We start from the raw sequence: 228,619 nt of genomic DNA on the forward strand, positions 1-228,619 counted from the left end.
TCGGGCGTGAGACGAAGCACGAACAGCTCTTTACGGTCGACCCGATTTTCTTCGTACCAACAAATCACAGCCAAGCAGAAGTCGAAGGCAAGAACCACTTCGCGAGCCGCGATCAGATCGGCGCGGGCTGCCTCTAATTGCGCCGCATTGCCCGTGAAGCGATATTGCAACTCTTCATTGAAGTCGTGAAGCCGAACTGTCGAAATGTAGGGGTTCAGCGCAAGGTTATAGAGAAGGAGCGCTCCAACCTTCGCATGAGAGAGCGCTTCGGTGTCCTGAGGGAAATGCTGTGTCCGCCAGATTTCGCAGTCCGCTGACCATTTTTCATGGACGAGCTTCAGCGTGTTGCTGTCGAAATCAATGGCGAGGCTCAACGCCTGTGTGATCTGAAAGCAGTAGCGCTTAAAGGCATAGGCGAAGCTGTCATAGTCCGACAGCCAATCATAAAGCGTATCCGGTTCAAAGCTAATCATAGCGACTCGCGGTCCGCGAAAGGCGGGCCGGTCGTGCTACCAGAAGTTCTGAAAGAACAAAAGCGTTAGCGATACAATTCTGTGCAAGCCCGTAGGCTCAATTGCCCGCAGCCTCTTGGGCGCGCTCGAAGCTAGTCTTCACAGTCAGAAAGCGCTCGTAATCAATCCGAATGACGGCTTTGCCGTTCGGGGAAAAAAATCTAAAGCGGGATTCGTCGCGATCGAGCGAGCGGTCACCGCTCGATGATGCGCTATTCATGGAGGCCGACATGTCCGATTCCCTAGAATTCGACTTGACAGGTTTTTCAGTGACAGAGCGCTGGCCGCTTGTCAAACGCAACTTGAGGAGGTAACGCCAGATCAGCCGCATGGTTCAAATCGAAAATCTTCGCGTTTTCAGCGACTTACAGTCGCTGCGTCGGCGAAGCTGCAACTTTTGAATGTCCGGCAATCGTAAGTAGGACGCCTGCAGCTTTCCCGCAACAGCCCAGATCGTATTCGACGATGGTAAATCGGGAATGAATTTGTGATTGCTGAGCCAGGAAAGGTTCAATTCACTGGTGCTCATGAGCGATCCGCGCGCTCGCCGGGGGCGTTGGCCTGCTCGGTTCCAATGGCGGCTGGAATCAAGGAAGTCGACGAGTGGGCGGATCAGTTTCGCCTGGACAGACGGATGCCCCTAGGGCGCGCGCTCGCCCTTCTTTGTGTGCCCGCCGAGACGTGGAGAGCGCTTCCGAAGCAAGGCTATGTGTCGACGATCTTGGACTTCTTCGCCAAGCGGATTTCAGGCGGCTTTGCGCGGGCCGCTGACGCGCATGCTGATCGGCAAATCGGCCAGGATCGATCTCACCGAGCTCGATTCGTCCAGAGTGCCGGCAGCTGAGATTCTCGACCAACTGCTTGGTCGTACGAACCGGACCGTGAACGTCGATCCGGCGGCTTTCGCCGATGACGACGGGCTTGAACGAAGGTTGCGCTCCTTGCATTCCCATGCGTTGCTTTACAGGCGCGATACCGGCATCGATGGCCTGTTCATGGGATTTCCGTTCCTGATCATGCGCGATCATCGGCCGAACACGAAACCGCGGATTGCGCCGGTCCTGCTGTGGCCGGTGCGCGTCAATCCGGAGGTCGGAAACCGCGGTCATATCACTCTAGGTTAGGGGCGCGAGAGAAATCCCGATACCGAGATCGAGCATGTTCTCGTCAATCCCGCTCTCGAAGGACTCGGAATTGCCGAGGCGAGACGTCGGCAGGAAGCGGCCAACGAGCTCCTGACGCATGCAAGCTTGTCCGTCCAGGCGGTGATGGACGCCTTCAGCCGATTGGCCAAGCCTATCGGCACCGAATTGACTGCGCTTCCCGGAAAGGACCTCGAAGTCGGCGCGCAAGAACGGCAGCTGGTGCCAGCAGCCGTGCTGTTCCATCTGGCCTTCATGGTCCAGGCGGTGATGAAGGATCTCGAGACCCTCCGGGGTTTTCCATAAGCTTTGAACTGCTTGACGGCAGTCTGCCATTTCGCTCGACGAAACGCTTATCCGCGTTAAGTCCCATCCTGTAACGCAGGACAAAACCGCTGGATCGACGTGAAGAACCGCGGCTGAGCCTCTCATGCGTTCGGACACTGAGGGCTGCCTTTCATCGCGGCCTCACCTTAGAGAGTTCTAGCGCGTTATCCGAATGTAGCCTGCGTCTTCCGGCAGGGGCCGCTCGCCATCAAAGTCATTGTACGAGAGCAGCGCTCCCAAACCGAATCGCACCATGCCGCCAATCCAGATGAGGATGGCGGTGACATAAACCGAAGTGCAGATCCCAACAGAGCCAGCCCGCCCGAAGAGAGTGCCCGCACTGAAGAGGATGCCGATCACGCCCCAGAGCAGAACAGCGCAGTTAGAAAGCCCCTTCCGCGACCCTGATGGCTTCGTAGCGGAAACGTCGGTTCCCATTGTTGCCCATGCGTAAAAAGTCCATCGAATGGCCGCGCCTCAAGTTCTGCCTCTTCGCTCGTTACCGATGAGTGCCGTAACGGTTGCCAGTTCTCGAATTGACATAAGTCCCGCCACGGTGTGATGAGCCGGATCCGCCCAAATAGCTGCCGCCATGACTGGTACTGTGATGTCCGCCGCCGTAGCTGACGCGCCCTCCATGTCCTCCGCGTGCGTTTGCTTGTCCGATCACGCCGAGCAGCAACAGACCGGCAACTATTGCAATCAACTTCATATTGCGCCCGCCCCTTTCGAATGTGGAAGCGTATCCAAGCGCAGCCGATGCGGGATAACAACCTTTGATACGCGCAAAACATGCAGCTTTACGCCGGGAACAGCTGGAGCGGAGCCGTTTTCCGGTGCGAGCAATGCGCGCCCTCGTTCCCGAAACTTCTCGACTTCAAAGGAACCGGTGACCTCGTCTGAATGCCCAATCGGATCGAGCAGAAATACCGCAGATGAAAGGCCCTCTGCGCTGATTATCCTCATGGCTGCGATGCTAACGTAGGCCTGCTACTTGCTCGGGGCCAACATTGTCATTGCAGGAAACTTCCACCCAGTCGACTGCTGCAACCGATCGGGATTTAATCTTCGTAGTGATCGAGCGTCATCGCGAGCTATCGGCGCATTACGATGCGGCCTTGTCCGTATCGGCGAAGCTCAATGAGGGGCCCGAGTTTGATGCAGCCGACAAAATCAGCAGTCAAAGGGACCATGCTCTCGCGAAGCACGCGAATGTGCTCATCCGTTCAACGCCAACCACGATCGCGGGCGTTATTGCTCTCACCCGTTACGTTGGCAGCCTACGAGAGTGGGAGCTTCCCGATGATGATTCGTGGTATCGGGTTTTCTTAGAAGGGCTGGCAGACGCGATCGATGGAATTGCCATGGCGCGGCGGTTTGGGCAAGACGGCGATTAACATGGCGCTCGCTTTCATCTTCCGCGGCATACTTTTCTGGGGGGCCATAGCTGCGCTTCTCTACTTCCTGTGGAAGTTGCCCTTCTGAAGCCCGACGATTAGGGGCTCGCCCGAGCGAGTGTCGAGGCAATGAGGAGCGGAGGCTTTTCAACCACGGTAAGACGCCTCGTAGCATCGAAAGGTACGCGCTTCGAAGCAGCCGTGGCGGCCCGAGCTAATGCCACCTGCTCGGTTTGTTTGACCATTTGGCACTTGATAGCTGCCTGAGCAAGCAGCTCGGCTCCGCACGGCTGTCGGCCTAGCCCGTTTCAGGAAGGTTTGTTCGCTCTATTCTCGAGATCCAGGCACCTCGTCATCAACTTATACAATGTTTCGGGCTCATCGAGCATAAGCCCGTCGTCGATCATGCGCTTGTAGTCTTGCTCCAAGACCGTTCGCGATTGTCCTTCGGGGACAAGCTTCAAAGATCCTTTGACGGCTGCATGATAGTCGATGACCGCCCCCTTAGGATCCTTTTCAAAAAAGAACCACGTCTTGTGTTCTGCGACGATCTCGGCAAGCTTTTTGTCCTTCAACGCCGCCTCGGCAATCTTCGCAAAGCCTTGCAATGTCGTACCAATGGCGGGCGAAGCGTTCGCCTTTCAGTTTGCCTTGGACGCAAAAGACGTGGATCGCCGTGGCCTTTTCCCATAAAGTCCGCTCTGCCTTCATGATTTTTGGCTTGGCGGTGGGAAACTCGAGGGTCTCGAGGTATTCCGCTGCGTCGCATACCACATCATGGAGTTCGCTCGGCTCGCACCGTAAGCTTTTGATAGCGAAGTTCCGCCTTTGAAGACGAGATGTTCGCCTAAAGGCGAGGAAAAGAGCGCGTTCAGGCACAAGACGACCCAGACATCCTTTTCGAGAAGATGTGCCGGACGACCTGAGTTGGACGCAGCAACGCCGAGCGCCTCTTGGAGCTCGGCGTCACACAGCTTTAGAAATCTATCCGACACGGACTTCGCTTACCAGCTTGGCAAGCCAAGTCGGAAAGGAAGAAGCAGCAGACTTCAGCTCCTTCACTTCGGTCGGGGTCAATTTCTGACTGACGGACCTCAATGCTCGTTCTGCCGTCTCTGGGCCCACCCAGGCAAGCGCACGCACTACCTCACCGGTGCGTCGGTTCGCCAAGGCAAGCTGCCAACGCGGTGCATGCTTGAGCTCCACGACTTGCTTACCAAGGCGGAGCCTGCGCGAAGGGCCAGAGGTCAGATAAACCTGGCGAACAGGTACTTGCGTCGTCAAACCAAGATGATTGGCCGCCGCCGCGCCGCTGGAAACGATGGTTTCGCCGCTGCGAACCTTGGTTTCCTCGACGACTTTCTCGACTGATGGAGCTCTAACTCCGAAACGGCTTTCAACTGGACGCAAATAGATCCCTCGTCTCGCGCGCAGAAGTCTTCCTCGCTCGGCAAGACGCGAAAGAGCCTGATCGACGGCAGCACGCTTTCCAAGATGCAAAAGCGCCTTGGCAGCGATCGGTGCGCCTTCGGGCAATTCTTTGATTGCTTCCAGAATCCGGGTGCTCAGGTGGGTCATGGCTCACGCTCCAGTGTCAGAAACATAGGAGAACTTCTGACAGCCTCCAAGTGGATGGATCTATAAAAAGTCCCAAAGCAAATGCAGCCACTTAGCAAAAAAGGGCCAACTTGTTACGCTTTTTTTACGGACAAGCCCCCTCAAAGAGCTCGGCCATCCCCCCGCCCCCGGAACTCACTACTTTCGCGTTTGTCGCGAGCCGGAGAAAACCGAGAATCCCCATCCACGCAGAATGAAGCTCTGCCGACGTTTCGTTTGCCCGCCAGAGAAGATCTCCAGCTCTCGGGAAAACAGACATCGACACCGGCGCTCAGCGACAAGCCGCTCTCTATTTGCTCCTGCCGCATCCGCCGCCCCGTCGCGACAATACGGTAATCCTACCGATATTGCACGAGCGCTGAATTGGTATCTGTCCGCCAAGAGCGGCAAAGAACCACCGATGACCGATGAGATGATGAACCTCCGCACGCTCGTGGAGAAGACCCCCGATGCCGATCTGTTGCGCGAGATGATCGGCTTTGCCGCCCAGCGGCTGATGGAGTTGGAAGTCGAAAGCCAGACCGGAGCGGCCTACGGCGAGAAGAGCGCCGAGCGTCTGGCCCAGCGCAACGGCTACCGCGACCGGAGTTGGGAGACCCGCGCCGGCACGGTCGAGCTACGCATCCCCAAGCTGCGCAAAGGCTCCTACTTCCCGGGTTTCCTGGAGCCGCGCCGGATGGCCGAGAAGGCGCTCACCGCCGTGGTGCAGGAAGCCTATGTGCAGGGCGTCTCGACCCGCTCGGTCGACGATCTGGTGCAGGCGATGGGCATGAGCGGCATCTCCAAGAGCCAGGTGAGCCGGCTGTGTGCCGAGATCGACGACAAGGTGAAGGCATTCCTCGCCCGTCCGATCGAGGGCGATTGGCCCTACCTGTGGATCGACGCTACCTACGTGAAGGTGCGCCAGCAGGGGCGCATCGTCTCGGTTGCGGTGATTGTCGCGGTCGGCGTCAACAGCGACGGTCGGCGCGAAGTGCTCGGCATGGATATTGGTCCCTCCGAAGCCGAGACGTTCTGGACGGCGTTCCTGCGCAAGCTTGCGCGCCGCGGCCTGCGGGGCGTCAAGCTGGTCGTCTCCGACGCCCACGAGGGCATCAAGGCGACCGTCAGCAAGGTGCTCAACGCCAGCTGGCAACGCTGCCGCGTCCACTTCATGCGCAATGCGCTGGCCCATGCCGGCAAAAGCGGACGGCGTGTCGTCTCGGCCTTCATCGCCACCGCGTTTGCACAGGACGATGCCGAGACCGCACGAGCGCAGTGGCGAAAGGTCGCCGACCAACTCCGCCCTAAGCTGCCAAAGCTTGCCGGCTTCCTCGACGAAGCGGAGCCTGATGTGCTCGCCTACATGACATTCCCGCCCCAGCATCGGACCAAGCTGCACTCGACCAACCCAATCGAGCGCCTCAACGGCGAGATCAAACGGCGGACCGAGGTCATCGGCATCTTCCCCAACGAGGACGCCATCGTCCGCCTCGTCGGCGCGATCCTGCTCGAGCAAAACGATGAGTGGGCCGTCCAGCGCGCACGCTATATGACGCTGGAAACCATCGCGCCTTTGAGTGATGATCCAACCGTCAGCTTTCCGGCTATCGCCAGCTGACGTAACCTGTCCGGCCACGCCGGCGAACGCGGTGTCCCACCGCGAGTTACACCACGCCACGGGACACGATCTCTCGGAACTCTCATGGCATTGATTTATATGGCGTAATAGATCGGATTGGTGCACCTCACCCGCTCCCCTCGGGGCTCTTCACCCGCTCCAATCATTTCAATGGCTTAGACTAGCGTGAATTCGTGTGCCGCGGGCCGTTACAAATGCGGTCGGCGAAAAGCCTAGTGTTTACAAGCGTTACCGTCCGTTCCGTCATCGGTTGCGAGACGTTGCCAACGAGTCCGTGTGACATGATTGGCACATGACTGTTCGGTTCATTCTCCTGCTCGCCGGCAAGCTTGCAACCCGTCGTGGCGAAACTTATCTACTTCCGACACTGCTCAAAGGGAGGGCGTTCAGATGTCGCAGGAACGGGATTGGTCGAAACAGCATAGCAATCAAAACTATAAGCCCGACGCTACTAAGAATTATCGGCCTGCAACGGCGCCCACTCCGCAGCCGGGCCACGGCGTTGATGGAAATTACGTTCCGACTACCGATTCCTCCGCCCCAAGTTCGCCGCCTCCGAAGCCCAAAAAATAATACGCCTCAAAGCCGATACCGCAGAGTGACCTTCGCGATTTGATCTGCGGGGATATAGGTAATTTCGTGTCCCCACATTGGATCAGCATCAATCGGATGAGGCTCTGAAACGAAGCCCACGCCCCGCTTGCTTTGCTTGTCGGTCATCTTGTCAGTCACATACATCAAGATGTCGCCCTTGGCGCCTAACACACAGGGGCCGTTGGGACTGCTTCGAAATTCGCTTAGGTCGGCGCACATTAACCAAGTGCCGTCCTTCAATTGGACGCTTAGCTGAGTTGCTACGCGCCGCTCGCCAAATAGCGCCGTCCAAGCACTTGGTAAATCGTCCGAGTGACTAATGCTGCGCAAGGCGTACTCGAAGTGAGGCCGGACAAATCTCCGCCAGATCGCACCGGCCAACATTCCGAAAATGAATGTGATCCCGGACGTTGCGACCAACGACAGTCCGAGTGTCCACTTACAAAAGTAAAAAGCGAACGCCGAGACAAACGCAAAGACCAAAGTCGCGAATGTGATATCGGCAGGTTTATGGTGGTCTCGAATTCCGACGTTCGCTACGTAGTACGCTGCATATCCGCTCGCGACCAGAAGCAACGTTGTCCAAGACTGATTCAGAGCTAGTTCGACTGCTTCTTTCGTCATCCGAAAAAGATAGTCCGCTCTATTTGAACAAGCAATTCGGCGTTTGCCCACAAGATGCGGTTGTCTAGCTTTGCACGTTTAGCGGCCGCAATGCCGACCGCGATGGCTTCGGTTATCGATAGATCATGAGCACCGGATCGAAGCGAGTGCCCGGCTTGATCCGCTGGGGCATAGCATCATCTTGCAACAGTCGCCTGAGATAGAATTCACCTTTTGGATCGACCCTGGAGAATTCCAGGCGATTAGAGGTGTCATCGCTTAGTGCGACGATGAGCGCTTCCCAGGCTCCTCCCCGACCGACCGGCCGCGATCGTTCATCCGTCATGGTCCGAGCATCAAGCCAGATAGGCCAGCCCGTGTATTTTGGATTGCTTGCCGCAAAGGTCGCAAGAAAGTCCTTGTCGGGCAGCGCTCCTGTACGCGGCGGATCTATTGCGAGGGCGATCTCCCAGCTCAGCCGATTGAGAAGGGCTTGCTCCACAATGCTGAGCCCGCGGTCTTTTTGTGTTCCCATGAAGCGCTCTTGTCCTTGCTCAAGAAGAGCGGCGCAGCGTTTTCGCTGAGCATCGCCCGGGTGAGCGTCACCTTGAAATGCGGCAACCAGCCGATGCATCCTGGCCCGCCAACTGCCGGCGGAGAAACCTGCCGATGTCCGCCTCACGATTGTCAAAACAGATGTCGAGAATGTCCCGCCAATCATGGGGGCGAGCAGGCGCGGTGCTCGGCGTTCCGTTGGCATGCAGCGTACGAAAATAGACCTCGCTAGCGACCAACAGCTTGTTGCCTAAGCCGTTTGCTAAGGGGTTCTTGACGACGACGGGGACGCGCACCCCGGAGGAATGGCGATGACCGGATAGGTACCGCTTTCATGCTCAACAAAGGTGACTTGAACCTCGAACGGCTCATTCGCTAACGCGAGACTAAGCCCTGAATAATGTCTGGGTGGAAGTCAGATATCGGTGGGTGCGTTAGCGGCGTCAGGTAGCAGGGTCTTGTCGTCAAAGCCAACGACCAGGAACCCGCCGTTTCGATTGCGTAGCGCAAATGCCGCCTTCACGATCTTGGCGATACCAGCCGGCTGGACGGATCGATCCACTGCTTGATCTCGACGCTGAGGGCTTCTCCCGGGCGGGCGACAAGCGTCCGAATCTGGTCATCATCTAGAATCACGCATCGAAGTCCGAGTCTTGCTCCAATGGCTCCATCATGCCTCGCTGTCGAAGGGCCAGACTCTCGATATCTTCAGGATTTATGTGGGCGGCCAGTTTCACGTTGATCGCTCTCTTTATGATCCCCAACTTGAGCAGCAACTCGGGCGGTTGACCTGCCTGCAAGATAGCGGGCATGAGAACGTAAGTACCGCAGCGATGATACCCTGTAAGAAAACGGTCGATATTGACGCTGTCGTTTGGCTCCATAGTCATGGATCTTGACGCGATCGCCAGCCCCTGGCCGGACTGATAAGCACTCAGATCAGGCTGTTTGGATGCAATGAAGACTAGATAGTGGTTCGGGCTTTGCTCCGGCAATTGCCGTATAATCGTCAAGTAAATTTCTTCCTCAACGTCTCTTTCACCAAAGCGGGCGCGCCAGCGTTCGAAGATCTTAGTTGCGGCCTCTCTATTTTCGAACATGAAGGCCATAGCCGGAGCCCTTACGGGCCCTAAATCTGCAAAGGCTACACCCTTCCATCGAGCGCTGTTCCAGGCATGCAGATCGATAACGGACCGAATGGTGCGATTCCGGTGGCTCTTCGGCTCCTTCGAACTGTCCTCTTCTTCGCCAGCCGCGGACGGCTTCGTCTCGAATTCGAGGCGCTGCAAGACCGGCCGCTTCGGCCGCAGCTCATAGTTCTTGTGAACAAATTCGTTCCAATCGGACAGCCTCGCTACGTCCTGTGACATAAGCCTGCGGTAGCTGTTGGTGCTGGCGGCAATAAGCGCCATACGCTGCTGCACAGCCTCATCTTCAAAGATCTCGTCGAGCAACTTCTTGGGATTGTCGAACATGCATGTCGTGACGAGAACTTGGCCAGATACGAGAGCGAGGAACTGCTGAATATCAGCGTGACGGTCGAAATTCGCGGGGGGAAGCCCGATCGGCCAGACGATCTCACCGGACATGTCGATGTTATCGATCTCAAATTGGGGCTCCGACAATCCAGCGCCTGCCTTCAGTTTAATCTGAAAGCGCTCGGCATGAGGCATGATGCGCTGTTCGAGCGATGTCGAGAAGAACGCTTCCAGCGATCCGAGCACAATTGCGGCGACATTGATCAGTTGATCGGTCCCGTCGAACTCGATGTCGATCGTCATCCCAAGAATTCGGGTCTCAAACGTCTGTCGCTCTCCTTCGATACTCAAAATCAACGGACCGCGGGTTTGCTCGGCTATCGGCTGGCTTGCAAGTATTGACAAAAACCGGCTCACATCCTCGTCACTTTCGGACTGGGGAAGGCTACCATCGGCACGCAGCAAATCCTCATACCCGAGGGCATAGAGGAGCGCGGTTCTCGCTGTGAAGAGCCCCAATCCTTCCAGGACATCTGGCAAGCTACTCAGCTTTCGCACGTCATTCTCCCCTAAATTCAGGAGAATACTGCCCAATGCCACATCAAGTTCACATAGGTCTTCCTTGACCTTCGCCTTCGACTCCTCCTCGAGGGGCAGGACTTCCCGGGCACCGTTTAGAACTTGAATGGCGTGGAGCAGGTCGGGCATATGCCGCATGGCAAGCGCAATCCACGCCCAGATCTTCAAGGTGGGAATGATACCAACGGGCGGCTGGCTATTTTCCTCCCCCTCGATGGCAAGCGTCGCGGCAGCGAAAATTCCACTGGACCGAGCGGCCCACAAGAGACCGGCACTCCTGTATGCAAGCATCAAGCGTTGCACAGCATCTGTTAGGCTCTCTGCATATTCCTTTTTGGTGAGACCGATCGCGGCTTTTCCCAGCAGCCTGATCATTTCGAGGTTGTCGGACAAGTCGAGCTTTTGAGCTCGCTTGAGAAGAATAAGAGCCCCTTCGGCTTCGCCGGTGCGTTCCGATACGAACGCCGCGAGCTTCTCGATCAGGCTGGTATAAGCTGGATCATTACCTGCGATATTGCCGCCGAGCTCGATCATCCTTTCGAGGCGACCGGCATCGAACTCGCCCAGCCCCCTCGCCTCGTCCAGAACAGAAGCGTAGTCTCGCCACACGCCCGAAAAGCGCTCGGGCTGCTGCTCGAGCAGCGCGTCGTTGAGGCGAAGGATCAGCAGGGAGGTGACAGCTTCCAAACGATTGTTGGGTTGATTTCGATCGGCCGCGATTGGTTCAAGCGCCTGCCTCAAGCGGGCGGTACGCTCATCGTATTTGCATTCTTGGCGCGAGAGGTGATTGTAACCGATAGAATTAACCAGGAGCTGGTTGAGGTTGCAGAGAAACTCAAGGTTCTTGGAATGTGTTGCACACAACGCAAGCTTCTCGAATTCCGTATAGGCGCCGTTGACCAACCCAACGTCGTCGAACCACCAGAAGGCTGTCCAGATCTGCTCATATTTGGCTTCAAGCTTCTGGCGATAGGAGCCGTCGGCCTCCGCCAGTCGAATAGCACGCAAGAAGCGGCCGTCCGTCTCGGTTCGTGGACGCTCGAGGTTACGTGAGAGTTTGGCGGCGATCAGGGCTTCGGTGACGCGCTGCCGTTCCATGCCTTCGAAAGCTTCGGGATCATCGAGCAACTTCTCGGTCTCGGCCAATTGCCGTGCCCGCGAATAGTCCGTAGGACCGAGGCGCAGGGGATCATCCTTTTGCTGGCCGATCCCGAGATAGTTGAATGCGAGATCCTTGCGATCCTTTTCGATGATCTCCGTGACAATCCAGGATCGATCATGGATGGTGACCGGAATGCTGTATTGCTTGGTTAGTTCATCTTCAAGTCGGGCCCGGTCTTTGGCTTTCGCGAATCTGCTGGTGATGCAGATGATCCGGTCATAACCGCGGCCTGTCTTAACGAGGCCCTCGACATCGCTGCGGACCTTTTGAGCCCATCTCTCCTTGGCGCTAAATGCGAAGGCCCATCTTTCACTCCCCTCCCGCGGCTGCCCCACATAAGTAAGTGCCGCGACACCCTTCGTGACAGGATAGGTTTCGGTGTCTGCTTTGCTATCGCCCCCGCCTTCGGGCCCGGTCTGAGGGCGCAAGTGCGGGCAGATCGTGCGCTCGCAAAGCTTGCGGCAGAAAATTTCGAAGTCGTGCGTCTGATTGCGCTTGGTGATCGTATCGAGATGATATTCAAGCGCCGGCTTGTCGAGGACGTAGGACGCCCGATCCTCGGTATCGGAGTAATACTCAGGCCGAAGCTTTCTCATGAAGCCCGACGGCGTGAGTTTGCCAGAGGGGTTTGAATTTGCTGGTGGGGACGATTCGTCGCTCATTCCAGAACATTAACAGAACCCGCATGCCGGGGGCGGAAAATGCGCGAGTCTTCATTGTTTTGCACGGATTGATTATTGACGGCTCAAACGAGTCCGCCGCTCCGAACATGACACTATCCGCCGTTAGATCGTGGGTCCTGAACTGTGCCGCAATTTGGCATACCGGAGTCCGATCCTACTGCGGCGGAGCTCCAATTCCGCGTGACGCCGGGTTGCTTGCCGCTCCTTCAGAGCCTTCATCGCCACTCTAAGCCATTCGCAAAGTTCGCGCCGCGCCCGGCTCTCAGCGTAAGCCTGCCAGCCTGCGCTGGAATTCGGATTTCAGCGCAAGTTCCTCGGCTTCGCTCTCTTCCATAAGCCGTTCGGTGCCGGCATCGTCCGTCATTTGGCTTGCCGTACCGTTCGCCTGCGCTCACCCGCAAAGCTTTGCAAGTCTTCTGGCTGCGGTCACCGCTTCGGAATCCCTCGTAACAATCGGGGCGTTGCCGAACATTCCACCCGCGACGCCGCTCACGTACCCTATCGCAAGCCTTCCAGGCAAAGGAGGCAACGGATGATGGATTGGTTCAAGAGCGAACGTCAGAAGTACCGGACCAGGCTTAGTGAGGCGCAGCTTGGCAGATACCCGTCGCTGTCGGGCTTTGATGCGCGAAGTGCCGAGCTGTATGGAAAGGCTTTACCGCGCGGGGTGCTGCTCTCTCGGCTCGACCGGGACTGCGAGCGCATGACGTTCTGGATGCCGCCGGCACAGTTGCTCAGCTATCAATTTCAATTTGGGCAGATCATTCTCGGCAAGCTGGCCGGCACCTATCTCGGGTATCTCGACGATAGGCGGATGGTGACCATCGCAGGTGCGCGTGCGGGCAAGACCTCGACGGTGCTGGAGCCCAACCTTTATCTCTCCCCCGGCTCGATGCTGGTGCTCGACCCCAAGGGCGAGCTTGCGCGAACGGCCCGATTTCGGCGGGCGATGGGGCACAACGTATATGTGCTCAATCCATTCGGCCAATCGGGCGAACCAAGTGCCTGCTTCAATGGCTGAACTCGATCCGGACGACCTCAACCTTGTGGATGACGTCATATCGATCGTCAATGCGTTGGTGCCGGACGACGGCGGGGCGCGGTCGAAGCACTGGAACGACAGTGCGCGCATCCTGCTTGCTGGGCTGATCCTCTGCACACTGACGCTGCCGGAAAGCGAACGCAATTCGGTGACGGCGCGCGAGCTTCTATGCTTGACCTATGCGCCGCTGTTGCACGCGGTTAAGGCCGCTGCCGACCGCGCTTTAGTCGAGGCATCGCCGGAGGAGAAGCGGCAGCACTTCGACCGGAACGGGCTTGCCATAAAGGCGCTGCTAAACCGGATGATAACGATGGGAAGTCGCTTCGGTGGCATTGCTGCGGCGATCGGTACCAGTTTCCAGCAGACGCCGCAGCAGGAGAGAGGTTCGATATTCAGCACGGCGGCGGCACATACGGATTTCCTCCTTCTGCCGTTGCGGGCCACGCAGCGGCGCTCGGATTTCCGGCTCTCGACATTGCGCAGCGATCGGCCGGCGACGATCTACATGTGCCTGCCGGTCGGACGCATGGAGCGCCATGCGCGCCGGATGCGGATTATCGTGCAACTGACCTGCACGGTGCTTGAAAGCTTCGGGTCTTATCCTCGTGACCAGCTGCCGATCCTGTTCCTGATGGAAGAGTTCGCAGTATTGGGCCACATGGACTTCATGGAACGAGCCGCGGCGTACTTCCCCGGCTTCGGCGTCAAGCTATGGGGGTGGTGCTGCAAGACATCACGCAATTGCAGCGTCACTATTCCACGGGCTGGGAGACGTTCTTAGGCAATTCGGGCCTAGTGCAGCTATTTGCGGAATGGCGATCAGGAGACGCTGCGCTATGCGGCCGACCGGCTGGAAAAGCTGATCGAGCCGTCCGAGCTGCGCTCCGCCTTCATGCGCGAGCGTTTCAGCCAATTGCTGCTGATGCAGGGCATGCCGGCGGCGGCTGCCCTGCGCCTGGAGCACGAAGATGTCGATATGATCCGCGCGCGCGCCGAAGCAGCGATCAGCACCCAATAACTGGCATTCGATCGATCAATAGGCCGCCGGGAACATCGCCTTCCCGGCGGCCCCACAGTTGGTCCGTCGCGAGCTTCAGATCCGCGATCAGCACCTCGGGCGTGCGGTCGTTCTCGTCAAGCCGGTTGGCGGTCACATACTCGACGAACCGGGTGCCGCAGATGCCGCAAATGACCATCTGAGCGGAATCATTGTCCTTCATATGCAATTCGGGCCAGTTCTCGCCGATTTCGTCGGCGTAGGCTGTCTGCAGAGCTGACAGCCGGGCGCTGTCGGTCATTGTCCACTCGGACGCGAACCGAAACAGCGTATCATACAATAGCCTGTCAAGCAGCCATTTCTGGTACTGCTCCGCGCTCGCAAGCCTCGCCAGCAGCCCGCGCGCCACGTTGACGTGACGCGTGGGAGTTTCCCGTTGCTCGATACGATTCGACGCCCTCGCAGGCATGGAGCAGATGATGCTCGAAAGAGAGCAAGCGATTCACGCATTAGCTGACACGCTGGAGCGCCTCGTCGTCCTTACTCGTTGCCAGAGGATTGGATCATTCTCTGCGACAACGATGATCTGCGTCATATGTCACGGACAGCGGCAAAGACGTTGTTGGCGAAGGCAAAGAAGGAGACGGCCCGTCGATGGCTTTATGAGCATTTCGACCCGAGTGAAATGGACCGCGAGCTTTCGGAAGATATCGAATACGGTGCCGACACCGAGGAGTTTGACCATAAACAATTGAAGCGACACGCCCTCAATTCGATCGATGATGTCGTGTCGACAGTCAAATCTCTGCGCGAGGCGTACGCAACGCTTGCGAGCAGTCCCCATTCGTCAGTGGCTCATGAGGCAATGGTGGCGGCGCGCGTGCAGTATGGATATTCAAAGGAACGACTAGACCGGATCGATTGTTTCGGTGAAGATGTGCGTCGGCAATGCCGGCGTATCATCAATGAGATCTACGGCGGCACGGAGAAGTCCTCCGGATCGGTGGTCTATCTGGTTAGCACGGACAATCTGGAATTCGTGAAGATTGGGTTCACCTCTTGCCTTGAACGGAGACTAAGGCACTGCGGACGGCTTCGCCTGGCGAGCCCACAATTCACCCGACGATCCCAGGCACGCGATCACTTGAACGCGATTTTCACACGCGCTTCGAAGCCGCTCGCTACATCGCGAATGGTTTCGGCTGACGGCAGAGATCAAGACGTTCGTTGCCTCGGGAGGAGAAGGCTGAAGCTTTCGCTAGGTATTCGCCCTCCTGCGCCGCTGGTCGGCGACCTCAACGAACTCCCCGTGACATTAGTCCGACAGGGGGCTTCGTTCCTAATCATGGCCTGCCGGACGCCTTGGTGCCAAGATCAACAAACTAGCCGTCTGTGACGGGAGGAACGCCATGTTCTTGGGGTGTAAGATTTGGATTGTTGTCTAGCGCTGCTGCAAAGCTGTTCCAGGCACCAGGATCAATGGGCCAGCGCTTGGTATCGACAAACAGGTCATCGCCGGCAAAGACGTAGCCAATCGCAGCGTTGGGGCAAAGTGCTTGCAGCTCGTCTTTCGCGGTTGAGAGATACCCACTGTGAACCCAGGCTCGCGCATAGCCAAGCTCGACGATGCCCTTGGCAACCTTTCTGAGGACAGTTTCACTTCCAAACACAGTCATCGCCGTGACCTCCAGCGGTAAGATTGGGGAGATTGCATAGTTTGGCTCTGTCGTTAAGGTCAGACGTCTCGCGGGGCATGCGAAAACCCCACCAATTGCTTGGCGGGGGTGATCTGCACGGTTCGAGGATGGTTGTGATGTTAGCTGCGAAACGCTTCCATCCTGCGCGATCCGTTGGGGCCTCTCGCCGGACGCCGTGCAGATTGCTTCGCCGCCTTGGCCAGTTCTTCCTTGGCGCCAAGGAGCTCTGCGATGACGGTCTCGGGTGTGGTGAGGATAAGCTTGCTCTGCTCCCCACCCGTGAGATCCCGCCATTTGAGCCGTGTCTTGTAGGGCTTCGACGGAGTGAAGCTTTCCGTCGGCTCGAAGGTCTTGACCCTGAAGACGATCGCCCGGTTAACGGCCACGCCATCCTCGGTGAAGAGATGCAGCTCGTGCTCGGCAGCGAACGCCTGTGGCGTCTGCTCGGTGAGAACGATATCGCGGTTGAGCATAACGATGCGCGCCTTGAAATCCTTCTCCGGATTGGCTGCGGGATCGAAGGGTTCGACCAACGCAACCTGTTCGACGGCGACCAGTCTTTTTCCTACCGTGATGACTTTCATGGATATCTCCTTTTTGGTGATTGATCGGAGATAGAGGCTAGCCAGATCGGACGTCGATGAGGATCGAAAGGATTGGGAATCGATGCGGAAGGATTGCGAATGTTTCGCGATCGATCACTCGATAAGCTTCGCGAGCAAGGCCGAACGCCGGCTCAGCTGCATTCAGAGAAGTCAATCGCTAATGGCGTTTGGGCAGCCTCAGGACAGCCTTGCCAAGCTCTTGCAAGAGATCTTCACCGTGCAACATGCGGCTCATAACCTCCTCAAGATATTTGTCAAAGTCACCGTTGTTAATTGACGAGTGACTGGCCGCAATGATGAAGTTGTAGGCCGTTACATACCGCACGCGGAGCTGCGTTCGACCGCGGACATCTTCAATTTTACCACCAATCTCAGCTACACCATCGTCATATTGAGATCGGTTGATAACGTGTTTTCCGTCAACCAAGCCATATTCTTCCCAATAGTATCCGAAATGTCCCTCACCACTCATTTCCTCAACAATGCGCTCAGCCGTCTGCGAATAGATCCCGATCGGCTCCATCGGATCAAGCTCGACATACATAAAGTCGCAATAATAGGGGCCTGGCTTCACGGCAGCGATCCGGCGAATCAAAAGCTCGTTCTCGTCCATCTGGTAGAGACGATCGCGAAGGTGTTCAAACGCCCGGATCGGCAGATTGCTTGGTCCTCGGAACCACCAAACAGGCTGAGCATCGGCGTACTCGATAGGCGGCTCGAGCAGCTTGAGAAGACGTGTTTTAACCTGTTCTGGGTCCTTGAACCATTGAACGCCACGCACGCCGGGGAAGGCTTGTGCAAACCTTCCGGAGAACCACACGGTACTGTGCTCTCGCAACGAGGGAAGCCGTTCATCCGATTTGTTCAGGCGAGCACACGCGGCATCGGCGATTATTTCAGCGAAGAGCAGGTGGTCATTCGCTTTGAGGGGCCCGACATCGCCGCGCGCTCCACGCCGCACCGAAAGCCAATGATGCAGATCGCGGTAAGCGGGGGCATCTCCTCGACGGCGATACAGCTCGTGGGTCAAGAAGTCCAAGCCTTCTTGAGTGTCGTATTCTGCGCCGGGGTCGGCATGGCGATCATCAGAGTGTGCCGCCATGGCGGCATGGCGCATGATATCTTTCGGCGCGGGGTCGTCACCGGCGTAAGGCTTAATCCCGCCCTCTCCCTTGGCGTTGACGGCCAGAAAGGTGTTACGCTTCTTTTGGGTGAACCGTAGTCCTTCGATTGCAAGGCGATCCTTGATTTCGCGCGTGCCAGCGCCCGGTAGGCCTTTAAACTCCTTGCCATCCAAAAGACTCAGATAGGCATTCTCCTTGAAAAAGCCTCGCGCGCCGTCCTTGTGAATGTCTCCCATGACCTCATGAGACGTCGACACGACGATGCTGCAAAGTGGTTTTTCCGGATCTGCCTCGGTCAAGACGGTAGCTAGCTCGGCTTCGAGACGGATCTTGTGCTCAAGTAACTTTTCGAGCCAACCGCGCCGCGCGAGCGCGTCCATAGGCTTGTTGGGAAATAGCACGACAAGATCAACGTCGCTGCCCGCGCCAAACTGCGCCCCGCCCCGGTAGACGAGGCTCCCGAATAAGAACACTCCGGCGGAGTCAATGTCTTTGACGACGCCCTCGCTCCAGGCGACAAGGCGTTTCTTGAGGTCAGCAATCAGAGCTGTGTTCGTCATGACGTACGGGATTAATTGCGGCCTATAGAATGCGGACGAGCAGCATTAACGCGACGCGGCAGAAGCGTCAAATTCCCACCGTGCAGAGAAACACTTGATTCGACGATCCATCCGAAACGACCGGCTCAACTCGGTCGAGAGATCTCGTTCATATCGTTTTGGACAGGCAAGGAAGAGGGACATACGATCGCACCGCAATTGGCTACAGTGATTTCATTCAGCCGTATGCGATGAGGTACCGAGCACCATTAACGCATGTGCAAGACGTAGACCTTGGGAACGTTTTGCGTTGCAACACGAATGAAATTGACTTCAGGCCTACCAAAAAAATCAATTGGCGGGTCCCTTCGCCCCTCTCTTCGCAGGGGAGAGCGGCATCCTGCACGGTGAACTACCTTTTTTCGGCAAGCACCAAATGGTTCCGAAAATCGTGCTCTTGAGAGAGCTCTCGTCGGTGGCGACTGGAAAGCCCTTCGTGTTCGCGAGGGACCGCTCAACACTAATCGGAGGACAAATGCAGCCACACCCCGTACCGCAGAACAACAGGTTCACCTTGCCGACGATATCCGCCGATGCGATCGCCGATTTTCTCTTTCACGGTACAAGCGAGGATCAGCGCGCCCGCAATCGCCGCAATCTCGCGGGGAGCGCTGCGAGCTGTTCTCGGAGCGGGCCAGCGCGACGACTCTGCTGTCATAGGCAGCGCTCCGGGCATGACAAGAAGTCGAGCTCCCCACACTTGAGCAAATACCGACTCTCGATCGTCCATCGCCCGTCCGATATGCAGTCGTCGGTCATCGAAACCGATATCTACGCCTTCTTTGTCCTTTAGCCGTTTTTGACTTTCAGGATCGCTCTTGCCCCACCGTATCTTCCACTAGACCTGCACAAGTGCCATGTTTCTGAGCGTCAGGTAGTCCTGCAAGTAATCCTTGGAAATCGAAACATAGGTGTGTGTGCCCAGCGGATATTTTCCAACGGAAGGTGCAGCGACGGTCACAATGTTGTGGCGCGGCTCCTGCGGGTCGTCCCAATAAACAATCCCTTCATTCGCAGAGCGGGGGACGAGTCCATAAGTCATCAGAAATCCAGGGTCGGTTTGGAGCACCGTTTTTTCATGTAATGACCAGGCGAGTACGAGCGGCTCATATTTATCGCTGGGCAGACCTTTCGCTCCAATCCAAAATTCGGGTTTGAACGGACGATCTTCCAAATAGACCGGATGGGCCGCTGGTACTGACATCGTGATTCAGTTTAACCAGGCCCGTCCGAACGGCTTCGATTTGATTCAGTGGCACAAGCGCAGAAATAGTCTGCGCTGCCTTGCGTGGGGCCGTTCGTCAAAGCTCTTTACTTCCGCAACGACAACGTCTTCGTGGGCCCAAGGATCTTCTCCGGCCAGATGAGCCAATGGGGCTGGCGACCAGCTGTCCGTCATGTCCCCTCGCCCCCAACCGTTAAATTTGGCTCTTTATGACTTTAATCGGAAGATCGTCGATGTGCAGCATGCAAATATGAAGGCTTATCGGAGGGCTCAAGTCCAAGCCTCCAATAATTGTTCTTGTTTCAACTGGCGACCGCAATACCAGCTATTCGCTGGTCGGTAGAGCTGCTTGCTGCATGTGGATCGACCGACCTAGCTCCGGGTCACGCAGCTATTTGAGCCCATGGACCAACGGCGCAAAGAGATTTGCCAGATCGGTATCGCTAAACTTGTCGGACTCTTGCGTGGGAGCTGACGAAAACAATCTTCGCGTTGTCGCTTGTTAAGACAATGCTCTATCGCGCTGCGGAAGGCCACCCGATCGTCATATGGACCACCCTCAGCATTCAGCTGTGACCGGGCCCGATACGGTTTCTGAACAAAGGACAAGTCCACCCAGTCGACTCCAAGGTCAATGCCGAACGCTAGGTCGGCGCGATCTTTCTTGGTGAGCGGAGATAAGGCGAGCATGGCCCCCGGTACGTTGACCCCCTTGTGGTCCGACACCAAGCCTCCGACCTCCACTTGCGCAACGATTTCTCTGTCTCGCGGCTCGGTGACCCTCAAGCGCACCCGGCCATCGTCAATGAGAAGTTCTTGTCCGGGATGGACGGCTGCAAAAATCTCCGGATGAGGCAAGAGTATTGCTTTGCTCCGTTGGCTCCATCATCACAAAGCGGACCGTTTCTCCAGCACGCAAAACCAGCCTGCCTTCTTCAAGGATCCGATGCTGAGCTTTGGACCTTGGAGATCCTGCAGGATGCCTATCGGCCAGCCGAATTCCCGCTCGAGTTCACGGATACACACATAACTCTTGGCGTGTCTTCGTGGGTTCCGTGACTGAAGTTTAGCCGAAAAAGATATCTACCCCGGAAAGGTAGAGAGCACGTATCTTCTCAGGCTCGGCACTTGCCGGACCGGCTGTTGCCACGATCTTGGCGTGACGCGAGCGACGCAACGTATCCCCCATCTGAAGATTGTGATCGATCTAGTTATAAAGACCAAAGCCGACGCTTACGGACTGCAAGCCAATGTCCTCTTCGTCAGTCGCTTAACACCATGCGATGGAGGCTATTGGCAAAGTAAATCCTGCTTTGAACCGATCCATGACCACCATCGTTTCAATGCGCTTTATGTCTGAACTTTCCTCTGTAAGGCGCCGAGCAAACCGCTCGTAATCTTCCATGTCGTTTACGGTAACTAGCAAGACGAGGTCAGCCAGACCTGTAACGTAGAATGCGCTCATCACTTCAGGCATCTTGCTAATTTGCCTCTTTAGACGATCAACGGTATCGGCACGCGCGCGCTCCAAGGAAATGAGAACCACTGCGGTCACATTACGCCCAATTGCTTTTGGAGAAATGATGGAAACGTCGGCCTCTATGACACCCGTCGATCGAAGGCGCTTCAGCCGACGTTGAACTCCGGATGCGGATAGGCCGACCTTCCCTCCAAGTTGTTCACTACAGAGGCGATTGTCTCGTTGGACGAGATCAAGAAGACGAAAATCGATCTTATCGAGTTGCATCACTGCCTCGCGGCCAGCGGATTGCGATCGCGTCGGGGAAGCAGACGCCTGCGCCGCTTGTCCTGACATTTTCGACTCCTCACTACGCCGCCTAGCTGTTGAACGATCGATTTCGCCCGCTGTCATATGTCTTGGAACACCTACTAGGAGCCGAGCTCTTTGCGATACATCGAAGACAGTTCGTGCGCCGATCTCCCCCTCCGCCGGGGCTCACCAAACTCGAACCCGGCCGCCCTCTCAGGATGTCGCGGGTCGGGCCGACGTTTCTATCGATGCGCGCCCCGGACCCGAGCACATATTCCCCGCCACAGACGAGTGTGGTACACGCTCAAGCTCCGGAGGCGACGGCTTTTTGCTCCTGATCAGCGGAAAGCACTATTGCGTTGACGGTGCGATATGCGAATAGGATGGCGGGACCGATTGTTATGCCTGCGCCAGGATAAATTCCGCGCATCGGCGACGTCATGTCGTTGCCGCAAGCATAAAGACCCTGGATTGCGTTGCCTTGTGCATCCAGGACGTTTCCGTAACTGTCCGTCGCCAATCCGGTCGCCGTGCCGAGCGTTGCCGGAACGATCGGCAGCGCGACAATGGTCCGTCTTTGATTGGTCCAAGATTTGGATTTTTCCCGACGGTCGGATCGCCGAGCGTGCGATTGAAAGCCGATTCCCCACGCTTAAAGAGGGATCCCGTCCTTGGGCAGCGTGCCCGTTGTGTTCCTCGATCGTCTTTTGAAGCACAGCGGGATCTAGTCCCAGCTGCTTTGCGAGCTCAGAAATCGTTTCACCTGCCTTGAGGTAGCCAAGGCGCACATATTTACCGATGCTCAACGTCCAGGGCCATGGCAGTAGGTGTCCCATACCCCTCAATCGAACGAACTGGTGATCGCAGATGAAGTAGAATCGCTTATCTGCTGGATAGCCGTTTTCAAACATTGCCAGGCAAATATCGTGGTACGAATTCGATTCGTTGACGAAGCGTCTGGCATTTGGACCGACAGCAATGACCCCAGGACGGCCGCGGTCGAGCGAGCCGTATGGCACAACCTGCGAGCCGCTGCCGCGTTTCAGGATTGAAGCCGGGGTCCAGAAGCCGGCCGATGCGACATCTTTGTCGATGGCGGCCCCGAGCGTAGTTGCAAGCCCAATGCCGTCACCGTTAACATCGGCGTGGGCCAACGTAACATCATGCTGGTGTGCACCACTGAGGTCCGTTCTCAACTGCGCGTTCCGGGCAAAGCCGCCAGTTGCGAGAACAACACCACGTGAGGCGCGCACGCGGATGCCAACGTTGATCCGCTTGATAATGGCACCCGTGACGCGCCAGTCTTCCTTCGTGAGTTCGACCGCTGGAGAATATGGCCAAATTTCTACGCCGTACTCGCGCAGGCTCACCAGCAGCCGCGCGATCAAGGCATTTCCCCCGCTGAGCTCAGTACCACGGCTGAAGCTGAGCCGATCCCGCCCATAGCGGCTCAGGCAAGTTAAGACGTGTTTGAGCGACGCAACAGATTGGAGTGGGTTGAGAAAGCTTTTCACCTCACTCGATGAGATCATCGTGCCCCCGGGCACAACCCGAATGGGATGACCAATCAAATCGAAGTCCTTGCCTAGAAGCCGCCCATCATAGGGGGCGGGGCTCAATGCCTGTCCCTTATCAGCGCCGCCAAGTTGGCTCGACTGATAATCGGGCGTAATGGCTAGGGTAAACTTGACACTCGTGCCGTTCTCGAGCGCGGTTAGCGCCGGCGGGCTGTCTTCAAGATAAGCATCAATGAATTGCGCACGATAATAAACGCCGAGTTCGTGCTGCAGGTATGTCCTCGCATCGGCGATGGTATCATCGATGTTAGCCGCGCGCGCCTGAGCAGAACAGGGAACCCAGACCATGCCATTCGAAAAGGCCGTCGTTCCGCCAAGACGGGGAGATTTCTCGCACGCAAAATGGAGCAGCTGATCGGCCGTGATCGCGACGATCTTCTTGTCTCGCCCAAGCTTGACGGGAGCATAGTGCGTGGCCGCAATGGCCCGCCCCGCGTTCTCGAGCAACCTTGTGGTAAAGACATTGAGGCCGAACAGATCGACCAGCGCCGGATAGAGGATGATGTCGCTGTGAGTGGCCAATTTAGCGAGTAGCGCAGGCCTTGCGCTGCTCACCAGAAGTTTTGGAAAGCCATAAGGCAGCTCAGACACAACTTCGCCGAAAACTGCGCTTCCCCTGCCACCCTCAACCCCGACAATCGCGCTGATCGTTCCTGCCCCCAGGAGGTCACCAACCTTACTGCGCGTCCTTTCAGCAATCTGCTGCAAGAGTTCCGTGGGGGTCTTCGCATCGGCTGGTTTGTCGCGGTCATCCCTCTTAGTGCCGATGTCGATCAGGATGGTCTTGCGGCCGCACGCCTCGATAATGTCCGCAAGGTAAGACGCCTCGCGGCCCTTGGTATCCAGCGTGGCCACGATCGCGACCGCATCCGTAGTCGCGGATCCAGTCGCCAGTTCGGACAGGTTACCATCCCAGGCCGACCTCAGGTCGTCCGTGCAATGGTGAGACACGATCTTCCTCCCAGAACCATTCCTAACAACAGGTGGTCTAGACCCGGCTCTACCCGGGTGTAAGATCCGCGAGGCGTCCAAATGGGTAACATTGGGTAGAAACGTTGAGAGCAGTTCCGGCAAACTTGCCGCACAACGGACAATAGCTAAAGGCGCAGAATTGCAAGTCTACGCGTCCTCTTTGCGCAGCCTTCCAGAAGGCTCCCTGCTGGTCATGGCGGCCCTTGCCAATCCGCGATTGAAACGACTGTCTTTTGCGAGACTTGCTAACCCTCGACAAGACAACGTCAGCTCCTCATGTCTATGCGGCGATAATCATGATCGACCCTTTCGCTTGCTGGGAGGATATGGCCGAATCGTTGAAGGATGCCCGCATCACCGGCGTCGCCAATTTCCGCCCGCATCTATGATCGAGCGGTCGGCGGCGGGCGCACCTGTTGATGCCGGACAGGAGCTCGAACTTCGGCGGATGGAATGGTTCATAAGTCTTGGAAGGCGTTGTTTGCCGTCGCGAGCGATTCTGAAATTGCTGCAGCGGAGAAGCGATTTGGCTCCCATCTGGACGAACTCATCCATCTACCAGCAGAGGCTCTTACACCGAGGACGAGCGAGGAGACGGAGCTGGTAAGCCTTGGCCAGCACGGATCGTGATTACCAATGGTCGCGCTTTTGGATGGGACGACTTCGAAGCGGCCAACTTGAGCAAAGTGACGAGCGGGACTGCTCTGTAAGATCCGCAGCTTCCTGAGCAGGGGTTTGTCTTGACGACCCCAGAAGGCTGCCGGTCGGTTTTGCCATCCTCAAGGGCGGCGTCGATCCGACGCGGGCGCCCCATATGAAGATCAGATCGGGCTAACCTGCGCCGCCTGTCATACGGGGCATCTCGAATACAAGAATGTCAGCATACGGCTCGACGGTGGGCCGGCGATGGTCAATGTCGGCGACGTTGAAAGAGTGATCGGGCTATCGATCGGCTACGCGCTGATGTTGCCATGGCGATTTGAGCGTTTCGCCAGCAAGCTGGAGCGGATCAAAGGGCAAAGCGTCGATCGAAAGCAGATTCGAGGCGATCTGGAGCTCGCACTTCAAAAGATCAAGAACCAAAAGGCAGCGGCCGACAGACTTTTGACGGGACAGGGAGTGGCGGATCTCGACGAAGGGTTCGGTCGACTTGATGCGCTGAACCGGATCGGGAACCAGGTTTTCTATACGAGCCTACTCGATCCCGCGACTGGCGAACTCCGGGACCCACTCCTCAAGGGCAATTTCGCGCGGCACGATGCGCCCGTGAGCTTTCCGCCAATCTGGGACACGCCGTACTTCCTTTGGGCACAGTATGACGCTTCTGTTCTCAACGAACTCGTTCGCAATTCCGGCGAGGCGCTCGGTGTCAGCGCGACAATCAATATGACAGCGGCCGCGCCCGGACGGCCGCTTTTTGCGTCGTCGATACATCTATCCGAAATCGCGCGGTTCGAAGAGCTTCTTCGCGGCGCCGATCCCTTTTCGGCGGGCGATGCAAGCCGCGGAAAATTTACCGGGCTCGTGGCCCCCCAATGGAAGGACGCGCAGGAGAAATTCCGCGGTGACCCGGCTTGGGCGACTGATGAAAAGCTCGTCGAACAAGGTCGCGATCTTTATCGCGCTCACTGCTTTGAATGCCACCGGGGCCCGGTCAACGATACTGCCTTCGACAAAAAGTGGCCGGAAGATTCGTTCTGGAGCCCAGAGAACCCCGATCGCTCAGCCAAGAACGAGAAGAATTGGGTGGAGATCGGCGGACGGCATTATTTCAACGTGGTCCAGATGCCGGTCACAGCGATCGGCACCGACCCCCAACAATCCAGCGTCCTCACGACGCGGCGCGTTCACCGACCCGCGTCACTAGGATTAAATCCTGCAGATGACCTCAACAAAGCCGGAGGTTGTGGCCTTCCGGCAGATAAAGGGGCAGATCGTCTGTTTGTACTCGCGCTCATGGACGTGGTCGGCAAGACGATTGACCAATGGATGATTGCGAACGGCACTTCTGAAGAAACTAAGCGTCAAATGTGGGGACCGAGAAAGAACTGCCAAAACCAACGGGTCTATGTCGGGGCGCGTGCAAGCCGCAACGGGAAGGACGAAGTTGTTCTCGCCCTTGAACCTCAGTACCGGGCGCGCCCGTTGGACGGTGTCTGGGCGACAGCTCCTTATCTGCACAACGGGTCCGTTCCGACGCTGAGAGACATGTTGGTACCGCAGGGCCAGCGGCCGACGTCGTTTTGCGTCGGCAGCCGTGCGTTCGACCCGATCAATGTCGGACTTGTTACCAAAGCACAGTCGGCCGACAGTTGTGCGGCCGGCTTGACGAACTTCGATGTGTCGCTGCTTGGGAACAGCAATCGCGGACATTCCTTCGAGGGCAAGGAAACCGACTTAAGGAAACCGCCGGGCGTGATCGGACCAGAATTGACCGACGCCGAACGGCGAGCGCTTGTCGAGTATCTCAAGACTCTATGAGCAAGGCGTTGCCCGCCGACGTGCACGTCGGCGCGGCTACGTTGGATGATCCGCCGAGCCGATTCATCCCTCTCTCAGCGGCGTGCACCATCGCCGCGAGAGCGAGGACGTCGACGCCCGACTTCGCTTGCATCGACCCCGAGCCTTTCGAGGCTTCGGATCACGCCGCCCCTCGCCTATCCCAGAGCCCGATTGCTGTTCAGTACGTCGACGCGAAATTCGGCTTCCCAACGACCTGCGAGATCCGGTGCCTGGTCGGCTGGCCCATGCGACGGTCAAAGCATAGAAGGCGTCAAGTGCCTGGCCGATTGCGGCGCAGACCACATCAACAATGGATCACACGAATATCGGCACCGCTCTAGAAGATGGATCGCAAAACTGTGTCGCACTGTGTGCACCGTCACGCGTTTGTTCAGATCCGCTGTGATTTGGGCCGAGCAGCACGCAGCATAAAGAACGGTCGCATCAAGCGGCCGCTAAGTGTCGCGGCCGGCAAATAGCCTGCGTGTCGGTCGGGTTAGCCGCCAATAGGCCCTTAGACTGTTAAGAAGTCGTGGCGAGAGCATGACGTCCCTGCCGCCCTTGCCCGCTCGACCCGGATTGCCTTCCGCTGTCTGTCGATATCCGGGATCGCGAGGAAAGCCACTTCCGACACGCCTAATCCCGCGGCATGGACGTCGTCAGCGCTATGCGGCTCCTTAGGCTCAGGATTGCCTTCAGCAAGCTCACCACCTCCTCGGCAATCAGCACGATCGGCAGCTTGCGAGGCTCTCGCGCGTAGGCGATGCGCTCGGGACTCTCGCTGTGGCCGAGCGTCACGCCGTCGAAAAAGTGCAACGCACAGACCATCTGGTTGAGATGCCGCCAAGAGATCCCTGTCACCCAAAAGGTGAACCTGGAACGTATGAACATCCTCCAAGCGGGCGATCGGCGAAAACAATCGGCTAGGCTTCGATACCGCGTCGAGATATGATCGGCTGCGTTGCCGGAGACAAGTGCCCACCGTCATGTCCTTGATCATGCGGCGGCTCACCTGAGCCATCAGAAACGTCCTGTCTGAAGGGGTCGGCCCTGAGAACACCCGGATCCTCTCAGACGGCAGTCGGCGCGAGCGGCTTCGTTCAATCACCAATCAACAAATGTCGCGCCAAAGACCCACTTTCAGGCAAATCCAAAGAGTAGCTTGTGGAGTCCAAATCGACGGCTGGGAGTTTCTTCCTGGAGGCCAGTTCCTGCCGATGCTCGACTGTTGATCGTTGACCACTCCTTGTCGCGGCGGCGTTGCACCGAGGAGGGTATGCGCATGGCTTCGCGGTACTTCGCGACCGTGCGGCGGGCAATATCAATGCCCAAGGCGCGCAACCGTTCCACGATGGTGTCGTCCGACAGGATCGCGGAGGGCTCCTCCGAATCGATCAGCTGCTTGATGTGGTGACGCACCGCTTCCGCCGAATGCGCTTCGCCGCCGTCGGCCGAGGCGATCGAGGCCGTGAAGAAATATTTCAGCTCGAACGTGCCGCGGTTGGTCGCCATGTATTTGTTGGCGGTGACACGTGACACCGTGGACTCGTGCATCTGGATGGCGTCGGCGACGGCCTTCAGATTGAGCGGGCGCAAATGCGCGACGCCGTAGGTGAAGAACCCGTCCTGCTGGCGCACGATCTCGGTCGCCACTTTCAGGATGGTGCGGGCGCGCTGGTCGAGCGCGCGCACGAGCCAGGTCGCGTTCTGCAACGCATCGGTGAAATAGGACTTGTCGCCGTCCTTGCCGATCTTCTTCGACAGCTCGGAATAATAGGTCTGGTTGACCAGCACGCGCGGCAAGGTGTCGCTGTTGAGCTCGACATGCCAGCCGCCGTCGGGACCCGGGCGGACATAGACGTCGGGCACCATGGTCTGCAGGCGCGCCGAGCCGAACTTCATGCCGGGCTTGGGATTGAGGCGGCGGATCTCGCGGATCATGTCGGCGATGTCCTCATCGTCGACGCCGCAGATCTTGCGCAGAGCCGCGATGTCGCGCTTGGCGAGCAGATCGAGGTGCTCGACCAGCGCCTGCATCGCGGGGTCGTAACGGTCGAGCTCGCGCAGTTGGATCGCCAGGCACTCGCTTAAGGAGCGCGCGCAGACCCCGGGCGGATCGAATTTTTGCAGCACGGCGAGGACGCTTTCGACCTCGGCCTGCGACGCGCCGAGACGCTCGGCGGCCTGGCCGAGATCGGGCGGCAGATAGCCGGCCTCGTCGACGAGGTCGATCAGGTACTGGCCGATCATGCGATGCCCGGGCGCGGTGAAGGCAACCGAGAGCTGCTCGGCGAGATGGTCCGACAACGTTGTCTCGGCCGCGACAAAAGCTTCGAGATTGTAGTCTTCGTCACCGGAGGCGCCGCCGCCCCATTCGGTATAGGTGGTCGGCGCGGCATCCTGGGCGTTCCGCGCAGCTGCCTCCGCCAGCTGTTCGCCGCTGACCTGATCGACTTCAGTCGGGGCTTCGGCGCCAGCTACATGGTCATTGGCTCGCTCCAGCAGCGGGTTTCGCTCGAGCTCCTCCTCCACGAAGGTCGTGAGATCGAGATTGGACAATTGCAGCAGCTTGATCGCCTGCATCAGCTGCGGCGTCATGACCAGCGACTGCGACTGCCGGAACTCTAATCTCTGCGTGAGCGCCATGAAGCAAGAACCTTTACTGAAGTTGGCCCGCGTTTTGCTCATCTAGTCAGGAGCTGATCCACGCGTATTTGATGTCGCGCAAAAGCAGATGCGAGGTGAGATATTTAATGAAGGCAGCCAACAGCGGGACACCGAAACACTTGCGAAACTCCTTCGTTAAGTCCGTGAGACTAGAGAACTAGAGATTAGGAGGTGGCACTTTGACCCGAGGACATGAACCACAGGACAGTTTCACTGTGGCGACACTCCGATGAAGGACTTGGCAGTCCGCGGCAGTTTCGGTGACTTCTGAGAGTAGCGGCGATCCTACACCATCCCGTAGGACCATAGGTGCGTTGGGATTAGGATCGGTGCCTGCCCGCCACTCTGATAGGCCATTAACAAAGAGCCTTGCTGCACGCTCGGAATTGGCGACGAACTTTGAAGCCAATCATGGAAGAACGTTGCCCAAACGGACTGGCACTAAGGCTCGCAGTCAAAACAGTTGAGGTGGCGGGTTGAACCGGCCGCGAGATCGGCCCTGCGCCAAAAGAGATTGCGAGGTTATCGTCGCGTTCGGCTGCCTAAAGCCTGCTGCCTGTTAGCGCAGCGCCTGCCCCATGTTCGTCGAAAACAAGTCAGCTGCCCAAGTTGCTGAGGCAAAATCGGCGGAAGATCGAACAGCGGGCACTATTGTGCCTGCGCTTCCGCTTGTCCTGGCGAAGGTCCCAACGTATTCGCGATGTCGGTTCTGGGCCTCTCACGCGTCCGAATCTGGGAAGGATACCTTCCTCCTCCAAATTGGCCGGCGTGACCGGGACGATCATGTCGCTTTGTCGAGAGCCTGCGCGAGTTGCTTCGCTTGCAGCGGACTGCCGACAATCACATGGGCCGAAAGGCGTCCGCACGCGCGTAGACCGCCATGCCGTTGCCTATGACCTCGAGCACCACCTCATCGCTGGCCAGCAGAGTCTTGCCAGCGCTTTAGCGCACTCCGCGTCATATCAGCGTTGCCGGCGGAGCCTGCCGCCACCCCAAACATCCCTCCGAAGCTTCGCTGGATGCCGAGTCCAATCACTCGTCTCATCGGCATCTGAGCTGCGGCGAGACGACAAGTGCGAGTTAGAGGCTCTTGCTACAACGTGTTGAGTCGCAGAGGTGGCCAGCTCCAACTCGAACTCCCGGCTCATTGCCTGTATCGCCGGACCCGCAATTCGTGCTCCCGCTGCCTCTGTGCCGATACCAGTACCATACAAAACGCTGTAGAACACCGCAGCGGAACGTTGGCACCGGCAGATCTCATACCGGTTACTAACGCCATTGGGCGGCCAACGAAAAGTTCAAGCGACGGATCAAGATCAAGACCGTTTGCCATCAGCGGCCGCCACGGCAATATTGTCCTGGCCTGCTCACCTCCTGCCAGATCAACATGCGGCAAGGTCGATGGCTGGAGAACCCTTACCACAATGCCCAGATAGGCGATTGACCTCGCTGCACGAGCAGGTCGCTTCACGTTGATGGAAATCGCGCCACAATTGTAAGGCGGCGCTGCCACCGCGGTGAAGCGCACGGCTTCAGCGACCATGGCTTCGTCCACCGGCAAGCCGCTGCCATAGCGCGAACCACCTTGCCTCGGCGAATCGCATCAGGCAGCGGCACCTCGATTGCCTGATCGATAAGGCGGGGACGGCTGGCGCGGCCTCGGTCGCCTCGGGACGGTTGCTGGAGAGAATGAAGATGATGTCGGCGTCTTCCGCCGTCTCGTTGAGCCGCCTGTTTAGCAACACTAGATCGCTTGAGAGGCGGATTGAGAGTCTGGCGCAACGGGACTTGCATGCAACGACGACGCTCCAAGTCCACACCGGGCGCTGTTGCGGGACACCGCATAGGCGCGCCTGATGCGCTTGCCTGCCCAGCTATCTGGTTTGAGCGGCTTCCGTTGAAGTACATCGCCGAAGCCACTAGAGATCGGTTGTCCCGATCCGCGGCAAGAAGGGAAGAGCCCGCCCGAAGACGGGGCCTTTGAGCGTGCCTTCAAACGGGCGCGGAGTTAAATGATGCGGCGTCGGGTTGCTTTGTGTACAGCATTTGTCCGGTTCGCCGCCCCTAGCTTTCTGACGACGTTCTTCATGTGAAAGTTGACGGTATTCTCGCTGACATCCACAAGTCGCCCGATTACCCAGGCTGACTTTCCTTCTGCGACCCAGTATAGGCACTCTGTTTCTCGCTCGGTGAGCGGAATGTCTGTCTCGCAATCTTCATCAAGGGGCGGTGTAATCTGCGCGACAGCGTTGTGAAACGCCGACGCCAATGTCGTGAGATGAGCCATGCGATTGTGTGGATCGGCATCATCGAAGGGAGATGCAAACGATACGAAAGCCAATCGGCCTTGCGATCCAAACAATGGCACGCTTATGCCATGCTTAAGACCTGCTTCTCTGGCCTCGTGCAAGACGCGCAGCTCACGGGGCTGCAGTTTATATTTATTGGTTAGGTCATCCCAAAGAAAGGGCCTTGGCAGCATTGCTGTCCGCCGAACTACCGGGTCGATCGCTCGATACTCTTGCTCAGCATAGCGTTGGCACCAATCAGACGGGAAGTTTATCGTTGGCGGGGGCGGAAGATAGTCCAACAGACGACGCTCATTCGAGCAGGTGAGTGCTCCGTACGCGACTTTATTAAAGCCTTCATTGCTCGCGAAACTCACAAGAAGCTCGAACAGCGCTTTGATTGATCTTGTCTGTGTAGCGCATTCGACGAAGCTGAATAGGTCTGGCCCGCGGCTTTCCCGTCCGCTTGAAGAGAGTGGCATTTTGCCGTGCGATTGGTCATCCATTTCTATTTCCCATTTTACTTGTACAGATGTTGGCTCTGCTTGTTGCAGCTGGACGCCCGCGCGAAGGAAAGCGCCGGGCGCGAAATGTTTGCCCGGGTCCCAGAGCGTACCGATTAGATAGGTGGAGCAAACCGGCACGCGCCCCCTGCAGGTTGAGCCAACGCGGAGCTGACTTGGTTCGTTGCCGACCGGGTCGGGTTGCTATCCGAGCTGCCGAATCGTCACGTGCGTAGCCAGACTCTCGAAAGAATGGCTGGCAAATGATGCAACGGTTGCGGCGGACAAGGTCAGCACTTCTCGTAAGAACATACCAACGTCTCAAGCGGCGACGTAAAGAAGTGCGCTCGGCACGGAACTCTTCGCGCAGCTCGACACGCCTGAGGTCACGGACCGGTGCAGCCCCTCTCCGGCGCTTGCGCATGTTGGGCCGCCACTCGCGGACATTGACAACCAGCTGCTTGATAAGGACGACACCGTGCATGCGATCCTCAGGACTTCCAAGAACCAGCATGGTGGGCACAGCAATTCTCGTACCACTTTCCGATTTGGCAAAATGGCCCCTTAAGAAGAGAGGCACTCAGAGAAAGACGGTCTCATCTGAGTTGTTTCGAGCGAATGCGACATACGTCGAACATGCGACAACGTCGTCAGGCGCGACATCGAATTGATATAGATCAAGAGCATGATTGCGGTTGCCTCACCTGCATTGACGCGGAACGAGGTGGGCGCTGCCCGTGCGGTCCTAACGCGCAAGCCAAATCGAGTAAGGGCCTTTCCATCCTTGAAATCGAGCAGCGCAGCAGCAGTTTAGTCTTGCGGGTTCTTTGAGCAGCCGAGGACCGGCGCTTTCAGCGTTTCGCTGTGGCGCGCCTTTGCGAACCGCCCCCTTCGGCGTCGTGAGGACTAGCCCCCTCCTTGCAACGCCGAGGAGCGAGCAAATGAAAGAGGAAAGAATCACGGAAGGCTCGTCGTGGATTGATCCGGGGCGCGCTGTTGATAAAGACTCCTGCTAACGTGGCGGAGATGCTGCTCCTCTCGGCCTAGGCGTGGGGGTCTGAAGCGGATTACACGCCAGCTCGGATGCAGCTTTCACACGATGAAGGACTAGTAGCGGCCGGTGGGGTGAAGCCGTTCAAGTCGTGTCCGCCCTAGCTCTCGCGCACCACGGTCTTCAGGTAATGGTAGGCCTTGATGATCTCGACCAGGCGATCCTCCGTAGATCGGTCGCCGCTATTGGCATCGGGATGGAGCTGCTTGACCATCGCCTTGTACTTCGCCTTGATATCGCCGAGCGTCGCATTGGCATTCAGGCCCATCACCTGCAACGCTTTCCGCTCGGCATTTAAAATCTTGCGCGCCTCAGGCTTGGCCTCCGCGCGGGGGCGGGCACCGGCGCGTCCGTTCAGCTCGAGGTGCGTGCAGAAGGCATGCCAGTCGTCCTCGAAATCGGCCGCGCTGCCGACCATTTTGCGGGCGCTGATGTTCTCGCCCATCTTCCAGGTCGGACGATGGCCGGTCAGCGCGTCGTTCTGGTAGCGCGCGACCGCTTCCGCGTCCATCCCCGAGAAGAAATTGTAGGACTCATTGTATTCGCGAACATGGTCGATGCAGAAGTGCCAATATTCGCGCGCATTGTCGCGGCCCTTGGGCGCGGGATGGGTAGCCTTGTTTTGGCAACCAGGCCATTCACATAGCGCCGCGGTCTGGTGCTCCCGCGCTTCCTTCTTGTTGATGCGAATGGAGTCGAAGATTTTGGAGGTGTCGATCAGCATGACTGGCTCCGTTAGCGGAGCGGCAGTTAACAGCGCCGCTTGTATGCTAGAGAATTCGTTTGGACAGCAAGTTGGATCTGTCTTAGCCTTTGCGTCTAGTTAGTGGCATGATGTATCAGGCACTTCCTAGCAATCGACATGCCAGGACCCGCGAGCTTGGTTCAGGCAAGCATCCTTCTGCGATTCAGATCGACTCAATTGCAATTTGCTGTCGGGTTCTGCACATAGAGGTCTTGAACGGGACCGGGTGAATACGAAGAAAGCGGGAGCTGCGCAGGAATCTGGGTGATAACGCTCAGAGAGCCGGCGTATCCAGGCGGATGGCGAACCTGCGAGAACTTCTTCAAGGAGCCGATGCGGCCCGAAGGAGACGATCAACATCCTACCCTTCGGTCAGCCGTCTGCGGTTGATCATGCACTGCTACAAATTCTCCGCAACATAGCGCGCGATCTGTTCGTCCGGGCCGTCCAGACGGAATTGCCGCGTTCCGCAGACGCCGGCGAGCTGAAGCCGCCGCGGATGGTCGCGCCGGCCGTGCGGAACGGCCATGGCCCGGCGCGCAACATCGCAACGGATATCGGCGAGATCGAGATTGCCAGGCCCAAGGTGAGGACCGGCGCGCGAGCGGCTCGCCAGTTGGATCGGCTTCACCTCGGTGATTTTGCCAGTCCGAGCGCGGCGAACTAGGAGCCTCGATCGCCTGCTGCCCGCCCCTTAGCTGCGCGCTATGTCGACCGGCGATCCAGGAGGCGCTCTCGGCCCTGCTGGAAAGGATACAACGAACCTTTCACCTTCGATGATTTTGAGCCTGAATGACCAATCGCAGCGCGAATACGAGCGCTGGCAGCAAAAAGCCGTCAACGTGCTCAAAGACATCCCGAGCCGGTTCAGAGCGGCAAGAAGGCCATACAGGATCTCAATGGCGCCAAGCCGAGCGGTTGGAGCATGCACTCGATACCTTGGTCGAGAATCGCGCTAAATATGGCATGACGTTATTGCCGGACAAGGATTGCGAATCTTGAGCCTATTGGCTGTCTATGACTTTCCTGCCGAGCACCAGAGCCAGCTGAGAACTACAATCCGATTGAGAGCATCCGCCGCGGTGCGGCAACCGAGCGTGCGAGCCAAGAAAGCGTTATCGCCACAAACCGTAAAATTGATGGTGCAAGCTGATCGAGGTGGCCTCGAAACGTGCGGGTTGACTGAAGAGACCCAATCAGTTGCCGAGATGGTCGCGGCGTCAGAGTGCCGACGCCATTGTGCTCGTCCCGAACGGGCAAAGCCATGCCGCCTGCTCAGTCCCATCACGAGTCGCGGTCCAAAGCGGCGAAATGACTGATTTGAGATCGCAATCCGTAAGTCTCTAAGCGCGTCAGCTTTTCGACAGCTGATCCCAATAGAACGAGAGAGAGCGCCACTATCGTCTCCGCATTGCGAATCGACTCAAACCCCGGGGAGTTGACATGGACCCATTTAACAGCATCAACCCATTCGACCGTGACCACGCCGCGGTGTCACAACCGCAACAGCAGCAAGCGGAGTTTGAGCCGTACTTGGATGAAGTGCCGCAGCTTGATCCCCCTGCCGTTGCAGAGATCCCCGCTTCTTCAGATCCCTACTATTTTCCTCTGACTGAGGAAGAGCGTAGCCTCATCGAGGCCTTGGAACTTGGGCACCAGGGGGCTCACGGTCCTCATCCCGAAGACGCCGTCACCAGACACCTCGGGGACACCGCTGCCCAGCACAGCGCGCCGCGGGAAGCTTGGACTTGGCCGGTAGAGCTGCCTGTGGAAGGTCACGATCAGGACCCGCTGCGAGGGATGATGGGCGAACCCACCCTAACATCGTCTCTCCCAACCGCGCGCGATCACCAGGGACCGGACCGCGGAAAAGCCGTTCAGCTCAACTGGAGCGACGGCTACCAACCGGCTCGGAACGAGCTGACCGGGAGCGCTCCCTCTTCAAGTCACGAGGTCCTCTTGGGTGAGGACTACACCGGGGAGTTGAGGCCTGCGAAGAGGCAAAGAACACTAAGCCATACGGAAGGGGATGCCATCGGACGCGAGGTGAGCGAGCCCGGCAGTTCAGTCGTTCGCGAGCTGATGGAAGACGCCGGCGCACCGTTTCAGGCCAGCGATCAGCTCGTCCTTCCCGAAGGCTACGATCAGGACCTGCTGTGGGCGATGGTGGGAAACGCTGGCGCATCGTCGTCCGTCGAGCCAACCGAGGGTCATCACCAAGGGCTGGATTCAGAACCGGCCGTTATTCCCTTCAATTTCCGGCAGGGCGACCAGCACGCGTCCGCTGCGCTTGACCGTAGCAACGTCGCGCCGAGCCAGGACAGCCGACCCAACAGTTTTATCGTTCACAATGACCGCTACACGGCGCTGTTCGTGCCCGCGGCAACGATGAGGCGAAGCACCCCTCTTCCGCAAGGCGCTGCCATTCCTCTGGGATTTCGACTGGAAAACGCTCCGCAGCCCAGCGCGCAACCAGCGAACCGAGCCTCATCATCGCGGCTTGGACGGTCGATGGAGCAAGCCGCTCCGGCGTCCTCCTCCAGGGCTGAGGGGACGTCCCCCGCGCCCCGCGAGATTTATGCTGCATCATTCGCCGTTCCCAAGAATTTTTCGCACGGCGACCAACCAGCTCCGGACACGATGCTCTCGATGCTTCGCCGCTGGGGCCAGTTGCCGAACGATGCGCAGCCGGCAAGAAACTACGATATTCTCGGCGAGCGTTACACCGCCCTCTTGGGGCCGGGAGGCCCAAATGACGTGCGGCTCATCCATCACCCAAGCAATGGAGATGCCGAGAGACAATCCCCACGCTAAGAATTAGGAACCCGACCACATAGCTCCGGTATTGGACTTATCAATGTAGCATAGCTTGCGCCAGCGAGCTTGGCGCGGTTCCGGGGGGTCCGGGTGAGCGCTACCCCGCCCGATTAACTTGCGCGCATCATCGCTGTGCGGCTCCTCGTTGAGCCGCACAGCGATCTTCTTTGATCTTCCGAACGCCAAAGCTGCGAAGAACACCTACGGTGTTTATCGCCGTTGCGTTTTACAGCATTGCCATTGATTGGGGCCTCGGCCCCGAGACAGGGAAGCATCCTCGGAGTAAAGAGGCTGGTTCCTGCCCGCATCGAACACGCGTCGGCTGAGCTTAGCTGGCTGCAGATGGGTGTGGTCGTCCATCAGTCCCAGATGCACATCCTGGCCGTGGCGTTCCGCAGAAAGCTCGTCTGGCCGACGAGGCGCTGCCCAGCACCTCGTCGATCCGCCTCGAGCCTTTCAGTACATATCTCAGGGGTCAGCAATGGTCCGGAATACCGTGCGCGATCTTCATCGCTTAGCCCAGCCGACGTGTTCCGCAGCTCACACAGTGCTACCCCGAAGCTACTGCCAACGCCCTTGTCGTGGTTATACTCCTGAGATGTGCATTCAACGTCCCCGCGGAAAGCCGGTCAGCAATGCCCTTCCCATTTTTCGGCGTAGACAGTCGCTGAAACCTTAAGAGCAGTGCATAGACCGTGAATTATCTGTCGCTACTCCGGTTTTGGACGCTTTGATGAGAACCGCGTCCTCCGGGATAAGGTTTCGGTTCAGCGCGGACTGCCGTCGGCACTGCTCTGCCCGTCGAAGACGACGACCTGAGATGACCTCTCCTCAAGGAGCTTCAGCGCAGGATGAAGCTGAGCAAGCCGCAGCGACCTCTGTCCGGCTGATCAAATCGGCCAGATGAGTGTGGAGGACCCTCAAAATAGCGAACGAGCCGCAAAGACGATCGCCACGGCAACATGGTTGCCGAGCACCAAAGCTGTATCTGTCCGCGACCAGCTTTCGCTGCTGAATGTCAACACCAGGAACTCCGACCCCGAGGCTGCTGCCCCATCTAAGCCATATCGCGACCATTATGTGTGAACGACCGCACATCTCGCGCGTACTTTGATGCCGGCAAATCATAGGGCAAGGCTCGCCGGCGCGAACGTTGAGGCGTTTCGCACTTCCTGCCGGCTTCAACTGACGATCGCCGCGACAATGTTCTACCTGAGCTGATCGTGCAAGCCTGCCGGGCCGAAAGTAGCACCAGGCGGGCACACCGCGGCTCCCGCAAGCATCGGGCCGACGCGACTCGCGCGAGGCGATCAAGTTCACGAGGCGTCTGCATGCCCCTAGCGGCGGATCGACGAACGCCACATTGAAAGATGCCTGGACCAATTGTGCGCAGGCTGTGCCGTGCGTTTGTCGCGTGTTTCAGTGTCCGGGCTGAGGAATAGAGCGCGGGGGGAGTACTTTCTGGCACGAGTGTCGTCTCTCTTTGGAGACCTGGCGCGATCACGGCTTGGCCGAGAAGCCCTCAGAGGAACGGGCCGAGCGAGTAAGGCAGCTCTGGTTATGGCTCGATTACCTCGTGGCCATGAGCGCTTGAGATGGGCCCTTCCATTTAGGGAAAAGATCTACTCTGGCTTCAGGTCCGCTCTGGGGTCTCGATGCGGAGAACATTGCAATTCGTTCATGCGCCGCCTTCAGCTGGCCTGGCGAGTTTGCCGATGAGCTTGAGACAATCGGCCTACGACGGGCTGCGGCTTCGGACAAAGCGCATAAGCCTCTCCTTGCTCACCTGCAGGATCAGCCGTTTTGCGGAGCCCCCTCTCCGTTACCGCTAAGCACCAAACCGGGATGCTGCACCCTAGACTCCAGCCTCGCCGCGCGTCGCGCCGATCGCGTCAAATCCCTTACGGCCAAACGCTTAGTGCAGATCTGGCGTCCTCACAGGACGGCCTCGCAGCGGAAGCGGCACGGGCGATGACCAGGAGTCTACGAGCGCACCACCAGCTCTAGGTCGCTCACAGGTGACCGATACGGTGCATACGCCCGCGAAATTATCCTGCACCTGACTTGCCATCGAACTTTCATCGAGCGGCAGTCACATGTGGCGACTTTCAGCGAGACCGCGCTTTAGACCACCCCAAGACTAGAGCTTTGTCGCGTGATTACAATGGGGGGCTGGTTACGCCGACGTGGTTGTGCGGCGAAATCAGCGTTCGACTGCCGATCGCCCACGGGGTAGCCCTTCGCTAACGATGTGCCCATGTCTCCACTTCTGTCCTGGGCATCCGCAAGGGACAGGAACCAGTGGCCATTGAGCGGTCAGCGCGAAAGCGGCTCTTGAAGGACCCGATGAAGCCGTTGCCGGCGGCTTGCCGGACCGTGAGAAAGGAAGCGTATCGCCGCGCTGATAGGCTTACGGGTCACGATCGCGCGACATGAACTCGCCGCCTTGATCAACGCGGATCTTTGCTCGCAATCCCACTGACTTGCAGCCCCCTTCCAGCACCGCCAAGATGGCGGTACCGCGAAAGGCGATCCGCCAGCCGCTGTCGCAACGAATGCGAAAAAAACCCAATTTGGGACGGAGGCGCGATTAGACGACCCTACCGGTTTGTGCAGGAGATTTCGGGGCTCAGGTCAGTTAGCTTGCTGGGTGTTAGGGAGACTTCTTCAATGTTGATTGTCGAAACTGTTTTAAAGCCAGACCAGTTTGGCGGTATTGGACTTTTCTCCGCCGCCCTTTTGCTCAAAGATTCGCTGATTTGGATTCACAACCCAATCGTTGACATCGCAGTGACGCCTGAGCAGTACGAAGCTCTAGCTCCAACATTTCGAGCTCTACTTGATAAGCATGCCTATCCAAGAGACTACAAGGCTAATGATGGTGTTATAGAGTACAATGCTGACAATGCCCGCTTCATGAACCACAGCAGTCAGCCAAACACATATCAAGACGATCATTGCCGAATTTTAACCGCGCGTGACGTACAACCTGGTGAAGAACTGACTTGCAATTACTTGTTTTTCGATCCGACGTGTGACTTATCGTGGAATAAAGAACCATCGGTGAATGTTGATGCCCCGACGGGCTAGGCGGCAGTGGACTGAATTCGCGGTCTGACGACTTGATTCGTCGGCTAATTTACGGGAAGAGTTTCGGCAGCTATTTGTGGCCATCGACCGACCCAGCTTTTTGCGGCAGCCTCCTGGAGCTTGAAGATTATTGCGAGCGCAGCCTTGTTCGATATCCCTGGCGCGCTAAGTGCGGTGGGCCAAGGCCCGGAGCGTGCTTTCGATGACGTATAGCCGCAACGTGGAGTTCACAAGATCTATAGAGCCTACCCTAGGCAAGATCTCCGCAGATACCCCTGCTTTCGCACTTAGTTCAGAATCTGACGACGCTCGATCAATTCCCAATCGCTGCTGAGATGGCGCAGGAACTGAGCCTGAAAGTATCTTAGCATGCGCTCATTGGGCTGCTTAACGTCAGAGTGGCAATGTGCTGTTCACAAACGCACTTGATGTCGACCGCTTGCGAGATCGAGCGCACCAGCAACGGCCGGGACGCCGACGAGCGGCGCGCCCTGCGCCAGGGAAAGGAGCAAGCCGCTTCTCGAGGATATGCACGCCTGATTGTTGCGAGAGCGCGAAACCCTCTCGCGCTCCTCCGAGGTCCTGAAGCTTATGAATTACATGCTCAGGCGGTGGGACGACTTCGCCCGCTTCCTCGACGATGGCAAGATCTGCTTGACGGATGCGCTGAGCGCGCATTGAGAGGCATTGCCTTGGGGAAGGCGCAACTAGACCTTCGCTGGTAGCCAGCGTGGCGCCGACCATGCCGCCATCATGCTGACGATGATCACGACCTATCGCCTCAACGACTTTGATCCCAAGGCCTGGCCGCCGAGGTCCTGGTCTGGATCGCCGATCTTCCCGCGTCGCGCCTGCACGAACTGCTGCCCTGGGAATGGAAGCTCCTGCGCCAGGCCGATAAGCCCGCCGGGTCAGCAGGCCGCTGACCTTCACCCGACCGATCGTAGAGCTCGCTGTGCCCGCGCGCATGCGTCAATCAGGCGGTCTTCGCCGTATGCGTACTCAGCTCCTCACGTGAGACACTATGATGCTCTGCGAGCACACCGATTGCGGATCTTCGATCGGCGAGAACAGCATTTCACTCGGTCGTGCGCCCTATTCAGTTGAAGCTGACACCAGCGCCTAGTCGGTCCCGCAGTGCCTGCCGACTGATGACAAGATTGTTGAGGTTCAAGTCCGGCCGTCTTGCTGCCAATCGCTTAACCAGTTCCCTGGTGCCGTCCAGGACAAAGACGCCGCAGTCATAACTGTTCTGCTGCTGTCTTATCGGGGCCTGTTGCAGGTTAGCGTCGAGCCGTCCTGCGAGTTCCGCTGCGGGCCTGTCATTGTATCCCTGGGTAGAGTCATAGTGATAGGCGACCGGCCGGCCACGATCGCGGCGATCAACCAGCAACAGCGACCAGTGACTGCCGCGCTGATGTCTATCCGTATTGCTGGCATCGCTTACCGGCAGGAACAGGAAGTCGGCTGTATCGTGGCGAACCCACCCTAATGCTCGTTCGGCGACCTCCTTGGAGGGAGATCGCAACATTTGGGCTATCAGGGGATCCACGAACCGCGTCCGGGCGGCGAGATCCGGATTGTTCTGCTGGAGCTCCTCCGCCAGGAGCTCATAGTCCCGCTGGATATGTTGGTCACCCAGCCACTGCGTCGGGCCCAGCACGGGTCCGCTACGGTGGCCGGAAGAGGCAACAGTAGCCGAGGGGTCGATCTGAGCACCCGGGATAGAGGTCGGGCGAGGATGATGGATGAATTGCGCACCGCGGCGTCCTCGCGGCCCCAATGTGATCGAGTTGGTCTCACCGTTGATGGAGACCTGGGTTGGGCCGCTGAACGGGGTCGGCAGGACCCCGATGTTATCCAGGACATCGAGTAAGAAATCCGGTACCGGCTGGGAGCCATCCTGGCAATCCTCATCGACTCGGGATCCGATGTCCTCAAGCTCCTCAAGTACGCCCGACCGCCCGACGAAGAAGGCGGGTTTACCGGCAGGGCTGAGCACCGGCGCTGACTGAGCATCGTCTTGCATCTGCTGCGGTGTGTACGGCAGATCAACGAAAGAGTTGAGACCCCGGTAGATGTCTGACGAGTGAGCTGGCGCGTCCGACGGTCCGGCGAAGACCGGCGGTCTAGCGGCAGCCCCACTCACCGGCGTCGACTGAGCATCGTCTCGCATCTGCTGCGGCGTGTACGGCAGATCAACAAAAGACTGAAGACCGCGGAAAATGTCTGGCGACTGAGCTGGCGCGTCCGATGGTCCGTTGAAGAGCGGCGGTCTGGCGGCAGCCGCGCCCACCGGCGCTGACTGAGCATCGTCTCGCATCTGCTGCGGTGTGTACGGCAGATCAACGAAAGAGTTGAGACCGCGGTAGATGTCTGACGACTGAGCTGGCGCGTCCGGCGGTCCGGTGAAGAGCGGCGGTTTGGCGGCAGCCCCACTCACCGGCGCCGACTGAGCATCGTCCCGCATCTGCTGCGGCGTGTACGGCAGATCAACGAAAGAGTTGAGACCGCGGTAGATGTCTGACGACTCAGCTGGCGCGTCCGGCGGTCCGGTGAAGAGCGGCGGTTTGGCGGCAGCCCCACTCACCGGCGCCGACTGAGCATCGTCCCGCACCTCCTGCGGTGTGTACGGCAGATCAACGAAGGAGTCGAGGCCTCGGTAGATCGCGGATGACCCATCTGTTACCGCTTCCGGCGTCGGCCACTCAAAATCGTACGGCAGGTGCGGCGACCACGTTGAGTTCGACTCGCCACGCCGCGGCTCCCCACCCGCCTGTTCAGGGCAGACGCCCAGCGCAGCGTTCGCCTCGACGAGCAATAGGTAGTTCCTAAGCCGATCGAAGCCCATGTCCGCATTTCGACTGGATTTTTTAAAGTCGGTGTGATCGTCGTTCAACGACTTTTGCTGCTCACTGGTGCCGGTGAGTCGGCTCACTATGCTCCCCCGCCCCTCCCTTTGGAGCCAAGCACCCAATCTTCGTTGGTTGCGGGCCAGATTTTGAACAACTTTTTTCCGGCTCTTCTCCTCGGGTTTGAGCATGCTCAGCTCTGCCTTTTCCAGGCCATCAATGATGCGGGCGTCATCGGGATAAAGATGCAATGTGGGCGACGGGACAGCATGACCGCGGGGCTTCCGAGATGCACGCGGGCCGGAAACGTTCTCGGCATCGCGAACCTTGCCTAATGCGAACAATAGAAGCTCGTCGTTCGGGAACAACTTCTGAGCGAATTCAATGCGCGCAGCGTGGTCTAAGCCGGATATCGAGTAGCCCGCAAGATTAAGCGCGTTAGAAAATCTGCGAAGACTACGATCATGACGAGCAGCACTGCCCGACGTCATGCCACTGGCATTAAGCCGCTCTGAGAGGGGCGCGTCTTCCGCTGAAGGGATCGTGCGCGGCCGCCCGCCAGAAGTTACATAGCTCGGATCATGATACGCACGAAGGACACCCAACCCTTTCTTCATGTCTTCGTCGTTCGGGAAGTAAGTCTTGACGTAACGGACCAGGGACTCGTGGTCCCCCAGATCAATCGTTTTGCGATGAGCGCCAAGATCATTTCCAAGTCGGCGAAGCGCCTGAGTATAGCGCTTAACCGTCGTCCGTTGTGGGTTTTTCTGAGCCGCATACTGGGCAATCGCCTTGTCGATAATGTCCCGATGGTCTGCAGAGAGATGGGGATGGTGGTTGCGGCTGCTGCGGGCGCCACTGGAGACAGGACCCGGATCGGGCGGGCGCGCCTCGGCCAAGTGCTGCTCAAAGCCCTCTTGCCCGGCATGCCCCCCCTGGTCCTCTTCCAAGACGGCGTGCTGCACGTGGGACCAAGCTGTTGGATTGGATGGATCGAAATTGTACGGGTCCACGCTAGCCTCACGTCCAAGAAATCAATTGAGCTGACCTTATTATGGATAGGCTTTCCAGAAGCTGACGAGGCCGTCGCTCGTGAAGCAATGCATCGCCACATCTGCAAAACGAAACTGCCCCGCGGCTCTCAATCGTCGCGGGGCTTCATGGGTTTAAGGACCCGCCGTCCTCGCCGCCGATGAACCCTTCCGGCGGCATGTGAGCCGACGACTCGTCATTGCTCTGGTTGCAAAACGGCATACCGCGCCGCAGGTGCACGCATGGGTGCCAAGCCGCAGTTGATCCAGATCGGTCTCGCAACTCCACGACGAGCCTTCCGCGATTCGTTCCTCGTTCATTCGCTCTCTCATCGGCTATCCAAGGAGACGGTAATCCTCGTGTCGCCGAGGGGCGCATTGCCTCGTAAAAATGTTACCGGACAACTTCCCAGTCGTGCCTGGGGCGGAGCTGCCGAATCAGTTCGGTGGCGGCTACGGCAGGGACGATCAGCATGCGCGAAAAGCGCGAGATCACATCAGCCCTGGCCGTGCGTCATCGGGCGGGCGGTCGGCGTGAGAAGGGACGACTCCTGGACGAGCTTTGCGCCGTCACGGGATGACATCGTAAGCACGCGATCCGCCCACTGTCAGTGGACGGGGCATCGGGATCCGCCGTGCCGCGGCGCCCGAGCCGGACCTATGGGGTTTCCATTCGCGCTGCACTGATTGTGGTATGGGACGCCTCTGACCGGCTCTGCAGTAAGCGGCTCGTCGCGAGCCGTTCTTGCTCCCGGCACTTGAACGGCACGGCAGATTGAAGCTTTTTGCCCATGAGCGGTCGGCCGGTTTTGAAGGTAAGCGCGGTGACGAGCGATCGCCTGCTGAGCGACGTAAAGATCGCAGCAGCCGGAGGACGCCGAGGGCGGGATCAACAAATGATTCAGCGTAGATGTCTTAGCGACTCTGGCAGAGTGCGCTGGCGCAAGTCAGCATCGTCGCGCAACTCCGACCGCGTTAGCGCATTCAGGTCAACCAAAGACTCAAGAGCAGCGTAGGTGTCTGAGCGAGCTCTGGCAGGATGCGCCGGCCAAAATGAGCATCGTCGCGCATTTTAGACGGCGCGGGCGTATTCAGATCAACAAAAGGCTCAAGCGCCGCAGGTGCGTGACAGGAGCCCGGCAGTTGATGGCGATGCTGGTTCTTGCATCTGCTGGCCAAGTAGCCCAAGCTCCCGCGCTCGGGGTAGCCAGGCGTCGGGGGAAGCTCCCGCGCCGAGCCGGACTGCCGAGCGGACTGCACGGCCGGCGAACCCGGCTGCTCACGAGCTTGCAGCCCAGCTCTCGGTTGGCGGCGATGAGCTTTGAGTAGCTTGCAAAGATGCGGCAAATCGGGACCGTATACTCTGCCTGCAGTGCGTGGGAACGAAGCCCCCTTATACAGCTCGAAGATTTCTTCGAGCTTCGGACGAGTGATGGGCAGGTCGGTTAGAGCGCACCAAGGCGACCTTGCCGGCGGGCAACAAAGCAGGACAGCGATTTCGTGTGTCCGCGTAAGCTCGCTCTCTTCAGAAGTGTCGGCGCTGGTAGCTGGACCTGCGACCCCGCGTCAGATGGGAAAACTCTGCTGAAACATACCACACGCGTCCCCCCTAGCGAATTACCCAAGCGCACCAGCCCCCGTCGGCAATACTCAACGCGAGATCATGATTCTAGACCGGCAGCTTTGCGTTCGGCTCCCTCCAATTGATGGATGATCCGTATCCTAGATCCCCTTCAGAACGTGTTCGCAATCCTTGGCTCGCGTACTCAAAGCCGTTGCCAATCGCTCGATGACAGCGTTCTCCAATCCCTCCTTTTGCGCTCGCGTGCGAATGTCCGCCACCAGGTCAGGGATCTGCCCGGCCATGGAGTTCAGCGTAGCGATGAGTACGTCCGCATCAACACGCGTCTCGCGTGCAAATTTTTGCCACTGACGCAAGCCAATTTGATCGAGCTTGTATTCACCCCCGACTTTCATGGCGAGTTTGATCTTGCGCTGATCGACGTGGTCGTAAGGAAGAATGCTGGCGATGTCGTAAAGGGGGGCGAGACGCACGAGAGCGCCGCTGGCCAGAAGCAATGAATAGTTCTTGGCGTGAGCATCAGAGCCCCCAATGAGCCAGTTGAAGATCAAAGCGCTGACGAACGTCTCAAGGTCAGCCTCGCGGTCTGTCGAGTAGGTCCGCAAGAGCTCGACCACATCGGCAGGCGTTGGTCCGCCCTCGTTCTGGTATTTCTTGGTCGGCGGGATGCCCATGGCCTGACAGATATCTTCCTGATGAACGCGGATAATGTCGTTCCCGCTGACCTGCCGATCGTAGCGTTCAACCACGATCGCTATTTCCTGTTCGAAGCGCATCACCTTGGTTTCAGCGGCTGGCAGCCCGAGTTCGCGTGCGAGCTGCAGGCAGATATGCTCATTCTCGGCGTGACCATCGAAATGGCCCGTCGGTGGTTTCAAAATGTGGGTGGTTGGTATGCGCCCGGACGGAATGCCCCATTTGTTGTCTTTGAGGACAAGCGCAGTTTTCGGCTGGGCGCCTGCAAGACTGAATTGACCCGTGTCGCGGGGCAGACGCCAGGCAGCGTGATCCTCGCGCAAGACTCGAAGCCGATTTGCTATTTCCGGCTTATCCAGCCATTCGATCTTGTCATCTTCGCCTGTTTTCAGAGTCCCCAATCGATCAGGCGTGACGAACTGGATGGCCCCGGCGCAATCCTCACCGACGTTAGAGATGAGGGCAAACACGTTGCGCGCCGATACCTGAAATTTCTTGGCCCAGCGCTCGAGCACCTGCTCGTTGTCAGGAAGCAGCCCCCACAAGAACGACCGAACAGTGGCTGGACCGTGCTCCTCGGCGGCAAGCGGCATCGAAAGCGACAGGGGATAGGCCCCCTCCGCGTTGCGCCATGCATTGTCATAGACGAAGGTCAGCCGGCCGCGCGCCTCACTGCGGACGCGACCGACTTCGGTACCATCCAAGAGTGCAATGAGCTCGGCCATTATGCCTTGCCTTTCTTGGCTTTGGTGACGATGGCGTTGATATCAACTGCGGAGCTAGACCCGCGGCTGGTGGGCCCTCCAGTGTTGGCCTCGACCGGGATGCCGAGAACGTCGAGAGCACGGAGGACAAGAGCCAGCTCTGCGCGGGGATGACCATGCTCGACCTCAATCACCCATTGACGGCTGACGCCGATGCGCTTGGCCAGTGTCGCCTGGTCTAGCTTGAGGCGTTTGCGTCTGTCGCGAAGGACGGCGCCGAGGTCGGCAGGTGTACGGATAAGCATGGCCATCCCCAATGTCAGCGCTCGCTTACAATAGCATATGTTGTCGTTCGCTGACAATCGCAAATGTCGCCTTTCGCCGACATCCCCGAATGTCAGCGATCGTTGACATCATTGACCTGGAGGTATTAACATTCTCAAAGACATAAAGCAGACAACCTGGCACGCCCCAGCAATCCCCGCTCCGGTGCGCAAGTTCCTCGCCTGTTCGGTGTCTCTTTGACACCGAGTGGCGGCTCCTCGCGGGCCATGAGCCGCGCGCGCTCATGTGCGTGCGGATCAATCGGCATGAGCATTTCCTTCTCGCCGCTCGATACCTTGCGGGGCTTCTTCACCGCTTTTGCGGGTCTGAGAAGACGATGACGTTGCGAGCCATGCTGCCCCCTCGCCGTTCGATGCGTGGCTGCACCCAAGCAAAAGGCGCGCCTCGGATCCCAAATTGCTCGTGGGATGCAAGGCGCGGCTGCCCTTCGGCATACGGCACGCTTCCAAACGCATGGATTTCGACCATTGCGGACGGCCCTTAATCTGACCCCGGCTATTTTGTAGGATCTGGGTCATCGACGAGCAGCGTTACTCGCATCGCAAGTTTTGTCCGCTGATCCTCATGAGTGGACGAACCGTATCTCGCCCTCAATGGCGGCTTACTAATTGCTTTCACAGTCTCGCTTGTGTTGCCGTCCGGCAGTTCGTGATTGCTGCACGTGGTTGCGGTCTATGTCGGTTGGAATGGACTTGAAGTCATCGGGCTCGGCCTCCCTCGAGCCTTTCGCACACAAGCCGGACTCGCAACCCATGGTCGGGGGGGACGAGCGTCGCGCAGCATCTACGGACATCATGGTATGAAAGGCGTGAGCAGGGCCGTTGACCTCGCACGGTCGGTACGGTCGCCGCGATTGAGACCGGGCCTCGCGCTTCAAACCCATGCATCCTCAATCAAGATGCTTGCAGCCGCAGCGAACTATCTATGTGAAACCCGTGCGAAAATTCCGCCCCGCTGTAAGTGGGATGACGCCCAGTCAACGACTTCGTCCAGAGTCCATTGGAGACCCAAGCTATTTGGAGCTAAAATGACTAGGTCCAGATCGATGATTGCCGCCGCGGCTCAGGCCGCGACGGAATTTTTGGCCCGAAAACCATGCAGGAATTCCGCCGTCCGTTGGGCATTGGACGAGGTCGTGAAGATCGCGCGTCCGTTCTTCAGCACCTTGATTCAAGAGGCGATATAGGAGGCGTGATCCTCCCTCACCTCCGGTGTTAGGCCGAGATCGGCGGACAGGAAGGCCGCGCCAAGCTCCGCGACCAACTCTTCCATGGCATAGCCTTCAACGCCGAAGCGCTAGTGGCCGAACTCGCGGTTCAGGCGGCTCTCGTGGCGGCATGTAGTGTCCAACGCCACTCATTGCACGCGCTGCGGCAGAAATGGAAGTACGTGGCCCTCACCTTTTCAGGTGGTGTACCCGACCTTCGCCGGAGTACCTGCGAAGCTTGTCAAGATAGTAGTGGGATTGGTCGGGGCAAGATGTAAAACAGTGCGGGCGCGGCTCGGTGCTAACCGACCCGGGGGCTGAAACCAGGCCAACTAGTCCCTACCACATCCGCACTGCCGTTGAGACTAGCGGAAAAGTGACTCGGCGCCGATCGATCTGGAGCGATAGCGCTGTCCCTGTCACATCCCGTTAACCTCAGGCACTCTGTATCTGTGATAGCTTACCGCAACCTGACAGGGTGCGCAGTCGGTCAATAATGTGTGGGCTATCAACACCCGCTCAATCCGCCACGGAAATTCCTGCAACCACTCAGACATGCTCTCTGTGCTGTCGGTCGTCACGACTTCAGGATTACCCGGACGGTTCAGGCTGCTGATCAGTGAGACATTGTCGGTTGCGGACCACACCATCTTAGATACTCCGCCCCGTTAGAGTGCAGGTCTCCTGTGTCGTCAAATTGCGAATTCGGTGCTTTGCGCCCCGCCCATCCCTCTGCCGTGCATATTGTACTGCCATGTTCGTCGCACTCCGCCTATCGGTCGATTGTCGGAGTGCATTTGTGGAATTCCGAGCCTTCAACCAGGGAATCCTGCGGATGACGAAAAGCGGGCCAGATGATGATTGCACACTTAAATTGTGGGCTCTGGGATGCGAGAGAAATACAGCATCGCACGACTGAGCAATATAGGCCGGTCAGCAATAGATGGAACGCAGCGCGGATGCGACTTGGCGCCATCGAGGCGACTTGATGAGAAAGGCGCTTTCCCTATCCGCATCCGCACTGCCAATGAAGTTAGCCAGGAGATCGAGAGGCTAACGCACCGGCTTTGCCGTGAGGGCTGTTCACACGGAATGCCTCGTGGGTATTAACGAGAAATCGGCCCTGAGTGGCCTACCCGGACTGATAGGCGAGACTGAGGGCGTAGCTGATCGCTCGGATTCATCCGCAGGAAGATACCATCGTCCGCCGAGAATGAGCAAAGACGGGCTTGCGGACGCCGCTGCCGATAACGTCGTCCCAAGCGTCATCATTGCAGTAGATCTTAGTCCTCGACCTCACTCATCGACGAGCCGCCGAGATGCATAAGTATATTCTAAAGCGATCTGGCGTGCCTGTTCAATTAGGTTGGCGGCGGCGCTATGCCCCCCGTCGGTATTCTCATAGTAGAGGTACGGTTGGCCCAACGCAGCGAGCCTCGCCGCTGCCTTGCGGCCATGCGCTGGATGCACGCGGTCGTCCTTGGTGGACGTGAGAATGAAGGGAGCCGGGTAGGTCTTGCCTGGCACCAACCTCTGATAGGGCGAGTAGGCGTCGAGCCACTTGCGCTGTTCGGGAATGCTGGGATCGCCATACTCGCTGATCCAGGAGGCTCCGGCGCCCAGCTTGGTGAACCGAACCATGTCGAACAGCGGAACCTGTAAGATGGCCGCATTGAAGAGGTCGGGTCGTTGAGTGATTGCGGTACCTACCAGGAGGCCTCCTTGGCTACCGCCGACCACGCCCAGCCGAGGGGGAGAAGTGATTTTGCGCCGGATCAAGTCCTCCGCGACGGCGATAAAATCATCCCATGTCCGCTGCTTCGTTGCTCCTTGGGCAGTCTGGTGCCATTGGGGCCCGAACTCACCGCCGCCGCGCAGGTTCGCGACAACATACGCGTTGCCCTGCTCGAGCCAGAGTCGTCCGGTGAGACCCGCGTAAGAGGGGATGAGCGGAATCTGAAACCCACCATAGCCATAGAGAAGCGTTGGAGTTGATCCGTCAAACCTTGCGCTCTTGGGTCGTACCAGAAAGTAAGGAATGCGGGTGCCATCGCGCGAGATTGCCTCGAACTGTTCGACGACAAGTCTCGAGGCGTCGAACCTAGGAGGTGTCGTCTTCAGGGCCTCAAGGCGTTCGGTTGCGGCATCGAAATACCAGAGCATCGTCGGGCTAAGAAAGCTGGAGACGGTGAACATCGCCTCGTCCGTTTCATGCGATGCGGCAGCCAGGCCGACATTCGCATTCTCGGGAAGCGGGATCGGCGTGGCCTGCCAGGCGCCCTGATTGTACTTGTAGACGAACGCCCTACTCTGAACATTGTCCAGAATCGTTAAGATTAACAAGTTTCTTGTAGCGGTGAATCCGCTGAGCGCTTGTCGAGGCCCAGGCTTGAAAACGAGCGTGGGTCTGGCGCGAAGCGGATCCTGCTTCCATTCGGCCAGGTCATACGAGATGATCGAGCCCGCTGAGAAGGGGGTGTCTCCGGACGATGGCATCCAATCTTCGTTTAGCCTCACCAGCAGGCGACCACTCGCGATGCCCCCAATGGTCGCCTTCTTTGGCAGATTGAGCTTAATCGGCTTGGACCCAAAGAGAACGTACTCATGCTCGAACGAACTGATGCTGCGGACGGCGCCGGTAGCATGGATCCTGCCTTCACTGTCGCGCAGCACGAATGGTGTGGCCTCGACATCGGTCGGCTCGCCACGGAAGACCTCGTGCGCTGCCGCGAGCGACTGACCGCGCTTGAGCTCCTTCACAACGAAAGGGTAACCGGCTTGCGTCATGGTCCCTTCGCCCCAATCTCGTGCAATCAGGACCGTGTCGCTATTTACCCAAGTGACCTGCTGTTTTCCCTCGGGAAGTGCGAAGCCGTTCGTGACGAAGGTTTTGGCGACTGCGTCGAACTCCCGGACGAACACAGCGTCCTTGCCGCCCTCGGACAGGTTGAGCAAGCATAGGCGCTCCTCGGGCGGGAGGCAGCTCACCCCTTTAAGAACCCAGTTCTTCTTGTCCGCGTCAGCGAGAGCATCCACGTCGAGGATGGTCTCCCATCGAGGGCTCTGGGTGCGATAGCTTTCAAGCGTCGTACGCCGCAAGACGCCGCGCACCTGGTTCTCGTCCTGCCAGAAATTTTCGGGACCGCGCCGTCCCAATGAGACGTACGGAATCCGGTCCTTGGCCTGAAGAACGTGGAGCGCTTGCCCGTAGAAGCGCTGGTAACGTGGATCAGATTGGAGCGCACTGAGTGTCTTGTCGTTCTCGGTGTGAGCCCAGGCCAATGCGCGCGGCCCTTCGATCTCCTCAAGCCAAAGAAAAGGATCCTCAGCCCCGCTCGCAGGCGCTGGCGCCGGGGAAAGTCCCGCGGCCATCAAACAGCTCATGGATAGCGACGCTGCGAGAAAAAGCGAATTTTTCATGGGAATTGTCCTGAAGTTGGCCAGCCGGACTTGGACGTCTTGCTAGGTGAGTGGAAGCATTCGGAAGATGCATGCTCGGCTCCAAAGCGCAGGCACACGGGAATTTCGTCCGCTGGCTTTTTTGATGGAGCAAGCAGCGTGCCGCTTGAAAAGGGAGGTTCTCCAGGCGTTTCCAACCCATTTAAGTGTGGACCTTTGGACGTCCGTCTCAAAGCCGACAGTCGGTTCTTAGTAAGGGCGACGACATGTTGCGCAGCGGCCACCTTGCTCATCGTCGCAGTACGTAAATCTTCGACGATCGCTTGCGTCTTCCGTTCGGCCATTCCCAGCTCTGCTGGGCATGAATTGCCTTGAGCATGTGGACCTCGCAAACCTTGCGCGAAGGGATAAGCGCCGGTCAACTATCCCTAAGCGTTCGAGGACGCCGCGAAGGCGACGAAAGCCGCAAGACAACGGGCGCGTTAAAGTGGTCCGGACACGAGCTCGCTTTCTCGCGCACTCACGCTCCCAAAAACTAAACACGAACTAAACTTGCAACGACCGGCCGCTGGCCATCACGGCAGCTCGCGCTGGAAAAGAACACTGCACTTTGAATGACGCTGTTCAGTCAGAGCGGAACAGGTCCGCGCACATTGCAATCAAAAAAGATGAAAGTCGCACATGCGCGCGCCTTCCACCCTCGCCGCGGAATGCAGTGCTACCGACGCTCAATTGTCCGCCTTCAAACCAACGTAAGAGAGTTGACGCGGCACACTCTTAGGAAACTCCTGCAAAATATACGAATTAGTCCGGCACGCGGCTTGCTTCGTTCAGCACATCATCACCAATCGTAGTGCGGTGATCTTCGGAGCGGCCCCGGCGCGTCATTACGTGTCTGGTCGCTACGACGATTTGCCGTGCGGCGATACTTAGCGAGCGGGACCGCGTCTCGGCAAAGTGCAGGGCAATCATTATGCGATCAAGGTTTCTCTTTTTGGGTGCTACGACGCTGGCGCTCGTCACAACGGGTAGAGCTATGGCGAACCTCGAGCGACAAGTACTGCCACCGGCGGTGTGGAACTGGTCTGGAGGCTACATTGGCGGTCACGCCGGCGGCGGGTACGGCCGAACCTCCTTTAGCAATCCCTTTGGCCCGTCGATCTATGGCGGCAGCCTCGATATTCCATCGTTCGTCGCAGGTGGCCAGATCGGCTACAATTGGCAGAACAACAGTTGGGTGTTCGGCCTCGAACTGGATGCCAGCGCAGCTGCCGCCAACGGCTCAAACACCTGCCTAGCCGCCTCCCACTTGATTGTAAGCGCAAACTGCAACGCAGGTCCCAACCTCTTTGCGACCGGGACCGGTCGCATCGGTTACGCCTTCGGCGCGCTCGGGCAAACGCTTGCCTACCTCAAGGCAGGCATAGCCTGGCAAAACAATCGGGGCGACGTCGTCAACAACTATGAAGGGGAGGGCCAGCCGCAGGGGAAAACCCATTTCGACTATGGCCGAGTTGGTAGCGTCATTGGGCTCGGTGTCGAGCAAGCCCTTACGCCTGCATGGTCGTTGAATGTCGAGTATGACTATCTGCATTTCGGCGGACCAAGTGTAGCCACCGCTTCGACAGTGCAGTTATCTCCGCCTGCGATTCTGGCGGCGAACACAACCAGCCTGTCCAGCAACTAGAACATCGGAAGAGTTGGTCTGAACTACCACTTTGGCGTGGACCCAGAGGCCGCACCAAGGTCCGATGCGCCGTATGCGAAATCAGCCGATAGCGTACCACCCATTTCCTACGCGCCCGGCTGGTCGTTCGAAGGCGGCTCGCGGCTCTGGCTGAGCCGGGGACGATTCCAGTGGGATTACAGCGCAGTTCCGTACGGCTGGCCTGAAGACCCCAGCATATTGGTATCGAGGCTCACTTATCATGGACTGGACGGACTTTCTGGGGAGTTATTCGGCCGTTTTGACAGTCCCTGGGGAGTGTTCCTGAAGAGCAACCTTGGCATTGGGGGCTTCAACAAAGGCAAGATGAACGATGAAGATTGGCTGCCCCACAAGGGACGCCCCTACCAGAACATCCTTTCAGGCCAGTCAAACGGAAGGTTCGCATATTACACGGCCGACGCCGGCTACGATTTCCTGCGCAGTACGAACTACAAGGTCGGCGGATTTATAGGCTGGGCCTATTACAGCCAGAGCTCAGACTCGATCGGTTGCGTTGAGTTCGCTAATCCGTGGCATCGATGTCTGAAGCCGGGCGACAACAGGATCATTGGCGGTGAGGATACTCAATGGAATGCGCCTCGAATCGGCCTGAGCGCCGAAACCATGCTGACCGAGCGCTGGCGCCTGAATGCTGATATCGCTTACCTGCCCTGGACCGATTTCAAAGGCCGCGACTATCATCTCTTGCGTCCCAAGACCACCTTTGACGAACAACGCGGCAATGGTGGTGGCGGCGTCCAGATTGAGGGCGTGTTGTCCTACTTCCTCACCGAGAACATCAGTGTCGGGGTCGGTGGCCGCTATTGGGCCATGTGGACCAAAAAGGACAGCGACTCTTTGTGCAGCAGCAGCGGCTGCGTCGGTGAGCCGCGCATTCTTGCGAAGTACAGCATGGAACGGTGGGGTACGTTCTTTCAGGCCTCTTACAAGCTCGATTAAGGACCTCACTAACGAGGCTCCAGACTTCAGATTCTTAGATGCCGTTCTGAAGTTTGCTGATGACCAGTCCTCGGCGCGCAATTGCCGCCGAGGATTGGCATGTCGCGATCACGCTGTTCGCCGGGTTGCTACGATTGCATATCACCCGCCTTGGACGAGGCGGGCGCAACTCTGCCCCCGAACCAAAGCTCGTCCACTAATAACAGCTCGATTTCTGGGTCCGGACGAATTCGCTTCAAAGCCGATTGCGCGCGCCATTGCGACCGGGCTGGGATGCGCTCGATGCACCATTTCTAAATTCCGCAGCGGGATCTCTGTTGGGCAACCGAGACCGCAGCGAGCCCCAACATCACGTCGCCGGTGAATCCGAAATGGAGACGATAGAGCCACCAGATTGCGCAGCACCGGTCGAGATCGTACATGGCGAGCGCGCGCCTTGTTGCTGCGACCATCCGCGCCATCGGCTTCATTCCGCGTGTCATCTGGAAACCTCGGCGTCTCCGGGCCAGCGCTCTCCATACAATGACTTTTAGGGCGGTGATGGCCCGCTGTCCGGCGCGTGCACCTGCAAGAGATTTGGAATTGAGATTGATGTTCGCCATGGCGTTCTTTTCCGCGTTTCGAAGCAGATTGCGCACACCTATGTGCATGCGCTCTTTGCCGTGATCCTACGGCGAAGGTGCTGCTTGCAAAACGACCAGATCTGGTAGTGCCCAATTGGCCGGACTCCCGACCGACAAATACGCTTACGCGATCCCACCGCTACGCGAAGCCACCTGCGACAGTGGTTGCGGCTATGCGACCTTTGCTGGCAGCTCCTTGAGAATACCTCGCGCGTCCGCCGAGGCTATCTAGGCTCGCATCGGCAGGGCCTACGCTGTTTCCGAGTAACCCCTCCAGGTCAGCGGTTTCGCTACCCAACTTGCGCGGACCCAGCCGACATCGAGCGCTGGCTTGCGGCCGAGCTCCGTCTGACCGCGCATGCAATTCTCGGTCGCCTCGCGAAGCAACGCCCCGAACAGTTCGGCCTGCACCACACCATCCTGACACCATCCTGCAGAGCTTGTTGGGATTGCCCAGAGGCAAAGCAGCCGAGACGATCATCCCGCACGGCTAAAGCTGCGGCGCTGGCCGCGCGTAATGGGCATTCCGCGCGTCTCCAGAAACTTCCGATCCCGCGCGGCATGGTGCAATCCCGGACTGGCCGATAGCCAGAGCTACATCGATCAAGCGAAACTAACATCCTCAGATGAGGCAATACCCAGGCAATATGGCAGGGGGGACTGAGGCCGGCGCCACGCGGACGAAACGTCCAGGATGACTGTTCATCTCGTGGGCTGCCAGTGGGCCCGAGGATGCGTACCCACTGGCTGCGCGAATAATCCACTATTGGACGAATGTCTCTCCAGCTAAGGACAACCGAAGTGATCGCAGGCCTCCAGCCACGCGCGATCGGTTCACAGCGGGGTTGTCTCCCGTGTAAGCCTAACGAACCCTCCTTCGGCTAATTCGGCTTTGTAGGCCCGTCCGTTAAGTAGGATCGTGGTGGAGTTATCTGCGGTCGGCATAAAACCATCGTGGCGCAGCTTCTCCATTAGGGCAGGTGTGGCCCATTGCTGTGCGAGCGGCATTCCGTAGTGCCATTTCTCCGCGAAGAAGGCTCCGAAGTCCGGTACCCCCGCCCGGCCGACCCCAACCACTTGGTCCTCCGCAGGGTTATGAACAAGACGAACGCGATTGGACTCATCCAAACCGGCCGTGTAGCGGTGACCTTGGATTTCATAGGTCATCGTCGGCTGGTCCGAGTCCGGCAAGAGACCGTGGTGGAACAGCCTCTCAACCATCGCGTCAGGGGCGATTTGCGAACCGTGTAAAAATCTCTGTGGAGCGGCGAATGTGACATCTACCGCTTCCTCAGGTGCGGCAGGTGATGACGGACCAGCTTCATTCATGATCTGACTGAACAAATCATGATCTTCCTGTGTCCAGACGTGCGCTGTTGGCGATTCCGGGGAACGGGCATTGTCGATCGGGTTCGGATCCATAAAGCTCTCCTTTCTGTTGTGAGAACAACGGCCTCTTGAAGATCTCCCCCAGGGAATGAGCTGAGTTCGTCACGAATTCAGAGATGGCTGGCTTCGTCATCGAGGGGCCAAGGTCGAATGTTAAAGAGGCTGGCTTTCGAGAAGCTGACAAGGTCGAAGAAGGAGACAAACCCGCAGCCGCATTTGCCACGTCTGATGCGATCATCTCCGAGCCAAGTCTCATTCCGCCTGGCCTCGCAGTCGGCGCGTGGGTCTGCGTCGTGCATTGCGTTCACCTGGGCGTAAAGCTGGTTAGGAGGTCCAGGTGATGCGGACCGCGGCCAGACCCAGTCTTGCACCGAACATGTGCATTTCGACCTCTGCCCGCGACCCGTCGTTCTGGCGGACGCTTCGAGCCTATGCTCGGGGCCGCTAACCAGAATGACCGCGATAGCCGCGCCAGCGCGAGAACAGACGAAAGCGAGACCTACGTGAGAGTCCGGCAAGCGCGGAGAGAAGTGTTTACCTGAGAGAACGAAATCGCTGAGACGCAAAAGCAGCCGAGACGATCATCCCGCGCACGGCTAAGGGTGCTCGGTGCCGGTGATCCGGGGACTGCCGCTGCGTGTAGCGGGTACTCCGCGAAGTCCCCAGTGCCTCGAACCCTGCGCGCCATGATACAACCTCGGACTGACAGCCGGAGCTACATCGGGCAAGCGGAACGTTACATCCCCAGGTGAGGCAATAGAAACCGCCAACTTTGTCCCGGCTGCTATGGACGCTCTGGGTCATGCAGATGGCACTCGTGTCAGGGCGTTGGAAAGAGAATTCACTGGTGTCCTGAATAAGGAAAATCGTCGTAATTTCGTGCGCGCGGTGGCGAGGTCGCCGCTGAAATGTCCGCTTCCTCCAAGCGTCCGTTGGCGAAGAACCGTAGGGCACATTCGTGCTCGCCCGTTGCGGGCGCACGAACGGTAACTCCTGGGTATGCGTCGCTGGTTTGCCTTAACAGCTCTCTAAGTGGTTGACCAAGATGTACGCCCTTGAACCTTTGGCAGCGCTCACCGAACGACTTGAGATCGGCCTCGTCGCCGTTGGGCCAAATAGCCGGGCCTTCTCCCAGTCCCGGGTGAGGCCCTCGCGCAGGAGATAGCCAACATGCGCGGGCGGGCAGCGCCGAACGCACCTTATGACGGACGACCCGGGTCTTGGCGGTCGCCAGACGCGAGCGACCCGTGAGCAGCCGGTTCGCCCGCTAGACGGGACCCGGCCGCGACACAAAGGTGGAGCACCGATGACTGGTGGATCTTGCCCGGCGCGAGAGACCGCCGCAGGCGCGCTGAGCGGCGGCAATCGGCTTGGCGACGAAAGGCGTGGCCCGCTGACGCCTCACGGAGCGGACGCAACCTGGCCGAGGCTGAAAGGGCGCGAGACATCGCCGATCGTGTTCGGCGCCCGCCAATTTGTCTCAAACTCGCCAAAGCAGCGCAATGTCTGGTGCCCGACAACTATAGCAGGTTCTCATATTTGTCTTGCCGGCAAGGCCAGTCATCAGATCAAGGGTAAAATGGGCCGCGAAAGGCGGGCATTTTTATTGCAGAGGTTACCGTGAGGTTCGTCGTGACACGCTTCAGCCTACATGTGAACAGGCGATGGCCGTGAGGACGAGCTCGCGCAAGTGGAATGCAACTTTGCGCGACCTGTCTGGTCGAAATGTTCGGGCCATGGATCGCGCTCCAGATCAGGTCGAGGATGGCGAGGCAATTTACTCCAGAGAGGCTGGAGCCGGTCCTCGGTCCGGCAGACGAACGCTTGACACGCCGCGCGGTGTTGGGCGCGACCATCGGCAACATTATCGAATTCTACGACTTCGGGACCTATAGCTTTTTCGCAATACAGATCGGTCAGGCGTTCTTCCCGGCAACTGACCAGTTTGTCAGCCTCATGCTGTCACTCGGAACCTTCGGCGCAGGTTTTGTGACCAGGCCGATCGGAGCCATCGTGCTCGGCTCGTATTCGGATCGGGCCGGCCGCCGACCCGCGATGATTGCCAGCTTTGCCATGATGAGCGCCGCGGTCCTGTTATTGGCTATCACGCCATCGTACGAGACAATAGGACTTGCCGCTCCGTTGCTAGCCATTTTCGCACGCTTGCTGCAGGGCTTTGCTCTCGGAGGTGAAGTCGGTCCAACGACAGCCTACTTGATGGAAGCGGCCCCCACCAAAGCCCGCGGTCTTGCGGTCTCCTTTCAGCCCGCGAGCCAACAGGTAGCTGCGACGGCCGGAGCGTTGGTTGGAGAAATACTCTCGCTCACCATGACAAGCGAAGCGCTCAATGCCTACGGATGGCGGGTCGCGCTGTTGCTCGGCGCGGCTACGTTGCCGTTTGGACTTTGGTTGCGGAGCGTCCTGCCCGAAACGCTGCACCGCCCCGAGGCGCCGGTTCCTGTCACCCCGCCTGAGGGGCGACGGCCTACCGATCGCCGCATCATGAGCTTGGGATTTGTCATCTTGGCCAGCTGCACGATCACGACTTATGTTACGGGATACATGACGACCTACGCGTTGAACACCCTCCGCGTTTCCACGCCTCTCGCGTTTGCTAGTACGCTCATCAGCAACACGGTCGGAATTTCTGCAGCACTGCTGGGCGGCCTGCTCGCCGACCGCGTAGGCCGTCGGCGTATCATGATATGGCCGCAGGTCACTGCATTACTGATGACCTATCCGGTATTCTTTTGGATTGCAGAGAGCCGCAGTGCCTTGGCACTTCTCGGAGGTCTCGGCGTCCTCACCCTGATCGGAACGATTCCGTATAGCGCCTTCTACGTGAGCATGGCCGAAGGTTTGCCCAAGTACATTCGTGGTCGCGCGTTCGCGACGATCTACGCTTTTGCGATAGCGATTTTTGGAGGCACAGCTCAACCGATCGTCACCTGGCTCATCCACCTTACCGGGAGTGCACTCGTGCCCGCCTGGTACATGCTTTTCGCGGGCGCGGCCGCGCTTTGTGCCATGCTTATGATGCCGGAGACGGCGCCACTCAATTATGTGCCCGACCATAGACGAACGGCAGTAACGCCACGACCGCTGCTTTAGTCACACCCGAACAGGTGAGGATGACATCTATGATGTCCGAAATGCGAAACATCGAGCCGGAGGACGGCTATGGGGCCAGCACGTAAAAGCAATCTATCCTGAAAAATTGGAGCAGCTTTACATCGAGCAGGAGCTCCTGTCGGTGCGCAGCGTCTCCGTCTGAAATGACTTGTTCCCGTTTACCCAATCTTCGCCGATGCGGCAGTTGCGCGATTGGCGGACGTCACCGACGGGGTGTAAGTGAGCCGTCACTATGATCATCCTTTAGAGAACAAGAACGTGCGGCTTGCGCCATCTGCCAGCGCAACCATACGGCATAAGGATGCGGCCGCTGTCGGAGCAGCGGCCGCACGAGGGTCGACCCTCATTCTCTGCTTGATATGTTTCCCGTTGTCAGTGCCGGACGCACGAGGGATCCGTCAAGCAAAAAAACAGATCGCAGATGCCATTCAACGGGTCATCCACGCACTCAGGATATGATGTATCGGCTACCGGCGCACTCGCCGCAACCGGCTGCGCGGCAACGTTTGCAGCAAAAGGAGGCACCACCGCCGTTGCAAGCGCGAGGGCGCTCGCGGTCACTAACACAGACTTTTTCATTCGAGACATCGCTTCCCTAGGTTAGCCCCAGCCGCTCTCGACGGTCTATCTGACGACGCTGCAAGCGGTAAAATTGATTTTCTTGATCAGATCTATCGACCGAATGGATAAGTACGCAGCAATGGACGATCGGCTCATCGATGCGATGGGCGAGGAGTTTCAAATTCGGCTGAACCAACGGGGCCGAAGCGGGTCTGACGGTCGATGCCGAGGCCCAGCGGTCGCTCGGACCTCAACGTCAACGAGATCGCCTGCGAGATCAAAAGCGAAGTGATGCACCGGGTGCTTAGGGCGGCACGGAATCGAGCTGTAGAAGATCGATCAAACTAGTCATACGGATTGCTGTCGTGAGCTCGCGCCATGACTCAATGAACAGTCCACCAAGCTGATCTTGCGGCGGAGCATGCTCTTCCGGCGATGCCACCGTTGCTCGCTCGTGGCGGCGACTGAAAAAAGCAGGGAAATGACTGACCATACGCCGGTGTATTGAAATCGTCTCCGCGGCGCCCGGCGCCATTGCAGTTGAAACGAAGAAGCTCCGACTTACTCGGATTGAGACGCTCAACGAAGAACGACAAGCCCCAGCATCTTTTGGGGGCCAAGGAGGCGTGATGCTGGGGCCGTCGTAGCCTGATGCTAGACTAGCAAACAGACGGCGTTGTTGTGCAGCGCCCGGTTTGATTCGTCAAAGCGGCCGGGACGCTCAGCTCCCGTACGGACCATCCGCGATCCGTTGAAGCTCGCCCGAAGAGTTTGCGCGCCAGTTCGCCGCGGGCAGGCAGGTGAAAGCACTGTGACCGGGCTTATCGCCGCCAGCATCTGGTATATCTCCCGCCTGCAATAGTCAGCGGCCCAGCTTCTCGCCCGAGCGCCGATGTTCGCCAGGGCAGGGAATGGCAGCTTGCTTGTACGACGACCGACAATCCTCCGGATCGCCAGCCGATACCCCTCCCGTAAGAAGTGTTCTCTCCCCGGCTCCATCCTTGTGTAAGCTGGAGTTCGACGAGGCTCGGCGCAGCTCAGGCAATCCGCCGAGCCGGTCAACGGCTCACCGGCGCAAGACAACCAGCTCACTAGATCCCCAGTCGAGCCATCTGAGCCGAAGCGTGCTCCGGGTCGGGAAGGGGCTGCCATGGCTGGCCAGCGGCGGTGCTCAACAAGGACCTACAGAACGCGGGAGTGAGCTTGCCTCGGTGGATCACGACGTTCTCGTGCCCCTCGGCGGCTCGAGCGTTCTGCCAGTGCTGATTGTAGCCGCGCTGTTCGTCAGACTTCACGTGGCAAGCGGCGAATTCGCGATCGCCCAGCGTTGCCAATTGCCAGGCATGTACCGGCCGCTTGGTATGGATGTGTACCCACATCGGCCTTGGCGTCGCGCCATTGCTCAGCGCCATGGGCTGTAGCTTGATTTCGAACAGCGTCCCTGGCTCTCCCTTCAAGGCGCGAGGTGGATCCACTGACGCCAGTTCCCCCGCTGCCCGTAACTGTGCAAGGTATTTCTGCGATGGAAACGCATAGGTCTTCATGCAATCGCTCGTGATTGCTGCCTTTCGCGCGCTCAATGACTTTGCCTGCCCCTGAACCTCGGACCCCATCCTTTGAAGCCGGACTATCTTTTCGTGCACTTCGGGCACCTGCGCAGCGGTGAGCAGGCCCCGTCGGCGAGGCTCCTCCAGCGCGGCTACACAGGCCTCAATCTCGGAGGACTGCGTCTGCAAGCGCTTGATCACGCGATTCAGGACATGTTCGGCGTCGTCGGGCTTCATCTGGCGCGCTTGCGAGACGGCGCTTTGCTGAGCCCGCAGATCGAACTGCAGCAGCTCGTCCAATCGCTCAAGTAATCCCGGCAGTGCCTTCCTGGAGGGCGGAGCCTGCCACATCTGGAGGTGATCGGTCGCAGAGGATGACGCAGCTGCCTCCTCCGGCGTGGCGAGTTTCTTTGTACCGAGATCCGAGAGCACGATGACCTTGCCCGTCGCGGCCGCGGCGGCATCGGACCTTCCCAGTTGCGGCGCGGGCGGGTTGGCCGTCGAACTCCCCTCGCCCGCGGCTGCTCCGCGCTTTGCTTTGCCCTTTCTGCGCGCTGGAGTGCCTTCACCCACCAGGGCAGTGTTTTCAGGAAGCGCAGCCCAAGCCGGCGGTTCAATCGTCACTTCCGTCTTTGGCTGCAATGCCAGCAGCCGCATGACCTCGTTCGCCGTCACCCACGCTCCGTCCACGATCTCGCCAAGCAACTGCAAAGGAAGGTCAGCTTCCGTTCCAGCCTCCCTCAGGGGCTCAAGCATGCCCCTCAGTTTGGATGCAAATTCCGAAAGCCGTTCCATCACTCCTTCCAGAACGGCGCGGTGCTCGGCGTCGAGCACCGTTCCTCCGCGAACGGCCTCGCCCGTCGAAATAAATGCCGGAAAAACATCTTCAACAAAGGTCCCGAGCAGACGCACCCGCCCGCTCTCGTCCATGAGGGCGGCTCGCACGTCCGGTGCTAACGTGCTCGCTCGCGACTCAATCAAGAGCTGCGCGAGAGCGATGCGCGATTGCAGATACATGCACCTGGTATTGAGCACCCAGCCCGTATTGAGCCTGAGTTGGCCCTCTTCGGTCTTGCGCATCTCGGGCGTGCTGCTTGGCAAGTGGGCAGTAGCCGCACAGACTGACTGCATCCGCTCGAAGCGCAACGCCTTCTTTCCCCACAAGTCCATGCAGGCAGCATACTGGTTCGCGACGCCCGCAACGACGCGGCTCAGCTGGTCGGGCGGAGCGGTGTCTTTGACCTCGTCGAGCAGGGCTTTTGCTTTCTTTCTCCTGTTCTCAAGTGGGTACAGAATCTCGGTGGTTACTTCGTTACATTGTTTGCCCGCATCCAGCGTGTTGTCGCGGAGCCGGCGAGCCTGATCGTCGGGCAGGATACGACGCGCCAAATTGGAAGGCAGATTCGCGTAATACTCCAGAACTGTTGAGCCTGCTTCGACCACTCGATCGATCAGCTCTTGCGCCTTTTCCGAGTTGCAGCGTTGCATGGCCGCTCGACGGCAAGTTTCAAACTTCTCAAGCAGGCTGTCCAAATTTCGCTTTGCGGCCTTGATCTCGTTGCGCGTTGGCGCCGCCATATCTGAAGCCGCAGTTCTGTCTTGAGGCCCGGAGCGCATCCGCTCCAGGACGGCATCGAAGGATTGACCGCGTTCCCCAGGGAAGAGACCAGGCTCCAGGCTCGAACGGCTCAATTCCCCGGCGCTGTCGGCTCCCGCCGCCTCACCCTGTGATGAATCAGCTCGGCCAATACCTTTCATACTTCATCTCCGAATAGTCGAGAGTGCGCAGCCTGTCTGGATAGGCCGCCTAGCTGACGACTAGCTGACCAAGAGCCATTCATCGGGATGCACAAGAAATAAGACCTCGCCTTGAGTTCCACGCAGCTTGGTCGTGTTGCTGAACTAGCCGCATCAGTGCCGGTGTGATCAGCTGAGACGTGACCGGCGTCCGACCTGCCCTACCCACGGAATAGTCCCTACCCGAACGCCTTGGCTCTATGCACGCGAGCTGGGCCAAGTCAAACGCTAGAGAGCAGCCAGGAACGCGCTCGCCTCTTGAACGGCGATTTTTGGCCAAGCAGAACTGGCCAGTGTATGTCGATCGGCAGACCTTCGCTCGCAACGCACGCGTCCCGCTATCCACTAAACAGACTTCGACCGAAGAGTTTACCAAGTCACCAGCCATCGACGGGTGTGCCGAGACGTCGGAGGCCATCAGCAACGACATTTTGCCCGTTGGAACTGAGCAGAATCGAGGTTGCGCAACTCCCTCAAACTATATCTCGCAAAAGCCGGGCCGCCGCCCAGGCCGGTTAAATCACACTCATAGAAATGTGGCAGCAAGCGTACCGAGCACACCGAGCGTCACCCCGACCAGCGAATTGGGTCTCCGCACGTCTCTAAAGAGCAGAAAGGTGAGTATCGGCTCCACTACCAGAATAGCTCCCACTATTTCGCGGCAATGATCCAGATATTCTTCATATGCATGTGGCGAAGCGCTTATCTGAAAATGAGGTAGATGCCACCGAAGGATATCAGGAGAAACATCGGCCACAGGCATTGCCAAATTACTGCCGGTCTTCCCCAGGGAGCTTGAGGTAATCAACTCGGGGAATATCCAAATCGCTTCTCCAAGGAAAATCGCTGCAACCCGCTACAATCTTCAGCATCAATTCATCGGGCTCCACGTTCCGGCTATACAAGGCAACCCGAACAGGCGGCATCGGAGTTGCCGTTGAGGCCCTTTCGGCATCTCAGGCGTTTGCAAGTCGAGACGCGCGCCTGACATGTCGCTTCTCACGGGGACTTCAAACGTCTGCCCGGTCGATCAGTAGTTGCCCACTACAAATGCTTCGCGTCGATCGAGCCATCTGCGCAGATTGAACAAGATAGTTCAGATCAATCCACCCTGACCGCGCACCGGCGGCCGGGGACCGGCGCGACCAGGCCTACGCTTCAATCCGCACGGGGAGAGCCGAATAGCCGTGCACGAAGTTAGATGCAATTCGCTCGGGTTCGCCGACGACCTCGATCTCCAGTCTCGCATCCAAGATCTCTTCCCAAAGGACTCTCAACTGCAGTTCGGCAAGATGTCGACCAAGACAGCGATGGATTCCGAATCCGAACGAGAGGTGCTGCCGCACATTCTTCCGGTCGATCACGAAACTGTTGGCGTTCTCAATGATCTCTTCGTCTCTGTTGCCGGAGATGTACCACATGACGACCTTGTCGCCTTTCCGGATCTGTTTCCCGCCTACGATGCTGTCGACCGCGGCAGTGCGGCGCATATGCGCGATCGGTGTCTGGTATCGGATAATCTCGGACACGGCGCTCGAGACCAGCTTGGGATTGTCGGCTAGTTTTCGCAGTTCGGAGGGGTACTGGCTCATGAACAGGAGGCCGCCGGTAATCGAGTTGCGCGTCGTATCATTTCCCCCCACGATCAGCAGAATCAGATTCCCGAGAAACTCACTCGGCTTCATATGGCGTGTGGCGGGCGAATGCGCCATCAAGGAAATCAGGTCGAGGCGCGGCTCCGCATTAATGCGCTCATTCCAAAGCTTTGTGAAATAGTCCAGACATTCTGACAAGATTGTGCTTCGCTTGTCCCAGCTGTCGATCGCATGGCCTGCTTTCGGAGTTGTAACAGCTACGTCTGACCAATAGGTCAGTAGTCGCCGATCCTCAAATGGAAAGTCGAAGAGCGTGGCGAGCATTTGCGTCGTCAACTCTATCGAGACCATGTCTACCCAATTGAAGGCTTCATTGCGCGGCAAGCCATCGAGAATCGCCCTGACCCGAGAGCGGATCAAGGTTTCGAGCTTCGTCAGGCTTTCCGGTCCGACGATCGGGCTCACGGTATTGCGCTGCTCGGCGTGCTTGGGAGGCCCCATCTTGATGAAACTCTGGGTCCAGTGCTTATCAGGCACGTCAACAATAGTGACACCTTGCTTTGATGAGAATGCTTTGTGGTTTGTGTCTACCGCTACGATGTCCCGATACTTCGTCACAGACCAATATGGACCATGAGGGCTGTCTTTGCAGTAGTGAACGGGATCTTCTCTTCGCAGCCGGTCGAAGAAACCCCATATGCTGTCGTCTTGAAAGCGCCTGCCTTCGCTTACATCCAGCTCGCTCAGCGGAATAATGTCATCTGCTTTATGATCTTCTGATCGCCTGCTCATGATCGTCTCCGCAGATTTTGCTCCCGAGAGGCTACAGATCTAAGGTCACGATTCACCGTTTCGAGCTGCCGTGAACGTTTGACTGCGACGGGCCGCCCGACCAGACTATCTCAAAGCGCGGCTGGCCTAGCCCTACCACGTCGGGCAGTAAGGATCGCATTGACTTTCCGACCCGATCTACTCAATCACTGAGAGCTGTCACCACGAGTTGGACGAGGGCTGTGCGAAAGGACAACATCCAATCGAATACACACTCCCAAGGTAGCCAGCCATTTTGCCTCTCACTGTCGTTTCGGTCCAGGGAGACCAATTGAGGCGGCTCGGCAGTCTGCCGCCCATCTGGTGATCTTGGCCGAGGCACCCCAAAGCGGCGAAGCTGAAGGCGGCAATCTTTCCATCGCTTGGGATAGTAGTTCCCGGATTGGGGTGTCCTGTGGGGTAACCTGAGAAAGAGGGGGAGCGAGGAGGCTCTGAAATGCGGACGCGAGCAGGTGCAGGTAAGGTCCGCAGGTCTGCAAGGTGAGCGCCGGAGAGGCTTCAAACCTGATGCGGTGTCCGGCCTGGAAGGCTCGGACACTGTAAAATGGAGGCTGAAGCCTTGCACCGAAACGCTGCAGGAACCGTTTCGGTCGAGAAACGTGGGAGGCGGGGCAAATCGGAGCGACCGCGCATGACGGAGCGCCGTCCCGACTAGTCGCCGAAGCCGAACGCCTTCGCGTCAGGTCGAGCAGCAAAACCTGGGGCAGCCCGCCCGAGGCAAATGTGCGAACAGCACGTCAGAGTGAGACCGGCGCTCAAATGCGCCGATTCGCTGAGATCTCCCGCCGCATGATCAAGTCGAGAGCTTTTCCCGCCTAGATAGCTGTGTTAAGATATCCTCTCTTTAGTAGTGGAGGAAGTGATGAGCCATGACCGGATCGTTACGGCGGCCATCATCGCCGTTGGCGCTCTCAACACGGTGCTCGCAGCGATAGCGCTCTTGTCGTTCTGAGCAGCGCAATTTTCTCATGCGACAAGAGGCCATCTCGATTGGCGGCCTCTTTCATTCACGCAGCGTCTCCGCGTATGGCCCGATCGCGTATACGGAACGCGGTCTCCGCTTGGTCCGCTTCGTGGCGCCAAGGATCATGCAGCCTATCTTCTTTTCAGCCCGCCGGTTCGACGAGTGGGTCATCCGGTACCGGGTCTAGCGGCTTCGGGGTACCCGTCCACCGCGCCCGTTAAGAGAGTAGTTACCACTCACTGTCAGCATTTCCATATTAGGTCGCCATAGGCGGCAGCCAATCTGAGAACGTCTGATTTTCCGACACGCCCGGTTGGCGGTCTCTTTCAGGAGAGGCCCAATGTTCAAGGGCTTCACGGTGGCAGTTGCGGCGCTGATTTTCACAGCGCAACTGGATCAATACCTCACGCACGGTCGGTACACCGACGCGGCGATCGCTATGCTCCGGCACATCAGGCATGGGTTTGGCTTTTGAGAAACCGGAACGCATCTGGAAAGCAATTCACGGGTTGATCTCGATGCGGAGGAGCAACGCGCCATAGCCATATTGGGAGCTGGGCTTTGTGTCGAGCTGTGTGACCTGCTTGCTCTCCTGAGCTTGAGGCAGCTCGGTCTGATCGGAGTCTGCGATTTGAAAGCTGCCGCGCACGAGTTACGGAGGCGCGTTGTCTTGAGCGAACTCGGGTAACGATCAGGTGATGATCAGATGATAAAAGTGCGGATCTAACATGACGGTGCGCGACAAGACGTTCTCACCGCGCCGATTATTGGGTCCTCAGGGGGCTAAGGGCTGGATGGGATCGACAACGGAAGGGGCCGGCTCTGGTTGGGATTAATTGGGCGGTCAATTTGACCAAAGAGCAAGCCGATCGCCTCGCGGAGATTGAGTTGACGAGCACGAGCGGGACTAGCGTAAGCCCGGTCAGAGCCTAGACAGCGAGACGGATGAGTGGACATCCTCTTCATCTTGCCGATCAACGCCGAAAAGACATACCGACACCGCCCGCCTAGCATGCTTCCTTCTTTGGACAGACTGATCTCGCGAACCGCCATCTCGCCCACAGCAACAGCGTCAGTCACTCCAGGACTATGAACCTCAATCACTCTTTTGCGATCAGTCGCAGTTTGGATCGCCATGATCGACTCGACCAAGCCAAGCTTCCTAAGAGCGCAGTTCAAGCCAGACTCGAAAAGGTGTTGTTGGTCACGAGCGAAATTGATGCCGGAAATCAGGCGCGAGATCGGCATAGCTGCGCTCCCGTGCTTGATCTGGCGGAAGCACAAAGAGTCTCTCAGACGCTGAAATAAGTCACGGACCCGCGATGATGTTTGTAGGCTGCACCTCCAGGAAATAGCAGTCATGGGACTCATAGTGCCGATCTCCATAGTAACACTTCGTCTCTAGGCGCAAGGTATTGACCATCCAGTCAGCACCGCTTCGGAGCCGAGTTTATGCTTAGGCGTTGCCGACAGATGCGCCTTCCTTCCGACGTGTCCGCTTTGGGCTGAAACCGGCAACCTCAACCCGAGCAGATGTCTTCCGCTTGGCCCTCGTCAGCCGACATTGCGTTATTGGCTCAAGCCCTAGATCATTTCCCTTTTGCCAACTCGAAAGCTACGAACGTAATACCCTTGTCGCTGAACGGCCGACTTTATCTCGTCGCTGACTTTGAGAACTCTAGTTCTGCTCTTGCGCCATTTATTGGAAGAGTAAAGTGCGGGCATCTCAGAAGCGTTGCTTATGACGAGGAAGTCCCGCTTGTTATTACGAATAGACATCAAACATGTCACCCTCGCAGAAATGTCGAGTAGAGCAAATATGTTTGGTAACGACCGTGTCAGCTGTAGTGCGCTGGGCCCCGAGCGGGTGGTAGTCTGGGATGCCTGCTGGTTAGACTTCGCACCCAGTGAATGTCGGGGAAATGTTAGCGCGCCAACCGATCAGCTCAGATTTCTTTTTGCATGCTGTTTCCATGCCAGGCCAGTGTACTAGTTCCGTGAAGGCCATGCTGTGAATATTGGTCTAGCTATGAGTTCTTAGGCAGATCGATCCAGAGATCCGGAGCACCATTTAGGAGGGTATCCTGATCTGGAACATAGATACTATCGAAAACCCTCAGGCCGTGAGCCGTTGCCGCGCCAATAATGATGAAAGGGAGCTTGACCTGCTCTAGATCTTCGAAGCTGTCAGCGCCGACAATCCGAAGATAATCGAATTTAAACCGTCGGAACTTTATGTGAGATGCAGCCGACGCTACAAGGTCCTTGACGCTCGACGCTCCTCGGACGATCTCTTCCCTTAAATGGTTGAGTGCCGTGAAGAGGCACGACAGCTCATCAAGCTCAGACCGGCTAAATCGCCTTAAGCGCGACGAAATCGGCACTCCATTCTTGTATCTCACGGTCGGCACAAACCTTATCTCGCAATCCAGAAGGAGGTCTGCAACGGCGCGCTTCACCAGGATCGCCTGACCGATATCTTTCAGGCCGAAGTAGCTGCGAGTTGGCCGCGCATAGCAGATCCAGCGGACCGCACCGGTTACAGCTTCCTTCAAGCACGCCTCAGGCCCATCTAAACGCAAATGATAGTCACCTTGCGATACGAACGTTCGATAGCCAAGCGGAAACATTTCGGTGTCGCTCGAGGAAATCACGGCAGTCGCTCCCGAACGTAGGGCAAGTCCAATATCATCGTCCAAATTGAAATCGTAGCTCCCGCCTGGTCTAAGCTGGATCTTGTTCGGGTACACTGTGACAATCGCGACGTCATTCTCCAAGGCCGCTCTTCTGATCAGTTCTGCATGTCCAAGATGCAGGGCGCCCAGAGTGTGTACCGTGCCAATGGTCTGACCTGTTCTTGCGACCTCCCGGATGAACGCCTTGCCTGCGGAAAGACCTGCCAGATGCATGTTCTTACTCCAGTTTCCTTGAACGCAAAAAGAGTGGAGCGCTTGGATCTCGGAAGATGCGCGGCCTGGGCATCCTGTGTGGGCCGCGCACGCAGACGAGCTCCAAAGAGCTTCAACGCCCGCTTACAGTCGAATGACCGCATCAAACTGATCTAAGCTCATGGGCACTGTAGCTCCCTCTGCTCTTGCGGTTTTCAAAGGAGTCAGGTTGACCCTTCTCGACCACGTCGCATCAACGATGAGAGTTCAGCCAGATAGTTCGATGACTCGCTCAGCTGATCCCCCTCCAGAGCGACCTGCAGTCCCCGACAACGGTCGGCAAAAAACGGCGGCTCGAAAGTGGTTATCTTAGCGCCTGAAAAGTCGACCTTCACGAAGCTGGCCTGGAATGGCGATATCCCACTCAGGTTCGCATCGCGCAGGGACGATTGGTTCATGCGAACGTATGCGGCTCGCGTTGCCTCCAGGTTGCTATCGGTCATACCCGCGGCGAGATATGCCTGAACGAGATTGGAGCCTTCGAGATTTGCGTGGCCCAATGCCATTGATTGCGGCGGATCACCGGTGATCATCGACCTGTAGAGGTAAGCCTGTGATAGGTCCGCATGTTCGAGATCGCAGTCGCGCACAAAGGCGCAGCGGCCGCGAAGACCGGTGAGTTTGGCGGCTCGCATTGTGCTCTCTGTTATCGAAATGCTCTCACCTGATGCCTGAGATAGGTCCGCTCCGTCCAGCTGACAGGAATGAATAGATGCACTGTTGAGCACAGCACCGACGAGGTTCGCGTCGGACAGGCCTACGGACAGAAGCCGCGCCTCGGTGAGGTCTGCCTGTTCCAGCTCAGCGCTCGCGAGATTTGACAGGTGAAGATCAGCGAATGGGGCGCTCAGGGCTCTCGCCCGAATCCGCCCGCTCACCTTTGAGAGTCTCAGATACGGAAGATGAGCACCTTCCAAGACAAGACCATCGATGGAGGTGGGACGCACGATCGATAAACAGTCTCCCTTTGACTGGAAGAACGAGCAATCCGCCAGATGCGTCTTCGTGATCGTGACTTGGCTCAGCTTAGCAAAGCGGAAGGAAGCGGAAGGAAGGAAGCATTCATTGATAGTTGACCCCTGCAGTTCCGCGCCATCGAATACAGCATTACTCGCGTCGCACTGATAAAGGAGGAGCCCGCTGAGCATCGCGTTGTCAAAGCGTGTTCTTTTCATACTGCAACCATGAAACAGGCTGCCGGTTGCATCAATTACATTGCGCAGACTGGCGTCATCGAAGTTGCAGACCTGCGCTGCCATGGCGTGCATATAGGCAAAATCAAGCTTGGCCCCGAGGAAACTTGCCCGCTCTAGCCCCGGACAGATAAGGTTCGCCTCAGAAAGATCTGCACGATCCAACTTTGCTCCGTAAAGCTGCGCACGATTAAGGGTACAGCGTCGCATCGGGAAATCTGAGAGGTCGTGACCGCTAAAGTTCTCGGAGGATAGCTGCAAACCAATCCCGGTCCTTTTGATCGCCTCCTCGGTTCGCCTGCCGACAGCAGCCACTGCGCGCAGCCGATCGGCAGCTCGGCTCCAGTACCGAACGAACTCGCCGTCTGATGAAAGCTCGTTCTTCGGATCTGAGCAATGCCCCGCCCCTTCATTCACGGTGCATTCGCTATCAGCGACGATCCTATGCGACATGTCGGGGGTTCCGTATTGCCCGGATTTCGGAAGGCCTGTTATTGACCTCTTTGTGCTGGGCCTGCGCCCACGCTATGCGCTTTGTGATTAGCTCGTCTGCGAATTGGCGACACGATGCGTCGATGAGGCTCCTGTTGCGTCGGTGTTCTTCGCAGCGGACGCTTAAACACTTCAGCCGAATCCTAGTCATGCGTCCCCACTGCTACTCGGTGCGATTGTTCACCAAGCCCGCCAACCTCGAGAACGATCTGTCCGTTGACAGTGCCGATATATCTGACAAAGCGATTTGTTTCGTCAGCTCTGGGAAACTCCACATCACTCTCCATCAAACCGAATGCGCAAAATTCTAGGTCTTCTTTTTCAGAATGGACCCGCGGCTTGCCGGTGGAAAAGTGATCGTTCATCGAGGGCTGCACTCAGCTCGGCTTAACTCATCGGTAGCAACGAGCGTGCCAGCCGCGTCAGTCGAAATTAGCGAGCTGAATACGGCGTCATGAATTCGAAATTGGCGCCGAATGTTTCGAATCTGACAAACAAGGCTTTGTCGGGAGCCGCACCATGGCTAGGCTATCGTTAAAGCGAAGATTCCGAGCTCGTTTGCAGGAGAGCAAGAGCCGCACTCCTTGCGGGCAGGCAATTGATGGCTTGCAATTCCACACGTGCAGATCGCCGGTCTCGCGGTTAGCCTGTGTTCGAACTCGGCCAGGCCTGCTTCGCGCGCCGGCCGGTCCCCTGTTTTAACCCGTGATCCACAGATTGTCCTTTCCGAGCGATGAGCGAGGGCGCAATCGCGACCAAATCGCGGGCCAGCGCGGCTGCCCCGCCATCGGCGACAGACGATTTTTGAGAATGGAAATCGAATTCGAAGGCATTCACGCGATGCCTTCTTCGAGGATCGTAGCTGAATGACCACTCCGTTGAACACGCACAAGGCGCGGCATGGCCGCGATAAGGCTCCTGGTATAATCAGACTGTGGATTACGAAAAATCTCTTCAGTGGTGCCGCTATCGACGATTCTCCCCCGGCGCATAACTATGACGCGGTCGCTGATATGACGAACAACACTGAGATCATGCGAGATGAAGAGATAACTTACGCCGAGGCGGTCCTTCAGATCGCCGAGCAGGTCCAAGACCTGCGCCTGGATTGAGACATCGAGCGCCGAAACGGGTTCATCGCAGACGATAACGGCAGGATTTGGTGCAATCGCGCGGGCTATCGCAACGCGCTGGCGCTGGCCGCCCGAGAGATCGAGCGGCCGTCGGTCCAGCAAGGCCTCGGATAGTCCGACCATATCGAGCAGCTCAATAACGCGCTCCTGCCGCTGCCGTTTCTCGACGTCGCCCGAAAGACTATCGGATATGATGCGTCCGACCGTCCATCGTGGATCAAACGAGCCAAGAGGATCTTGGTAGATGATCGATATCGCCCGCCGCCGAGCCCGCCGTTCGCGTTCCGCGAGCGTGGTCCAAGGCCGGCCTGCAAACTGAACGACTCCATCGTCAGGCTTGTCGAGCGCCATGACCATGCGCGCCATCGTCGATTTTCCTGATCCGGACTCACCGACGATGCCCAAAGTCTCTCCGGATCGCAGTTCGAAGGAGACGCCGTCCACAGCCGCCCGTGAAGTGCCATCCGGGCCCTCAAAGCGCTTCACCAGACCTGTCGCTTCGAGCAGGATGGAACGAGCTTGCGGCAACGATTGCACGGGCGGCTGTGTTTGCCGGCCGGGCAAACTCAGAATAGTCGATGGTGAGAGACGTGAGCCGCGCGGCCGGCCTGATGGCACAGCGTCCAGCAGCTGACGAGTATAGGGGTGTCGCGGATCTTTGAATATCTGGACGGCGGGGCCGCGTTCGACGACCTCGCCTCCTCGCATGACGAGGATTTCGTCGGCCACGCGGGAGACCACTGCCAGATCGTGACTGATCAGGATCAGCGCCTTGCCCCTGGCTTTGGTTTCCTGGAGGAGTGCCAGCACATGAGCTTGCGCCGTCACGTCGAGAGCGGTAGTCGGCTCGTCAGCGATAAGGATGCGTGGATCGAGTGCAAGTGCCGCCGCGATGAGAGCTCGTTGACGCTGACCGCCGGATAATTGATGGGGCAGCTGCTCGGCCTTCGTCTCCGGCTCAGGGACACCGACGAGTTTAAGGAGAGCAATGACCCGCTGCGCGAGCTCCTCGCGGGATGATACCGCACCGTGGAGGAGTAAGCCTTCACCAACCTCTTTGCCGATCGGGCGAAGCGGATCAAGCGAGACGAGTGCATCCTGTAATACAAAGCCAATCTTGTTGCCGCGGATGCGCCGCCAGGCACGATCGTTAAGGCCGATCAGGTCCGTCCCCTCGAAGCTAAGCTGGCGTGCATGAACATTGGCGTGGCGACCAGCGAGGCCTATGAGAGCCCGCGCACTTACGCTCTTGCCCGAGCCGGATTCACCGACAATTGCAAGACATTGTCCCGGCCGCAGGGAGAAGGATATACTGCGCACAGCCGCTTTCTGGGCGATGCCGCGCCCGAAAGAAACACGCAGCGAATCGGCTGTGAGGAGGTCTGCCTCCTGCAAGAGAGGCTGGGGGCCGCCCTGGGACATTCACGTTCTTCCTTCCAGACGGTCCTGTAGATGGCGCCCGACGATGGTGACGCTGAGAGCAAACGCCGTCACCGCCAAACCGGGTATGATCTCCAGCCACCAGGCGTAGATCACATAGTTGCGCCCGGCATTGAGCAGCGCGCCCCATTCAGGGGCCGGGGGAGCGACGCCCAGGCCTAGAAAAGCAAGACCCGAGGCCCATATAATCGCCTGGCCTACGCCGATCGTCATCATTGCCGTCAGCGGGCTCATGGCGTTCGGAAGAATATGCCTCCAGACAATACCGGGAAATGGATGACCCAGCACCTTGGCGGCCTCCACATACCCTGTCCCTTTGATGGCAAGCATCTGGCCCCTGATCATGCGCGCATAGCCTGGCGCTGTGCCGATTCCGACAGCTATGACCTCAGTCAATACCGACGGGCCAAAAACGGTCACGAACACAAGGGCGAGCAAGAGCGTGGGAATCGCGAAGAGCACGTCGACAATCCGGCTAAGGATGCTGTCGACTACGCCACCAGAAAGCGCTGCGGCGATGCCGAAAACGATCGCAATGGACATGCTCAGCGCCGTTGCACCAAGTCCGATGGCGAGGGATTGGCCCGTTCCCTCGACTATTCGAGAGTAAAGATCTCGCCCCAATTGATCAGTTCCCAACCAATGAATGATCGACGGAGACTGCAATGACGATCTCAAATCAATAGCGAGCGGATCGTGCGTCTGCAGTACCTTTGGGGCCATAGCCGCGAAGGCAAAGAGGCCAATTATGATAAGAGAGACGGTAACCCGGAAGGGAACATGGCGCGTGATTGCCAGGACTTCTTTGAGCGAACGAGATATGGTGACTTCGGCGAACATGCTCATGTCAACTTGATCCTCGGATCAACCAGCCGGTAAGTCAGATCGACGATCAAATTGGCAAGAACGAATACGCCCGCAGAGATCAAAACAGCTCCCGAGACAATCGGAACGTCTCTCGAGGACGTTGCAGCGACGAGGACTCCACCTAGTCCTTGACGGGCGAAAACCACCTCGATCAAGATCGCGCCCGAAAGAAGTTTGCCGAGCGCCCAGCCTGACAAGGTAATCCCGGGCAATGCGGCGTGGCGGAGGACATGGCGAAGCCTGACGCCAAAATCACTCATACCTCGGGCCCGTGCGCACGTGACGAAGGGCTGCTCGAGCACGCGCGTGAACTCGTTCTGAACGACTTGTCCGAAAAAGCCCGACAGTTCAAGAGCCAACGCAAGTGTCGGCAGAATGAGCCCGACCGGAGAATTTCCACCGATAACCGGAAGAATGCCCAGCTTTACCGCAAAAACAACCAGCAAAATTGTGGCCAGCCAGTAAGGCGGCACTGTTGCCAAAAAGACTTGCGTGTCATTGAGCAGCTTCGACCATATGTTGTCTCTGCCGGCGATGAACAAGGTTGTCAGGATGGCGATAATCCATGCGAACAGCAACGCGGCGATCGCCAGAATAATCGTAGGCCCAATCTGCTCCGCGATGATCCCTACGACAGGCCGATGCTGCTGGTAGGATTCACCAAGATCTCCATGCAGGATTCCCAGCATGTATTTTCCGTATTGAACCATGAGCGGTTGATCAAAGCCGTATTTCGCATTGATCGCCGCGAGTTCTGCCGCGGACGCCGGCCCGACGTTGCCACTTGTCACATTAATGATGATCTGGGCGCGATCGCCAGGCAGCACACACTGAATTAAGAACGCAAACGTTGCGGCAGCCCACACCACCACTACGCCGGACAATATCCGGCGCGTGAACCAAACAATGGGATGATGGGTTGCTATCTTCATGGCATCATTTCTTGTCGTTAAAATGGGCATCATAGAAGACAGGTTCGCCAACTGACCCACGGTCCAGCCAGACGTCTTTCAGGGTCGGCTTGGTCGCCAAAGTTACGTCCAGCACAGTAAGGCCAATAACGGGTGCCTCATCCACGATCTTCCGTTCCGCCTGCTGATAAAGGGCGGTACGTTCAGCTCCATTGAAATTCTGTTCCGCCTTTTGAATGATGTCCCAAAGCATCAGATCCTGGTAGCGTGAGGGATTGAAGCGATTGGGCTCGCCATTCTGATCGGGCTTCCACGAGATCCGGAATATCTCAGCGCCGGGGGCAACCCAATAGAGGAGAACGACCTCATAATCATCGGGGCCGAGGTTTTTCCCGGCGAAGAAGTCAGCCGGATTGGTGGGTTGAAGACGTACGTCAAAACCGGCCGCCCTCGCCTGCTGCTGGACAACTTGCAAGGCTTGCTCGCCATCGGGCTTCAGAAAAGCGTACGAATAGGAAATGCGCACGATGAGCGGACGACCGTTCTTGACACGAACGCCCGTAGGATTGCGCTCAGTCCAACCCGCCTGATCAAGCAGCTGATTGGCCTTGCGAATATCGTACCCATAGGACTGCCCGAGTTCAGGCAGGTATTCCGGCGAGCTCTGACTTAGCGCACCGTTGCCTTCGAACGGTAAAGAGCCGAGGAAGGATGTGTCGACCGCGGCCTTTCGGTCAGTAGAATAGGCAAAGGCCTTGCGGACGAGCACGTCGTCAAATGGGGGCCGGGCCGTATACAATGCGAGGCGCAGGGGGGTGCCCCCCGTCAGGTGCCGCAATACTGGAAAGCGGAAGTTGGCGTCCTTCCATGCGACAGCCGGAATATCGTATATGGCATCGGTCTCCCCCGCGATCAGCGAGCCGTATCGGACAGTCTGATCGGGCAGAAACTTCCAACTGATCCCGTCAACGTAAGCCGGCCCCTGATGTCTGGCGGTGGCCGGCGCCGAATTGTAGTCGGGATTGCGGCGGAAGATGACTTCTCGCCCATGGTGCCACTTGTCGACAATGAATGGACCTGAACCGACGGGATTCTCGCAATTGACCGCAAGTCCACGTTTGAGTGCCGATGGCGAGAGAATGCCTTGTGAGGATTGGGCGAAGACGTTCAGCAAGGGCTGGAACGGCACCTTCAATTTTACCTGCAACCTCAGAGGAGCAATTGCTCTTGCCGATTCGAAGCTATCGCCGAGATAAGGAGCGGCAGTCGGATTGCGAAGATCGGGGTCATTGCTGAGCCAACCATTGATATTGTCAGCGATGGCCTGCGCATCGAGGGCAGTCCCGTCGGTAAACTTTACATTCGGTTTTATCTCGAATGTGTACACCTTTTTGTCGTCGGAGATGGTCCAAGACTCGGCCAGCCATGGCAAAATCTTGCCGTCCTCGTTGCGCGCAACCAGATTATCGCTGTACTGGCGTTGCAGATACCATTGTTGGACCCATCCTCCGAACAGGCAGGCAGGCTCTTGAAAATGCCCATAGCGAATAACGCCTCCTCGCTTTACGCTGCCGGCTAAGCCTTCCTGCGCATGAACGCTGGGCGCCAATTGGGACAGGCCCAAGAGCATGACAAGGGTAGCCGCCAGTGTTCTTGCTCGAGGGTTGAACTTGCCAGTGAAGCGCCTCGCTGACCGCGCATTCGATAAATGCATATCCGAGCTCCAGAGATTTGGTGTTGAGGAAGCGTCAGAGCGGTGAGCTAGCTGTGGCTCGTGCCGGCTCGAACGGAGTAGAAATGCCGAAATGCTCTCGCAATGTCTGTCCCAGATATTCTTTGCGAAACAGCCCGCGCTTCCGCAGGATGGGAACCACATTGTCGACAAACGCTGAAGTGCCATCGGTGAGAACATCCGGAATAATGTTGAAACCATCGACCGCGCCGGCGCGGAACCATGCCTCAATCGAATCCGCGATCTGCTCGGGTGTACCCACAAGCAAGCGGTGGCCAAAAGCTTGAACGCTGCTGATGATCTCGCGAACCGTCCGACCTTGACGCGCCAGAGCTTCAATCGTGCGATGGTGACCGACAGAAAACGGAACATGATCTGCATCAGGCAGAATCTCCTCCGGGATTGGCCTTTCGAGGCTGAGCTTCTCGACCGCCACACCCATGCTTCTTGCAAGGGCGCCAATGGCGCGCTCCAGATCGAGCAGCCCATCAAGCTTTTCTTTGCGACGAGCCGCTTCTTCCTCGGTGCCCCCGATACAGGTGACAAGGCCCGGCAGGATGAGCGGAGCCGCAGGGCGGCCGAATTGCCGAGAGAGCGCACGCAGGCGCTCTGCCTCCCGCAGAGCCGTCGTCAAGTCCCCGGCGGCCGCAAACACGACATCTGCACTGCGGGCACCAAGCCGTAGTCCGGGCTCCGAACCGCCCGCCTGAACGATGACTGGGTGACCTTGGGGCGAAGCGGGATGCGTCAGTGGGCCTCGGATGCCGAAACTATTGGTATCGGGATCGAGCAGGCGGAATTGACTCTGATCTGCGTAAACTCCCGCAGCCTGATCGGCGATGACCACCTCGCCGCTCCAGCTCAGCCAGAGAGCACGGACCGTTTCAACGAAGTCCTCGGCCCGTCTGTAGCGATCCGCTCGCCCGACTTCTCGACCGCCAAAGTTCGCTACCGTCGCCGGGCTCGACGTCGTGACTGCGTTCCAGGCAACGCGGCCACGGCTGATGACATCGAGCGATTGGAAACGCCGAGCGAGATTGTATGGTTCATTGTAGGTCGTCGACGCTGTCGCGATCAGGCCAATCCGCTGCGTTTCGCGTGCAATCACCGCAAGAACTAGGGTGGGTTCGAGCCCATTCAGCGGTGGCTGGTGCGTAATGTCGAAACTTATCGCAGGAGTATCGGCGAGGAATACAGCATCCAGCAGACCACGCTCCGCAACCTTCGCAGCCCGGACGTAGTGCTCGATATCGAAAAAGGCGCTTGGATTTGTGCCCGGCCAGCGCCACGCGGCGGAATGGCCACCAGCGCCATGAAGATTTAGGCCAAGATGAAGCATGGAGTTAACCGAAGACATCACAGCCCCGAATGCGGCCTCGGAGCCACTTGGTGGGCCCTTGAGGACAAGTCAATCTCGGCGACCGCCCCGCCCTTTCGCGCAAGCTCACGCTGGATGTGCGCCGGGCAACAGATTTGAGGCATGGATACAAACCGTCGGCTGATGCTAGAGGACTCTCACCGAAGAAGATTCGGCTACGTGCTGTGATGTTCTGCGCGCGGGCGCAGCTCAAAAGAGCTTCGACCACGGTAGTTGCCGATTGACGCCGTCCTGACAGCCAGTTTCCAGCGGCTAGATGATCCCACACGAGTACACTCACATCGGAGCTCCAGAATTCATCAGCAAGCCAGCTGCTCCTCAGTAAGGTGTTCTGATGCCCATTCGCGATCGGACGTTTTGGACTCGCGATCGGGCGAGCAAGGATCGACTAGAGGATCTTTAGAGGTCGAGACCACGCAAACGCAATAGTTGAGTATTTCAATCTACTATCGTCTGTTGGCATCCCCTTCTATTGCGACGTCTATCTGTCCATCGCTTAGCCCAAATGGTCTCTGATCACGCTTCCCGAACATGCGCTACGTGATTGCAGCGACTTTAATTGGCAGCGCCCGGCTCAAAGCGAAGGACACGAATTGATGCGCTCGAGAACACACGACAGATTTGGCGAGACATTGTTGATCGCATGCTGCCCCGTTGCAAAGCGACATCCGATCAATAAGGCCCCGCCAAGCAACCATCTAATATTGCGATGAAACATTCTAGATTATAGATGCCTCGGTAAGGCAATGCTTTGGGTGCTGAGCTTTGTTCTGCACCACCGTGGCGCCCGCTGCATTCGAAGATCCTGCGGATCTTCGCTTGATTGTCTTGCAGGCGCCGCATGTTCTCGCTTTTTCTATCGGTATGATGACCGACCGCGACTTTGCAAGAATGCCCGTCCTCGAGGCCCCCTTCGTGAGCGCGCTCGCTATGTGCACCGGACTCAGTCACTTTTGACGACAGGCTGCCGTGGAGCGTCAAACATCGGGAGCATCAACGTTCACGAAATCACTCAGTTGGGGTATCGCAGTGCGTCTCTTACCGGTAGGTGAGGTGGGGCGCGCCTGTCGTGATGACTCGCGCGCGATCAGCTTCATCAATGCCAGTTCGATCCGTGCTAGCCTCGAGGTCTGCGGCCATCTCCGGCGAGAAAGATCAGGGACGACACGCTCCGCGCCAGCATGGAGGACGACCGCAGCCCCGGCGTTCCGACCTAAGTCATCACCGTCCTGCCGTTAGCAACAGGAGTGCAGCCCGCGAGCGCCAAGAGCTGCTTCCTTCGGCCATCCCGGCTGGTCGTTTTGGATCGACCCAGGAAGACTGATGCTATCAATTTTCATGCGTCGGTGCCTGGGATCTATCGCTACTTTGACCGGAAACGCGCCGGGGCTCGGAGATGGGAAGGAGGGGCCGATACGACGGAGCGCGGAAATTGCCCTGCGCCTACAGGTCACACCAAAGGCTTGTGCGGCGATATGTTCGTAAGGCGCGACCAACGTTGTCGTGCATTGTGTGGCGCATCGGCTGCAAACGTCAACGCCCCGTTTTTCTTTTCCGAACTGAGGCGCCCGTGCGCCATTCTTTGCCGCCGCGGGTTCTATGCGCCCGAATCGTTTGTGGCCCAGCCAAGTCTGGTTGGCAGTTCAACGTTTCGCGGCCGTACAGCCTTCTAATGTTGAGTTTGGCCACTACCCGTGTGTTGCGGATGCCTGGATCGGAGTCGCACGCCCGGCTCTTTTTTTTTGCGACCAGCGCCCGGCGCACCCACGCGACGCCTCGCATCAGCAGTCCTAACAGAGGACAATGAGCTTCACGCCACCCCGGCCCGGACACAAGCCTGACGGCTGCGGCCAGACTCAGCTGTTCGGATCCAGCTAGCATCTTGACGAGCATTTCAAGGAGATCCACTCGGAGCCGATGCAAGCTGGCCCAGGCATACTTCTCCACGCCGCTCAAGCTCACCGATAGCAGCGCTTCCGCCGCGCTGCTTCTCCCCGGACCTTCACACGGCCCTGCCGTGGAGCGGATAGTGACGATGGCCGTATCTCACAAACTCTGCTCCGCAATGAACAACAGCTCGCGGGGGTAGTCGGAAAGGACCCCGCGTTTTCTTCAAGCAATGAGTCTGGTCAGCTGTTCGACAGCTAAGCCTTCTAGCATGGCAGCATCTTTATCCGGACAGCAGGCCGACTTGATGGCCCAAACTCTGGAACAGAAGAATGACTTGGATCGGCAGTCAGTCCGACCCGTACGCCCTCAACACACCGATCGGTTCGAGAACCGGAGCCGGTGCGCTTTTATCGACATTGCGGGCGTCTCGGTTCTGATCCTTATCGGATCAACTTCGTACGAATGATAGTGACAAGGCTACCAAAGGGAGACCGACATGGACCCATTTGAGGACGTCAACCGATCCGAGGCTCGGATGAATTACCTCGAGCCGCAACAAGAAGAGACAGCGCAAGCAGACTTTGAGCAGCGGCTTAGAGAGTCTCAGCCAATCCTCGCAGCATTGGCTTCACCCGGGGCTGGATCGAGCCGGACGGTAACGGACGGTAACAAGAAAGCGCGAGCTATCCCGGAGAATGAAAGGTGCACGGCTGCATCCTTTGTCAGAACACGCGCTCAACTTGCCGCAACGCTGGCGTGCGCTAACATTGCGGAACTCAGAAGAGAAATCGAACTCGCTGCGCAAAGATCAGCAAGATGGTCACGAGCGAGTGGATCAGTCGACCGCGTCGATAGTGGCCGCGTTTACGACGACGTGGTGGGATCGTCATACGTGGAGCTGGAGCGCTTTCAAAACCACGCCAGCCATTGCAAGCCACATGCGTTGGACCGCCAAAGCGCGATGGCCCATTTGCGTTCCATGGCCGCTTTGCGTTACGAGGCCGCCCCCTGGAATATCTGGGGAGGCCAACGACTTGATCTGGGTCGCGCAGCGGCAGAGCACATGAGGGGAGATACCAGTTCTTCGCCTTTTGTGTCGTTGTCCGAGGAGGCCTCACAACTGCTCCTTTCGCCGGACGATGACAACGAGTATGGCGCCAAAGCAATTGCGGAAAACGCGAATGAGTTGCACACCTACACGGTGCCGAGGGTCACAACTTGGACGGCGGAAGACATCGTCAGTATTCTCGAGGACGGGACTGAGAATGATGAACCCGCTCTGGCATGGGTGAGTGATACCCCAACTGAGGAGCGTGAGGTACTATTTCTGGGCGGGAACCTAGATGACTATCGAACCGCTAGCGCATCTAATCCATACAAAAAGTCAGGAACAAACGACTGAGTGGTACAGGCGTCGGAAAGGGTGATTTGCATTTTCCGACGCTCGGAAAACTCAAAGGTAGCGTTTCACGCTACGAATGATACTCCGGTCCAACTGCGCCGCGGACTGGCCGCGTACCGCGCTTGGAAACATGAGAGTTTCAGCCCGAACCTGTATCGTCTCTAAAAGTTCGCCGCACTTATCCTCTGGTTGTAACGGCCCTTGCCGATCATTGCTCATTCTAGCTTTCCGCCTGGCCAGGTCAGGTTTTGCGAAGCTAAGATGAGTAGCAATAGAACGCGGTAGCCATGCCCGCCGACCACAGCATGGATCGATACAACGCGATCAGCCCAACCGATGGCCGCGCTCCCCTCTTCCGTTGGGTGCAATCTGGCTGAAAGAGGTGCTTGTCGGCACCGCGGGCAACTGCTCAAGCTGCCGAAACCACAGATCGTTTGCTCAGAGAGCTTAGATCTGCGCCCGAACGCAGTTTACGAGCGGTGAGCAAACCCATAGCGGCGAGCCCAGATGATCTTAAGCGGATGGCTCAATCACCTTGTGGCTGCATTCGGCAGCACTGAGATTTCAGGTAAAAGGATCCCAAAAGAGGCGGATGAAAGATACGAGCGCATCCTCGGGGTCCAGGCTCGCGTGTCATCATCGCGAGCCCGCGGCTGCATCGACTTGGAAATAATTCTTACGATGATCGTAGACAGCGTGAGGACGTCCTTGGCGAGCTCATCTGAAGCGCTCAACTGAGAGCCTTGGCTCCACCCCACACGACGACTGCCTGAACCGCCGATCTTCCAATCCCTGAGATTTGAATGGAGATCGGCGGCCATCATGAGTTACCTGAGCATCAAGTCCGTGCAACTTGATCCTCGTCCGTCGAAACGACCGTCAGAAACACTCTGATCGTTCCTGACGATCGAAAGGCTCCGCATCCGTGCGAAGGTGCCCGCACGATTAAAGGATCAAGTCTTTGAAGGGCCCTCTGCTCTGTGCTCTTCGTTACCAGATGAACTTTGCGCCATCCGGCAGTTCGCAGATGAATTCGCCCTGGTTCACCAGTTCGGTGGTCCCGACAACAAGTTTCGAGGCTCGCACCGTCAGCTTGCCTTCGCGGCTAAGGCTGTGGCGGATGTACTCGGTCACCGCGTGTCCGGAGCTGTCAACGGTTTGATGAGCATTGGCGAAGCTGATGCCGTTCTGGACGGTCACCCTGAAGGCATTGATGACCAGACCGGCCTGCGTCGCCGACGCAGGCTTGCCACCCTCCGCGGTGGTACAGCGGCTCATGTCCAGTATCAGCTTTACATTCTTCCCCGCCTGGAGGGCACTGAGCACCTCGGTGTATTTCGGCGAGGGCTCATCGGCGCTCGCCGGCGCGCTCACGCTCGCGGCCAAAAGCAAGGACAACAGGATCATTAGTGCTCGGCCAGTAAACTTCATATGCTCTTCTCCCTCGATAAGTACCGCAGATTGCGCATTTAAAGACGTCGTGCTCGCAAGCTGTTTGTCTGATTCCAGACACAACGCGCGCTCGCGTCTGTACAAAAGCAGCCTGTCGCAACGAGGCGCAAGTCGCTGTGATAGCTATTCCGACATCACAACCTCGTAGGTCAGGTTTGCTGAAGTGGCTTAGCTTCGCGCGCGTCGACTACAACGATCTGCACAGGGTCGCCCTCCGCTTGGAAACAACAAAACGGAAGCCGGTTGCGCTTCTCCGTCGCAGTCCGCACGGGCGAGATAATGCAGTTCTCACATCTGCATAAGGAGACGATCTCCGAAAGAAATTCGACCAGCCGCAAGCGCCAGTTCGTCCGTCTTGCTGTGCAAGGGCCGTCTCCCCAGATGAAGCGTCCGCAATGAGGTGGTGGAGCGAACCCGACGCGGGGTCCGAAAAAGCTCACTCAGGGGACCCGATCTCGGCCTGATCGAACAGCAATGCCGGAAGGCACAAGGCAGCACCGTACTATGATCCCTCGCTTCGCGCGGCTTCCGTCCATCTGACCATTCGCCTCGCTGACTGAATCTATTCGACTCATTCCAAAGCTAAATCACCTCCTTCCTGGTCCGTCAGCTTCTCGAAAGCTGCACCTGCAACAATCTACGCCGACCGCCTGCACTTCGAAGGGAGAGAGAGATGAATGTTGATCCAGCAAATGCCGCAGACACTCCCTTTGAGGTTTACAACCCGCTAGAGGAGCCGCGCCGGGTCCACGGGCCACAGGACGAGCTTAACACCCAGATCGGCGCACCGGCGCCCAATTCAGACGATCAAGCAAGCTTCGAGCAGCAGCTGAATGACTTGAATCCAGACGACGTCGATTCGGTCTACCCAACCTCGGCTTCAGTCCCCATAGCGGCAAATTCCGCCGCCGCCAGCTCCTCGTCTGCGCCAGGCGCGGCGGCCTCGGAAAGCAGTCGCTATCCAGCCCCATCATTTGTCAGCGCGCGCGCCCAGCTTGCGGCAACGCTAATGGGCGCCACGCTTCAAGAGCTCAAGAACGAGATCGCCCTCGCCGAAAAGCAATCAGCGCGATGGGCGCCAGCGAGGGACAACGGTGTCGACCGGGATCGCATTTTCGACAATATAGCGGCATCGACATATCTCAAGCTGCATCGTTTCCAGAACCAGGACAGCGATTGCAAACCGCGCACGGAAGACACCACATCTGCAATATCACACGTCCGTAACACGGCGCGAGATCATTCTTCCATTGGAGATCCTCTGGAGCGATATCCCCTGGACCTGGCACGCCAGGCTGGATGGCATATGCGCGGTAAGACCGCTTCTCCATTCGTGTCGTTGGTCGAAGACCCTTCGAAACTCAGCGTCTCCCGAGACCACTGGGCGAGAGCGATTGCAAACAATGCCGACAAGCTGCATACCTACGTCGTGCCGAAGTCTGCGGTCTGGACGCCCGACGACGTACTGAGCAGTATTGGCCTTGCAATGAATGTGGAGGATAGCGACAACATCGATGCGGATGTGGATTTGATGTGTTCGCTTGGCAGAACGCCAACTAGTGAGACAGAGCGCTTGTTCCTGGGCGGCAATTTGGAAAGCTATCGAGTCGCCAGTAAAGACAATCCCTTCAAGCGGAAGACTGGAGAGTAACGATCAGTCAACTGGCGACTGCGCCATGCTCGTAGGTCCCTTAATGCTGACTAGATGACCACCGGAAGGAAGGGTCGTCCCAGCGAGCCCGCTTCAGGAACAACGATAATGGCTTGGCCACAGGCTCTGATACCTATCCCTTGACCCGCGCGAGGGACGGAGGGGCGCCCACATCCCAAAGAGGTACCCGATAGTGTGGCGGAGGACGCACTCGTGCCATTGTTTGTTCTTGCCCGGCCTCGTTCGGGTGCTGCGGCCTCCTCGCATCGACCCAGCCGCCGCCGACACATTTGGAAGAAAGTTCAGATGAGGTGAGCCACTAAAGCCGCGCATCGATCGTTTCCGCAGCTCGACCTGCCATTGATGGTGCGATCAATCGCAAGAGCTCGAACGCGATCGCATCAAAGACCAACTCAATAGAGTCTCGCTCACGCGGCAAGCCGTGCCGTCGCACAATTGTCTATTCGCTACCTGGATGCGTTCCATCAAAAGAATCGATTTTGCCGATCTTGCCTAAAAGCTCCATAGTCGATCGTGATGTATGGAGGCAGCATTCAAGAATGTCGTTTCGCAATTCTTCCAGTCCCTTGCCGATCAAATCAGCTTGCGAGCTCCGGCGCCTGCATCCCATAGGTTAGCTCCTGCGCCTCGCATAGAAGCATCACGGGGCGCCACTGTCTCCCTGCTGAATTCGCACGCACAAGGTCGACCGCTCGACAGCGACGTCACACTTAAAGGGCCAGCAAAGACGACCGCCTTCACACACTGCCATCGCCTTTGGCTCAAGCTACGCTTTGATTGGACCGACGAAATGCTCACGACATTAAGGAGAGGGACGCGCGCTACGCGCAACTCGATAGTTTGGTTAGGACGTGTCGTCGTGGCTAAAGACTCCTTGCGAGTTCGAGAGCACCGCTACGGACCAGCGGTCAAAAGCACTTGAACCTCACCTAGCGTCAGATTGTAGGATTTCTGACAGTCGCGACACCGACCCCGCTCGCGTGAACTCTTCCTGACAGGTAGCAAGAATTGCGAACGTCTCAAAAGAACAATGCTCCGCTGCGCCGCCCAATCATGCTGCTGAATAGCTCCTCTCCAGGGCCAGCGTCCCACACCGCCTATGTGGAGATCGAAGGACGCAGCGCCGATCCTATCCCAAGCGAATCAAGATGCGCCGTCCGAGAAGAACGCTGGCGGCCGCTATCTCGGCCTTGCGGGGCACACTCCAACTCCGAAATCGAGATCCGATCATGGCGCTGTGCACTCCGTGAGGCGAAGTGGTTCTGGTGTAGGCACTGGGATCTATGCGCGATCGCAAAACTGTGGAGCTCGGTCCTGCAATCGCTCGCAGCTTTCGCTGGGCTACGACATGTGCAGGGACCTCGGGCGCGTCAGAACTTCAGCAGGGTTGACACCTTGCGTGCGAACAATTGCGAGCGAGAGGGTGCTCTTCCGGCCGCGATGGGCATTGATCGTTTCGGCGTGCATCTCGGCCTGTGAAGCCAGTGGCCAGATGCCTCGCGTGATGTGTCCTTGAATACCGGAAAGACTTGCACTGTCGTGACTTCACGACACGACAGGCTCGACAGCCCAGCAAGACTGGCCGCAGACCAAGACGAATTGGGGAGTTTCCATGTCGGTTTCGCTCATCTGTTCAGCCACAAATCCGATCGTCTCCCGCGCTTGGGTTTCGCTTGCGCGGCTCGGCGCTATTCGTACTGCGGGGGCCGGGTCAGTGCGTGCAAGAACGGCCGTGATCGGCCCACGGACGCGTCAGCGGGCTGCCGCGGCTGTCACCCTCTTAAACAAAATCAGATCTGGCATGAGGGGCATGTTGAGCGGCGCCCACGCCGTAAGCAGGCCGCAGCGGTCCGTGGTCCATCCGCCAACAATCGACCCGCAGATATTGATCGCCAGTCAACATGCTCCGCCCTTTCGTTTCGGGCTGTCCAAACTCACGCCAGTCCAGCCTCCTCTCAGTTCCATCGAGCCCCATGCTCAATCGTGACGCGCTCAGATCTTCGTGGATGGACGAGAGGCAATGAAATGCGAATTCTCCTGGTTGATCACCATGCGGACTTTGCCCGCCACGTGAAGGAAGTGCTGTTAGGTTGCGGCTTCGCCGTTGACGTAACACGCACGCTGGATGAGGCGGCGGCCGCGCTCGATTGCGCGAACTACCACATGGTCCTGCTCGAATCGACTTTGCCCGATGGAGACGGATTGGACTGGCTGAAGCAGTTGCGGCGCGAGGGACGGTCAATGCCCACCATGATGATGAGCAGTCTCAATGATCTCGGCCGGCGGATTGCGATTTTTAATGCGGGCGCGGATGATTTTCTGCCTAAGCCCGTGGCTACCGACGAACTCATTGCTCGCATGCGAGCGATTCTGCGACGGTCAACGCAAATGACGGCGCCGGTCGTGACATTCGGGAATCTGCATTTCGATCCGATCGCGCGACAAGTCTCGGTTGGTGGTCGACTCCTCAGAATTGCGCGCCGTGAAGTGTGCATTCTTGAACATCTGCTCAATCGCGCGGGGCGTACCGTGCCGCGCGCATCGCTCGAAGATAGCTTGTATACATTTGACGACGAGGTCTCGACCAATGCGCTGGAAGTCGGGATCTATCGCTTGCGCACGCATTTGAGCCAGGCGGGTGCAACGCTCAGGATCAAGACCGCGCGCGGTGTCGGTTACACCCTTGAACTCATTGGCGCAGCCTCGGCTGCCTAGCCGATCGAACTTGAAAGCGACACTCCCTTGAACATCGTTAACAATGCCGCCGGCGCTGACGAGCCGTCCATGGTGGCAGGCCGCTCGCACTGTGCCACTTTTCGCCGCCTCTGGTACACCCTGTGCGCAGTCGCTCTGTTATTTCCGTTTGCTGCCACAGCTCAGACAAAGCGAGATGGCACAGCAGAACAGCCACGCGCGGCGTCTGGCAGCACCACCGGCACGCTCAGCCTTACTTCCTCACAGGGCAAGACAGTTCATCTGACCGGACCGGCTGCGAGCATTTTTGTCGCCGACCCGGCGATTGCGGACTATCAGGCGCCCTCAAACACCACGATCTTCGTCTTTGGCAAAAAGGCGGGACGGACCAGCCTGTTCGCCCTGAACGACAAGGGAGAGGCTCTGGCTGAGCTGCGTATTGTCGTTACCCAACCGATCGAGGATCTGCGGGCCGCGCTAAGGGCTGAGGTCGGCGACTATCCGATACAGGTCAGCTATACTCCCCGGGGCGCGATTCTTAGCGGGACCGCGCCCACTGCCGATGTCGTCGAGAACGCCAGGAAGGTCACTGAGCAGTTTCTTGGGGCGGGCGCGCTGGTTGCCAACAAGATCCAGGTGGCTGGCTCGTTGCAGGTGAATCTCAGCGTACGGGTGGCAGAAGTCTCCCGCAGCGCCGTCAAGGATCTCAATATCAACTTCACCGCCTCCGGCCCAAACGGCGCTTTCCTTATTACGGGAAAAGGGGGCGGGTCCGGCGCGGCCGGCGGCGGCGGCACGATCGGAATCGGGTTTAGTGCCGGCAATACCAATCTCAGCGCTGTTCTCGACGCTCTCGCGAGCGAGCACCTCGCCTCTATCCTGGCTGAGCCGAATCTGACGGCGATGTCCGGCGAAGCCGCAAGCTTTCTCGCCGGCGGGGAATTTCCCATTCCGGTCATGCAGGACAATCGACAGGTTTCCGTCCAATTCCGGCAGTTCGGCGTCAGCCTGGAATTCGTCCCAACTGTGCTTAGCAACAATCAGATCAATATACGTGTGAAGCCCGAAGTCAGTGAACTGTCGAGCCAAGGCGAAGTCAAAATCAATGGCATGGCGGTCCCTGCACTCTCGACGCGGCGCGCGAGCACCGTTGTGGAGCTTGCCAGCGGTCAGAGCTTTGCAATCGGCGGCCTCATCAGGCGCAACTTCAACACTGATATCGGCGAGTTTCCCTGGCTCGGCGATGTGCCGATCCTCGGTGCGCTGTTTCGCTCTTCATCGTTTCAAAAACGTGAAACCGAGCTGGTCATTATTGTCACGCCGTACATCGTGCGGCCGGCATCGAACCCGAACAAGATGAGTGCGCCGAGCGATCGCATCTCACCGCCCTCAGACGCGGGGCGCATTTTGACGAACACGGTGGCCCGGCCTCCGCGAGACCGCGATGCTCCTCGCACCAGCGCACCAGGATTGACCGGCAGTGCCGGCTTTATCATCGAATGAGGATCGTCATATGACCTTGCGACATTTGTGTCACTTGATCGCTATAGGAGCAACATTGGGTGGCTGTGCAAATAGTGCCTCGATCCATCTCGGGCCGGCTGAACAAGCAATACAGGTCGAGCAGAAGAAACGTATCTTGTTCCTGCGGAGCCTGCGTGGCTCCGAAAAGCGTCAACTGCGGAGCTTTATCGCGAACGCCAGTGGCGGCCGGCGGGATGCGCTCCATGTGGATGCCACCGGCTCACCCAGGCTCCTTGCCCAAGTGGCGCACGAGGCCCGCGCCATGGGCGTTTCACCTTATAACATCCGCCTGTCCGCTTCCCCCGTCGATTTACCGCCCCATTTCGGCGTGAGGATCGAGGCGATCACCTTTGATGCCCATCCTCCGATCTGTCCGTCGCTTTTGATCGTCGGACCAGCCGTGAACGACAATTCGTTCGAACCCACGCTTGGTTGCTCGACCAAAAACAATCTGGCAGTTATGGTAAACGATCCGCTCGACTTGCTGGATAATCGGTCTGTCATCACAAGTAATGGCGATCGCGCCGCCATTCCTCTGGCCAACTACGGTACCTTCGCCCCGCGTAACAAGAGCAACAGAGAAGATGGGGCAGGTACGGCAGCCCCGAACGCGGCGGGAACGACAGAACCGAATGTGCAGCCGCTCCGATAGCGATTTTTGGCGAATGTCCGGAAATCACAATCGCTGCTGCCATGTGGCTAGCAAGGAGAGGCGGCTCGATCGTGACACACAAACCCGCGCTATGTTTCGGGAGCGGTGACGATCAAGCGCAACGTGCTGCACAGCTTTCAGCGAGAACGGATGGCGGATCTTGTTCACCCGCACCAATGGATTTCGTCCAGAAATTCCACGTGGCGTGCGCGTGCTCAACAAGGCCGCCATCACCACCCTGAGCGCTTCGACAGTTAAACCGTGACCGGACGTGCCTAAGCGAGATCGAGGGCGGAAGACCGAGCCTACGATCTATGGGGCGTCTCCAAGAGGGTGACTTAGGCGTGGCGACCACGTCGGTCGTTTGGCTCCGCGCCGTTATGGCTATGGAGCACCCATTTGTGGCTCCAGTTCAGTAACGCGCTCGGCAGCAGGTCTGCATCATCGTCGTCCTATCCGATCAATGCAATGCCCTCTTGCGCGAGTACCACAGTTGCCCCGCGCTGGACGCTATGTAGGAGGCACATCGGATTAAGCGAACAATAACATGGTTTGTCCTGGGTGCCTGAATGCACGCGGCTTCAGGCGCGCGTTCCTGGGAATGCTGGTCAGGAACGCGCAAGAGTGCGCTCAATTCTGGTGCCGCCCATACCGATATCTCGTTGGTTCAAGGAGCGAGCGCCCCGTCGCCGCCTCACGCCCGACCTCCGAGTAATCGAAAGCCCCCGGATGGCCCGGTCCTCACGATCATAGCGCCGTGAAGGGACCGAGATCTGAAGATCAAGACGATCGCGAACGCTGTGGCGCATCACACCACCATTTCAGCTCAACACTTCAGTTGAAGACGCTGTTTTTCATCCGGCGCTTTCTTTTGCCTGCTCGAGCGATGCTACAGCGCACGCCGGCCATCATTCACATGTCATTCTACCTTTCCGCCGGGCCCCGTCAGATTTTGGAAAGCTAACGTGAGTAGCGAAATAACGAAAAAGCGATGCCAGCGGACTGACCATGGACCGATTCAACACGATCAACCCAGCCGATAGAGAGTCCACTGCGTCAGATGGCAGCGTGGAACAGCCGCAACAGCCGCATGTTGCGTTTGAGCAGCACCTGGCAGGCGCGCGAGAGGCGGGCCCCGTATATCCTCACGCGGCATTGTATGATGTCACTGACGAAGACGATCGCCTCATCCAGGCGGCATCGGCCGCTGCTCTCGATCGAGGGCCACCGCCGAGTAAAACCACCGTCGAAATTTATGATCGTCGGCTTCGCAAATTGGCCGACGCACTGAAGAAGTCTGGCAAATCAATCTCTGGGCTGGATGACGATACGTTGGCCGGTTACGCTAAGAAGCTGCTGCCAGGCGATAAGGTCATCGCCCCAGCATTGTCAATGGTCAGTCAGTACCGCGATCCTGACGCCGACGCTGGCCCCATCTCAACACATTATCGTCCTTCCAGGGAAGATGAGAGGCTCATCAGGAAGGCCGCCAACGCGGGTTTTGGTCGACGGATCGGCAAGAGAACGGCCGAGAGCTATGCGAGCCATCTGCGGAAGTTGGCGGTAGCGCTCCGACCCTTGTCCATGGCCGAGCTCAGTGATGATAGACTGCTTGGCCACGCAGATAAGTTGTTTCCAAAGGACAAGACGCTCGTCGCCGCCTTGAACGGCCTTCGGGATTATCGCGCGACTACCCTGCAGAACAATTTAGGCGGGGAAGGAGGCAGCTCGCGTCAGGTCATTCAGCCGTCCGCGCCCTCGCCCATGCCCCCGGCCGATGGGCACGCGATGGGGAGCGTCGCGGATGGGGGCGGCTCATTGCCGCCCGGGTTCGATGTTCCGCAGGTCAGGCATGCATTGGGTTTAGCGGCCCATTCTCCTATACAAAGTGTCGCCCAGGACGAGCTTTTCGATGCAGCGGATCGCGAGAACCTCGTGCCAGCGTCGACCTTCGATGCACCGGTGCCTTGGCCAACGATGAGTCCAACCATCCCCTCCCCGGTGCAAGGTATCGCTCAGGAAGAGCTCTTCGATGCCGCGGATCGCGAGAACCTCTTGCCCACCCCGGCCTTCGATGCACCGGCGCCTTGGCCAATGATGAATCTAACAATCCCCTCGCCCGTGCAAAGTGTCTCTCAGGAAGAGCTTTTCGATGCCGCGGATCGCGAGAACCTCTTGTTGGTCCCACCCTTCAAGCCGGTGCCTTGGCCAACGATGAGTCTAACCATCCCCTCGCCGGTTCAAAGTGTCGCTCAGGAAGAGCTTTTCGATGCCGCGGATCGCGAGAACCTCTTGCCGGCCCCGGCCTTCGATGCACCGGGGCCTTGGCCAACGATGACTCCAACCATCCCCTCGCCGGTGCAAGGTATCGCTCAGGAAGCACTTTTCGATGCCGCGACTTGGCAGCCGAGCTCGCGGCAGCCGAATTCCGCCTCTGAAGATCACCCTAGACGGATGATGGACCAAGGCGCTGCGGCCCAGACCACGCTTGAGCAGACGTTCGCGGCAGCCGGCGACGCCTTTGATGCGTCTTTGAGCGTTCCCGAGGATTTCTCGCACGGCACCCAGGCCGCGCCCAATATGATGCACACGCTTCGCCGCTGGGGCCTCCTGCCGGATGCAGCACAGCGGATAAAGACCTACGACATTCGCGGTGAACGCTATATCGCCGTCTTGGGACCGGGAGGGCTCAATGATGTTCGGCTCGTCCATCTGCGGTCGCCCGCTGTCGGCGATACGTTTGATGTTTCCTTCGCCGTTCCCGAGAATTTTTCCCATCGCACCCAGCTGGCCCCCGACATGATGCTGTCCACCTTGGGGGATTGGGACTTCTTGCCTGTTGCGAAACATCCAATCATGAACTACGAAATCGGCGGCGAACGCTACACCGCTATCTTGGGACCGGAAGGCCCCAAGGATGTTCAGCTCATTCATCACCCTCGGCCCGCTTCGCCGGGTGAAGCTACGCCTTCGGCACCGAGGACTTCCTCGGATATTTACGGCGGTCTTCCCGCCGGCTTTGATTCGCCGGCACCTTTCGAATGGCGTGAGGACCCTCCCTCGGCACTGGCACAAAGCCTTTCCCTGCCGTCTGCCGCACCGGCTTCAGGCCATCAACCCTTCCCCCAAGTGCCTGAACTGGGAGAGTTGTTGGGCGACGACTGGACGCACGGCCCCCAAGAGGCTTCGCCTGCCGTGATCGACATATTGCAGATCCTTGGCCTTCTGCCGAGCCGCGACGTCCCAATGACCATGTTTTTGATCCACGGTCAGCGCTACACGGCCGAAAGCCTAGCGGGAGGCGGCGTTCTTCTGTTCCATCGGCCATAATTTGGCTGAACGAGCGGCTCGTCGGCACCACAGGCCCGCTGAGAGCGTGCTCCAGATGGGAGCCGTCCTAGTTGATGATCAGCAGTACCGAGTCATCCGAGTGGCAGCCCCTCTAGCTGCCGTACAAGTCGACGTCCTCGAGGGTGCAGGCGCGGAAAGCAACTCGAAATCGGCGAACAAGTTGTTGCGCTTGGCGCCGCAGCTGATCCAGTGATCCGGTCGGCGAGCCGTGGCCCAGAGGCTATCTGGGCGAGCCTGTCGGCCCGTCGCGCAAGATCCCAGCGTCCGTTGGGCGCACTCTGCAGATCGCAGCGTCAGGACAGGATGATCTAGACTAGCCCCGCCGCATAGAGTGCTTTTGCGACCGACTCGAAATATTGCGAGGGAACCGGGTTGCCGAGCTTTGCTTGGCCGAGCAGCTGACGCGTCAGGACATCGTCATCCACAATGTTGAGGCGCAGCGCGCGCGCCTCACCAAGCAGCTGTGAAGCAGCTTCGCCCTCGCCACGGCAGACCAAGACCGGCACGCCGGTCTCGCCGCGAACATAGCGCAGCCCAATCAACGTTGCCGATCCCCGCAATATCAACGTGGCCCGACTGATGCCGAGCGGAGCCTCGTTGGCCGACTCTTGTCGCAGACGCCGGTGCTCACGCTTCACCTGCGGATTGCCCTGCTGTTCCTTGTTCTCCCGCTTGGCCTCGGTTTCAGTCATGCGCATGTCCTGCATAAATAGCCAGCGCTGGATTAGGAGGTCAGCCAATCCGCCGACCAGAAAAGCTCCAGCGGCAATCCCAGTCAGCAATTTAACCTCGGTGAAAACGAAGCCAAAACAGCTCATCCCGCAGACTGGCAGGTACACCAGCGCTTTCCAGCTGGCGGTCACCGTGAGAAAGAAAGTCGCACTAAGCAAAACCACTTTAGCCAGTGTCTTGCCAAGCTCGATGGCCGAACGTTTCGAGGCGATGCGTTTCAAGCCTTTGATTGGATCCAGTTTCTCGAGCTTCGGCTTGAGCGGCTCCGAAGCAAACATAAAGCCGCCATTGGCCAGGACATTGGCGAGAAGAGCTGCTGTGACGGCAGCAGCGAGCAACGGAGCGACGGTGGCAATCGAAAGTTCTAGCAAGCCGCTGAGCGCTTGTGGCACTGCGTTTGTGAACGGCTGCTCCTGCAATTTATCGACCAGTTGGACCGTCTCTTGCCACTTGTCCTTGATCGCACCCGCTCGCCACCACAGGCAGCCGAAACCGGCACAGGCGCTGACGCCGCTCACCAGATCCGAGCTGCGGGCGCTCTGCCCCTTCTTGCGGGCATCACGCAGCTTCTTGGGCGTCGGAGGAAGCTTTTTTTCCTCACTTGTAGAGCTCATTTCAACAGCTTCTTCAGATACTCAAGCATGTTGTTCGAGGTCAGGATTTCAGCTCCGGCGTATTCAAGCAGATAGACGGCGTAGCTAACCATGATGACCCCGAATGCAAGATTCTTGATCATTGGGGAGAGATCGTTCAGCTTGAGCTGAGATGCAAAACGGCCGAGTATCATGACTGAGACATCGACCAGCAGCAGCAGGGCCAGCACCGGCCCGGCAACTAACAAGGTCGTCATCATGATGCGATCGAGAAGGGCCAGACATTCCATTGCACCCTGCGCTGTCACGGCAGGCAGAAACTGATAGACAGGCCACACTAGGTAGCTGCCATAAAGGCCGCTCACCATGGTCTGCAGCCCGCCGACGAGTACGAAGATCGTAACTGCCGTAACGCCGAGAAAAAGCCCGGTCCCGGACGCTTGGCTGTGCGTCGCGGGATCCTCCCCCGCAACTTGGCTCGAAATTCCTCGTTGGGTATCGATGATGTCGCCGACTGCCTGTATGCTCCATAGTGGAATACTAAGCAGGATGCCGAGCATAAGACCGACGAACACCTCCTTCAGGCCAAGCATGGTAACGCTGACTAGGCGCGTGTTCGGGTCCAGGGTCTGCAGACCTAGCTTAATCTGAGCGAGGCACGGTAGGCCGATCGCAATCGTAAGGCTTCCCCGAACCAGACCGCTGATGCGCGGCCGGGTGAAGACCGGAAGCACCAGCATGATGCCGAGGGCGCGGGCCGCACTCAGGCCGGTTGCGGCGACGAGCTCGATCGTGCCCTGAACGAGAGCTTGCGCCTCCGCGGGTGACAGGCCAGCCATCCAAGCTCTGCTAATATCTTGCGGTGAGTGCTGGAAACTCGCTGAAGATGTGCTCGGCCTGGTCGATCAGTGGAGCACTGAGCACGGGAGAAAACCCGGCGAGCACGGCGACGACAACCAGAAGCTTGACTGTCAGTGGCAAGGTTTGATCCTGGAGCTGAGTTGCCGCCTGGATGAGGCCAATGATCAGTCCAGAGATGAGAGCTGCGAGCAGCGGCGGCAGAACCCAGATCATGAAGAGCACGAGCGATTGACTCAGGTGCGTAAGGATACTGGCTTCGTTCATGGTCAACCTCCTGGGGTCGTGTAGCTTAATACCAGCCCGTGCATGAGACGTGACCAGCCGTCGATCGTGACGAACAAAAAGAGCTTGAAGGGGACAGATATCACCGTGGGGGATACCATCGACATACCCATGGCCATCAAAATCGTCGTTACAATGAGATCGATCGTGATGAAGGGAAGATAGAGAAGAAAACCGATTTCGAATCCACGCTTGAGTTCGGAGATTAAAAACGACGGCACGAGAATCGCAAAATCATCTGCCGTGACGCTGCCGCGCATGTCCTCAGACCAGACGTGTTCCGTTGAGGACAGGAAGAAGCGGCGTTGCTCTTCATTCGTGAATTTCTTCAGATGAGCTCGGAGCGGCTCCTGTCCCTCCTTGGCGGCAGTCACCCAGTCATCGAAACTTTGGTAGCGAAGTTGCGGATCGGTAAGGCGGTTATAGGTCTGCTCGAAGACCGGAGCGCTGATGAAGACGGTCAGGATCAGTGCCGCTCCGTAGAGGACGATGTTCGGCGGTATCGATTGAGTCCCCAGCGCATTGCGCACGAGGAAGAGAACAACCGAGACCTTGATAAAGGCGGTCGTTGTCACGACAGCAAAGGCCAGCAGGCCAAGGCCGACGGTAATCGCAAGAAGCGCAAGGATGCTGGGTTGAACCTCAGTCATTAAGCGCCAACCTGCCGCGCAGCCTGACGGCCAGCTCGTCCCCGATCCGCACGATGTCGCCCCGGCCGATACGTTGGCCGTTGGCAAGGATATCAACCGGCCCATCCAGAGGCCGGCCAAGTTCGAACACGTGGCCTTCGTTGAGGGTTCGCAAGGTCCCCAAGGGCATCGGCCAGCGGCCACATTCGAATATGAGTGTGATCTCGATGCTGTCGATATCCGCCTCTGACGGAGGCTGCTGTTGCACCTGGTTTTGGGGCATCATATCTTCACTTGTTAGGGGGTGGGATCGCAAGCGGAATGGTCCTCGCAGCACCAGCCTGTCGCCGCCAATCTCTGCAGGGGCCCACAATCGGTCTGCAGCGAGAATAATCTGTCCTCGCGCGAGTGGAATTACGTCCGGGAGCAGCGCGTCGCCTTGCTCTGCTCGGCGAAGAACGCCCATCGCGACGCGAAGCGAACCGACTTGGCCTGCAACGATGACCGGGAGTTCGGAAGGCAGCTTGGCCGTCTGTCGCGGTAATCGGCCGAGCAGCTCGCCGAGGGCGGTGAAGGCCGGCGGAACGGGACCGTCAAGCGGTGAGAATAGAAGCAGCCGCGCCTTGCTGGCGAGCTCACCAAAGGCGACGTCAAATTCAAGATAAGGCCTCGTATTCGGCGCTTCCTCGGTGCGAACAAGCTGCAGATTGCGCTGCGTCATTCTTTCCAGCGGAGCAAGCAAGGGTTCCAGCGCAAGTTCCAGGACCAGCGAACGCGTCGGCTCAGAAGGTAAGGTAAGGCCATCCTGCACGGTCCCAATCAGCGCTTCCGCAAGCGCAACTGGCAAGGACAGGATCAGGGTTTCACCATTTACTTCGAAGACGCAATCAAGCATCGACGTCGCAGCCGGCTCCGCCTGCCAGACGGTTCGGCTCACGCGCACAGATAGCGGCTTCTCGCCGAGGAGGGTTTGCAGAGGCGCACGCAACGCTGCGATCTCGTTAAGCCACGAGGTCACGGCGTGCGAGAGGATCAGCGTCGGCGTGAAGGCTGCGCGTTCAGCCGGCCGATATGGCGCGGATGCGGCTTCCGCGTCGCAGGCCCCTAGCTCGCGCGGGAGAGGATCTGCAATCATGTTGGCTCACCTCCCGTCTGCCCTGATCGGCCTCGCCGGTAGCGGAGCAAGACTTCATCATCGGCTTCGATTTCGGCGGCAGCCTCGAAATGTGCATTCGTGATGCGCCGAACGTCGTAATCGATCTCACGCCATTTCTGGCTCGCCGCTGAACGCTTGGTCCAAACGGCTCGGGCCTCAAGAGCCGCAGCCTCAGCTTGCTCTTGGGCAGCACGGGCCTTGTCAAGAACGCACTGCGCCGCTGTGATCTCGTCTGTGAGTCGCCCGATGATGAGATGATAGCGTCGCTGCAGTTCGCATACAGATATCGCATCGGCCGCTAGCATCTCCCGATAGAGCTCCGCCTCGACCTTTGCGCGGCGCTCTTCGGCATGTGCAAGATGCTCGCACGCTTGTTGGACAGCTTGAATCGCGAGGTGGCGCTTGGCTTCCATGTTGGACAATTCACGAAGGGCGCTTCGTTCCCGCATGTCCTTTACCAGCCGCAGCTTTGAGGCGTGAACGGGACTTAGGCCGTCAGACGCGATATCCATGCGACCGTCTCCTCAAAGCTGCACGCCTCACCCTGCCCCTGGCGCAAAAAGGCCCGCAGCTGCTCGATCGAGGCGATTGCTCGATCGGTCAACGGATCAGAACCTTGCTTGTATTCACCGACCTTGATCAAAAACTCGGCCTCAGCGTAGCGTGAGAGCAGATCACGGAAGAAGGATGCCGCCTTGCGATGCGGCACCGACACGATCGCATCCATGACACGGCTGCGGCTAGACAGCACATCGATAGCCGGAAAATGCTCTCGAGAGGCCAGCGCGCGGGACAGAATAATGTGGCCATCAAGGATGCCGCGTGATTCTTCCGCTATTGGATCGCCCGTGCCATCACCCTCGACAAGCACCGTATAGAAGGCCGTAATGGAGCCATGCTCGCCCATGCCGGCGCGCTCCAACAAGCCCGGCAACAGCGCAAAAACGGAGGGCGGAAATCCGCGCCGGGTCGGCGGCTCTCCTGCGGCGAGGCCGATTTCACGCATGGCGCGGCTAAAGCGCGTCAAAGAATCCATCATCAAAACGACGCGAAGGCCCTGATCACGAAAATATTCCGCCAGTGCTGTCGCCATGTGGGCGCATTGGGCCCGCTCCATCGCCGAACGGTCGGAGGTCTCCACCACAACGACGGAACGGTGAAGGGCTTCGCCAAGATGACGTTCGATGAATTCACGCACCTCTCGACCGCGCTCACCGATCAGCGCAACGATGGTGACGTCGGCCGCCGCGCCTCTTACAATTTGCGACATCAGCGTCGACTTGCCGCAACCCGCATCACCATAGATTCCGATCCGCTGACCTTCTCCACATGTCAGAAGGCCATCCAGGACACGAACGCCTAGCGGGAACGGCTGTTCAATTCCGCGCCGTTTCATCGGATTGGGCGCCCTGCCGCGCAGCGGTCTGGCTTCGCCGGCTTTTATCGGGCCCTTGCCGTCGAGCGGTCGGCCAAAACTGTCGATGACGCGGCCGAGCAAACCGGGGCCGACAGCCACTTCCTGCATTCGCCCGGTCGTCACCACCTCCGCACGATTGGACAGCCCCACCATGTCCCCGATGGGCGTGAGTAACACCCCGTCCGGCAACAGGCCGATCACCTCCGCCTCGAGCGACCATCCGCTACGAGGATCCTGCAATAGGCATAGCTCTCCGACCCGGGCCTCCGGCAAGACGGCGTGCAGCAGCGTGCCCACCGCCCGCGTGATCCGGCCGCGGACGGCGCGTGTATCGATGTGCCTGGCGGAAGATCTCAAGGACGAGAGTGCGGCCTCTACACTTCCTTCTGCGGCCTCGGCATCATGGGTCGCTCGTTGCCCGGTCACGATTCAGCTTCCTCTGACAAGCCAAACCCGAGACGCAGCGCGCGCAGCTGCGCGGCAAGTCCAAGATCGACATTGCCAAACTCGCTCCACAAGACACATTGGTCCGCACTCAGGGCCGGATCCGCCTCAATCCTGACCTTCGGCCGGCCCTCAAGTCCGTCATAGTCCTTGAACTCACTGGCTAGCAGGTCGGCCTTCAGTGGGGAGACGTGGAGGCAAACCTCCGTGTTCTTATATCTTTGCTCGATGGCATGACGAACGCCGTGGACCAGCAGCTCACCCGGGTCAAACGCGCCAAGCAGATCGCGAACGATCTCGAAGACCAGTTGCGGCAATTCCCGCTCCAGAGCTGCCTTGCGCTGGGCCAGTTCACAAGTCGCCTGCGCAATCAGCCGCGCCATTTCCTCTGCGCCAGCCTTTGCACCCTCGGCGCGGCCCCGCGCCCTTTCCCGCTCATAAGCCTGGCGTGCCCACCCGCGCACCCGCTGCAGATGCCGCTCGGCAGCGGCTCGCGCCCGTACGGCATCGTGCCAGATCTCAAGCTGCGCAGCTGGGATCAGCGGTCCAAGTGGCCGAATCTGCGGGGCCGCGGGTGATGCGGGATCATCGGCCATCATGCTCCGGCAGCCTCTGCACGCAAATGCGCCACGACGAGGGAAAGCAGCGGGCCTGCTGCGCTACGGTGTTCAGCAGTCGGACTCTCGGCGGCCGTCCCAACAGGCAAGCGTAGAAGCACGCGGATACGACCAACCGATGAAGTCTCTTCGAGCCAGGCGCCGAGACAAGCGTGCCCGTCATATTCGATCTGTCGCGACAATTGCTCTGGATCGACGATCGGGGTCGTTGCGACGGCACTGGATAAATGCCGGACTGCGAAAGCATGCGATTCTGCACCGATCAACTCCACCAATATCGGCAGATCGTGCCTGGAAACCAGCTTGAGGATAGAGCGTGCATGCCAGATGCTGCCCGCGAGCAGCGCAGCCCGCCGCGGCTCATGCCCCAGGAGAGCATCTTCGTTCCAGTCGGCGCAGCTCACCTCGACCTTGCCGCCCAGCAGCAGTTCGGCGAGCCTTGGCTGCAGCCTGGAACTCTGCTGTAGCCGAGCCAACGTGGAAGGCGAAAGCAGCGGGTCAAGAAGCCCAGCAAAACGACCGGGATCGACCGAGGCAGCGAGCTCGCGCAGCCGATCGGCTGGGAGCGTGAACGAACGATTGGGTTTTGTGGATGACATTGATGCCGACATGAGCGTCCAGACTATGTCGCATCAGCAATCAACTTTTTGTCCGACTCCTGCTCAGCAGACACACGCGAGCCCCTACCAAACACGCTCAGGTTGCGCGATGATCGTCCAAACTGACGCATGCGCGGGCCCAGCAATACGCAAGATACGATGCCGAATAGCGCTCCGGCGCCTCCCACAGCAAGCGCAAGTAACGGGGCTGAGCCCGCTCTTGCTGACTGAGCCGCAGGAACTACCGGCGCGGCGGACTGCTCGATTGGAGCGCGCTCGACCGGCACGAAGACGACCGCGACCTTGTCATAGGACAGGCCTTCAATGCTGTTTGCGACGAGCATCTTGATCTGCGGCAACAGTGCCGAGAGCTTCGCGCTGGAGCCATGGCGAATGAAGACCGAGGCGGAGGACGGGGTCGCATCTTGTCGCAACAAGTCGTTCTTCGGCAGAACGACGTGGACGCGTGCTGAAAGGACGCCATCTATATCGCTGATCGTGCGCGACAATTCTTCGCTTAGAGCATAAACGTAACGTGCCCGCTCCTCGATCGGCGAGGCAACGAGGCCCGATCCCTTGAACACCTCGCCGAGATTCTTGAAGGATTGGCGCGGCAACCCCTCGACATTTAGCAGGTCAATCGAATAAGCGAGCTGCTTTTCCTCGACCTGGATTGTACTGGTCCCGTCCTTGGCGACAACACGGACAGCATCAACGCCCTTGCTAAGGAGAAGCGCGAGCATCTCATTAGCCTCGCGCTCCTGAATTTTGGTGTAGAGATCAGCCTTACAGCCGATCAGCGAGAGGAGAAGGGGCATCGCGAGACACATGCGAAGCCGCCGCCACGATTGACGGCCGCCACAGCTAGCCCTCTTCATATCGCCAGTCATCAGCTTACTCAGCCGGCCGATAGCAGCTTGTTTAGCGACGAGCTGACAGCGCTGGTGCCCTTAGAGACGAGGGAAACCTGAATAACGTCCCTGTATACGTCTCGCAGATTCGTCATCATCGACTCAAAATCGGCTCCAACCGGTTTAACATCCACATGTGCACCGACGTTATCCGTCTGCAAAAGCGGCTGCGTAGCCGGTCCAGGCTGCACATTAGTCACGGCAGCCGACGCAACCGCCGGAGGAACGGCGCGGCCCTGGTACATACTGGAAAGGGTTTGGAGGATTCGGTCACCCGGCGGACTTGCCAGCACATTCGTGCGCTGGACCTCCAATATCGGCGAAGCCGCTACGGGCCGATCCGCAGGCGGGAGAGCAGATCCCTGATTTGCAGATACTTGCGCTAGGGACTGCTCAAAGCCCGCCTGCTCGCCAGCAGCTGCGGGCGAGCAGGCACTGGAAAGACAGTCGGCAGAACTGGGAGAGATCGGCCCTGCGCCTAACAACATGGAATGAGTCATTGTGCTCGTGTGGTGAGACCTAGGCGTTAACCGATGAACCGATCAAGTTCATAGGCTGGCGAGCTGACGAAAACCTGACGGAGATCGGTCTGACTACGTCATCTAAAGATCACTTTTCGCTTTCAGAGCTAGGACCAAACTCCAACTTGATGATGAGCGGAAGGCGTCCGGGAATGCTCGCGCGATCCACGATCGTACATAATCTAAAAAGAATTCTTTGTGCCGGCGTTTTTGTCTGTATCGGGATAATGCGCTCGTCTGCTGCATCCCTTTCGCTGCCGTCCGCCCCTTATAGCTACACTGTTCTCGATCAGGATCTTCCTGCGGCGCTGCAGGAGTTCGGCAACAATCTCAATATCAGGGTCAATGTCAGCGCCGAGGTCAAGGGCCGGATTCGCGGACGAATGCCGGACCTGCCGCCACGAGAATTCCTTGATCGTTTGACTGCCCTGTACAATCTTCAGTGGTATTACGACGGGCTCGTCCTTTACATCTCCGCCGCCCACGAGGCGCAAAGCCGGCTCATCGTATTGAACCCGATCAGCTTCGATGCGTTCACCTCCGCCCTCCACGCGCTCAACATCTCGGATGAGCGCTATATCGTGAAACCGGCTCCGGGAGAGGGCCTCATCCTTGCTTCTGGCCCACCCCGATTTGTTGCGCTAGTGGACCAGACCCTTAAAGGCCTTGTGGCGGAAGCGCAGGCCCGGCGCGGCCCCGCCGCAGCCGAGAGGCCACAACGCGAGTCGGTTTTGATGTTGTTTCGCGGTTCCTCGAGCACGGTCTTGCGAGACGGGCGGCCGGAAGGTTCTCCCGAAACGCCGCACCATGAGGGCACTTTGCGCGAAACCGGTCCAGGCCAGAAGTGAGGTCGAAGATGCAAAACCGCGCCGAGCAAAGTCGGTCCGTCCGGCGTACGCCTATATTCATCCGATCGTCAGCTTTTCGAAAGCTACGGTCCCCAGCATGAGCCTGCGAGGTCTGGACGGCTGCCTTGCTTGGGGCAACCCTGATAGAGGGATCAGAGACCAGGCGCTCAAGGGAAATTAGGTAGTGCTGTCTTTGCAGGCGGCGCGAGTATTAAAAATCAATGTGGGCCTCCGCACGTGTGCTTCCGAGCTAGCCGAGGCTTCGCGTAACTCGATGCGCGTCATCAGTTGGAAGGAGGAACAGGGTGGATTTCAATGCAGTCGCCCCGGCGAATACGAGCCCGGAGCCCGACGCAGCACGGACGGCTTCAGATGCAACCGAATTCGACCGGCAGCTCAGCGACGCACAGGCTCCCGCTTTGGCGCAGGGCGTCGTCCATCCACTGCTGCAGGGCGAGGCTTATTCAGCCTATCTGGACGCGGGCCATCCCTACTCTCCATACTTTGATACCGGACACCTGTATCCGCCTTACGAAGATTTAGCGCATCCCCATTCGCCAGACTCGGGTTGGCAGGATAATCTAAATGCCGCGCCTGCGGCTGTCGCCGCGCCTGAGCCGGAAAACGGCGGGCAGCATCTCTCGCCGCAGACCATCGCTCAGGCGATCGAGGAACATCCCGGCTTCGATCAAGATCTGATATGGCAGAATCTGGATGTCGACCCGTCTGATGCCGAGCCACGGCACAGTGAGCCACAAGCGGGCCCATCGCATGCAGGACCATCGCACACCGCCCCTTTTCAGGGTGAGCCGTCGCACGCCGGCCCCTCCCATGCCCGGCCATTGCAGGCGGGACCAGCCCAACCTGGGTCTTCCGCAGCTCCGCCAGAACTTTCCGAGTTCCGTATGTGGGACGGACATCTCGCCAAGGACTATTGGGTGTTTACGCCTCAAACAGCCACCGGCGCTCAGATGGACATGCTGGAGCGCAGCGGAGTGAAGCCAAGCAAAGACAACCCGACAACAGTTTTCGCCATTCTCGGCGTGCCTCATACGGCCGAATGGAGAGAGGAGGACTTCATTCGTCTCACACCTTCGCTAGATCCGACCCTTTGGCCTGAAGAGGGAGGGCAAGACCAACCTCTAGATGCGGAAGGCCCGCCCATCCCCTAACGGCTGCAGCCGTGCAACGGAAGGGCGATCTCCGCGGGGCCGACAAAGACTCAGAGATCGCAGGACACCTGGTGAGAGGCGAGCTTGCCGGCGGGTATTCGCGGCCACCCTTCTCTTTTCCGGCCACTCCTAAGTGCCAGACCAGCTCGCGAGGGGTAGCGGCCAAATCAAAGACCGCGCGAGCCGAATGCGTGAAACAGTTCTCAATGGTCCGCTGAGAACACAATGGCCCGCGGAGAAGAACATCGCAATTTAGCTGCGAAATCAGGTCTGGCGCGCCGGACCCGCGAGTACGGTGCGATTTAAGAGCACCGCGAGACGATCATGCCGTCGAGACGAGGGTAAGGGCGTTCCGGATCAGGAGAGTCAGGGTATGACCGACCCCCTGAGCCCCTTCAACATCGAAGTGCTTGCTCTGCCACTTGTCCGCCGTTCCTTGGCGAACGATTGATCATTCGCAAGCCGAGGACTGTAGCATCCGGCGGTAACGGCCTGCTGATAACAGCTCTCAGTGACGTATGCCCGCGGATCATCCAAAGCATGATCATCAGAGATCGACGGATTGATCCGCGAAAACTCTGTTCGGCACCCCAAGGTCTCTCATCTCCTTTTTGCAGCCGGGCCAAAGCAGCCACTTGCACGCGATGGCCTGTTTCAGAAGCGGGCAAGGCGCACCTCCGTCGATAGCTTTTTAGCTCGTATCGTGAGACAGAGGCCAGCTCTCTACGGCAGCCGAGCGCAGATGCCCATCCGATCCACTGGCCCTCAGTCGCGCCTGGAGCCGGACCGATGCGCGCCGATGTTCCTGGAGACAACAGCGGCCGAATGATTCGAACCGGCACCGTCCTTTGCGCATCAAACTCCAAAGGCGCGGAGCCACCCGAGATCACTGAGCGCAGGAATCACAGCATTAATCCAGCCTCACTCTTCGTCAGCTTCTTGCAAGCTGTCCCTGCTAGAACGGCGGGAATAGGTCATCTCGCGGCGCCGCCGCTATCTGGGTTTTATGACATGGACACAGGCACAGCCGATATCGCAGCAACGGCGCCAGAAGCTGGCACAAACACCGACAACGCCGCGAACGGCGGCGACAACTCGCCCGCAGCATTGTTGCAGCGAGCCTTCGAAAAGGCTCTGGTTGCCGTCGCCACCCAGGTCATAAGCGATTCCCAGTCAGATATGGATGACGCTATGAGCGAGCTAGATGATGGGTGAAGGCCCGGATTATCAGACGCGCACAGGGAAGACTCTTCGGAAGGCAAGCCGAACCGAGAACGACCGGGCGAAGCAGCCGACTTGGCAAATCAGCCGCTAGACGCGTCTTAGGTGATCCTCCAGGTTGGCGGTGCGGCCGGTCGCAATCCGATCGCACTGGGAACTCTCGGAAGACGCCGCAGCGTCTAGCTTAGGCGGGCATACGCCACACTCTTCGATGCGGATTCATCGAGTGCTTTTCAGTCAGCAGGTTTCAAGCGGAACCAACCGCTTCCCCATTGATGATCAATTCCGTCAGTTGGCTGTCCTGGATCGGTTCTGCAGCCGCCCGCGAAACTGGGCGTCAGAGAGACCCTCTCTGAGATCATAAAGTCGGCAGCTTTGGCGCTCGCTGCGCGCATACCAGCACAGCTCCTGGACCGCTGAGACCAGCATCGAAAAATGTTGCGGGTACCTGATCAGTGAGGTCATGGCTGGTCTGTCGGTACGATTGGCGCCCAAGCTTAGACAGCCCCGATCGCGAGATGAGAGCGGCGATCCAGATCGATACGCCGCCGCACCTACTATCTTCATCTGCCTCGCCGAACACGAAAAGCGGGCGCTAACGCCCGCTTCAGTGACTTACCCGACAAGCTGAGAACGCTTCGCCAGGCTTGCGGCCAACTCAAGCGTCCGACGGTGTGCCTGGATTCTCATTGCTGTCGATGATCGCCTGGTTAACCTGGCGTCCAGACCGATCGACCCAGCCCGAGCCTGGTTGTTCATAAATCGTCTGGGCTCCATCCGAAGTCAGCTGATCAAGCGTACGGCCCGCATTTGACTGCGTCACCTTAAGGTTGTTCTTACCGTCGAAGCGGTCTCCAAGCCCTTCGACGACCATGGCATTGTCGCCGTTGGTAATGGTCAGCTTCGAGGCCATCGTTTTGCCGTTGCCGATATCAACGGTGTCGATGGTAATTTTCGTGCCGTCGTCGAGCTGGAAGGTCATGTTCTTTTTGAAGTCAAAATCGATCTTGCCGTCACCGTCGGCATCGACGTGGGGGTCGCCGTGGATCGCTGTGATCTTGCCCGTTTGATTGTTGCGAATGAGCACCGTTCCGTCACGTTCGTCCACCAGCATCGAATACTTATCACCAAGCTTGATCTCGGCCCTGCTGCCCCTGACCTCATGCGACCAGACTGGCGCCGGCTGAGACGACTGCGTCGGTGCCTGGGCGACCGCAACAGGCACCATCGCAAGAGGCGGCGGCGGCGGAGGAACGAAGAAGACGGGGGCGGTAGAGGCAGGCGCTGCGGTTGCATACTGGTAGTTACCAGGCCCGCGCCCTTGTTCGCCTGCATCGATGCTCGCCTGATTCACCGCGCGTCCGGCCCCATCGACCCAGCCTTGGCCACTCTCATGGATCGTTTGGGCACCATCGGACGTCAGCTCGTCAAGCGTCATACCAGCATTGGACTGCGTCACCCTTAGATTGTTTTTGCCATCCTTGTCGTCGCCGAGCCCCTCGACAACCATCGCGTTATGGCCGTTCGTAATGGTAAGCTTTGAAGAGATGGCCTCACCATTACCGTAGTCGACGTTATTGACAGTAATTTTCGTGCCGTCGTCGAGCTGAAACGTCATATCTTTTTTGAAATCGAAGTCATCTTTGCCGTCTCCGTCGGCATCAACGTGGGGATCACCATGAATTACCGTGACATGACCAGTCTGGTTGTTGCGAACTGTCCAGGTGCCATCCTTTTCATCGGCCGTAATCGTGTACTTGTCCCCAAGGTTGATCGTGGCCTTGCCATCCTTGACCTCATGCGTCCACACCGGATCCACAGCAGGCTCAGAATTTTGATTCAGCTGGCTCATCAGCATGGTGGGAGGAGGAGGCGCCATCATGTACGCTTGGGTCGTAACGACGGCTGGCGTCACGACGACGGGAACGGCGACCGAACTGACGAGGGCTGGTGAGGCTACCGGTAGGTACTGGTAGCTCGCCGGAGCATACTGTCCCAACAAGGCGTTGAAGGCGGGAGTGACAACCGCGCCTTCTGGCACCACTCCATTCATCGAGTCGGGCGCGCCCACCACCGGAAGACCGGCCACGGGAAGATACGGCATTTAGTTTACTCCTGTTGCATAGACGAAATCTGTAAAACTGCGAGCGCTACGCATAGTCAACCAAGGTACGCAGCTTCGATTTGCATGAGAACGCACCATTAGCTCATCCGAACGAACGACTGCTTCTCTTGCCAGAACCACCAGCCCTAATGAGATCTTCCTCTCGCCGCACCACGGTAACCGCACGATCACATCACGCGCATTTAACTCACAAAGACTGTAGCCCGAATACCTGTCGAAAAGCTGACGACGATGAGCGAGCGAAGCCGCACGCACTTTGACATCGATCGCATGTGCGAGACGCATCCTTCGCTAAGCTGTATCGCAAGCTTCAACGCTCCTGTCCGCAAGAATCGTCTGGTACCAGATGTGCCCCTATGTCTTCGCGATACGCCACGTCTGCGGTTATCAACGAGTCATCCATCCTCACCGAGCAATCAGCGCTCCCGCCGGTCGTGCACATCATCTGCGAGGAGCGATCCATCGGTTGAGCACGCGCGCGCACCAGGCTCTCCGGCATTAGGATCTTCGCGGAACCTGACTTTTCGCAAGCCGCCCATGTTAGCCAAGCGAGTCAAGCGCGGACTGAGACCCGCACAACTCTATGACCTTATCCCGCTTCCGCGCTCTATCCGGCAGGCCACGCGCCTGTGCAGGGTCCGCAAGGTAAACTCATTCCTGAACGCGCAGCTAAGCACCATCCAACCCGGCCTTGACCCAAGCCGATTATAGGCGGGGCTGGGAACGCCCGGGCGAGCCGGTGATTGCGAGCAGATGCAAGGCTGCCGCAAAAGATCAACCCACTCGCCTCAACATGAGACTCGTCAGCTTTTCGAAAGCTAGCGCCCCTAGCATGAGGCCGCTGAAATCTAGGCGAGCAGTCGTCTATTGAGCGCAACAAGACGAGGATAGGAGAATGCGATGATCGGAGAAATGATCGGAAGCGCTGCCGGCGGATACCTTGGCGGCCCTGCCGGAGCGGCCATTGGTTCGGCACTGGGCGGGACCGTGGACAAGGTCTTTGACAAGGTGGTCCACACCTTGGTGCCCGACGAGGGTAACTACTATAAGGCCGCAGACGACAAAGACGCCGGCGACAAGAGCGAGGTACAACCCAAGTCAGATACTCTCAGCAAGAGCCCGGAGCTGAACCTTGGGCTCAGCACGCTCGGCGGTACGCCCATGTTCCTTTCGATTCCTGCGATCATCTCGCCGGCCCACAACTCGTAACAAGTCAGAACCAAGGTTATCCTAACAGAAAGGTAAGTAGACATGGCAGTTGACAATGTTGGCGGAAATGGCGGCGCTGCTGGTGCCCAGCCGACGGGCGATACGGGCTTCCAGAACCAGATGGCTGAATTCGAGCGTGTTAGCCAGAAAGTTCAGGCCCAGGCCGTGGCAATGCGTCGAATCACGACCGAACTCTCGTCCGAGAAGAAGGTCGCCGACGAGCGCGTTCAGTAGTTCTGCAAGACGGGTGGCTCACCGCGTTGCTACCGTCGCCGCGCTGTGAATGACGAAATCTGGATGAGCCGTACGGCACTGCCGTACGGCTTCTCTCGTTATTCAGGAGGTTATCGTGAACGACTCTGTTTCGCTCGAGTTCGAGGTGCTTTCGGGGCTCTATACCGGGCTCAAGGGAAAGGCAGCGGGCGGCGAAAGCATTGTTGGCAGCGGCCTCGATGCCGACATGATCTTCGTTGAACAAGGGCTTGAACCGCATCACCTTCGGATCATCGCGCAGCGCGATTCGATCGAGGTCGAGGCGCTCGCCGCCAGTATCAGCATAGACGGCCTCGCGAGCATCACTTCAGGTGAGAGCGTCAGAGTGCCCCTACCCGCGGTCATTCATGCTGGCGCGATGTCCATCCGCTGGTCGACAGAGGATGTCCAGCCACTTGCTTCGAGCAAGCGCTCTCGCAGCTCGATCATCGCACTCAGCCTGGTTCTGCTCAGCTCTGTCGTGATCGGCACCGTCTCAATTATCCTCTCCCCCGGCGATAGAGCGGTGGTGCCAAGTACCCAGTCGTCGCGCGCCGTCGAGATTGCCACTAAGCCAACCGTCGATCATTTCGATCCGAGAGCTGCTGATGAAATGGCCCTATCGCTGCGGCAAGAAATCGAACGAGCGGGCCTTCTTGACGTTAAGATCGGGCGCGGCCCCGGCGTTGTGACCGCGGAAGGCACAATTGCGCCGAACCTCGTCGCAAAATGGAAAGAAATCCAGCAATGGTTCGATCGTCAAACCAACGGTACCACGACCCTTGTGAATGCTGTCACGGTGAAAGAGGAGAAGATGCCGTCTTCGATTGCTGTCCAAGCCGTCTGGCGCGGAAGCGAACCTTATCTGCTTATTGCCGGACAGAAGTATTTCGTCGGCGCGCTCTTAAGTAATGGATGGACCGTTGATCGAATTGAGGATGGACGTGTTCTGCTCAGTCGCAACGGCCGATCTGCCGCTTTGCCATACTAAGGTCTCTACCCTGCAAGAAAGAAGGAGAAGGCGATGGCTAGGCTGCCCCAGCACTCTGTAGGGCCCGGCACCTCATCGCAGGGATTAGATGCGGGCCAGCACGCACCGCTCATCGGCTCGCCTCCCTCGCGAGGTGATAAACTCGAAGTCGGAGGCGTCCATGCGGATAGCGGCACGAAGCGCGCGTCGTGGCGGGATGCGGTTTCGCATGATCTGCCAATTGATGGTGCGAGCGAAGCGGCGCTCGAGGTCAACTCCGTCGGCGCCATCCAGCGCGTCACTCTATTCGAAAGCGAAGCAGGAGCAAATGAGCTAGATCCGCGCGCGGTATTGGCTTCGCTCTATGGTCCCAATCTGTCCCGCGGACTACTCTCCTTCGTCGTTCCACGCCTCCGTCATCCGGACGTACTGCGCGCCGACAAGCATGGTGTTCTTCTGGAGCGCTTGACGCGAACGTTGGAGGCGACGCCGAATGACAAAACGGCGCGAGAATGTTTGGCAATCCTGCAGCAGGAACTACAGCGGCTATTAATGCTCCGGCAAAATCAAAACAGCTTAATCAAGGGCTAGCCATGGTCGATCCTGATGGATTGCAGCATGTGCCCGCTCCCCTGGAGCCAGAAGTCTCCAAATCCGGCGATATTCTGTCGATCTCCGGGCCGGAGCGCGACCTGCTTTGTGCGCTCTCGTATGTACATCTCGCGTGCGGGCAGAGCGCACAGAGTCTGGCTCTGTTGCGAATTGCAGCTCGCGAGCATTCCAACGACGTCGGTTTACTCCGCATCCTAGCTTACACGCTAATCTCCGAGGGCCTTGGCGACGAAGCACTCCACGTGTTGGACCGGCTGGACGCACTCGATACGCAACCCTCTTCCCGCATACCGATGACCCTGTTGCGCAGCCACGCCCTGCGTCACGCTGGCCGCATGCCCGAGGCTCGCGAGGTCTTCCAGCGCTATGTGTCACTGCGCGCGGGCAGGGCCCTCATCAAAAAGCAATAGGGATCTATCATGGCCAACGTCTTGCGTGACTTCATCGTGCGCGCTCCGGCCCACCCGGATTTCATGGTTGCCTTGATGCTGCTTCTGGCGATCGGCATGATGATCATGCCAATCCCAATCATCGTGATCGACATGCTGATCGGCTTCAATCTTGGGTTTGCCATATTGCTGCTGATGGTTGCCCTCTATCTCACCACACCGCTTGATTTTTCGTCCTTACCGGGCGTCATCCTGATCTCCACCGTATTCCGACTGGCGCTAACGATAGCAACAACGCGGCTGATCCTTGCCGAGGGCGACGCCGGCAGCATCATTCACACATTCGGCGACTTCGTCATTTCAGGGAATATCGCGGTCGGAATCGTCATATTCTTGATCGTGACCATGGTGCAATTCATGGTTCTTGCCAAGGGTGCCGAACGCGTCGCAGAGGTGTCTGCGCGCTTCACCCTTGACGCGCTACCAGGCAAACAGATGGCGATCGATGCGGAACTGCGCAACAGCCACATCGATCAGCACGAAGCACGTCGCCGACGTGCCGCCTTGGAGCAAGAGAGTCAACTTCATGGCGCGATGGATGGTGCCATGAAGTTCGTTAAGGGAGACGCGATCGCCGGGCTAATCGTGATCTGCATCAATATGCTGGGCGGAATCAGCATCGGTCTGCTCTCAAAAGGTATGTCGCTCGATGAGGCGCTGCATCAATATACGCTTTTGACGATCGGTGATGCGCTCATTTCGCAGATTCCGGCGTTGCTGCTGTCAATTACCGCTGCGACCATTGTCACGCGCGTCAACGGGCCCTCCAAGCTCAAACTCGGCGCCGATATCGTTCACCAACTTACCGCAAGTACGCAGGCGCTTAGGCTAGCCGCCTGCGTCTTGGTATTCATGGGGCTCGTTCCCGGCTTTCCTTTGCCCCCGTTTTTCGTGCTGGCCGTCCTGTTCGCTGCGGCAAGCTTCGTCAAGGTCGGCACCAAAGGCGACAAGCCTGCCGCTAAAATAGGAGCTAGCGTCGCTGCTTCGGCGCCGGCTCCCGCAGCGGCCCAGAAGCAGCCCGTACATACGGAAGCACTTCCGATCGCGTTGTTCCTTGCACCGAACCTGACGGATTCGATCGACAAAGACGAGCTGGAAGAGAGCATTTCGCGTGTTTCAAGGCTCGTCTCGGCGGACCTTGGCATCACCATTCCGCGCATCCCGGCCCAGATCGGCGAGAGCTTGTCCTCGTCGCAATTCAGAGTGGATGTCGATAGTGTGCCAGTTGAGCGCGATGTGATCAATCCCGGGCACCTGGTGCTCAACGACGATGTGGCCAACATCGAGTTGAGCGGCATCCCCTTTCAGCAAGACCCGGAAACGAATCGGGTCTGGATCGAGGAACGGCATGCAGCGGCCCTCAAGGCCGCCGGAATCGGATATCATCGGCTGAGCGAAGTTCTTGCCTTACGTCTCCATTCCACATTGACACGCTATGCACAGCGCCTGGTGGGTATCCAGGAAACCCGCCAATTGCTCGCCCGGATGGAGCAGGAATATCCTGACCTGGTGAAGGAGGTGCTGCGTACGGCCACCGTCCCTCGGATCGCCGAGGTCCTGCGCCGATTGCTCGATGAAGGCATTCCAATCCGCAATACCCGCTTGCTCCTGGAGGCATTGGCAGAATGGAGCGAGCGCGAGCAAAACGCCGTCCTGCTCACCGAATACGTTCGTGCTACCTTAAAGCGGCAAATCTGCTTTCGGTATGCGAACGCCCATCGCGTCGTGGTCGCCTTTATCATCGAGCGTGAGAGCGAGGAAATCATCCGCGGCGCAGTACGGGAAACTGCCGTCGGCCCATACCTCGTCTTGGATGAATGGCAGAGCGAAAAGCTGCTTGCACAATTTCGTCAGATCCATGCGACCATCGCGCAAAGTAAGAGCCAGCCTGTCGTCCTTGGGTCGATGGATATCCGGCGTTTCGTACGCGGTTTTCTCACGCGCAACGGGATCGACCTGCCTGTTCTATCGTATCAAGATCTCGCCTCCGACTTCACGGTTCAACCGATTGGATCCGTCAAGCTTCCAAAGGCGCCTTCCTCGCTTCTCACAGCTGCAAACTAAGAATGGGCAGCGCTTCCTCGTGAGTAACTTATGAGATCAAATAGAATCAGGCGCCGCCGGTATTTGTGCTGCGCCAGTCCAGGGCCGCGGCCGGCTCTGCTTGCGATGCTGGCTAGTGTGCTGCTCGCTGGCTGCGCTGCCGGGGATAAACATAGCCTTTCACCGCAGCAGACGTCCACATCTGACCTCGCACACAGCGAAGAGATCGACCCTGCGGTGCGCGAGCGCATTTCGCACGCGCTGGGCCGAGATCCTGATGAAGGGGCTCTGCGCGATGCATTGAAGCAACAGCCGAACAACATCGATGCGGCGATTCCTCTTGCGCGAGCCCTGCTGGCAGCCAACCGTCCGAATGATGCGCTCGAGGTGCTCGACGGCGTATTACTGGCAGCCCCTGGCGACCTGCGCGCATTGAATGCCAAAGCGGTTGTTCTCGATCACGAGGGCCGCCATCAGGAGGCCCAAGAACTATACCGCCAAGCTCTCGCAGCGGAACCCGCAAACCCGATGCTGCGCAACAATTTCGGACTGTCCCTCGCCCTTGAACGCAAGACGGAGGCCGGCGATGCCAGCCCAGCACCGCAGGCGGGCGGCCGGAACGCATTGGCTCGTTCAAGATAGCGTGGCGATAAAGAGCGGGGCGGAATAGCGAAGTGATGCTCAGCTTGCCGACAGCTCGGCTTACTATGACGCGGAACCTCAACCGGCGCAGCCCCCGTCGATACAAATGGAAAGTGTTATGTTTCAGCACACCGTCAATCTATCTAGTAGCGAACGTGCTTCCGAGCCCGATGAAATGAGAACGAGCGCGACCGATGACTCTTCCTCCTACAGGGATCGCCAAAGGTTCTCGGATGTATTCTCTACTCTGAATTTGGCGCCATCGATCTCCTCTCCTGATGCAAGTTCGCCGGCAGTTCCGCCATACGCGATGGTTGAAGAGCCGCCGGTCGTTGAAATCTCAAGATCTTCATTCGAGAGGAAGCTGGTGGACTTTTATGGAGCAGACATAGAGGATATTGCTGCTAATCCGCAGCGATACTCTCGCTGGGTGTCCCAAAAGGCTCAACGCACAGCGGACACTGCGTTTCGCTTCGGCATCAAGTCTATTTCGGAGAAAGCGCGATTTTTCAGCTATCAGCTCGGGAATAAGAGCGTCGGGCTTCTCAGAACGGAACCCGGAGGTCGCATGAGCGAGCTGTTCAAGGGCAACAATGATTGGCGCAAACAATTTCCTGGGCGAGATCAAATCACCTCAACGACAGCTTTCCGGGTTACCCATCCGCTCGTCGATAACGCGGGCGATATCTTGCTTGAACATCAGCTCCAGATCGACGGTAACGAACCGCTCGTTCTCTCCCACTCTTCCAATCCGGAAGCGAAAGCCCGCGCAGCAGCGTTGGGCTTTCTTGAGGTAAGTGACTCGATGATGGTGCTCGATCCCACCAAGCACGAGGACAAATGGAAGAACAAAGAAGGCAAATGGCAGCGAGCGGGTAAACCGCCTTTGTATCTTGCCGCGACTGAAGACAATAGCAGCAATGCCAAGTGTACCGAAAGTGTGGCAAAGCCCGCGAACGATCCGTATGATGATGATTATGACTTTATGTAGAGCGTACACGCACCACATGAAGAGCGATTGGCCAGATCGACTTTGGTGAGGTCAGGCTCGCACTGGATAACCTAATCCGCTCGACCGATAATCTACGCTATTCTGGCACCTTCGTCCTGGACTACTTCGGCGCAGTGTACTCCAAGGAGCTGCTCGCCGACTCCCAGCTCGCGGCCATGATAAATATTGTCAAGCTACTCATCTTCTAGAGCGAGATGTGTGATGGCGAGCCTGCCGGGTGTTGTGCCGACGTCATATCGCGCTCGATTGACCTGAAGTCTCCATTGGACGCGAAGTTCTCCTGACGCGTTGTGCGCAACGTTGTTCTGTGCCGTTGCGTACGCGAGTCCGGCGATTGGTCCGGTTTTTGCTCCACTGTTTGCCAAGACGAGGCGCGGCTCCCCGCCATGTCGGATTTTCTACCATAATGACCACTATGGAACGAAAGGCGATGCCATGAAGAACCGGCTTTCGGTCACCGGCAAGGCGGCAGGCACCGCCGCTGAAGCCTCGGAGTCGACGACGCGCACCGCCCCGGCGGTCGAGCGCATAACTGAGAATGGCACCGGCTTATACCTTCCTGACGAGGCTAGCGTCTCTGCCGGCACGGTCAAATCAGATCGACCAGCAAGCTTCACGCTCCAGAACGGCCTGCAGGTCGTCGTGATCCCGGATCATCGCACACCCGTCGTGACTCAGATGATTTGGTATAAGGTCGGTTCCGCGGACGAACCGCCTGGCAAATCGGGGCTCGCGCATTTCCTCGAACACCTGATGTTCAAGGGCACATCCAAACATCCGGCGGATGAGTTCCGCAAGGCCGTGCTGCGCGCCGGCGGCTATCAGAACGCCTTTACCGGATTCGACTTCACCAGCTACTTCCAGCACGTGCCTCGCGAGCACCTCGGCAAGATGATGGAATTTGAAGCCGACCGCATGACTGGTCTCATTCTCAACGACGAGGATGTGCTGTCCGAGCGCGACGTCGTGCTGGAGGAATTCAATATGCGCATCGCCAACCAACCAGGTGCCCGACTTGCTGAGCAGATGATGGCGGCGCTTTACCTCAACCACCCCTACGGCCACCCCATTATTGGATGGCGCCAGGAAATCGAAAAGCTTACCCGCGAGGACGCGCTTACCTTCTACAAGCGCTTCTATGCACCCAACAACGCGATCCTGATTGTCGCTGGCGACGTAACCACCAAGGAAATGCCCTCGCTGGTGAAGGAGACTTTTGGCGGCATCCCCGCGCAACCCTCGATTCCCCTGCAACGCCTGCGGCCGCAGGAGCCGACGCCGGCCGCGCAGCGCAGAGTGACGTTGGCCGATTCCCGCGTCGAGCAGCCAGCCCTGCACCGCTATTATCTCGTACCGCCGGCTCGCACCGCGGCCGCGGGGGAGGGTCCGGCGCTTGAGGTGCTCGAGCAGTTGATGGGCGGCGGTGTCAACTCATATCTCCATCTCTCGCTTGTCGTCGAAAAGCAGCTCGCGGTCACTGCCAAAGCGAGCTACCAATCTGCCGCACTCGACCCCTCGCGATTCGAGATTTCCGCCATACCAAAACCTGGCGTCCACCTCAGCCTGATCGAGCACTCCATCGACGAGGTAATCGCCGACATTGCCCGTAATCCCGTGAGCACCGAAGATCTGCAGCGGGCGAAGACGCGGCTGATTGCGCAAGTCACCTACGCCCAGGACAGTCAGGAAATGCTCGCGCACCGGTATGGCCGCGGCCTGACGACGGGACTGTGCATCGAGGATATTGAACGCTGGCCGGACGACATCCGCGCTGTCGGTGCACAGCAGGTGCACGAGGCCGTGCGGAAATGGCTCGACAAGAAACGAGCGGTGACCGGCTATCTCATCAAAGAGTCTACTCCACAACACTGGGAGAAGCCCTAGTGATTTATCCGATCCTTCTCGGCGGAGCGTCGCTCTCCCTCGCTATGCTCGCTTCGCCAAATTCGGTTGCCGCCGCGGGGTCACTTGGCCGACCCAGGATCAAGCGCCTAATTTCGTCTTGCGGTATAGAAGCCTGGTTCGTGCAAGATTCTACCGTCCCATTGATCACGATGGAATATGCCTTCACCGGCGGCGCGACTCAGGACCCCGCTCAAAAACCTGGCGTCGGTCACATGGTGTCTGGCCTGCTCAAGGAAGGTTCCGGCGACTTTGACTTCAAGACCTTTCATCAGCGGCTAGACCGTCGTGCCATTGAGTTGGGTTTTCATGTGACCCCTGATCACTTCCGCGGTGCCTTGCGCACACTCCACGACAACGCGGACGAGGCCTTCGAGCTTTTACGAACGGCGCTAACCTCGCCGCGTTTCGACTCGGCCGACGTCGAACGGACCCGTGCTAGTGTACTTGCGCGCCTTCGGCACGCCTCGACCGATCCTTCGTCTCTGGCTCATCGCAAGTTCCTCGAAGTCGCGTTTGGGGATCATCCTTATGCTCGCCCAGCCGAAGGCTCGCTGGAAAGCGTGCCGAAGATCGAGGTCGCGGATCTCAAGGGTTATGTCCGACGCGTGATCGCAAAAGACACGCTCAAAATCGCTGTTGTCGGCGACGTCGATCCAGCGGTCGTCTGCAAGCTGCTCGACAAGACCTTTGGCAGCCTGCCGAGCAACGCAGAAGCGATGCCGGTTGCCGAAGTCATCGCAGCAAAGCCGCCGCAACGGGTCTTCATTCGGTGCGATGTGCCGCAGACAGTTGTGACTTTTGGGGGTCCAGCCGTCCGTCGGAGCGAGCCGGATTTCATGGCCGCCTATATCGTCAACCACATCCTCGGCGACGCCGGCCTTACGTCCCGCCTGTTCCGCGAAGTCCGCGAGAAGCGCGGACTGGCCTATTTCGTCCGTGAGCACCTTGTCTGGTTGGACCATTCAGCCATGTTTCTCGGCAGCAGCGGGACCTGCGCCAATCGTGCCGGCGAAACGGTCGAAGAAATCGAGAAGCAGGTCCGCCATATCGCCGAGAAAGGACCTACTCAGCAGGAACTCGATGACGCAAAGTCCTACCTGAAGGGCTCGCAACAGGTGGCTCTCAACACATCATCAAAGCTTGCGCGAACGCTACTGCAGAATCAGCTTGACAAGCTGCCCATCGACTATTTCGAAAAGCAGCATGCCGTGGTCGATGCGGTGACGCTGGAAGACGCCAAGAGAGCAGCGCAGCGGCTGTGGGGCGAGGGTCTGCTCACCGTTATCGTCGGCCGCTCCTCGAAGGACGCCGCGCAGCGCACCACCATGCCATCGGGGACCACACCCCCGCCAGGCGCCGATCAGCTAGACGCCGGGCCGACAACGCCGCGCAATTAAACTTTCTAGCAGCGCCGGCCGCTTAGCAAGCGCATCGCTCTTGCGCGCAGAGTGCATCTAGCACCCGCCTTTAGCTCGTCGAGATATTCCGTCGTTAGGCAGCTACCATGCGGCCGCTCGAAGCCGCTTTTTGCGCAAACGAGTTTAAACAAGGCGACAATCCGGGTTGAATCTTCAGGTTAGCCAAAGTGGGCGCTTTAAAACCGGTGCGTACACTGTCTGCCGCTTCAAGTAAACGGCCAACGAGAGTACGCACCCGCCATGGCTATCGTTCATTCCACTAAGTCCTTCTCGATCCATAGGACGTCGCTCGGCGATCTCTGTGTCCAAGACAAAGATCGCCGTGCCGGCCACCAGACGCGCGCTTCTTTCGGACGTCCGATATCGCTTCCCCACCGATGCTGCGCCGTCCGCCGGCGCCCCGCTCCGGCTTCGATCTTGTTCTCCGTTGCCCGATAATCTCGCCGCAGAGCGATGCATGGTTGCTATTGCGTCACCAACGCGCTTCAGCCTTCGCGTATCCCGACATTCATCACCAGAGTGAGAGTGAGAGCTCGGTCGTTCAGGGTCATCTTTCAGGAATTAACCAGCCGCTACGCTCTCGGCCGAAGAGACGACCATCTAATCCAGCAGGGCTTTGTGGTCTGGCAAGCCATAGCCGCACCGCGTCGCATCGCCTTGACTTGCGCTTTCATCAAGCTTCGCAATCTGACGCTACGTTAGTTTCCGTCGCTTCATGAAAAGTAGATAGCGGCAGCGACGGCATCCATAGATTGCCTATGGCATCACAACGATCACCACAGGCGGACAGTTGATTCTTGGCCCGCGGTTCCAGCTGCCCACAAACCTCACGTAGATCACCAATACAAGTGATTACTTCCATTCTCAGGCCTGCATCATCGGACCACGTCACTCGCTTAATGTTGAAAACGTTTATCAGTTGCAGAGCTCCAGCATCGAAGGTTCATTGCCCCTTCTTTCTGCCATGATCGCGCCCAAAGCAGAGACGCGCCGATTGCGCACTTTGCGCGCGGCAATAGCGAGTGTCTCAGGAGATGTTTCTATGGTGAAGCCAGTTGTAATTGTGGTCGGCGCGGACAAGGGAGGAGTCGGCAAGACGACCGTATCACGAACGCTACTGGACTACTTCAGCGTCAACAACGTGCAAACACGCGCATTCGACACAGAGTCGCCCCGCGGAACGCTGAAGCGCTTTTATCCCGAGATCACTGAGATCGTCGACATGACCACGACGGCGGACCAGATGAAGATCTTCGATACCTTGAACTCAGGGCTATCCGTCACTGTCATCGATGCTCGAGCAGGACTACTGTCTTCTGCGTTAGCTTCCTTGCGCGACATCGGCTTTCTGGACTCGGCACGGTCTGGCCAGATCACATTTGCCGTGTTCCACATCCTGGGATCATCCATCGCTTCGCTAGACGAGATCGCGGAAACCGCGACTTTCATGAGCGGCGCAAAGTACTACCTCGTCAAGAACTTCATCAACGACACTCAATTCTTCCAGTGGGATCAAGCGACTTATAATTCCTATTTTCACCGCATCAAACATGCGACTGAGCTGACCATACCGAAGCTCAACGAGATGGCCTATGAGCAGGTGGAAGTCGCATCCGTCCCATTCATAGACTTCGTGGCAAACAAGGGACGGAACGATGAACCCGCGCACAACTCCTTCGTGCTGCGCGGCTATGTCCGGCACTGGCTGGCAAATGTCTGGAGCGAATTCGATCGCATCAACTTGACGGAATTGGCGGGGGCCAAGTCCGCTACCCGGGCCGGCGAAAAGTAGCGTCATATCCGGCGAGCTCCGGTCGGGCCTACGTACGGAACGAAATTGATCTGCTGGCTATGTTAGCGACCCCCATCTACATCATCTGCTCTCCTAGCCCGCAGGTCGGTAAAACCCTCATCGCTCGGGCTATGAGCGAGTTCTTGCTGCTGAAAAACGGCGCAACGCTATCGTTCGATGTGAACTTGAAAGAGCCGTCATTGCTCGACTACCTCCCCAACATCACGGAGACCGCGGATGTGATCGACACTTACGGCAAGATGCAGCTGATGGACCCTCTGATCATCCACGATCGGGTACCCAAGGTAATTGACCTCGGCTTTCACGCCTTCGACGAATTCTTCAAGATGTGCGAGGAGATAGGCTTCATGAAGGAGACGGCGCGCTGCTATGTCGCCCCTATCATCCTCTTCGTCGCGGGCGCAGACCGCATCTCCTTTCGCGGTTATGAAATGCTGCGGCGGCGAATTCCGCCGGCGTCGCTGGTCACCGTCCACAATGAATTCGTGCTGCGCGGCGAATTACCGGAAGCGATGGATCACGAGCGGGTGATTCGGATTCCCGCACTTCCGCTGTTCCTCAAACGATATATAGACCGGCTTAGCTTTTCCTTCACTGGATATCTGCGCAACGAGAAGGACTGGTCCACCGAGCTGCATCAATGGATCCGACGGAATTACAGCCTGTTTCGCGATCTGGATTCGAGTGTGACGCAGCGAAGGTCCGATCGTCGGCGGGGAACGGATGTCGATAGCCTACGTTGCACAAGGGCCACTTGAAAGTTCGCTCTGATCACCATCTATTCGTCCGGCCTATGAGTGGTGGTTGACCGCTGACTTCAATGACGTCCGCAACGCGAACGCATGAATTGCGGTATACGACTGTTCGCTTGGATCTCCATCCTTACGATCCTCCGCACAGACAGCGCGAAGGGCAGTTGACGGCAGCTCATTCGCCAATGGCTGATCCAGACAGCCCGTCCTCGAAAGAAGCGGTCACAGCCTTTTTGTGAGGGGCTAGGCCGATCGACGAGGTCTTCCTTCGGGAGGCCCTCATAGCTTTAGGTCGAATTTGCCGAGCACCTGATGCACGACCGCGCCTTTGATCTCGCGGGCGTTTTGGCGACCACATTGCGCAGTTGCTTATCGCGCGTGACCACCGCTGTTGAGAACTCAACGACGTTGCTGGCGCGATCGCTTTCGCCTAGCGCCCTCGTGAGGCTGGTTCGAAAGGACATAAGACTCCCAAGCTTTCACCGCAGCGCTCGTGCCGCTCGCGCGCTGGCGTTCACCCAGCGTTTTCCTTGGAAAAGGCGCGGCTAGGCTGGGTAGACACATTCTATTGCCCGCATCGTACTTGATGATGGCCGGTCAGGCGGCCCGTGCCGACATCGAAATGGCTTTCCTGGCCATCGCCCCCGCAGGCGGGAAAACTGGAAATCAACAGGTCGTCGTCGTGATGTCCACTTGCGATGGGACGTCAACGCCTGCCAAGCGGGCCTTTATCTTTTACGCATCAACAACGCTACAACCTGGTGCAGCGCGGGATTCGAGCTATTCACTCGCTCTTCTGAGGCGTGCACAGCGGATGTCGATGTCAATGACCGTCTGTGGAATGCTCAATTGGCTCGACACTGCGTCCATCGACATTTCGCGTTGTATTACCACGATCGCAACCGCGTCCGCTTCTTTGATTGGCTGGCGCGTGCCGTGGATCGCAGTCAGGCTGGTTTGCCTTCCTCACAATCGTTCTCATGGCTTTCCCATGTTGTTGGTAAGGTCCACCTCGCCCATAGATTATTTATCGAATAAGTGATTGTGAATGCCTATAGCAGGCCGGATCTACTTAACTGCCCGTCGGCCAACCGATCTTGTGGAGCGCTGAAATTGTGCAGGACAGACGATCGGGACGCCGTTAAACCGCGAAACTCTGCCGCGATTTGTTGTCACACGTGCGGTGTCGGGTGATATTGATTGGTAAGAGTTGCACACATCTTGCTCGCCGCCTCCGGGGACAAACGGGCGGAAAGTCGTAAGTCCTCGGCTGAACTATTCGGCAGAAATGCGGAGCCAAGCAACGGCCGCTCAGACGATCGTCATGCTTGATACTCCAGGAACGAATATCTGTGATGACTTCGATTGATGATACATTAAATGAGATCAGATGGTTGCGAAACGAAATCTGGCGTTGCCGTCGATTACTTGGCACTGAACTGCCTGGCGCGCAGCGGGAGGCCGTTGAGAAGCGTCTGCATGAACAGCTTTCTGCCTTTGAGAGACTTCTGTCGACGGCGTTCCCATTAGCCCTGAGCTCTAAAGTGTATTCGGTCAAGAGCACCACGATCGGGCGAAGCGACTCCCCTGAAGCGCGCATCGAGAACGCCGCAATGGCATCAAGCGGTTGCCTCGGGAAGTCGATCAGTGGCTAACAAAAGAGGTTTTCCTAGCTCACTCTATTACTCGAGCCCGGCAGTACAACCCAAGGTCGTTCCAAGCTGAGACTCTAAGGGAAACGGCAATGAAGCAAACGTCCAACGCTAATATTCCGGCGAATCTTTTGCCTGTCACTACCGCTTAGCCACCTGCCCAAAAACACCTGGTCGCCGACCACAACGGTATATCGGTGAGGAGTACGGATTTTCTGCGCATGTCTGGCCATTCCCTCCTCACCTGACGCACTTGTCCTTCGGGACCGTTACAGCGAACCCATAGCAACGTCATGTAAGCCTCGAAGTCGCCGAATGGCTGCAGCTCTGATTAAAGCGCAACTGCTGCCAGTCGATCCACGGATCAGTCCTCAGATAGTTGAGCTGCGCGCGGCAGGCTGATGCTTCAGTCCGATCAACTTGCAGCCACCAAGCTGGCCAAACCCCGAGGCCCCGCTAGTCTGAACACCTCACTACCGTTCGAGTTCGCAACTGCCGTGCCTCACTCTCGATGAAGGCCTACCGGACGCCTGTTGAGAGATTGTCTCGACCGGTCGTTTCTGTCGGCAGTGGCGGTAGGCATCATGCGTCGGCATTCGCGGCGTAAGTTCTTGAAGTTTTCCGTAAGACAAAACATGGCCACATCGGCATCGTTACGGCCTGTAAAGCGGTCACAGAAGCGGATCACGTCTGGTTTGCACGACACCAAGACTTCCTCGGCCCGACGATCTCGCGCGCGAGCGTATCCTGTGCACCACGTCGCTGCGATCGCGATCGCAGCGAGGACGGCTGCATAGCGATGCGCATTGCAAGTCCAGCCCATTCGTCGCTCTTGATTCACCAAACCTCTCTTAAGCCGCATATACTTCACTGTTTTTCTTTGCCCCGCGAGGCGGATCTGTTTACCGGATTCCAGCGCCTCGGTAGCCACTGCTTGTTGTTCCGGGCGCCGCAATGATACCGGCGCTCGGAATCATCGTACCGCTAGGCGCAACACGCATTGCGAGGACCGGGATCAAACAGAGATCGGCCGTTTAGCTCTTGTGTGCCGATGTTGGCTCCCAATATGGCGTTTTGCTTCGCAATGCCTACATCCTGACGTTACGGGCGGTTCAAGCACTTTGAGCGCGCGGACAGCGCATATCATCTCATATCAGCGCGTTTTTCGAAGAGAGGCTGCCAACCTTCTCCTTCGCGCAGATCGGAAGGTGCGCCAGCCGGAGGCAGCGACTTGTGTATCACTGACGCGTTTTACGGCCGCACATTCGCCGAAGCACCATCTCCAATGCGAGAGGCATGGTTTCACCCTCAGGTGCCATGTCATAGCTCCTGCATGTGCGGTTGGCGACGCGAACGTCCAAGGTCCTACGATGCGGCGATTCAGGACGCAGGGTGGAGACCGATGCAAAGCCTCCATTGCCACTAGCCGGCCAGGTATTCCTTAAAACGGCACGCCGATTGCTGGGTAAGGATCAAGCTGCCGCGAAGGAAGCGGTCGCGGCGGAGCCAGGATTCCAATGAAGTTAATTCGATTCATCATGATCGATCTAGCGCTGATGCTACTCGCACCTGAGAGTGCAAAGGCCACCATTGTGGCGACGGACGCAAACTTCGAATCGGCTCGCGAAGCTGTGGGATCCGTAATGCCGAGTTCTGGCCCCGAGCCAGTGATCGGACAGCTTTACCGCCAAGCCTCTCAAGCGGCGCTATTCGAACATGCGCTCGGCCCGCCAAGCAGACTGACAACCTTGCGCTGCTGGAAGGGCGCTTATCTCTCAATGCCAAGTGCAGCGAGCAACGCCCGATTGCCACAATCCTAGCGGCGCGAAGCTGCTCAACAAGACTCCGGTCTTGATACCAATCTGCAGTCCGCCCCCTGCCCTAGGCCCTCACGCGAGCAGAAAAGCCCGTGCTGCCGCGGGGTCGAGTGGATCGTCGGAAGCATGGGGATCAGCTCCACTGCAGCCATTGGCCTCCTGACTTAGCTGAGAAGATACAGCACATGCTAAGGTTCATCAGAGAAGCCAAAAAGGGCTATATCGAAGTTGCCTTCAACGGTTCTCTCGGAAGCATTTTGCTAGATACGCAATTCAGCGTACCAGCCAAAGGCGTCACAGCGATTCTTGGTCCGCCTGGGTGCGGCAAAACTACACTCGCGCGCTGCATCGCTGGCGTCCAGCGCCTGCCGAATGGATTCTGTGCGATTGATGGGGAGATTTGGCAGGATGAGACTACGTTTCGACCGACTCATCTTCGTCACGTCGCATATGTATTTCGCCTACCGATTCTCTCTTCTCATTTGTCTGTACGACACACCCTTTTATACAACGCGTCCAAATCGGAACAGACACTGATCGATTTTGATGGTGTGGTCGAATTGCTCGCCTTGGCGCCACTGCTCGAGCGTTTGCCATCAGATCTTTCCGGAGCGGAGCGACAGCGACTCGCCCTTGGCCGTGCGCTGTTGGGCCAGCCTCGGCTACTCTTGCTGGACGATCCACTCATTGGGCTCGACCGCTCCGCCAAATGCGAGATCCTGCCCTTTCTCGAGCGCATGCGGCAAACGCTTCGATTGCCGATGATTTACTTCGGCCATGACATCGCTGATATCGAGCGTTTTGCCGATTATCTCGTCATGATGAAGGATGGCGCCGTGACTACGGCCGGTCCGCTCAATGTCATTCAGAGCGATGCGGCGCTTGCCAGGCGGGGCGAAGCGGCAGTCTGTCTTGATACTACGGTCGGCGGGTATGATGGGCGCTATGGGCTGATCATGCTCCGCCTCAAAGCTGTGCGCTTTCTGATACCTGGAGTGCCGCTTACACCGGGCGCGCCGCTGCGGCTGCGCATCGCTGCCGACGACGTCAGCATTGCGCGCGAACCTCGGCGCGCAAGCTCTATCCTCAATGTTTTTCCAGCACGCATAAAAGCCTCTCTGCCGCACGGCGAGGCTGAGGTCACCTTGGTTCTGACCCTTGAAGCCGGCCGATCTGGCGTGCCGCTTTTGGCGCGCGTCACACGCCGCTCCTTTGATGCGCTACGGCTTAGCAATGGAGGGCAAGTATTCGCGGAGGTCGCGCGCGCCGTTCCGCTCGGGCTGCCGAGCGGTTGCTTGCAACGCCTACCACATTCGCAGGAGCACCTTCGACAGCTATGCCCGATGCGAGAAAAACACCAACAAGATCCCAGCCGTGATCGATAATCTACATGAGATCGATGCGAATAGTGTTCCGGGCAGTTCTCTACCTTCCAAAAGACGAATAGGCTACTGGCCGATGTGGCTCAGGATGTCGGGCACCAATGCGTACGCATCGGCGACAGGTGCAGCGACACTCGAGGCCAGCAAATGGGCACGCACATTATACTAGCAATCGATGTTGCGAGGGGAGAAAAGATCTCGATTTCGCAACCACTCGGCAGCAGGTGCCCTTTAGTCTTGGTATAAATGGGCTTGCCGAGGCCGCAGCCGTCGGCCCGGCCAGCTGTTTCTCGTTCTTTTGGCGAATTTGCTGATCGCGAGGAGATCGACCTTATTGCGAAGCGTGCGGGAAATGCCGACGGGCGAGCCTCACCGCGGACTTGGCAGGCTGCTGCCTTGATCGTGGCGCGCAGCCGGGCCCAACCCGAGCTGCGGTGTTTGGTTACAACGATACCGGACGACCTGAACGCGACAGTGGGGCTGCCGAGCACGTCGGCTCCGCAATCGTCCACCAGAATCTTCGCCATCTCCGGAAGCCGCCTTAGCTCTAGCGTCCGCTCCTGCGCCACCTTGATGTCTTACGAACGTGCCGATTGTGGACCTTCAATGGCGAGACGTCGCAGTTCGACCAGCTGCGCCCGCTAAACAGCGCAAGCCGACATCAAGCCCGTAGCCGGCTTTGCGGTGCCGTGCCGGTCGATGACGAGACTGCTACGGTTCAGGTCTGTCGTCTTCCCGCCACCCGCCTGACCAATGCGCGCGTTCCGTCGAGCTCAAAGGCACCGCAATCGTAGCCATTCCTCTGCTGGGGTATGGCGGTGTTTTGCAGGTTGGCCCCAACGCCTTGTAAGAGCATTGGTGCTCCAGATGACCGTCAGCTTAGTGCTGATTGAGGCACCAAGCGCGCGAACATGCCCGGACCCAAGCCGCTGGGCTGGTCTTGTTGCGCCCATTCCAGACCTAAGAACGGGTGGCATATAGTTTGCTCCACCAGTGAGGTCACGATCTACAAAAGCAAGTTTGTGAGGACAGCATGCTCGGAATTGGAAGTCAGTTGCCGCCATTCGACATCACAGGCGTGAAGCCCGGTTTTCATGCGCAGGAAGAAGAAGGGCAGAGTGCATTTGAGACGCTGACCGAAACGAGCTTTCCGGAAAAATGGAAGATTATCTTCTTTTACCCCAAGGACTTTACATTCGTCTGCCCGACAGAGATCGCGGAATTTGCCCGGCTTTCCAAAGAATTCGCTGAACGGGATGCGGTTGTACTGGGTGGTTCGACTGACAACGAGTTCTGCAAGCTTGCATGGCGGCGTTCGCATGTCGACCTGCACAATCTCCCAATCTGGCAGTTTGCCGATACAAAGGGAACGCTCGTCGATGGTCTTGGCGTGCGTTCACCCGAAGGGGTCGCCTATCGTTGCACCTTCATTGTTGACCCCCAAAACACGATCCAGCACGTTTACGCGACCAATCTCAGTGTGGGGCGCAGTCCTAAGGACACGCTCCGCGTTCTGGACGCGCTGCAAACCGGCGAGCTCTGTCCCTGCAACCGCGAAATCGGCGGCGAAACCTTGAAAGTTGCTTGAGGCAGCATGTCGTGGATCGAACAAATAAGGATTCCCGATTTCGCGAAGGATGTCCGGCTTAACTTGATCTCCGTGGTGACCGATGAGACGTTTTCGCTGCAGAGAAAATACGGGCTGCTGCTGGCGAGTGCGGCTGCCACCCGCAATGCAGCCCTGGTGGCCGCGCTGGAATGCGCGGCGTCCGCCGTGATGACCTCTGTAGAGATCGCCGCAGCGAAAGCCGCCGCCACTGTGGAGGCAATGAACAACGTCTACTACCGCTTCGCTCACCTCGTTTCCGACCCGGAATACAAGACGATGCCGCCACGGCTACGTATGGACGTGATCGGCAATCACGGGGTGGACAAGACAGATTTCGAGCTGTGGTCGCTTGCTGTCTCCGTCATCAATGGTTGCGGTGTCTGCATTGATGCCCATGAGAAGACACTGAGGGCCGCGGGCGTTGATTCCAGAGCGATACACACCGCCGTGCGTTTTGCTGCGATCACGCAGTCAGTGGCGGTCGCTATCGAGGCCGCTGGGTCCGCCCCCGCTCAGGCGAGAGGCTGATCTCTACTCTGCCATTCGATCGACGCAGTTGGGGCGCCACGCAGTGGCACCGCAACGAGGCCTTTGCGGCTCCCGCACGAGCTGCACGGCGGGTCACGTCGGCAAGTCATGTTGCGCGGCGTCCTCATGAAGAGCGTCGTGGTCGAATTCCCGCCGTCCCGCAGATGACACGCAATGCGCCACGGATAGGATGAGTTCCCACGCCTCGCCTCGGTCGCCCCGACGGCCTTTCGTTCACCATCACCCAAACTTGAACAGCACACCATACCCGCCGCGCGGATGGCTCCATTGGATGTCGCCGGTCGGCTCAGCGATAACGCGACAGGTACCGCACTCGATGCAGCCGTCAACCGCTACCTCGACCTGGCCGCCGTCGTTGAGCTCATAGCACCGCGCGGGGCAGACTTTCAAAAGTGAAAGTAGCTGCGGCGATGGCGTTGTGTGCGCACGGACCTTGACGTGAGGGTTTCCGACGTCGACAAGATAGCGGTTGTAATACAGCTTGTCTTCGACGCGCACCGCGGGTTCGGAACTCATGCTTTGGCCTTCCATTGTTGGACTTCACACTGTTGCGGTCAGCGCCAGGCCCGCGCAAGACGACAAGCATCGCCGAACAGACCTGACCATGACCGCGCCTTGACAAAGGATTTCAGGCTAGCTTTCTCCTTTTCAGCCTTGGGCGTACCATCGACGCGCACAAAGTTCTGCATCGCCTTGGAGATGAGCTGCGGATAGGTGAGAAAGAAGTTCTGGGAGTGAGTATGCATTAGGGGCGGCAAATCCTTGTACTTCTTCAGATCTTTGATGACGAACGAATCGTCCAGCATCTTCTTGTAAATTGACAGATTTGTTGCACTCATCGGTTCGCCGCGTGATTTAACCAGACCTATCGCTTCCGCGGCGATACGGCCGGAGGTCATCGCGAGATTGGAGCCCTCACGATGAATGGCATTGTTGAGTTGGGCCGCATCGCCCACTACGACCCAGCCCTCCCCAAAAAGCTGCGGGATCGACTTGTAACCGCCTTCGGGAATGAGATGCGCCGAATATTCCTTGACTTCGGACCCTGCTAACAGGGGCGCCACAGAGGGATGCCTCTTGAATTGATCGAGCAGTCCGTACGGCGTTCGGCCCGTGCGCTGGAAGTCGGCGACAAGACAACCGATGCCAAGCGAAATGCACTCTTTATTGGCGTAGATGAAACCCATCCCGGTCATGCCACGAGAAATGGTGCCGGCCGCCTCGATCACGACGCCTTCATCGCCCCTGAGATTGAAGCGCGCCTCGATAGTCTCGCGAGGCAGGAAATGCATTTCCTTAACCGCGAGCGCAACGTTGTCGGCTGTCGGGCGCGCGCGTAGGCCTGCACGTGTGCCGAGCAGGCCATTGACCCCTTCGGCCAGGACGACGACGTCGGCATGTATTTCGCCGTCTCTGCGATCTGTACGAACACCGACGATCCTTTCACGATCGTCCCGTACGAGCTCGGTGACGGTGGTCTCGCACAGCACGATCGCACCAGCTTCACGCACCTTGGAAGAAAACCATTTGTCAAACTGAGCGCGTATGATCGTATAGCGGTTCGGCCGCTCCTCGTTGAAGTCCTCCGAACGGTAGTGCATGCCGACATGGGAGCGGTCGTCCATCATCCAGAACCGCTGTTCGATCAGGTGGCGTTCGAGCGGCGCCTCCTCTCGAAACTCGGGGATCAGCTTTTCCATCATATCGGCATATAGGATGGCGCCCTGCACATTCTTCGATCCGGGATATTCGCCCCGCTCGAGCTGCAGCACCTTCATGCCGCGTTTGGCCATCGTCAATGCCGCCGCGTTTCCGGCCATACCGGCTCCGACCACGATCGCATCGAATTTCTCTTCAATCATCCTCATCTCCTCTAGACCGCGATCCGGGCGCGCGATTCTGGCAAAAGCCGCGCGCGGAATGCAGCCGTCAGCGTCGGTAGCAATTGAGTGGCATCACTGACGATCGCGAGATGGGCGAAGTCGAAGATCGGAGCGTTCTTGTCAGTATTGACGGCGACGATCAGATCCGCGCCCTCGACGCCAACCCGGTGCTGGATCGCTCCGGAAATCCCCGCGGCAATATAGAGCTTCGGCCGGATGGTTTTGCCTGTCTGGCCGATCTGCCGGTCAGACGTAACCCACCCTTTTTGCACGAGAGGACGCGAGCAGCCATATTCAGCCCCAAGCAGGGATGCGAGCTCGCGCACCAACCGAAAGTTCTCAGGCGATCCTAGTCCTAGGCCGCCCGCAACCACGACATCGGCATAGGCCAGATTGGACGTTTGTGCATCGCGGTCGGGCAGAAATGACAATACTTTTGTGACGATATCGTCTTCGAAAAGGCCGAGCGGATGAACGACGATACGAGCGGCATCGCGGTCGACACGCTCAGGCATCGGCATGACCCGCGGGCGGACGGTGGCCATCTGCGGACGATAATTTAGCGTGTAGATCGTGCAGAGCAGCGAGCCGCCAAAGGTCGGACGCGTCGCCGCAAGCGAACCATCGGCGTCCACGTCCAGCGCGGTGCAGTCGGCAGTGAGCCCCGTCGATAGGGTCGTCGCCACAGAACCTGCGAGATCGCGACCGAGCGTCGTCGCACCCAACAGCAGGATCTCGGGCTTGTAGGTGTTGACGAGTTCGGTTAGGGCCTTGGTATAGGATTCGTTACGGTAATCCGACAAAACATTGTCGCTCACGAGATATGCCAGATCGGCGCCATAGCAAAAGGCTTCAAGCGCGGCGTTACGTGTGTGCTGCCCCTCCGGACCGATAACCACAGCGGCAAGATTCACTTTTAGCCTGTCGGCAAGGCCGCGCCCTGCACCCATAAGCTCCCAGGAAACGGGATGCACCTGACCACGCTCAAGCTCGACGAAGACCCAGACGTGCTTGTACGACTTAAAGCGCTCCGGCAGCTCTTTTTTGGCTGCTGCGCGGCCGGCAGCCGCTGGCATGGCCGTTCTGCTGACGTTGCTCATAGTTTCAAATTCCTCCTCAACGATAGGGGCGCCGGCGCCACGGGTTGCTTTTTCGCTTCGTCAACTGAAGATCACTTTCGGTTAGCAAGTGGCTGGCTGCTCTGCCCCGCCTGCGTGTTCGGACCGGCCACACAACAACACAGGTCGTCGCAATAGACGCACCCGTCCGACCGGATTTGCAGAGGTCTTCCAAACTCGACCGTTACCCGTCGGGTTCGACGAGCGCCACCGCGGCTCGCCAGGGCGCTGTGGTGATTCTAACCGATCGCTTCGGTGCCTGAGTGGGCGAGTTCGTACGCTGCGCAGTACCTGCGACCGAGCTCGGCCCAACGACTCCACATTGGCGGTGCAAACGAGGGCGATCCTGGCAACACTTCTACGCAATCCATCCCGACCGTCAAACGAAAGCACTCCGTATGGGCCGAACCTGGCGCTCTTCGTGGCACCGTTCCCATCCGCCATGAGATGGGCACAAATCTGAGCGGGATCGGGGACCGATTTGATGCAGATGATGTTGTGCATACGGGGTGCAGGAGTAACGCGAATCGAAGACTTATCCATTGACCAGCATCTCACGGACGTTACGGAGCTTTGATCGCGTCAAAACCGGTTTCGAGGGGAGCTAACGCGATTATGGGCCTCGAAATGCTAGCGCAGGTCTCAGCAGGTAGTAAAAACAGCATCATAGGTCCTCCTTCAAACTCATCGCGGTCGACTGCTATCTGTCGGCACCGCTGACAGGACAACAGCAAGTGTCGTACCAGTTGCAAAGACCATTTAAAGCCAGTCGGAAGTAATGGCCTGCGACACAATTCAAACAACCGCTGATACCGTCGACACGACCAGTCCAGACATGGGTCGGGAATACGACAGCCGCCGCTCCGGTGATGGCTGCAGATACTTGAGCACAAAGAGAAGGCCCCAATATCGGATTGCCTCGGCGCCGGCCGGTCGTAATTCGCTTACAGTGAAACGCTAGATCACTTCAACTCGCTCAACGGGACAAAGGCCGCGGCCTTCTTACGGTCCGCGACGGCATCCTTCAAAACCTTGAACACTCGCTGATCGATCGGTGACGATGCCACGAAATCTGCATAGGCTTGCTCCAGCATCGCCTTGCACCTCGCTCTGATTTCCGGCTCTTCGGCGCCAGTAAATTGCTCTTCGGCAAAATATTGTCCCATGCGCTTTAAGATGTGAAGGCGCGCGACATTTACGATTTTGGGGTCGTAATCGACGCCAAGCAGCGAGAAAAAATCCTCTGCCGACGAGGCCTTGCTGAGCCGATCCAGGATACCGGCTGGCGTGGATGAGCTGATCATCGAAAATTCTCCTTCGGATTAGCTCTGGACGGTCAATGAGATGGGGGGCGCGTGTTGACTGCTGCCGTCCTGCCTCGCACAGCTGGTGCGCATCGCCACAGCCTGACTCCGGAAAGCGGTGCTCCCAACTTCGCTGCCCAGATCGGCAGGTCCGCCGGTGACGAAGCCAGTTGCGATGAAGATCCGGGATCAATGGCCAAATCACGATCTAGCTTGGCGCTCGTCAGGACGGTCGTCGGGCCGGAAATCAGCCGGGCGAGAAGATGCCGATTGGCAGTCCGGGGACAGCTCGTCATTGGGTAGGAGATCACAGCATGTATGGCGGAACGGGAAGTAAGATCTGGACGTGAGATCGCGCCAGGGGATCTGACGTGCGAGAGCTGGACGCCGCTCGTGCGATCAGCGACATCGCACACTGTCCTTGCGGCGCGTCGGTTTGCCAAGGGTCGACGCAAACGTTGCTGGACACGGCTTTTCACGCGGGGTGGGGTGCCAAGCATCCGCACACGTCGCGCCAGATCGCCGCCACGGTTTCGCGCTCGACCGGCAGCTTGTGCTCGATGGCATATTTGCGGACTTGCGACAGGATCTGCCTGGCTTGATCGTCGCTGGCGACGAGCTGCAGTTCATCGGGTATCGCGGTGATCGCCGCAAGTCCGGAATGCTTGCCGAACACAAAGCGGTTGCAGCGGCCAAGCAAAACGGGATCGAGCGATTGATAGGTGCGTTGATCCTTCAAAAGGCCAGCGACATGAATGCCGGATTCGTGCGTAAATACATGCTGTCCGACGATCGCCTTGTTCATAGGAATCGCACGTGCGGCCGCGGCTGCTACCACCGTGGCGACGTTCTCGAGCTCCGGGAGTATGATGCCAGTCTCGCGCCCGTAGAGCTGCTTGAGTGCGACCGCGATTTCCTCGAGCGGTGCATTTCCGGCCCGCTCGCCCAGCCCGATGACGGTCACTGAGGCGTGGCTCGCGCCAGCCCTGATGGCGGAGAGCGTGTTCGCGGTTGCGAGTCCTAGATCATCGTGACCGTGAAATTCGAGTTCGAGATCGGTAGTCGCACGCAAATTTCCGACCAGCGCGTAGGTTGCGTCGGGATCGAGCACACTGAGCGTATCTGCAATACGAAAGCGACGCGCGCCCGCGGCTTTTGCAGTCGCCATCAGTCTAATGAGAAAATCAATGTCGGCGCGGGAGGAGTCCTCACCACCGACGGCGACCTCAAGTCCGCGCTCACGGGCATAGCCTACCACTCGCTTCACCCGTTCTAGCGCCAGGTCGCGATGACCACCTAGCTTGGCCGCGATCTGGACATCGGAGGTCGGGACGGACATATTGATCATGGACACCTTTGCTTCGATCGCCGCGTCGACATCAGATTCCCGCATCCGGCACCAGCCTATGGTGGTCAGCGGAAGATCTGCTTCGACAATGGCGCGGATGGCGGCGATCTCCTCGTTACCCATCGCCGGCGTTCCCGCCTCGATCTCCGTGACTCCGACCCGCGCTAGCGCCTGCGCGATCGCCAGCTTTTCGTCTGTGGTAAACGCAACGCCAGGTGCCTGCTCGCCGTCGCGCAATGTCGTGTCGTTGAGCACGGTGGGCTTGGCGCGCACCTGGTCATACCGAGACGATTTGGCGGCGGTGCTGGCGGCGATCACGCGAGAGCTCCTCATTGTTTGACCTACCTACGCTTCAGCAACCAGCATGCCAGCCTGCCGTCCCGGGCCAATCCATTGACGACTCTACCGCTTCCGTCCTCGACCTTCTTGAGCAAATGAATTGTCGCAAATGCGACAGGTCATCAAGCGGACGCCTTGCCTGTTGCTACGCCGAGTTCGAACGTTAGCAATTGCGGCTCGCCAGGATGTGAGAATTGTCGCGGAGCACTTGGGGGCCGCCGCGGCCTTGAACACATGGTCACTCGCTCGCATGGAAACGGCGTCAGCCGCGCCCTCAACGTCCCGCGCGGCTTACCAAACCCGGCGAGGCTTTCTCGGATGACTGGGCGATAGCGGACCTTTGTTGCAGTTCAGGCGGCCAGTCGCCGGCAACCACCGGCCGAGCCGCCTGCAACAGAAGATCGCGCCGGCGCTCGGCCATCCGGCTCTCACCGCTTTCTTCACCGAAGCAGATGTTGAAGTCGTGACATTGATTGCACACGGGTGTTGTGCACATCACGAGGCCTTCATTCTCACAAAGCATGCGGTAGAAGAAGCGCTTCCAGCGCATATTGTTGAAATTGCGCGCGGCGAGCGGCGCGAAATGACGGCTCAGCAACCGAGAGAGTTCGCCACGATTGCGCAAGCCGAGAGCTTCCCACAGATGGTCCGGCTCTATCGCGCGGCGCGCGATCATCGCAGCCAGCCAGCGGCCGATATCCCCTTCCGTCGATCGTTGCTTGAGCAAGAGATCGCGCAGCATTGCGATCTCGTCGTCCTCTTCGCACTTGCAAGCCGAAAGCTGCTTCGCGAGCTTGATCTCAAGCGTAGGAAAGTACTGCTCCAGCAAGGCCACCAGTTCAAGGCCGGACAGGCCAGCCTTCTCGGGAAGGGAGCCACCATCCATTGTGGCAGCCGCCAGGATAGACGCCAGGACATGGCGATCGAGATTGCTGTCAATGGTAATGTCGGCATCTGCAGGCGGCACACCGGTGAGCATGCGGTAGGTTGCAATTCCCCTGTGCATCTGGGTGTTGACATCAACGGCACAAGCAGCCAGCAACGGAAGGAAGTGCGCTTCGGACAAATTTTGCGGGTCTCCACAATGGTCAGGTTTGCGTGCCGCATCCTGGTTTTGATCAGGGTCGCTCGTCAGAATGCCGGCCTCCCGGGATGGGCGGTGAGGGAGACCGGCATCCGTCGCGCGCCTTTACGAGGCCGCGAGTTCGGCGGCGGTCTTGCCGATGATGGATTCGTCCACGGGCTTCATAATGCCATGCTCCATCAGCATGTCCTCGAGCTCGTCCATGGAGATCGGGGTGGGGATGATGCCTTTGCCGCCATTATTGTGAACCTTGGTTGCAAGATTGCGATAGTGATCAGCCTGCTTGGAATCGGGTGCATATTCGAGAACCGTCATCCTGCGCAGTTCTGCATGCTGCACCACGTTGTCGCGGGGCACGAAGTAGATCAGCTGAGTACCCAGCTTCTTTGCCAACGCTTCCGCCAGTTCCAGCTCCTTGTCGGTCTGCCGCTCGTTGCAGATCAGACCGCCCAGCCGCACGCCGCCAGAGTTCGCGTATTTCAGGATGCCCTTGGAAATGTTGTTCGCGGCATACATCGCCATCATCTCACCGGACATCACGATATAGATTTCCTGCGCCTTGTTCTCGCGGATTGGCATCGCAAAGCCGCCGCAAACAACGTCGCCAAGCACGTCGTACGAAACATAGTCGATGTTCTCGTAGGCGCCGTTCTCTTCCAGAAAATTGATCGAGGTGATGACACCGCGGCCGGCACAGCCGACACCTGGCTCAGGACCACCGGACTCCACGCAACGAATCTCCCTGTAGCCGACCTTCATTACGTCCTCGAGTTCTAGGTCCTCCACGCTGCCGGCGCTCGCGGCAAGGCTCAAAATCGTGTCTTGCGCCTTGGCGTGCAGAATCAGGCGAGTCGAGTCCGCCTTCGGATCGCACCCTACAATCAGGATTTTCTGACCCATCTCGGCTAGCGCCGCCAGCGTGTTCTGCGAAGTGGTGGATTTGCCGATGCCGCCTTTGCCGTAGAACGCGATTTGTCTTAGTGAAGACATGTTGCTCTCCATCAACCGATTTGCCAAAAACGTTGCGCACTTCTTGTGCGAGCTTGGTTCTCTCACAGAAGCGGGGCACACGGGTTCAAGGGAAGGAGCGCATCGCTCGCCGTGGGCGTCGGCCTGCACTCAGCCCTCACTCAGTGTTGCTGCAGCTCATTAGCAACAGCCGTGCCAGCGCTTGGATCCACACATTAAGCTTCTGATTACGCTTACAAAAGCCAACCAGCCGGCGCGTGATCATTGGTTGTCTTGGATGTGACGCGATCTGCGCGGCTGTCGGAGAACAAACAAACAAGCACAAACATCAACGCCAAAAGCCGGAATCACGGGATCTATTCCGATCTCTCCAGTTGTCGAACGGAACTTGCTGTTCCTCTCACAACCCGAGCGATTTCGGGAGAGTGAATATGCCGGACGGGCTCGGAACATGGCGGACCAGCGGCGAGTGTTGCAAATGCGGTACGGCGCTCGATGCGCAGATATCGGAGTTGACGGGCAAGAACTTCGAATGGGCTCGCGACAGCGGCAGCGGCTTGCCACAGATTCAGCTCAGCATCCCTACATAGGTATGCCGTGGCGACAATCATCGTTTATCAGAAGCCCGGCTGCGCCAGTAACGCGCGTCAGATTAAAGCGCTCAAGTCCGCCGGCCATGACGTGGTCGTGCAAGACATCTTGAAGCAGCCATGGCACGCGGACGAATTGGGCAGCTTCTTCCGCAATATGCCCGTTAACTCCTAGTTCAACCGAGCCGCGCCTCGTATCAAGTCAGGCGAAGTCAATCCCGATTTTATCGACGCGGCAAGCGCACTCGCATTGATGGTAGGGGATCCGCTCCTAATACGACGACCGCTGATCGACGTAGACGGGGCACGAAGTGCCGGACTCGATCGTGCGCCAGTGCTGTCGCTGCTTGGCGGCAAGACGCAAGATGATCTCGAGGTCTGCTTGCACGAAGCACACCGCACGCGTTGCCCGAAGACGTGAAGACGCCGAGTGCCAGCCATCAGGCGAGGCAAAGAATGACGTTTCCACTTCCGGCTTGCTTTACGCCAAGTAACCGCGGAGCGCTTCCCTGAAAGGGCCCGCGCGAGCGGTTGCTCGTAGGTTGGCATCGCCGATATTCCACTGGAATGCCGCGCTTGCCGCTTTGCAACATGTGAGAGACGTAGCCGCATTTGCTACCTTTATCACGCGCGACCTCGGCGGCCCGCGTTAAATCGGAGCGCCACCCCGAGAGGCAGATTCTTCAAAGGATTCGTTTAGACTGACTACTGGATTGAATAACGATCAAAGCAGAACACGTTTCGCAGCCGTGATCCTAATGCAACTTAGCGGGACAATTGTGCTAACGGTCGCTTCGATTTTGATTGGTATCAAATACTACTCCGTTCCTCATGTGTGACAGAGATCTCGCGCGGCTGCTCGCGCGAGTTTTGGAATGGAGACTTCGATGAGAGTACTAACAGTTCTGGCGAGGGCATCGGTCCTCGCGCTTGCGAGCTCGTTGGCCAGCAATTCGGTACGAGGTGCGGATCTGGGCCCGGCGCCGGTCTACTATGTCTACTATAAAGCGCCTCCAATAGAGCCCGACAGCCCCTGGATGATCCGCCTGCGCGTGCTCGGCGTTTTGCCGGATACCGCAGGTAGCTCGGTCAACGTTGCCGGGACGCCATCGCTGTCTTCACCAAGTTCAGGGCTTTCGCTCAGCGATCGAGCCATACCAGAGCTCGATATCACCTACTTCTTCACAAGGAACGTAGCCGCTGAACTCATTCTCGGAGCGACTCGCCATCACATCAGCGGCAATGGCGTCCTCACTGGGCTCGATATCGGCACCGCCTGGCTGTTGCCGCCAACATTAACCCTGCAATATCACTTCACCGATTTCGGCCAGTTCAAGCCCTATATCGGCGCTGGCATCAACTACACTGCATTCTTCAACCAATCGGCAGCCAATGCGTCGCTTGGCGGCCTTGCCGTCACGGATCTACACATCAGAAACCAATTCGGCGCGGCGGTCCAATTCGGCTTCGATTACATGCTTGACCGTCACTGGGGCCTCAATTTTGACGTGAAGAAGCTGTGGCTGCGGCCGGAGTACTCCGCGACCGTAAACAATGCGATTGCTGTCACCGGGCGCGCCAATATCGATCCATGGCTCGTCAGCGGGGGCGTCGCTTACAGGTTCTGAGGCCAGAACAGGGTCATAAAGGAGACTCCGTTTGATCAACTCGGACGCTGCGAGCGCATCAAGCGCATCTCCTGCCCTCGCCGTCTGCAGTGGGGAGCCGGCTGACGCGTCATCGACGCGTCAGCTGGCCAGAGGCAGAAATTCATTCGTAGCATTGCTATCGCTGTGAGCCACGGATCGCGCGGCACGTAAGTGACGATACACGAACAGATCGGCGCGTTATAATCCTATTACTGCTTCGCCGCGCGTTGCAGAGGAGCCACTTTGCCTATTTGGCCTCACAACAGGCGGTGCGCCACGCCCCATGTCAATGACCTACTGTTAGCGACCCGGCGCTCGAGTTGGACGGTCAACCTCAGACGATCCGAGCTCCGAGCGGCCGGGCAGCTCATGGACGAGCACGCCGTCCATGCTTGCTGGTCCGGTCAAGTGGTCGCGACGACGCCTCTAACTTCGCTTGAGCACCATCACAAGGCGGTCGACACGTTTGCCCTGCTTGAGGTGGGATTTGACGATCTCGTCAACGTCCTCAAGCGTGGTCACGCGGTACCAGATTCCACCGGGATAGACGACCAGCAAGGGACCAGAGTTACAAAATCCAAGGCAGCCCGCCATCGTGAAACCAATATCGTTGAGGCCTTGCGCTTCGATCGCCTTGCCCATTCGATCCCACAGGGCTTGCGCGCCTGAGGCGCCGCAACTGCCGTGGGCATGGCCTGGCGGACGCTGCGTGTTGCAGGCAAAGACATGATGCCGATAAACCTGAGGGAACTCCATTTCTTTTTCTGAGTTCATGCGCCTATCCTCTGATAAATGCTGAAGGGATGAGGTGCGAGCACATCATGCCCAACAGTCTCCGACTATTGAACGTCCCATGATTCCCACCCGCGCTTGCGGAACAAGGCGCAATGAGCGGGCGCCATAGTGGTTGTCGTCGCTAAAGATGAGCGATAAATACCTACGCGTCCGAAGCCGCCTCCTGATCAATTCCAACCTCTTCTCCTGTCATCTCGATCTGTTTATCCACTCATCGCGTATTCACGATCCAAATTCTTTAAGGTAAGTTGCACACCAGATGCGCAACGTTCGCTGCTGCAACGATTCTTTGCTTTGGACGGCGCGCCTCGCAACGATTGCCCAAGTAGGGGCAATGTCGTTCGCTTCTCGCTTCTATCAGCGGTCCCCGACAGGCTAAGAGCCATGGCCTCGTTCAGCTCAATGGCATCGGCCGGACCGACCGCAAAACCCTCGGACCTATTCGCTCATCAAATCTCGCCGGTTTCTGTTCGCTCATCTCGGCCTCGCGGTTTCCTGCTTGAAGACATCGACCGCAGTCCGGCTCAGCCGAAAAATCCCGCGGCCTCGAGTGAGCGGCCGATAAGCCGAGCTGGCACGGGTATTGAGGACATCAAACCATTGGTCTGGCGTGAGCTTGGCCGGACGCTCGCTGATTTGTATCACCCTCCCGTTCGGGGCGAAGCGGACGTGGATGACGATTTCTTGCGAGTTCATACGATCCCCATTTTGGTAATAGCGATCACGGCCCAAAGTGACCGACGATCTCGATTATAACGTGCTTGGCTTCGGGCACTCGGCGCCGGCCTCAAGCCGAGCCTTGGACGCCGAGACTTTTTATGATTGAGCAGGCCTTCTCCGCGGTCGCCTGGAACATTTCTCTTCCCCCTTTCCTGGACGAATACATGTCGCCGGTGGCATCCAGCGCGCTCCTGCATTTTTGTGGATCACGATGCACAAAGCACGTATCCTTGGTCCGCTTGCTCATCTCTCGCGATGATAGTTGTGCGCGCCATCCAGCTGAAACTCTGCTAATTCAGTGCTCGCCGCACACCGCTCCTTTTGGCCAACAGGACGCTAGTCGGTCGCATTGGGTCGGCCGTAATCTGCACGCAGCGATGTCGGGTCGATCGAGAAGGTCGAGACGAGAAAATTGTCGGAACGGCTGATCCGATAACTCTGACGCATCACAGCCGCCCCAAGAAAGCTGCGGAAAACGGCGCCGCGGCCCAACAAACGGGCCCATGTCGGCGCGATCTGCAGCAAGCGTTCGTTCGATTTCGATCAATTCTTTCGCTGTGAGCGCCATCGTGGCTTCTCTTCGACTAAAAGGCTGGTCCCTTATGGCCAGAACAGACGCTCAGGATCCGCGTTCAATTCGTCGATTGCAGAAGGCAAGCGGAGGTAAAGGCTGTAAAATTCCCAGATTCCTTGGGCATGATTCTTCCGAAAAAGCTTCCAGATCCCGCTCACGGTATCATAAAGAATTAGGGCGACATCGATGAGAGCGCCATCCGTGTCGATGTTGCGCGAGCAACAAGGGCTCTCGACGAGGTAGCCGCCCCTCACCGGCCCCACTTTCGGCGAGACGTAAAGATAGCGCTTGCGCGCGCTCAAGCCGCGCTCAATTCGTTTGCGGTCGAGCTCGTTTGGGTGAGGCAGCAGCTCCGTCTTTGCTTTCCTCATCAGCGCAGCATTCATGGCGAAAGCCTCCTTCAAAGCACTGTTATTTCTTCTTCAAGACAGCCGATGAGCAGCGCCTCACCAAAATCGACAATATAGACCGGCACGTTCGCTTCGGTGTGGATAGCGACTTTGATGATTTCTCCGGTCGCTCCGGCGGCGAGCAAAACTCCCTCGGGCTCCGCGTTCGGAAATGAGCTGTCGTTGGTGAGGTCGACTGCGGCTTTGACTCGCTGGCCGCGTCGATATTTCGGAACGCCTTGCTGAGTCATGTCTCCTCCGGTAATGGCAGATCATCAATCTCCTGACAGGTCTCCACCGGCTCTAGCTCCTTGCGTTTCATGCCAACGCGGTGGCCGCTGTCCAGAAATTCCACACCGTAGATGTAGAATTGCTGCAAGAAAGTGCCGATCGAGACGACGTAACCCACCTCCCCCTTCTTGACTAAGACGTCACCAATTTCCTTGCCGGGATAGGTGCCATCGTTTCGGATGGTGCGATTGGCACGGAGCTTTTGGCCAAAGCTGAAGACGGGTGGGTCGCTGAGCTCGACGATGTCGCTGTCACGAAGAATGCTGTTCATATACCCCTCCTATGCGCCGCTCCTCTGCAGAGGCAGAGAAGCCGCCTAGCTCACGCGGGCAACACTCTGCATCATTTCGTGCTCACGCGCCGTATCGTCAATCACATCGACGATGGGAGGGTTGCCTCGGAAGCCGCTCTCGTACCACGAAGCGCGCTCGGACAGCCGAGATGCCGCCAGGCCGTGCTGCCGACGCAACAGCACGACCGCAGGACAATACAGAGCAGTCGCCGTCCGCAAGGGCGCGAAGGCCGGCGCCTGCGACGTCGCCAGCCCCAAGGGCGACGCTTGGGACGGATTCAGCACCAGGTCTTGGCATGCCGCTCATGAGACCTCACGCATTAGCCCGGCGCTTGATAGCGAGGCAAGGACCTGTCAACCACGCAGGTATTGTCGACCGGACAGGCGGCTACACATTGCGGCTCGTCATAATGGCCAACGCATTCGGTACATTTCGTCGCTTCAATGACAAAGTGCCCCTCCTTCTCCGATATAGCAACGTTCGGACATAAGGGTTCGCAGGCTGAGCAGCCCGTACACTGCGAGGCGATGATTTTGAACGGCACATATTCCCCCTTACGCCGCAGAGATCCGAGCTCCCAGCGGAATCGCAGCGTCGCCGCGCTCCACATGCTGGATCTCCCCGCGCTTCACCTTGTCAAGATAAGATCTGAACCAAGCGATTGCCGACTTCTCAATGAATTCATGGGCGAATTGATCGACCGGCTCGATGCCCGCCTTGATCAAATTGCTTTTCGGGCAGCCGCCAATCTTGGCCACGAACACCGCATGGCAGTCACGGATTCCGCGCACGATGGTGGAAAGTCTATCTTCCTCGCCATAACCGCCCTGGCAGTAAACCTCCACACGGCGTAGGCCAACGAGTTTGGCGCCGGATGTAGAAAGCTCGTACACTTGGAATTCTTTTGCATGCCCAAAGTGCTCGTCGATCAACCCCGAGCCCTTGGTTGCCACCGCCACCAGAAGAGTGATCGCGCTCATCTCTCCGGAAAGCTTCTCAAGCTCCTCTTGGCAGGCCTCGGCTTTGGAGACGCGCTCATTCTCTGCCCTTTGCTGATATGCCTTGCGCATCTCTAAGTCATATTGGACGTCCATTTTCATCACCTGATCAGTGGTGAACTCTGGGCTGCGGTCGTCCCCGAGTAGACCAACCGCATCGGCGCGGCACTGGCGACAATGCCGCATCATGTTTATCTGTCCTTCGCAAGCATCTTGCAGCGCTTTCAGTTCTTGCGCCGTTGGGCCGCGCTGACCGCTGAGGCCAAATGCTGTGCCATGCTCGGGTGCGGAGATCAGCGGCATGATATTGTGAAGGAAGGCACCGCGCGATGTGACCGCCTTGTTGACCTCGACCAGGTGGTCATCATTGATGTTGGGGATCATCACCGAGTTTATCTTGCACAGGATACCCCGTTCGCTAAGCATCTCGAGGCCTTTCAGCTGGCGATCAGTGAGTATCTTTGCCGCCTCGATTCCCGTGTATCGCTTGTGGTTGAAGAAGATCCACGGATAAATCTTGGCTCCGATTTCGGGATCAACCATGTTGATGGTGATGGTGACGTGGTCAACCTTGGACCTGACGATGGTATCAACATAGTCCGGCAGTGCGAGTCCGTTGGTGGACAGACACAGCTTGATGTCGGGAGCCGCCTTGGTGACCAGCTCGAATGTTTCGAACGTCTTTGCTGGATTGGCCAGAGCATCGCCCGGTCCAGCGATGCCAAGCACTGTCATCTGCGGAATGGCGGTCGCGACCGCGAGCACTTTTCTCACCGCCTGCTCAGGGGTCAGCTTCTCGCTCACCACGCCCGGACGCGATTCATTGGCGCAGTCGTATTTTCGGTTGCAGTAATTGCACTGGATGTTGCAGGCAGGCGCGACCGCGACATGCATGCGAGCGTAATGATGGTGCGCGTCTTCGCTATAGCAGGGATGGTTTTTGACCTTTTCCCAGATTTCGGTCGGCAGATCGCCTTGGCCGGCCTTCGAGCCGCAGTTCGGCTGCCCGGTCTTCGCCGAAGCGCAGCAGCCCTTCTGATCGGTGGTGGGCTGCATCATCTTGCCGTGATTTACTGCAGCTTTGACATATGTTCCGCGTCCGACGACCGCGTTCATTCGCTTTTTCCCCTGGAGACATCGTCGCCCTCCCAGGACCATCCTTGAGCGAGCCTCAAGAAGCCGGGTAGCAACTTGCATGCCATGGCCAGAATGATGCAATCGCAGCCGCAGGCCATCGAGTCAGCGCAACGTTAGCACTGGCGCATGCAACAACAGCAATGATGAGCTTGTTGGCAAAGCGACAGATACGTCGCCATCCTCACCCAGAGCTCCATGCCTTGCGCATTCATTCTCGCGCTAAGCTCACCCGAACCCGGCTCCATCCAATGCGTTTGCCGCGTTGCGGTTCTCGCAAGCCCGATACACGCTGGGGGATCCGGGCTCGACAAGGCCAGTAGTGGCTACCACGGATCCTGCTGGACGCCCAGCGACGGGGCGCAAGATGGAGTGTAACCGCCTCGGCTCAACTGAGCGAGCGATTGTCCGCGTCATCAATTCCGTTGCGACAGCCCTATGTTTGCTAATTTCGATATGCTGGGTCGCCGCTGACCGCATTGCCCGTAACTCGCTGCGGCGGCGCAAACTTACTGGCGAAGAAGCCGGCCAATGCGTCTGGCGTGGTCGGCAGAACGGATCTGCGCCATTCAGCGTGGCCAGGACGATATGGAACGATGCTCGGGGCCCTCAAACCAACGAGAGCGCCCCACGCAGCCGCAGCAACGACAAAGTCGATCTGCGGGAGTGTCTTCACGGATCGTGCCCGGTCTCGTCCCGTTTTTTCGCATTGATTGTGATCGGCAACCGGGTGTCGCTTGCCATCTCGGGCAAATCGAGCACCCAACCATTAGCCACTTTGATCCAGCCGCCCCATAGCGTCTCGTACTCGGATTCCACGATTGGCTCTTCGAGATCCTTTTTTGGCACGTAGATGGACAGGCCCTCCGGAGACCGGCGGATCATGATTTTCACGAGGTCTACTCCTTAACTGTGACGCGGGCGATGGCGCGCATGCGAGCCACAATGTCGGACACAGCGCACACGACCTCATCGACCTCCGCGAAGGAGGTCTCACGCGACAGAGAAAAGCGCACGGCGCCGCGCATCCGCCATCTCGGCACCCGCATGGCGGTCAGAACATGCGATGACTGCATTGAGCCGGCGGCGCATGCTGATCCGAGCGACACGGCTATGCCTGCCCGATCGAGATGGTGGGCGATGGCTTCGCCTTCGAGATGGTCGAAGGCTATATTGGCGGTGTTCATCAACCGGTTGCTGATATCGCCGAGCACAACGCACTCCCCATTGCGCAAGATTCCGTGTTCAAGGCGGTCGCGCAAAGCGCCAATGCGAACTCGATCAGGTTCAAGCCGCTCCGCCGCAAGGTCGGCAGCTTTTCCCAGGCCAACGATCCCGGGAACATTCTCGGTCCCGCCGCGGCGCCCTCGTTCCTGTGATCCGCCGCAGATTAGCGGCCGGAATTTAGTTCCTTTGCGCAAATATAGTGCGCCGACCCCCTTGGGGCCGTGCAGTTTGTGCGCGGATAGCGACAGCATGTCGATCGCGCTGTCCTTTAGGTTCAAGCGCACCTTACCAATGGCCTGGACCGCATCTGTGTGAAACAGCGCGCCCGCCTCACGGGTCAATCCGGCCAGAAACTCCACAGGAAACATCGTTCCGGTCTCGTTATTGGCCCACATAACCGAGGCAATCGCTGTGCGTGGCCCAAGCGCGCAGCGAAACGCCTCGATATCGAGCCGCCCGCAATCATCTACGGGTACTATGTGCGTCTTGATTCCCCATGTCACCAATTGCTGAGTTTGCGCAAGTACAGCGGAGTGCTCAACCGAAGTGGTGACAATCTCGTCTCGCTCTTCCTGCGTCGCCAGCGCAGAGAGGATCGCGGCATTATTGGCTTCGGTCCCTCCTGAGGTGAAGACGATTTCATGATCGTGCGCGTTACCTAACAGGTCCCTCAGGCTTCGCCGGGCCTGCCTCACAGCAACTGCGACGTCGTTGCCGAAGGCATGCGTCGAAGAGGCATTGCCGAAGTTCTCAGTGAAGAACGGCAACATCGCTTGCACGACGGACGGATCAGTCCGCGTCGTTGCATTGTTATCGAGGTAAATCGGCACTCGATCTTTGCTCAATTCACCGCCCCACCTGTACCAGCAACGAGGATTAGCCGACTAAATCCGCGGATTTTATCCACCAGCCGCGCCTGCGCACCTCCCACGCTCGCCCCCGAAAGCTTACACGACGTACAGGGACCGGCCAGCCGAGCCATGAACATGCTGCCATCGATGCCGATCAGCTGCCAGTCGCCACTGTGGAGTTGCAGAATGAGGCATGATATCTTCGAGCGCGCCGCGAATGCGACGCTGTCGTAATGGACGACGATTGCCTCAGTTCTTTTGGCTCGACCGGCGCATTCGATGTTTTCTCCTCATCACCTGGACAATGTTTTTCATCAGCAGAACGATTTCCCGCAGGAGCAGTTCGCGGTGGCGTTCGGGTTGTGAAAAGTAAATCCAGAGCCCTCCAGCGCCACGACGAAATCGATGGTCGTACCGAATAGATGCTCGCAGCTCTTGCTATCGACGAACACCTTCAGCCCATCGCATTCGATCACGGTGTCGTCAGGCTTCGGTTCCTCGGCCAGACCCATCTTGTATTTGAATCCATTGCAGCCGCCTGCTTCAATGATGACGCGCAGACCGCCGGACGGGCGCGTGGACGATGACATCGCACTCTTGATTGCATTCACTGCGCTATCGGTCAGGTTGATCACGTCTTTCCCTCATCAGCTTGAACATAGCCAAGAGCAAGTCACGTGCCAGCGCGCAGACGCTTAATGATGCGCGCCTCGTACGTTGGCTTTGGAACAGGTGTCGGGTTTCTTACAAGCTACTTGAGGCGGTGCCAGCCAATCACGCGCTCTCTTCTTAGGCCGGGCCGCTACGCTGCGGCGGCAGGCAATTTGCATCGCATCTGGCACCGACCAACGGGTCGGTGAAGAGCTTAGATCGAGGACTAATTTAATGACTGCAATCGAGAACACCGCACTCGGCAGATTTGAGAAGGAGGGCCGCCTGCTCAACGCCGTACTCAAAGGTGCGACTACCAAGCCGGGCCGGTTCGGCTTTCGTGGCGACGTCGCACTGAAGTTCCAGGCTCAGGTCGCGGACGAGAAGCGACCGCCGGACTATTCGATCGAGCAGGTTCTGACCATCGCGCAGGACGGAGAACGCACTATTCCGGTGCTGGCCGGATACCTACACTCCTTCGCGTATCTTGCTGACGTCGCGACCGTCCTTGACGGCGCCTTGAGCCCAACCGGAAGCTACTTCATGTTTTGCAACAACATCGATTTGCTGGCGAAGTACAGAGTGAAGTTCGGCGATATTAACTTCCACGTCTTACCCTGCGATGAATCCACCGTTTGGAAGGAGATGATGGACCTGGTCGGGCTGAACAAGGACGACATCAAGAAGCTCGATCCGCGCGGTAAGCTTGATTACCTCCTCGATGCCGCAAAGGATCTCGATCTGTCCTATGAGGAGATCTCTTACGACGACGGGCTAAAGAGGATGGAGCCGGTGAAAAACCGCAACGAGAACCGCCCGGTCTGAGGCGGTCTTCAGTTGTTGGGCGATGCATCGTCTTCGACAAGACGCACGCCGAGGACACAGATATCACCATCCAGAACTGCCAACGCGATCGGCGTGAGCGTTCTACCCTGACATGGACCTTCGACACACCGGCCGGTGCCGAGTTCGAAGGTCGAACCGTGCTTGCCGCACATCAGTCGGATACCGTATGGGTCCAGGAATTGGTTCCGCTCCCAGTCCAAATTGACGCTGTTGTGAGGGCATTTATTGACATAGCCGAGTACCTTTTTGCCCCAGCGCACCACAATGATGGACCACGGTCGGTGATTGCCATCATCATCGACGACCATAAGATGGAATCCCATGGCCTGGCGGCTCGGAATGTCGTTAAAGCCGCAAATCGCATAAATCGCGTCTGGCTGCATTCATCGCTCGTTTATTGCAAAACGTTCTTCATTAGTCGCGTGCAATCGAGCCTGCAAGAACTGTACAAGTGTCGGAACGTGTTTCCGGCAATCCAACCGCAAGCTTCGCCGCCTCATTGGCGTTGACGCACAATTCAGAACAATTCGCAGGAGCATTGAGCCTTGCTGCCCTTTCCATGCCGGGCTGCGCAGCTACAGCTTTCGCGCTCCAACCTTTCTGGACCATTTGCCGGACTGCTAAACTCGATGGCTGGTTGCTGCTCGCTAATCGTCACGCTGCGGAAGGCCCGGTTCCGATGCCCTGCGACCGTATCCATCGCGGCATCGCAAGTGCCTTCCCAGAAAGTGAACGCTCGCTCCCCGCCCGCGAGGGGCGCCCGAGGCGAACGTGCGCCCCCTTTTAGGCTAGCCCTTGCGCCCGCGCGTGGAACGGCGAAATGTCCGTCATTTCCGGCCCGCAGCTGCTGTTGCAGCCACTTTACTCCACGAAGAGCTCCCTACTAAGAGCGTGCTCCAAGTAAAGTGAAGGCTCATCGTCTGAGGAATCCGACTCGAACCTTCCCTCAGTATCGATACCACCGCCTTCAGCTTTCGAAAGATACTTCGTCGCCGGTGAAGAACGGCTGAGCGAACGAGTTAGAATCGCACTTTGTCGTTGTGGACTGGTTTGCAACTGCGGGGTTTTAGTGCACCGGGCATCGGAGCCTTGGAATTTCATTTTCAGTTCCGTCGAATCGCCGCCAGCCATAATTTCGTCGTCGCACGAAGGTGGCGATGCGGCCGAAGAACGTGTTTCCAGTACTTCACCGGCGAAGAGTTCTTTCAGCACGCCTCCCCGCACGAGCGCTGGGGACCTGAGCCACTGGCGCAAGCGGCCGACAAGCTGGAGGTGTTGCAGGCCAACAGCCTGCGGGTGGCGCACGAGGACGGCACGTTATCGAATCAGGACCTCAGGCGGGTCACGGTCGACACTACTGTGCAGCGAAGGCCATCACCTTCCCCACCGACCAAGCTGCTGCCCCCGGGGATCAAGGGGATCAGCCGCCTGGCGAGCAAGCCCGGGGTCAAGCTCCGGCAGTCCTATCTTGGTATTACCAACACCGCGGCAATGATGGCTTCCGGCTACGCCCTTGCAAGCAATTCAAGCGGCATCACCGCCAGTTGCGCATCCTGCGCAGCCGGCTGGGCCGGATCATCCGCGAGATCCGCCGCAAGATCGAAGGTCAGTCTGCGCTCGAGAACGCGTTCACCCTTCTGCTTGGAAGGGCCACGCAAATTCGCGCGCAGCGGCAGCGCCAGCGCGGCTGCAGCTGCATTCTTTCCACGCCTCGGACGCGAAGTGCCTCGGCGATGGAGGGGCGCCAGTGCACCTGATATTTCGGTGCACCCGCGCCGCGCCTTCATCTCCGGCCAAAAGCACGGGGTCTTCGGCATCATCAAGCGCGAGCTGCGCCGCCCCTCCGCCATCGAACCCGTCATAGGACAACTGAAGGCCGATGGTCACCTCGGCCGCTGTTACCTCAAAGGCCGCGCCGTCGGCGCCGACAATCACCCTCTCCGCCGTCGGCCACAACTTCCGCCGCATCCTCACCTGGCTGAGCACTCTTTGGCGCACCACCATCATTGTTGCCCTCAGCGACCATCATCGCTGAAAACGGCTTCCTAACGAAGACCACGTATGCGTTCAAGAACGAGGACGGCGTGTCCCAGGCGCCGGCACCAGCCTATATCATCGCGAAGAAACTACCTCGCCGAACCCGGCTATCGACTCCCGATCGAAGAAGGTGGCTTACTTATTGGCCTGGCCCGAGATGACCGAACCTTCGAGCTTCGCTAGACTATGCGGAAATGTGAGTGATGACGGCCTGAGATAGGCGGCGTATCGAGGCGGGTGTCGAAGGCCGCCAAAACCTCTCCAGGATAGCGATACGCCATGAATGACACTACCAATACTGTTCCATCAGGCGCGAGCTCCTGATTGACATCAAGCAAAGCGCGGGTTGCAGATCGGCCCGGAAATTGCCGTCGGCGACGGCGCGCTCGGCTTCTGGAAGGCTTCCCGGCACCCGACACCCGCGATGCTAGGTGCACAACACCGTCAATATCGTGGACAAGGTACCGCTCTCGGTGCAAGCCGCCAACAGAGGGATTCGCGCCAAGTCTATTTGGCGCCGAATCGGACGTCCGCCCGCAGCGGCAATCGACGTCTTTGCGAACAACACCGCGCCAGATGCGGACGGGCAGACGAATGATCGCCGCAATCGTCGTCTCACCATGAAGAAAAACGCTAGTCTATCTCATCCGTCGTTCGCAGTTGATCGCAATGCTCGGCAGGGAAGTCGTAGAAGGCCAGCAGGGTTTCGCGGTCCTTGACCAGGCTCGTGGCCAAGTTTGACCGTCCCGCAGAGAGACCATATCATTTCCAGGTTGCTTATCCTCGATCGGATTCATGATCACTTCATGGTTCTCTTTGAGCGCCCGCCGCCGCTCTTACGGGCTCTGCTTTGGTGCATTGACGATGTCGCCGACTGTATCAAGATGCCCCACTCAAGCAGGATTGGTCGGTAGACCGCCGCCCTAGCCAACCGCGGTGGGGGAGCACCGGGCTGCGCAGCGCCAGCGGCAGCTGAGGGCTAAGCCGCGTTGGCGGCGAGCGGCCCAGCGCTGATCGGGCAGCACTCTGGGCGCGATCCCGCCGCCTGACGCAAGCGCGTGTTGAAGTGGCGAGCCATTCCTGCAGCAACATACTCAATGAGCTCGAGTAGCCACCGCTTTCAGGCCCGACCTCGTCCACAGCGACTATTCGGCAGCCGACCCCGGGCCTAGATTGAGGCGCTCGAAGTACCAAGACGTGTCATCGCCTGACGACTCTGTCTCATCACTTGCTTCACTCGAAGCTCGCTCGATATTCGCCTGAGCACCACTACTCTCGGCGGCAAGATATCCTTCAGGTTTGCCTACACGTTGCCATTTACCTTCGTCGTTATGCGTCCACTTGTCGGGATGCTGGTGAGGATCAAGTACCCAGTGATTCTTATCACTCACAGGAACAAAGCCCATCTGAGCCAGACGGGACTCGATGCCTGGGAACGCAGGTTTTGACATTATCAATGCTTGTTCGCCGTCTTGCCGAAGCTGATGTTCAAGTAGAATATCGCCAGCGTTCTCGACGAGCGGATGAGTAACCCGAAGATCTACTTGGGATGTGACCGCGTTGCGACCGGGAAACTGGGCGCTGAATCGCCTTCCTCCTACCCGAAGTCCGCCTTCTGTCCTCAGAAGCCCGACAGTTTTGTCACCCAAGCGATAGGCGTAATATCGCGCCTGGTCGGTGTCTTCGTCGGTGTGACCATAGGTTCTAGCAATGTTTGCCGCGCGCTCAGCTTTTGTGGATATGAAATCCGAGTACTCCAGTGGACGCTCGGCAATGTACTTGATGTCGTCGCCATAGAAGGCCTTCACTTCTTCCCCGAACTCATCACTGTCGATCTCTTTGATCGGAGGTTGGGAAGTTACAGAGTACGGCCGTGTCGCTGCCTGAGACGAACTTGGGCCAGCATCGGGCGCCATGCCTGCAAGCCTTTCCGCAAAGCCCTCGTCATCTGAATGCCTTGCTTCATCAGCCTGGGTAGCGCTTGTGGATTGGCTAGATGAGCCAACAATTCGGCCATACATCGGATCGCTCTCCTGTCGGTACGTTTTGGGGGTCCAGAGCTCGCGTTGCTCGAGCTCTACCGAGGATGGTAAGATGTCTAGCTGACCACGAGCTGACGCGCCGAGGTTGAGCATCTGTCGCCGGCTCTTGTGAGAGGAAGCTAACTCCTCGTCAGTGAAGAGCGGCTAAGCAAATGAGCTAGAACCGCATCTCATCGTTGTGGACTGATCTGCGAAGGCACGGTCTTGGTGCACCGGGCATCGGAGTCTTGGAATTTCATTTTCAGGAATCCGTCGAAATCGACAGCCATAATTCCGTCGCATCGGATGTGGCGATACGGCCGAAGAAGCACAGGACGACGGGGATCGGGCAATCTGTTCCGGGCCAGGCTGGACCAGATCGTCAATATGAAGCAGGCGCGGTTCAGCTCGGCGGCAAGGTCGATTGGGACTGGATCGACATCCGCCGCTGTACAGCGAGAATGGCCGGCGCGCCGCAGGTCCACGAGCTTGTTTCGAGCAGGCGGGATCGAGCCACACAACCTGCGAATGCAACGCCGCAAATTACTCGCGACGCTCGGTCAGCGGCAGTTGGGCATCCTGCGCGCCTAGCTAAAGACTCTTTGGCGTCTCTTCCTGACCGCCGATGGCACTGAGTTCCGGCCAGAGATGCGCGCCGGATGAGGCAGTCTTAAACCACACCAGATGCGCCTTTGGCGGAACAAGCGTCCCCGCCGGGACGAAGGTGTTGGCAATCTTGAAGTCGTCCCTGCTCCTTGTGGAGACGACCGCGGAAAGAACTATGAACCCGGCAGTGGATCACGTTTACTATCGGGGTTGACACCGTGCCTGCGATTAAAAGAACGGACGACTACCTCGTAGGCCTGTCGACCCGCTTCCACACGTCGTTCTCAGTTCCTCGTCCACACTTCGGGGTGCTGGTTAGGATCAAGCACTCAGTGGTTGCGGCCCACGTGAACAACACCCAGTTCCGCTAGACGGGCTCCATGCCTCTCCTTGCAGGACGTGACAAGACCAACGGATGATCGCCCTCCTCTCGCATTTGATGTTCCAGGAAGATATCGCCCGCGTTCTCGCGCGGATGAGTAACCTGAAGACCTACCACGGACGTGATATCGTTGCGGCCCAGCTGTTCCTGAAATGCTCTCCTTCAATCCGAGCCGGGCCTGCTGCTCTTAAAGCTGCTGCTCCTAAAGGCCCCGGAGAGCTGCCTTCGCTCATGCAGCTTCGGCTGCAGCCGAAACGTGGGTCTGGCAGTCGGCCGGGCAAACCCTGGCGCACGCACCGCAGCCGATGCAGGCACCCTGATCGTTCAGGACCATGATCTTCTTCTCGATCTCATCGTCCTCGTCATTGTCGAGGTCGATAAGTTCGCCTTCCTCGTTGATTCCTTTCAAGGTAATGACATCTCGACCGCACACCTTGAAACAGCGGCCACAGCCGATGCATTTCTTTGCATCGATCGTGATCAAGTATTGTGGCGTCCAGTCGCGTCCGTCTCGTGTTTGAAACGACATGCATTGCTCCCTCTAGGTATTCTCCAGCGCCTTTAAGGCGAGGCTCTTGCGCTCAAGTTCGGCATAAGCATCGTACGCCTTCTGCGCGACCACCATGATCGAGGTCCAGTTGATGGGCAGTTCTTCCGAAAGGTCGTGCAGATCCATCTTGGCCTGAATCGCCTTGGCGGACACCTTCCTTAGTTCGGCCTTCAGTGTTTCACGATCGCTCATGAGTGTGCATCCTCAATAGTTCGCCACGTCAGGGAATTGCCGAATCAGGCCAACTCCATCCCTGACATATTTATCCCCCTCCTGAGCCAGCTTGACGAAACTGTCGAATCCGAAGCGATGCACGTCGCGCAGCTGCTTGTTTACGGCGACCAACCGCCCTGCGATGAGCACTATGCGCCCGAAGCCTTCATGATGCAGCTTCAGAATCGGCTGAATCATAACGCCGGTCTCCCTCTCTACTGACAGCGCAACTGCATTGAAGAACAGCTCAAGCCGCCACAATGTCTTGGCATCGGGATCACCGATAATCGGCAATGCGCGCCGCTTCTCCATGTTCAGGATATAGGGTTCGAGCAGATCACGATCGCTCTTCCCTTCCCAGGCTCCGTTGGTATCCTGAGCACGCCAAATCTTGACCAAATCGATGAGGAATGGCGCGTCGACCGGGCTGGCCTGCTGCTCTATTTTTGCGGTCATATCACCTCATTCATCAAACTCGAACGTTCTCCCCTGGTCCTTTGCCATGACCTTGCGCAGCCAGGGAGGTGGTGTGCCCCTCAGCACCCGCTCGAGTTTTTCTAGGAGCACTAGAATGTTTTCTGGTTTGCTCACCTTGATAGGATGGATTTTGTTGGCCACCACTCGCGCAGCCGCTGCACCACCAATGGCAGCGACGTAAAGGATTGCGCAATCCTTGATAGCCTCGATCTTTGGCGCCAACTTATCATCGCTGCCGTCTTCCTTAAGATCGCCATCAAACTCGATCGCTTTAACAAACACGTGCCCGCCAGGAGCGACATCGTAGATTGCGATATTCTTTGCCCAACCAAAATGAGCATCGACGCGTCTCAGGTCCTGAGTGGCAAACGCAACTTTCATGCAACCGACCTCTCAGTCGCGATGGTGGAGCTGCGATGGCCCGCGCATCGTGGCAGTACGCGCCCAGTCCGCCACTTATCGGGCGTAGGCTGATCGTTCTCGTCGCGATGCGCGATCACGAGATTCGCGATTTCGAAGATCACATTCCGCGTACCACGGTAGCCTACCGATAGCTGGTGTCCCGCGCCAAGTCGATCGAATATCGGAAAACCTGCGCGATAGAACGGCACCTTCAGCCGCGCCGCCGCTTGCCTTCCATGCGAATGCGTGATCAGCAGATCGCAGTTGTTCTTTTTGGCAAGGCCTTCCAGATCTTCGAGATCGCCAATGATTACCTCCTTGGTCTTGATCCGTTCGATCACCTCCGACTGAGTAGTCGTCACGGCAACGGCCACCTGCGTGCCCATGTCGTTCAGCATGCCGGACAAATCAAACAGAAGGTCTGGCTCAGCACCGATTGCGAGCTTGCGACCGCCAATATGGAAGTGCGCATCCAGCATGGCATCTGTGAGCTGACCGCGCTGGCGTCGATATTTCAAGGGTATCGGGCGGCCGCTGATCTCACTCAAAAACGTCATGAACTCATCATTCGGACAAAGGCCACACAGCCGCTCGAAGACACGAAAAGGCACGCCGGTCTTTGCCTGCATGACCTCTGCAGCTCGCCGCATCTGCGCACCGATAGCAATCGTCCACCCGGCGCGACCCATATCCGCAATTTGGCCGACGCCGATGCCGCCGATGGTCGTTGGCGTAAACTCATCCGGGATATGCCCATCGAGCGATCCCGCCAGGTCAGGGAGGAAGGACGGAGACAACCCGAAATCCTCCAGTATGACACGGAGTTCATCAAGATCGCCGGGCGTGAGGTGACATCCCGGCAGAACATTCACCCTCGATGGATCCCTCAGGCGACTGGCATTTGGCCCATCCACCAGCACCTCCACAATGCGCGCGACAGCCTTCTCCCAGCCGTCCTGGAACGCACCCTTGAAATCAGGTGTCGAGACGTAAACGAGCGGCAACTTTGCGAGTTGCGGATGCTTGCTCCGGATCAGCTTGAGGTAGGCATCCACATCGTCGCCGTTGGTCTCGGTGACACCAGTCGAGCAGATTCCGATGACCTTTGGCTTAGCTCGCTTGTAGATGTTCAGTATCGCCTGCTCGAGATTCTCATAACCACCCAGTACAGTCGTGACCTCACTCATCGCGGTGGTCTGCAGCGGTACAGCCTCTTTGAAATGCCGGACAAAGAGCGTGAGCCCGAAGGATGTGCACCCCTGGGAGCCGTGCAGAAGCGGCATCGCCCCGCCCAGCCCCATGAAGGCAAATGCGCCGCCGATCGGCTGGCTCATCTTCAGCGGGTTGACAGCGCAGGCTTTTGTTGGCGTCGTAACGATGGCCATGACGCCTCCCTACTCTGCGGCCTGCCGCATGGCAGATGGCTCGGACACCAAGATCTCCTCGATACGTCTTTGACAGCAGCCACCGACCGCATTGGTATGCTCCCTGACCGCTTCGACGCTCCTCAGGCGATGCGCGTAGATTGCATCCTCGATCGTGCCCAGATCGACCCTGTTGCACATGCAGATCTTCCTGGCGCGGCGCGACTTTTCCGCGAGCGCCGGGTCGGCGAGCGCGGTCGCGGGCGATTGCATCTGCTCCATCGCCTTGGCAAACGCCTCCCATGGCGCAGGTCGACGTAGCTGCTTCCACATCGGACTGGAGAGCGACTTATCGATCTCCTCCACCAGCTTGACCATTCCGACATAGCCCATATAGGCGTGGCAACGCTCCTGGTTGATATCGAGCCAAGGCACCGCCGCTTTCAGCGCGACGAACTGCGACTTTCCGCCCGATAGCATGATGTCCGCCTTTGCGCCCTTCAGCATCTCGTACATTTCGCGCGGCGTCATATTCTCGATCATGTGGGCATCATGCCCCATGAGCTCCTTAATGCGCTCCTTATCTTCGTTGGTCGATTTTTTTACGCTGGTGCCGACTACCTCAAGCCCGGCTTCCTGGAGTGCCGCAACGACCGACCATGACTTGACGCCGCCGGTCATTAACAAGGCCTTTTTGCCTTCGAACCGTGGCTTATACGGCTCGATCGCACCCCAGGCCCACGCTTCCTCGCGCGCGATCAACGCTTCGGTGCGCCCGAGCAGATCTGTCGGGGCGCCGCGTTCAACCAATAAGCGGGCAATCTGCCGTAGCGATTCGCTCGAATCTTGAATACCGTAGAAAGAACCCTCGAAGAATGGAATCCCGTAGCGTTGCTCCATCTTCCGTGCGACGTTGATCATGGACTTTGAGCACACCAACATCGCCGCCCGTGCGCGATGAGATGAAGCGACTTCACGATATTTGCCATTGCCTGAGATGCAGCAGAGAATTCGCACTCCAAGCTCGTCTAGTAATGGCTTCACTTGCCAGAGCTCTCCCGCAAGGTTGTATTCTCCGATCAGATTGATGTCGTACGGCGTGGTGTAGTCCGGTTCTCGCGTACCGATCACATAGTCGAGCAAGGCCTCGCCGGCCAGCTTGTTGCCGAGGTTCTTCGAACCGACGAAGCCCGGAGAATTGATCGGGATCACCGGCTTTGAGAATCTTCGAGACGCCGCCTTGCAGACTGCGTTGATGTCGTCGCCGATCATCGCCGGGATGCAGGTTTGATAAACGAAGATGGCGGACGGATCGCACTTGTCGATGATCTCCTTGATAGCTTTGCAAAGCCGCTTCTCGCCTCCGAATACGATATCGGTTTCGCTCAAATCGGTTGTGAATGCGGTGCGCCACAGATCCGAGCCGGACGACGCCGCACCGCGATTGTCCCAGGAATTGCCCTCGCACGCGATCGGACCATGTACCAAGTGAGCCACGTCGGTGAACGGCTGCAGCGCAACCTTGGCGCCATCGAAAGCACAGCCGCCAGCAGCACTACCCGGCTGCAGCTGTTTGGTGCAGCCGTTCCTTCGTTCAGCCTCCGACTTACTGCCATTCTTGGCGCAGCCCGGCTCGTCGAAGATATTCTGGACCGTGGCCGCTAGTGAACTCATCCTGTTTCCTCTCAGGGCGAACAAATTGCAAAGTCAACGACCATGTGCTCGTGCCATCGTCCATTGCTTGGGCGATGGCACGCGCAGTCGCTCATCAGCGAATGATGTCGAAGCTGTAGTCCGTTTTGCCAAGAACGTTGGTGTTCTTGTCGATCTCGTCGAAGATCTTGTCCAGGATCTTCACCAGCACATTCAGGCCGCCCTGATAGCCCCATAGAGGGGAGCGATGATGGTGATGCCGATCAAAAATCGGAAAGCCGATGCGGATCAGTGGCGTTCCGGTATCACGCTCCAGGTACTTCCCGTAGGTGTTGCCAATCAGAAAATCGACCGGCTCGGTAAACAGGAGTGAGCGCATGTGCCAGAGGTCTCGGCCGGGATAGGCTTGGCAGCCCTGTCCAAATGGCGAGCTTGCAAGCAGCGCCTGCATTTTTTCCTGCCATGCCTTGTTGCCGTTGGTAGACAGCACATGGGTCGGTTCGGCGCCGAGTTCGAGCAGAAACGCAGCCAACCCATAGCAAAGATCCGGATCGCCATAGATCGCGAACTTCTTGCCATGAACATGCGCGCTGGAGTCGGCGATGGCGTCCACCAGGCGGCCACGTTCTCGCGCAAGTTGCTCGGGAATCTCCTTGCCGCTGAGGCGTGACAGCGCGACGATGAAGTCATCCGTTGCAGATAAGCCCACCGGGTAGTTGAAGGATACGACGTCCTGGCCATGCTCCGCCACGAATGTCAGCGTCTTTTCCGTGCACCACTGTTGCATGGAGATAGTCGCCTTGGCATGAATCGCGTTCGCCGCATCCTCCAGCGTCGTACCACCGTCATACATCCGGAATTCGCCGTCGGTCGGAGTATCAAAGACTTCCGAATTGTCGGCGAGAACCGTATGCTGGATGCCCATCAATTCCAAGATGCGCTTGATCTCGCGAAGGTTCCCAACGGTATAGCCATCGAACCCGCCAATGATGTTGATCGCCCCATTCGGTTTGCGCGCAAGCTTCGGCGCTGTTCCGGCTTTGCCGTCCCAAAAATGCTCCAGAATGCCCTTGAGCGCATTGTCATAGCCGGTGACGTGGCTGCCGACGAACGCCGGCGTGTGGGCGAACGGCACGTCGAAGTCCGCCGGAACCGAGCCTTTTTCTTTCGAAGTCTTGATGAAGGCGTTGAGGTCATCGCCGATCACCTCGGCCATGCAGGTTGTGGAAACCGCAATCATCTTCGGCTTATACATGTTGTAGCTGTTCGCGAGCCCGTCGATCATGTTGTTCAGACCGCCGAATACGGCAGCGTCTTCCGTCATTGACGAAGAGACACAGGAGCTAGGCTCCTTGAAGTGCCGCGACAAATGACTGCGGTAATAGGCCACACAGCCTTGCGAGCCGTGGACGAAGGGCAACGTGCGCTCAAAGCCAACAGATGCGAATACGGCGCCAAGCGGCTGGCACGCCTTGGCCGGATTTACCGCTAGCGCCTCTCGCGCGAAGTTTTTCTCGCGATATTCGGCGGTTTTCGTCCATTCCTTGATACGTTCGACCTCGGCGGGATGGCGAGGGTTCTCGAATATCTTCTTCTTGGCCAGCATCTGCTGGTATTCTGGACCGCGGAACAGTTCGACATGATCGATCACGTGCTCGGCACTCTGCGCCATTGGTGAAATCCTTCACTATCGTCGAGATTGGTATCGCCCGGCTTTCCCAAGCGAGATGAGTTGCTTTATTCCGCAGCCTGGAGCTTGGCCCTCGAAGCTTCCTTCCAGGGGGCCTTCGTTTTCTTCCAAATCGGCGAGTTGACAGCCATATCCATGTCGCGCGCAAAGATCGCGAATCCGTCATAGCCGTGATATGGACCCGAATAGTCCCAAGAGTGCATCTGCCGGAACGGCACACCCATCTTTTGAAAAACGTACTTTTCCTTGATACCCGACCCTACAAGGTCAGGCTGGAGCTTTTCAACGAAGCGCTCGAACTCATAGCCATTGACGTCATCGTAGATAAGCGTGCTGTCCTTCACGTAGTGCTGAGCTGTGCGCTGATAGTCATCGTTGTGACCGAACTCGTATCCGGTGCCAATGACTTCCATCCCCAAGTCCTCATATGCGCCGATAACATGACGCGGACGGAGCCCGCCGACGTACAGCATCACCGTCTTGCCCTCCAAGCGAGGCCGATATTTAGCGATCACCGCATTCACGAGCGGCTGATACTTCTGGATTACCCGCTCGGCGCCTTCCTTGATCTTGTCGTCGAAATAACCCGCAATCTTGCGCAATGACTCTGCGATCTTTGATGGTCCGAAGAAATTGTACTCGCACCACGGGATACCGAACTTCTCTTCCATGTGGCGTGAGATGTAGTTCATCGAACGGTAGCAATGCAGAATGTTAAGCTTTGCCTTCGGCGTTGCTTCGAGCTCAGCCAGTGAGCCGTCGCCGGACCACTGCGCGATTACCCGCAGGCCCATCTCCTCCAGCAGAATTCGTGATGACCAGGCGTCGCCGCCGATATTGTAGTCTCCGATAATCGCAACATCGTACGGCGTCGGCTCGAACTTGGGTTTGCCATCGCCCTCGAGATGGCCGAAAATCCAATCGCGCACCGCATCGTTCGCAATGTGATGGCCCAGTGACTGCGACACGCCCCGGAAGCCCTCACAACGGACCGGCACGATGGTCTTGCCGCCATATTCCTTGGATTTCGCTCGTGACACGGCTTCGATATCGTCACCGATCAATCCAATCGGGCATTCCGATTGGATCGTGATGCCGTTGTTAAGTGGAAACAGCTCTTGGATTTCATCAAGAATTTTGACCAGTTTTTTGTCGCCGCCGAATACGATGTCCTTCTCCTGGAAGTCGGAGGTGAACTGCAGGGTCACAAAGCTATCGATACCCGTGGTGCCAACGTAATAGTTGCGACGCGAGCCCCACGAATATTGACCGCAGCCGACGGGGCCATGGCTGATATGAACCATGTCCTTGATTGGTCCCCAGACCACCCCCTTTGACCCTGCATAGGCGCAGCCTCTGATCGTCATCACGCCAGGTATGGATTTGATGTTGGACTTCACGCCGCAGTCTGACTTTCCGGCCTGGTGAACATTGAGGTGCTTGGCACGCCGTTTCGCGGTTTTCTCCGGATAGACCTTCAGCACCTCCTCGATCAGCTCTTTGTTGCGAGCCCTGATTTCTGCGATGCTCTGGGTCGTGGCGAGACTCATCTGATGTCCTTCAAAGGTTAGCTGTTGCGAGGGCGGCTTCTTGATCCAAGACTTTTGCAACCAGCATGCCAGTGTCTCGCGAGCACCAAAACTGCAACAATCAAAACTACTTAGCGAGCCTCGTGCGGTGACACGGGCGTTGTTGCGAATCCGACATCACGCTTTCGCAGAGAACTCTTGATGTGGCCCCGTTCGAAATGGAACAAGGCGGGCTCTGCCTGAAATTCCCTACCCAGTGTAGGACGCCATATAAGTTTGGACTTGCGCCACCCAAGCTGGACTCAGCGCCACCTATGTCTGGACTGACGGCCCTCCCGCACACGGCTTCAATGGTTAGAATTGACCGCTCATGACGGTCTGGTTGCAGATTCGAGTCCTGCCCGACCGCTGTAAGTGCGGACATTATCACGGCTATAGGCAAAGGAACGGTTGTCGCGAAACGATGGACGTCGACGCGAGAAACCCGCAGAGCTGCTCCCTACCGCCTGCTCCGTGACGCCTTCTTTCGCTTGCCCGCTTCCAGCGGCTTGACGAATATTTCGAAGCGATGACTGACGATCTCAAAGCCGTGAGCGCGCGCAATCTCTTCCTGTAGGCGCTCGATCTCATCGGAACGGAATTCGATGACATCACCGGTCTCGATATTGATCAGGTGATCATGATGCTCCCGGCCTGCCGTTTCGTATCTTGCCCGGCCATCGCCGAAAGCATGGCTTTCCAGAATCCCCGACTCCTGGAGCAGTCGCACGGTGCGATAAACGGTCGCAATGGCGATGCTCGGATCGATCGACATCGCGCGCCTGTGCACTTCGATCGCATCCGGGTGATCGGATGCCGTGGCCAGCACGTCGAGAATGACGCGGCGCGGCCCGGTCAGCCGCAAACCCTTCTCGCGGCACAGCCGCTCAAACTCTTCATTCAGCCTTGATTGCATCAGCGCCCTATCGGGTGGCGCGGGTCACAGCTTACCTGCGATCAGCACGTGACCTCCCTACTCGTTTCCTGCAGTTCCCGCTATAAGCCCGCGTCCAAGGCCCTTCTGCTTTTGCGACTTAGTTGCAAATAGTTTGACTTCCGGAAGCAGGCATGCAATTCTCTTATTGCAAATAACTCGCAATAAGGGGCGGCTGGCATGCGGTTGTATCGATGGGCTGTGGGGGTGAGTGCGCTCGCCTTGTCGACGGGTGCGCATGCCCAGACGGTCCAACTCGAGGAGATCGTGGTCACATCGCCCAGCCCGATCGCACAATCGGGCCAGACGACCGGCGAGAACGTCCCTTGGTGGGCCACCTCTCAGTCGATACCGGTGGCGCCGTCATTCAGTTCGGTGTCGGTGGTCACCCCTCAGCAGGCCTTGAGCCGCGGGGCAGCGTCTCTTGGCGACACCCTGAGTACGACACCCGGCGTTTCATCGACATCGTTCTCCCCGGTCGCAAGTCGTCCGGTGATCCGCGGTCTCGGCGGCTTCCGCGTCCGCACGCAGGAAGATGGCATCGGCTCCGGCGACATGGCGAACCTGGGCGAAGACCATGCGGTGACGATCGATCCGCTCATGAGCGGCCAAGTCGAGGTCATTCGCGGACCCGGTACGCTGCGCTATGGCTCGCAGGCCATCGGTGGTGTCGTGAGCGCCAATAACGGGCGAATTCCGACCTTTGTGCCGGCAAACGGTATCGCTTTTCAGGCGCGTGGCGGCCTGAACAGCGTCAGCAACGGCAAGGACGGAGCCGTCCTGCTCGACGCGGGCGGCGGAAATTTTGCGCTCCACCTCGATGCATTCAAACGAAGCGCCGGCGACTACCGCATTCCGGGCGGAGTCCAGGAGAACTCGAGCTACTCTTCCCAGGGGCAAAGCCTCGGCGGCTCCTACATTTTCAACGATGGCTTTGTCGGACTGTCCTACCAGAGCATGGCGATGACCTATTTCATTCCGGGCATCGAGTCGGCCCGGGTGAAGAACCATATCGACCTCCGCCAATCCAAGTGGAGCAGCCGCGGCGAGTGGCGGCTTCGCGAAGGGGGAATCGACACGATCAAGTACTGGCTCGGCTATACCGCCTACAAGCATCTGGAAATCGACGGCGTTGGCGCAGCAGCCGAGGTTGGTTCGACGTTCAGGAACCGGGAATTCGAATCACGTGCGGAAATCTCGCATCTGCCCGTCAACACCGCACTAGGCGAGCTCAGAGGCGCCGTCGGCTTGCAATGGGGCCGGCGCGATCTGTCGGTCGGAGGCGCGGACGAACAGCTCCTCGCCCCCGCCCGCGCACAGAACGTCGCGGCCTTCGTGTTCGAGGAACTGCAGGTCACATCCGCGCTCCGCGCCCAAGGCGCCGTCCGCGCCGAGCGCACGGACATCAACGGCACCGGCGCGCGCTTCCCGGCCTCGTTTCTTCCGCCGCCCAACGATCCGACGACGTTCCCGGTCAGCCGCGATTTCGTGCCGGTCAGCGCCAGCGCCGGACTGTTGTACGACCTTCCCTACGAGATGGTCGCGCGGGTCACGGCACAGCATGTCGAGCGTGCGCCGGATCCGATCGAATTGTTCTACAAGGGACCGCACGACACGCCGCGGACGTTCGAGATCGGCGACCCCACCATGACGCTCGAGAAAGCCAATTCTCTCGAGCTCGGGCTGAAGCGCGGCCGTGGCGATACAAGGTTCGATGCGTCGATCTTCTACACGAAGTTCGACAACTTCATCTTCAAGAATTTCACCGGCGTCAGGTGCGGTGACGACTTCGCCTCCTGCGGCACTCCCGGCGCGACGTTCGACCAGATCATCTACTCGCAGCGCGACGCCAAGTTCGTGGGCGGCGAGCTTCAGGTCGAGCATGACGTTGCCAAGGTCTGGAACGGCGTATGGGGCGTCGAGGCACAGTACGACTTCGTCCGCGCCACGTTCACGGATGGCAGCTTCGTTCCCAAGATTCCGCCTCACCGGCTGGGCGGCGGAATCTTCTATCGGGATCCGAACTGGATCGCGCGGGTCAATCTGCTGCATGCCTTCGCGCAACACAATCTCGGAGCGTTCGAGACGCCGACTGCTGGATATAATCTTCTCAACGCCGAGCTGAGCTACACGACCACAGTGCCGACGGGATCCCTGCCCATGGAGGTGAGCCTGGGCCTGAAAGGCGAGAACCTGCTGAATGACGATATCCGCTTCCACCAATCCTACAAGAAGGACGAGGTTCTGCAACCGGGACGCAATATCCGGGTGTTCTCCTCCGTGAAATTCTGAGCGGCTCGGATCCGGTCGCCAAGTGATCGAAAGAACGGCGAGCGATGTCCGGCAGCCATTGCAACTGCGGACATCGCTCGCGCGATGAGGAAGGACTTAGGTTATGTTGAGTGACGCTGCGGCCACGCTACCTCACGACTTGTCGCCGTGGGGAATGTTCATGCAGGCCGACATCGTCGTGAAAGCGGTGATGATCGGGCTGGCCTTCGCCTCGCTGGTGACCTGGACGATCTGGCTTGCCAAGGGCCTGGAATTGATGGCCGCCCGGCGGCGGGCACGCAGTTGCGTGCGCAAACTTGTCCGCGCCGGCAACCTGGAAGCGGCGCGCGAGGAGATCGAAGCCGGCTGGACCGGCAAGGGCGACGTCGCCGGCCTGATGGAAGCCGCCGAGCGCGAATGCCGTCGCTCGCCGAATCTGTCGGCCGACGGCATCAAGGAACGGCTTGCGATTGCGCTATCGCGCATCGAGGCCAGGGCCGGCCGCGACATCGCCCGCGGCACCGGATTGCTGGCGACGATCGGAGCGACTGCCCCGTTCGTCGGCCTGTTCGGCACCGTGTGGGGCATCATGAACTCGTTCATCGGCATCTCGCAGTCCAAGACCACCAACCTTGCGGTGGTCGCGCCGGGCATTGCCGAAGCGCTGCTGGCGACCGCACTCGGCCTGGTGGCAGCCATTCCGGCCGTCATTATCTACAACGTGTTCGCTCGCGCGCTCGCAAGCTACCGGGCGCTGTTGTCCGATGCTTCCGGCGAGATCATTCAGCACGTCTCGCGCGATCTGGAGCGGCAGGACCGCGGGTTGCTCTCATCAGTGGTGGCGCTGGAGCGCGGCCGCGCCGCTGCGGAGTGAGCTGCCATGGCCGTATCACTCAAGGACCCGCAGGACGGCGGCATCGATGAACTGAGCGAGATCAACGTTACGCCGTTCATCGACGTGATGCTGGTGCTGCTCATCATCTTCATGGTGGCTGCACCGCTGTCGACGGTCGATGTCGCGGTCGATCTGCCGGTGTCCAATGCGCAGCCCCAACCGCGCCCGGACGAGCCGCTGTTCCTCACCGTCAAGCAGGATCTGAGCCTGGCGCTCGGCAACGAGGATGTGCCGCGCAGCGTCTTGCAGGCAATTCTGGATGAACAGACCGGCCATGACCGCGAGCAGCGCGTGTTCCTGCGTGCCGATGGCGTCGTCGCCTATCGCGAACTGATGAACGTGATGAATCTGCTGCGGCAGGCGGGTTACCTCAAGATCGCGCTGGTCGGCCTCGAAGATACCGGACAGGCGACGATCCCGGTCTCGGGCGCCGCGACGCAGCCATGACGGCGATCGACTGGCGCGACCCTGACGGCAGAATCGGCGGCGAGGCGACGCTGCCCTCGGCGTTGCGCTGGACGGCGGCCGGCCTCGCCGTGGTCGCGCTGCATGCGGGAGGCGTGTGGCTCAGCATTAACCGGCCGGCGCCGCAGGCCATGCCGGGTGGGCCGCCGGACGCCATCATGATCGAGCTCGCACCACTCACCGCCGCGCCGGAGCCGACGGCGGCCGACGTCGCTCCCGGACCGCAGGTGACGGAAACCCCACCCGATCCAACTCCTGCCCCGCAGGAGAAGCCGCCGGAAGAATCGAAAGAGACGTCCCAACCGATCGAACCGCCCGCCGCCCGCAATCCCGAGGTCGACATTCCCAAGCTGCCCGAGACGGAGCGTGCGGATGCTGTGCTGACACCGCCGAAACCACCTGAACCACAGCCCAAGAGGCCAGCGCCGAAACGGGCCGCTCCACAGACGAGTGCGCCCAGCGTCAGGACGCAACAGCGCGCGGACAGCTTCGCCGCACCGGCGCCAAGCGCAGCGCGCGCCCCGGCTGCATCTGCCGCAAGCTGGCAAAGCGCCCTTGCCGCGCATCTCAATCGACACAAGCGCTACCCCCCGGGCGCCGGCCAAGGGGTTGCGTCGGTCATATTCACGATCGACCGGGGCGGCCGTGTCGTGTCGGCGCGTCTGGCGCGCTCCTCAGGTGACAGCGCTCTCGACAGCGAGGCTGTCGCCCTCGCGCGACGCGCAAGTCCGGTGCCGACGCCTCCTGCCGGTCACGGCGGAGACACGCTGACGATTTCCGTCCCGATCAGGTTTGATCGTAGCTAACCGAACGGTATGGACGGAATTGCGGTGACAGTGCTGGACTGCATCGTAGTGACGAACCGCGCACCGTTGCTGGCCGTGCTTGCCGCAGCCGCCTCGCGGCGGACCCTGTAGCTCAATGGTTAGAGCCGGCCGCTCATAACGGTTTGGTTGCAGGTTCGAGTCCTGCCGGGCCCACCACGCTTCGCCCTTCGTATGCGGACACTTTGAAAACGACTCGATTTCCGGTTTAAGAACGACTCGATTTCGTTTTGAAAACGACTCGATCTCAGATCACACTGACGTGACTGACGAATTCCGCTTCGATTTTTTGCCGATTTTTCAGCGCGAGAAAACCGAGGGGGGTCCATTCTGCTTCTGAGCCGCCGCGTCCAGCGCCCATCGGGCTCGCAAATTGCTCCCGAATCAGTTGGACTTGCCGCTGGGAGTACGGAGGAAGTCACAAACCCTGGTCGCCCGCAGTAGCCGGTAGTGGTGAGCGTCGACTCTCGATCATCTTGATTGCTTCACTGGCGCTCAGGATCCTCGGTTGATGAGGATCCTGCTCCCACATTCGTTCCGAGCCGTCCCAGATCCACTCCTCGAACGGAGAGACCACGAAGGGAACGAAGCGACGAATGTGCCCGACGTCGAAGTTGGTGCCGACCGCGTTGGCGCGGAAAAACTCCGCCAAGCTTATTGCTTGAGAGACTTTCTTGTCCAAGCGGCGATTCCGCTCTGAGATCGTAGCGGGCTTGCCGATTTCGTAATCGAGGGGCCGGCCGATCGATACGCACTCGAACAAAAACAGTTCGTTTCCGATCGCGACCCCGGCGTCTAACTGCCGAGATGAGCCGGCAAGCGCTTTCTTGACGCCCGTTTCGACAGTGAACCCGCGCGCCGTCAGCGCAAAACGAAAGACCTCTTCGAACGCGGGACCTCTTGCCTCCGGGTCGTAGGCAAGTCCGACGAACAGATTAGAAAGTAGTGATGGTAGGGCCTGAATGTCGAACACGTCGCCGAGTCCAAACGGGATAAAGAGATAACGGGGGCCTCCGCTCCAGAGAGCGATGTTCGCTTGGCGTTGAGCCGTAAGCATTAGCGCAGAGATAACTGCAGCAATCACTTCTCGCGGGACGGGAACTTCGGCAGAGAAAACGGGTAATCGGCGTTCGATTTCCTCTATTAGACTATCGGACGAGAATTCCAGGTGTCGGTATCCGCGCATCATGGAGTTGAGAAAGTTCGATCCGAACGCCCTCACCATGTCTTCCTCCCGCTCCGTCGCAAAAAAGGGAGGCGGGAGGTTGAAGATATTAGCCAGAGCCCAAATGACGCACATAAACTGAGACAGGCTGTATCCGTACTGCGCTTCGAAGGGGGCATCTAAAAAAGAGTGCGAGTCCAGGAAATGGCGAGCATTGAACAGGCCCGGAAGATAATTAGTCCGGGCCTTGATGGGCAATTCCAGACCCATTCCCTGCCAATATTCAGGACCAGTTTCCCTCTTCGACGTGTTGTAAACTGGCACCATCACTTCATCGATTGTTGGCAGACCAGGTCTGGAAATTGGGGCTGCTTTGGCATCAAACCAAACTCCAAGGCTGGAGGAATCCCAGGCCGTCTCGGCAGTTCTGGCGTCAATGCTGGCGATCAAAAGAGCCTGCTCAGGCGTGTCCTGCTCAATCCAGCTACCGTCCTCATTAAGGGTGAGCTCGCATCCTTTTCCGATCGATCGGAGAAGGGCCAATGCGCGCCAATATTGGTAGGCGAGACCTTCGAGCAGGTGCATATCGATGAAGTCGTCTGCCGAAAATTCTCCGATCACTAGTTGCGGAGGATTCGTCATTATGTTTCGTACGGGAGCTCCTCTCGTCGGCTACCCGACCTTTGCCGGCACGCATGTATCGGGCACCGGGCAAACGACGGCGCATTGTGGCGCGTCAAAATGCCCTTCACATTGGGTACACTGGGACGGATTGATCACATATATGTCGTTCTTCAGGCTGATCGCGGCATTGGGACACTCGAACTCACACGCACCGCAGACGGTGCACTGGGACGCGATTATCTTGTAAGCCATCACTGCGATTCCATAAGCAAAAGGTGCGGGACAGTGTCTTGCTATCAAGTCTTGTGCCAGACAGTTTGAGCTTGATTCGTCTAGAGTATTTTCAATAACGCAAATCGCCGCGTCGACACGCTGTCGCAAATCCTACAAGGGCCGTGGCGGCTTGATCTCGATGCTTTGATTTGCGCATGGTCGATTCACAGCAGTTAGCGATCAGGTGAACGACCGTTGCCAGACTTAAGGGGACGATCTGAGATCCTCCCCAACGCCGCCGTGCCACGGCTAAGATCGATGCGTCGCGCGGCATCACAGAGTTCCCCGCGGGTCTAACCCAGAGCGCATCTTGTTGATTCCACTCACCGGGACAGCCGCGGCTTACGCGACAGCATCACGGGCAGCAACCGGCAGGTCCTCACCGGTCCGCCTCGCCGCAGCCAGTCAGAAGGTCGCGGCGGCCGCTCCAGATACAGTCACACCCGTGATGCGCGTCCCTCTCGGGGCCCGCGGGACGCATTTTCAGTTGCCCCGTATTGCCGGCGAAACCGGCACATGCGCTGTATGGGGCAAAAGTACACTGGCTCCCCCTCGTGCAGGCGACTGAAGCCAGGTGTTCGTCTGGTGATCCTCCGCTACGCTTCGCGGTCAAAGTAGATGCCGGCAGCGGTCAGCCGATTGATGTAGCCGAAAAAAAGCCACCCCAAAGGGTGGCTTAGTCACGGAGGAAACGGCCATGAGGGCCTTTGGGATCACGCCGCCGCCTGTTCGATCGGTGAGAAGGGCAGCCCGAGGCTTTCGGCCACCGCTTTGTAAGTTAGCCGGCCTCGATGGACGTTGAGGCCTGCGCGCAAATGTGGATTTTCCAGTACGGCGGAAAACCCCTTGTTGGCCAGAGCCAAACCAAACGGCAGAGTTGCGTTATTCAGTGCTTGACTCGAGGTCAGCGGAACGGCGCCGGGCATATTGGCCACACAATAATGAATGATGCCATCTTCTTCGTAAGTTGGATCAGCGTGAGTGGTTGGGTGTGATGTCTCAAAGCAGCCGCCCTGATCGATAGCGACGTCCACGAGTACCGCTCTCTTGCGCATCGAGCTCAGCATGCTCCGGCGGACCAGCTTCGGCGCGCTCGCACCTGGAACGAGCACGGCACCAATCACCACATCCGCCGCAAAAACCTCTTCCTCTACGGACTCGATGGTTGAAAATCTGGTGCGAACGCGTCCTTCGAATAGCTCATCCAGCTCGCGGAGCCGGATTATCGAACGATCGATGATGGTCACTTCTGCGCCCAGACCGACCGCCATGCGTGCCGCGTGCGTACCGACGACGCCACCTCCGATCACCACGATTCGGGCAGGCTGAACACCGGGCACCCCACCGATCAGCAGTCCTCGTCCGCCTGTACTCCGCTTTAGGGCGCTACCCGCCGCTTCGATCGCAAGCCTACCCGCGACCTCGCTCATCGGCGCCAGCAGTGGTAGACCACCATGCGCATCAGTTACCGTCTCATAGGCGATCGCGGTGCATCCTGATTCCAGGAGGCCGGTAGCCTGGTCCAGGTCGGGAGCCAGATGCAGATAAGTGAAGAGGATGTGATTCTCACGCAGCTGAGACCATTCGGACGGCTGAGGCTCCTTGACCTTTACGATCATCTCGCTCAAGGCGAATACCTCAACGGCAGAAGGTAAAATCGTTGCGCCAGCATTGCGATAATCGTCATCGGTTGCACCAATGCCAGCGCCCGCATTGGTCTCGATCATCACGCTGTGGCCTGCTGCCACGTATTCGCGGGCAGCTCCAGGAGTAAGGCCCACGCGATATTCGTGCGCCTTGATTTCCTTTGGGACTCCGACCTTCATTTGAAAACTCCCTGCCTGACGCGCCCTTCTTATCGGAAGCGAGCAGTGATATCGCGACGCAGCCGATAAAATGGCGCAGGAATTCAGCGATATTTGACAGGCTTCGCAGGATTTCAAACCCACAGATGCCGAGCGGACCGTGTGACCTTGCTCCCTGAGCTTAACCCGTCGACACTGCGCGATAGCGACAAATCGTTCCGAATTGCGGTCTCGGGTCGCAGAAAAGCTGACCACCCAGCGAAGTTCTCAAGCAGCAAAGATGGCAATTTGCCAGTTACGCAGGATTGCCTATCAAGCGAAGCGGTTCTGGAGTTGATGGCCAATGACCATTGATGGTAAATTTGGCTACCAGGAAATGGACCATCACGGCGACAAGCCGGATCGCGGAGATATTGTCGCGCGCGCGATCCTTCCAGCCCTTTGCCAGGGCGCCGTCGCCGGCGACATGGAAGTTCGCGCCGCGCGTGCGGCGAGCGGATGACACAGAAACCGCGGCCGCCGCAACTGGCGCCGCGGGGGGCGGCGCCGATGGATCGGGACCATCGTCATCCTCCGGCCTGGACGGGGGCTGACGCCGAGGTCGCAGTCAAGCGGCGGGAAAGAAAGGCTCGGGCGATATCAAAGCGTGGAAATCGGCAACTACAAACGCTCTCGATCGTTTGTGCGACCTCAATCATCAAGCTTGCTAAACGAGGCTTGAAAGTCCCGCTCTGGATTCAGACTTTGCTGCAAAGACGGCCGGTCAACGTCGTATCGGTGGCGCTCGCCAATAAGGTTGCGCGCACCATCTGGGCCTTGTTGGTCAGAGGCGGCATCTATCAGGAGCCGGCTGCAATGCTGAAAACCTAATCCTAAGAGTTCCCCGGCGGAAGAAGAAAGCTGCCGAGGAGAAAGGTGCAAATCTGGATGCCCCCCGAATGACGACATTCCCGGTAGCGATCAGACCGCCTGACTCACTGCGCTTCGAGCGGGAGAAATTGACTGGGCGATTGCTTCCGCGGATATCATCGTGGCCAGCGGCCAGCCGCCGCGTTTACGGGCCGAACATATGACCGCACCGTCATCCCTTGTTCAACCAGAGAAAGATCTTGCAGCCCGGGCCGTTCCACATATGAGTCAGAGCCCCTGTTGGACGCCGATGGGGGTCCCATTCCAGTGCCGATTGATAGCCTAGAGGCGATTCTCCCGGGAGAGGGCGGCCACGGCATTCACGCTTTCCATATTTCAACGATATTGAATTTGCCGTCGATGCCCCCCGGCACGATCATGTGGATGCGCGGATGGTGGTTCATCGCCGAACCCGAGGTATGCAGCACCGCGGCGATGCGGATACGTGCGCCAGATGCTCGGGATTTGCGGGGATGATCGTCATCGCCTCGGAAGCCTCGTGGAACAGCAGGCCATAAGTGCCGATCGCACCCGATAATCGGTAACCTAGCGTTGAACCCGCGGTAAGCGCGCCGCAGGCAAGCGGATGACGATCTGGCTGTCCGTGATGTCGACGACTTCCTTGCGCTTTCTCCCGTCATCGTACCGCAATTCGAACGTCACTCCCGATGCAGATGGGGCAAAGGGCTCAGGCGTAAGGCTGATCCACCCCTCCCCCAAATTCAGAATGATCGGTCGATCCGCCCGGAATCGGGCGTCGAGCAGCACCAAGTCCAATCGGAGAGACTGGAGCCGCACGTTGAGCCGTCGACGCACGCCATCACGTGGCCAGATACGCAGGGTGTGAGCGAACGTCTCCATGATGCCACCATGACAAACCTGCCCAAAGATGGGATCGTCGGCAACGATTGTCGCAGCAGCGCGGACCGCCCCACAAAATCCCAGGTCGATCTCGCACGAGTAATACCACGTTCCACGATGATGCGGCTGACCGAGCCATGTGGTCCCGCTCGGCGCGGGCTCGAAGCCGCCACCGGCCGCGCCGTCATTCTCCTCGCCCGGATACCAATAGCCATGACCGGCCGACGCAGGGCCGCTGTTCAGCAAAGCCCACGCGCTGAGTTGTGACGCATAGCCGAGACGAAGGAGCGGATGCGGGTCGTCCGCATCGTTCAGCGCATGATCAAGCAGCGCCCAGCCACCCATCTGCGCCATGTAAGTCAGCGTATAGGCGTCACCCGCAGTGCGGCGATAATCGCTGCCCAGGTAGTAATAAGCAGGTTCCAGCCAGCCACGGCAGAACAGATTTGCAGCGATCTGACGCTCCGCGAAGGCACGCGCTGCCGCCTTCGAAACCCCCATGGCGACAGGGTCGTCAAGGGCCGAGCGCGCCAGTGCCTGCGTTGATTCGAAGGCTGTGGAATCGAACGGATATTCAGACTTGAACAGGTCCGCCTTCGGATCGACAAAGGCGCGCACCTTACGCGCCCAGTGCGCCTCCAACGTCGCCGCCTCGCGCGTCAAGCCCGCCGTCGTGAGCGCCGAAACCAGTTCGGGGATCACACATTCGTTGCAGATGCCGGTGCGGTAGGCAGACCACATCACCACGCGCATCGGCACCGTGAACATGGCCAGCGCCGTACCGTAGGCGCGTACCAAATAATCTCGTGCGCTCTGGCGGGTGGGTATCGCGGGATGGTCACGCGCGATGCGGTGCATGGCCAAATACATCGCGAAGATGTGCGGATAGTCATAAGGCCGCCAGATATGCAGGCGGCCCTTTGGGCCGGGATCGCTGCTTTCCCTGTTCTGCTTCCAATCGGGTATACCGTAGAGGCCGTAGGCGTATGCCTCCTGTGTGGTACGTTGCAGCCCGCCCCAGACGAACGTATCTATATACCGATCCAGCGCCGCCACTTCCGCCACATCAGGATGCTCGGCATTCTTGGTCGCGAGGTAAGCGGGCTTGCTCAGCCCGGGATCGTCGCACGTCACCTCGTAGATGCGCCAGCCCTTGATCCGGTCGTAATTGTCCGGGCCAAGCAGGACCTGCGTCTCCATATTCCACTCGCCAAACAAACCGTCGTACCATTTGGACGGGTCACGATGCTGCCGCTTCACGATGAAGGTTGCGCGCTTCTTCATCATCGTCTCGACGGGCTCGGTAGCGAAGAATTCAAGAAAGGTCTGGCGCGCACCCGGCTGGTGCAGAGTCAGCCGGTTCTCGCCCAATCGCGAAAAGCGAACCCGCCACAGTCGCCTGCCAGCCCGATCCGGCAACCGTTGCACCACCGTGTCGCCGGTAAATTCCGCCTCAATTCGCTCCACCGGAATGGAGGACGCGAGCGCGATGTCGACATGCAGGTCGTTGGGAACCGTCATGCCCGGCATTACTTCCACGTCCACCAGACCGGCGTCCGCGATAGCCCTGCGCGCCGCCTCGTAATCGGCAACCCACTGGAAGCGGAGACGGTAACGCCGTTGCTCGGCCGGCGACAGGGACAGGGAATGGGTCGGCTGTCGCCAGCGAGTCCCGCCCGCCACTGCCTCGCCGGCGGCCGCCCCGCCCAAGATGTAGGCGCACCACGTCCCACTGGCTTCGGCCGAATCCTTGTGGACATCCCAATATTCCAGTGACGTGTCCGCTTCCGGTAAGAGCATGAGGAACGGACCGGTGCTGTTGCCGCGAATCCAGAGGATGTGCGATCCATGCCCCGAGACGAAGCTGTGCTTCAAAACAGCCATCGATACCGGTTGCCCTGCCGGAAATTCGGTGTTCATCGGCATGGGTAAATAGAGGTCGCCAACCTCCACGCTCGCCATGCCGTCGTTCCGCAGCATGATCTCCCACGTCAATCCAGCCTCGTCGACTGCGAGGCGGGTCGTGAGAAGGACACCAGCATCGCGGGCTGCTAGTTCGAGGGCCGCGCTATGCATCGGCTTCGTTGCATCAACGCCGGCTCGAAGCGTATGCCACTCGGATCCGGCACGCCGAACTCTAGCGTGAGCCGTCCCCAGCACGGCTCCAGGCAGAACATAATCCGTGTCATACGCATCGTTACGATAACGCAACGAGGTAATGCCGTCTTGTGTGCACCCAACGACGAAGGGAGAGTCGGCCGCCTTCAACACCATGGCAACCTTGCGCTGCGGCCGATTGGGTGTAGGCACCGTAGCGCCCCCGAACAACGCGCTACCCAAGAAGCTACTGCCCAACAGCATCGTACGACGCGTATACGTCCAGGCATTAGACATCTCTTTGGTCTTCGTCATCAACGGTATCCGGTATCGCTACATACGGATGATCAAGGCGTGCCGTTTCCCGTCGTAAACGTCAACGCGACAAAGCGACATACGTTCTCAAGTACCCAGCGTTCGGTCGGCACCGCTTCGTCACCATCGATCCTCACGATGCCCTTGGACACCAGACCTTGCACGCAAGGAGGCCTCCGTTCTTGTCGGCGAGTCGCGATCGGCGGAGCAGACGAGATGCTGGGGCGCAAGGAGTAGGATCAGTTGGAGCTCGATCTCTCCGTGGCGTTCGATGCTCGGCAGCACTAACTCACGGCAGCAGATCCACATAAGCGCACTGGAATGGGTGGTTGATCCGAGCCGACCAAGCGGGAGAAGCGGACGTTCCTGAAGGAGCTGACGCTCGTTGGCTCTACCGTTTCCGTGCGAACCAACCGTCAGAGTAGTAACTCCAGAATATGGAAAAGACACAGCAGCGAAACGTCTAATAGCAAGCTGCAACAAGTTTAGCTGTCGTATCAACTCTCAGCCCAATCTATGTGAGCAAGTTGTCGCTCTACAATCTCGGCAAATTGTAGGGCTGCTTGCGCCATGTCGTGTTCACGACATGGCGACAGCTGCCCTTTGGACAGGATAAGCGTTGGTTCTGCTTTATATCCAGGTGGCGCGCGCCCTGGCGCATCCCATGGCAAATGGCCCCGCCTTTGCTTCATTGCATTTCGGACGGTGTGCGGCCGCCAAGTCTTGTTCTGCTCCGCCACCGTCGGTGCATATATATGGAACGAAAGGCGTTACCATGAGCGATCGGAGTTCGGTCACCGCCAACACGAAGGAGACCGCCGCAGGTGCCTTCCCGATGACGCGGACTACGCCGGTCGAAGACGGAACGAGGGATAGCACTACTCCTAACCGATACGGTTCACACGAGGGCGGCGTTCTTGCTCAGGCGAGGTGGGATCGACCAGCCAGCTTTGCGCTTCAGAATGGGCTCGAGGTTGTGGTGATTCCGGATCATCGGACGCCCGTCGTAACTCAGATGATCTGGTATAAAGTCGGCTCGGCCGACGAGCCACCTGGAAAATCGGGGCTGGCGCATTTCCTCGAACATCTGATGTTCAAGGGCACATCCAAACATCCGCCCGGTGAATTTGACCAGGCCGTGCTGCGCGTCGGCGGCTACCAAAATGCCTTCACCTGGACCGACTATACCAGCTATTTCCAGCATGTTCCGCGCGGGCAGCTCGGAAAGATGCTGGAATTTGAGGCCGACCGCATGACCGGTCTCATCCTCGAAGATGAACAGGTGTCGTCCGAGCGCGACGTCGTGCTCGAGGAACTAAATGGGGCCGCCAACGATCCGGGTGCGCGGCTCGTCGAGCAGATGATGGCGGCGCTTTACCTTAACCACCCATACGGTCGCCCCATTATCGGCTGGCGGCAGGAGATCGAAAAGCTTGGTCGTGAGGACGCGCTCGGCTTCTATAAGCGGTTCTATGCACCAAACAACGCTATCCTGATCATCGCCGGTGACGTAGAGGCGGGCGAGATCCGCCCGCTGGTGGAGACGAGTTTTGGCCGCATCCCCCCGCAACCATCGATCCCCGCAGAACGCTTGCGACCTCAGGAGCCGACGCCGGCCGCGCCGCGCAACGTGACGCTGGCCGATGCCCGCGTTGAGCAGCCAGCGCTGTACCGCTACTATCTCGTGCCGTCGGCGCGCACCGCGGGTGCGGGCGAAAGCGCAGTGCTTGACGTGCTCGCGGAATTGATAGGCGGTGGCATCAATTCGTATCTCTATCGCGCGCTGGTAATTGACAAGCAGCTCGCAAGTAGCGCCTCGGCGGGCTACGAGGCCGCCCAGCTCGATCATTGGCTACTCGAGATTTCAGCCATACCAAAACCCGCCATCGACTTCGGGCAGCTCGAATTCGCTATTGACGAGGTGATTGCCGGCATTGCGCATAATCCGGCGAGCGCCGAAGATATCGAGCGGGTCAAGACGCGGCTGATCGCGCAAGCAATCTATGCTCACGACGACCAGGAACAGCTTGCGCTCTGGTACGGCAGCCGGCTCACGACGGGACAGAGCATCGACGAGATCCGAGGCTGGCCGGACGGCATCCGCGCTGTTAGTGACGCACAGGTGCTCGAGGCCGCGCGCAAATGGCTCGACAAGAAGCGCTCAGTAACAGGCTATCTCACTAAAGAGCGATCCCAAAAAGACGCGGAGAAGCGATCATGACCTATTGTTACACACGACGGGGGGTTCTCCTCGCCGGAGCATCGCTGTCAATCGCGACGCTCGCCTGGCCAAGCTTGTTTGCCGCCAGCAGCACGCTTTCCGCGGCCAAGATCAAACGGCTGGTCTCGCCTTGCGGTATAAAGGCATGGTTGGTGCAGGATGCAACTGTCCCGCTGATCACGGTGGAATATGCCTTCGGCGGCGGCGCGACGCAGGATCCCGCCGAAAAGCCCGGTGTTGGGCACATGGTGGCTAGCCTGCTCGACGAAGGCTCCGGCGATCTTGACTCCAAGACCTTTCACGAGCGGCTCGATGGCCGCGCCATTAAGTTGAGCTTTGCATCGCATCGCGACTACTTCCGCGGTAGCTTGCACATGCTCAAGGACACCAAGGAGGAAGCCTTTGACCTCTTACGGATGGCGCTAACCTCACCACGTTTCGACCCAGCCGATGTCGAACGGATTCGTGCCGGAGTGCTTGCGAACCTTCGACATCACTCGACCAATCCGGCGTCGCTCGCAAATCGCAAATTCTTCGAAGTCGCCTTCAGGGATCATCCTTATGCTCGGCAGGCCAGAGGTACCCTCGAGAGCGTGCCGAAGATAGAGGTAGCGGATCTCAAGGGCTACCTCCGAGGCGTGATCGCCAAAGACACGCTCAACATAGCGGTGGTTGGCGACGTCGATCCAGATGCCCTTTCCAAACTGCTCGACATCAGTTTTGGCGGCCTGCCGGCCAGCTCGGATTCAACGCCGGTTCCTGACGTGGTCGCAGCAAAGCCGCCGCAGCGGGTCTTCATTCCGCTCGACGTACCGCAGACGGTCATGGCTTTCGGCGGTCCGGGCGTCCGCCGCAGCGAACCCGATTTCATGGCGGCCCGTGTCGTCAACCACATCCTTGGCGGTGCCGGTCCGACCTCGCGGCTGTTCCGCGAAGTCCGGGATAAGCGCGGGTTGGCCTATTACGTCGGTCAGCACCTGGTTTGGATGAATCATTCGGCCGTTTTCGTCGGCGGTAGCGGCACGCGCGCCGACCGTGCCGACGGAACGGTCGAAGAGATCGAGACGCAGGCCCGCCACATTGCCGAGGAAGGGCCAACCCAGCAGGAACTCGACGATGCAAAGTCTTATCTGAAGGGCTCGCAGATACTGGCTCTCAACACATCATCGAAGCTTGCGCGAACGCTGTTGCAGCACCAGCTTGACAAGCTGCCGATCGACTATCTCGAAAAGCACGACGCCATCGTCGACGGGGTGACGTTGGAGGATGCCAAGAGAGCTGCGCAGCGGCTGTGGGGCGACGGTCTGCTCACCGTTCTCGTCGGCCGTTCCGCAGTGCCATGACTACATCCCGGTCAAGTGCCGAGCTGGACGTCAAACCACAATACGCAAGGCCTCAACGCCTGAAGCGAGGACCGGCAGGCTGTCCTGGATAGGAGAGCAATGCGGCTTGGCTCGGCGCCCGGTCAGCTTTCCCAAAGCTAGACCTGCGAACATGGCAGTCGAGAAATTGCGGGACTGATTGCGGCTGCATCCAACGCAAACATCGGTGACGGATTTGTGAGATGCTGCACCTTCATAACACGCGCGCGACGACGAAGTTCGCGTACGGCAGTACATCGCAGCCCGCGCAGCAAGACGAACTTGGAACAGCAAGCCGATGCGGGTCCGTCCCATGATGTTATCTTCGGCTAAGTGGAGAGCCGCCCGGTCGTGTAGACCAGAATCTACATGAAAGATCGTCATCCTTCCGAACCGCGGCTCGCCGGTCGACTGCAATAAACCCAAGGCCGGCGGGCTAGCCGACCTGAATGAGCGGATAGCTTCCGTCAAACATGGGGACGTTAAGTTACCGCGTTAGGCCGCGCCGGTCGCACTTTCCAGTGCCAACAGAATGCCCCAGTCCACCGGGAGAGCTCGCAGCGTTTGGGCGGCTGCACAAACATCAAAAAAATCGACGTCCAGCTTTTTCGGCGATACGGTCGAGAAAATCAATTGTCTGGGTCTTCCCATGGCGGCTCAAGGCCACTCATGTAGGAGCGGTCAATCCCGGCCTCGTGGGTAATTTAGCTTTGTGAAACACCTTGATCTCAGCGGATCCGACGCACATTCGAGGCCACAATCGCACGAGTTTTCATGCGTCAACTCATGCCATGGGCCAGGCCTGTCAAAACACTGGCTATAACTCGACTGTTAGGGTTCAGGCTGAAGTAATCCAATAGGCGGTGATGGCGGCGAGGTGGATGGTAGCCAAGAAATTCCTGGCGAGTTTGTCATCGGGTTGCGACACGCCTGAAATCCTTAGACGGCTGAAACAGCGCTCGAGAACGTTGCGCCTTTTGTAGGCACGCTTACTGAAGGTGTGGAGGGTTACCCGTCGGATTTGTTTGGAGTGACGGGCTTTGCGCCGCGATTGACGATTTCGGCACGAAAGCCGACGCCGTCGTAGCCTTTGTCGCCAAAGAGGGTAGACATCGGCGGCGCGAGTTCCAAGAGGGCCGACCTGCAGTAAGATCTGCGGCTTGCCATGGAGTGAGATCAAATGCGCAAGGCCTGCAATCAGGGTCGCTCAGCGCGTGGATTTTGGTGGTCCGCCCACCGCGCGAGCGGCCGATCGCCTGTTCATGCTCGCCCTTTTCCGCCGCTCGCCGAGCGATGCGCTTTGATCGTGATGGAGTCGATGGACAAAGTCACGCCGTCCTTGCCGCAGCGGGCGAGTGCTTCAAAGATCGCCTGTCAATGTCCGCGGTTGGGCCGGCGATTGAAACGATTGTAGATCGTCGTGTACGGACCATAGTCGCGCGGGCAATCGCGCCAGCGTGCGCCGCACTGAAGCATGTGAATGGTACGCTGATGATGCGCCGATCGTCATCGCGCGCCGGGCCAGTCTGGTTCGTGGGCAGATGCGGCTTTATCTGAGCCCACTGCTTGTGGTTGAGCCAGAACAGCCCTTTGCGCATCGAAGCCGCCCGCCGAATCAACTCGGTGCGAAGGAATGAGTTCGCTAATTAGGTACAGACCCTAGGAGGCGCCGGCCGAACGATGGCTCATTACCCGGCACCGCTTTTCAAGGCGCTGGTCGGCATGCGGGGTCTGAGCCTAATTAGCGACTTCCCTTGCGCGCTGCCTGAATATCGAAAGGGTCTCCAGCCGACTGCCACTTTGCCTCCACTGAGAAGTTCTCAAAGCTGCCGAGGGCTGCACGAGCTGATGTTAGTCAGCGTTGGTGAAAGTAACGTGCTGACGACCTGATCGTGCTCCACTTCACCCACCATCGACAAGCCGCCGATGTGCATAGATGTAGATGAGCGCATCCTGGCGAGCACTTTCGATAGGAGTGGCGGGCCCATGTCCGCCGTTGAAATCCTCATAGTAGAAATACGGCTGGCCAAGCGCACGCAGCCTGGCGGCTGCCTTGCGGCCGTGTGCTGGATGTACGATGTCGTCGTTAGTCGCGCTGAGAATGAACGGAGCCGGATAGGTTCTGCCTGGCACCAGCTTCTGATAAGGCGAGTAACGCTGGATCCATTCGCGTTGGTCGGGAATGGCGGGATCGCCATATTCACCCCTCCAGAGCGCGCCCAATGTCAGCTTGGTGAACCGAAGCATGTCGAACAACGGTACCCGCGCGATCGCTGCATTGAAGAGATCGGGGCGCCGGGTCAGCGCGGTTCCCACCAGCAGGCCTCCTTGGCTGGCGCCGACCACTCCCAGCCGCCGCGGACTTGTGACCTTCCGCCTGATCAGGTCCTCCGCAACTGCGATGAAGTCCTCCCATGTGCGCTGCTTCGACGCTCCCTGGGCAGCCTCGTGCCAGTGCCGCCCTAGCCCGCCGCCGCCGCGCAGGTTCGCGACGACATATGCGTTGCCCTGTTCGAGCCAGAGTCGTCCCATGACCCCATCATAGGACGGCAGGAGGGGATGCCCAAAGCCGCCATAGCCATAGAGAAGAGTAGGAATTGAACCGTCGAGACGGGCGTTACGGGGCCGCACCAAAAAGTAAGGAATACGCGTTCCGTCGCGCGAGGTCGCCTCGAGTTGCTCAACGACATGTCTAGACGCGTTGAAGCTTTCACGCGCGACCTTCAAGGACTCAAGGTGTTCGGTCTCGGCGTCAAAGTACCAGAGTGACGTCGGCTTGAGGTAGTTGGAGACGGTGAACACTACTCGATCGGAAGTATCGGAAGCGGTTAACAGGCTGACATTCGCATTTTCTGGAAGTGGAATGGACGTGACCCGCCAAGTGCCGCGGTCGTACTTGTAGGTGAATGCCTTGCCCTGAAGATTGTCAAGGACTGTGAGTATCAACAAGCTCTTGCTGATGAGGAAGCCGCTGAGTTCCTGTCGAGGCCCGGGCTGAAAGACAAGCGAGGGCCTGGCATGCAGCGGATCCCGCTTCCATTCCGCCAAATCATACGAGATCATCGAGCCGCCCCTGAAGCCGGCGCCACCGAACGGCGCCCAATCTTCATCAAGGCCTTTATCAAGTTTAATGAGCAGGCGGCCACCGGTGATGCCGCCGATCTCCGCGCGCTTGGGCAGACGGAGCTTGATTGGTCCCTTGGGTCCCAGGAGTATATACTCCCGCTCATCGCGGCTCGTGACTCGTATGGCGCCGGTCGCATGGACCGCGCCCTCATTGTCTCGCAGCACGAATGGCTCAACCCTATAATCGGTCCGTTCGCCGCGAAAGACCTCGCGTGCTTGCGCGAGCGGCTGAGAGCGCTTGACCTCCTTCAAGACGAAGGGATGACCGGCACGTGTCATGGTCCCTTTGCCCCAATCTCGCGCAACCAGAATAGTGTCGCGGTCTACCCAGTCGACATCCTGCTTTCCCTCAGGGAGATTGAAGCCGGTTTTGACGAAGGCCTTCATATCTTGGTCAAACTCGCGTACAAATGCAGCTTCCCTTCCGCCATCGAAAAGTTTGACCAAGCACAGCCTCTCTTCGGGCTGTAGGCATCTGGTGTCTCCGTTAAAAACCCAATTCTTCTTCTCCTTCGCAGCTAACGCGTCCACGTCCAAAATAGTTTCCCATTGCGGCTCTTTGGTGCGATAGCTATCAAGCGTGGTACGACGCCAGATGCCGCGCACGTGCTTCTCGTCTCGGGTGAAATTGTCTAGGCCGCGCCATCCCAAGGAAACCTTCGGGATGTCGTCTCGGCCCTTCCTGATGGTGAGCGCGCCCTGGTGGAAGCGCCTATAGCGCCAATCCGATTGTAGGGTCACTAGTGTCTTACGGGTCTCTTTGCGAGCCCACCTCAATGCGCGCGGCGCCTTCCTCCTCTCAAGCCAAAGAAAAGGATCACCTGCCGACACGCTGGCCACTAAGGTATGGGGAAACGCCGAGGATAACATGTCATGGAGAGTGATGCGCGAGGAGGAGCGACTTATTTAGGGGCATGTCCTGGACTGGGTCGGCCGGCCAAGCTCTTGCGAACTGGACGGAAGCTACGAAGCGCTGGATTTGGTCTCAAAGAGTCACATGAGAGATCGCGTCTGCGACTTGCCTGAACTTTGCAAGAGGCAGGCCAATCAAAGCAGATGGAATCTCCAGCCGCCCGAGGCCGAGAAGCACCTGAACTTGGTTTCAAGCACGACAATCCCACCAACTTTGTCGGTATCGTCTCAAAAACGGCAGTCCCGGCGCGAGCTCCGCGCCTTCCTCCAAAGATATACTCTCCTACTTCTCATATCGGCTTTCGGACGCAGAAAGCTACTGTCTATCTCGCAGCAGACCTTCAAAGTACTTGAACGGCATCCCCATAGCAGGATCGAAGACCTCATGCCGCGGCTATTCCGCAAAACGTCACGCCAGCCTCACAAGGATCAAACGAAATGAACGAAGCCCCGCCCGGATACGGAAGGGCGCTGTTGCCGCAGCGGACGAGTGCTTTAAAGATCGCCTGCCAATGTCCGCGCCTGGCCCAGCGATTAAAACGATTGCAGATCGTCGTGTACGGAACATAGTCTGGCGGGCAATCGCGCCAGCGTGCGCCGCACTGAAGCATGTGAATGATGCCGCTGATGATGCGTCAATCGTCATCGCGCGCCGGGCCAGGCTGGTTCGTGGGCAGATGCGGCTTTATCTGAGGCCACTGCTTGTCGTTGAGCCAGAACAGCCCTTTGCGCATCGAAGTCCACTGCGCCGAATCAACTCGGTGCGAACCAATCAGGGTTCACTAATTAGGTACAGATCCTAGTTCTTCCTCGCGTTCTTCGACGTGATCTGGCCTCAAGTTCGGGAGCGCCCGGGATCGATGCATCATCATAATTGGGCAGGCGGCGCAATTTGCCGGGCTGAGCCAGCCGACCCGCTGTCCGTGGCCCAGCAAACGCCGAGACGTGGCGCTAAACTCAAACAGCAAGCGGGTGCGGAGCCGACGATGGTCTGGGGAGTCAACGGCGCCAGAGCGTTTCCGGTGGTCGCTCGCCAAATCGTGCGCGGTAAGCGCGCGCGAACTCGCCTAGGTTTATGTAGCCCAGGCATAGGCCACACTCGACACGCTCTGTCCCGGAGCCGAACCGCACAGATCGCGCCTGACGCCTTGCATGTCGCTACTCCCGAAGAAATGCACTCGGCGCATGATGGCCATATATTGTTCAGCAAGCCTGACCGCGCGAGGGGCAAGCCGCTTGCGGGGGTTCTCTCGGTCCAGATCGGCGCGGCTGGCCCATTCGTTCAACAAGTGGATACAGATCGTCTGCTCGAGGTGTCGCCCGACGCGGTCACGTGCAAAGACAGCTGGGCGCATCGGTGATGCAGCGCACGATGTATTCCATCAAAGCCAACCAGCTCGAATTGTTGCCTCCGATCCGGGTCTTGTATTGGCAGAGCACATTGTCCGGCACGAAGCCGAACCAGTCGCGACAAACCCGCTCGAGCACGCTGTGCGGGATGGTCAGATTGAGCTGGAGATGATCAGGATCGAAGTCGACATTGTAGTCTGTTCGGCTGCAATCGACGGCGGAGCTCTCGCCGATGGCGATTGCCTCAGCTCGGGTCGCATCGACGAAGTGCGATGCGTTGTCACCGATCGTTGTCAGGACAACCGCATGGCCCGCGTCCTGCGACTCCTTGATATTGACGGGAATGCCGTAGGCAAAGCGGGTGACAGTAATCCGCCCGATCTGCGCCGAGTGCATAGTGGAATCCGGGGCGGGCCAGCTTGCCCGTGGGGGATACGCGGTGTGGCATATAGACCTGGTTCGACCAGTCGCGGATCTCGTCCCAGTCGTTGACAAGACTTTGTGGTCTTGCCGGATCGGAGCTCCTTTGGGGTCAAACAGCAGAGCCTGCCTCAACGTCGACGTTCCCCCTCCCTGAAAGTCGCCTGCCACGCAGCCTTAGGTAAACCCACCACCCTAGCCTGAACAGTCCTCAAAGCCGCTGCGATATTGAAAATCACCGATCATAGACATCCTTTGCCGATTGACACACGCAGCGAGGGCGAAATTTCGCAGAGCCCTCTCCGGCGACGCCGACGGTAATGCCAACATGAGGAGGAAAGCAGAACGACGGACTTGAAATCGGCTTGCGATGACGTGCTGAAGAGGACGGTCAATTCAGCGCCTGGCGTTCCCGCCGTGGTGGCAGTGACAACCGATCGGCACGGAAAACATCCATGAAGGAGCCGCGGGGAAGCGGCAGCTCGGCGGCGGCCAGGAGATGACGACCGATAGCGTCTTTGCGATCTTCTCGACCACCAAAGCGATCACCGGGACGGCGTGCCTGCAACTGGTGGAAGGCAAGCTCGACCTCGACGCTCCGGCAAAGACCTATGCGCCGGCCATCGGCAAGCTGCAGGTGATCGAGGGCTTTCGATGACAGTGGCAACCCCAAGCTGCGTCCGCCGAACCGCAACGTCACGACGCGCATGCTGCTGCTCCACACAGCGGGCGTGGCTACAATTTCTTTAACGAGACCTACAACCGGCTCGCTCAGGAGCATGGCCAACCCAGCGTTATCACCGCATCGCTTGTTCGGACCCGGCGAGAAGTGGGAGTACGGCTCCAACATCGACTGAGCCGGTCAGGTGGTCGAAGCGATCACCGGCAAGCGACTCGGAGAGGTCATGAACGAGCGCATCTTCGAGCCCCTCGGTATGGAGGACTCGGCGTTCACCATGACCCATTCCAGCGGGACGATGACGGAAATCTCACGGCGCTTGCCGATTTCATTCTTCCGCAGGACCCCGAGGTCCACATGGGAGGGCACGGCCTCTACTCGACGGCCCTGGATTGTGCCAAGTTCATCCGTATGTGGTTGAACGACGGACAGGGCTCGTGCGGCGCGTCCTCAAGAAGGAGACAGTCGAGATGGCGGCCAGAAACGGCTTGCCTGCCAGCATGAAGATCAAGGCCTGCCAAGCGTCATCCCAAATCTGTCGAATTATGCCGAGTTCTTCCCGGGAATGCCGAAGGGTTGGGCTCTCACGTTTATGGTCAATGAGCAGGATGCCGTTACGGGGCGCCTCGCTGCTGCGCTCACCTAGGCCGGTCGCGCCAACCTTTGCTATTGGATCGACCGCTGAAATGGGATTGGCGGCTACCGGGCAACACAGATCTTGCCCTTTGCCGACCCAACCTTCGGTCGGAAGCTATCTTCAGTTCGAGACTACTGTATACGGCAATACTAGAAGAGCTGTAGCCTGAATCCAACTTGCGAACTTCTCGCCGGACCTCCCGTGAAGTCGTGGTTCATCCCTGTGGCAGCCAGTTGGCAGCCACAGGCTCGCTCTCGAGAGTTACGCTCGTTCTGTGGGCGACGACCTTCCGGTCGGCCTCTTCCGCTGCTGAGGCTGGCTGTATGGGAGTCGGCGGCAGTTAGGCGGATTCGGTTGCTGCTCGTGCGAGTTGCGGCCGTGCACGATCAGCGTTGCGCCGATCGAGCGCCTTCTCGAGGAACAGGGTCGCAACCATGGGAAGCCAGTCGCTACCAGCGGGCGCGGGTTAATTTACCGGGACGATGGCTTTGGGGATTGGGGCCGTTCACACGCCGCGTAGAAGTTTCAGATAACCGCGCTCGACCAGGGCGGTGGAATCATGAATGAGCCGGTTAGCCTTGCGACGGGCATGCGAGTCCTTCCACTCGACCGAAGGACGGTGGGCGTGGTCGGAGGCGAGCACCTTCGCTGCCACGTCTTGCGGGCCACCGCCGAGGTCGTGGACGTCGAAGGCGTGAAGGAGCTGTATCAGTGGACGTTTCTGAAACGCCGTCAGCCGCAGAGTGCGCACCCTGTTCAACAGATCCTAGGCAATTGTTCGCCCCACAGCCAGTCGACGAGGCGTCGGCCGCCGAAACAGGTGGTTATCTGCACAAATTTGTGATCGTCAGCCACCGCCTCGCCAATATCAGCTGCATCGGACCCGAGCGGGTGCGCCTTCATGGCAGCAAGTACGGCATCGGCCGCATCAGGCGCGACGATCGCAACGAGCTTGCCCTCGTTGGCGACATGGATCGGCTCTAGTCCAAGAAGTTCGCAGGCAGCCGCAACCGCAGGCTTCACCGGAATGGTTGATTCCTGCAAATGGAACCCGAGGTCGGATTGATGCGCAATCTCGTTGAGAGTCGCAGCGAGCCCGCCGCGCGTGGGGTCGCGCATCACCCGGATGCCGCCACCGCCGGCGGCAATCATGACCGCTACGAGATGATGCAACGCTGCTGAGTCCGAGACGATTTCGGTTTGAAAAGCGACGTTCTGACGTTTTGACATGATCGCCACCCCATGGTCGCCGAGGCTTCCGGACACCAGCACACGATCCCCGACCCTTACCTTGTCGGCGGACAGATCCAGCCCATCGGCCACAAGCCCGATCCCGGCCACAGAGATGAACAGACCGTCTGCCTTGCCGCGCTCGACGACCTTGGTGTCCCCGGCAATGATGTAAACGCCGGCCCCGCGTGCTGCCGCGCCCATCGAATCCGCGATCGTCTTCAGATCCGAAAACCGGAAACCCTCCTCGATGATAAAGCTGGCTGACAGATAGAGGGGACGCGCACCAGACATCGCGACATCATTAATCGTGCCGTGCACAGCCAATGACCCGATATTGCCGCCGGGAAAGAACAGTGGTGAAACCACATAGCCGTCGGTCGTCATCACCATCCTGCCTGCCGAAACGTCAAACGCCGACTGATCATTGCAGCGGGCGAGCCATTCATTACCGAAGGCTTGGTGAAAAAGGTCGGAGATCAGCTGTGCCATGGCACGGCCCCCGGATCCGTGGGAAAGTTCAACGCGCCCGTTCTTTACGTCGAGCTTGCGTGGATAGGATTTCACGCTCATGACCTCTGCCTCACCTGTTCATCGCGAACTCGGCCATAGGTCCAATACGCCGCACAAGCCCCTTCTGATGACACCATGCAGGCTCCTATCGGCGTTTCCGGCGTGCAGATGTTTCCAAACAACTTGCAATCGACCGGCCGTTTGGCGCCACGCAGGATCGCACAGCACTCGCACGCCGGATTGTCTGCGACAGGCATGTCGCGGGTCGCAAAACGTGTCTCGGCGTCGAATTTTGCATAAGACCGCTTCAGCTTCAGTCCGCTGTTGGGTACGAGTCCAAGCCCCCGCCATTCAAACTGATCACGCAGTTCGAATACCTGCGACACCTCGCCCTTGGCGCGCCGATTGCCTTCGCGTGTCACTGCACGGCTGTATTGGTTTTCTACCTCATAGCGGTGTTGATTCACTTGCCGCACCAGCATCAATATAGCTTGCAGCACGTCGAGGGGCTCAAATCCCGCAACCACGATCGGCTTCTCGAACTGTTCTGCCAGCGGCTCGTAAGGCTGCGTACCGATAATGGTGCTGACATGTGCAGGCCCGATGAAGCCGTCAATTGGGACGCCACCGGTGTTGCGGATCTTCGGGTTCTCGAGAATGCTGTGCATCGCAGAGGGTGTAAGCACGTGATTGCAGAACACGCTCAGGCCCTCCATCCGCTTGCTCTCGGCAATCCGGATCATGTTCGCCGTTGGGGGTGTCGTGGTCTCAAATCCGATGGCAAAGAAGACCACCTCGCGGCCCGGCATCTGTTCGGCGAGCCGGATAGCGTCGAGCGTCGAGTAAACCATCCGAATGTCAGCGCCCAGCGCTTTGGCTCGCAACAGGGACTGTCCTTGCGACCCGGGCGCGCGCATCAAGTCGCCGTAGACGCAGAGAGTGACCTCTGGTCGGTCGACGAGCCGGATCGCCATGTCGATTCGGCTTGCGGGCAGAACGCAGACGGGACAACCGGGCCCGTGGATCATCCGGACGTTCGCGGGCAGCAGATCCTCGAGGCCATAGCGGGAGATCGCATGAGTGTGTCCGCCGCAAAATTCCATGAACCGATAGGCTCTTTGCGAACTCACCTCAGCGTCAATCGCACGCGCAAGTCCCTGCGCGATGATCTTGTCGCGAAATTCATCAGAATATTTCATGACCGGCGTTCCTGCGCGGCGCTGCCTAGCTCCTGCAGGAGCTCCAGCGTGCGTTTGGCTTCTGTCGGATCGATCTTGGCGAGCGCGTAGCCGACATGGACGAGGACGTAATCGCCGACATCGAGCTCGTCGACGAGGGCAATCGATATCTCCAGGCTGATGCCGTCGATCGACACGAGAGCCACGTCGTTGGGTAGAATTTTCGCGATCCTCGCCGGAACCGAAAGACACATGTCAGGCAGATCCTCTCCCGGCGGACGACTGTTGAGCAATCTGTAGAGCGGCAATCCAGGCTTGGCCAAGGCTCAAACCGCCATCACTGGGCGGCAGCCGCCGCGGCACCAACGGTGTAAGACCGGCAGCGCTGCAACCGCGCGGGATCTCGTCCGCGAGCACCGCGTTCAGGAAGCAGCCCCCGCTCAGAACGACGGTGTTGACGCCGGTTGTCCGCGCGGCGCACGTGACCCAGTCGACGCAGGCGGCGACGAAAGTGCCATGAAACAGCCCGGCTCCGCCTGCGGCGTCAATGTCATCAGCAATCAACCGCGAAAATAGCGGATGAAGCGACAGCACGCCGCCATCGATCGTCCAGCCGGCTTCGAGAATCGCTGCCCGCCGCACCAGCGCTTCGAGCTTCATCGCTGCTTCGCCCTCATAGCTCTGCAAATGCCCAATCCCGAGCAGCGCCGCTGCCGCGTCGAACAACCGTCCCGCACTGGTCGTGGTGATCCCGCCCGGCTGATCGAGCAAGTCCGACACATACGCGGCTTGCCGTTGTGCCGCAAAACGCTGCCCGATTTCGTTGCCCCTGCCGAGCCCGTGTAAGACTGAGCTCGCCATACGCCACGGCTCGCGGGCTGCACGATCTCCACCAGGCATCTGCAGAGGCGCTAAGTGCCCGATGCGACGGGACCACGTCCCTTCGCACAACAATAGTTCGCCACCCCAGTTACCGCCGTCGGAGCCGAAGCCATGGCCATCGAGCACCAGGGCAAGCGCTGGTCCCACATGCCCATGCTCGGCGATCACTGCGGCAGCGTGTGCGTGGTGATGCTGGACCGCGATCAGCGCGCGAGCATTTGCTTGCGCAAAGCGGGTAGAAGCCATATGGGGATGCAGATCATGGGCGAAAGCGACAGGTTCCACGTCAAGGCTCGATGTGAGGTGTCGGATCGTCTTCTCGAACGCACGGATGCCTTCGGCCGTATTTAGATCGCCAATATGCTGAGAGACGAACGCTTGGTTGTCCCGGGTGATGGTGACGGTCGATTTCAGTTCGCCGCCGACGGCGAGCACGGGCGGGACGGATCTCGCAAGCCGGATCGGCTCGGGAACATAGCCACGGGCACGACGAACGAATTGCGGCCGGCCAGCCACCACCGAAACCACGGAATCATCAGCACGCGTCAAGATATCGCGATCATGGGTCACGACAAGATCGGCGATTCCCTTGAGCCGCCGCAGCGCCTGCGCGTTGTCAATCAGGAGCGGTTCGCCGCAAAGATTGGCACTGGTGGCCACCATGACCGGGCTAGACCCCGCACGTGCACCTGGCGAGCGAAGCGCATGGAAGATGAGGTGATGCAGCGGCACTACGGGCAGCATGATACCAACTCGCGATAAACCAGGTGCTATGGCGGGCGCCAGATTGTTGCGCGATGGCAGGAGGACGATGGGACGTGCTACGGATTTTAGCAGCGCTAGCTCGGGCGCGTTCGCCTCCGCGATCTCGCTGACGCGCTCGACGGAGTCGACCAAAACCGCGAACGGCTTCTGAAGGCGGTGCTTTCTCCTGCGCAAACGCTGCACGGCATCCTGATTACGCGCATCGCAAAGAAGCTGGTATCCGCCCAGCCCCTTTATCGCCACGATCTGCCCCCGCGCGATTGCCGCGACAATATCGCTGATCCCATGGCTGAGCCGAGGACCGCATGCTGGGCACGCGATCGCCTCCGCGTGAAACCTGCGGCTTGCCGGATCGGCATAGTCAGCCGCGCACGCGGCGCACAAACTAAAAGCCCTCATCACAGTGTTGCGGCGATCGTACGGAAGCCGTTCGGCGATGGTGTAGCGTGGGCCGCAATGGCAGCAACTGATGAAGGGGTAGAGGTAATGCCGATTTTCTGGATCGAATAGCTCTTTGAGGCATTGCTGGCAGACCGCGGCGTCAGCGACGATCTGCGTTGACAATTTGCCGGCTTCGCTCGCACCGATCGAAAAGCCCTTCGCTGCGAGCGCCGTAGTCTCGCGAACGCAGATGTCGACTATGCGTGCCAATGGAGGCGCCTCGAGCGGCAACGTGGCGACAAACTCCGAGGCGCGGTGGCCCTCAACCTCGATGATAACCCCCTCAGGGCCATTGATGACAAACCCCGCCAATCCGTACCGAACGGCAAGTCCATAGACGTAAGGACGAAAGCCGACCCCCTGCACTGCCCCACTCACGACCACGCGCAGCCGTGTTCCGTCGCAGGTGGCTGCGGCGCTCATTGCCCTTTGTCCTCGAACGCGTGCCTCTGACGGCCCGCCTGTCTATCGATCCAGGCGTAGAGCGCGGCAAAGCCTTCGCCAGTCCGAGCCGAAACTACAATCACGTCGATCTTTGGGTTGACCCGTCTGGCGTATTCGATGGCCTTGTCCACATCGAATTCGAGCAGCGACGCTAGATCAATCTTGTTAATCACCATGAGCGACGAAGCGGCAAACACATCAGGATATTTGAGCGGCTTGTCTTCACCTTCAGTAATCGAGAACACTACGATTTTGCAGGTTTCGCCAAGATCGAAGGCAGCGGGACAGATCAGATTACCCACGTTCTCGATGAAGAGAATACCGCCCGAGAGCAGCGGCAGGCAGCGATAAGCCTCGCCGATCATTGCAGCGTCGAGATGACAATTCTTGCCGGTATTGATTTGAACGGCTGGGACGCCGGCGGCCTGAATACGTTTGGCATCGTTCGAGGTCTGCTGGTCCCCTTCGATGACCCCGACCCACCGGCTGCGCTTGAGCTCGGACACCGCGCGGACGAGCAGTGTCGTTTTGCCAGCACCGGGGCTGGACAATAGATTAAATACAAGCAGGTCATCGGCTACGAAGAGCGCGCGATTGTTCGCCGCAATTCCATTATTCTTGTCCAGAATATCGCGCTCAATCTCAACGAGCCGCTTTGTGCTCTTGCCACAGCCCCTCAAATCAGGCGGATCGACGCCGCTCGGACGCGCCTGCGCGTTATGCGGCTGGTGATTGGCTGAGCGAGGAGAGCGATTATAGCTATCACCAGGATGGTTTGACGGCGGCGGCCGTCGCTCGCCCGGTGGAAGGGTAGAATGGCAATCTCGATCGTCCTGAAGGGATCGCTCATGCATCTCCGCATCATTCGGCTCGGCGCGTTTTGTGGACGGCGTCCCTTGGTGGCAGCCGCAAACAGTACACATCAATCGATCTCCAGCTCTTTCACGCGCATCTGTTCGCCCGCGGTCACCTGCAGGTGATAGCTGCCGCAGCAAGGGCAGCACTCACCGCGCCGAGTAATTTCGACGCTCTTCGAACAGCTCATGCACCAGGCAACGCCTGGCAGTTCGACGATGTTAAGAGCCGCGCCCTCGGCAATGGTCCGCCTTGCAGCGGCAGCAAAGCAGAACCTGATCGCTTCAGGCGCCGCATGACTCAGCGCTCCCATCTCCAGACAGATGCTCCGCACCCGCGAAGAGGATCGCTCGTGTACCTTCTCCTCGACGATCTGAATGATGCCAAGACAAATCGCCATTTCATGCATCGCGAACTTCGCTAAGGTTGAGGGTCAACGCGACGCACGGATCGAGCGATGCAATCACCGCATGAACTGCATCTTCGCGTCTTCGAGCCGTCAGCACCGCGCCTTGCAGGTTCCGTACAAGCGGTCCGCGCCGGTGGAAATTCCACTCCGTCGGCGCAAGGAATTCGAAGCGGGATATTCGGCCCTGAGCATCGAGTTCAACCGCGTGGTAGAGACGGCCCCTAGCGCATTCGACCGCGGCCGCTGCACGGCGCGGCCCTAGCTTATATCTTTCGATGATCCCATGCTCCGCGGCACCAATCTGAGCGCCGGCCTTGAGCCAGGCACATAGCCGGAGGATTTCATTAATTCTGGCCATCAGCCGCTCGGCCGCACCGAAGGGTCCCAGCGGGAGCCGATCCCGGCTGACCTGGCGCGCCCATGGACCCGTCTCGGGCACATGTCCGTCAACATCGGGACAATAGCAGAACGTCGAGTCATCTCCGAGCAACCGTTTCGTGATGTTGAGGTCGTCAGCAACAGACAGGAATGAGTGCCCCGCCGGGATTGACTTCACGTCGACGTCATTAAGCGCCGCAACGCGAAGCGCCAGCGGGCTACCAGACCTCAGCGCCTCCCCCTCATGTAGACCGAGCGCGGCCAGCGCAGCGACAATCCGCGCGGTTGCTTCGCGTTGAGCGGAGCTCCAGGCTGGCTGTGCGGAGCGGACAAACGCTGACAGTTCCGACATCAGGGAGCGGATTGCTGCCGCACTGGCGACATCTAACGTAAGATGTCCGACAAAAAGGCTCCGTGCCAAATCCGCGATGCGCTCAGTAACGATAAGTGCAATCCGCTGCTGCCTTGTTGCGCGGGTGATCACTTCGTCGCGCGCCGTCTCGAGGGCGGACAATAATGCAGTTTTCTGCGCAGCGACACACAACGCGAAAAGCCGCGGCAGCACGGTCAGCACTGTCGAGGGCTCCTTTCCGGCGAACACCCGCGCCAGCGGTGGCCGGACTCGCGGCAGGATCTCGACCGAGGCGACTACGTCGGCAGCTAGCAATATGTGGACATCGATTTTGTTGCGGGCAACAAGGCTCATGCGCAACACTCCGCCATCATCCCGCGCAAGCTATAGTCCATGCGCATGCGCCGTCTGCGGGATCCCACCCGATGCCGAATGCCCGACGTCTTCATGTGAAGTACGCCTCGATAATTTCCTGCATGCGCTCGGCTGAGTCCTGGAAATCCTCATCGGCAGCCAACGCAACAATCGGCACGCCGCCGATCTCCAGCGTATCAAGGATGATGTCGTCCGTAGAATTGAAGAACTGCACGGACCAGACATTCCTGATCCCGGTCGCCTGCACTCGGCAGGTGCCGTAGCCGTGCAACATGAGTTGGACCGGTCCATTGCCCAAGCTTTGCTGTAGGAATGCCAAATCCATAATGCTCATTGGCAGTGACGTCAGATTGATGACATGGGCGTGCATGCCTAATCGCCAGACCCTCGCCCGCTCGCGTATTTCGGCCAGCACCGGTTGAACGTTCATCGCGCCATTCGGCGGCATGCCGATCACAAGATCGGCGGACGTCAGGTCAGTTGCGGCACGCCGAACAATCTGCGGAATCGACCCGACCTCAACATATTCATGCGCGGGCTCGGTGCCGATGCGCAAGCGCCAGATTCCCGCAAGCACAGACTCCCGGATTTGCGCCAAAGAGCCATCTGGCAGCGCAACGACGCCGGCCACCTCACCTTCTCCGAGCAATTCGTCGATCAACTTGCGTTCGCCATCGCTAAGATTTGCGAGTCCGTACAGTTGTGTCCGAGCACCGCTTCTCTGACCGCGAACGGCAGCAGCGGCGTTTGCTAACAGCAAGGTGGCGTTCGGATAGTTACTTCCACGCTCGTCCGCATCGCGCCAGGCGCCGCCGGCGAGCGCACTCATGGGGCCGGTATGGAATACATCGAGACTTGCAGAGCCAGTGGCAAGGTCGCTCGTGGCCCGGTCGGCGCCGCCGGATACAACGGAGATCGCTGGTTTCATGATACGAGGTTCCGTTGTCCGCATCGAGGGGCAATGCACTTGCCGACGCAAGTGCTGGCGGCGTGTGCCCTAATGATCGGTACGGAGATGCGGTTGATCGCAAGCAAACGGCCCGATCTCTTGCCGATCAGGCAGAGTTCATCGTGCCTAGAGCATGGGTTCGGCGTCGACGGTCTACGTCGACCGAGCCTGCCGACTCGTGTGCCATTAACGATGCGGAAAACCACTGCGCCTTGCGTGCCTTGCCGAAACCTCTTGACAACTTCAAGAAGGAAGAATGCGAGCTGGATGATCCGGAGCTCGGCCGCCGACAGCGGCATCACAGTCACCCCCACTTGAGCGTGCGCGGCTAGGCGCGCATCGACGCTGACGCCCTCCACGTCGGACGGAGGGGGTCGCGCCGAACCATGCTGCGCCGGCTGCAATTTCATCAGACGCCTTTCTCATGTTGTTCGTTTCTGCTAGCAGGCGGTTAGCAAGGCGCATGCCAATCATGCTCTGGCCGCGCCTCGCACTCGGACCAACGGCGAAGCGCCTGATATTTTCCAGGCAAACGTTACGTGCGATTGGAATTCGAACTGTGAGATCCCTTCAGTCGGCGCAAGCGAGCGGAACGGCTAGCGTAAGTGCTCCGGCAATTGTGGCTCGTGACCGATCAAGTCCGCAAAGAATCGATCGATGTCCTGGCCGTTGAGGCTGGCCTCAAGCCCGACAAGTGCTTCCGAGATCAGTCTTGCTTCATTGTCGTCCAAAACCCGCACCGCGCTGTCGATATGAACGAGCACCTTGGCGCCGACCGGTACATCGGCGAGCAGCATGACCGAGACGCGCCGCTGTTCATTGCCATACTCGCACAGCGCCGTGATACCGTCGGTCTCGGCAATCGTCATTGGCAGGCCAAGGCACATTGTCAGTCGCAGGCCGCTAGACGGGCTGCGCCCTCATCTCATAATTCGCATCGTCGATGCTGTTCGCCAACAGCCGTTCTGATGCAGGCAGCGGCGCTCCCCGCCGTTTTGCCGGCGAGCCCCACTGCGCTAGGAGCTTACAAGCCAGTTCAATCGCAGGCGCAATCTGAAAGCGCACCGGCGCGGTCAGAGGACCGCCAAAAGTCTCCAGGTCCAATGGCTGACAGCCGATGAGAGCGAGCTCTCGCGGGCGGCGGCCAAGAAAATCGGCCGCGCTCAAGACCTCCTGAAAACCGGTCTGATGCAGGCTCACTTTCTTGGCACCAGTAAACTTTGGCACTTCGCCATCTCGTACCAGCTCCAACTGCCCGGGCGGCAATCCATAGTCGATGGCATCGAACACGACCAGGCAATCGGCCTGTTCAAGAAAACTGACGAGGTAGAGTCCCTGGGTACCGCCATCGAGGACGGTGACATTATTATCGACGGCGTAGCGGCTATGAAACTCTTCGACCACTCGCACGCCGAAGCCCTCATCGGCCCACAGGATATTGCCGATGCCGAGCACGAGGATCCGTTTTTTGTCTTTCGGGTTGAGCATTCGCTTCCCGGTCAATCGCCAAACCCGCGCTCAGCCGATCTTTTGGAAAAGAAGCTGCGCCGCGATATGATGTATTCCCGGATCACCGCGTAGATGTGGACCAGCGCGAACATCACGATGACCCACAGGCCGAGATGATGCAAGGTGTGGACGTCCTGACTGTTCGGCCAGATTGAAAACACCCAGCCGAACACCTTGTACTGCCAGCTGTCAGTACCGGCACCTTGCCCATAAAGTGCAAACCCAGTGACGACCATGAACGTGATCGTCTGTGTAAACATGAAGAACATTGCGAGCTGAGCAAGGCGATCGTGCCCGGGGCGCCTGTCAGGATCCCCTGTAAGGAACGCATACCAGAGTATCTCCTGATACACCTCCCGCCAGAAGCACCCGCGCCAGAGCGGCACGCAAAAGATCTGGACGGCATGCGCATTTCCCATCAAGGCCCAGTAGATGCGCAGAAGAAAGCCAACGCTGGCCACATATCCCGCCGAGAAATGGGCAAAGCGGATATAGCCGAACAGGAAATTGCCGCTTGCCTCTCCCTTCATCGCTGGTGTGCCGGTCCCAATAAGGTAGCCGGTTAAACTTAGTACCAGAATGGCCGCCGCGTTAGCCCAATGCCACAGTCGCACCGGCGCATAAACGTAGGCGACGCCACGGCCAATGCTACGATCAGTCGGTGCAGCATCGTCGGCGGCGAGGAGCTTCCGAGCCCTATTCAGCATGGACCTAACGCACTTTGACTGAAGCCATTTCTTGGCCCTCAGGACTCATCACGTGGGTCGAGCAAGCCAAGCACGGGTCAAAGGAATGGATGGTGCGCAAGATCTCCAGGGGCCGCTGCGGATCGGCCATCGGGGTACCGATCAGCGAAGCTTCAAAAGCGCCAATATTGCCTTTGGAATCCCGAGGAGATCCGTTCCACGTCGTCGGAACGACACATTGATAATTGTCGATCTTAGCGTCCTTGATCTTGATCCAGTGGCCGAGTGCACCGCGAGGCGCCTCAGTGAACCCGTAACCCTTGGCCTCCTTACGCCAGCTTTCCGGGTCCCACCTGCTAACGTCGGCAGTTGCCGTATTGCCTGCCCTGAGCTGGACTACGAGCTTATCTTGAAAATAACGCATCTGATGCGCCGCCCACTGGCATTCGAGCGCCCGCGCCGCTGTACGGCCAAGCGTCGAGAACAGCGCAGTCAGAGGGAGATTGAGCCCCTTGAGCAGTCTCTCGGCGGGATCCTTGAACTCGGCTTTGCCTTGCGCATAACCAATGATGTATCGCGCCAACGGCCCGACCTCGACGGCGTGGCCGCGCCAGCGCGGCGCTTTGATCCAGGAATACTTGCTGCCTTCGTCGAGTTCCTTGATATCTGTCTTGCTGCCCTTGAATTCTGGCCCAAGTTCAAAGCTCGGCTCGGTGATGCCGTCCCAGGGATGCAGCCCACCGCAATCGTTGGGGTATTTATACCATGAATGCGCGACGAATTCCTGGATCTGCTCGGGATCGCCATGGTCGATCGGCAGTATCTCCTTGAGATTGCCATTAAGAATGACCCCGCGCGGCAGCTTGAGACTTTTCGCAGAACAGTCATTGGCGTTTTCGGGGATGTCGCCATAGGACATCACGCTTTTGCTCGAAAGACCACCGCCGTGGAGCCAGTCCTTATAGAACGAGCAGATTGCAGCAATGTCGGGTAGATAGACCTGCTCGACAAACTCGATCGAGCGGGCGACGATCGAGGACACGATATTCAGTCGTTCCATATTGATCGCGCCCACCGCACCGATTCCGTCGATGTTGATCGCGCAGGGTACGCCGCCGACCAGCCAGTTCGGATGCGGGTTCTTGCCACCATAGATAGCTTGGATCTTGACGATCTCCTTCTGGAAGTCGAGCGCTTCCATATAATGAGCTACCGCCATCAGGTTTGCTTCCGGTGGTAGCTTGTAGGCTGGATGCCCCCAATAGCCATTCTTGAACGGACCGAGTTGCCCTGACCCGAAGAATTTGTTGAGCCGGATCTGAAAATCTCTGAAATAGCCGGGGGATGACAGCGGCCAGGGCGAGATAGACTGCGCCAGTGCGGAGGTCGACTTGGGATCGGCGTTGAGCGCGGAAACCACGTCGACCCAATCCAACGCATGCAAGTGATAGAAATGTACGAGGTGATCATGCACGAGCAAGCACAACTGCATGATGTTACGGATCGAATTGGCATTCTCCGGAATCGTAATTCCTAGGGCATTTTCAACCGCGCGCACGGAGGCGAGCGCATGGGTGCCGGTGCAGACCCCGCAGATCCGCTCGGTGAACGCCCAGGCGTCGCGCGGATCGCGCCCGCGCAGGATGACTTCGATGCCACGCCACATCGTCCCGCTTGAGACCGCATTGCGGATTACATTGTCGGAATCGAGATTGGCTTCGACGCGCAGGTGGCCTTCGATCCGCGTCAGTGGATCGATGACGATTCGCCTGCCGGAACGATCGAGACTGAACCCATTCGGCGTCTGGACGGCCACCGTCGTGTCTCCTCAACTCGGTTTGCCTTTATCGGCCGCGCGATCCGGGTTGTGAGTCCACCGATTCACGGCGGTGACCGCCGCATGGGCAGCGACGGTTAGCCCGACCACGCCGGCAGCGGCCATGCCGATCTTGTCGGCGTTCTCCTCAATGCCGAACTGCTTGATGGTTGTAAGTCGGTCGTAAAATGACCCTTTGTCCCAGAAGCCGTCCTCGGAACAGCCGAGGCAGCCGTGGCCGGATTGAATGGGAAATGAAACGCCGCCGTTCCACCGAACGGCCGAACAGGCATTGTAGGTGGTTGGCCCCTTGCAGCCCATCTTGTACAGGCAATAGCCCTTGCGGGCGTACGTATCGTCCCACGCTTCGACGAATTGGCCAGCGTCGAAATGGGAACGCCGATAGCACTTGTCGTGAATGCGCTCGGAATAAAACATACTCGGACGTCCTTGGCGATCGAGCTCTGGAAGCTTTCCGAATGTGATGATGAAAGTCACGAGACCACTCATGATCTCTGCGATAGGAGGGCACCCGGGCACCTTGATGATGGGCTTGTTGGTGAGCACCTTATCGATTGGCGCCGCGCCAGTCGGATTGGGCTTGGCCGCTTGCACGCATCCCCAGGACGCACACGTGCCCCAAGCGATAACCGCCATGGCCTCTTCCGCCATCGACCTGAGCTTTTCAACGAACGGTTTGCCGCCGTCAATGCAGAACATGCCACCCTCCTTCAACGGTGGATTGCCTTCGACTGCGAGCACATACCTGCCTTTGTACTTGGCACGAGTTTCTTCCAGGATGGCCTCAGCCTGGTGTCCAGCCGCCGCCATGATCGTATCGTCGTAGTCGAGCGAAATCATCGACAGCAGCGCGTCTTTGATCAAGGGATGGCCCGAGCGGATAAAGCTTTCCGAGCAACAGGTACACTCGAGCCCGTGCAACCAGATGACGGGCACACGCGGCTTGGTTTCCAGGGCCTGGGCAATACTGCTTGCGGTGAGCGAACCAAGTCCCAAGCTCGCGGCCGTCACAGTACAGAATTTGTGGAAACTACGGCGCGTGATACCCTGACGTCTGATCACGCTGTAGAACGTTTCCGTTGCATCAGCCATGAAACCTTCCAAGTGAGTAGTCGTGGCCGTTACGAATTGCTGGCGGTTTAGCAAGAACCAGGCCAGCGAAGCGAAACCCTTAAGACATCAAGCGACCGCCGAGATTTGCGAAATTGTGAACCTGGCCACCTGCCAGTAGCTTTGCCATGGATCTGTCATGCTAATGGTTCAGTTGCGGAGATGTGAGCACTTGAACAAATCAGCATGAAGGTTCACCACTGCACGGAGACTAACCTACAATCGCGACACTCGTCAGCCCGATTGTCGAATAGAATTGGTGCAGTTGACGGTCACCGCAATGCGCGCTCCCAATCAGGCTTGCCGATTTCTGACCAACGAGGCGTTCAAGCTCTCATGATCGCGACTGCAGCCGTCCAAAAGCGGCCGTCGAGCGAGGAAGAGACGCCGCAATGGACCGAGCCGAGATGCGCGCCGCTGACGTTGCTTTGGGGGCTGGGTCGACTCGATCTGACTTTGGTAAAAGCGCCTCCTCGCACGTCATCGCTACGGCGCTGTGGGCAAGAGACGCGACGTTTAAAGTTATTATCTAGGAGCGTTCATCGCACAAGCCAATCGATGGCACGGCGCGACGTCTTGGCGCATCGCGACACCCACCCACTTGCAGGAGCTTCTTCGCGATAGCGGAGGCGATCGTGTCTTGAAGCATTGGTGCGATCCATCCGACGCGGATAGAAGGCAACGGCCCCTACATTCAGTCGACATCGATCCGTATTAGCAACACTGTCTGTCTGCTACCCAAAACGGATCATCGAACCTTTCGGGGGAAAGTGGATCATCGGATTATCGCGGCATAGACGATATATTGGACTTGTTCGCGGTAGTACTCCCCGGGCGCCGCCGTTCCGACCACCGCGATCAGACGCTCTTTTGGGTCGCAGAACAATTGTGTGCCGTAGGCCCCGGTCTAGGTGAACTCTCCTGGATTGCCTGGAACCGCCGCAAGCCCCCCGGCTAGCCGTACAGCCACTCCAAGCCCGAAGCCGAGGCCGGCACGGTGCGCTTCCACATTGGCGACTTTATTTTTGATCCCTGGCCCGAGGTGGTTGGAAATCATGTGGCGCACCGTCCTCGGACCAAGAATCCGCTGCCGATCGAGCTCCCCGCCGTTGAGCAGCATTTGTCCAAAGCGCACGTAGTCACCGACTGTCGCAAATGCGCATGCTCCCCCGCAGTCAAACTTCGTCTGGCTTTCGAGGAGTTCGATGTCTTGTGGCTTTCCCGTCAGGGGGTCCTCCGAAAATGGAACGCGCGAGGCGCTCGCGTTGCCATTCCGACAAATGGAAAGTGGCATCTTGCATTTTGATCGGCTTCCATAGATTGCGGGTGAGATAGCCGCCCAATCGCTGTTCGCTGACCTGTTCAATGACAGCTCCCAGCACATCGGCCGAGAAGCCGTATTCGAATTCCGTCCCCGGTTGGTGCGCTAGCGGCAGCTTGGCAATCGCTTCGATGAAAGTCTGCTTATCGCCCCTTCGGGGCGGGTCGGCGAAACCGGGATAGAGACGCGCCACTTGGTCTGAGCTGTCGGGCGCACCGTAGGTGAGTCCGGATGTGTGGCGATAAAGATCGTGGATGTAGATCGCAGAACTCTGCGTTTGAAATTTCAATGAGCCGTCATGCTGTGGCACTGCCACCTTCATGTTTTCGAATTCCGGGTAGTAATCCGTAAGCTTGGCGTGTAGAGGAAGGCGACCTTCCTCCATAAGGATGAGCCCAGCAACGGCCACCATCGGTTTGGTCATAGAAGCAAGCGCGAAGACGCATCGAGCCGCATGGGCTTCCTTTTACGGGGTCGAGTTGGCCGTACGCTTTGTAGTGAATCAGCTCGCCGTCTCTCGCGATTGCAATCACCGCGCCCGGCACGCGTTTGCTGCAATCTCGCGAGCGAAGAACTCGTCTAGCTTGGCAAGGCGCTGCTGAGAAACGCCGACCTCATCGGCCGCCGCTTCGGGCAGAGGCGCGGAGTGCACCGAATTGAGAGCGAATCCAGCGGCTGCCGTGGCGATAGCAAGCTTGTTCATTGTACCCTCGGAAGGATGGATGGGCCCAGTTTGCAAGACTGCCGCCCGCATTATCGGATGTCGGGCGGCAGTCCTAAGACGATTAGGTGCCCCTCCTGGCACAGTGTCTGTCGATGAGCGCCAAAGTGAAGATTGTCGCAAAGGCGAACATCACCATACCACCAGCAACCACACTTGCCTCACGCCAGCGCGACGCTTGGACGTAGTCTACGACGTAGGCCGACAACACCTTGGTGCGCCCAGGAATATTGCCGCCGATCATCATCACGACGCCGAATGTGCCGATCGTATTAGAAAAACCAACCACGGCGGCTTTAACAAATTCCAATCGCGCCAGTGGCGCGGTGATGGCGATGAAGGCATACAACCGCGAAACGCGCCCGGTCGTCTCCAAGGGGAAATCGCCTATCGCAACAAAGGCGTTACGGATCGGCTGCACGACCAACGGCAGCCCCGAGAGGACCGATCCGACCACGATTCCGGCGAAAGTAAAGGCCAGCGTGCGCTCGCCCCAGAAAGAGGCGAGAACGCCACCCGGTCCGTGGGGGCCGAGCAAAACGAGGACGCAAAAGCCGAGAGCCGTTGGCGGCAGCACCAGCGGCAGGGCGATCAACGTGGCCACCGCCTCGCCCGCAAAGGTCTTTGAGCGCGCTAGCCACCAAGCCAGGGGCACACCAATCAAGAGAAGGATCACGGTCGTCAAGCTGGCGAGCTCAATCGTGAGCGCAAGGGATTGCGAAATCTCTGCCCAAACCACATCCATCTGCGTCAGCCCGCCAGGGAGCGCGGGCCGACGTATCCTGACAGTGATGGCCTGCACGTGCGGCTCACGCAGCGCGGTGGCGCGAATCGCCAGTTGGTCGCGCGGCAGCTCGTGGCGGCCGCCAAATTCACGCGCTTCGTTTGTGCGAGCAAGAGCGGCATCGCAAGCCTCATCGACAACTCCTGTGGCAGGTCCGCTTCGGTTCATGCGACGGCGGCAACTTCTCATTTGTCATCAGCAATTCCTGTGCCGGGTGCGAACAGTGGCAGCTCTATGCTCAGCGAGAGAAATTCGCGTGGACGGCGACGTCACTTTGGAGTGGACCTAACACTCTGTTAGGTTTCCGGCACCTTTGTTTCCGAGCAGACAGCGACGGCCCTGCAACGAAGCGTTAGAAATTGTCAGCCGAAGAGATGCCTGTGTGGTTGGTCGACGGCTCGCCGCGCCGGTAGTGGAGCGGACCGCAGGAAGCCCGCCGTTTGGCGGCAACACGAACGGATAGCCGAGAACTCGTTGTAAGCTGCTTCTGCGACGGCGCAAAAGGCGCGAGGGGCCGCGAGCGAAGCCGGCCTCGTGACCGCCCTGGCCAATGCGGATCGTCAGCACAGGCCTGGAGACAAATGGCTTTTACGAACAATCTTGTTTTCCAAGCCGCGCTTCCATCCGGCAAATGCGTGCAATCCAAACTATCGATTTTACCGATGCCACGTGTTGTTGCATCGATCTCAGCACTGTGTGCATATCGATCACGCTAAGGCTCCCAGTCGAGACGTAACTCCGCCAATGTGCGCTACGCTGCAATTATTTTGTTCGACCTTGCGAATGCGGTCCGCGCTCGACTCAGCCAATGCCGCCCAGGCAGACGACTTGTCCACGACTAATCAATCGGCCGCAGTTTAGGCATCTGGTGCATATCTTGCTTAACGAGAATGGACAACGTAACAACACGCCTGCCTTTGGAAGGACGCGCCGGCTCCCGGAACCGTCTTCAATCGGACACGGCTAAAATGATGAGTCTCGTATGACGCTGCCGCCTCTGAAGCGCGGCGGCTCACATTCGAGTATATTCGGGAAGGAAGCGTCATGACCACCATGGCAACTGCGGCGCCTGTACGCGCGTCGCAAGCTTGGTATAAGATACTCTACGTTCAGGTGCTGATCGCGATCTTTATGGGCGCCGTGGTCGGCTGCCTCTGGCCATCTCTAGCCACCAACGACTGGATTAAGGCTCTCGGTGACGGGTTCATCAAGCTCATCAAGATGGTGATCGCGCCGATTATTTTCTGCACCGTCACATCTGGTATTGCGCATATTCAGGATGCGAAGAAAGTTGGATCCGTCGGCCTCAAGGCGCTGTTCTATTTCGAGATCGTCTCCAGCTTTGCCTTGCTGTTGGGCCTTGTTATGGGCAATCTCGTCCAAATCGGCCATGGCCTTGCGGTCAAGCCGGATGCTGCGGCGGTCGCCAATTACGTCAAGCAGGCGGAAGCTTCGAAGACCGTCGACTTTTTTCTCAACATCATTCCCGATAGCGTGGTCGGCGCCTTCGCTCGCGGGGATGTTCTGCAGGTTCTCCTGTTCGCGATCCTTTTCGGCTTTTCTCTGATGGCTCTGGGAAAGCGTGGGGAGCGGCTGCGCGGCATGATTGACGACGTCGCGCACGCAGTGTTCGGCGTAATCGCTATTGTAATGAAAGCCGCCCCGGTCGGCGCCTTCGGCGCCATGGCGTTCACGGTCGGCAAGTTTGGGCCGGCAGCACTCGGTAATTTGATCGGCCTGATCGCGCTGTTTTACGCAACTGCCGCGCTGTTTGTTGTGGTGGTGCTCGGCCTGATCGCGCGCCTCGTCGGCTTTTCAATTTTCAAGTTCCTCCTCTATATCAAAGGCGAGATTCTGATCGTGCTCGGTACTTCGTCCTCCGAAAGCGCACTGCCGCAATTGATGGAGAAGCTCGAGCGGCTGGGCTGCTCCAAGACGGTCGTCGGACTGGTGGTGCCAACTGGCTATTCCTTCAACCTCGACGGCACCAACATCTATATGACACTTGCAACATTGTTCATTGCCCAGGCACTCGGCGTCGATCTCTCCTTTAACCAGCAGCTGACGATCTTGCTTGTGGCAATGCTAACGTCGAAGGGAGCAAGCGGCGTCACCGGCGCTGGCTTCATCACCCTCGCTGCGACATTGTCGGTGGTAAACCCAGCGCTTGTGCCGGGCATGGCAATCGTGTTTTCGATCGACAAGTTCATGAGCGAGGTGCGTGCCCTGACCAACATCATCGGCAATGGCATCGCGGCCGTGTTCGTATCCTGGTGGGAAGACGAGCTAGAGCACGGAACGCTGCAGGCTCGGCTCAACCAGCCCGCAGTTTCGACCACTATCGACCCTACAAGCACAATGAAGTAGGTCCCCGGATCTTAACCGCCACCAGCCGAACCCGAATTGAATGCAAGATTCACACTTCTTGTACTTCGAATCGGCCAGGCCAAGTTAAGGCAAGCCGGCACTTTCTCGTGCGCTCTCCAGTGCACAGCTCTTGCTCCCGCGTCGCGGCCAGGCAGCTCCCCCTGAAAAGCACGCGATCAAAGAAGTGCGGGCTTCTTCAGGGCGCCTCTTTGCCGGTCAAGGCGACCGTCCACCGGAATGCGGCGAGTCGCCCACGGCACCGTCGGCTCGGTGTCATGTCGGCGCTCGATCCCACCGAAACCAATTGGAGACGACCTCCGCAGCTAGGCTGATGGCCTAATCGCCAGGTAGCACTCGCGCAACTTGGCCTTCCTGTCTCAACACATGACGGTTGCGCTTTCCTCCGCAGGACCGACTGTGCCGGCGAGATGAGTGGTTCGCCCGCTTATTTCTGCTCGTCAGGCTCGAGCGACTGCCGTAAGGCCATCGTCAAGGGGAGCAAAGCAGACGTTTCAGCTTCGACTGCCGCACGGTCAGCGACCCCTCATCGAAAAGTTTAGGACAACTATACGTACGTTTATGATGCGTTTTTTCCCCGCACGTGCTGAGTTCGGCCGCAGGTGATCAATCTCGGACACGCTCGATCCAAGCGTCGAGGATTGCCCCATTTTTGCCTAGAATGCTATAGCTCTCCCGCCGGAGAACAGGCCGGACGGTCTCAAAATGTCTATCCAGATCAGCAGTCTTAAACGTTCAGCCCCTCAGTTGACCTTCGGCGGTATAACGCTAGCCGCTGTTACATTGAGTTGCGTATACCTTAAAGCCCATTTCGCCGCGACGGCGTTCGCCTATTTGTTAGTAGTCTTGCTATTCTCGTTGATGGGCAGCTTCATCGCGTCATCCGCGCTTTGCATCATGGCAATCGCTGCTCTCGCATACTACTTTGCGCCGCCCGCGTTCAGCCTACAAATCGATGACCCCCGCGATCTTCCAGTGGTTGTCGCATTCTTTATTGTCTCGATCGTAGGAACGTACTTGATCGGAAAGCTCCGCCAGGAAAGAGAGGCTGCGCGTGTGGCTGCGGTCAAGCTTCAGCGGAGTGCGGCGGATTTGGAGGATCGTGAAAAACGGTGGCGAGCAATCTTCGAGCACAATCCGGCCATGTACTTCATGGTCGATGAAGCCGGCACTGTCCTTAACGTCAATACATTCGGCGCGACCCAACTCGGCTATGCTCCTGCAGAACTGATCGGCCACTCCGTGCTCTGCATATTTCTTGAGGAGGATCGCGCATTCGTTCACAAATGCATTCGGGCGTGCCTTGAGGATATTGGACAATCGCGCACGTGGGACGTCCAGAAAGTCAGGAAGGACGGCTCCGTATTGTGGGTACGTGAAAACGCCAAGGCCATGCTTTGGGCCGACGACCGGCCCATTGTCCTTATCGCCTGCGAAGATGTCACGGAGCGAAAGCAGACGGAACTTGCCCTGCAGCGGAGCGAAGCGCATTTGGCTCAAGCGCAGGAGTTGAGTCATACAGGCAGCTTCAGCTGGAACGCCACCACCGGCGAGGCGTTCTGGTCAAAGGAGACATTTCGGATTTTCCAATTAGATCCTCAAACGACTCCCTCGCCGCAGCTTGTCGTTGATCGCACTCACCCAGATGATCGGGCTTCGGTTAAACAGGTTATCGATGGAGCGATGCGGGATTTGAGCGATTTCGAGCACGAGTATCGATTGCTGCTACCAGACGGCTCTGTGAAGCACATCCATGCGAAGGCACGACTCACGAGAACCGCTTCTGGTGAAATCGAGTTTGTCGGGGCAGCTACCGATATTACGACAGCGAGGAGAGCAGAACAGCAGTTGCGTCGCAGCGAGGCCTATCTGGCCGAGGCCCAGCATCTCACCCACACAGGCAGCTGGTCCTGGGACGTCCATGGTCTAGATTTCGTGTATCGCTCCGCGGAAGTTGATCGACTGTTTGGCTTTAACCCACAAGAGCCGGTATCGATAGAGACCATTCGCTCGCGCATCCATCCGGAAGACTTGCCGCGGTTACAGGAGGTGCAGCGCCAGGCGAGAGAAAAGGAGCAGGAGCGGTTCGAATATGACTTCCGTGTTCTTCTGCCAGATGGCGGGATAAGGCGCATACACTCCGTTGCGCATGTTGTCGTCGCTAGCGATGGTAAGATCAGCGAGCTGATTGGAACACATATGGATGTCACCGATCAACACGCAGCTAGGGAACGCCTGGAAAACACACTTGTCGCGCTGCGCGAAAGCGAACAGCGCTTTCGCGACTACGCCGAGACAGCTTCCGACTGGCTCTGGGAGACCGGTCCAGATCATCGGGTCACTCGCTTATCCGAGCACACCAGCACTGCAGGAATTTTGGCCACAGGATTGATAGACCTGCTTCGCTGGGAGATCGCGTGCGACGTCGAAGACGAGCCCGAAAAGTGGCGGCAGCATCGGGCGACGTTGCAGGCGCATCAGCCGTTTCGGGATCTCGTCTACCGCACAGTGAATAGGATGGGATCTCCGATCTACGTCCGCACGAGTGGCAAACCTTTCTTCGACGGAAACGGCAATTTTCTGGGCTACCGTGGCGTCAGCACTGACATTACAGCCATTATTCGCGCCGATCAGGCCGAACAAGACCTGCGAAAGGCACAGGCGGAGCTTGCCCATGTGACGCGTGTAACGACGTTAGGAGAACTGACAACCTCCATCGCCCACGAGATAAACCAGCCACTCGCCGCTATTCTCACGAACGCCGATGCGTGCCTCGGATGGATGGCTCGCGAAGCTCCTGATCTTGCCGAAGCGCGCTCTTCAGTGGAATGGATCATCGAAGACGCGATCCGGGCAAGCGAGGTGATCCGTAGTGTTCGCGCACTCGCGAAGAAAGGCGAGATTGAGATGGTGCCGCTAGACATTAATGATGTCGTCAGGGACGTCATTGCGCTGGTAACACGAGAGCTGGTGAGCCACCGGGTGACGTTGCGAACTGAGTTGACGGCCGTGCTGCCTAGGATCCTCGGTGATCGAATTCAGCTACAACAGGTGATCATCAATCTGGTAATGAACGGAATCGAGGCGATGGACGCAATTACAGACCGGCCGCGCGAACTTCTGATTCAATCATCCAAGGACGATCTGGGGCGCGTGCAGCTTGCCGTGGCCGATTGCGGCGTCGGGATCGCTGAGAAGGACGCTGACCACGTCTTGGATCCCTTCTTCACCACCAAGTCGAGTGGCCTTGGAATGGGACTTTCGATCTGCCGTTCTATCGTGGAAGCTCACGGAGGGCGGCTATCGTTTCTTCAGAAAGATGAACCGGGCGCGACCTTCCAGTTTGTACTGCCCGTGCATAAGGAGGCCATCCAGTGACAGGACCATTTGACTCGCCAGGTGAGGGTAGCAGTGCGGAGGCCTCGACGAAGGCGATCGTCTTTGTCGTTGAGGATGACATCTCCGTGCGCCGCTCGCTTACTAACCTTTTTAAACAGGTAGGATTGGAGGTCGTTGCGTTCGGATCGGCCCGGGAAATGCTGCAGAGCACAATTCCGGACGTCACAAGCTGTCTAGTTCTTGATGTCCGGCTGCCAGGCCTGAGCGGCCTCGAATACCAGACCGAGCTGGCCAGGTTGAACATACACATCCCGATCATTTTCATCACCGGTCATGGCGACATTCCCATGACCGTCAGGGCCATGAAGGGAGGTGCGGTCGATTTTCTCAGCAAGCCCTTCCGCGATCAGGAACTGCTTGATGCTGTGGTTGCGGCGACCGAACGCGATCGCAAAAGACGGGAAGCTCAGCGAACCGTCGCGAACCTGCAGTCTTTATTTGAGACCTTAAGCCCGCGAGAGCAGGGGGTGATGAAACTGGTCACGGCCGGCCTGATGAACAAGCAGGTAGCCGCCGAACTTGGGCTCGCCGAGATTACCGTCAAGATCTACCGGGGTCACGTAATGAAAAAGATGCGTGCCCGGTCGCTCGCCGAGCTGATCAGAATGAGCGAGACGCTGGGGCTTCGTGCAAATCGTCCTGAACAAACGCAAGTATGATTTTACAGCTTCATCTCTCCAGCCCATCTTTCGCCGAAGGTGGCTAGTGCTTTGGCAGCCGCTATTCCCGCGCCAGGAGGGCTCATCTTGTCCACGCCTTTGATTTCCGTCGTTGACGACGACGCCTCAGTCCGTGCGGCGACAGGGAACCTCTTAAAATCGCGTGGCTACCTCGTGCAGATATTTGCTTCGGCCGAGGCGCTCCTGCAGTCGCCGCAATTGAACGAGATATCCTGTGTCATTACCGATGTGCAGATGTCGACGATGAGCGGGCTGGAGCTGCTGGAACAGATGCGGACGCGTGGTTACGAAGCACCTTTCATTTTCATTACCGCTTTTCCCAGCGAGCGTGTGCGCACGTCAGCCCTGGACGCGGGAGCAATTGGCTTCCTCGCCAAACCATTTGGCGGACAAGAGTTACTTAAGTGCCTCGACAGCGCACTGAAGGCACGTGGCGCCCGGGGCGATATCTGATTCCAACCTGCAGCTTGAGTTCATGTCCGATCTAAACGCTCGTGGGCGACAATCACGCCACCTTGCAACGTCTTCGCAGTCCGAACCCGGGCTTACTGTAAATATGCTAGCGGCCAGCAATTTCTTGCCCGTCCACGCTTTACGGATATGGGAGGCTGCAGAACAGACTATCCTGCGAGAGACGCTGGCACGCCAACTCGACTGATTCCACGCCAACGCTCATCGTAACGCTGACCCAGAGCCGTCGTTGCGCTAAAGCACTTCTTAGCTCCATCTGGAGCGAGGCTATATATTCCATTGCAGAGTGCCGAGATGGCCCGGCAAGCACGAGATTGGCTGTGCAGCCCCACGGCGGTGACGATGACAATGGAGCTTCGCTCAGCAGCGGCCCATGTATTGGGTATCCCTCTTCTGGTGAGAGCGTTCTGCACTATGCTCGTGCTCACCGCATCGTTACGTCCGTTGACGCTTGCGGGGCCCGGCTTGTCCGTTGGGCGGCCGCTTCGCTGTACATTGTTGCGACTGACTATCGTCAGGCGCCCACGCCATTATTTCTTCGCAAGCTTCATCTGCGGAAGAGTTGTGGTCCCAGCCGTCCAACGTGCTGGCGCCACACGTGCCGGCCCCTCGGCCGGCCCCGGGGTCACAACAGGTCGTCGCCGCAGGCGAGCATTCTCAGCAATAGGCTTGTACAAGAAGCCCTACTTCCCAGGCGCGACAATCAGCAACTGCTAAGCCAAAGGAGAACTGAGGAGAGAGCATTCTGAGTCAAACGAGGAACTCTGAGCTAAACGCCGACGCCGCCGCAGAGAAGTGCGGAGCAGGCTAGATCGATTTCTTCCACGAGGCCAAATGCCGGTAATTCCATGGTCACATGAAATCATCCTCATAATCGTATGTTGAAGCACTCGCTGGCATCTCGACTTTACGGTCTTGGCTGTCGTCAGCTTTGCGAAGATACCGCGAAGCGGTGCCTTCTCGCTGCCACTTGCCGTCGCCATTCCTCACCCACTTGTCTGACTTCACTGGGTCGAGAACCATGTTATCGGCGTCAACCTCAACGAACCCCATCTTTGCAGCACGGGCTCTTGCCTCCGGATTAGCCGGACGCAAATTCAGCAGTGGCCGTTCACCGGCCATTCCAAGTTGATGCTCGAGCAGAATATCGCCGGCGTTCTCGACAAGCGGATGAACGACCTGGAGATCTACAGTTCCGGTCGTCCCAGGTCGCCCGGGAAACAGCTCCTGCCACTTTTCCACGTCGAAATTCGTCATGCTGTCGCCCCCTTCCATTCGAAGAAGACCGACACTCTTGTTTCCTAATTGATAGCTGAAGTATCGCGCATTTACAGAATCTTGAGTTGTTCCATACTCCTCAGCAACCTCTGCAGTTCGCGCCGCTTTCTGAGAGACGAAGTCCGAATATTCTTGTGGGTTATCGGCGATTTTCCTGATTTCGTCGCTGTGATAGCCCTCTGCTGCTTTTCTGAACGACCTCTTATCGATCTCTACGACAGGCGGGCTTGAATCAAGCCAATAGGGCCGTGCTGCCGAAGACGAAGTGCCGCTGGAGTTTGGCGGGGCTAAGCGCAGTTGCCGAAACGCATCCGCGAAAGTGTCTGCGTCGTTTTGCTCATCAGCCTCGTCAAGGGGAGAGGATGTGAAATAGGACGAGCCATTGATCCGATTATACATGGCAATTGGTACTCCGGTCAGACATGCAGTTTCCACGTCTAGTTCAGGCTTGCTAGGCCATGCGGCGCAGATAGGGACTCGGGCTTACCAAAACCTGACGTGATGCTGCTGGCCGCCCTCACGTTAGCGGACACAGGACCTGCTTCTAATGGAACGGCGGCGCGCTCGCCCATTGCCATTCACTAGGTCGGATGAGAAGCGAGCAGTGCGAGGATCCGCCTCCGTTGGGAACGGTCGATTGACCATTCACCTGCGGACGCCAATCAGATCCTTCCCATAGATCGCGATACTATGCAGAACGGCATTGTAGAGCGCGTGCTTCATGACGACTGCATCGCGACCGTTCAATCCCAGCATACGGCTTGGAGCATCATTAGGCCAACAAGCCTGGAACTCTTGGCATCCTGTGGCGGATTGCAATGCCTCCTGAACGGCTTCGCCAGCACATTGCAAGCCCAGAGGCATCCCGCGCCGCCGCTAGGGTGACCAATCCTACTACACCAAGGCGGGCTGACGGTAGTATCGGTTGAGGTTGCACGACCGCACGGCGGCTACCAGCGACTTCGGATTGGGAACTCGTCGAGATCCATCTCGATACCAACACTGCAGCCTCATTCCACAGTGACCGATTTTGCGAGATTACGCGGCTGATCGACGTCCGCGCCGCTTACGACGCCGGTATGGTAAGCCAAGAGCTGGACCGGAATGGCATAGACCATCGGCGTAAAGCTTGCGACCATTGTCGGCAGAACGATGGTCACGAGCGTGTCCACCGTCGCTTCCGAAGCGCCCTTCGCATCGGTGATCAGGATGATCTTGCCGCCCCGAGCCGCCACTTCTTGCATGTTCGAAATGGTCTTCTCGAAAACGCCGTCGTAAGGTGCGATCACCACCACAGGCATAGCCTCATCGACGAGTGCGATCGGCCCGTGCTTGAGCTCGCCGGCGGCATAACCTTCTGAGTGGATATAGGAAATTTCCTTCAGCTTGAGCGCGCCCTCCAACGCCAGAGGCGCCGATGTGCCACGACCGAGGTAGAGTGCGGCCCTAGCGGCGGCGATATAGCGCGCGAGCTTCTCAATCTGCGGCTCGACCAACAAGGCCGCAGCAATCAACCGCGGCATCTCGATGAGCTCTTGCACGAGCTTCGATTCATCGATTTCAGACAGCTTGCCTCGCTCTCTCCCTGCTGCGATGGCAAGCACCGCCAGTACCATCAGCTGGCAGAGGAATGCCTTGGTGGAAGCGACGCCGATTTCTGCCCCCGCCAGCGTCGGCAGAACGGATTCGCTCTCGCGCGCAATCGTCGACGTCGGGACATTAACGACAGATATCGTGTGCAGGCCCTGGCCCTTGGCGTATCGCAACGCAGCTAGTGTGTCGGCCGTCTCGCCCGATTGCGAGATGACGATCGCGAGATCGCCCCGGCGCAGAGGCGCCTCCCGGTAGCGGAACTCAGAGGCTACATCTATCTCGACAGACAAACGCGCCAGCCGCTCGAACCAGTATTTCGCGATGTGGCCAGCGTAGCTTGCCGTGCCGCACGCAGTAATTGAAATGCGCTCAATGGAATTGAAGTCGAACGGCAACGCGACCGGCAGCGCTACCCGTTTGGCCGCCACATCGAGATAATGCGCCAATGTCTTGCCGACAACTGTCGGCTGCTCGTGAATTTCCTTAGCCATGAAGTGGCGATAATTCGCCTTGTCCGCAAGGAGAGACGATACATCAGACTTTGATGTTTCTCGTGGGACGACAGAGCCGTCTGTACCATAGATCACGCACGTCGCGCGTGTAAGCACGGCCCAGTCACCGTCCTCAAGATAAGTAATGGTATCGGTCAAAGGCGCGAGCGCGAGCGCATCAGATCCTAAGTACACTTCACCGTTACCATGTCCGATCGCAAGGGGCGACCCTTTGCACGCACCGATCAAAAGGTCGTCGTGCCCCTTGAAAAGGAATGCCAACGCGAAGGCACCGCGCAAGCGCGGCAACGACGCCTGCACCGCATCCTGCGGTGAGTAGCCATTTTTGAGGTAGAATTCGACGAGATGCACCACAACTTCGGTGTCCGTCTCTGAGTAAAACTCGGCTCCATTTCGTTCCAGCTCCGCTCGCAGCTCGCGGAAATTCTCAATGATCCCGTTATGCACGACCGCGACATTATCCGTCGCATGCGGATGAGCATTGCTCTCGGTCGGCTTTCCATGAGTCGCCCAGCGGGTGTGACCGATGCCGCTTTGACCTGCAGGGGGACTGTAGCTCAACTGCTCCTCAAGGTTTCTCAGCTTACCTTGAGCGCGGCGGCGCTCGATACGGAGACCTTCGAGAGTCGCGAGACCCGCTGAGTCGTAGCCTCGATATTCCAGTCGCCTGAGCGACGCGACCAACTGCCCAACGACCGGACCACGTCCCAAAATGCCAATAATTCCACACATATTATCCATGCAGCCCAAGTTCGAGGAGTCCGGCGTCCGCGCTATAGGAGCCCCGTGATAGAACTCGCTTGCCCGATAACAACGGGCTTCAAGTTCGGAATCTTCCGCGGCCGTCTTTATCGCATCCCCGTTCGCCCGCGTGATTTAGATCTCTTTCAGCCATCATTGTTCGTCGGCTTCATTCCACCCTTTAGCTAGCTAGTCGAATGACGCTGCGACGGGATCGCCAACGCCGTGACCGCCTGGACGAGAGCCAAACGTGCAGTAGCGCCTGCACGGCGACGTCCAGCTTGGCACAAACAGCCTCACCCTTACTGATGAGCCACCTCACGACTCTCACTTCTAAGTCTCCAAAAAGAAATGAGCAGCGATACTGGCCTACCGGATGAAGTTGATGCGGCAACAACTGCGTCGATGCTCAGGATCGACTCCTCGATGGGGGTCACGTTTCGTCTCGGCTTCTCTCCATTTCAGGCAGAAAAAAGAACGCTGCCCACATCCTCTACATGGTCTGCTGGTGATATACCTGCGCAGCAGCTCTAGCTTGAATTGTCCAGTTCTCCCGGGAACAAATTTCCGGCGCGGGCTTTAAGAGACTTGTCATACTCGGACTGAGGCAACTTACGTTCGGTGAAGATTAAAAGATCGGCGTCGAAGCTCCATTGTACTAACGTAAACTTTCGATATCGAAACGTTCGACGGTCTATACCAACGTTTGCCAGTCCCTTTGTCTTGCATCGGCTGTGCATCGCCTACTGCAAACCAGCTATTAGGGAACGGCGTGGATTATAATTTTATGCCGACGATAAGACGGGTTCTTCTATTCGGAAGCCGCAACCCCGCCGCTCCTCTGCGCCCCGATGAGAGCGCGCGGATCCATACATGCTCGTCAGGATCGATGAGGCTCACAGATGGACGGCATCTGTCTCGTTGGCGACATAGGCAGGCGGCAAGCGCGCCCGGGCGGGCGTACCGGCGCTTACAATTCATCTCACCTGCCTCGGATCATCGCCGTTGCGACGTCGCCTGACTTTCATCTCTGAAGATCGATGTGTTGGCATAAAACAGTCCACTTATAAATCAATGTATATGGTGTGTATTCCTACGCGATGTGTATGACAGGGGCTAACGATCGCGCTCCTTGAGTTGACGGTGGAGCGCGCGTGCGCATCTCGAATTTTCGGGAAGCGGCTTCGCAATGGTTCTCAGAGCGAACTCTTTCCGTCGCAACTAAGCGAGATCATGGTGGCTCACAATTCTAAACGGCGCGTTGCGCTGATCACCGGCGTCACCGGGCAGGATGGCGCATATCTCGCCCAGCATTTGCTCGGTCTCGGCTACACCGTGCATGGGATCAAGCGCCGGTCGTCCTCCTTCAACACAGCGCGCGTCGATCATCTCTACAAGGACCGGCACGCCGGTGATGTGCCATTCCTAATGCACTATGGGGACATGACGGATTCGTCCAACCTGATCCGGCTCGTGCAGCAAATTCGGCCGACCGAGATCTATAACCTGGCCGCACAGAGCCACGTCCAGGTCAGTTTCGAGAGCCCGGAATACACCGCCAATGCCGACGCGATCGGTGTGCTGCGCCTGTTGGAAGCTATCCGCATCCTCGGCATGGAAAAGGAGACGCGCTTCTACCAAGCCTCGACCTCCGAGCTTTACGGCCTCGTGCAAGAGGTGCCGCAGAAGGAAACCACGCCATTTTACCCGCGTTCGCCCTATGGCGTCGCCAAGCTCTATGGCTACTGGATCACGGTGAACTACCGTGAGGCGTACGGTATGTTCGCGAGCAACGGCATCCTGTTCAACCACGAGAGTCCGATCCGCGGCGAGACTTTCGTGACCCGCAAGATCACCCGCGCCGTCGCCGGCATCGAGGTCGGCCTCGAGAACAAGCTCTATCTGGGAAATCTCGACGCCAAGCGCGACTGGGGCCATGCCGGCGACTACGTCGAAGGCATGCACAGGGTCCTGCAGGTCGACGAACCCGGAGACTTCGTGCTTGCGACCGGCCAGACGCGGTCCGTCCGCGAGTTCGTCGAGCTAGCGTTTGCCGAGGTCGGGCGCAGAATCGAATGGCGGGGCAAGGGCGCCGAGGAGATCGGCGTCGATAAGGCTTCTGGCAAGACCCTGGTACAGGTCGATCCGACCTATTTCCGTCCGACCGAGGTCGATCTCCTGATCGGGGACGCCAGCAAGGCGCGCGCGAAACTCGGCTGGACGCCGAAAACGTCGTTCTCGCAAATGGTGAAGGAAATGGTCGCCAGCGATCTCGTCCAAGCCAGACAGGACGCAGCAAATGGCAAGCGCGGCTTTTGAGCTGAAAGGCAAGACGGTTTTCGTCGGCGGCCATCGCGGCATGGTCGGCTCGGCGCTGATGCGCCGGCTCGCACGCGAGCAGGTCGATCTCTTGACGGTGTCGCGAAGCGAGGTTGACCTGCGTGACCAGGCCGCGGTGACTGCCTGGTTTGCAGCGAAGAGGCCGCAGGCCGTGTTCCTCGCCGCTGCCAAGGTCGGCGGCATCGTCGCAAACAACACGCTGCGCGCCGAGTTTCTCCACGACAACCTCGCAATATCGAGCAACGTGATCCAGGCGGCCCATGCCAACAGATGCGAGAAGCTGATGTTCTTCGGCTCCTCCTGCATCTATCCACGCCTGGCGCCGCAGCCGCTGCGAGAGGATTCGATGCTGACCGGCCCGCTGGAGCCGACCAACGAGCCCTATGCCATCGCCAAGATCGCGGGCATCAAGTTGGCCGAGGCCTATCGCAGCCAGTACGGCGCCGATTTCATCAGCGTGATGCCGACCAATCTATACGGCCCCGGCGACAATTATCACCCGGAATACAGCCACGTCATGGCCGCGCTGATCCGCCGCTTCCACGAGGCCAAGATTGCGGGCGGCAGCAACGTCGTGGTGTGGGGTACCGGCAAGCCGCGCCGCGAATTTCTCTACGTCGACGATCTCGCTGACGCCTGCATCCATTTGATGAAGACCTATTCCTCGCCAGAACCGGTCAATATCGGCACCGGCGAGGACATCAGCATCGCCGAGTTATCACTCATGGTTGCGGCCGCCGTCGGCTTTCGCGGTGAGATCAGCTTCGACACGTCGCGCCCAGACGGAACGCCGCGCAAGCTGCTCGATGTCAGTCGGCTGTCCGGGCTCGGCTGGCGCGCCACCACCTCGCTCAAGGAGGGCATTCAGCTGGCATACCGCGCGTTTCGCGCTGAGAGCGATCAACGGCACAAGTGTGATCGGCTTGTTCACGAAAAGGAAGCCTGCATCACGGATCAGAGCAACCCCACCAACGATCCGAATGGCAGGCCGAGCCATTCGCGATGATTGGTAGGTCCACCTTTTTATCAAGAGAGCACCAATTGTCTTTTGCCTCCTCCGCGACGTCGAGCTTGGTTCCGAAGCCGTGAATAACCGGCGCCGTTACGCCTGAGCAGCCAGCAGCGGACCACCGAAGTGTTCTTCGCCGAGCAGATGAGGCGCCCTGCTCCCGAAGATCTCGATGTCCCAGGAAACGTAAAACGGTCCTAGGCTCCTTCGCGCGCCACACGGAGCAAACCCAGATTGATTTGATGGGTCATTGCCTGGCCATCTCGGCGTGAGCAGCGCCGGTGAGGTCGAGCTTGGCGAGGTTCGCGCAGTCGGCGCTCGCGTCGTCACGGTGATCGGACGCGATCGCGACATAGAGCGCAGGAAGCACGAATAGCGTGATCAGAGTGCCAACAGACATGCCGGCGGCGAGGACGAGCCCGATCGAGAAGCGGCTCGCCGAGCCAGCTCCCGTTGCAGTCAACAAGGGCATGAAGCCCGTGACCATCGCCGCCGTGGTCATCAATATTGGGCGCAATCGGACCCGCGCCGCCATCTCTATAGCCGAGCGACGGTCAACTCTCTCCTTGAGCTGCAGCTCATTGGCGAACTCAACCATTAGGATGCCGTGCTTAGAAATCAACCCGACAAGTGTCAACAGTCCAACCTGGGTGTAGATGTTCATGGTCACCCAGCCAAAGAATGGCGGAATCAACGCGCCGACCATTGCCATCGGCACGCTGATCATGATGATGAGCGGATCGCGCAGACTTTCGAACTGCGCCGAAAGCACCAAGAATATGATGATGAGTGCAAATGCAAATGTAATGGCCAGTTGATTACCCTCTTGCACATACTGGCGCGCGTCGGCCAGGAAGTCGTGGCTGAAGCCTGCGGGCAGTTTCTTCGCCTCGGCTTCCAGGAAATCCACAGCCTGTTCGATCGTGACGCCGGGCATCGGCACTGCCTGAAAAGTCGCGCAGTTGAGCTGATTGTAGTGGGTGAGCGCGTTCGGATCGGTGGCGGTCTCGATGGAGACTACGGTAGACAACGGAAGCATTGAGCCTGTCGCGGTCTTTACGTAATAACTCCCGATTGCTTGCGGCACCAGGCGTTCCCCTCGGGGAACCTGCGGGATCACCTGGTAAGAGCGGCCCTGCAAATTGAAGCGGTTGACGTAGTTTCCCCCAAGTAAGGTGGCAAGCGCATTGCCGATAGTCTGCATGGTGATGCCAAGCTCGTTAGCCTTGGATCGATCAACCTTGATTCGTACCACCGGCTGGTTGAACTCGAGGTCGGAGTCGCTCACCATGAACAGCCCGCTCTTTCGCGCGGCATCCTTCAGCTTTGACATCTGCTCGTAGATGGATTGGAAGCCAAGGGTCGAATTGATCACCATCTGCACTGGTAGCCCGTCCGAACCGCCCGGAAGCGGAGGCAAGCTAAAGGCAAACGCGTTGATGCCTTCGATTTTTGACAGCTCGGCCTGGACAAGGGACTTTAGTACAATCGATGATCGCGTGCGGTCGTCCCACGGCTTGAGCAACATGCCCGCCAGGCCACTCTGCTGGCCGCTAACGCCATTGAGCACGAAGCTCAAGTCAGTCTCTGGAAATTTCTGTAACGCGTTTTCGAGCTTGTTGCCGTAATAGTCGAGGTAGTCGATATTTGCGTATTTCGGCGCCTTCATTAAAGCGAATACGATCCCTTGATCCTCCTCGGGGGCGAGTTCTTTGGAAGTGTGCATATAGAGAAAGCCGACGAGGCCCAGCATGGTTACCGCAAACAGCCCCGTAACCGGTCGATAGTCAAGCGAGCGATCGAGCTTGCGGCCGTACCACTGTGTCATGGCGCCGAACCCACGGTTCACAAATCTTGCAAACCGTCCCCCCTCGGCGCTCTTCAGGAGGAGCGAGCACATCATCGGCGATAGCGTCAAAGCGATCACGCCCGAAACGATCACCGCTCCCGCTAGCGTAAACGCGAACTCGCGGAACAGCGCACCGGTGAGCCCGCCCAGAAATCCGATTGGGGCATATACCGCAGCCAAAGTAATCGTCATGGAGACAACGGGGCCGACGATCTCGCGCGCGCCCGCTGTGGCAGCCTTTAGGGGCGTCGCACCTTCTTCTAAATGGCGGTGAATGTTCTCCACCACCACTATCGCGTCGTCGACCACGAGACCGATAGCCAGAACCATTGCAAGGAGGGTCAAGAGATTGAATGAAAACCCCAGCACCAGCATCATGCTGCAGACACCAACGAGCGACAACGGAATAGTGACGACAGGAATGATGACCGAGCGCAGCGAGGCCAGGAACAGGAAGATCACGACCACAACGACCACGACGGCCTCAATGAGCGTCTTCTCAACTTCATCGATCGATGATTGAATAAATTTGGTGGAGTCGTAGGCTACTTTCATCCTCAGTGAAGGCGGCAGGTTACGCTCGATTTCTGGAAACAGCCCTCGAACGCCTCGCGCTATGTTTAGAGGATTGCCTTGCGGGCTCGCCTGCACGCCGACAAAGACCGCGTGCTCGCCGTTCATCGCGACACTAATGTCAGTAGTCTGCGCGGCAAGCTCCACTACCGCAATGTCCTCCATGCGCACAAAGCCACCGTCATTGGCCTTCACGATCATGCGCTTGAAATCTTCGACACTCCGCAGATCCGTATTTGCCGTGACATCGGAGATAGTGAAATAGCCCTTGGTCTGGCCCGCCGCGGCCTGGAAGTTGTTGGCGGCGATTGCAGCCGAAACCTCAGCCGGCGACACGCCGTGCCCAGCCATTTTCGCAGTATCGAGCCATAGCCGCATCGCAAAACTCTGGCCGCCCAGAATGTCTGCCGCTGCAACGCCGTCGACCGTCGAGATAACCGGTTGCACGACGCGTGAGAGATAGTCGGAGATCGCACTTGCCGCCAGTTCCTCGCTGGAGAAGGCGATGTACATGACAGCAGTCTTCTGACCCGTCGACCTCGTGACGACTGGATCGTTTGATTCCTTCGGGATCAGGTATTTGACTGAGTTGACCTTGGAGAGCACCTCCGTGAGCGCTTCGTTGGGATCGAAATTGAGCTTAATGTAGACTTTGATGGTCGAAGTACCAAGCACAGACGAGGAACTAATGTAGTCAACGCCCTCGGCGGACGCGACTGCCTGCTCCAGGGGAGAGGTGATGAACCCCTGGATCATGTCGGCGGAAGCGCCAGGATAGGAAGTCGTGATATTGACAACCGTATTAGATAGCTTGGGATATTGCCGGATCGGCAGTACGGTGGCCGCGCGCAAGCCGATCAGCAAAATCAAAGAACTGACGACGATAGACAATACCGGACGTTTGATGAAAAGCTCGGTAAATGCCATATCGACCTATGTTTTCAAGAGTGGGATGCAAATTCGCCGCAACTTATAAAGCGGCAATGATCACCGATGCTGCGGCTGTGCTAGAGCCTCCGGTATGAGGGACGCGCCATCGGCTACTCTAAGAGCTCACGTGCTCGCGGATGCGGACGCCCTATCCTTCTCTTCCATGTTCGTCACTCGAGTGAATGTTGCTCCGCTGCTCTGATGGCTGATCCCCGTCTCGATGATGGGCACCTGCTATAAAGCCTCTGTCTTCTTAAGTGCAATCGGCCGAAGGTCCGAACTCTAGATGTTCGTCGCAACACCTGATCGGAACTCAACGAATTATAGCAAGGCAGCAGCTCAGGCTTCGCACTGACCCGCAAACCAAATGATCGAGGTTCGACGTCGAAAGTACAGACGACGTGACGGGTGCTCAACTCTACAAAGGTAAATGGGTGATATAGCCTGGGCTGTAAAGCACTATACCAAGGTTTGTCGAATTGATCGATGACCGCCGTAGAGCAAATCTCGTGATGTTGCCGGACACAAACTTTTAGGTCCCACAATATTCCGTACGCACCCGCGACTTATCGCTTCGCTAAGTCGCTGAACAAGGTCGCCTTGGAGTCGGCCCTTCGCCACCAGCTCGACGCGCCCTTCGGAGGTGCTTTGAGCATTTCTTGCTGCTCAATATGCTGCGCACGGTTTAGCCACGCATTGCGCTACCGAGTTCGCAACCCCAGTAGGACGTTGTCGATCAGCCGCGTTGAGCCAACGTAGGCTGCCGCACAAAGCGCCGCGGGGCGCCGCAGTGGACTATCGGCGGTTTTGAGCGTGTCACTGTCGACAAGTTCAAGATACTGCAGTCTGTCAACTGCCTCTAAATGCCGCTTGGCGACCGCAATCAGCTTTTCTACGTTGCGCTCTCCCGAGCGAAATTCGTCGAGCGCTGCGGATAGTCCACGATTGATCGCAAGGGCCCGCTGACGCTCTTCTTTGCTCAGATAGCGGTTGCGACTGCTCATTGCGAGCCCATCCTGTTCGCGAACGGTTGGTACAGTGACCATCTCGATCGGGAGATTGAGATCAATTACCATGCGACGCACGACTGCGCATTGCTGAAAATCCTTCTGCCCAAAAAACGCGACATCGGGCTGCACCATGTTGAACAACTTGCATACGACGGTCGCGACACCGCGAAAATGCCCAGGCCTGAAGACTCCGCACAGGGGTTTGGCGAGGTCGCCCGGTTCAACGAAGGTTTCGAAATGGCTCGTATAGACCTCCTGTGTCTCCGGCGCGAAGAGGATCGCAACACCGCCATCACGGCACAGTCCCTCATCACGTAAAAAGTCGCGCGGATAGCTACTGAGATCCTCGTTTGGTCCGAACTGAGTGGGGTTGACGAAGATGCTGACGACGGTGACGTCGCATTGCGCCTGGCTCGCCGCGATCAGCGCCATGTGGCCATCGTGGAGATAGCCCATTGTCGGCACCAATCCGACCCGTTGATCGGCACCGCGGGATTTTGCGAGAGTACGGCGAAGTTCAGCGACCCTCGTGATTGTTTGCATGTAGAGCTCTATATCAAGTTGGGTTGAACGGCGCCCAGTTGGTAATTGCTTCTTCGACGCCTTCGGGAAGCCTATAGGACTCTTGCGGTCCCGGGAATGCACCACCGCGGACATCCGCGGCCCAGCGCGAAAGCGCATCATGCAACTGCTGAAAGCCTTCTGCATAGGCGCGAACGAATTTGGGGCGATGACCTCCAGTGAGGCCCAGCACGTCGTGAAACACGAGCACCTGGCCTGAACAGTCCGGGCCGGCGCCGATCCCGATCGTCGGTATTGTCAAGGACTTGGTTGCTCGAGCAGCAAGCTCGGCCGGAATGCCCTCCAATACCAAAGCGAAACAGCCGGCCTCCTGCAGACGGTGAGCGTCATCGAGCAAACGCAACGCTTCATCCGCTTTCCGACCCTGCACTTTGAAGCCCCCCATGACGTTGACGCTCTGGGGCATAAGACCGAGATGACCCATCACAGGAATCTCGCAATCGACGAGGGCCTGTACCATCTCGATTCTCTTGCCACCGCCTTCGAGTTTCACCGCAGCTGCGCCTCGCTGCAGGAATCCGCCGGCGTTGCGTATGGTTTCCTCGACGCTGACGTGGAAGCTAAGAAATGGCATATCGGCGACGAGTAAAGCACGAGGCTTGCTGCGTACCACGGCTTCCAGATGATGGTTCATCATCGCAACGCTCACTGGAAGCGTATTTTCGAATCCAAGGCAAACGTTACCCACACTGTCGCCGACGAGAATGATGTCGACGGACGGATCCGCGATACGCGCCGCAACCGCGTCGTAGGCTGTCGTCATGACGAGACGCCGACCGTCCTGCTTCCACCGCTGCAGCATGGGAATTGTGATGCGATCGATCGGCTGCTCCGAAACGTGGCTCATTTGGACCTCAGTTCGATTTTGCGGTGCGAATGTGGCAAAGCTTGAACTTCGCTTAACTCGCCGACGATTTCGAAGTCATAGCTATCCACAGCGTTCGAAATGATCGAATATGTCGGGCGATCACTGGTTGCTGCGAAACGCAGGTGAACCTCTTCTTTGTGCTCATCCAAGAAGGACAAACAGCAAACAATGAGTTGGTCACGGGATTGGCAGATCCGCGCAACAGCGCCGTTGAGAGCACAGCAACGCGAGCGCCTGCGCTGAGAATGACATAGGTCGACATCCGCATCCCGGAGTTCTTGTTCCGGATGTTCACGAACTTCATTGGCGGAAGGGCCGCTGCGAGATAGGGGTGGATCGAGGGGTGATGGAACCGAGGTAATGAAGATTGCCTCCGTCACACGCTTCGCAGCGTATACTGTTCTCATTTGAAGAACGTTCAGCCTTCCGCACACACGGTACTTCCTACGGAGCGCGGAAGAAAATTGTCAACTTGCGGAAGAGAAAAAGAAATCAACGGCTCAAAAATGGCCCTCGGATGGATGAAAATCCTTTTGATTGCGCCATCATCGCCGGGAGACTTTCTTGGGTTGTCTGTTGGTTACGCGGGCGAGGGTCGGCTTCCGCCGATTCGCCGACCGGCTGCCGCCGTCGGCGACCGATCCGGTCTGCTCTAGAGCAGCTCATCGGCTGGATCGACGATGTACAGTGTAGAATTCCTTGAGGTCCGCCGAGGTGACGCAATACTGCGGCGTGACAAAGATCGTGTTTCCAAGCCAGCGCAGCACCAGATCTCGATCGCGAAATAGCCCCTGCGCCCCGCTTGCATTTCTTCCGAAAAATATAGAGCTCGGTGCCGATTTGCTCGAGGCCGAGGCGTTCGCATGCTTTGCGGGAAGCAGAGGTTCGTAGCAGGGTCCGTTGTCGGTCATGACCTGCTGACCTTGACGCCGACGCTTGTGGCGTCCCCGCCTTGAGGAGGGCCGCGGCGCAGCCCTGCCGCTCGCTCTTCATCTCTTTGCTGAAGGTATTTCGGGAGGCATCCTCGATTCAGACGTCGACATAATCCCGGCCAGGTTCTTCGCCGCGTACCCGCAGGCTGCTCTTTCGAGTCCGGCCACCATCGATCGATGGTCTACACGGTTGGACTTGCCCAGCTTTGTCGATAGCGATGTGTCAGCTCACCCGGACGTTCACGTTCATAGCGCCGCACCGGCTCGGCCGGGTCAAGCTGCGCAATCGGCGTGGCGCGGCCGTGGCACTCCGAGTTCGGCGCATGTGGCAGGCAGAGTTTGGCTTGGCGTTGAAAGAGCCTTGTAGAGCGATCACGCTCCATCGACGCCTGTCCTTGCGGAACGCTTGACCCACTTGGCGACGGTTTTAGCCGAAATATTGAATTGCAGCGCGGGTTGGCCTTTGTGAGGCCACTATGATCACGCTCGTCACCATGGCTTCCCGATCTTTCGGCGTCAGAGCCGCGTCCTTATGGGTGCCTATCGATCCTCCACGAGCGGGCTAAAGCTTCGCCAACTTCAGCTTCCTCGTTCACGAGAGGCTGGACAGCTTACCGAAAGCTCACACTAGTGGTCTCACAGACATGCTACCCGAACCGGCTGACACCCATGCGCCCCCTCTAAAAGCGCGCGTATGCGCGCAGCGATCTGCCGTGCTTCCTTCGGCCGCAGGTCGGGTTTTATGCAATCGAGTATGGCTAGCATTGCCTGAACTTCATCCATGTTCAATGTGGCGAGCTTGCGATCGGATAGTCCCAGAGACTGATCGGCGGCACGGACCTGATTGGCTACAAGCACCGCAAGCGCTTGCGACCGCAGGGACGTGATATGCCGCTCGAACATGTGCATTTTTGCCCTGTAGCTGCCCTACGGGCATGGTGTCGCAAGCGCTGGTGGCCAACCCGGTCACAAAGACTGGGGCTGGCCACCTTTGCTCCCATGAGGCTCAAATTCCCAAGGGCGACCTAGTCATATCTTCGAGAAGTAACGAACGGCACCTATCAAAATAGGTCGGTCCCATCTCATCGGCGACTCTCTAAGCTGGGTCTTTGCTTGAAGCAATTGGAGACACCAGCATGACCAGACACGTGGGCGCTCCTAGAAAACCGTGCATAAAACACAATGACAGGCCAACGCACATGACAGGCGCAAGGAATGTTGGCAGAGCAAGTCCAGACGAAGCGCGATAGAATCAGTCCATTGAGAAGATTATCCTAGACCTTGAAAGCCGCGACAGGGAGCACCGCATTGAAGAATCGACGACGCTGTCGGCATCGTCGTCGCCACACATGGCGGACACAATTGCATCAAGACAACAGCGGACCGGATTCAGCCAGGCAATCTCCTTTCCCTTCCTGAGTGTTGGCGAAGATTGATCGGAAGCAGTGCGGGCGCGACTCGGCGCCGCTTGGTTGCGCTGGAGCAGACGCTGTCCCTACCCCGCCCGCACTGCCAGTTGAACTTAGCAGAACTTGAATCAGCGCTTTTCCCCCATGCATAGATAGGGGCAGCGCTTTCGCTGCCACCCAGCTAACTGCTCCAAACTGAGCTTCAAGCGGCGCAAGAAGCTGATTGCTTGCAGAACGAGCAAAATCGGCAGAAGGAGAACTAACCCGCGAGTTGGAAGCATTGCGGGCGCGGCTCGGCGCCTGGGGGCATCATGAGGCACTATCCTGCCGCATCCGCAATGCAATGAGCTTAACGGAAGCGTGACTCGGCACATGGTGGTCCTTCAGCTCATGCGCTGTCCCTGCCACACCCCCGTTAAACCCAACGATTCTTTATCGGGGCTGGCTTACCGAAAGCTGACAGACCTGCACAATTTACAGAACGAAAGGCGACCCATGTGGGCGGGCCGCTTGCCGTTGGCAGCGATATCGCCGTTTACGCCTCAGATAACAGTCATTCGGCGCGCTTGCGATCAGCGGCACCCGCATTGGGACTACGCGCCGGATTGACACTCAGCCAATCCACTGCACGTTTGATGACTGATCGGCCGTATGACCTCACGCCCCCTGGCTCGTGGCCTCTTCGACCATGCAGGATTGGCCATTCGGATTGCGCATCAGTTGCTCTCGAATTTGAATACGTCGCGCCGCTTACCGGCTCGTGCTCCACGCTGGGTTCGCGTGGGGAGGACGATTGGGTTCCGATCTGTCAAAATGCTCAATGAGCTCGATCAGCCTATCTCCCAGTAAGGCGCGAAAACTAGACGCAATTAGCGAGTTCGAGAGAAAGCAGCGCGGATGCGACTCGGCGCCGATGTCCACCGGGGAGGTGGATAAATGCGCTATCTGCCGCATCCGCTTCGCCGGAACGCTAGTCAGCCTCGCGGATCACAAGGCTAACCCACCCGGCTTTCCCGTGAGGCCCGCCGCCTCAGGGTACAATGACTTTAGCGAGAGAGCGGCCTCGGGTGACCTACCAGCATTGGTAGTCATGCACAGCACGGCGGCGCAAATGGGCAAGCACACCACGTTGAACCACCTTGCATGAAGGCAGCACGCTTCGCGCCGGGTTCGGCGGTATCGGCCGCTCCGTAACGCGTTATCCAGAGCGTCTCTGCGTACAAGCACTGGAGCTCCCTCACTACACCGTGGCCTTTGTCGGGCCGATATAGCTCCCGGCGCTGTTCGCCATTCTGGCGAGCTTCTCGTTGCCCAGCGCCCCTACGCGCCCCTTGCTTTACGAGAGACCAAGGTGTGGCCACCACGGCTTGCGGCGGCGAGCCTTGGCTTCGAGGCGTTTGTCCCTCGGGCTAGCGTCTTCGGCAGGCTTCCTGCTATTTATGGAGCGCAGTTGCGCGATGAAGTTCGCGGCGAACAGCTCGATGTCAGGCAGAGCCTTTGATTTTTATAGAGAGGCGCAAGCGTCTGCATGCTTTCTTTCACTAAGCATCGGTCAATTCCTTCTCTCGCGAGCGACCAAACGGGTTCCCGTTCCCAAAAATGAAGCCACACGAGCAACGCCATGGCGGCTATGCGTGCCGCAATGCAGTCGCGCCTCTTTGCGTACAGTCAGCGCGTGGCTCCGAATTCCCGCAGGATCCTTCGATGGATCCCGAGAATTCGCGCGGCCTCAACCTGTGAGGCTGCGACGCCATCAGCGTTGATGTTATCTGTGCTCAGCATAGCTTTGAAATTCGCGTCTGCCGGTTCGTCAACGGCATGCCACCATTTTGCTTCGCCGAGACACGGCGGAACAACTCGCAACATTGGAAAGTGCGAATGTGCGGGATCGGCTGCGAAAATACGCGCGGAAGAGAAGTGCTGCCGCCCTCGTCGAGCGGCCTGCCATGATCTGTTCGGCGAGGACGATCGGAAAGGACCTTGTAGCTGCGCAATGCTCAGGTAGACTATCTGATTTGCGCGTTTGCCTCTTCGCTCTCGCCAAAAATCTCGACTCATCTGCGATATCTCGTACGCGCGGCAGAAGATCCGTCGCCTGCCGAACCGCAATGGGCGGCGTTTGGCGGCACCAGCATTCGGCCTCCTCTGCAGCTTAAGCGAGGTCAAGGAAGCTATGACCTATCGGATCTAAGAGGGCGCAAAAGACGTCGCTGATCGAGATCAGAGAAACCGTCCATGGTGAAAAGCGATCTCAGCGGCGCTCGGCATGGGCAGCCGCCTCGACTCATGCTGACGCTTGCCAAGGAACGTGTCCGTCCGCTTATGCAGCAGTTCGCGAAAGCATCTCAAGGTTCTGGCTGACAGCAATCGACGAGCAGGATCGGGCATGGCTCACCCGTTAGTGTGTCGAAGTATTCCGAGGCCCAGAAGGTCTAGAACTAGAGGGGAGGCAGCGCGGGCCGGGCCTCCGCGCTGTTCAAAGCTCTGAAACTACCAACTCCGCGCTGCCAGCGGAGTTAAATGACGTGTGACTCGGCGCTCGTCGGAGAGGCCCTTGGAAAGCGCTGTCCCTATCACATGCGCCACTAACTTCGCTCGCCAGCGTCGCGGTACTGCAACGCTGCCGCCTCGCACCCTTGGGGCGGCTGCCCCGGGGCGCCCTGCCTTTTATCGTCGAGACGTCCCGCAAGGCACCTGCCAGATTTGGTAGGTTGAGCTGTCTTACAAGGGAGAAACTGCAGCGTTGTGCCGTGCACTCCTGCCCCCGCGCCCGATCCTGAAGCCGCTTATCGCGAGGGGGCAATTATGAGCTTCTGGCTTGTGCACCGTAGCCACGCATCTGATTCCCGACTCCCGCATCATTGGAGCGCGCGTGAAAACACCGGCCATCTCACGGGAATATTGAAATGTCAGAACCTGAAGGCATTTCGCAGAATTCGCTACGTATGCGCGTCCTTCATCTGAGACAAAATTCGGCAGACGATCGTACCTGGCCATATGCTTATTGCGGTTGCGCCAATGCCGTATGAGAGTCTTTCTAAATGGATCTTCGAAACCGGTTCCACATGGCACCTGCCAGATTTGATGGGTAGGCTCCCCGTCACACGACGTTAGCCATCAGGAGTCGCAGCAACATGCGCACGAGGGTCGTGCGCCAGCGAAGGGGCATCGATTTCGTCAAAAGACGCAATATCCAGGCCATAGTCGAGCCATAGCAGTCTGTCTGATGTTTGCGAGAACGGCGAAGGCCATTTCCGCTCGCTGGGTAGACCTGCCTATGGACGGTTGAACCATCCACCGCCTCCTCGCTCAGGGTCTAGCTAAGGGCTCCAATCAGGCCGAACTTGGCGAATTCGACAGCTGGAATAGAGTCCTTTGGCGAGGCCCGGAGTTTCCACTTCGGTATTCGCTAGATGGAGAGGTTGTGCGCTTCCCAGCAGTATCAATTCCATTCACGCAAAGCCGTTCGCTCCTGTCTTTTTCTTCGCCTAGGCATCCGATTGCACGACGAGTTCATAGCGGCCGTTGCACTTAGTCATCATCCGAGCAGGATGCTCGAGATGATCAGTTCCCCCCACGTCGTCTTGTCGACTGACGCCAGCGTAGGTGCGTGCACCTCGTTGAGCTGCGCGATTGCCTAGAGGTTCGATCGTGCGGGAAGCCGATCTCAAATTTTCCTTGCAGGCGAAACCAGACAAGGCGATCTTACGCCTCGCGCGAGTACTTGCCCGTGTGGCCGCGAGGGAAGATCATGAAAGACAGCTCATCGAGCGAAGCGGGGAAAAGAGCGACGATCTATGCTCGATTCTCAACCGATCTCCAGAACGAGCGATCGATTGAGGATCAGCTTTCACTTTGTCAGAGCTATGCCGAGCGCGAAGGATTAATTGTTGTCAGTACCCATGAAGATCGGGCTCGTTCGGGCGGGTCTGTCATGGGCCGCGAAGGCCTTCTACAGATGTTGGACCAAGCGCGGGAGAGATCCTTTGACGTGGTGATCGTCGAAGCGCTCGATCGCCTCTCTCGCGACATGGAAGATCTGGCTGGCATTCATAAGCGGCTGTCATTTCTCGGGATCGAGATCCGGGCGGTCCACGAGGGCGTCGCTAACACCGTGCTGGTGGGCCTTCGCGGCTTGGTCGGACAACTTTATCGCGAGGACAATGCGCACAAAGTGCGTCGCGGCCAAGCGGGGCGGGTTAAGCAAGGTTTGGCTGGCGGGGGCCTGACGTACGGATACGCAGCGGTACCTGGAAGAAGTGGTGAACGAGTGGTTGTCGAGGCCGAGGCACAAGTGATCCGGCGCATCTTTCAGGAATACGTGGATGGTCGTACGCCTCGGGAAATCGCGCATGATCTCAATAACGAGGGGGTATCACCTCCGCGGGGGCGAGGCTGGAATGCGTCAACAATCAATGGCAATCATGAGAGGGGCGCCGGCATTCTGCTAAACGAACTTTATGTGGGGCGCCTTGTCTGGAACAAAGTCAGGATGGTGAAGGACCCCGACTCGGGAAAACGCCTGTCACGACCAAATCCGAAGAGTGACTGGCAGGTGGCTGAAGTGCCGCATCTTGCAATTGTCAATCCAGAGCTATTCACGGCTGCTCAGCAACGCAAGGAAGAGCGCGGTCACATCCACCCCAGCCACCAACGTCGGCCTCGTCGGATGCTATCCGGACTGCTCCGGTGCGGCTCATGCGGTTCGGGTATGGCAACTAATGGACGCGACAAGTCAGGCCGCATTCGTATTCGCTGCTCTGCGGCGAAAGAGAGCGGCACATGTTCTGATGCCAAGACCTTTTATTTAGATGCGGTCGAAAGTGCAGTCCTCAGCGGGCTCAGGGCCGAGCTGCGTGCACCGAAGGTTTTTTCGGAATACGTACGAACGTATCTGGAGGAGCGGAAGCGCCTCCTAGCTACATCACAGGCAAAGCGGCACCGCCTTGAGCAGCAGCTAGGGCAGTTGAGTCGAGAAATCGAACGACTGGTGGATGCGATCGCGAAGGGACATGGCGATCCGTCCGTGCTCGGGCCGCGATCGACTGCCTTAGATGCCGAACGAAAGCGGATATCTGAGGAGTTGCAAAGCGAACCACCCGCTCCGATCGAAATTGCGCTGCATCCGGCCATCCTCAAACGATATGAGGAGCAACTCGGTCGGCTTGAAGAAGCACTGGGTAAAGGTGTCAGTGCGGGCGACGGAGAGGCCGCAGAAGCCATTAGAGACTTGGTCGAGACGGTCACCGTGTTCCGCGAACCGGAACGCCCAGGTGGTTTAGCCGTCGAGATAGCAGGCCGACTAAACGCCCTGCTTGGCGAAAAGGCCTATCCAAATCAAGTCAAAGGAGTGTGGGGAAAGGTGGTAGCGGGGGAGGGACTCGAACCCCCGACCCCAGGATTATGATTCCCGTGCTCTAACCAGCTGAGCTACCCCGCCACAGGGATCGCGGCGGCGACTTGAGGCCGATCTCGCGAACGCGCGGCATATAAGGAAGGGGGCGGGGGTAAGTCAATCCGCCTTCGCTAAAGCTTCGGCGCGACAAGCCCGCTTCGGCCCGATTTCTCACCAGAATTTGCGATTTTTTACGGGGCCGGACTCGTGGATGGTGTCCCCCTCACCCGGAATCCGCGCGTTGCGCGGATTCCGGCCTCTCCCCAGCGGGGAGAGGCGAAGGGAAGCGCCCTTATTTCGGCCGCACATTGGGGTCGCCGCCGGGGCTGCCGGGGGGCGGGATCACCGGGGTGT

General features: G+C 58.3%; 163 protein-coding genes, 2 tRNA genes and 15 pseudogenes (1 of these 180 running past the window's edge). 64 read left to right on the forward strand and 116 right to left on the reverse strand.

The features are described 5' to 3' along the window. Positions 1–473, reverse strand: the 5' portion of a protein-coding gene (locus I6F12_RS24670; protein WP_225157434.1) for a hypothetical protein. 100 nt of this gene lie to the left of the window's left edge; the window shows 473 of its 573 coding nt (coding positions 1–473); its start codon is at positions 471–473; the stop codon falls past the left edge of the window. Between the two features lie 97 nt (positions 474–570). Then, positions 571–843, reverse strand: coding sequence for a hypothetical protein (locus I6F12_RS24675; protein ID WP_225157435.1), 273 nt, complete (start codon positions 841–843; stop codon positions 571–573). 445 nt (positions 844–1,288) lie between these two features. On the opposite strand from I6F12_RS24675, the gene I6F12_RS24680 reads away from it, so the two are divergent. Continuing rightward, the gene (locus tag I6F12_RS24680) at positions 1,289–1,636 is read left to right on the forward strand and encodes a DUF4011 domain-containing protein (protein WP_225157436.1); all 348 of its coding nucleotides are present in this window, start codon (positions 1,289–1,291) and stop codon (positions 1,634–1,636) included. Between the two features lie 144 nt (positions 1,637–1,780). Beyond that, positions 1,781–1,960, forward strand: a complete 180-nt coding sequence (locus I6F12_RS24685; protein WP_225157437.1) for a hypothetical protein — start codon at positions 1,781–1,783, stop codon at positions 1,958–1,960. 729 nt (positions 1,961–2,689) lie between these two features. Here I6F12_RS24685 and I6F12_RS24690 read toward each other — a convergent pair. Continuing rightward, positions 2,690–2,947: a hypothetical protein gene (locus I6F12_RS24690; protein ID WP_225157438.1), complete on the reverse strand. Its 258-nt coding sequence runs from the start codon at positions 2,945–2,947 to the stop codon at positions 2,690–2,692. 44 nt (positions 2,948–2,991) lie between these two features. Between I6F12_RS24690 and I6F12_RS24695 the strand changes: the two genes are divergently transcribed. After that, positions 2,992–3,378: a hypothetical protein gene (locus I6F12_RS24695; RefSeq protein WP_225157439.1), complete on the forward strand. Its 387-nt coding sequence runs from the start codon at positions 2,992–2,994 to the stop codon at positions 3,376–3,378. Between the two features lie 308 nt (positions 3,379–3,686). Here I6F12_RS24695 and I6F12_RS24700 read toward each other — a convergent pair. Then, positions 3,687–4,373: pseudogene (locus tag I6F12_RS24700) on the reverse strand (nucleotidyl transferase AbiEii/AbiGii toxin family protein). Further along, positions 4,363–4,956 (reverse strand): DUF6088 family protein, encoded by a 594-nt coding sequence (locus I6F12_RS24705; RefSeq protein WP_225157440.1) that lies wholly within the window; start codon positions 4,954–4,956, stop codon positions 4,363–4,365. Before I6F12_RS24705 ends, I6F12_RS24700 begins: the two are co-directional and overlap by 11 nt. Positions 4,957–5,395: 439 nt before the next feature. On the opposite strand from I6F12_RS24705, the gene I6F12_RS24710 reads away from it, so the two are divergent. Next, a complete protein-coding gene (locus I6F12_RS24710) occupies positions 5,396–6,595 on the forward strand; it encodes an IS256 family transposase (RefSeq protein ID WP_225157441.1) in 1,200 nt (399 codons plus the stop codon). 600 nt (positions 6,596–7,195) lie between these two features. On the opposite strand, the gene I6F12_RS24715 is transcribed toward I6F12_RS24710, so the two are convergent. The 4 genes from I6F12_RS24715 to I6F12_RS24730 form a co-directional block, all read right to left on the reverse strand. Continuing rightward, complete coding sequence (locus I6F12_RS24715) at positions 7,196–7,834, reverse strand: hypothetical protein (RefSeq protein WP_225157442.1); 639 nt, start codon at positions 7,832–7,834, stop codon at positions 7,196–7,198. Between the two features lie 112 nt (positions 7,835–7,946). Continuing rightward, positions 7,947–8,447, reverse strand: coding sequence for a hypothetical protein (locus I6F12_RS24720; RefSeq protein ID WP_225157443.1), 501 nt, complete (start codon positions 8,445–8,447; stop codon positions 7,947–7,949). Between the two features lie 336 nt (positions 8,448–8,783). Continuing rightward, positions 8,784–8,930: a hypothetical protein gene (locus I6F12_RS24725; RefSeq protein ID WP_225157444.1), complete on the reverse strand. Its 147-nt coding sequence runs from the start codon at positions 8,928–8,930 to the stop codon at positions 8,784–8,786. A gap of 70 nt (positions 8,931–9,000) precedes the next feature. Continuing rightward, a complete protein-coding gene (locus I6F12_RS24730; protein WP_225157445.1) occupies positions 9,001–12,249 on the reverse strand; it encodes a hypothetical protein in 3,249 nt (1,082 codons plus the stop codon). A gap of 553 nt (positions 12,250–12,802) precedes the next feature. Between I6F12_RS24730 and I6F12_RS37365 the strand changes: the two genes are divergently transcribed. The 3 genes from I6F12_RS37365 to I6F12_RS24740 are packed head-to-tail and all read left to right on the forward strand — an operon-like array spanning position 12,803 to position 14,330. Further along, positions 12,803–13,291, forward strand: coding sequence for a type IV secretory system conjugative DNA transfer family protein (locus I6F12_RS37365; RefSeq protein ID WP_275970516.1), 489 nt, complete (start codon positions 12,803–12,805; stop codon positions 13,289–13,291). After that, positions 13,284–14,093, forward strand: a complete 810-nt coding sequence (locus tag I6F12_RS24735; RefSeq protein WP_275970518.1) for a type IV secretory system conjugative DNA transfer family protein — start codon at positions 13,284–13,286, stop codon at positions 14,091–14,093. Before I6F12_RS37365 ends, I6F12_RS24735 begins: the two co-directional genes overlap by 8 nt. A 24-nt stretch (positions 14,094–14,117) precedes the next feature. Continuing rightward, positions 14,118–14,330: a hypothetical protein gene (locus tag I6F12_RS24740; RefSeq protein ID WP_225157446.1), complete on the forward strand. Its 213-nt coding sequence runs from the start codon at positions 14,118–14,120 to the stop codon at positions 14,328–14,330. Here I6F12_RS24740 and I6F12_RS24745 read toward each other — a convergent pair. Next, complete coding sequence (locus I6F12_RS24745; RefSeq protein ID WP_225157447.1) at positions 14,317–14,610, reverse strand: hypothetical protein; 294 nt, start codon at positions 14,608–14,610, stop codon at positions 14,317–14,319. The two genes, I6F12_RS24740 and I6F12_RS24745, sit on opposite strands and share 14 nt — an antisense overlap. 321 nt (positions 14,611–14,931) lie before the next feature. Between I6F12_RS24745 and I6F12_RS24750 the strand changes: the two genes are divergently transcribed. Further along, a complete protein-coding gene (locus tag I6F12_RS24750; protein ID WP_225157448.1) occupies positions 14,932–15,705 on the forward strand; it encodes a hypothetical protein in 774 nt (257 codons plus the stop codon). On the opposite strand, the gene I6F12_RS24755 is transcribed toward I6F12_RS24750, so the two are convergent. The 8 genes and pseudogenes from I6F12_RS24755 to I6F12_RS24790 form a co-directional block, all read right to left on the reverse strand. Continuing rightward, complete coding sequence (locus tag I6F12_RS24755) at positions 15,692–15,985, reverse strand: hypothetical protein (protein ID WP_225157449.1); 294 nt, start codon at positions 15,983–15,985, stop codon at positions 15,692–15,694. The two genes, I6F12_RS24750 and I6F12_RS24755, sit on opposite strands and share 14 nt — an antisense overlap. 140 nt (positions 15,986–16,125) lie before the next feature. Then, positions 16,126–16,590, reverse strand: coding sequence for a hypothetical protein (locus I6F12_RS24760; RefSeq protein ID WP_225157450.1), 465 nt, complete (start codon positions 16,588–16,590; stop codon positions 16,126–16,128). A gap of 178 nt (positions 16,591–16,768) precedes the next feature. Continuing rightward, positions 16,769–18,295, reverse strand: coding sequence for a nucleotidyltransferase domain-containing protein (locus tag I6F12_RS24765; protein WP_225157451.1), 1,527 nt, complete (start codon positions 18,293–18,295; stop codon positions 16,769–16,771). A gap of 877 nt (positions 18,296–19,172) precedes the next feature. Then, positions 19,173–19,538, reverse strand: coding sequence for a hypothetical protein (locus I6F12_RS24770; protein ID WP_225157452.1), 366 nt, complete (start codon positions 19,536–19,538; stop codon positions 19,173–19,175). A gap of 609 nt (positions 19,539–20,147) precedes the next feature. Next, positions 20,148–20,736 (reverse strand): annotated as a pseudogene (locus tag I6F12_RS24775) (pyruvate kinase); the annotation flags it as partial. Positions 20,737–20,829: 93 nt separating this feature from the next. Further along, positions 20,830–21,306: an Lrp/AsnC family transcriptional regulator gene (locus tag I6F12_RS24780; protein ID WP_036042999.1), complete on the reverse strand. Its 477-nt coding sequence runs from the start codon at positions 21,304–21,306 to the stop codon at positions 20,830–20,832. 328 nt (positions 21,307–21,634) lie between these two features. Continuing rightward, on the reverse strand, positions 21,635–21,850 hold the full coding sequence (locus I6F12_RS37370; RefSeq protein WP_225157453.1) for an FAD-binding protein: 216 nt from the start codon (positions 21,848–21,850) through the stop codon (positions 21,635–21,637). A gap of 196 nt (positions 21,851–22,046) precedes the next feature. After that, a pseudogene (locus tag I6F12_RS24790) lies at positions 22,047–23,858 on the reverse strand (FAD-binding protein); the annotation flags it as partial. Between the two features lie 846 nt (positions 23,859–24,704). Here I6F12_RS24790 and I6F12_RS24795 point away from each other — a divergent pair. Further along, a complete protein-coding gene (locus I6F12_RS24795; protein WP_345944188.1) occupies positions 24,705–26,360 on the forward strand; it encodes a di-heme-cytochrome C peroxidase in 1,656 nt (551 codons plus the stop codon). Positions 26,361–27,017: 657 nt separating this feature from the next. On the opposite strand, the gene I6F12_RS37515 is transcribed toward I6F12_RS24795, so the two are convergent. The 5 genes from I6F12_RS37515 to I6F12_RS24820 all read right to left on the reverse strand — a co-directional run bounded on the left by I6F12_RS37515 (position 27,018) and on the right by I6F12_RS24820 (position 34,266). Next, entirely contained in the window at positions 27,018–27,242 is a 225-nt protein-coding gene (locus I6F12_RS37515) for a hypothetical protein (protein WP_345944184.1), read from the reverse strand. Positions 27,243–27,521: 279 nt separating this feature from the next. Continuing rightward, a complete protein-coding gene (rpoN, locus tag I6F12_RS24805; protein WP_225157455.1) occupies positions 27,522–29,027 on the reverse strand; it encodes an RNA polymerase factor sigma-54 in 1,506 nt (501 codons plus the stop codon). Positions 29,028–31,056: 2,029 nt separating this feature from the next. Continuing rightward, positions 31,057–31,842: a LuxR family transcriptional regulator gene (locus I6F12_RS24810; protein WP_225157456.1), complete on the reverse strand. Its 786-nt coding sequence runs from the start codon at positions 31,840–31,842 to the stop codon at positions 31,057–31,059. A 1,148-nt stretch (positions 31,843–32,990) separates the two neighbouring features. Further along, positions 32,991–33,614, reverse strand: coding sequence for a DnaJ domain-containing protein (locus I6F12_RS24815; RefSeq protein WP_036043200.1), 624 nt, complete (start codon positions 33,612–33,614; stop codon positions 32,991–32,993). A gap of 421 nt (positions 33,615–34,035) precedes the next feature. Beyond that, the gene (locus I6F12_RS24820; RefSeq protein ID WP_157784138.1) at positions 34,036–34,266 is read right to left on the reverse strand and encodes a hypothetical protein; all 231 of its coding nucleotides are present in this window, start codon (positions 34,264–34,266) and stop codon (positions 34,036–34,038) included. An 812-nt stretch (positions 34,267–35,078) separates the two neighbouring features. Here I6F12_RS24820 and I6F12_RS24825 point away from each other — a divergent pair. From I6F12_RS24825 to I6F12_RS24835, 3 genes and pseudogenes are all read left to right on the forward strand, one after another. Further along, the gene (locus I6F12_RS24825; protein ID WP_225157457.1) at positions 35,079–36,449 is read left to right on the forward strand and encodes a hypothetical protein; all 1,371 of its coding nucleotides are present in this window, start codon (positions 35,079–35,081) and stop codon (positions 36,447–36,449) included. Positions 36,450–39,122: 2,673 nt separating this feature from the next. After that, complete coding sequence (locus I6F12_RS24830; protein ID WP_225157458.1) at positions 39,123–39,542, forward strand: SET domain-containing protein; 420 nt, start codon at positions 39,123–39,125, stop codon at positions 39,540–39,542. Between the two features lie 443 nt (positions 39,543–39,985). Beyond that, positions 39,986–40,468 (forward strand): annotated as a pseudogene (locus I6F12_RS24835) (transposase); the annotation flags it as partial. A gap of 173 nt (positions 40,469–40,641) precedes the next feature. Here the strand turns inward: I6F12_RS24835 and I6F12_RS37520 are convergent. The 6 genes and pseudogenes from I6F12_RS37520 to I6F12_RS24865 all read right to left on the reverse strand — a co-directional run bounded on the left by I6F12_RS37520 (position 40,642) and on the right by I6F12_RS24865 (position 51,702). Next, on the reverse strand, positions 40,642–43,407 hold the full coding sequence (locus I6F12_RS37520; RefSeq protein WP_225157459.1) for a Ulp1 family isopeptidase: 2,766 nt from the start codon (positions 43,405–43,407) through the stop codon (positions 40,642–40,644). Between the two features lie 1,740 nt (positions 43,408–45,147). After that, entirely contained in the window at positions 45,148–46,428 is a 1,281-nt protein-coding gene (locus I6F12_RS24845; RefSeq protein WP_225157460.1) for a type II toxin-antitoxin system HipA family toxin, read from the reverse strand. Continuing rightward, a complete protein-coding gene (locus tag I6F12_RS24850) occupies positions 46,428–46,718 on the reverse strand; it encodes a helix-turn-helix domain-containing protein (protein WP_225157461.1) in 291 nt (96 codons plus the stop codon). The genes I6F12_RS24845 and I6F12_RS24850 overlap by 1 nt, the downstream gene beginning before the upstream one ends. Positions 46,719–47,814: 1,096 nt before the next feature. Beyond that, a pseudogene (locus tag I6F12_RS24855) lies at positions 47,815–48,087 on the reverse strand (zincin-like metallopeptidase domain-containing protein); the annotation flags it as partial. Between the two features lie 1,168 nt (positions 48,088–49,255). Next, positions 49,256–51,379, reverse strand: a complete 2,124-nt coding sequence (locus tag I6F12_RS24860) for a prolyl oligopeptidase family serine peptidase (protein ID WP_225157462.1) — start codon at positions 51,377–51,379, stop codon at positions 49,256–49,258. Next, complete coding sequence (locus tag I6F12_RS24865; RefSeq protein ID WP_225157463.1) at positions 51,376–51,702, reverse strand: hypothetical protein; 327 nt, start codon at positions 51,700–51,702, stop codon at positions 51,376–51,378. The genes I6F12_RS24860 and I6F12_RS24865 overlap by 4 nt, the downstream gene beginning before the upstream one ends. Positions 51,703–52,394: 692 nt before the next feature. On the opposite strand from I6F12_RS24865, the gene I6F12_RS24870 reads away from it, so the two are divergent. After that, positions 52,395–53,045 carry an outer membrane beta-barrel protein gene (locus I6F12_RS24870; RefSeq protein WP_225157464.1) on the forward strand — a complete coding sequence of 217 codons (651 nt, stop codon included), beginning with the start codon at positions 52,395–52,397 and terminating at the stop codon, positions 53,043–53,045. 36 nt (positions 53,046–53,081) lie between these two features. Beyond that, positions 53,082–54,026, forward strand: a complete 945-nt coding sequence (locus tag I6F12_RS24875; RefSeq protein ID WP_225157465.1) for an omptin family outer membrane protease — start codon at positions 53,082–53,084, stop codon at positions 54,024–54,026. Positions 54,027–54,319: 293 nt separating this feature from the next. Here I6F12_RS24875 and I6F12_RS24880 read toward each other — a convergent pair whose 3' ends face one another. Beyond that, positions 54,320–54,628 carry a hypothetical protein gene (locus I6F12_RS24880; protein ID WP_225157466.1) on the reverse strand — a complete coding sequence of 103 codons (309 nt, stop codon included), beginning with the start codon at positions 54,626–54,628 and terminating at the stop codon, positions 54,320–54,322. Positions 54,629–55,483: 855 nt separating this feature from the next. Then, a complete protein-coding gene (locus I6F12_RS24885) occupies positions 55,484–56,071 on the reverse strand; it encodes a hypothetical protein (protein ID WP_036043214.1) in 588 nt (195 codons plus the stop codon). A 1,731-nt stretch (positions 56,072–57,802) separates the two neighbouring features. On the opposite strand from I6F12_RS24885, the gene I6F12_RS24890 reads away from it, so the two are divergent. Beyond that, positions 57,803–59,149 (forward strand): MFS transporter, encoded by a 1,347-nt coding sequence (locus I6F12_RS24890; protein ID WP_225157467.1) that lies wholly within the window; start codon positions 57,803–57,805, stop codon positions 59,147–59,149. Between the two features lie 1,673 nt (positions 59,150–60,822). Here the strand turns inward: I6F12_RS24890 and I6F12_RS24895 are convergent. Further along, on the reverse strand, positions 60,823–63,036 hold the full coding sequence (locus I6F12_RS24895) for a hypothetical protein (protein WP_225124623.1): 2,214 nt from the start codon (positions 63,034–63,036) through the stop codon (positions 60,823–60,825). Positions 63,037–64,226: 1,190 nt separating this feature from the next. Further along, positions 64,227–65,462, reverse strand: a complete 1,236-nt coding sequence (locus I6F12_RS24900) for a cytochrome P450 (RefSeq protein WP_225124624.1) — start codon at positions 65,460–65,462, stop codon at positions 64,227–64,229. A gap of 1,343 nt (positions 65,463–66,805) precedes the next feature. On the opposite strand from I6F12_RS24900, the gene I6F12_RS37375 reads away from it, so the two are divergent. Further along, positions 66,806–66,940, forward strand: a complete 135-nt coding sequence (locus I6F12_RS37375) for a hypothetical protein (protein WP_275970522.1) — start codon at positions 66,806–66,808, stop codon at positions 66,938–66,940. Positions 66,941–68,049: 1,109 nt separating this feature from the next. Here the strand turns inward: I6F12_RS37375 and I6F12_RS24905 are convergent. The 9 genes and pseudogenes from I6F12_RS24905 to I6F12_RS24945 all read right to left on the reverse strand — a co-directional run bounded on the left by I6F12_RS24905 (position 68,050) and on the right by I6F12_RS24945 (position 78,538). Next, a pseudogene (locus I6F12_RS24905) lies at positions 68,050–68,251 on the reverse strand (hypothetical protein). 241 nt (positions 68,252–68,492) lie between these two features. Continuing rightward, entirely contained in the window at positions 68,493–69,374 is an 882-nt protein-coding gene (locus I6F12_RS24910) for a pantoate--beta-alanine ligase (RefSeq protein WP_225124625.1), read from the reverse strand. 203 nt (positions 69,375–69,577) lie between these two features. Continuing rightward, the gene (locus I6F12_RS24915) at positions 69,578–71,059 is read right to left on the reverse strand and encodes a pentapeptide repeat-containing protein (RefSeq protein ID WP_225124626.1); all 1,482 of its coding nucleotides are present in this window, start codon (positions 71,057–71,059) and stop codon (positions 69,578–69,580) included. A 182-nt stretch (positions 71,060–71,241) separates the two neighbouring features. Next, complete coding sequence (locus tag I6F12_RS24920) at positions 71,242–71,463, reverse strand: hypothetical protein (RefSeq protein ID WP_157785211.1); 222 nt, start codon at positions 71,461–71,463, stop codon at positions 71,242–71,244. Between the two features lie 468 nt (positions 71,464–71,931). Then, on the reverse strand, positions 71,932–73,626 hold the full coding sequence (locus I6F12_RS24925; RefSeq protein WP_244431448.1) for an ABC transporter ATP-binding protein: 1,695 nt from the start codon (positions 73,624–73,626) through the stop codon (positions 71,932–71,934). 27 nt (positions 73,627–73,653) lie between these two features. Continuing rightward, positions 73,654–74,517, reverse strand: coding sequence for an ABC transporter permease (locus I6F12_RS24930; protein WP_036043227.1), 864 nt, complete (start codon positions 74,515–74,517; stop codon positions 73,654–73,656). Beyond that, positions 74,514–75,470, reverse strand: a complete 957-nt coding sequence (locus I6F12_RS24935) for an ABC transporter permease (protein WP_162131267.1) — start codon at positions 75,468–75,470, stop codon at positions 74,514–74,516. Before I6F12_RS24935 ends, I6F12_RS24930 begins: the two co-directional genes overlap by 4 nt. Before the next feature lie 4 nt (positions 75,471–75,474). Beyond that, positions 75,475–77,163: an ABC transporter substrate-binding protein gene (locus I6F12_RS24940; protein WP_050991950.1), complete on the reverse strand. Its 1,689-nt coding sequence runs from the start codon at positions 77,161–77,163 to the stop codon at positions 75,475–75,477. Between the two features lie 34 nt (positions 77,164–77,197). Next, positions 77,198–78,538 carry an NtaA/DmoA family FMN-dependent monooxygenase gene (locus I6F12_RS24945; protein WP_036043231.1) on the reverse strand — a complete coding sequence of 447 codons (1,341 nt, stop codon included), beginning with the start codon at positions 78,536–78,538 and terminating at the stop codon, positions 77,198–77,200. Positions 78,539–80,945: 2,407 nt separating this feature from the next. On the opposite strand from I6F12_RS24945, the gene I6F12_RS24950 reads away from it, so the two are divergent. After that, the gene (locus I6F12_RS24950; protein WP_225157468.1) at positions 80,946–81,851 is read left to right on the forward strand and encodes a hypothetical protein; all 906 of its coding nucleotides are present in this window, start codon (positions 80,946–80,948) and stop codon (positions 81,849–81,851) included. Positions 81,852–82,841: 990 nt separating this feature from the next. Here the strand turns inward: I6F12_RS24950 and I6F12_RS24955 are convergent. Further along, on the reverse strand, positions 82,842–83,258 hold the full coding sequence (locus I6F12_RS24955) for a VirK family protein (protein ID WP_225157469.1): 417 nt from the start codon (positions 83,256–83,258) through the stop codon (positions 82,842–82,844). Between the two features lie 718 nt (positions 83,259–83,976). On the opposite strand from I6F12_RS24955, the gene I6F12_RS24960 reads away from it, so the two are divergent. From I6F12_RS24960 to I6F12_RS24980, 5 genes are all read left to right on the forward strand, one after another. Next, positions 83,977–84,954 (forward strand): hypothetical protein, encoded by a 978-nt coding sequence (locus tag I6F12_RS24960; RefSeq protein ID WP_225124629.1) that lies wholly within the window; start codon positions 83,977–83,979, stop codon positions 84,952–84,954. A gap of 2,046 nt (positions 84,955–87,000) precedes the next feature. After that, positions 87,001–87,690, forward strand: coding sequence for a response regulator transcription factor (locus I6F12_RS24965; protein ID WP_036014804.1), 690 nt, complete (start codon positions 87,001–87,003; stop codon positions 87,688–87,690). A 27-nt stretch (positions 87,691–87,717) separates the two neighbouring features. Further along, entirely contained in the window at positions 87,718–89,172 is a 1,455-nt protein-coding gene (locus tag I6F12_RS24970) for a type II and III secretion system protein family protein (protein ID WP_036014812.1), read from the forward strand. Positions 89,173–89,182: 10 nt separating this feature from the next. Then, positions 89,183–89,845 (forward strand): CpaD family pilus assembly lipoprotein, encoded by a 663-nt coding sequence (locus I6F12_RS24975; protein ID WP_036014814.1) that lies wholly within the window; start codon positions 89,183–89,185, stop codon positions 89,843–89,845. Between the two features lie 1,008 nt (positions 89,846–90,853). Then, positions 90,854–93,175 carry a hypothetical protein gene (locus I6F12_RS24980; RefSeq protein WP_225124631.1) on the forward strand — a complete coding sequence of 774 codons (2,322 nt, stop codon included), beginning with the start codon at positions 90,854–90,856 and terminating at the stop codon, positions 93,173–93,175. Positions 93,176–93,504: 329 nt separating this feature from the next. On the opposite strand, the gene I6F12_RS24985 is transcribed toward I6F12_RS24980, so the two are convergent. The 11 genes from I6F12_RS24985 to I6F12_RS25035 are packed head-to-tail and all read right to left on the reverse strand — an operon-like array spanning position 93,505 to position 101,937. Then, positions 93,505–94,542 carry an EscU/YscU/HrcU family type III secretion system export apparatus switch protein gene (locus I6F12_RS24985; protein ID WP_036014818.1) on the reverse strand — a complete coding sequence of 346 codons (1,038 nt, stop codon included), beginning with the start codon at positions 94,540–94,542 and terminating at the stop codon, positions 93,505–93,507. Continuing rightward, complete coding sequence (gene sctT / locus I6F12_RS24990) at positions 94,539–95,360, reverse strand: type III secretion system export apparatus subunit SctT (protein ID WP_036014821.1); 822 nt, start codon at positions 95,358–95,360, stop codon at positions 94,539–94,541. The genes I6F12_RS24985 and sctT overlap by 4 nt, the downstream gene beginning before the upstream one ends. 10 nt (positions 95,361–95,370) lie before the next feature. Then, complete coding sequence (locus I6F12_RS24995) at positions 95,371–95,646, reverse strand: flagellar biosynthetic protein FliQ (RefSeq protein ID WP_036014823.1); 276 nt, start codon at positions 95,644–95,646, stop codon at positions 95,371–95,373. 2 nt (positions 95,647–95,648) lie between these two features. Next, positions 95,649–96,314: a type III secretion system export apparatus subunit SctR gene (gene sctR / locus I6F12_RS25000; RefSeq protein WP_036014825.1), complete on the reverse strand. Its 666-nt coding sequence runs from the start codon at positions 96,312–96,314 to the stop codon at positions 95,649–95,651. Further along, complete coding sequence (gene sctQ / locus I6F12_RS25005; protein WP_036014828.1) at positions 96,307–97,428, reverse strand: type III secretion system cytoplasmic ring protein SctQ; 1,122 nt, start codon at positions 97,426–97,428, stop codon at positions 96,307–96,309. Before sctQ ends, sctR begins: the two co-directional genes overlap by 8 nt. Next, positions 97,425–97,961 (reverse strand): hypothetical protein, encoded by a 537-nt coding sequence (locus tag I6F12_RS25010; RefSeq protein WP_036014830.1) that lies wholly within the window; start codon positions 97,959–97,961, stop codon positions 97,425–97,427. Before I6F12_RS25010 ends, sctQ begins: the two co-directional genes overlap by 4 nt. After that, positions 97,937–99,292, reverse strand: coding sequence for a type III secretion system ATPase SctN (gene sctN, locus I6F12_RS25015; RefSeq protein WP_036014832.1), 1,356 nt, complete (start codon positions 99,290–99,292; stop codon positions 97,937–97,939). The genes I6F12_RS25010 and sctN overlap by 25 nt, the downstream gene beginning before the upstream one ends. Next, positions 99,289–99,909, reverse strand: a complete 621-nt coding sequence (sctL, locus tag I6F12_RS25020) for a type III secretion system stator protein SctL (protein WP_036014835.1) — start codon at positions 99,907–99,909, stop codon at positions 99,289–99,291. The genes sctN and sctL overlap by 4 nt, the downstream gene beginning before the upstream one ends. Then, entirely contained in the window at positions 99,906–100,538 is a 633-nt protein-coding gene (locus tag I6F12_RS25025; RefSeq protein ID WP_036014837.1) for a hypothetical protein, read from the reverse strand. The genes sctL and I6F12_RS25025 overlap by 4 nt, the downstream gene beginning before the upstream one ends. Positions 100,539–100,549: 11 nt before the next feature. Then, positions 100,550–101,416, reverse strand: coding sequence for a type III secretion inner membrane ring lipoprotein SctJ (sctJ, locus tag I6F12_RS25030; protein WP_275970535.1), 867 nt, complete (start codon positions 101,414–101,416; stop codon positions 100,550–100,552). 8 nt (positions 101,417–101,424) lie between these two features. Further along, positions 101,425–101,937: a nodulation protein NolB gene (locus I6F12_RS25035; protein ID WP_345944185.1), complete on the reverse strand. Its 513-nt coding sequence runs from the start codon at positions 101,935–101,937 to the stop codon at positions 101,425–101,427. Between the two features lie 173 nt (positions 101,938–102,110). Between I6F12_RS25035 and I6F12_RS25040 the strand changes: the two genes are divergently transcribed. The 3 genes from I6F12_RS25040 to I6F12_RS25050 all read left to right on the forward strand — a co-directional run bounded on the left by I6F12_RS25040 (position 102,111) and on the right by I6F12_RS25050 (position 105,193). After that, entirely contained in the window at positions 102,111–102,806 is a 696-nt protein-coding gene (locus tag I6F12_RS25040) for a nodulation protein NolW (protein WP_225157470.1), read from the forward strand. A 305-nt stretch (positions 102,807–103,111) separates the two neighbouring features. Beyond that, positions 103,112–103,978 carry a hypothetical protein gene (locus tag I6F12_RS25045; protein ID WP_225124633.1) on the forward strand — a complete coding sequence of 289 codons (867 nt, stop codon included), beginning with the start codon at positions 103,112–103,114 and terminating at the stop codon, positions 103,976–103,978. 789 nt (positions 103,979–104,767) lie between these two features. Further along, positions 104,768–105,193, forward strand: a complete 426-nt coding sequence (locus tag I6F12_RS25050) for a hypothetical protein (protein WP_225114932.1) — start codon at positions 104,768–104,770, stop codon at positions 105,191–105,193. A gap of 664 nt (positions 105,194–105,857) precedes the next feature. Here the strand turns inward: I6F12_RS25050 and I6F12_RS25055 are convergent. Then, entirely contained in the window at positions 105,858–107,303 is a 1,446-nt protein-coding gene (locus I6F12_RS25055; protein WP_225124634.1) for a DUF1521 domain-containing protein, read from the reverse strand. Between the two features lie 921 nt (positions 107,304–108,224). Between I6F12_RS25055 and I6F12_RS25060 the strand changes: the two genes are divergently transcribed. The 17 genes from I6F12_RS25060 (at position 108,225) to I6F12_RS25140 (ending at position 127,389) form a co-directional block, all read left to right on the forward strand. Continuing rightward, positions 108,225–108,533 (forward strand): hypothetical protein, encoded by a 309-nt coding sequence (locus I6F12_RS25060; RefSeq protein WP_225124635.1) that lies wholly within the window; start codon positions 108,225–108,227, stop codon positions 108,531–108,533. Between the two features lie 42 nt (positions 108,534–108,575). Beyond that, positions 108,576–108,767 carry a hypothetical protein gene (locus tag I6F12_RS25065; protein ID WP_036014847.1) on the forward strand — a complete coding sequence of 64 codons (192 nt, stop codon included), beginning with the start codon at positions 108,576–108,578 and terminating at the stop codon, positions 108,765–108,767. Positions 108,768–108,882: 115 nt separating this feature from the next. Then, the gene (locus I6F12_RS25070) at positions 108,883–109,776 is read left to right on the forward strand and encodes an FHA domain-containing protein (protein ID WP_225124636.1); all 894 of its coding nucleotides are present in this window, start codon (positions 108,883–108,885) and stop codon (positions 109,774–109,776) included. Positions 109,777–109,809: 33 nt separating this feature from the next. Continuing rightward, positions 109,810–110,346 carry a hypothetical protein gene (locus I6F12_RS25075; protein WP_225124637.1) on the forward strand — a complete coding sequence of 179 codons (537 nt, stop codon included), beginning with the start codon at positions 109,810–109,812 and terminating at the stop codon, positions 110,344–110,346. 2 nt (positions 110,347–110,348) lie between these two features. Beyond that, on the forward strand, positions 110,349–110,777 hold the full coding sequence (locus tag I6F12_RS25080; protein WP_225136083.1) for a hypothetical protein: 429 nt from the start codon (positions 110,349–110,351) through the stop codon (positions 110,775–110,777). Between the two features lie 9 nt (positions 110,778–110,786). After that, a complete protein-coding gene (gene sctV, locus I6F12_RS25085; protein ID WP_225124639.1) occupies positions 110,787–112,880 on the forward strand; it encodes a type III secretion system export apparatus subunit SctV in 2,094 nt (697 codons plus the stop codon). Positions 112,881–112,997: 117 nt separating this feature from the next. Further along, on the forward strand, positions 112,998–113,501 hold the full coding sequence (locus I6F12_RS25090; RefSeq protein ID WP_225124640.1) for a tetratricopeptide repeat protein: 504 nt from the start codon (positions 112,998–113,000) through the stop codon (positions 113,499–113,501). 118 nt (positions 113,502–113,619) lie between these two features. Further along, the gene (locus I6F12_RS25095) at positions 113,620–114,492 is read left to right on the forward strand and encodes an Effector protein NopP (RefSeq protein ID WP_225124641.1); all 873 of its coding nucleotides are present in this window, start codon (positions 113,620–113,622) and stop codon (positions 114,490–114,492) included. A 456-nt stretch (positions 114,493–114,948) separates the two neighbouring features. Next, positions 114,949–116,397, forward strand: a complete 1,449-nt coding sequence (locus I6F12_RS25100; protein WP_225157471.1) for a pitrilysin family protein — start codon at positions 114,949–114,951, stop codon at positions 116,395–116,397. A gap of 44 nt (positions 116,398–116,441) precedes the next feature. After that, a complete protein-coding gene (locus tag I6F12_RS25105; protein ID WP_225136148.1) occupies positions 116,442–117,815 on the forward strand; it encodes a pitrilysin family protein in 1,374 nt (457 codons plus the stop codon). Between the two features lie 1,063 nt (positions 117,816–118,878). Next, on the forward strand, positions 118,879–119,628 hold the full coding sequence (locus I6F12_RS25110; RefSeq protein WP_036014946.1) for a hypothetical protein: 750 nt from the start codon (positions 118,879–118,881) through the stop codon (positions 119,626–119,628). A gap of 59 nt (positions 119,629–119,687) precedes the next feature. Beyond that, a complete protein-coding gene (locus I6F12_RS25115; protein WP_036014859.1) occupies positions 119,688–120,407 on the forward strand; it encodes a hypothetical protein in 720 nt (239 codons plus the stop codon). 580 nt (positions 120,408–120,987) lie between these two features. Then, positions 120,988–121,443, forward strand: coding sequence for a hypothetical protein (locus I6F12_RS25120; RefSeq protein ID WP_225157472.1), 456 nt, complete (start codon positions 120,988–120,990; stop codon positions 121,441–121,443). A 313-nt stretch (positions 121,444–121,756) separates the two neighbouring features. Beyond that, complete coding sequence (locus tag I6F12_RS25125; RefSeq protein ID WP_225124644.1) at positions 121,757–122,056, forward strand: hypothetical protein; 300 nt, start codon at positions 121,757–121,759, stop codon at positions 122,054–122,056. Positions 122,057–124,055: 1,999 nt separating this feature from the next. Beyond that, positions 124,056–125,255 carry a molybdenum ABC transporter ATP-binding protein gene (modC, locus tag I6F12_RS25130; RefSeq protein ID WP_225124645.1) on the forward strand — a complete coding sequence of 400 codons (1,200 nt, stop codon included), beginning with the start codon at positions 124,056–124,058 and terminating at the stop codon, positions 125,253–125,255. Between the two features lie 1,030 nt (positions 125,256–126,285). Continuing rightward, positions 126,286–126,840, forward strand: coding sequence for a peroxiredoxin (locus tag I6F12_RS25135; protein WP_036014864.1), 555 nt, complete (start codon positions 126,286–126,288; stop codon positions 126,838–126,840). Between the two features lie 6 nt (positions 126,841–126,846). After that, positions 126,847–127,389, forward strand: a complete 543-nt coding sequence (locus I6F12_RS25140) for a carboxymuconolactone decarboxylase family protein (RefSeq protein WP_036014866.1) — start codon at positions 126,847–126,849, stop codon at positions 127,387–127,389. Between the two features lie 240 nt (positions 127,390–127,629). Here I6F12_RS25140 and I6F12_RS25145 read toward each other — a convergent pair whose 3' ends face one another. The 7 genes from I6F12_RS25145 to nifH form a co-directional block, all read right to left on the reverse strand. Then, positions 127,630–127,926 (reverse strand): ferredoxin family protein, encoded by a 297-nt coding sequence (locus I6F12_RS25145; protein ID WP_036014950.1) that lies wholly within the window; start codon positions 127,924–127,926, stop codon positions 127,630–127,632. 38 nt (positions 127,927–127,964) lie between these two features. Further along, positions 127,965–129,272, reverse strand: coding sequence for an FAD-dependent oxidoreductase (locus tag I6F12_RS25150; protein ID WP_225124646.1), 1,308 nt, complete (start codon positions 129,270–129,272; stop codon positions 127,965–127,967). An 11-nt stretch (positions 129,273–129,283) separates the two neighbouring features. Further along, complete coding sequence (locus I6F12_RS25155) at positions 129,284–130,393, reverse strand: electron transfer flavoprotein subunit alpha/FixB family protein (RefSeq protein WP_036014870.1); 1,110 nt, start codon at positions 130,391–130,393, stop codon at positions 129,284–129,286. Between the two features lie 980 nt (positions 130,394–131,373). Then, complete coding sequence (gene nifW / locus I6F12_RS25160; RefSeq protein ID WP_036014872.1) at positions 131,374–131,715, reverse strand: nitrogenase stabilizing/protective protein NifW; 342 nt, start codon at positions 131,713–131,715, stop codon at positions 131,374–131,376. Positions 131,716–132,190: 475 nt separating this feature from the next. Beyond that, positions 132,191–133,378, reverse strand: coding sequence for a homocitrate synthase (gene nifV, locus I6F12_RS25165; protein ID WP_225157504.1), 1,188 nt, complete (start codon positions 133,376–133,378; stop codon positions 132,191–132,193). Between the two features lie 298 nt (positions 133,379–133,676). Further along, a complete protein-coding gene (locus I6F12_RS25170) occupies positions 133,677–134,468 on the reverse strand; it encodes a nitrogen fixation protein NifQ (protein ID WP_225124647.1) in 792 nt (263 codons plus the stop codon). Between the two features lie 123 nt (positions 134,469–134,591). Continuing rightward, positions 134,592–135,476: a nitrogenase iron protein gene (nifH, locus tag I6F12_RS25175; protein WP_036014954.1), complete on the reverse strand. Its 885-nt coding sequence runs from the start codon at positions 135,474–135,476 to the stop codon at positions 134,592–134,594. Positions 135,477–136,052: 576 nt separating this feature from the next. On the opposite strand from nifH, the gene I6F12_RS37525 reads away from it, so the two are divergent. Then, on the forward strand, positions 136,053–136,220 hold the full coding sequence (locus tag I6F12_RS37525) for a hypothetical protein (RefSeq protein ID WP_338129091.1): 168 nt from the start codon (positions 136,053–136,055) through the stop codon (positions 136,218–136,220). A gap of 700 nt (positions 136,221–136,920) precedes the next feature. After that, on the forward strand, positions 136,921–137,673 hold the full coding sequence (locus I6F12_RS25185; protein WP_081493866.1) for an OmpW family outer membrane protein: 753 nt from the start codon (positions 136,921–136,923) through the stop codon (positions 137,671–137,673). A 447-nt stretch (positions 137,674–138,120) separates the two neighbouring features. Here the strand turns inward: I6F12_RS25185 and I6F12_RS25190 are convergent, their stop codons facing one another. From I6F12_RS25190 to I6F12_RS25240, 10 genes are all read right to left on the reverse strand, one after another. Beyond that, positions 138,121–138,468, reverse strand: coding sequence for a (2Fe-2S) ferredoxin domain-containing protein (locus I6F12_RS25190; protein WP_225124648.1), 348 nt, complete (start codon positions 138,466–138,468; stop codon positions 138,121–138,123). A gap of 1,077 nt (positions 138,469–139,545) precedes the next feature. Continuing rightward, positions 139,546–139,734, reverse strand: a complete 189-nt coding sequence (locus I6F12_RS25200; protein WP_225124649.1) for a hypothetical protein — start codon at positions 139,732–139,734, stop codon at positions 139,546–139,548. A 75-nt stretch (positions 139,735–139,809) separates the two neighbouring features. After that, the gene (locus tag I6F12_RS25205; protein WP_050991954.1) at positions 139,810–140,169 is read right to left on the reverse strand and encodes a DUF3024 domain-containing protein; all 360 of its coding nucleotides are present in this window, start codon (positions 140,167–140,169) and stop codon (positions 139,810–139,812) included. A gap of 14 nt (positions 140,170–140,183) precedes the next feature. Then, positions 140,184–140,423 (reverse strand): nitrogen fixation protein NifZ, encoded by a 240-nt coding sequence (locus I6F12_RS25210; protein ID WP_036014885.1) that lies wholly within the window; start codon positions 140,421–140,423, stop codon positions 140,184–140,186. After that, positions 140,420–140,734: a nitrogen fixation protein NifZ gene (locus I6F12_RS25215; protein ID WP_036014887.1), complete on the reverse strand. Its 315-nt coding sequence runs from the start codon at positions 140,732–140,734 to the stop codon at positions 140,420–140,422. The genes I6F12_RS25210 and I6F12_RS25215 overlap by 4 nt, the downstream gene beginning before the upstream one ends. Before the next feature lie 341 nt (positions 140,735–141,075). Continuing rightward, complete coding sequence (locus tag I6F12_RS25220; RefSeq protein WP_225124650.1) at positions 141,076–141,300, reverse strand: 4Fe-4S binding protein; 225 nt, start codon at positions 141,298–141,300, stop codon at positions 141,076–141,078. 10 nt (positions 141,301–141,310) lie between these two features. Continuing rightward, entirely contained in the window at positions 141,311–142,870 is a 1,560-nt protein-coding gene (gene nifB / locus I6F12_RS25225; protein ID WP_225124651.1) for a nitrogenase cofactor biosynthesis protein NifB, read from the reverse strand. Between the two features lie 690 nt (positions 142,871–143,560). After that, positions 143,561–143,782: a putative nitrogen fixation protein NifT gene (gene nifT / locus I6F12_RS25230; protein ID WP_036014895.1), complete on the reverse strand. Its 222-nt coding sequence runs from the start codon at positions 143,780–143,782 to the stop codon at positions 143,561–143,563. A 5-nt stretch (positions 143,783–143,787) separates the two neighbouring features. Further along, on the reverse strand, positions 143,788–144,960 hold the full coding sequence (gene nifS / locus I6F12_RS25235) for a cysteine desulfurase NifS (protein ID WP_225124652.1): 1,173 nt from the start codon (positions 144,958–144,960) through the stop codon (positions 143,788–143,790). Between the two features lie 320 nt (positions 144,961–145,280). Next, on the reverse strand, positions 145,281–145,601 hold the full coding sequence (locus I6F12_RS25240; protein ID WP_225124653.1) for an iron-sulfur cluster assembly accessory protein: 321 nt from the start codon (positions 145,599–145,601) through the stop codon (positions 145,281–145,283). Between the two features lie 250 nt (positions 145,602–145,851). Here I6F12_RS25240 and I6F12_RS25245 point away from each other — a divergent pair, with 250 nt between their 5' ends. Continuing rightward, complete coding sequence (locus I6F12_RS25245; protein WP_036014903.1) at positions 145,852–146,442, forward strand: hypothetical protein; 591 nt, start codon at positions 145,852–145,854, stop codon at positions 146,440–146,442. 8 nt (positions 146,443–146,450) lie between these two features. Here I6F12_RS25245 and I6F12_RS25250 read toward each other — a convergent pair whose 3' ends face one another. After that, on the reverse strand, positions 146,451–146,846 hold the full coding sequence (locus I6F12_RS25250) for a Rieske 2Fe-2S domain-containing protein (protein WP_036014905.1): 396 nt from the start codon (positions 146,844–146,846) through the stop codon (positions 146,451–146,453). 793 nt (positions 146,847–147,639) lie between these two features. On the opposite strand from I6F12_RS25250, the pseudogene I6F12_RS25255 reads away from it, so the two are divergent. Further along, positions 147,640–148,441: pseudogene (locus I6F12_RS25255) on the forward strand (IS5/IS1182 family transposase); the annotation flags it as partial. 1,204 nt (positions 148,442–149,645) lie between these two features. Here the strand turns inward: I6F12_RS25255 and I6F12_RS25260 are convergent. Beyond that, positions 149,646–150,635, reverse strand: coding sequence for a host specificity protein (locus I6F12_RS25260; protein ID WP_225157473.1), 990 nt, complete (start codon positions 150,633–150,635; stop codon positions 149,646–149,648). Positions 150,636–150,835: 200 nt separating this feature from the next. Between I6F12_RS25260 and I6F12_RS25265 the strand changes: the two are divergent. After that, positions 150,836–150,990: pseudogene (locus tag I6F12_RS25265) on the forward strand (IS5/IS1182 family transposase); the annotation flags it as partial. A 748-nt stretch (positions 150,991–151,738) separates the two neighbouring features. Here the strand turns inward: I6F12_RS25265 and fdxB are convergent. The 9 genes from fdxB to I6F12_RS25310 form a co-directional block, all read right to left on the reverse strand. Then, on the reverse strand, positions 151,739–152,038 hold the full coding sequence (gene fdxB / locus I6F12_RS25270; RefSeq protein WP_225157474.1) for a ferredoxin III, nif-specific: 300 nt from the start codon (positions 152,036–152,038) through the stop codon (positions 151,739–151,741). Positions 152,039–152,050: 12 nt separating this feature from the next. After that, positions 152,051–152,251 (reverse strand): CCE_0567 family metalloprotein, encoded by a 201-nt coding sequence (locus I6F12_RS25275; protein ID WP_036014914.1) that lies wholly within the window; start codon positions 152,249–152,251, stop codon positions 152,051–152,053. A 12-nt stretch (positions 152,252–152,263) separates the two neighbouring features. Continuing rightward, positions 152,264–152,728 carry a NifX-associated nitrogen fixation protein gene (locus I6F12_RS25280; RefSeq protein ID WP_225157475.1) on the reverse strand — a complete coding sequence of 155 codons (465 nt, stop codon included), beginning with the start codon at positions 152,726–152,728 and terminating at the stop codon, positions 152,264–152,266. Between the two features lie 6 nt (positions 152,729–152,734). Further along, complete coding sequence (nifX, locus tag I6F12_RS25285) at positions 152,735–153,130, reverse strand: nitrogen fixation protein NifX (protein WP_225157476.1); 396 nt, start codon at positions 153,128–153,130, stop codon at positions 152,735–152,737. Next, the gene (nifN, locus tag I6F12_RS25290; protein ID WP_225157477.1) at positions 153,127–154,536 is read right to left on the reverse strand and encodes a nitrogenase iron-molybdenum cofactor biosynthesis protein NifN; all 1,410 of its coding nucleotides are present in this window, start codon (positions 154,534–154,536) and stop codon (positions 153,127–153,129) included. The genes nifX and nifN overlap by 4 nt, the downstream gene beginning before the upstream one ends. Before the next feature lie 9 nt (positions 154,537–154,545). Continuing rightward, entirely contained in the window at positions 154,546–156,189 is a 1,644-nt protein-coding gene (gene nifE, locus I6F12_RS25295) for a nitrogenase iron-molybdenum cofactor biosynthesis protein NifE (protein WP_225157478.1), read from the reverse strand. 94 nt (positions 156,190–156,283) lie between these two features. Then, a complete protein-coding gene (gene nifK / locus I6F12_RS25300) occupies positions 156,284–157,840 on the reverse strand; it encodes a nitrogenase molybdenum-iron protein subunit beta (RefSeq protein WP_225157479.1) in 1,557 nt (518 codons plus the stop codon). 65 nt (positions 157,841–157,905) lie between these two features. Further along, the gene (nifD, locus tag I6F12_RS25305; protein ID WP_225157480.1) at positions 157,906–159,408 is read right to left on the reverse strand and encodes a nitrogenase molybdenum-iron protein alpha chain; all 1,503 of its coding nucleotides are present in this window, start codon (positions 159,406–159,408) and stop codon (positions 157,906–157,908) included. Between the two features lie 478 nt (positions 159,409–159,886). After that, the gene (locus I6F12_RS25310; RefSeq protein ID WP_036015841.1) at positions 159,887–160,342 is read right to left on the reverse strand and encodes a Fur family transcriptional regulator; all 456 of its coding nucleotides are present in this window, start codon (positions 160,340–160,342) and stop codon (positions 159,887–159,889) included. A 225-nt stretch (positions 160,343–160,567) separates the two neighbouring features. Between I6F12_RS25310 and I6F12_RS25315 the strand changes: the two genes are divergently transcribed. The 5 genes from I6F12_RS25315 to I6F12_RS25335 all read left to right on the forward strand — a co-directional run bounded on the left by I6F12_RS25315 (position 160,568) and on the right by I6F12_RS25335 (position 164,974). After that, entirely contained in the window at positions 160,568–162,652 is a 2,085-nt protein-coding gene (locus I6F12_RS25315; RefSeq protein WP_225157481.1) for a TonB-dependent receptor, read from the forward strand. Positions 162,653–162,755: 103 nt separating this feature from the next. Then, on the forward strand, positions 162,756–163,505 hold the full coding sequence (gene exbB / locus I6F12_RS25320) for a tonB-system energizer ExbB (protein WP_225157482.1): 750 nt from the start codon (positions 162,756–162,758) through the stop codon (positions 163,503–163,505). Positions 163,506–163,511: 6 nt separating this feature from the next. Further along, positions 163,512–163,973: a TonB system transport protein ExbD gene (gene exbD, locus I6F12_RS25325; RefSeq protein ID WP_225157483.1), complete on the forward strand. Its 462-nt coding sequence runs from the start codon at positions 163,512–163,514 to the stop codon at positions 163,971–163,973. Further along, positions 163,970–164,797 carry an energy transducer TonB gene (locus I6F12_RS25330; RefSeq protein ID WP_225125875.1) on the forward strand — a complete coding sequence of 276 codons (828 nt, stop codon included), beginning with the start codon at positions 163,970–163,972 and terminating at the stop codon, positions 164,795–164,797. The genes exbD and I6F12_RS25330 overlap by 4 nt, the downstream gene beginning before the upstream one ends. A gap of 100 nt (positions 164,798–164,897) precedes the next feature. Beyond that, positions 164,898–164,974, forward strand: a tRNA-Ile gene (locus I6F12_RS25335). A gap of 259 nt (positions 164,975–165,233) precedes the next feature. Here I6F12_RS25335 and I6F12_RS25340 read toward each other — a convergent pair. The 3 genes from I6F12_RS25340 to ald form a co-directional block, all read right to left on the reverse strand. Next, positions 165,234–166,622, reverse strand: coding sequence for a hypothetical protein (locus I6F12_RS25340; RefSeq protein WP_225157484.1), 1,389 nt, complete (start codon positions 166,620–166,622; stop codon positions 165,234–165,236). 30 nt (positions 166,623–166,652) lie between these two features. Continuing rightward, complete coding sequence (locus I6F12_RS25345) at positions 166,653–166,856, reverse strand: 4Fe-4S binding protein (RefSeq protein WP_036014930.1); 204 nt, start codon at positions 166,854–166,856, stop codon at positions 166,653–166,655. A gap of 734 nt (positions 166,857–167,590) precedes the next feature. Continuing rightward, on the reverse strand, positions 167,591–168,703 hold the full coding sequence (ald, locus tag I6F12_RS25350; RefSeq protein WP_036014931.1) for an alanine dehydrogenase: 1,113 nt from the start codon (positions 168,701–168,703) through the stop codon (positions 167,591–167,593). Between the two features lie 322 nt (positions 168,704–169,025). On the opposite strand from ald, the gene I6F12_RS25355 reads away from it, so the two are divergent. Next, positions 169,026–169,184, forward strand: coding sequence for a hypothetical protein (locus I6F12_RS25355; protein ID WP_157784106.1), 159 nt, complete (start codon positions 169,026–169,028; stop codon positions 169,182–169,184). A gap of 134 nt (positions 169,185–169,318) precedes the next feature. After that, a pseudogene (locus I6F12_RS25360) lies at positions 169,319–169,552 on the forward strand (IS110 family transposase); the annotation flags it as partial. Between the two features lie 401 nt (positions 169,553–169,953). Here the strand turns inward: I6F12_RS25360 and I6F12_RS25365 are convergent. Beyond that, positions 169,954–170,108: pseudogene (locus I6F12_RS25365) on the reverse strand (transposase); the annotation flags it as partial. 29 nt (positions 170,109–170,137) lie between these two features. Continuing rightward, positions 170,138–172,864 carry a DUF5695 domain-containing protein gene (locus I6F12_RS25370; RefSeq protein WP_225157485.1) on the reverse strand — a complete coding sequence of 909 codons (2,727 nt, stop codon included), beginning with the start codon at positions 172,862–172,864 and terminating at the stop codon, positions 170,138–170,140. Between the two features lie 619 nt (positions 172,865–173,483). Here I6F12_RS25370 and I6F12_RS25375 point away from each other — a divergent pair. Beyond that, positions 173,484–175,085, forward strand: coding sequence for a pitrilysin family protein (locus I6F12_RS25375; RefSeq protein WP_249787055.1), 1,602 nt, complete (start codon positions 173,484–173,486; stop codon positions 175,083–175,085). Further along, positions 175,082–176,428: a pitrilysin family protein gene (locus I6F12_RS25380; RefSeq protein ID WP_225157486.1), complete on the forward strand. Its 1,347-nt coding sequence runs from the start codon at positions 175,082–175,084 to the stop codon at positions 176,426–176,428. Before I6F12_RS25375 ends, I6F12_RS25380 begins: the two co-directional genes overlap by 4 nt. A gap of 513 nt (positions 176,429–176,941) precedes the next feature. Here the strand turns inward: I6F12_RS25380 and I6F12_RS25385 are convergent. The 5 genes and pseudogenes from I6F12_RS25385 to I6F12_RS25405 all read right to left on the reverse strand — a co-directional run bounded on the left by I6F12_RS25385 (position 176,942) and on the right by I6F12_RS25405 (position 182,230). Next, on the reverse strand, positions 176,942–177,097 hold the full coding sequence (locus tag I6F12_RS25385) for a hypothetical protein (RefSeq protein WP_157784109.1): 156 nt from the start codon (positions 177,095–177,097) through the stop codon (positions 176,942–176,944). A gap of 187 nt (positions 177,098–177,284) precedes the next feature. After that, positions 177,285–178,044: pseudogene (locus I6F12_RS25390) on the reverse strand (IS5 family transposase). Between the two features lie 304 nt (positions 178,045–178,348). Continuing rightward, positions 178,349–180,442, reverse strand: a complete 2,094-nt coding sequence (locus tag I6F12_RS25395; RefSeq protein ID WP_225157487.1) for a prolyl oligopeptidase family serine peptidase — start codon at positions 180,440–180,442, stop codon at positions 178,349–178,351. Positions 180,443–180,960: 518 nt separating this feature from the next. After that, positions 180,961–181,218: pseudogene (locus I6F12_RS25400) on the reverse strand (transposase); the annotation flags it as partial. A 595-nt stretch (positions 181,219–181,813) separates the two neighbouring features. Further along, positions 181,814–182,230 (reverse strand): hypothetical protein, encoded by a 417-nt coding sequence (locus I6F12_RS25405; protein ID WP_249787056.1) that lies wholly within the window; start codon positions 182,228–182,230, stop codon positions 181,814–181,816. Positions 182,231–182,608: 378 nt separating this feature from the next. On the opposite strand from I6F12_RS25405, the pseudogene I6F12_RS25410 reads away from it, so the two are divergent. Then, positions 182,609–183,739 (forward strand): annotated as a pseudogene (locus I6F12_RS25410) (serine hydrolase domain-containing protein). 336 nt (positions 183,740–184,075) lie between these two features. Here the strand turns inward: I6F12_RS25410 and I6F12_RS25415 are convergent. The 16 genes and pseudogenes from I6F12_RS25415 to I6F12_RS25490 form a co-directional block, all read right to left on the reverse strand. Continuing rightward, positions 184,076–184,321: a DUF2285 domain-containing protein gene (locus I6F12_RS25415; protein ID WP_225124710.1), complete on the reverse strand. Its 246-nt coding sequence runs from the start codon at positions 184,319–184,321 to the stop codon at positions 184,076–184,078. 5 nt (positions 184,322–184,326) lie between these two features. Then, positions 184,327–185,373, reverse strand: coding sequence for a hydrogenase expression/formation protein HypE (gene hypE, locus I6F12_RS25420; RefSeq protein WP_225124669.1), 1,047 nt, complete (start codon positions 185,371–185,373; stop codon positions 184,327–184,329). After that, complete coding sequence (gene hypD / locus I6F12_RS25425; RefSeq protein ID WP_225157489.1) at positions 185,370–186,512, reverse strand: hydrogenase formation protein HypD; 1,143 nt, start codon at positions 186,510–186,512, stop codon at positions 185,370–185,372. Before hypD ends, hypE begins: the two co-directional genes overlap by 4 nt. After that, entirely contained in the window at positions 186,509–186,745 is a 237-nt protein-coding gene (locus I6F12_RS25430) for a HypC/HybG/HupF family hydrogenase formation chaperone (RefSeq protein ID WP_225124671.1), read from the reverse strand. The genes hypD and I6F12_RS25430 overlap by 4 nt, the downstream gene beginning before the upstream one ends. 1 nt (position 186,746) lies before the next feature. Beyond that, positions 186,747–189,002, reverse strand: a complete 2,256-nt coding sequence (gene hypF / locus I6F12_RS25435) for a carbamoyltransferase HypF (RefSeq protein WP_225157490.1) — start codon at positions 189,000–189,002, stop codon at positions 186,747–186,749. Then, positions 188,999–189,877, reverse strand: a complete 879-nt coding sequence (gene hypB / locus I6F12_RS25440; protein WP_225124673.1) for a hydrogenase nickel incorporation protein HypB — start codon at positions 189,875–189,877, stop codon at positions 188,999–189,001. The genes hypF and hypB overlap by 4 nt, the downstream gene beginning before the upstream one ends. A gap of 68 nt (positions 189,878–189,945) precedes the next feature. Continuing rightward, on the reverse strand, positions 189,946–190,287 hold the full coding sequence (hypA, locus tag I6F12_RS25445) for a hydrogenase maturation nickel metallochaperone HypA (protein WP_225124674.1): 342 nt from the start codon (positions 190,285–190,287) through the stop codon (positions 189,946–189,948). Next, the gene (locus I6F12_RS25450) at positions 190,280–191,371 is read right to left on the reverse strand and encodes a hypothetical protein (protein WP_225157491.1); all 1,092 of its coding nucleotides are present in this window, start codon (positions 191,369–191,371) and stop codon (positions 190,280–190,282) included. The genes hypA and I6F12_RS25450 overlap by 8 nt, the downstream gene beginning before the upstream one ends. 91 nt (positions 191,372–191,462) lie before the next feature. Then, entirely contained in the window at positions 191,463–192,320 is an 858-nt protein-coding gene (locus tag I6F12_RS25455) for a hydrogenase expression/formation protein (RefSeq protein WP_225157492.1), read from the reverse strand. A 617-nt stretch (positions 192,321–192,937) separates the two neighbouring features. After that, entirely contained in the window at positions 192,938–193,228 is a 291-nt protein-coding gene (locus I6F12_RS25460; RefSeq protein WP_035999129.1) for a HypC/HybG/HupF family hydrogenase formation chaperone, read from the reverse strand. A gap of 16 nt (positions 193,229–193,244) precedes the next feature. Continuing rightward, complete coding sequence (locus I6F12_RS25465; RefSeq protein WP_225157493.1) at positions 193,245–193,829, reverse strand: HyaD/HybD family hydrogenase maturation endopeptidase; 585 nt, start codon at positions 193,827–193,829, stop codon at positions 193,245–193,247. Between the two features lie 11 nt (positions 193,830–193,840). Beyond that, positions 193,841–194,557 (reverse strand): Ni/Fe-hydrogenase, b-type cytochrome subunit, encoded by a 717-nt coding sequence (cybH, locus tag I6F12_RS25470; RefSeq protein WP_225157494.1) that lies wholly within the window; start codon positions 194,555–194,557, stop codon positions 193,841–193,843. A gap of 4 nt (positions 194,558–194,561) precedes the next feature. Beyond that, positions 194,562–196,352 (reverse strand): nickel-dependent hydrogenase large subunit, encoded by a 1,791-nt coding sequence (locus tag I6F12_RS25475; protein ID WP_225157495.1) that lies wholly within the window; start codon positions 196,350–196,352, stop codon positions 194,562–194,564. A gap of 12 nt (positions 196,353–196,364) precedes the next feature. Then, positions 196,365–197,465 (reverse strand): hydrogenase small subunit, encoded by a 1,101-nt coding sequence (locus I6F12_RS25480; protein ID WP_225157496.1) that lies wholly within the window; start codon positions 197,463–197,465, stop codon positions 196,365–196,367. A 793-nt stretch (positions 197,466–198,258) separates the two neighbouring features. Then, positions 198,259–199,507, reverse strand: a pseudogene (locus I6F12_RS25485) (serine hydrolase domain-containing protein). An 82-nt stretch (positions 199,508–199,589) separates the two neighbouring features. Continuing rightward, positions 199,590–200,270 carry a molybdenum ABC transporter permease gene (locus tag I6F12_RS25490; RefSeq protein WP_225157506.1) on the reverse strand — a complete coding sequence of 227 codons (681 nt, stop codon included), beginning with the start codon at positions 200,268–200,270 and terminating at the stop codon, positions 199,590–199,592. A gap of 1,083 nt (positions 200,271–201,353) precedes the next feature. Between I6F12_RS25490 and dctA the strand changes: the two genes are divergently transcribed. The 4 genes from dctA (at position 201,354) to I6F12_RS25510 (ending at position 207,226) form a co-directional block, all read left to right on the forward strand. Further along, positions 201,354–202,676 (forward strand): C4-dicarboxylate transporter DctA, encoded by a 1,323-nt coding sequence (dctA, locus tag I6F12_RS25495; RefSeq protein ID WP_225124680.1) that lies wholly within the window; start codon positions 201,354–201,356, stop codon positions 202,674–202,676. 723 nt (positions 202,677–203,399) lie between these two features. Further along, the gene (locus I6F12_RS25500; RefSeq protein WP_225157497.1) at positions 203,400–206,072 is read left to right on the forward strand and encodes a PAS domain S-box protein; all 2,673 of its coding nucleotides are present in this window, start codon (positions 203,400–203,402) and stop codon (positions 206,070–206,072) included. Beyond that, positions 206,069–206,752: a response regulator transcription factor gene (locus I6F12_RS25505; RefSeq protein ID WP_225124682.1), complete on the forward strand. Its 684-nt coding sequence runs from the start codon at positions 206,069–206,071 to the stop codon at positions 206,750–206,752. Before I6F12_RS25500 ends, I6F12_RS25505 begins: the two co-directional genes overlap by 4 nt. Positions 206,753–206,839: 87 nt before the next feature. Beyond that, positions 206,840–207,226 (forward strand): response regulator, encoded by a 387-nt coding sequence (locus tag I6F12_RS25510; RefSeq protein WP_225157498.1) that lies wholly within the window; start codon positions 206,840–206,842, stop codon positions 207,224–207,226. Positions 207,227–208,096: 870 nt separating this feature from the next. Here the strand turns inward: I6F12_RS25510 and I6F12_RS25515 are convergent. Next, positions 208,097–208,921, reverse strand: a complete 825-nt coding sequence (locus I6F12_RS25515) for an Effector protein NopP (RefSeq protein WP_225124683.1) — start codon at positions 208,919–208,921, stop codon at positions 208,097–208,099. 611 nt (positions 208,922–209,532) lie between these two features. Continuing rightward, complete coding sequence (glmS, locus tag I6F12_RS25520) at positions 209,533–211,359, reverse strand: glutamine--fructose-6-phosphate transaminase (isomerizing) (protein WP_035999107.1); 1,827 nt, start codon at positions 211,357–211,359, stop codon at positions 209,533–209,535. 1,242 nt (positions 211,360–212,601) lie between these two features. On the opposite strand from glmS, the gene gmd reads away from it, so the two are divergent. Further along, on the forward strand, positions 212,602–213,687 hold the full coding sequence (gene gmd, locus I6F12_RS25525) for a GDP-mannose 4,6-dehydratase (protein WP_035999104.1): 1,086 nt from the start codon (positions 212,602–212,604) through the stop codon (positions 213,685–213,687). Continuing rightward, positions 213,668–214,714, forward strand: a complete 1,047-nt coding sequence (locus tag I6F12_RS25530; protein WP_050991968.1) for a GDP-L-fucose synthase — start codon at positions 213,668–213,670, stop codon at positions 214,712–214,714. The genes gmd and I6F12_RS25530 overlap by 20 nt, the downstream gene beginning before the upstream one ends. 250 nt (positions 214,715–214,964) lie before the next feature. Here the strand turns inward: I6F12_RS25530 and I6F12_RS25535 are convergent, their stop codons facing one another. The 4 genes and pseudogenes from I6F12_RS25535 to I6F12_RS25550 form a co-directional block, all read right to left on the reverse strand. Further along, positions 214,965–218,066 (reverse strand): efflux RND transporter permease subunit, encoded by a 3,102-nt coding sequence (locus I6F12_RS25535; RefSeq protein WP_225157499.1) that lies wholly within the window; start codon positions 218,064–218,066, stop codon positions 214,965–214,967. Between the two features lie 704 nt (positions 218,067–218,770). Further along, complete coding sequence (gene panC, locus I6F12_RS25540) at positions 218,771–219,622, reverse strand: pantoate--beta-alanine ligase (RefSeq protein WP_035999098.1); 852 nt, start codon at positions 219,620–219,622, stop codon at positions 218,771–218,773. Between the two features lie 13 nt (positions 219,623–219,635). After that, a complete protein-coding gene (gene panB / locus I6F12_RS25545; RefSeq protein WP_035999095.1) occupies positions 219,636–220,508 on the reverse strand; it encodes a 3-methyl-2-oxobutanoate hydroxymethyltransferase in 873 nt (290 codons plus the stop codon). 161 nt (positions 220,509–220,669) lie between these two features. Beyond that, positions 220,670–220,851 (reverse strand): annotated as a pseudogene (locus I6F12_RS25550) (aspartate 1-decarboxylase); the annotation flags it as partial. A gap of 5,770 nt (positions 220,852–226,621) precedes the next feature. On the opposite strand from I6F12_RS25550, the gene I6F12_RS25555 reads away from it, so the two are divergent. Continuing rightward, positions 226,622–228,277: a recombinase family protein gene (locus I6F12_RS25555; RefSeq protein WP_225157507.1), complete on the forward strand. Its 1,656-nt coding sequence runs from the start codon at positions 226,622–226,624 to the stop codon at positions 228,275–228,277. Here I6F12_RS25555 and I6F12_RS25560 read toward each other — a convergent pair. Further along, positions 228,234–228,310, reverse strand: a tRNA-Met gene (locus tag I6F12_RS25560). The two genes, I6F12_RS25555 and I6F12_RS25560, sit on opposite strands and share 44 nt — an antisense overlap. Positions 228,311–228,619 lie beyond the last annotated feature (309 nt).

This window comes from Bradyrhizobium sp. IC4059, from assembly GCF_020193615.1.
In the GTDB taxonomy this organism is placed as follows: Bacteria; Pseudomonadota; Alphaproteobacteria; order Rhizobiales; family Xanthobacteraceae; genus Bradyrhizobium; species Bradyrhizobium yuanmingense.

Bases quoted from the DNA above. Each gene is read 5' to 3' on its own strand.
- I6F12_RS24675 (WP_225157435.1), bottom strand. From the start codon at position 843: ATGCGGCTGATCTGGCGTTACCTCCTCAAGTTGCGTTTGACAAGCGGC.
- I6F12_RS24680 (WP_225157436.1), top strand. From the start codon at position 1,289: ATGCTGATCGGCAAATCGGCCAGGATCGATCTCACCGAGCTCGATTCG.
- I6F12_RS24685 (WP_225157437.1), top strand. From the start codon at position 1,781: ATGGACGCCTTCAGCCGATTGGCCAAGCCTATCGGCACCGAATTGACT.
- I6F12_RS24690 (WP_225157438.1), bottom strand. From the start codon at position 2,947: ATGAGGATAATCAGCGCAGAGGGCCTTTCATCTGCGGTATTTCTGCTC.
- I6F12_RS24705 (WP_225157440.1), bottom strand. From the start codon at position 4,956: ATGACCCACCTGAGCACCCGGATTCTGGAAGCAATCAAAGAATTGCCC.
- I6F12_RS24710 (WP_225157441.1), top strand. From the start codon at position 5,396: ATGACCGATGAGATGATGAACCTCCGCACGCTCGTGGAGAAGACCCCC.
- I6F12_RS24715 (WP_225157442.1), bottom strand. From the start codon at position 7,834: ATGACGAAAGAAGCAGTCGAACTAGCTCTGAATCAGTCTTGGACAACG.
- I6F12_RS24720 (WP_225157443.1), bottom strand. From the start codon at position 8,447: ATGCATCGGCTGGTTGCCGCATTTCAAGGTGACGCTCACCCGGGCGAT.
- I6F12_RS24730 (WP_225157445.1), bottom strand. From the start codon at position 12,249: ATGAGCGACGAATCGTCCCCACCAGCAAATTCAAACCCCTCTGGCAAA.
- I6F12_RS37365 (WP_275970516.1), top strand. From the start codon at position 12,803: ATGATGGATTGGTTCAAGAGCGAACGTCAGAAGTACCGGACCAGGCTT.
- I6F12_RS24735 (WP_275970518.1), top strand. From the start codon at position 13,284: ATGGCTGAACTCGATCCGGACGACCTCAACCTTGTGGATGACGTCATA.
- I6F12_RS24745 (WP_225157447.1), bottom strand. From the start codon at position 14,610: ATGACCGACAGCGCCCGGCTGTCAGCTCTGCAGACAGCCTACGCCGAC.
- I6F12_RS24755 (WP_225157449.1), bottom strand. From the start codon at position 15,985: ATGACTGTGTTTGGAAGTGAAACTGTCCTCAGAAAGGTTGCCAAGGGC.
- I6F12_RS24760 (WP_225157450.1), bottom strand. From the start codon at position 16,590: ATGAAAGTCATCACGGTAGGAAAAAGACTGGTCGCCGTCGAACAGGTT.
- I6F12_RS24765 (WP_225157451.1), bottom strand. From the start codon at position 18,295: ATGACGAACACAGCTCTGATTGCTGACCTCAAGAAACGCCTTGTCGCC.
- I6F12_RS24770 (WP_225157452.1), bottom strand. From the start codon at position 19,538: ATGTCAGTACCAGCGGCCCATCCGGTCTATTTGGAAGATCGTCCGTTC.
- I6F12_RS24780 (WP_036042999.1), bottom strand. From the start codon at position 21,306: ATGCAACTCGATAAGATCGATTTTCGTCTTCTTGATCTCGTCCAACGA.
- rpoN (WP_225157455.1), bottom strand. From the start codon at position 29,027: ATGGCGCTCACGCAGAGATTAGAGTTCCGGCAGTCGCAGTCGCTGGTC.
- I6F12_RS24810 (WP_225157456.1), bottom strand. From the start codon at position 31,842: ATGGATGACCAATCGCACGGCAAAATGCCACTCTCTTCAAGCGGACGG.
- I6F12_RS24815 (WP_036043200.1), bottom strand. From the start codon at position 33,614: ATGCTGATCGACACCTCCAAAATCTTCGACTCCATTCGCATCAACAAG.
- I6F12_RS24825 (WP_225157457.1), top strand. From the start codon at position 35,079: ATGGACCCATTTAACAGCATCAACCCATTCGACCGTGACCACGCCGCG.
- I6F12_RS24830 (WP_225157458.1), top strand. From the start codon at position 39,123: ATGTTGATTGTCGAAACTGTTTTAAAGCCAGACCAGTTTGGCGGTATT.
- I6F12_RS24845 (WP_225157460.1), bottom strand. From the start codon at position 46,428: ATGGCCGAGCTCATTGCACTCTTGGATGGTACCGAAGTCGGTCGCGTC.
- I6F12_RS24850 (WP_225157461.1), bottom strand. From the start codon at position 46,718: ATGGCCATGCTTATCCGTACACCTGCCGACCTCGGCGCCGTCCTTCGC.
- I6F12_RS24860 (WP_225157462.1), bottom strand. From the start codon at position 51,379: ATGAAAAATTCGCTTTTTCTCGCAGCGTCGCTATCCATGAGCTGTTTG.
- I6F12_RS24865 (WP_225157463.1), bottom strand. From the start codon at position 51,702: ATGGCCGAACGGAAGACGCAAGCGATCGTCGAAGATTTACGTACTGCG.
- I6F12_RS24870 (WP_225157464.1), top strand. From the start codon at position 52,395: ATGGCGAACCTCGAGCGACAAGTACTGCCACCGGCGGTGTGGAACTGG.
- I6F12_RS24880 (WP_225157466.1), bottom strand. From the start codon at position 54,628: ATGGCGAACATCAATCTCAATTCCAAATCTCTTGCAGGTGCACGCGCC.
- I6F12_RS24885 (WP_036043214.1), bottom strand. From the start codon at position 56,071: ATGGATCCGAACCCGATCGACAATGCCCGTTCCCCGGAATCGCCAACA.
- I6F12_RS24890 (WP_225157467.1), top strand. From the start codon at position 57,803: ATGGCGAGGCAATTTACTCCAGAGAGGCTGGAGCCGGTCCTCGGTCCG.
- I6F12_RS24895 (WP_225124623.1), bottom strand. From the start codon at position 63,036: ATGAAAGGTATTGGCCGAGCTGATTCATCACAGGGTGAGGCGGCGGGA.
- I6F12_RS24900 (WP_225124624.1), bottom strand. From the start codon at position 65,462: ATGAGCAGGCGATCAGAAGATCATAAAGCAGATGACATTATTCCGCTG.
- I6F12_RS37375 (WP_275970522.1), top strand. From the start codon at position 66,806: ATGTTCAAGGGCTTCACGGTGGCAGTTGCGGCGCTGATTTTCACAGCG.
- I6F12_RS24910 (WP_225124625.1), bottom strand. From the start codon at position 69,374: ATGCATCTGGCAGGTCTTTCCGCAGGCAAGGCGTTCATCCGGGAGGTC.
- I6F12_RS24915 (WP_225124626.1), bottom strand. From the start codon at position 71,059: ATGTCGCATAGGATCGTCGCTGATAGCGAATGCACCGTGAATGAAGGG.
- I6F12_RS24920 (WP_157785211.1), bottom strand. From the start codon at position 71,463: ATGAACGATCACTTTTCCACCGGCAAGCCGCGGGTCCATTCTGAAAAA.
- I6F12_RS24930 (WP_036043227.1), bottom strand. From the start codon at position 74,517: ATGAGCATGTTCGCCGAAGTCACCATATCTCGTTCGCTCAAAGAAGTC.
- I6F12_RS24935 (WP_162131267.1), bottom strand. From the start codon at position 75,470: ATGAAGATAGCAACCCATCATCCCATTGTTTGGTTCACGCGCCGGATA.
- I6F12_RS24940 (WP_050991950.1), bottom strand. From the start codon at position 77,163: ATGCATTTATCGAATGCGCGGTCAGCGAGGCGCTTCACTGGCAAGTTC.
- I6F12_RS24945 (WP_036043231.1), bottom strand. From the start codon at position 78,538: ATGTCTTCGGTTAACTCCATGCTTCATCTTGGCCTAAATCTTCATGGC.
- I6F12_RS24950 (WP_225157468.1), top strand. From the start codon at position 80,946: ATGGACCCATTTGAGGACGTCAACCGATCCGAGGCTCGGATGAATTAC.
- I6F12_RS24955 (WP_225157469.1), bottom strand. From the start codon at position 83,258: ATGATCCTGTTGTCCTTGCTTTTGGCCGCGAGCGTGAGCGCGCCGGCG.
- I6F12_RS24960 (WP_225124629.1), top strand. From the start codon at position 83,977: ATGAATGTTGATCCAGCAAATGCCGCAGACACTCCCTTTGAGGTTTAC.
- I6F12_RS24965 (WP_036014804.1), top strand. From the start codon at position 87,001: ATGCGAATTCTCCTGGTTGATCACCATGCGGACTTTGCCCGCCACGTG.
- I6F12_RS24975 (WP_036014814.1), top strand. From the start codon at position 89,183: ATGACCTTGCGACATTTGTGTCACTTGATCGCTATAGGAGCAACATTG.
- I6F12_RS24980 (WP_225124631.1), top strand. From the start codon at position 90,854: ATGGACCGATTCAACACGATCAACCCAGCCGATAGAGAGTCCACTGCG.
- I6F12_RS24985 (WP_036014818.1), bottom strand. From the start codon at position 94,542: ATGAGCTCTACAAGTGAGGAAAAAAAGCTTCCTCCGACGCCCAAGAAG.
- sctT (WP_036014821.1), bottom strand. From the start codon at position 95,360: ATGGCTGGCCTGTCACCCGCGGAGGCGCAAGCTCTCGTTCAGGGCACG.
- I6F12_RS24995 (WP_036014823.1), bottom strand. From the start codon at position 95,646: ATGAACGAAGCCAGTATCCTTACGCACCTGAGTCAATCGCTCGTGCTC.
- sctR (WP_036014825.1), bottom strand. From the start codon at position 96,314: ATGACTGAGGTTCAACCCAGCATCCTTGCGCTTCTTGCGATTACCGTC.
- sctQ (WP_036014828.1), bottom strand. From the start codon at position 97,428: ATGATTGCAGATCCTCTCCCGCGCGAGCTAGGGGCCTGCGACGCGGAA.
- I6F12_RS25010 (WP_036014830.1), bottom strand. From the start codon at position 97,961: ATGGATATCGCGTCTGACGGCCTAAGTCCCGTTCACGCCTCAAAGCTG.
- sctL (WP_036014835.1), bottom strand. From the start codon at position 99,909: ATGATGGCCGATGATCCCGCATCACCCGCGGCCCCGCAGATTCGGCCA.
- I6F12_RS25025 (WP_036014837.1), bottom strand. From the start codon at position 100,538: ATGTCGGCATCAATGTCATCCACAAAACCCAATCGTTCGTTCACGCTC.
- sctJ (WP_275970535.1), bottom strand. From the start codon at position 101,416: ATGACTGGCGATATGAAGAGGGCTAGCTGTGGCGGCCGTCAATCGTGG.
- I6F12_RS25035 (WP_345944185.1), bottom strand. From the start codon at position 101,937: ATGACTCATTCCATGTTGTTAGGCGCAGGGCCGATCTCTCCCAGTTCT.
- I6F12_RS25040 (WP_225157470.1), top strand. From the start codon at position 102,111: ATGCTCGCGCGATCCACGATCGTACATAATCTAAAAAGAATTCTTTGT.
- I6F12_RS25050 (WP_225114932.1), top strand. From the start codon at position 104,768: ATGCGCGCCGATGTTCCTGGAGACAACAGCGGCCGAATGATTCGAACC.
- I6F12_RS25055 (WP_225124634.1), bottom strand. From the start codon at position 107,303: ATGCCGTATCTTCCCGTGGCCGGTCTTCCGGTGGTGGGCGCGCCCGAC.
- I6F12_RS25060 (WP_225124635.1), top strand. From the start codon at position 108,225: ATGATCGGAGAAATGATCGGAAGCGCTGCCGGCGGATACCTTGGCGGC.
- I6F12_RS25065 (WP_036014847.1), top strand. From the start codon at position 108,576: ATGGCAGTTGACAATGTTGGCGGAAATGGCGGCGCTGCTGGTGCCCAG.
- I6F12_RS25075 (WP_225124637.1), top strand. From the start codon at position 109,810: ATGGCTAGGCTGCCCCAGCACTCTGTAGGGCCCGGCACCTCATCGCAG.
- I6F12_RS25080 (WP_225136083.1), top strand. From the start codon at position 110,349: ATGGTCGATCCTGATGGATTGCAGCATGTGCCCGCTCCCCTGGAGCCA.
- sctV (WP_225124639.1), top strand. From the start codon at position 110,787: ATGGCCAACGTCTTGCGTGACTTCATCGTGCGCGCTCCGGCCCACCCG.
- I6F12_RS25095 (WP_225124641.1), top strand. From the start codon at position 113,620: ATGTTTCAGCACACCGTCAATCTATCTAGTAGCGAACGTGCTTCCGAG.
- I6F12_RS25100 (WP_225157471.1), top strand. From the start codon at position 114,949: ATGAAGAACCGGCTTTCGGTCACCGGCAAGGCGGCAGGCACCGCCGCT.
- I6F12_RS25105 (WP_225136148.1), top strand. From the start codon at position 116,442: ATGCTCGCTTCGCCAAATTCGGTTGCCGCCGCGGGGTCACTTGGCCGA.
- I6F12_RS25110 (WP_036014946.1), top strand. From the start codon at position 118,879: ATGGTGAAGCCAGTTGTAATTGTGGTCGGCGCGGACAAGGGAGGAGTC.
- I6F12_RS25115 (WP_036014859.1), top strand. From the start codon at position 119,688: ATGTTAGCGACCCCCATCTACATCATCTGCTCTCCTAGCCCGCAGGTC.
- I6F12_RS25120 (WP_225157472.1), top strand. From the start codon at position 120,988: ATGATGGCCGGTCAGGCGGCCCGTGCCGACATCGAAATGGCTTTCCTG.
- I6F12_RS25125 (WP_225124644.1), top strand. From the start codon at position 121,757: ATGACTTCGATTGATGATACATTAAATGAGATCAGATGGTTGCGAAAC.
- modC (WP_225124645.1), top strand. From the start codon at position 124,056: ATGCTAAGGTTCATCAGAGAAGCCAAAAAGGGCTATATCGAAGTTGCC.
- I6F12_RS25135 (WP_036014864.1), top strand. From the start codon at position 126,286: ATGCTCGGAATTGGAAGTCAGTTGCCGCCATTCGACATCACAGGCGTG.
- I6F12_RS25140 (WP_036014866.1), top strand. From the start codon at position 126,847: ATGTCGTGGATCGAACAAATAAGGATTCCCGATTTCGCGAAGGATGTC.
- I6F12_RS25145 (WP_036014950.1), bottom strand. From the start codon at position 127,926: ATGAGTTCCGAACCCGCGGTGCGCGTCGAAGACAAGCTGTATTACAAC.
- I6F12_RS25150 (WP_225124646.1), bottom strand. From the start codon at position 129,272: ATGATTGAAGAGAAATTCGATGCGATCGTGGTCGGAGCCGGTATGGCC.
- I6F12_RS25155 (WP_036014870.1), bottom strand. From the start codon at position 130,393: ATGAGCAACGTCAGCAGAACGGCCATGCCAGCGGCTGCCGGCCGCGCA.
- nifW (WP_036014872.1), bottom strand. From the start codon at position 131,715: ATGATCAGCTCATCCACGCCAGCCGGTATCCTGGATCGGCTCAGCAAG.
- nifH (WP_036014954.1), bottom strand. From the start codon at position 135,476: ATGTCTTCACTAAGACAAATCGCGTTCTACGGCAAAGGCGGCATCGGC.
- I6F12_RS25185 (WP_081493866.1), top strand. From the start codon at position 136,921: ATGGAGACTTCGATGAGAGTACTAACAGTTCTGGCGAGGGCATCGGTC.
- I6F12_RS25190 (WP_225124648.1), bottom strand. From the start codon at position 138,468: ATGAACTCAGAAAAAGAAATGGAGTTCCCTCAGGTTTATCGGCATCAT.
- I6F12_RS25205 (WP_050991954.1), bottom strand. From the start codon at position 140,169: ATGAATGCTGCGCTGATGAGGAAAGCAAAGACGGAGCTGCTGCCTCAC.
- I6F12_RS25210 (WP_036014885.1), bottom strand. From the start codon at position 140,423: ATGACTCAGCAAGGCGTTCCGAAATATCGACGCGGCCAGCGAGTCAAA.
- I6F12_RS25215 (WP_036014887.1), bottom strand. From the start codon at position 140,734: ATGAACAGCATTCTTCGTGACAGCGACATCGTCGAGCTCAGCGACCCA.
- nifB (WP_225124651.1), bottom strand. From the start codon at position 142,870: ATGAACGCGGTCGTCGGACGCGGAACATATGTCAAAGCTGCAGTAAAT.
- I6F12_RS25245 (WP_036014903.1), top strand. From the start codon at position 145,852: ATGACTGCAATCGAGAACACCGCACTCGGCAGATTTGAGAAGGAGGGC.
- I6F12_RS25250 (WP_036014905.1), bottom strand. From the start codon at position 146,846: ATGCAGCCAGACGCGATTTATGCGATTTGCGGCTTTAACGACATTCCG.
- I6F12_RS25260 (WP_225157473.1), bottom strand. From the start codon at position 150,635: ATGCTCAACCTCGGCGCGTCAGCTCGTGGTCAGCTAGACATCTTACCA.
- fdxB (WP_225157474.1), bottom strand. From the start codon at position 152,038: ATGTCGTTTCAAACACGAGACGGACGCGACTGGACGCCACAATACTTG.
- I6F12_RS25275 (WP_036014914.1), bottom strand. From the start codon at position 152,251: ATGAGCGATCGTGAAACACTGAAGGCCGAACTAAGGAAGGTGTCCGCC.
- I6F12_RS25280 (WP_225157475.1), bottom strand. From the start codon at position 152,728: ATGACCGCAAAAATAGAGCAGCAGGCCAGCCCGGTCGACGCGCCATTC.
- nifX (WP_225157476.1), bottom strand. From the start codon at position 153,130: ATGAAAGTTGCGTTTGCCACTCAGGACCTGAGACGCGTCGATGCTCAT.
- nifN (WP_225157477.1), bottom strand. From the start codon at position 154,536: ATGGCCATCGTTACGACGCCAACAAAAGCCTGCGCTGTCAACCCGCTG.
- nifE (WP_225157478.1), bottom strand. From the start codon at position 156,189: ATGAGTTCACTAGCGGCCACGGTCCAGAATATCTTCGACGAGCCGGGC.
- nifK (WP_225157479.1), bottom strand. From the start codon at position 157,840: ATGGCGCAGAGTGCCGAGCACGTGATCGATCATGTCGAACTGTTCCGC.
- nifD (WP_225157480.1), bottom strand. From the start codon at position 159,408: ATGAGTCTCGCCACGACCCAGAGCATCGCAGAAATCAGGGCTCGCAAC.
- I6F12_RS25310 (WP_036015841.1), bottom strand. From the start codon at position 160,342: ATGCAATCAAGGCTGAATGAAGAGTTTGAGCGGCTGTGCCGCGAGAAG.
- exbB (WP_225157482.1), top strand. From the start codon at position 162,756: ATGTTGAGTGACGCTGCGGCCACGCTACCTCACGACTTGTCGCCGTGG.
- exbD (WP_225157483.1), top strand. From the start codon at position 163,512: ATGGCCGTATCACTCAAGGACCCGCAGGACGGCGGCATCGATGAACTG.
- I6F12_RS25330 (WP_225125875.1), top strand. From the start codon at position 163,970: ATGACGGCGATCGACTGGCGCGACCCTGACGGCAGAATCGGCGGCGAG.
- I6F12_RS25340 (WP_225157484.1), bottom strand. From the start codon at position 166,622: ATGACGAATCCTCCGCAACTAGTGATCGGAGAATTTTCGGCAGACGAC.
- I6F12_RS25345 (WP_036014930.1), bottom strand. From the start codon at position 166,856: ATGGCTTACAAGATAATCGCGTCCCAGTGCACCGTCTGCGGTGCGTGT.
- ald (WP_036014931.1), bottom strand. From the start codon at position 168,703: ATGAAGGTCGGAGTCCCAAAGGAAATCAAGGCGCACGAATATCGCGTG.
- I6F12_RS25355 (WP_157784106.1), top strand. From the start codon at position 169,026: ATGACCATTGATGGTAAATTTGGCTACCAGGAAATGGACCATCACGGC.
- I6F12_RS25370 (WP_225157485.1), bottom strand. From the start codon at position 172,864: ATGACGAAGACCAAAGAGATGTCTAATGCCTGGACGTATACGCGTCGT.
- I6F12_RS25380 (WP_225157486.1), top strand. From the start codon at position 175,082: ATGACCTATTGTTACACACGACGGGGGGTTCTCCTCGCCGGAGCATCG.
- I6F12_RS25385 (WP_157784109.1), bottom strand. From the start codon at position 177,097: ATGGGAAGACCCAGACAATTGATTTTCTCGACCGTATCGCCGAAAAAG.
- I6F12_RS25395 (WP_225157487.1), bottom strand. From the start codon at position 180,442: ATGTTATCCTCGGCGTTTCCCCATACCTTAGTGGCCAGCGTGTCGGCA.
- I6F12_RS25405 (WP_249787056.1), bottom strand. From the start codon at position 182,230: ATGCACTCGGCGCAGATCGGGCGGATTACTGTCACCCGCTTTGCCTAC.
- hypE (WP_225124669.1), bottom strand. From the start codon at position 185,373: ATGAGCGTGAAATCCTATCCACGCAAGCTCGACGTAAAGAACGGGCGC.
- hypD (WP_225157489.1), bottom strand. From the start codon at position 186,512: ATGAAATATTCTGATGAATTTCGCGACAAGATCATCGCGCAGGGACTT.
- I6F12_RS25430 (WP_225124671.1), bottom strand. From the start codon at position 186,745: ATGTGTCTTTCGGTTCCGGCGAGGATCGCGAAAATTCTACCCAACGAC.
- hypF (WP_225157490.1), bottom strand. From the start codon at position 189,002: ATGAGCGCCGCAGCCACCTGCGACGGAACACGGCTGCGCGTGGTCGTG.
- hypB (WP_225124673.1), bottom strand. From the start codon at position 189,877: ATGCATGAGCGATCCCTTCAGGACGATCGAGATTGCCATTCTACCCTT.
- hypA (WP_225124674.1), bottom strand. From the start codon at position 190,287: ATGCATGAAATGGCGATTTGTCTTGGCATCATTCAGATCGTCGAGGAG.
- I6F12_RS25450 (WP_225157491.1), bottom strand. From the start codon at position 191,371: ATGAGCCTTGTTGCCCGCAACAAAATCGATGTCCACATATTGCTAGCT.
- I6F12_RS25455 (WP_225157492.1), bottom strand. From the start codon at position 192,320: ATGAAACCAGCGATCTCCGTTGTATCCGGCGGCGCCGACCGGGCCACG.
- I6F12_RS25460 (WP_035999129.1), bottom strand. From the start codon at position 193,228: ATGTGCCTTGGCCTGCCAATGACGATTGCCGAGACCGACGGTATCACG.
- I6F12_RS25465 (WP_225157493.1), bottom strand. From the start codon at position 193,829: ATGCTCAACCCGAAAGACAAAAAACGGATCCTCGTGCTCGGCATCGGC.
- cybH (WP_225157494.1), bottom strand. From the start codon at position 194,557: ATGCTGAATAGGGCTCGGAAGCTCCTCGCCGCCGACGATGCTGCACCG.
- I6F12_RS25480 (WP_225157496.1), bottom strand. From the start codon at position 197,465: ATGGCTGATGCAACGGAAACGTTCTACAGCGTGATCAGACGTCAGGGT.
- I6F12_RS25490 (WP_225157506.1), bottom strand. From the start codon at position 200,270: ATGGATGTGGTTTGGGCAGAGATTTCGCAATCCCTTGCGCTCACGATT.
- dctA (WP_225124680.1), top strand. From the start codon at position 201,354: ATGACCACCATGGCAACTGCGGCGCCTGTACGCGCGTCGCAAGCTTGG.
- I6F12_RS25500 (WP_225157497.1), top strand. From the start codon at position 203,400: ATGTCTATCCAGATCAGCAGTCTTAAACGTTCAGCCCCTCAGTTGACC.
- I6F12_RS25515 (WP_225124683.1), bottom strand. From the start codon at position 208,921: ATGTATAATCGGATCAATGGCTCGTCCTATTTCACATCCTCTCCCCTT.
- glmS (WP_035999107.1), bottom strand. From the start codon at position 211,359: ATGTGTGGAATTATTGGCATTTTGGGACGTGGTCCGGTCGTTGGGCAG.
- gmd (WP_035999104.1), top strand. From the start codon at position 212,602: ATGGTGGCTCACAATTCTAAACGGCGCGTTGCGCTGATCACCGGCGTC.
- I6F12_RS25530 (WP_050991968.1), top strand. From the start codon at position 213,668: ATGGCAAGCGCGGCTTTTGAGCTGAAAGGCAAGACGGTTTTCGTCGGC.
- I6F12_RS25535 (WP_225157499.1), bottom strand. From the start codon at position 218,066: ATGGCATTTACCGAGCTTTTCATCAAACGTCCGGTATTGTCTATCGTC.
- panC (WP_035999098.1), bottom strand. From the start codon at position 219,622: ATGCAAACAATCACGAGGGTCGCTGAACTTCGCCGTACTCTCGCAAAA.
- panB (WP_035999095.1), bottom strand. From the start codon at position 220,508: ATGAGCCACGTTTCGGAGCAGCCGATCGATCGCATCACAATTCCCATG.
- I6F12_RS25555 (WP_225157507.1), top strand. From the start codon at position 226,622: ATGAAAGACAGCTCATCGAGCGAAGCGGGGAAAAGAGCGACGATCTAT.